Origin of the sequence: Pseudomonas sp. FSL W5-0299 (assembly GCF_005930655.1) — a bacterium.
Taxonomy (GTDB): domain Bacteria; phylum Pseudomonadota; class Gammaproteobacteria; order Pseudomonadales; family Pseudomonadaceae; genus Aquipseudomonas; species Aquipseudomonas mandelii.
The window spans coordinates 1-227,012 of sequence record NZ_RXHX01000003.1; the positions used below are offsets into that span (position 1 = coordinate 1).

197 protein-coding genes, 3 tRNA genes, 12 pseudogenes and 2 riboswitches (1 of these 214 running past the window's edge) are annotated in these 227,012 nt (G+C 59.1%); of the genes and pseudogenes, 91 read left to right on the plus strand and 121 right to left on the minus strand.

Annotated features, from left to right (window positions below):
- Nucleotides 1-118: 118 nt before the first annotated feature.
- On the minus strand, nt 119-3,829 hold the full coding sequence (metH, locus tag FHL16_RS05580) for a methionine synthase (protein WP_077747680.1): 3,711 nt from the start codon (nt 3,827-3,829) through the stop codon (nt 119-121).
- Between the two features lie 155 nt (nt 3,830-3,984).
- Between metH and FHL16_RS05585 the strand changes: the two genes are divergently transcribed.
- The 3 genes from FHL16_RS05585 to nfuA all read left to right on the plus strand — a co-directional run bounded on the left by FHL16_RS05585 (nt 3,985) and on the right by nfuA (nt 8,133).
- Nucleotides 3,985-6,270, plus strand: a complete 2,286-nt coding sequence (locus tag FHL16_RS05585) for a fatty acid cis/trans isomerase (protein ID WP_077747681.1) — start codon at nt 3,985-3,987, stop codon at nt 6,268-6,270.
- Nucleotides 6,271-6,456: 186 nt separating this feature from the next.
- A complete protein-coding gene (locus FHL16_RS05590; RefSeq protein WP_077747682.1) occupies nt 6,457-7,491 on the plus strand; it encodes an acyltransferase family protein in 1,035 nt (344 codons plus the stop codon).
- Nucleotides 7,492-7,548: 57 nt separating this feature from the next.
- Nucleotides 7,549-8,133 (plus strand): Fe-S biogenesis protein NfuA, encoded by a 585-nt coding sequence (gene nfuA / locus FHL16_RS05595; protein WP_007898222.1) that lies wholly within the window; start codon nt 7,549-7,551, stop codon nt 8,131-8,133.
- Between the two features lie 156 nt (nt 8,134-8,289).
- Here nfuA and cobM read toward each other — a convergent pair whose 3' ends face one another.
- The 4 genes from cobM to FHL16_RS05615 form a co-directional block, all read right to left on the minus strand.
- Nucleotides 8,290-9,036 (minus strand): precorrin-4 C(11)-methyltransferase, encoded by a 747-nt coding sequence (gene cobM / locus FHL16_RS05600; RefSeq protein WP_077747683.1) that lies wholly within the window; start codon nt 9,034-9,036, stop codon nt 8,290-8,292.
- Between the two features lie 98 nt (nt 9,037-9,134).
- Nucleotides 9,135-9,548: a cobalamin biosynthesis protein gene (locus FHL16_RS05605; protein ID WP_010460913.1), complete on the minus strand. Its 414-nt coding sequence runs from the start codon at nt 9,546-9,548 to the stop codon at nt 9,135-9,137.
- Complete coding sequence (locus tag FHL16_RS05610; RefSeq protein ID WP_077747684.1) at nt 9,545-10,249, minus strand: CbtA family protein; 705 nt, start codon at nt 10,247-10,249, stop codon at nt 9,545-9,547. The genes FHL16_RS05605 and FHL16_RS05610 overlap by 4 nt, the downstream gene beginning before the upstream one ends.
- 11 nt (nt 10,250-10,260) lie before the next feature.
- Complete coding sequence (locus FHL16_RS05615) at nt 10,261-10,452, minus strand: CbtB domain-containing protein (RefSeq protein ID WP_010460909.1); 192 nt, start codon at nt 10,450-10,452, stop codon at nt 10,261-10,263.
- A gap of 119 nt (nt 10,453-10,571) precedes the next feature.
- A riboswitch (cobalamin riboswitch) is annotated at nt 10,572-10,799 on the minus strand.
- A 176-nt stretch (nt 10,800-10,975) separates the two neighbouring features.
- Nucleotides 10,976-11,189, plus strand: a riboswitch (cobalamin riboswitch).
- Nucleotides 11,190-11,289: 100 nt separating this feature from the next.
- Here FHL16_RS05615 and cobW point away from each other — a divergent pair.
- From cobW to FHL16_RS05640, 5 genes are all read left to right on the plus strand, one after another.
- A complete protein-coding gene (gene cobW, locus FHL16_RS05620; RefSeq protein ID WP_010460907.1) occupies nt 11,290-12,351 on the plus strand; it encodes a cobalamin biosynthesis protein CobW in 1,062 nt (353 codons plus the stop codon).
- 3 nt (nt 12,352-12,354) lie between these two features.
- Entirely contained in the window at nt 12,355-16,236 is a 3,882-nt protein-coding gene (gene cobN, locus FHL16_RS05625) for a cobaltochelatase subunit CobN (RefSeq protein WP_077747685.1), read from the plus strand.
- Nucleotides 16,237-16,385: 149 nt separating this feature from the next.
- The gene (locus tag FHL16_RS05630; protein WP_077747686.1) at nt 16,386-17,384 is read left to right on the plus strand and encodes an ATP-binding protein; all 999 of its coding nucleotides are present in this window, start codon (nt 16,386-16,388) and stop codon (nt 17,382-17,384) included.
- 53 nt (nt 17,385-17,437) lie between these two features.
- On the plus strand, nt 17,438-18,049 hold the full coding sequence (locus tag FHL16_RS05635) for a vWA domain-containing protein (protein WP_077747687.1): 612 nt from the start codon (nt 17,438-17,440) through the stop codon (nt 18,047-18,049).
- Between the two features lie 167 nt (nt 18,050-18,216).
- Nucleotides 18,217-19,863 carry a phospholipase D-like domain-containing protein gene (locus FHL16_RS05640; protein ID WP_077747688.1) on the plus strand — a complete coding sequence of 549 codons (1,647 nt, stop codon included), beginning with the start codon at nt 18,217-18,219 and terminating at the stop codon, nt 19,861-19,863.
- A 117-nt stretch (nt 19,864-19,980) separates the two neighbouring features.
- Here the strand turns inward: FHL16_RS05640 and poxB are convergent, their stop codons facing one another.
- Nucleotides 19,981-21,705 (minus strand): ubiquinone-dependent pyruvate dehydrogenase, encoded by a 1,725-nt coding sequence (gene poxB, locus FHL16_RS05645; protein ID WP_077747689.1) that lies wholly within the window; start codon nt 21,703-21,705, stop codon nt 19,981-19,983.
- Nucleotides 21,706-21,788: 83 nt separating this feature from the next.
- A complete protein-coding gene (locus FHL16_RS05650) occupies nt 21,789-23,012 on the minus strand; it encodes an NADH:flavin oxidoreductase/NADH oxidase family protein (protein ID WP_077747690.1) in 1,224 nt (407 codons plus the stop codon).
- Nucleotides 23,013-23,089: 77 nt separating this feature from the next.
- Here FHL16_RS05650 and FHL16_RS05655 point away from each other — a divergent pair, with 77 nt between their 5' ends.
- Nucleotides 23,090-23,494 carry a MerR family transcriptional regulator gene (locus FHL16_RS05655; RefSeq protein WP_077747691.1) on the plus strand — a complete coding sequence of 135 codons (405 nt, stop codon included), beginning with the start codon at nt 23,090-23,092 and terminating at the stop codon, nt 23,492-23,494.
- Here FHL16_RS05655 and FHL16_RS05660 read toward each other — a convergent pair.
- Nucleotides 23,491-23,748, minus strand: coding sequence for a DUF2790 domain-containing protein (locus FHL16_RS05660; RefSeq protein ID WP_077747692.1), 258 nt, complete (start codon nt 23,746-23,748; stop codon nt 23,491-23,493). The genes FHL16_RS05655 and FHL16_RS05660 overlap by 4 nt on opposite strands.
- A 63-nt stretch (nt 23,749-23,811) precedes the next feature.
- On the minus strand, nt 23,812-25,350 hold the full coding sequence (locus FHL16_RS05665) for an MFS transporter (protein WP_077747693.1): 1,539 nt from the start codon (nt 25,348-25,350) through the stop codon (nt 23,812-23,814).
- A gap of 164 nt (nt 25,351-25,514) precedes the next feature.
- Between FHL16_RS05665 and FHL16_RS05670 the strand changes: the two genes are divergently transcribed.
- Nucleotides 25,515-26,381, plus strand: coding sequence for a LysR family transcriptional regulator (locus tag FHL16_RS05670; RefSeq protein ID WP_077747694.1), 867 nt, complete (start codon nt 25,515-25,517; stop codon nt 26,379-26,381).
- A 106-nt stretch (nt 26,382-26,487) separates the two neighbouring features.
- Here FHL16_RS05670 and FHL16_RS05675 read toward each other — a convergent pair whose 3' ends face one another.
- On the minus strand, nt 26,488-26,928 hold the full coding sequence (locus FHL16_RS05675) for a thioredoxin family protein (RefSeq protein WP_077747695.1): 441 nt from the start codon (nt 26,926-26,928) through the stop codon (nt 26,488-26,490).
- A gap of 344 nt (nt 26,929-27,272) precedes the next feature.
- Here FHL16_RS05675 and FHL16_RS05680 point away from each other — a divergent pair, with 344 nt between their 5' ends.
- The 8 genes from FHL16_RS05680 (at nt 27,273) to FHL16_RS05715 (ending at nt 33,974) form a co-directional block, all read left to right on the plus strand.
- Nucleotides 27,273-28,121, plus strand: a complete 849-nt coding sequence (locus FHL16_RS05680) for a transporter substrate-binding domain-containing protein (RefSeq protein ID WP_010460890.1) — start codon at nt 27,273-27,275, stop codon at nt 28,119-28,121.
- A gap of 52 nt (nt 28,122-28,173) precedes the next feature.
- Nucleotides 28,174-28,836 (plus strand): amino acid ABC transporter permease, encoded by a 663-nt coding sequence (locus FHL16_RS05685; RefSeq protein WP_077747696.1) that lies wholly within the window; start codon nt 28,174-28,176, stop codon nt 28,834-28,836.
- Nucleotides 28,837-28,845: 9 nt separating this feature from the next.
- A complete protein-coding gene (locus FHL16_RS05690) occupies nt 28,846-29,508 on the plus strand; it encodes an amino acid ABC transporter permease (RefSeq protein WP_077747697.1) in 663 nt (220 codons plus the stop codon).
- Complete coding sequence (locus FHL16_RS05695; protein ID WP_077747698.1) at nt 29,505-30,296, plus strand: amino acid ABC transporter ATP-binding protein; 792 nt, start codon at nt 29,505-29,507, stop codon at nt 30,294-30,296. Before FHL16_RS05690 ends, FHL16_RS05695 begins: the two co-directional genes overlap by 4 nt.
- 32 nt (nt 30,297-30,328) lie before the next feature.
- On the plus strand, nt 30,329-30,718 hold the full coding sequence (locus FHL16_RS05700) for a RidA family protein (protein WP_010460883.1): 390 nt from the start codon (nt 30,329-30,331) through the stop codon (nt 30,716-30,718).
- A gap of 157 nt (nt 30,719-30,875) precedes the next feature.
- Nucleotides 30,876-31,640 (plus strand): IclR family transcriptional regulator, encoded by a 765-nt coding sequence (locus FHL16_RS05705; protein WP_010460880.1) that lies wholly within the window; start codon nt 30,876-30,878, stop codon nt 31,638-31,640.
- A gap of 39 nt (nt 31,641-31,679) precedes the next feature.
- A complete protein-coding gene (locus FHL16_RS05710) occupies nt 31,680-32,897 on the plus strand; it encodes an amino acid deaminase (protein WP_077747699.1) in 1,218 nt (405 codons plus the stop codon).
- A gap of 141 nt (nt 32,898-33,038) precedes the next feature.
- On the plus strand, nt 33,039-33,974 hold the full coding sequence (locus FHL16_RS05715) for a sugar kinase (RefSeq protein ID WP_077747700.1): 936 nt from the start codon (nt 33,039-33,041) through the stop codon (nt 33,972-33,974).
- A gap of 121 nt (nt 33,975-34,095) precedes the next feature.
- Here FHL16_RS05715 and FHL16_RS05720 read toward each other — a convergent pair whose 3' ends face one another.
- Nucleotides 34,096-34,371 (minus strand): peptidylprolyl isomerase, encoded by a 276-nt coding sequence (locus FHL16_RS05720; protein ID WP_007898282.1) that lies wholly within the window; start codon nt 34,369-34,371, stop codon nt 34,096-34,098.
- A gap of 65 nt (nt 34,372-34,436) precedes the next feature.
- The gene (locus FHL16_RS05725; protein ID WP_077747701.1) at nt 34,437-36,974 is read right to left on the minus strand and encodes a PAS domain-containing hybrid sensor histidine kinase/response regulator; all 2,538 of its coding nucleotides are present in this window, start codon (nt 36,972-36,974) and stop codon (nt 34,437-34,439) included.
- Between the two features lie 121 nt (nt 36,975-37,095).
- On the opposite strand from FHL16_RS05725, the gene FHL16_RS05730 reads away from it, so the two are divergent.
- Nucleotides 37,096-38,205, plus strand: coding sequence for a PilT/PilU family type 4a pilus ATPase (locus FHL16_RS05730; RefSeq protein ID WP_077747866.1), 1,110 nt, complete (start codon nt 37,096-37,098; stop codon nt 38,203-38,205).
- A 125-nt stretch (nt 38,206-38,330) separates the two neighbouring features.
- The gene (locus tag FHL16_RS05735; protein ID WP_077747702.1) at nt 38,331-42,191 is read left to right on the plus strand and encodes a hypothetical protein; all 3,861 of its coding nucleotides are present in this window, start codon (nt 38,331-38,333) and stop codon (nt 42,189-42,191) included.
- Here FHL16_RS05735 and FHL16_RS05740 read toward each other — a convergent pair.
- From FHL16_RS05740 to FHL16_RS05790, 11 genes are all read right to left on the minus strand, one after another.
- Nucleotides 42,188-44,143 carry an acetoacetate--CoA ligase gene (locus FHL16_RS05740; RefSeq protein ID WP_077747703.1) on the minus strand — a complete coding sequence of 652 codons (1,956 nt, stop codon included), beginning with the start codon at nt 44,141-44,143 and terminating at the stop codon, nt 42,188-42,190. The two genes, FHL16_RS05735 and FHL16_RS05740, sit on opposite strands and share 4 nt — an antisense overlap.
- A 147-nt stretch (nt 44,144-44,290) precedes the next feature.
- Entirely contained in the window at nt 44,291-45,064 is a 774-nt protein-coding gene (gene hbdH / locus FHL16_RS05745; protein ID WP_010460859.1) for a 3-hydroxybutyrate dehydrogenase, read from the minus strand.
- A 7-nt stretch (nt 45,065-45,071) separates the two neighbouring features.
- The gene (locus FHL16_RS05750; RefSeq protein ID WP_010460857.1) at nt 45,072-46,463 is read right to left on the minus strand and encodes a GntP family permease; all 1,392 of its coding nucleotides are present in this window, start codon (nt 46,461-46,463) and stop codon (nt 45,072-45,074) included.
- A 298-nt stretch (nt 46,464-46,761) separates the two neighbouring features.
- The gene (locus tag FHL16_RS05755) at nt 46,762-48,177 is read right to left on the minus strand and encodes a sigma-54 interaction domain-containing protein (protein WP_077747704.1); all 1,416 of its coding nucleotides are present in this window, start codon (nt 48,175-48,177) and stop codon (nt 46,762-46,764) included.
- 170 nt (nt 48,178-48,347) lie between these two features.
- Nucleotides 48,348-49,922 carry an ABC transporter ATP-binding protein gene (locus FHL16_RS05760; RefSeq protein WP_077747705.1) on the minus strand — a complete coding sequence of 525 codons (1,575 nt, stop codon included), beginning with the start codon at nt 49,920-49,922 and terminating at the stop codon, nt 48,348-48,350.
- A 14-nt stretch (nt 49,923-49,936) separates the two neighbouring features.
- Nucleotides 49,937-50,959, minus strand: a complete 1,023-nt coding sequence (locus tag FHL16_RS05765) for an ABC transporter permease (protein ID WP_010460851.1) — start codon at nt 50,957-50,959, stop codon at nt 49,937-49,939.
- Nucleotides 50,959-52,020, minus strand: coding sequence for a microcin C ABC transporter permease YejB (locus FHL16_RS05770; protein ID WP_010460849.1), 1,062 nt, complete (start codon nt 52,018-52,020; stop codon nt 50,959-50,961). The genes FHL16_RS05765 and FHL16_RS05770 overlap by 1 nt, the downstream gene beginning before the upstream one ends.
- A complete protein-coding gene (locus FHL16_RS05775) occupies nt 52,020-53,888 on the minus strand; it encodes an extracellular solute-binding protein (RefSeq protein ID WP_077747706.1) in 1,869 nt (622 codons plus the stop codon). The genes FHL16_RS05770 and FHL16_RS05775 overlap by 1 nt, the downstream gene beginning before the upstream one ends.
- 135 nt (nt 53,889-54,023) lie before the next feature.
- Complete coding sequence (locus FHL16_RS05780) at nt 54,024-54,305, minus strand: peptidylprolyl isomerase (protein WP_007912303.1); 282 nt, start codon at nt 54,303-54,305, stop codon at nt 54,024-54,026.
- Nucleotides 54,306-54,387: 82 nt separating this feature from the next.
- The gene (locus FHL16_RS05785) at nt 54,388-55,269 is read right to left on the minus strand and encodes an esterase/lipase family protein (RefSeq protein WP_077747707.1); all 882 of its coding nucleotides are present in this window, start codon (nt 55,267-55,269) and stop codon (nt 54,388-54,390) included.
- 289 nt (nt 55,270-55,558) lie between these two features.
- A complete protein-coding gene (locus FHL16_RS05790; protein ID WP_077747708.1) occupies nt 55,559-56,647 on the minus strand; it encodes a 3-deoxy-7-phosphoheptulonate synthase in 1,089 nt (362 codons plus the stop codon).
- A 661-nt stretch (nt 56,648-57,308) separates the two neighbouring features.
- Here FHL16_RS05790 and FHL16_RS05795 point away from each other — a divergent pair.
- From FHL16_RS05795 to FHL16_RS34345, 6 genes are all read left to right on the plus strand, one after another.
- On the plus strand, nt 57,309-57,752 hold the full coding sequence (locus FHL16_RS05795) for a GNAT family N-acetyltransferase (protein WP_010460839.1): 444 nt from the start codon (nt 57,309-57,311) through the stop codon (nt 57,750-57,752).
- Between the two features lie 127 nt (nt 57,753-57,879).
- Nucleotides 57,880-58,521: a response regulator transcription factor GacA gene (gene gacA, locus FHL16_RS05800; RefSeq protein ID WP_008015884.1), complete on the plus strand. Its 642-nt coding sequence runs from the start codon at nt 57,880-57,882 to the stop codon at nt 58,519-58,521.
- 2 nt (nt 58,522-58,523) lie between these two features.
- Entirely contained in the window at nt 58,524-60,347 is a 1,824-nt protein-coding gene (gene uvrC / locus FHL16_RS05805; RefSeq protein ID WP_077747709.1) for an excinuclease ABC subunit UvrC, read from the plus strand.
- 32 nt (nt 60,348-60,379) lie between these two features.
- Nucleotides 60,380-60,940 carry a CDP-diacylglycerol--glycerol-3-phosphate 3-phosphatidyltransferase gene (gene pgsA, locus FHL16_RS05810; RefSeq protein WP_010460829.1) on the plus strand — a complete coding sequence of 187 codons (561 nt, stop codon included), beginning with the start codon at nt 60,380-60,382 and terminating at the stop codon, nt 60,938-60,940.
- A 63-nt stretch (nt 60,941-61,003) separates the two neighbouring features.
- Nucleotides 61,004-61,079: transfer RNA gene (locus tag FHL16_RS05815), tRNA-Gly, on the plus strand.
- 229 nt (nt 61,080-61,308) lie between these two features.
- Nucleotides 61,309-61,539: a hypothetical protein gene (locus tag FHL16_RS34345; RefSeq protein WP_077747710.1), complete on the plus strand. Its 231-nt coding sequence runs from the start codon at nt 61,309-61,311 to the stop codon at nt 61,537-61,539.
- A 30-nt stretch (nt 61,540-61,569) separates the two neighbouring features.
- Here FHL16_RS34345 and FHL16_RS05825 read toward each other — a convergent pair whose 3' ends face one another.
- Nucleotides 61,570-63,393, minus strand: coding sequence for an NAD(P)/FAD-dependent oxidoreductase (locus FHL16_RS05825; protein ID WP_077747711.1), 1,824 nt, complete (start codon nt 63,391-63,393; stop codon nt 61,570-61,572).
- 243 nt (nt 63,394-63,636) lie between these two features.
- Here FHL16_RS05825 and FHL16_RS05830 point away from each other — a divergent pair, with 243 nt between their 5' ends.
- Nucleotides 63,637-65,526, plus strand: coding sequence for a sigma-54-dependent Fis family transcriptional regulator (locus tag FHL16_RS05830; RefSeq protein WP_077747712.1), 1,890 nt, complete (start codon nt 63,637-63,639; stop codon nt 65,524-65,526).
- 302 nt (nt 65,527-65,828) lie between these two features.
- Here the strand turns inward: FHL16_RS05830 and FHL16_RS34350 are convergent, their stop codons facing one another.
- The 12 genes and pseudogenes from FHL16_RS34350 to xylA all read right to left on the minus strand — a co-directional run bounded on the left by FHL16_RS34350 (nt 65,829) and on the right by xylA (nt 77,573).
- Nucleotides 65,829-66,149, minus strand: coding sequence for a hypothetical protein (locus tag FHL16_RS34350; RefSeq protein ID WP_077747713.1), 321 nt, complete (start codon nt 66,147-66,149; stop codon nt 65,829-65,831).
- Nucleotides 66,150-66,265: 116 nt separating this feature from the next.
- Nucleotides 66,266-67,234 (minus strand): EamA family transporter, encoded by a 969-nt coding sequence (locus tag FHL16_RS05840; protein ID WP_077747714.1) that lies wholly within the window; start codon nt 67,232-67,234, stop codon nt 66,266-66,268.
- 576 nt (nt 67,235-67,810) lie between these two features.
- Nucleotides 67,811-69,349: a cryptochrome/photolyase family protein gene (locus FHL16_RS05845; protein ID WP_077747715.1), complete on the minus strand. Its 1,539-nt coding sequence runs from the start codon at nt 69,347-69,349 to the stop codon at nt 67,811-67,813.
- Between the two features lie 25 nt (nt 69,350-69,374).
- Complete coding sequence (locus FHL16_RS05850) at nt 69,375-69,680, minus strand: DUF6482 family protein (RefSeq protein ID WP_010460813.1); 306 nt, start codon at nt 69,678-69,680, stop codon at nt 69,375-69,377.
- A gap of 14 nt (nt 69,681-69,694) precedes the next feature.
- Nucleotides 69,695-70,405: an SDR family oxidoreductase gene (locus FHL16_RS05855; protein ID WP_077747716.1), complete on the minus strand. Its 711-nt coding sequence runs from the start codon at nt 70,403-70,405 to the stop codon at nt 69,695-69,697.
- A gap of 35 nt (nt 70,406-70,440) precedes the next feature.
- On the minus strand, nt 70,441-71,001 hold the full coding sequence (gene folE, locus FHL16_RS05860; protein ID WP_010460809.1) for a GTP cyclohydrolase I FolE: 561 nt from the start codon (nt 70,999-71,001) through the stop codon (nt 70,441-70,443).
- Between the two features lie 145 nt (nt 71,002-71,146).
- Complete coding sequence (locus FHL16_RS05865; RefSeq protein WP_077747867.1) at nt 71,147-71,611, minus strand: thiol-disulfide oxidoreductase DCC family protein; 465 nt, start codon at nt 71,609-71,611, stop codon at nt 71,147-71,149.
- A gap of 320 nt (nt 71,612-71,931) precedes the next feature.
- A pseudogene (locus FHL16_RS34355) lies at nt 71,932-72,101 on the minus strand (aldehyde dehydrogenase (NADP(+))); the annotation flags it as partial.
- 210 nt (nt 72,102-72,311) lie between these two features.
- Nucleotides 72,312-73,448 (minus strand): sugar ABC transporter permease, encoded by a 1,137-nt coding sequence (locus FHL16_RS05875; protein ID WP_077747717.1) that lies wholly within the window; start codon nt 73,446-73,448, stop codon nt 72,312-72,314.
- Nucleotides 73,448-75,004: a D-xylose ABC transporter ATP-binding protein gene (xylG, locus tag FHL16_RS05880; protein WP_010460802.1), complete on the minus strand. Its 1,557-nt coding sequence runs from the start codon at nt 75,002-75,004 to the stop codon at nt 73,448-73,450. Before xylG ends, FHL16_RS05875 begins: the two co-directional genes overlap by 1 nt.
- 99 nt (nt 75,005-75,103) lie before the next feature.
- Nucleotides 75,104-76,088 (minus strand): annotated as a pseudogene (xylF, locus tag FHL16_RS05885) (D-xylose ABC transporter substrate-binding protein).
- A gap of 168 nt (nt 76,089-76,256) precedes the next feature.
- A complete protein-coding gene (gene xylA / locus FHL16_RS05890; protein WP_077747718.1) occupies nt 76,257-77,573 on the minus strand; it encodes a xylose isomerase in 1,317 nt (438 codons plus the stop codon).
- Between the two features lie 179 nt (nt 77,574-77,752).
- Between xylA and FHL16_RS05895 the strand changes: the two genes are divergently transcribed.
- On the plus strand, nt 77,753-78,928 hold the full coding sequence (locus FHL16_RS05895) for a XylR family transcriptional regulator (protein ID WP_077747719.1): 1,176 nt from the start codon (nt 77,753-77,755) through the stop codon (nt 78,926-78,928).
- Nucleotides 78,929-79,035: 107 nt separating this feature from the next.
- On the opposite strand, the gene FHL16_RS05900 is transcribed toward FHL16_RS05895, so the two are convergent.
- Together FHL16_RS05900 and FHL16_RS05905 are read right to left on the minus strand one after the other, a co-directional pair.
- Nucleotides 79,036-80,613: a GMC family oxidoreductase gene (locus FHL16_RS05900; RefSeq protein WP_077747720.1), complete on the minus strand. Its 1,578-nt coding sequence runs from the start codon at nt 80,611-80,613 to the stop codon at nt 79,036-79,038.
- 63 nt (nt 80,614-80,676) lie between these two features.
- A complete protein-coding gene (locus FHL16_RS05905) occupies nt 80,677-81,450 on the minus strand; it encodes an alpha/beta hydrolase (protein ID WP_077747721.1) in 774 nt (257 codons plus the stop codon).
- Between the two features lie 88 nt (nt 81,451-81,538).
- On the opposite strand from FHL16_RS05905, the gene FHL16_RS05910 reads away from it, so the two are divergent.
- A complete protein-coding gene (locus tag FHL16_RS05910) occupies nt 81,539-82,978 on the plus strand; it encodes an HD domain-containing phosphohydrolase (RefSeq protein WP_077747722.1) in 1,440 nt (479 codons plus the stop codon).
- Between the two features lie 61 nt (nt 82,979-83,039).
- Here the strand turns inward: FHL16_RS05910 and FHL16_RS05915 are convergent, their stop codons facing one another.
- Nucleotides 83,040-83,957, minus strand: a complete 918-nt coding sequence (locus FHL16_RS05915) for a LysR substrate-binding domain-containing protein (protein WP_077747723.1) — start codon at nt 83,955-83,957, stop codon at nt 83,040-83,042.
- Nucleotides 83,958-84,062: 105 nt separating this feature from the next.
- Between FHL16_RS05915 and FHL16_RS05920 the strand changes: the two genes are divergently transcribed.
- The 4 genes from FHL16_RS05920 (at nt 84,063) to FHL16_RS05935 (ending at nt 88,465) form a co-directional block, all read left to right on the plus strand.
- Entirely contained in the window at nt 84,063-84,395 is a 333-nt protein-coding gene (locus tag FHL16_RS05920) for a nuclear transport factor 2 family protein (RefSeq protein ID WP_077747724.1), read from the plus strand.
- On the plus strand, nt 84,389-85,165 hold the full coding sequence (locus tag FHL16_RS05925) for an SDR family oxidoreductase (RefSeq protein ID WP_077747725.1): 777 nt from the start codon (nt 84,389-84,391) through the stop codon (nt 85,163-85,165). The genes FHL16_RS05920 and FHL16_RS05925 overlap by 7 nt, the downstream gene beginning before the upstream one ends.
- 217 nt (nt 85,166-85,382) lie before the next feature.
- A complete protein-coding gene (locus FHL16_RS05930) occupies nt 85,383-87,167 on the plus strand; it encodes a SulP family inorganic anion transporter (RefSeq protein WP_077747726.1) in 1,785 nt (594 codons plus the stop codon).
- Between the two features lie 305 nt (nt 87,168-87,472).
- Nucleotides 87,473-88,465, plus strand: a complete 993-nt coding sequence (locus tag FHL16_RS05935; RefSeq protein ID WP_077747727.1) for a TerC family protein — start codon at nt 87,473-87,475, stop codon at nt 88,463-88,465.
- Nucleotides 88,466-88,507: 42 nt separating this feature from the next.
- Here FHL16_RS05935 and FHL16_RS05940 read toward each other — a convergent pair whose 3' ends face one another.
- From FHL16_RS05940 to FHL16_RS05955, 4 genes and pseudogenes are all read right to left on the minus strand, one after another.
- The gene (locus FHL16_RS05940; RefSeq protein ID WP_238706156.1) at nt 88,508-89,146 is read right to left on the minus strand and encodes a sensor histidine kinase; all 639 of its coding nucleotides are present in this window, start codon (nt 89,144-89,146) and stop codon (nt 88,508-88,510) included.
- A gap of 167 nt (nt 89,147-89,313) precedes the next feature.
- Nucleotides 89,314-89,499 (minus strand): cbb3-type cytochrome c oxidase subunit I, encoded by a 186-nt coding sequence (locus FHL16_RS05945; RefSeq protein WP_238706157.1) that lies wholly within the window; start codon nt 89,497-89,499, stop codon nt 89,314-89,316.
- Nucleotides 89,500-89,601: 102 nt separating this feature from the next.
- Nucleotides 89,602-91,800: an LTA synthase family protein gene (locus FHL16_RS05950; RefSeq protein ID WP_077747728.1), complete on the minus strand. Its 2,199-nt coding sequence runs from the start codon at nt 91,798-91,800 to the stop codon at nt 89,602-89,604.
- Between the two features lie 410 nt (nt 91,801-92,210).
- A pseudogene (locus FHL16_RS05955) lies at nt 92,211-92,726 on the minus strand (methyl-accepting chemotaxis protein); the annotation flags it as partial.
- A gap of 749 nt (nt 92,727-93,475) precedes the next feature.
- On the opposite strand from FHL16_RS05955, the gene FHL16_RS05960 reads away from it, so the two are divergent.
- Nucleotides 93,476-93,549 (plus strand) — tRNA-Cys (locus FHL16_RS05960).
- Between the two features lie 162 nt (nt 93,550-93,711).
- A tRNA-Leu gene (locus tag FHL16_RS05965) sits at nt 93,712-93,798 on the plus strand.
- Between the two features lie 86 nt (nt 93,799-93,884).
- Here the strand turns inward: FHL16_RS05965 and FHL16_RS05970 are convergent.
- Nucleotides 93,885-94,721 carry an NAD(P)H-binding protein gene (locus tag FHL16_RS05970; protein ID WP_077747729.1) on the minus strand — a complete coding sequence of 279 codons (837 nt, stop codon included), beginning with the start codon at nt 94,719-94,721 and terminating at the stop codon, nt 93,885-93,887.
- Nucleotides 94,722-94,875: 154 nt separating this feature from the next.
- Between FHL16_RS05970 and FHL16_RS05975 the strand changes: the two genes are divergently transcribed.
- The gene (locus FHL16_RS05975; RefSeq protein WP_077747730.1) at nt 94,876-95,595 is read left to right on the plus strand and encodes a TetR/AcrR family transcriptional regulator; all 720 of its coding nucleotides are present in this window, start codon (nt 94,876-94,878) and stop codon (nt 95,593-95,595) included.
- A 107-nt stretch (nt 95,596-95,702) separates the two neighbouring features.
- Here the strand turns inward: FHL16_RS05975 and FHL16_RS05980 are convergent, their stop codons facing one another.
- The 8 genes from FHL16_RS05980 to FHL16_RS06015 form a co-directional block, all read right to left on the minus strand.
- On the minus strand, nt 95,703-95,987 hold the full coding sequence (locus tag FHL16_RS05980) for a hypothetical protein (protein WP_010460748.1): 285 nt from the start codon (nt 95,985-95,987) through the stop codon (nt 95,703-95,705).
- A 304-nt stretch (nt 95,988-96,291) separates the two neighbouring features.
- Nucleotides 96,292-96,522, minus strand: coding sequence for a hypothetical protein (locus tag FHL16_RS05985; protein ID WP_010460746.1), 231 nt, complete (start codon nt 96,520-96,522; stop codon nt 96,292-96,294).
- Between the two features lie 115 nt (nt 96,523-96,637).
- Nucleotides 96,638-96,859, minus strand: coding sequence for a hypothetical protein (locus FHL16_RS05990; protein ID WP_077747731.1), 222 nt, complete (start codon nt 96,857-96,859; stop codon nt 96,638-96,640).
- A 72-nt stretch (nt 96,860-96,931) separates the two neighbouring features.
- Nucleotides 96,932-97,972, minus strand: coding sequence for a DNA topoisomerase IB (locus FHL16_RS05995; protein WP_077747732.1), 1,041 nt, complete (start codon nt 97,970-97,972; stop codon nt 96,932-96,934).
- Nucleotides 97,973-98,050: 78 nt separating this feature from the next.
- Nucleotides 98,051-99,130 (minus strand): molybdenum ABC transporter ATP-binding protein, encoded by a 1,080-nt coding sequence (gene modC, locus FHL16_RS06000; protein WP_077747733.1) that lies wholly within the window; start codon nt 99,128-99,130, stop codon nt 98,051-98,053.
- Nucleotides 99,131-99,133: 3 nt separating this feature from the next.
- Complete coding sequence (gene modB / locus FHL16_RS06005; RefSeq protein WP_077747734.1) at nt 99,134-99,814, minus strand: molybdate ABC transporter permease subunit; 681 nt, start codon at nt 99,812-99,814, stop codon at nt 99,134-99,136.
- A complete protein-coding gene (modA, locus tag FHL16_RS06010) occupies nt 99,815-100,582 on the minus strand; it encodes a molybdate ABC transporter substrate-binding protein (protein WP_077747735.1) in 768 nt (255 codons plus the stop codon).
- A gap of 145 nt (nt 100,583-100,727) precedes the next feature.
- Nucleotides 100,728-101,792 carry an NAD(P)H-dependent flavin oxidoreductase gene (locus FHL16_RS06015; RefSeq protein ID WP_077747736.1) on the minus strand — a complete coding sequence of 355 codons (1,065 nt, stop codon included), beginning with the start codon at nt 101,790-101,792 and terminating at the stop codon, nt 100,728-100,730.
- Between the two features lie 236 nt (nt 101,793-102,028).
- Between FHL16_RS06015 and acuI the strand changes: the two genes are divergently transcribed.
- Complete coding sequence (gene acuI, locus FHL16_RS06020) at nt 102,029-103,012, plus strand: acrylyl-CoA reductase (NADPH) (protein WP_077747868.1); 984 nt, start codon at nt 102,029-102,031, stop codon at nt 103,010-103,012.
- Here the strand turns inward: acuI and ada are convergent, their stop codons facing one another.
- The 6 genes from ada to FHL16_RS06045 all read right to left on the minus strand — a co-directional run bounded on the left by ada (nt 103,013) and on the right by FHL16_RS06045 (nt 106,688).
- Nucleotides 103,013-104,077, minus strand: a complete 1,065-nt coding sequence (gene ada, locus FHL16_RS06025) for a bifunctional DNA-binding transcriptional regulator/O6-methylguanine-DNA methyltransferase Ada (RefSeq protein WP_077747737.1) — start codon at nt 104,075-104,077, stop codon at nt 103,013-103,015.
- An 87-nt stretch (nt 104,078-104,164) separates the two neighbouring features.
- The gene (alkB, locus tag FHL16_RS06030; RefSeq protein ID WP_077747738.1) at nt 104,165-104,845 is read right to left on the minus strand and encodes a DNA oxidative demethylase AlkB; all 681 of its coding nucleotides are present in this window, start codon (nt 104,843-104,845) and stop codon (nt 104,165-104,167) included.
- Complete coding sequence (locus FHL16_RS06035; protein ID WP_077747739.1) at nt 104,835-105,539, minus strand: 2OG-Fe(II) oxygenase; 705 nt, start codon at nt 105,537-105,539, stop codon at nt 104,835-104,837. The genes alkB and FHL16_RS06035 overlap by 11 nt, the downstream gene beginning before the upstream one ends.
- On the minus strand, nt 105,536-106,042 hold the full coding sequence (locus FHL16_RS06040; protein ID WP_077747740.1) for a methylated-DNA--[protein]-cysteine S-methyltransferase: 507 nt from the start codon (nt 106,040-106,042) through the stop codon (nt 105,536-105,538). Before FHL16_RS06040 ends, FHL16_RS06035 begins: the two co-directional genes overlap by 4 nt.
- A gap of 137 nt (nt 106,043-106,179) precedes the next feature.
- The gene (locus FHL16_RS34000; RefSeq protein WP_010460725.1) at nt 106,180-106,356 is read right to left on the minus strand and encodes a hypothetical protein; all 177 of its coding nucleotides are present in this window, start codon (nt 106,354-106,356) and stop codon (nt 106,180-106,182) included.
- Between the two features lie 29 nt (nt 106,357-106,385).
- The gene (locus FHL16_RS06045; protein ID WP_007946189.1) at nt 106,386-106,688 is read right to left on the minus strand and encodes a DUF1883 domain-containing protein; all 303 of its coding nucleotides are present in this window, start codon (nt 106,686-106,688) and stop codon (nt 106,386-106,388) included.
- 212 nt (nt 106,689-106,900) lie between these two features.
- Here FHL16_RS06045 and FHL16_RS06050 point away from each other — a divergent pair, with 212 nt between their 5' ends.
- On the plus strand, nt 106,901-107,257 hold the full coding sequence (locus FHL16_RS06050; RefSeq protein WP_010460722.1) for a hypothetical protein: 357 nt from the start codon (nt 106,901-106,903) through the stop codon (nt 107,255-107,257).
- 72 nt (nt 107,258-107,329) lie between these two features.
- Nucleotides 107,330-107,560, plus strand: coding sequence for a hypothetical protein (locus tag FHL16_RS06055; RefSeq protein ID WP_010460721.1), 231 nt, complete (start codon nt 107,330-107,332; stop codon nt 107,558-107,560).
- Nucleotides 107,561-107,571: 11 nt separating this feature from the next.
- On the opposite strand, the gene FHL16_RS06060 is transcribed toward FHL16_RS06055, so the two are convergent.
- Together FHL16_RS06060 and FHL16_RS06065 are read right to left on the minus strand one after the other, a co-directional pair.
- A complete protein-coding gene (locus FHL16_RS06060) occupies nt 107,572-107,853 on the minus strand; it encodes a hypothetical protein (RefSeq protein ID WP_010460719.1) in 282 nt (93 codons plus the stop codon).
- Nucleotides 107,854-107,992: 139 nt separating this feature from the next.
- The gene (locus FHL16_RS06065) at nt 107,993-108,181 is read right to left on the minus strand and encodes a hypothetical protein (protein WP_077747741.1); all 189 of its coding nucleotides are present in this window, start codon (nt 108,179-108,181) and stop codon (nt 107,993-107,995) included.
- 258 nt (nt 108,182-108,439) lie between these two features.
- Here FHL16_RS06065 and galU point away from each other — a divergent pair, with 258 nt between their 5' ends.
- Nucleotides 108,440-109,279, plus strand: coding sequence for a UTP--glucose-1-phosphate uridylyltransferase GalU (gene galU / locus FHL16_RS06070; protein WP_010460715.1), 840 nt, complete (start codon nt 108,440-108,442; stop codon nt 109,277-109,279).
- Nucleotides 109,280-109,411: 132 nt separating this feature from the next.
- Entirely contained in the window at nt 109,412-110,770 is a 1,359-nt protein-coding gene (gorA, locus tag FHL16_RS06075; protein WP_077747742.1) for a glutathione-disulfide reductase, read from the plus strand.
- On the opposite strand, the gene FHL16_RS06080 is transcribed toward gorA, so the two are convergent.
- Complete coding sequence (locus FHL16_RS06080) at nt 110,767-111,786, minus strand: DNA-binding protein (RefSeq protein ID WP_077747743.1); 1,020 nt, start codon at nt 111,784-111,786, stop codon at nt 110,767-110,769. The genes gorA and FHL16_RS06080 overlap by 4 nt on opposite strands.
- A 178-nt stretch (nt 111,787-111,964) precedes the next feature.
- On the opposite strand from FHL16_RS06080, the gene FHL16_RS06085 reads away from it, so the two are divergent.
- The 3 genes from FHL16_RS06085 to ahpF all read left to right on the plus strand — a co-directional run bounded on the left by FHL16_RS06085 (nt 111,965) and on the right by ahpF (nt 115,303).
- Nucleotides 111,965-112,903, plus strand: a complete 939-nt coding sequence (locus FHL16_RS06085) for a site-specific integrase (RefSeq protein ID WP_077747744.1) — start codon at nt 111,965-111,967, stop codon at nt 112,901-112,903.
- A 150-nt stretch (nt 112,904-113,053) separates the two neighbouring features.
- Nucleotides 113,054-113,617 (plus strand): alkyl hydroperoxide reductase subunit C, encoded by a 564-nt coding sequence (ahpC, locus tag FHL16_RS06090; RefSeq protein ID WP_010460707.1) that lies wholly within the window; start codon nt 113,054-113,056, stop codon nt 113,615-113,617.
- Between the two features lie 123 nt (nt 113,618-113,740).
- A complete protein-coding gene (gene ahpF / locus FHL16_RS06095; RefSeq protein WP_077747745.1) occupies nt 113,741-115,303 on the plus strand; it encodes an alkyl hydroperoxide reductase subunit F in 1,563 nt (520 codons plus the stop codon).
- 144 nt (nt 115,304-115,447) lie between these two features.
- Here ahpF and gloA read toward each other — a convergent pair whose 3' ends face one another.
- Nucleotides 115,448-115,969, minus strand: coding sequence for a lactoylglutathione lyase (gene gloA / locus FHL16_RS06100; RefSeq protein ID WP_010460703.1), 522 nt, complete (start codon nt 115,967-115,969; stop codon nt 115,448-115,450).
- Nucleotides 115,970-116,114: 145 nt separating this feature from the next.
- Between gloA and FHL16_RS06105 the strand changes: the two genes are divergently transcribed.
- Nucleotides 116,115-116,639: a DUF4946 domain-containing protein gene (locus FHL16_RS06105; RefSeq protein WP_077747746.1), complete on the plus strand. Its 525-nt coding sequence runs from the start codon at nt 116,115-116,117 to the stop codon at nt 116,637-116,639.
- A gap of 176 nt (nt 116,640-116,815) precedes the next feature.
- Here FHL16_RS06105 and FHL16_RS06110 read toward each other — a convergent pair whose 3' ends face one another.
- Nucleotides 116,816-117,178, minus strand: coding sequence for a histone-like nucleoid-structuring protein, MvaT/MvaU family (locus tag FHL16_RS06110; protein WP_077747869.1), 363 nt, complete (start codon nt 117,176-117,178; stop codon nt 116,816-116,818).
- A 232-nt stretch (nt 117,179-117,410) separates the two neighbouring features.
- Nucleotides 117,411-118,400, minus strand: a pseudogene (locus FHL16_RS06115) (EAL domain-containing protein); the annotation flags it as partial.
- A gap of 147 nt (nt 118,401-118,547) precedes the next feature.
- On the opposite strand from FHL16_RS06115, the gene FHL16_RS06120 reads away from it, so the two are divergent.
- Nucleotides 118,548-121,565, plus strand: coding sequence for a Tn3 family transposase (locus tag FHL16_RS06120; protein ID WP_026140367.1), 3,018 nt, complete (start codon nt 118,548-118,550; stop codon nt 121,563-121,565).
- Nucleotides 121,565-121,927 carry a Tn3 family transposase post-transcriptional regulator TnpC gene (gene tnpC / locus FHL16_RS06125; protein ID WP_017849612.1) on the plus strand — a complete coding sequence of 121 codons (363 nt, stop codon included), beginning with the start codon at nt 121,565-121,567 and terminating at the stop codon, nt 121,925-121,927. Before FHL16_RS06120 ends, tnpC begins: the two co-directional genes overlap by 1 nt.
- Nucleotides 121,928-122,220: 293 nt before the next feature.
- On the opposite strand, the gene FHL16_RS34945 is transcribed toward tnpC, so the two are convergent.
- Genes FHL16_RS34945 through merT form a run of 8 tightly spaced genes read right to left on the minus strand, consistent with a single transcriptional unit; the run spans nt 122,221 to nt 126,424 of the window.
- Nucleotides 122,221-122,598 (minus strand): DUF3330 domain-containing protein, encoded by a 378-nt coding sequence (locus FHL16_RS34945; protein ID WP_425274543.1) that lies wholly within the window; start codon nt 122,596-122,598, stop codon nt 122,221-122,223.
- The gene (merE, locus tag FHL16_RS06135; RefSeq protein ID WP_017849613.1) at nt 122,595-122,831 is read right to left on the minus strand and encodes a broad-spectrum mercury transporter MerE; all 237 of its coding nucleotides are present in this window, start codon (nt 122,829-122,831) and stop codon (nt 122,595-122,597) included. The genes FHL16_RS34945 and merE overlap by 4 nt, the downstream gene beginning before the upstream one ends.
- Nucleotides 122,824-123,186 (minus strand): mercuric resistance transcriptional repressor MerD, encoded by a 363-nt coding sequence (merD, locus tag FHL16_RS06140; protein WP_017849614.1) that lies wholly within the window; start codon nt 123,184-123,186, stop codon nt 122,824-122,826. Before merD ends, merE begins: the two co-directional genes overlap by 8 nt.
- Nucleotides 123,183-123,602: a hypothetical protein gene (locus tag FHL16_RS06145; RefSeq protein ID WP_017849615.1), complete on the minus strand. Its 420-nt coding sequence runs from the start codon at nt 123,600-123,602 to the stop codon at nt 123,183-123,185. The genes merD and FHL16_RS06145 overlap by 4 nt, the downstream gene beginning before the upstream one ends.
- A 20-nt stretch (nt 123,603-123,622) precedes the next feature.
- On the minus strand, nt 123,623-125,302 hold the full coding sequence (merA, locus tag FHL16_RS06150) for a mercury(II) reductase (protein WP_031633059.1): 1,680 nt from the start codon (nt 125,300-125,302) through the stop codon (nt 123,623-123,625).
- A 32-nt stretch (nt 125,303-125,334) separates the two neighbouring features.
- Nucleotides 125,335-125,769 (minus strand): organomercurial transporter MerC, encoded by a 435-nt coding sequence (gene merC / locus FHL16_RS06155; protein ID WP_003131881.1) that lies wholly within the window; start codon nt 125,767-125,769, stop codon nt 125,335-125,337.
- A gap of 12 nt (nt 125,770-125,781) precedes the next feature.
- A complete protein-coding gene (gene merP, locus FHL16_RS06160) occupies nt 125,782-126,060 on the minus strand; it encodes a mercury resistance system periplasmic binding protein MerP (RefSeq protein WP_003131880.1) in 279 nt (92 codons plus the stop codon).
- A 13-nt stretch (nt 126,061-126,073) separates the two neighbouring features.
- Complete coding sequence (merT, locus tag FHL16_RS06165; RefSeq protein ID WP_017849617.1) at nt 126,074-126,424, minus strand: mercuric ion transporter MerT; 351 nt, start codon at nt 126,422-126,424, stop codon at nt 126,074-126,076.
- Between the two features lie 71 nt (nt 126,425-126,495).
- Between merT and merR the strand changes: the two genes are divergently transcribed.
- Entirely contained in the window at nt 126,496-126,936 is a 441-nt protein-coding gene (gene merR / locus FHL16_RS06170) for an Hg(II)-responsive transcriptional regulator (protein WP_003131870.1), read from the plus strand.
- 162 nt (nt 126,937-127,098) lie between these two features.
- Here the strand turns inward: merR and FHL16_RS34005 are convergent, their stop codons facing one another.
- Nucleotides 127,099-127,314: a co-regulatory protein PtrA N-terminal domain-containing protein gene (locus FHL16_RS34005; protein WP_017849619.1), complete on the minus strand. Its 216-nt coding sequence runs from the start codon at nt 127,312-127,314 to the stop codon at nt 127,099-127,101.
- Between the two features lie 195 nt (nt 127,315-127,509).
- Nucleotides 127,510-127,626, minus strand: a pseudogene (locus FHL16_RS34360) (type II toxin-antitoxin system RelE/ParE family toxin); the annotation flags it as partial.
- Between the two features lie 262 nt (nt 127,627-127,888).
- Between FHL16_RS34360 and FHL16_RS06185 the strand changes: the two are divergent.
- The 5 genes and pseudogenes from FHL16_RS06185 to FHL16_RS06200 all read left to right on the plus strand — a co-directional run.
- Nucleotides 127,889-128,146 (plus strand): annotated as a pseudogene (locus tag FHL16_RS06185) (MerR family DNA-binding protein); the annotation flags it as partial.
- Between the two features lie 43 nt (nt 128,147-128,189).
- Nucleotides 128,190-128,435 (plus strand): annotated as a pseudogene (locus FHL16_RS06190) (IS66 family transposase); the annotation flags it as partial.
- Between the two features lie 13 nt (nt 128,436-128,448).
- Nucleotides 128,449-128,903 (plus strand): annotated as a pseudogene (locus FHL16_RS34365) (DDE-type integrase/transposase/recombinase); the annotation flags it as partial.
- Between the two features lie 314 nt (nt 128,904-129,217).
- Nucleotides 129,218-129,550 carry a DUF2790 domain-containing protein gene (locus FHL16_RS06195; RefSeq protein ID WP_033979951.1) on the plus strand — a complete coding sequence of 111 codons (333 nt, stop codon included), beginning with the start codon at nt 129,218-129,220 and terminating at the stop codon, nt 129,548-129,550.
- 159 nt (nt 129,551-129,709) lie between these two features.
- Nucleotides 129,710-130,470: pseudogene (locus FHL16_RS06200) on the plus strand (OprD family outer membrane porin); the annotation flags it as partial.
- Between the two features lie 36 nt (nt 130,471-130,506).
- Here FHL16_RS06200 and FHL16_RS06205 read toward each other — a convergent pair.
- The gene (locus tag FHL16_RS06205; RefSeq protein ID WP_033979952.1) at nt 130,507-130,776 is read right to left on the minus strand and encodes a hypothetical protein; all 270 of its coding nucleotides are present in this window, start codon (nt 130,774-130,776) and stop codon (nt 130,507-130,509) included.
- A gap of 135 nt (nt 130,777-130,911) precedes the next feature.
- Complete coding sequence (locus tag FHL16_RS06210; protein ID WP_011154388.1) at nt 130,912-131,961, minus strand: DNA-binding protein; 1,050 nt, start codon at nt 131,959-131,961, stop codon at nt 130,912-130,914.
- A 186-nt stretch (nt 131,962-132,147) separates the two neighbouring features.
- Between FHL16_RS06210 and FHL16_RS06215 the strand changes: the two genes are divergently transcribed.
- Complete coding sequence (locus tag FHL16_RS06215; protein WP_077747747.1) at nt 132,148-133,158, plus strand: tyrosine-type recombinase/integrase; 1,011 nt, start codon at nt 132,148-132,150, stop codon at nt 133,156-133,158.
- A gap of 145 nt (nt 133,159-133,303) precedes the next feature.
- On the opposite strand, the pseudogene FHL16_RS06220 reads toward FHL16_RS06215, so the two are convergent.
- Both FHL16_RS06220 and FHL16_RS06225 read right to left on the minus strand, forming a co-directional pair.
- Nucleotides 133,304-133,855, minus strand: a pseudogene (locus tag FHL16_RS06220) (CSS-motif domain-containing protein); the annotation flags it as partial.
- A 116-nt stretch (nt 133,856-133,971) separates the two neighbouring features.
- Nucleotides 133,972-134,844 (minus strand): LysR family transcriptional regulator, encoded by an 873-nt coding sequence (locus tag FHL16_RS06225; protein WP_010460697.1) that lies wholly within the window; start codon nt 134,842-134,844, stop codon nt 133,972-133,974.
- Between the two features lie 78 nt (nt 134,845-134,922).
- Between FHL16_RS06225 and FHL16_RS06230 the strand changes: the two genes are divergently transcribed.
- Both FHL16_RS06230 and hppD read left to right on the plus strand, forming a co-directional pair.
- Nucleotides 134,923-135,861 carry a DMT family transporter gene (locus tag FHL16_RS06230; protein ID WP_077747749.1) on the plus strand — a complete coding sequence of 313 codons (939 nt, stop codon included), beginning with the start codon at nt 134,923-134,925 and terminating at the stop codon, nt 135,859-135,861.
- A gap of 249 nt (nt 135,862-136,110) precedes the next feature.
- Nucleotides 136,111-137,187, plus strand: a complete 1,077-nt coding sequence (gene hppD / locus FHL16_RS06235) for a 4-hydroxyphenylpyruvate dioxygenase (protein WP_010460695.1) — start codon at nt 136,111-136,113, stop codon at nt 137,185-137,187.
- 127 nt (nt 137,188-137,314) lie between these two features.
- Here the strand turns inward: hppD and rarD are convergent, their stop codons facing one another.
- The 6 genes and pseudogenes from rarD to FHL16_RS06265 form a co-directional block, all read right to left on the minus strand.
- Nucleotides 137,315-138,196 (minus strand): EamA family transporter RarD, encoded by an 882-nt coding sequence (rarD, locus tag FHL16_RS06240; RefSeq protein WP_010460694.1) that lies wholly within the window; start codon nt 138,194-138,196, stop codon nt 137,315-137,317.
- Nucleotides 138,197-138,298: 102 nt separating this feature from the next.
- Entirely contained in the window at nt 138,299-139,252 is a 954-nt protein-coding gene (locus tag FHL16_RS06245; protein ID WP_077747750.1) for a D-2-hydroxyacid dehydrogenase family protein, read from the minus strand.
- Between the two features lie 13 nt (nt 139,253-139,265).
- Nucleotides 139,266-140,291, minus strand: a complete 1,026-nt coding sequence (locus tag FHL16_RS06250; RefSeq protein ID WP_010460690.1) for an alpha/beta fold hydrolase — start codon at nt 140,289-140,291, stop codon at nt 139,266-139,268.
- 85 nt (nt 140,292-140,376) lie between these two features.
- Nucleotides 140,377-140,811, minus strand: coding sequence for a YqaA family protein (locus FHL16_RS06255; RefSeq protein WP_077747751.1), 435 nt, complete (start codon nt 140,809-140,811; stop codon nt 140,377-140,379).
- A complete protein-coding gene (locus FHL16_RS06260; protein WP_010460685.1) occupies nt 140,811-141,257 on the minus strand; it encodes a DUF411 domain-containing protein in 447 nt (148 codons plus the stop codon). Before FHL16_RS06260 ends, FHL16_RS06255 begins: the two co-directional genes overlap by 1 nt.
- 191 nt (nt 141,258-141,448) lie before the next feature.
- A pseudogene (locus FHL16_RS06265) lies at nt 141,449-143,440 on the minus strand (methyl-accepting chemotaxis protein).
- A gap of 390 nt (nt 143,441-143,830) precedes the next feature.
- On the opposite strand from FHL16_RS06265, the gene FHL16_RS06270 reads away from it, so the two are divergent.
- Nucleotides 143,831-144,364: a hypothetical protein gene (locus tag FHL16_RS06270; RefSeq protein ID WP_010460681.1), complete on the plus strand. Its 534-nt coding sequence runs from the start codon at nt 143,831-143,833 to the stop codon at nt 144,362-144,364.
- 45 nt (nt 144,365-144,409) lie between these two features.
- Here the strand turns inward: FHL16_RS06270 and FHL16_RS06275 are convergent, their stop codons facing one another.
- Entirely contained in the window at nt 144,410-145,405 is a 996-nt protein-coding gene (locus FHL16_RS06275) for an aldo/keto reductase (protein WP_077747752.1), read from the minus strand.
- Between the two features lie 117 nt (nt 145,406-145,522).
- Between FHL16_RS06275 and FHL16_RS06280 the strand changes: the two genes are divergently transcribed.
- Nucleotides 145,523-146,449 (plus strand): LysR family transcriptional regulator, encoded by a 927-nt coding sequence (locus FHL16_RS06280; RefSeq protein ID WP_077747753.1) that lies wholly within the window; start codon nt 145,523-145,525, stop codon nt 146,447-146,449.
- On the opposite strand, the gene FHL16_RS06285 is transcribed toward FHL16_RS06280, so the two are convergent.
- The 6 genes from FHL16_RS06285 to FHL16_RS34010 all read right to left on the minus strand — a co-directional run bounded on the left by FHL16_RS06285 (nt 146,438) and on the right by FHL16_RS34010 (nt 153,915).
- Nucleotides 146,438-147,373: a GNAT family N-acetyltransferase gene (locus FHL16_RS06285; RefSeq protein ID WP_010460676.1), complete on the minus strand. Its 936-nt coding sequence runs from the start codon at nt 147,371-147,373 to the stop codon at nt 146,438-146,440. The two genes, FHL16_RS06280 and FHL16_RS06285, sit on opposite strands and share 12 nt — an antisense overlap.
- Nucleotides 147,373-148,662: an AMP-binding protein gene (locus FHL16_RS06290; RefSeq protein WP_077747754.1), complete on the minus strand. Its 1,290-nt coding sequence runs from the start codon at nt 148,660-148,662 to the stop codon at nt 147,373-147,375. The genes FHL16_RS06285 and FHL16_RS06290 overlap by 1 nt, the downstream gene beginning before the upstream one ends.
- 53 nt (nt 148,663-148,715) lie before the next feature.
- Complete coding sequence (locus tag FHL16_RS06295; protein ID WP_077747755.1) at nt 148,716-151,118, minus strand: aldehyde dehydrogenase family protein; 2,403 nt, start codon at nt 151,116-151,118, stop codon at nt 148,716-148,718.
- A gap of 1 nt (nt 151,119) precedes the next feature.
- A complete protein-coding gene (locus tag FHL16_RS06300) occupies nt 151,120-152,250 on the minus strand; it encodes a LuxE/PaaK family acyltransferase (protein ID WP_077747756.1) in 1,131 nt (376 codons plus the stop codon).
- Between the two features lie 21 nt (nt 152,251-152,271).
- Nucleotides 152,272-153,510, minus strand: a complete 1,239-nt coding sequence (locus FHL16_RS06305; protein WP_077747757.1) for an MdfA family multidrug efflux MFS transporter — start codon at nt 153,508-153,510, stop codon at nt 152,272-152,274.
- 267 nt (nt 153,511-153,777) lie between these two features.
- Complete coding sequence (locus tag FHL16_RS34010) at nt 153,778-153,915, minus strand: hypothetical protein (protein ID WP_010460667.1); 138 nt, start codon at nt 153,913-153,915, stop codon at nt 153,778-153,780.
- A gap of 157 nt (nt 153,916-154,072) precedes the next feature.
- Between FHL16_RS34010 and FHL16_RS06310 the strand changes: the two genes are divergently transcribed.
- Nucleotides 154,073-154,261 carry a hypothetical protein gene (locus FHL16_RS06310; RefSeq protein WP_010460665.1) on the plus strand — a complete coding sequence of 63 codons (189 nt, stop codon included), beginning with the start codon at nt 154,073-154,075 and terminating at the stop codon, nt 154,259-154,261.
- Between the two features lie 19 nt (nt 154,262-154,280).
- Here the strand turns inward: FHL16_RS06310 and FHL16_RS06315 are convergent, their stop codons facing one another.
- Nucleotides 154,281-154,652, minus strand: coding sequence for a hypothetical protein (locus tag FHL16_RS06315; protein WP_010460662.1), 372 nt, complete (start codon nt 154,650-154,652; stop codon nt 154,281-154,283).
- Nucleotides 154,653-154,896: 244 nt separating this feature from the next.
- Between FHL16_RS06315 and pvdQ the strand changes: the two genes are divergently transcribed.
- A complete protein-coding gene (gene pvdQ, locus FHL16_RS06320; RefSeq protein ID WP_077747758.1) occupies nt 154,897-157,242 on the plus strand; it encodes a bifunctional acylase PvdQ in 2,346 nt (781 codons plus the stop codon).
- A gap of 54 nt (nt 157,243-157,296) precedes the next feature.
- Here pvdQ and FHL16_RS06325 read toward each other — a convergent pair whose 3' ends face one another.
- Both FHL16_RS06325 and FHL16_RS06330 read right to left on the minus strand, forming a co-directional pair.
- Complete coding sequence (locus FHL16_RS06325) at nt 157,297-158,298, minus strand: FecR family protein (protein WP_010460659.1); 1,002 nt, start codon at nt 158,296-158,298, stop codon at nt 157,297-157,299.
- Between the two features lie 96 nt (nt 158,299-158,394).
- On the minus strand, nt 158,395-163,233 hold the full coding sequence (locus tag FHL16_RS06330) for a dermonecrotic toxin domain-containing protein (protein ID WP_077747759.1): 4,839 nt from the start codon (nt 163,231-163,233) through the stop codon (nt 158,395-158,397).
- A gap of 227 nt (nt 163,234-163,460) precedes the next feature.
- Between FHL16_RS06330 and FHL16_RS06335 the strand changes: the two genes are divergently transcribed.
- On the plus strand, nt 163,461-164,501 hold the full coding sequence (locus FHL16_RS06335; RefSeq protein WP_077747760.1) for an Ldh family oxidoreductase: 1,041 nt from the start codon (nt 163,461-163,463) through the stop codon (nt 164,499-164,501).
- Between the two features lie 95 nt (nt 164,502-164,596).
- On the opposite strand, the gene FHL16_RS06340 is transcribed toward FHL16_RS06335, so the two are convergent.
- Nucleotides 164,597-164,914, minus strand: coding sequence for a DUF883 family protein (locus FHL16_RS06340; RefSeq protein ID WP_010460652.1), 318 nt, complete (start codon nt 164,912-164,914; stop codon nt 164,597-164,599).
- Nucleotides 164,915-165,078: 164 nt separating this feature from the next.
- Between FHL16_RS06340 and FHL16_RS06345 the strand changes: the two genes are divergently transcribed.
- Nucleotides 165,079-165,330, plus strand: a complete 252-nt coding sequence (locus FHL16_RS06345) for a hypothetical protein (protein ID WP_010460650.1) — start codon at nt 165,079-165,081, stop codon at nt 165,328-165,330.
- A gap of 9 nt (nt 165,331-165,339) precedes the next feature.
- Here the strand turns inward: FHL16_RS06345 and FHL16_RS06350 are convergent, their stop codons facing one another.
- Nucleotides 165,340-166,248, minus strand: coding sequence for a LysR family transcriptional regulator (locus FHL16_RS06350; protein WP_077747761.1), 909 nt, complete (start codon nt 166,246-166,248; stop codon nt 165,340-165,342).
- An 85-nt stretch (nt 166,249-166,333) separates the two neighbouring features.
- Here FHL16_RS06350 and FHL16_RS06355 point away from each other — a divergent pair, with 85 nt between their 5' ends.
- Entirely contained in the window at nt 166,334-167,257 is a 924-nt protein-coding gene (locus tag FHL16_RS06355) for a carbon-nitrogen hydrolase family protein (protein WP_077747762.1), read from the plus strand.
- 149 nt (nt 167,258-167,406) lie between these two features.
- On the opposite strand, the pseudogene FHL16_RS06360 reads toward FHL16_RS06355, so the two are convergent.
- The 3 genes and pseudogenes from FHL16_RS06360 to FHL16_RS06370 all read right to left on the minus strand — a co-directional run.
- A pseudogene (locus FHL16_RS06360) lies at nt 167,407-167,637 on the minus strand (LEA type 2 family protein); the annotation flags it as partial.
- Between the two features lie 29 nt (nt 167,638-167,666).
- Nucleotides 167,667-167,900, minus strand: a complete 234-nt coding sequence (locus tag FHL16_RS06365) for a hypothetical protein (RefSeq protein WP_077747763.1) — start codon at nt 167,898-167,900, stop codon at nt 167,667-167,669.
- An 87-nt stretch (nt 167,901-167,987) separates the two neighbouring features.
- Nucleotides 167,988-168,485, minus strand: coding sequence for a BCAM0308 family protein (locus tag FHL16_RS06370; RefSeq protein ID WP_010460640.1), 498 nt, complete (start codon nt 168,483-168,485; stop codon nt 167,988-167,990).
- Nucleotides 168,486-168,803: 318 nt separating this feature from the next.
- Between FHL16_RS06370 and groL the strand changes: the two genes are divergently transcribed.
- The gene (gene groL, locus FHL16_RS06375) at nt 168,804-170,420 is read left to right on the plus strand and encodes a chaperonin GroEL (RefSeq protein WP_077747764.1); all 1,617 of its coding nucleotides are present in this window, start codon (nt 168,804-168,806) and stop codon (nt 170,418-170,420) included.
- Between the two features lie 20 nt (nt 170,421-170,440).
- On the opposite strand, the gene FHL16_RS06380 is transcribed toward groL, so the two are convergent.
- The gene (locus tag FHL16_RS06380) at nt 170,441-171,493 is read right to left on the minus strand and encodes a phosphotransferase (protein WP_077747765.1); all 1,053 of its coding nucleotides are present in this window, start codon (nt 171,491-171,493) and stop codon (nt 170,441-170,443) included.
- A gap of 259 nt (nt 171,494-171,752) precedes the next feature.
- On the opposite strand from FHL16_RS06380, the gene FHL16_RS06385 reads away from it, so the two are divergent.
- The 8 genes from FHL16_RS06385 to polX all read left to right on the plus strand — a co-directional run bounded on the left by FHL16_RS06385 (nt 171,753) and on the right by polX (nt 180,597).
- Nucleotides 171,753-172,640 carry a universal stress protein gene (locus FHL16_RS06385; RefSeq protein WP_077747766.1) on the plus strand — a complete coding sequence of 296 codons (888 nt, stop codon included), beginning with the start codon at nt 171,753-171,755 and terminating at the stop codon, nt 172,638-172,640.
- Between the two features lie 32 nt (nt 172,641-172,672).
- The gene (acsA, locus tag FHL16_RS06390) at nt 172,673-174,436 is read left to right on the plus strand and encodes an acetate--CoA ligase (RefSeq protein ID WP_077747767.1); all 1,764 of its coding nucleotides are present in this window, start codon (nt 172,673-172,675) and stop codon (nt 174,434-174,436) included.
- Nucleotides 174,433-175,416 (plus strand): pyruvate dehydrogenase (acetyl-transferring) E1 component subunit alpha, encoded by a 984-nt coding sequence (pdhA, locus tag FHL16_RS06395; protein WP_077747768.1) that lies wholly within the window; start codon nt 174,433-174,435, stop codon nt 175,414-175,416. The genes acsA and pdhA overlap by 4 nt, the downstream gene beginning before the upstream one ends.
- On the plus strand, nt 175,413-176,399 hold the full coding sequence (locus tag FHL16_RS06400) for an alpha-ketoacid dehydrogenase subunit beta (protein WP_077747769.1): 987 nt from the start codon (nt 175,413-175,415) through the stop codon (nt 176,397-176,399). The genes pdhA and FHL16_RS06400 overlap by 4 nt, the downstream gene beginning before the upstream one ends.
- 46 nt (nt 176,400-176,445) lie before the next feature.
- Nucleotides 176,446-177,564 (plus strand): dihydrolipoamide acetyltransferase family protein, encoded by a 1,119-nt coding sequence (locus tag FHL16_RS06405; protein ID WP_077747770.1) that lies wholly within the window; start codon nt 176,446-176,448, stop codon nt 177,562-177,564.
- 11 nt (nt 177,565-177,575) lie between these two features.
- Complete coding sequence (locus tag FHL16_RS06410) at nt 177,576-177,854, plus strand: acyl carrier protein (RefSeq protein WP_010460623.1); 279 nt, start codon at nt 177,576-177,578, stop codon at nt 177,852-177,854.
- A gap of 161 nt (nt 177,855-178,015) precedes the next feature.
- The gene (locus FHL16_RS06415) at nt 178,016-178,576 is read left to right on the plus strand and encodes a nitroreductase family protein (protein ID WP_077747771.1); all 561 of its coding nucleotides are present in this window, start codon (nt 178,016-178,018) and stop codon (nt 178,574-178,576) included.
- 200 nt (nt 178,577-178,776) lie between these two features.
- Nucleotides 178,777-180,597 (plus strand): DNA polymerase/3'-5' exonuclease PolX, encoded by a 1,821-nt coding sequence (gene polX, locus FHL16_RS06420; RefSeq protein ID WP_077747772.1) that lies wholly within the window; start codon nt 178,777-178,779, stop codon nt 180,595-180,597.
- An 84-nt stretch (nt 180,598-180,681) separates the two neighbouring features.
- On the opposite strand, the gene FHL16_RS06425 is transcribed toward polX, so the two are convergent.
- Both FHL16_RS06425 and FHL16_RS06430 read right to left on the minus strand, forming a co-directional pair.
- A complete protein-coding gene (locus FHL16_RS06425; RefSeq protein WP_077747773.1) occupies nt 180,682-181,917 on the minus strand; it encodes an acetate/propionate family kinase in 1,236 nt (411 codons plus the stop codon).
- Nucleotides 181,914-183,341 carry a bifunctional enoyl-CoA hydratase/phosphate acetyltransferase gene (locus FHL16_RS06430; protein ID WP_077747774.1) on the minus strand — a complete coding sequence of 476 codons (1,428 nt, stop codon included), beginning with the start codon at nt 183,339-183,341 and terminating at the stop codon, nt 181,914-181,916. Before FHL16_RS06430 ends, FHL16_RS06425 begins: the two co-directional genes overlap by 4 nt.
- Before the next feature lie 297 nt (nt 183,342-183,638).
- On the opposite strand from FHL16_RS06430, the gene ppsA reads away from it, so the two are divergent.
- Entirely contained in the window at nt 183,639-186,065 is a 2,427-nt protein-coding gene (gene ppsA, locus FHL16_RS06435) for a phosphoenolpyruvate synthase (protein ID WP_077747775.1), read from the plus strand.
- A 65-nt stretch (nt 186,066-186,130) separates the two neighbouring features.
- Nucleotides 186,131-188,632 (plus strand): alpha-glucan family phosphorylase, encoded by a 2,502-nt coding sequence (glgP, locus tag FHL16_RS06440; protein ID WP_077747776.1) that lies wholly within the window; start codon nt 186,131-186,133, stop codon nt 188,630-188,632.
- Between the two features lie 135 nt (nt 188,633-188,767).
- Here the strand turns inward: glgP and FHL16_RS06445 are convergent, their stop codons facing one another.
- From FHL16_RS06445 to FHL16_RS06455, 3 genes are read right to left on the minus strand one after another with little or no spacing between them, the layout of a single operon-like run.
- Entirely contained in the window at nt 188,768-189,316 is a 549-nt protein-coding gene (locus FHL16_RS06445) for a flavin reductase family protein (RefSeq protein WP_238706160.1), read from the minus strand.
- A gap of 52 nt (nt 189,317-189,368) precedes the next feature.
- The gene (locus tag FHL16_RS06450; RefSeq protein WP_077747778.1) at nt 189,369-190,334 is read right to left on the minus strand and encodes a ribose-phosphate diphosphokinase; all 966 of its coding nucleotides are present in this window, start codon (nt 190,332-190,334) and stop codon (nt 189,369-189,371) included.
- 38 nt (nt 190,335-190,372) lie between these two features.
- Nucleotides 190,373-190,939: a phosphoribosyltransferase family protein gene (locus FHL16_RS06455; protein ID WP_077747779.1), complete on the minus strand. Its 567-nt coding sequence runs from the start codon at nt 190,937-190,939 to the stop codon at nt 190,373-190,375.
- A gap of 347 nt (nt 190,940-191,286) precedes the next feature.
- On the opposite strand from FHL16_RS06455, the gene FHL16_RS06460 reads away from it, so the two are divergent.
- Genes FHL16_RS06460 through FHL16_RS06470 form a run of 3 tightly spaced genes read left to right on the plus strand, consistent with a single transcriptional unit; the run spans nt 191,287 to nt 193,585 of the window.
- Nucleotides 191,287-192,171: a universal stress protein gene (locus FHL16_RS06460; RefSeq protein ID WP_077747780.1), complete on the plus strand. Its 885-nt coding sequence runs from the start codon at nt 191,287-191,289 to the stop codon at nt 192,169-192,171.
- 57 nt (nt 192,172-192,228) lie between these two features.
- A complete protein-coding gene (locus FHL16_RS06465) occupies nt 192,229-192,936 on the plus strand; it encodes a phosphoribosyltransferase (protein ID WP_077747781.1) in 708 nt (235 codons plus the stop codon).
- Nucleotides 192,929-193,585, plus strand: coding sequence for a dienelactone hydrolase family protein (locus FHL16_RS06470; RefSeq protein ID WP_077747782.1), 657 nt, complete (start codon nt 192,929-192,931; stop codon nt 193,583-193,585). The genes FHL16_RS06465 and FHL16_RS06470 overlap by 8 nt, the downstream gene beginning before the upstream one ends.
- Before the next feature lie 16 nt (nt 193,586-193,601).
- Here FHL16_RS06470 and FHL16_RS06475 read toward each other — a convergent pair whose 3' ends face one another.
- Both FHL16_RS06475 and FHL16_RS06480 read right to left on the minus strand, forming a co-directional pair.
- Complete coding sequence (locus tag FHL16_RS06475) at nt 193,602-194,969, minus strand: erythromycin esterase family protein (protein WP_077747783.1); 1,368 nt, start codon at nt 194,967-194,969, stop codon at nt 193,602-193,604.
- A 289-nt stretch (nt 194,970-195,258) separates the two neighbouring features.
- Entirely contained in the window at nt 195,259-195,789 is a 531-nt protein-coding gene (locus FHL16_RS06480; RefSeq protein ID WP_010460601.1) for a GNAT family N-acetyltransferase, read from the minus strand.
- 224 nt (nt 195,790-196,013) lie between these two features.
- Here FHL16_RS06480 and FHL16_RS06485 point away from each other — a divergent pair, with 224 nt between their 5' ends.
- Together FHL16_RS06485 and FHL16_RS06490 are read left to right on the plus strand one after the other, a co-directional pair.
- Nucleotides 196,014-196,940, plus strand: coding sequence for a universal stress protein (locus tag FHL16_RS06485; RefSeq protein WP_077747784.1), 927 nt, complete (start codon nt 196,014-196,016; stop codon nt 196,938-196,940).
- 223 nt (nt 196,941-197,163) lie between these two features.
- Entirely contained in the window at nt 197,164-199,446 is a 2,283-nt protein-coding gene (locus FHL16_RS06490) for a heavy metal translocating P-type ATPase (protein WP_077747785.1), read from the plus strand.
- 205 nt (nt 199,447-199,651) lie between these two features.
- On the opposite strand, the gene FHL16_RS06495 is transcribed toward FHL16_RS06490, so the two are convergent.
- The 3 genes from FHL16_RS06495 to FHL16_RS06505 all read right to left on the minus strand — a co-directional run bounded on the left by FHL16_RS06495 (nt 199,652) and on the right by FHL16_RS06505 (nt 202,780).
- Nucleotides 199,652-200,137, minus strand: a complete 486-nt coding sequence (locus tag FHL16_RS06495) for an LEA type 2 family protein (protein WP_010460595.1) — start codon at nt 200,135-200,137, stop codon at nt 199,652-199,654.
- Nucleotides 200,138-200,194: 57 nt separating this feature from the next.
- On the minus strand, nt 200,195-201,667 hold the full coding sequence (locus FHL16_RS06500) for a nucleobase:cation symporter-2 family protein (RefSeq protein WP_010460593.1): 1,473 nt from the start codon (nt 201,665-201,667) through the stop codon (nt 200,195-200,197).
- A gap of 219 nt (nt 201,668-201,886) precedes the next feature.
- Nucleotides 201,887-202,780 carry a LysR family transcriptional regulator gene (locus tag FHL16_RS06505; RefSeq protein ID WP_010460591.1) on the minus strand — a complete coding sequence of 298 codons (894 nt, stop codon included), beginning with the start codon at nt 202,778-202,780 and terminating at the stop codon, nt 201,887-201,889.
- Nucleotides 202,781-202,881: 101 nt separating this feature from the next.
- On the opposite strand from FHL16_RS06505, the gene FHL16_RS06510 reads away from it, so the two are divergent.
- Complete coding sequence (locus FHL16_RS06510) at nt 202,882-203,973, plus strand: polyamine ABC transporter substrate-binding protein (RefSeq protein ID WP_077747786.1); 1,092 nt, start codon at nt 202,882-202,884, stop codon at nt 203,971-203,973.
- 16 nt (nt 203,974-203,989) lie between these two features.
- Nucleotides 203,990-204,949: an agmatinase gene (gene speB / locus FHL16_RS06515; protein ID WP_077747787.1), complete on the plus strand. Its 960-nt coding sequence runs from the start codon at nt 203,990-203,992 to the stop codon at nt 204,947-204,949.
- Nucleotides 204,950-205,024: 75 nt separating this feature from the next.
- Here speB and FHL16_RS06520 read toward each other — a convergent pair whose 3' ends face one another.
- A complete protein-coding gene (locus tag FHL16_RS06520) occupies nt 205,025-206,077 on the minus strand; it encodes an aldo/keto reductase (protein ID WP_077747788.1) in 1,053 nt (350 codons plus the stop codon).
- A 200-nt stretch (nt 206,078-206,277) separates the two neighbouring features.
- Here FHL16_RS06520 and FHL16_RS06525 point away from each other — a divergent pair, with 200 nt between their 5' ends.
- From FHL16_RS06525 to chrA, 6 genes are all read left to right on the plus strand, one after another.
- A complete protein-coding gene (locus tag FHL16_RS06525) occupies nt 206,278-206,994 on the plus strand; it encodes a helix-turn-helix transcriptional regulator (protein ID WP_010460583.1) in 717 nt (238 codons plus the stop codon).
- Between the two features lie 52 nt (nt 206,995-207,046).
- Nucleotides 207,047-207,388 carry a nuclear transport factor 2 family protein gene (locus tag FHL16_RS06530; RefSeq protein WP_077747789.1) on the plus strand — a complete coding sequence of 114 codons (342 nt, stop codon included), beginning with the start codon at nt 207,047-207,049 and terminating at the stop codon, nt 207,386-207,388.
- A gap of 27 nt (nt 207,389-207,415) precedes the next feature.
- The gene (gene zapE, locus FHL16_RS06535; RefSeq protein WP_010460579.1) at nt 207,416-208,534 is read left to right on the plus strand and encodes a cell division protein ZapE; all 1,119 of its coding nucleotides are present in this window, start codon (nt 207,416-207,418) and stop codon (nt 208,532-208,534) included.
- Nucleotides 208,535-208,552: 18 nt separating this feature from the next.
- Entirely contained in the window at nt 208,553-209,134 is a 582-nt protein-coding gene (locus tag FHL16_RS06540; protein ID WP_077747790.1) for a DinB family protein, read from the plus strand.
- A 102-nt stretch (nt 209,135-209,236) separates the two neighbouring features.
- Entirely contained in the window at nt 209,237-209,728 is a 492-nt protein-coding gene (locus tag FHL16_RS06545; protein ID WP_077747791.1) for a GNAT family N-acetyltransferase, read from the plus strand.
- A 6-nt stretch (nt 209,729-209,734) separates the two neighbouring features.
- Nucleotides 209,735-210,943, plus strand: a complete 1,209-nt coding sequence (gene chrA / locus FHL16_RS06550) for a chromate efflux transporter (RefSeq protein ID WP_077747792.1) — start codon at nt 209,735-209,737, stop codon at nt 210,941-210,943.
- Nucleotides 210,944-210,999: 56 nt separating this feature from the next.
- On the opposite strand, the gene FHL16_RS06555 is transcribed toward chrA, so the two are convergent.
- From FHL16_RS06555 to FHL16_RS06570, 4 genes are all read right to left on the minus strand, one after another.
- Nucleotides 211,000-211,209, minus strand: a complete 210-nt coding sequence (locus FHL16_RS06555; protein ID WP_010460570.1) for a hypothetical protein — start codon at nt 211,207-211,209, stop codon at nt 211,000-211,002.
- Nucleotides 211,210-211,305: 96 nt separating this feature from the next.
- Entirely contained in the window at nt 211,306-213,543 is a 2,238-nt protein-coding gene (locus tag FHL16_RS06560; protein WP_077747793.1) for a TonB-dependent siderophore receptor, read from the minus strand.
- A 202-nt stretch (nt 213,544-213,745) separates the two neighbouring features.
- Nucleotides 213,746-215,491 carry a phosphoethanolamine transferase CptA gene (locus FHL16_RS06565; RefSeq protein WP_077747794.1) on the minus strand — a complete coding sequence of 582 codons (1,746 nt, stop codon included), beginning with the start codon at nt 215,489-215,491 and terminating at the stop codon, nt 213,746-213,748.
- Between the two features lie 209 nt (nt 215,492-215,700).
- Nucleotides 215,701-215,883, minus strand: coding sequence for a DUF6026 family protein (locus FHL16_RS06570; protein WP_077747795.1), 183 nt, complete (start codon nt 215,881-215,883; stop codon nt 215,701-215,703).
- 272 nt (nt 215,884-216,155) lie between these two features.
- Between FHL16_RS06570 and gnd the strand changes: the two genes are divergently transcribed.
- Genes gnd through FHL16_RS06585 form a run of 3 tightly spaced genes read left to right on the plus strand, consistent with a single transcriptional unit; the run spans nt 216,156 to nt 219,477 of the window.
- A complete protein-coding gene (gene gnd / locus FHL16_RS06575) occupies nt 216,156-217,136 on the plus strand; it encodes a phosphogluconate dehydrogenase (NAD(+)-dependent, decarboxylating) (protein WP_010460565.1) in 981 nt (326 codons plus the stop codon).
- The gene (gene zwf / locus FHL16_RS06580; protein ID WP_077747796.1) at nt 217,133-218,656 is read left to right on the plus strand and encodes a glucose-6-phosphate dehydrogenase; all 1,524 of its coding nucleotides are present in this window, start codon (nt 217,133-217,135) and stop codon (nt 218,654-218,656) included. Before gnd ends, zwf begins: the two co-directional genes overlap by 4 nt.
- Entirely contained in the window at nt 218,653-219,477 is an 825-nt protein-coding gene (locus FHL16_RS06585; protein WP_077747797.1) for a Cof-type HAD-IIB family hydrolase, read from the plus strand. Before zwf ends, FHL16_RS06585 begins: the two co-directional genes overlap by 4 nt.
- 89 nt (nt 219,478-219,566) lie before the next feature.
- Here FHL16_RS06585 and nhaB read toward each other — a convergent pair whose 3' ends face one another.
- The 3 genes from nhaB to FHL16_RS06600 form a co-directional block, all read right to left on the minus strand.
- Entirely contained in the window at nt 219,567-221,069 is a 1,503-nt protein-coding gene (gene nhaB, locus FHL16_RS06590) for a sodium/proton antiporter NhaB (RefSeq protein ID WP_010460560.1), read from the minus strand.
- 77 nt (nt 221,070-221,146) lie between these two features.
- Complete coding sequence (locus FHL16_RS06595; RefSeq protein ID WP_077747798.1) at nt 221,147-222,436, minus strand: hypothetical protein; 1,290 nt, start codon at nt 222,434-222,436, stop codon at nt 221,147-221,149.
- 270 nt (nt 222,437-222,706) lie between these two features.
- A complete protein-coding gene (locus tag FHL16_RS06600) occupies nt 222,707-222,973 on the minus strand; it encodes a hypothetical protein (RefSeq protein ID WP_010460556.1) in 267 nt (88 codons plus the stop codon).
- 342 nt (nt 222,974-223,315) lie between these two features.
- Between FHL16_RS06600 and FHL16_RS06605 the strand changes: the two genes are divergently transcribed.
- Nucleotides 223,316-224,641 carry a sigma-54 dependent transcriptional regulator gene (locus FHL16_RS06605; RefSeq protein ID WP_010460554.1) on the plus strand — a complete coding sequence of 442 codons (1,326 nt, stop codon included), beginning with the start codon at nt 223,316-223,318 and terminating at the stop codon, nt 224,639-224,641.
- Nucleotides 224,642-224,713: 72 nt separating this feature from the next.
- Here the strand turns inward: FHL16_RS06605 and FHL16_RS06610 are convergent, their stop codons facing one another.
- The 3 genes in view from FHL16_RS06610 to FHL16_RS06620 are tightly spaced (at most 46 nt apart) and all read right to left on the minus strand, a layout consistent with a single transcriptional unit that may run on beyond the window.
- Nucleotides 224,714-225,994 carry a hypothetical protein gene (locus tag FHL16_RS06610; RefSeq protein ID WP_010460551.1) on the minus strand — a complete coding sequence of 427 codons (1,281 nt, stop codon included), beginning with the start codon at nt 225,992-225,994 and terminating at the stop codon, nt 224,714-224,716.
- A gap of 46 nt (nt 225,995-226,040) precedes the next feature.
- Nucleotides 226,041-226,793: a hypothetical protein gene (locus FHL16_RS06615; RefSeq protein ID WP_010460550.1), complete on the minus strand. Its 753-nt coding sequence runs from the start codon at nt 226,791-226,793 to the stop codon at nt 226,041-226,043.
- Between the two features lie 33 nt (nt 226,794-226,826).
- On the minus strand, nt 226,827-227,012 hold the 3' portion of the coding sequence (locus FHL16_RS06620) for a C39 family peptidase (RefSeq protein ID WP_077747799.1). 495 nt of this gene lie beyond the right edge of the window; only the last 186 of its 681 coding nucleotides appear in the window; its start codon lies beyond the right edge, outside the window — the gene reads right to left on this strand; the stop codon is at nt 226,827-226,829.

Here is a 227,012-nt window from a genome sequence, read left to right on the forward strand (position 1 = left end):
CTGCTAGCGAATTGGCCATAACATTCAACATCTTCGTTGAACGTTATAACGCCTTCGCGAGCAGGCTCGCTCCCACAGGGGGCTCATCTGGCCACAATATTGTGGCCAGGCGCCTGGGTTAGTTGTCGTAACCGAGGTTAGGCGCCAGCCAGCGTTCGGTCACGCTCAGTTCCTGCCCTTTGCGCGATGTGTAGCTCTGCACCTGGTCCTTGTCGATTTTGCCCACCGCAAAATATTGCACCTGCGGATGAGCGAAGTACCAGCCGCTGACCGCTGCCGCCGGGAACATCGCATAGTGCTCGGTGAGGAACACGCCGCTGCGGCCGGCCTGCATTTCGCTGGCCTCGGGGTCGAGCAAGGCAAACAGGGTGCTTTTCTCGGTGTGATCCGGGCAGGCCGGGTAGCCCGGGGCAGGGCGGATGCCGGTGTATTGCTCTTTGATCAGCGCCTCGTTGTCGAGCGTCTCGTCCTTGGCGTAACCCCAGTGTTCTTTTCGCACCTGCTGGTGCAGCCACTCGGCACACGCCTCGGCCAGTCGGTCGGCCAGTGCCTTGACCATGATCGAGTTGTAATCATCGCCGGCGTCTTGATAAGCCTTGGCCACTTCTTCGGCGCCGATCCCGGCCGTGGTGATGAATCCACCCACGTAGTCGGTGATTTCGCTGTCCTTCGGCGCGACGAAGTCGGCGAGGGAGAAGTTCGGCTTGCCATCGGTCTTGATGATCTGCTGGCGCAAGTGATGCAGCTTGGCAATCGGCTTGCCGTCATCGCCGTAGACTTCGATGTCATCCTCACGCACCTGGTTGGCCGGCCAGAAGCCGAACACCGCACGGGCGCTGATGAGTTTCTCGTCGATCAGCTTGGCGAGCATTTCCTGGGCATCGGCATACAATGCGGTTGCTGCTTCACCCACTACTTCGTCCTGGAGGATGCGCGGGAACTTGCCGGCCAGGTCCCAGGAGATAAAGAACGGCGTCCAGTCGATGTATTCGGCCAGAACCTTGAGGTCGATGTTGTCCAGCACCCTGGAACCGGTAAAGGTCGGTTTGACCGGCACATAAGTGCTCCAGTCGAACTGCGGCTTCTTGGCGATGGCGGCCGGGTAGCTCAGGCGTTCGGTGCGGGCGCTGCGATTGGCGGTGCGCTCGCGAACGTCGATGTATTCCAGGCGAGTCTTTTCGACGAACGCCGGTTTCAACTCCTTGGACAGCAACTGCGTCGCCACGCCCACGGCGCGGGAGGCGTCGGTGACGTAGATCACCGCATCGTTGCTGTACTTCGGTTCGATCTTGACCGCCGTGTGCGCCTTGGAGGTGGTCGCGCCACCGATCATCAGCGGCAGATGGAAATCCTGACGCTGCATCTCGCGGGCCACGTGGACCATTTCATCCAGCGAAGGCGTGATCAGACCGGACAGGCCGATGATGTCGCACTTCTGCTCCTTGGCCACTTGCAGGATCTTCTCCGCCGGGACCATCACGCCGAGGTCGACGATGTCGTAGCCGTTACAGCCGAGCACCACACCGACGATGTTCTTGCCGATGTCGTGCACGTCGCCTTTCACCGTGGCCATCAGGATCTTGCCCTTGGCTTCCGGCTTGTCGCCTTTTTCCAGTTCGATGAACGGGATCAAGTGGGCCACGGCCTGTTTCATCACACGGGCGGATTTCACCACTTGCGGCAGGAACATTTTGCCGGCGCCGAACAGGTCGCCCACGATGTTCATGCCGGACATCAGCGGGCCTTCGATCACTTCGATCGGGCGGGCGAACGACTGGCGCGATTCTTCGGTGTCTTCCACGATGTGCGTGGTGATGCCCTTGACCAGCGCATGCTCCAGACGCTTGTTGACGTCCCAGTTGCGCCACTCTTCGGTCTCGGCTTCCTTGACGCTGCCGTCGCCCTTGTATTTGTCGGCGATGGCGAGGAGGGCGTCAGTGCCGTTCGGCGTGCGGTTGAGCACCACGTCTTCGACCGCGTCGCGCAGCTCGGCCGGGATCTGGTCGTAGATCTCCAGCTGACCGGCGTTGACGATACCCATGGTCAGGCCGTTGCGGATCGCATACAGCAGGAACACCGAGTGAATCGCTTCGCGCACCGGGTTGTTGCCGCGGAACGAGAACGACACGTTGGACACGCCGCCCGAGGTCAGCGCATAGGGCAGTTCGTCGCGGATGTAGGCGCAGGCGTTGATGAAGTCCACAGCGTAGTTGTTGTGTTCTTCGATGCCGGTGGCCACGGCGAAGATGTTCGGGTCGAAAATGATGTCTTCCGGCGGGAAGCCGACTTCGTTGACCAGAATGTCGTAGGAGCGTTTGCAGATCTCTTTCTTGCGCGCTTCGGTGTCGGCCTGGCCGGCTTCGTCGAACGCCATCACGACCACGGCGGCGCCATAGCGCTTGCACAGTTTGGCGTGGTGAATGAACTGCTCGACGCCTTCTTTCATGCTGATCGAGTTGACGATGCCCTTGCCCTGAATGCATTTGAGGCCGGCTTCGATCACTTCCCACTTCGAGGAGTCGATCATGATCGGCACACGGGAGATGTCCGGTTCACCGGCAATCAGATTGAGGAAGGTCACCATGGCCTTCTTCGAATCGAGCATCCCTTCATCCATGTTGATGTCGATGATCTGGGCACCGGCTTCAACCTGTTGCAGGGCCACTTCCAGCGCTTCGGTGTAGTTGTCTTCACGGATCAGGCGGGCGAATTTCGCCGAGCCGGTGATGTTGGTGCGCTCGCCGACGTTGACGAACAGCGAACTGCGATCGATGGTGAACGGCTCCAGGCCCGAGAGGCGGCAAGCCTTCGGGATTTCCGGAATGACACGTGGTGCATAACCGGCCACGGCTTTGGCGATGGCTTCGATGTGGCCTGGCGTGGTGCCGCAGCAGCCGCCGACGATGTTGAGGAAACCGCTCTGGGCGAATTCTTCGATGACCTTGGCGGTTTCCGCTGGCAGCTCATCGTACTCGCCGAATTCGTTCGGCAGGCCGGCGTTCGGGTGTGCCGAAACGTGGGTGCCAGCCTTGTTTGACAGTTCTTCCAGGTACGGGCGCAATTCTTTGGCACCGAGGGCGCAGTTCAGGCCGACCGAGATCGGCTTGGCGTGGGCGACCGAGTTCCAGAACGCTTCGGTGGTCTGGCCGGACAGGGTTCGGCCGGAGGCGTCGGTAATGGTGCCGGAAATCATGATCGGCAGTTCGATACCCAACTCTTCAAACACACCCTGCACGGCGAAGATCGCGGCTTTGGCGTTCAGCGTGTCGAAAATGGTTTCGATCAGGATCAGGTCGGCGCCGCCTTCGATCAGGCCTTTGGTGGCCTCGGTGTAGTTTTCCACCAATTCATCGAACGTCACGTTGCGGTAGCCGGGGTTGTTCACGTCCGGTGACAGCGAGCAGGTGCGGCTGGTCGGCCCGATCACGCCAGCGACGAAGCGCGGCTTGTCCGGCGTTTCCAGTGTCTTTGCGTCGGCCACCTTGCGTGCCAGGCGCGCGCCTTCTACGTTTAACTCATATGCCAGGCCTTGCATGCCGTAGTCGGCCAGGGAAACCTGGGTGGCGTTGAACGTGTTGGTCTCCAGAATATCGGCGCCGGCATCCAGGTAGGCTTTCTCGATCGACCCGATCACGTCCGGGCGCGTCAACACCAAGAGGTCGTTGTTACCTTTGACGTCGCTTGGCCAGTCAGCAAAGCGTTTGCCCCGGTAATCCTGCTCTTCGAGCTTGTAGCTCTGGATCATCGTGCCCATGCCGCCATCGAGAATCAGGATGCGCTCTTTGAGGGCGTGCTTGAGAGCTTGAAGGCGAACGCTGCGATCGGACATTGGGACTACTCGAAAAGACCATGACGAAGGGCCGGGATAATAGCAAACCTGTGCGCTTTTAGAGCATGCTCCGGTTTTGCATGAATATCGCTCATGTTGGTGAGGGGGCGAGACCGGTAGAATCGCGGCGTTTTTTCAGGATCAGGACCAGGGACATGTCGTATCGCGTCATCACCAGCATCTTTATGCTGCTTATAAGCTGGGATGCCGCTGCGCAGGGTCCGGCGATTTCCTACACACGTGACATTCAACCGATCTTCACCGAAAAGTGCGTGGCCTGCCATGCCTGCTACGACTCCGCCTGTCAGCTCAATCTGGGCAGCGGCGAAGGGGCGGCGCGTGGCGGGACCAAATCCCCGGTTTACGACGGCGAACGCAGTCAGGCCGCGGCGCCGACCCGGTTGTTTTATGACGCTTTCGGCAAGCGTGCCTGGCAGCAGAAAGGCTTCTATTCGGTACTTGACGCCCAAGGCAGCCAGGCGGCGTTGATGACGCTAATGCTGGAACTGGGCCACACAACCCCGTTGCAACCCAACGCCAGGTTGCCGGAAGACATCGTCCTGGGCCTCAACCGGGAAAACATGTGCGCCATGCCGGCGGAGTTCGACGGCTACGCCAGTACCCACCCGAAAGAAGGCATGCCGCTGGCCGTCACCGGCCTGACCGACCAGCAATACCAGACGCTCCAGCGCTGGCTGGCTTCGGGTGCGTCCATCGATGAGCAAGGCCTGGTCCCTAGCGCGAAAGAGGCCATGCAGGTGGTGCAGTGGGAAAGCCTGCTCAACGCCCCGGGTGCCCGGGAAAGTCTGGTCGGTCGCTGGTTATTCGAGCATTGGTATATCGCCCATATTTACTTCAAGGACGGTGAGCCGGGGCATTTCTTCCAATGGGTCCGTTCACGCACCCCGACGGGGCAGCCCATCGACCTGATCGATACGCGCCGGCCGAATGATGATCCGGGCACTCGGATTTATTACCGTTTGTGGCCGGTGCAGGGCGTGATCGTGCACAAGACCCACATCACTTATCCGCTGAGCGCGTCGAAGATGGCGCGGATCAAAACACTCTTTTACAGCGGCAACTGGCAGGTCGATGCCTTGCCCGGATACGGGCCGGAGCGCCGGGCCAATCCGTTCAGTACGTTTGAAGCGATCCCGGCTCAGGCGCGTTATCAGTTCATGCTCGATAACGCCGAGTACTTCGTCCGTACCTTCATTCGCGGTCCGGTCTGCCGTGGCCAGATCGCCACGGACGTGATTCGTGACAACTTCTGGGCATTGTTCCAGGCGCCGGAACATGACCTCTACATCACCGACCCGAACTACCGCGGCCAGGCCACGCCGTTGTTGGCGATGCCGGGACAAAACGACGATGTCGGCAGCGTCCTGAGCCTGTGGCATGACTACCGCGACAAGCGCAACGAGTACGAAGCGCTACGCCGGGACAACTACGCCGATCTGCCGGCGCCGAGCTGGTCGACCCTGTGGGCAGGCAACGACAACGCGTTGCTGAGCATCTTTCGGCATTTCGACAGCGCGTCGGTGAACAAGGGCCTGATCGGCGACGTGCCGCAAACCATCTGGCTGTTTGACTATCCGCTGCTGGAACGCACGTATTATCAGTTGGTGGTCAACTTCGACGTGTTCGGCAACGTGTCTCACCAGGCCCAGACACGCTTGTACTTCGACCTGATCCGCAACGGCGCCGAGCAGAATTTCCTGCGCTTGATGCCGGCCGATTCGCGGGACGATTACCTCGATGATTGGTATCAACGCGGTGGCAAATTCAAAATGTGGCTGGATTACGAGTCCATCGACAGTGACACGCCGACGGCCCTGAAGCTGGATGAAAAGGACCCCAAGCGCGACTTCGCGATGCAGCTGCTGGCCCGTTATGGCGAGCTCGATGCCAAGCCTGATCCGATCAACCGTTGCGACGGCGCTTACTGTTCGCGACCGAACATCGACCCGGCGTTGCAGAGTGCCGAGCAAGCCTTGAGTCGCCTGACGTCACGCCCGGCGGCCGGTTTGAAGGTCATTGATCAGTTGCCGGAAGCGACTGTGCTGCGCATCGAGACGGCGAGCGGCAAGCGCGAGGTCTACAGCCTGCTGCGCAATCGGGCCCACAGCAATGTGGCCTTCCTGCTCGGTGAATCGCTGCGCTATCAGCCTGGGCTCGACACTTTGACCATTTTCCCGGGCGTGCTCAGCAGCTACCCCAACTTCATGTTCAACATACCCGCCGACCAGGTGCCGGCGTTCGTCGATGCGATGGAAAACGCCAAGGATGCGCACCGCTTCGAGAAAATCGTCGAACGCTGGGGCATTCGCCGCAGCCATCCGCAGTTCTGGTTCTACTTCCATGACCTGAGTCGCTACATCCACGAAACCGAGCCGGTGGAAGAGGGCGTGCTGGATATGAACCGGTACGAGAATCTTTGATCGACCTTTGACTGCTGGTCGGTGTCGGACTCAATAGGCACCGCCATTCCCCTGTAGGAGCGAAGCTTGCTCGCGAAGAGGCCGGTACATTCAACATCATTGTTGGCCGGTCGATCGCCTTCGCGAGCAAGCTTCGCTCCTACAGGGATCTGCGGTGATGTGTGAAGTGCGATCGGAGGGGCGCCGATGTTGATTTCAGTACAGGCACTGCGCGCCGTCGCGGCATGGACGGTGGTCTGCCACCATTTCATGCAGATATTCTTCGACTTCAAGGCCCGTGGTCCCGTGGGTCAGATGTTCATCGACAAGGGCGCGGTGGGCGTTGATATCTTTTTCGTCATCAGTGGCCTGGTGATCTTCCTGTCCACCGAAGGGAAATCGCTGCCACCTGCACGGTTTCTCCTGTATCGACTGTTTCGCATCGTTCCGGCGTACTGGCTGTACACGGTGCTGATGGCGCTGGTGGTCGTGTTCGCACAGCCTGTGTTGCCGGATCAGACGGTCGACTGGTCACATGTCCTGCTGTCGCTGTTATTCATTCCCACGCAAAACCCCGGTGGCTACGGCATCTATCCGACCCTCAATGTCGGCTGGACGCTGAATTACGAAATGCTGTTCTACGTGCTGTTTGCCTGGGCATTGCTGTTCCGTTTGCAGGTTCGGCTGCTGATCGTCGCGGCGTTGCTGTTTGCGGTGTGCCAGGCGTGGACCGGTTATGGCTGGATCAGCGAGTTCTACCGCTCGGACATTGTTTATGAGTTTCTGCTGGGGATCGCCATCGGCATGATCTACCGGCGCGGCTGGATCAAGCCCGGTGTCTGGTTGCCCTTGCTGGGGATTGGCGGCGCGTTGCTGGCGATTTATAACCTGGCACCGCAGCCACGCTTCCTGGCCTGGGGCGTGCCCGGTGCGGTGTTGGTGATGGCGTGCATGGCGCTGGAACGCTTTTTCGAAAACACCCGTCTGTTCAAGGTGCTTGGCGATTGTTCCTATTCGGTTTACCTGATGCATGTGCTGGTGCTGTCTGTCGGCGGATTTGTCGCGCAGCGTTATGGGGTAAATCCCTACGTGATGTTCGCCATTTGTGTGGTGACCATCGGCGTGGCTTCCTGGGCAAGTTACGAATATGTAGAAAAATGCAGCTATCGGTGGCTTAAAGAGTGGATCGACGGCGAATCGGCAAGAAACGCTGTTCCGGCTCTTTCCCGACAAAAATACTAGGACTTTGTACGGCGCGATGATTGGCGTAAACTGCGCCCAAGCCTGCGAGGAGTTTCCATGACCGCTATTACCATCACCGACGCCGCACACGATTATCTGGCTGATCTGCTCTCCAAGCAGAACACCCCGGGCATCGGCATCCGCGTCTTTATCACCCAGCCTGGCACCCAGTACGCCGAAACCTGCATTGCGTACTGCAAGCCGGGCGAAGAGAAACCTGAAGACACCGCGCTGGGGCTCAAAAGCTTCACCGCTTACATCGATTCGTTCAGCGAAGCTTTCCTGGACGACGCGGTCGTCGACTACGCCACCGACCGCATGGGCGGCCAACTGACGATCAAGGCGCCCAACGCCAAAGTTCCGATGGTCAACGCTGACAGCCCGGTCAACGAGCGCATCAACTACTACCTGCAAACCGAAATCAATCCGGGGCTGGCCAGCCACGGCGGTCAGGTCAGCTTGATTGATGTGGTCGAAGACGGCATCGCCGTATTGAAATTCGGCGGCGGTTGCCAGGGCTGCGGCCAGGCAGACGTCACCCTTCGCGAAGGCATCGAGCGCACCTTGCTCGAGCGCATTCCCGAGCTCAAGGGTGTACGCGATGTGACTGACCACACGCAGAAAGAAAACGCCTACTACTAAGTAAGGTGTTCGCTGCGAAATGAAAAAACGGCACCCGTGAGTGCCGTTTTTTTATGGGTGAAATTCACTGGCCCCATCGCGAGCAGGCTCGCTCCCACAGGGGACTATCATTGGATACCCAATCTGTTTCCGCCGCAGATCCAATGTGGGAGGACCCTATGGCCTGTAGAGATGTGCATGCCCGGCGCGATACAGCGACGACTCGCTGAACTGATCACTGCCCAACACCCGACCCACCAGAATCAACGCCGTGCGGCGAAATCCCTTGGCTTCAACCTTCGCGGCAATGTCCGCAATCGTCCCCACCACCCAATCCTGATCCGGCCAGGTCGCCCGGTGAATCACCGCAATCGGGCAGTCGGCGCCGTAATGTGGTAGCAACTCCGCCAGGATCTTCTCCAGATGATTGACCCCCAAATGAATCGCCATGGTCGCCCCGTGCTGGGCGAGGCTCCCCAGTTCTTCACCGGCCGGCATCACGGTTTTGTCGGCGTAGCGGGTCAGAATCACACTCTGTGAAATGTCGGGCAGGGTCAGTTCAGCCCCCAAAAGCGCCGCACACGCGGCAGTCGCCGTGACCCCCGGGATGATTTCAAACGCAATCCCGAGTTCGCGCAGACAGCGAATCTGCTCGCCAATCGCGCCGTAAAGACTCGGATCACCGGAATGCACCCGCGCCACGTCCTGGCCGTTGGCATGGGCGGTCTTGATCAGTTCGATGATTTGCTCCAGGTGCAATTCGGCGCTGTTGACCACCTGTTCGGCACCATGGCCTTCGAGCACGGCGGCGGGCACCAAAGAGCCTGCATAGATGATCACCGGGCAACTGCGAATCAGCCGTTGGCCTTTGACGGTGATCAGTTCCGGGTCGCCGGGACCTGCGCCAATGAAGTAGACGGTCATCGTCCGTTCCTTTGAATAAAGAGTCTGTCAGAAAAGGGGCTTGGGCTAGGCTTCAGATGAAGATTACTCATGATCGAAGGCGGGGATTATCGGGGATCTTACGCAACGCAGGCCAATGCCAGGGTGGCCTGGGCATATTTTTGTCGCGAAATCAGCAGTTTTGCCGGGGCTTGGGCCAAGTGTTCGGCGAGGGCCAGGGCGGCACTTTCCGCCACGCCGTAGCAGCCGGTGCGTTCGAACGCGATGTCCGAATGATGGCTGAGTTGCGGTTTGTAACCTTCCAGTTGCTCACTGCTGAAATACATCAGCGGTAACGCCAGTTGTTCGGCGAGTTCGACCAGGCCAGGCTCATCACGCTTCAGGTCGATACTGGCCAGGGCCTTGATCTGGTGAAGTCCGATTTGATGAGCCTGCAATGCCTGATCGATCAACGCCCGCAGCGTGCTGGCGGGGCAGCCGCGCTGGCAGCCCAGGCCGACGACTAAAGTCGGCGCTGTGCGGGGATCAATCATGCGTGGTATTGGCCATCGCTTTTGCGGCGGAACAACCAGGCGCTGATCAGGCCCAGGGCCAGCCAGAACGCGACGTTGGTCAGCTGCGACGCGATTTTGAACTGCGCTTCCAGCGCTTGCGGAGCGAGCATCGAGTGCACTTCCGGTTGCGGCGCGCCGATCATGTGCGGAACGGCGAGAATCGCCACGCCAAGGATCTTCATCAGCCAGTGACGGCTGAACACGATCAAGGCGATGCCGACCGCCGTGGAGGCGGCTGTACTGATCCACCAGAGTTGCCGTTGCGCCAGATCAGCCGCGGCAGTGCCCGGCAGTTCAGGCGGCAGGCCGAGGGTTGGGGCCAGCACGAAGGTCGCGTAACCGGCCAGGCCCCATAGCAAGCCCTGGGAGGTTTTGGTCGGTGCACGCAAGGTGTAGAGGCCCGCGAGCATCAGGGCGAAACCGACGGCGACCACCAGGTTACCGCCCGTGGTCGACAGCACGCGCTGCCAACCGTCTTCCGGTTCCCAGGCTTCGGCGTCGTGAGTGTGAGCGGCGGCACCGGCGGCGTGTTCGTGAACTTCAACAGCGGCCGGCTCGGATTTTTCGTAAGTCTCGGCCTGCAGAATCAGCGGCGAGACCCAGAAACTTTGCAGCAGGGTCAGCAGCAGAGCGGCCAGCAGCCCTGTGAAACCTGCGGTTTGCGCAATACGCTTGATCATGTCGACAGGTCTCAATGGCACGGGAAGGCAGAGCTGTGACGGGTGTCGTGCGCGGCATTGTGCACCGCTTCGATGTGCGAGAACCCAGCGAAATACACAAGGCACGCGCCAAGGATCGACGCACACACGGCGGCGGTCAGGCGTTGGCTCAGGGTTGTGGTGGTACTGGCGGTGCTGTGGTCGGTGCTGCTGATGATCGACATGGCGCATCCCTCTGGTCTGTCAGCGGGTGAATAGAGCGCATGGAAGACCCCTGCGAGTCGGGCGCGCAGAGGTTCAAACAGCGCCCGCCCACCGCGGGTTTGTTATTCAGTGACGTAAAGGTCACTTTGTGTTGCGGGCCGGTCTCCGGGCTCACGAGGGGTCAAGGCTTGCGCCTGAACCTGCAAGCATCACCTTCCCATGCCGAACTGCTGGCACAGTGGATCTGACGCTTCGCTCGCTTACCGTTGCGGGGGCAGCACCGGACTGACATGGCTTGGAGTAAAGCACATGATTCACCGGTTTCCCGTTTCACCCTGTGAAGGGCACCCGTAACAAGGCGTGTAGGAGAGCATGGGCGGGGGTTTGACGTCAATTGGCATGGGTTCTCATTCGATAGCCAGGTGAATTCTTCGCGGGCACGCCTCGCTCCTGTAAACGCACCGCTGTCCCGCAGGAGCGAGGCGTGCCCGCGAAGGCGCCGGTGAGAGCGCCACAAGACATTGACCCGCCCCCACACCATGCGTAGCCTTGCGCTTTCGAGGTTCTTCGGCATTTGCCGAAGCTAAGAAGGGAACGCGGTCGATGCCGCGGCTGCCCCCGCAACTGTGAACGGTGATGTTCGCTGCCACGCCACTGCAAACCCTGTGCAACGGGTTCGCGGGAAGGCGCAGCGAATGCCAGGTCCATCGACCGGCACACCGTCAGCCAGGAGACCTGCCTCGACACAGATTCTCACTACAACCGGGCGGGGTGATCCGGTGGCGAACTCTTCCGCGCGCGCATCCGTCGCAGCGATTGTCGTCCCGTATGCCCGCCACCTTGCCAAAGGGCATCCGATGAAAACACTGGCCAAACTCCCCGTCACCATCGTTACCGGCTTCCTCGGCTCGGGCAAAACCACCTTGCTGCGGCACATGCTCGACAACGCTCAGGGCCGCCGCATTGCGGTGATCGTCAACGAGTTCGGCGAGCTGGGCATCGATGGCGAAATCCTCAAGCAGTGCTCCATCGGCTGCACCGAAGAAGAGGCCAACGGCCGCGTCTACGAATTGGCCAACGGCTGCCTGTGCTGCACCGTTCAAGAAGAATTCTTCCCGGTGATGCGCGAATTGGTCGCCCGTCGCGGCGATCTCGACCACATCCTCATCGAAACCTCGGGCCTGGCCCTGCCAAAACCGCTGGTGCAAGCCTTCCAGTGGCCGGAAATTCGCAGCGCTTGCACCGTTGACGCGGTCATCACCGTGGTCGACAGCCCGGCCGTCGCCGCTGGCACGTTCGCCGCGTTCCCGGATCGGGTCGATGCCCAGCGTAAACTCGACCCGAACCTGGACCACGAATCGCCGCTGCACGAGCTGTTCGCCGACCAACTGGCCAGCGCCGACCTGGTGATCCTCAACAAGGCCGACCTGATCAGCCCTGAAGATCTGGCCCGGGTGCGCCTGGAAGTCGCCGAAGAACTGCCACCGGCCGTCAAAGTCATCGAAGCCAGCAGCGGCCGCGTGCCACTGGACGTGCTGATCGGTCTCGGTGCCGGTTCCGAAGAACACATCGACAGCCGTCACAGCCATCACGATCACCACCACGAAGGTGAAGACGATCACGACCACGACGCCTTCGACTCTATTTCCATCGAATTGCCCCAAGCCGACGAAAGCCTGCTGCTGGACGCGCTGACCCAACTGGTGGTCCAGCACGGCATTCTGCGGGTCAAAGGTTTCGCGGCGATTCCGAACAAACCGATGCGCTTGCTGATTCAGGGCGTGGGCACACGTTTCGACAAGCACTTCGACCGTCAGTGGGGCATCGATGAAGCGCGCAGCACGCGTCTGGTGTTGATCGGTCAGGAGCTGGACGCCACGCTGCTTGAAGCGCAATTGCGCGCCGCGCTCAGCGTTTAAGCCATGCACCTGCTCAGGACCCAGCCCGGCGGTTTCGTGTCGGATGACAACATTGCCGACCTTGGACAAACCCCCGCCGAGCTGGTGATCCTGTGCAGCGGCGATTCCAGCCTGGCGCTGCTCGCCGAAGCGGCGCAGCAGTTGCCGGACGATTACCCGAGCGTGCGCCTGGCCAACCCGATGCAAGTGCAGAATCACGCGTCGGTCGACCTGTATGTCGACGAAGTGTTGCGCCATGCCAAGGTCATTCTGATTTCGTTGCACGGCGGCATCGCCTATTGGCGTTACGGGGTCGAGCGTCTGGTGGAGCTGTCCCAGCGCGGTGTTCAGCTGATTCTGGTGCCTGGCGATGACCGCCCGGACCCGGAACTCAGCGACCTGAGCACCGTAGCCGCCGCCGACCGTGACCGGCTCTGGCAGTTTTTGCGTCAGGGCGGCATGGCCAATGCCCTGGATTTTTTCCGCTGCCTGGCCAATCGCTGGCTGGATCGCGATTACGCCTGGGCCGAGCCGCAAACCCTGCCGCGCACGGCGATATACCACCCGCAAAAGAGCCCCGCCGACCTTCACGATTGGCAAGCCGATTGGCAGGCCGGTCAACCGGTGGCGGCGGTGCTGTTCTATCGCTCGCATTTACAGGCGGCGAACACCGCATTCATCGATGTTTTCTGCCAGCGTTTGCAGGCGGCGGGTTTGAATCCGTTGCCGATTGCTGTGGCCAGTCTGAAAGAACCCGGCTGCCTGACGGTGGTCGAGGACCTGCTGGACGACGTCGAGGCGGGGGTGATCTTGAACACCACCGGTTTCGCTCAATCCAGCCCCGAAGCGCCGCATCTGCGGCCGTTTCGACGCAACATTCCGGTAATCCAGGCGATCTGCGCCCAGGACAACGAGCCGGGTTGGCTCGCCAGTGAACAGGGCCTCGGCCCCCGTGATCTGGCGATGCACATCGCGTTGCCGGAACTGGACGGACGGATCATCAGCCGGCCGATCAGCTTCAAGGACCTGGCGTGGCGTAGCGAGCGCAGTCAGTCGGACGTGGTGTGCTATCGGGCGCAACCGGAGCGCATGGATTTCGTCGCCGAACTGGCGCGGCGCTGGATCGATCTGGCCCGGGTACCGAACAGCGAAAAACGCATCGCGCTGATCCTCGCCAACTACCCGACCCGTGACGGGCGCATCGGCAACGGTGTCGGCCTCGACACCCCGGCCGCCGCGCTCAACATCCTGCGGGCGCTGCACACCGAAGGCTATCCGCTGCCTGCCGGGTTGCCGGACAGCGGCACTGCGTTGATTCAACAGTTGCTTGGCGGCGTCAGCAACGACCTCGACACCCTTGATCAGCGTCCCTGCGCGCAAAGTTTGGCGATGGACGACTATCGGCTGATGTTCAACCAATTGCCCAAAGCCAATCAGCAAGCGGTGCTGGAGCGCTGGGGCACGCCCGAAAGCGATCCGATGTGCCGTGACGGCCGCATGATGGTCGCCGGGCTGCGCTTTGGCCTGACCTTCGTCGGCATTCAACCGGCGCGGGGTTATCAGGTTGATCCGAGTGCGGTGTATCACGATCCGGACCTGGTTCCGCCCCACGGCTACCTGGCGTTCTACTTCTGGCTGCGCCATACCTATGGCGCCCACGGCGTGATCCACGTCGGCAAGCACGGCAACCTCGAATGGCTGCCGGGCAAAGGCGTCGGGCTGTCGGAAAACTGCTGGCCGGATGCGCTGCTCGGGCCACTGCCGAACATTTATCCATTCATCGTCAACGACCCGGGCGAGGGCGCCCAGGCCAAGCGTCGCACCCAAGCGGTGATCATCGACCACCTGATGCCGCCGCTGACCCGCGCCGAAACCTACGGCCCGCTGCGCAATCTCGAACTGCTGGCCGACGAGTATTACGAAGCGCAATTGCTCGATCCGCGCCGCGCCCGAGAGTTGCAGCGCGACATCCTGCAACTGGTGCGCGACACGCACATCGACCGTGAACTGCAACTGGACGAAAAGCTCAACAGTGACGTCGATGCGGCGATCTGGTTGCCACGGCTGGACACGTACTTGTGCGACTTGAAAGAGTCGCAGATCCGCGATGGCCTGCACATCTTTGGCGAGTCGCCGACCGGGCGCTTGCGCATCGATACGTTATTGGCGCTGTTGCGCATCCCCCGTGGCGACGGTCGTGGGGCGCAATCAAGCCTGCTGCGGGCGTTGGCCAAGGCGTTTGAACTGGGGTTTGATCCGCTGGATTGTGCGTTGGCCGAGCCATGGGCGGGGCCGCGTCCTGTGGAACTGCAATCGCTTAACGAGGAGGCCTGGCGCACCGCCGGGGATACCCGCGAACGCCTCGAACTGTTCGCAGCTCAACTCATTGCGCAAACTCTGAATACCAACGCCGAACCTCATGGGAACGAGCCTCTGTGGCGAGGGAGCTTGCTCCCGTTGGTTCGCGAAGCGGACCCGGAAAATGGGACTGCTGCGCAATCCAGCGCGATGATGCAGCATTCCGACAAACTCCCAGCGGGTTGGTCCGACGTCCGCGCCATCCTCGACAGCCTGCTCGAAGTCGTCGCCCCGCGCCTGGACGCCTGCGGCCCGGCAGAAATGCGCGGCCTGCTCGATGCCCTGAGCGGTCGTTTCGTCCCGGCCGGCCCCAGCGGCGCGCCGAGTCGCGGTCGTCTGGACGTGCTGCCGACCGGGCGCAATTTCTACTCGGTGGACGTGCGCAACCTGCCAACCACCACGGCGTGGCGCATTGGTTTCCAGTCGGCCAACCTGATTCTCGAACGGCATCTGCAAGACCACGGCGATCACCTGCGTCAGCTCGGCCTGTCCGTCTGGGGCACCGCGACCATGCGCACCGGCGGCGATGACATCGCCCAGGCCATGGCGCTGATGGGCGTGCGTCCGGTCTGGGCCACCGGAAGTCAGCGGGTCGACGACTTTGAAATCCTGCCACTGAGCTTGCTCGACCGTCCGCGGGTGGACGTGACCTTGCGCGTGTCCGGATTCTTTCGTGATGCCTTCGCCAATCTGATCCGCCTGTTCGACGCTGCCGTGCAAGCGGTCGCCGCGCTGGAGGAGCCGGACGATCTCAATCCGTTGGCCGCCAAAGTGCGCGCCGAACGTGAAGCACTGATGCAATCGGGCCTTGATGAAGACGCGGCCAAGCGTCAGGCCGGTTGGCGCATCTTCGGGGCCAAGCCCGGTGCTTATGGCGCAGGCGTGCAGGGTGCCATCGACGGTCGTCTGTGGCAAAGCCGCGAAGATCTGGCCGAGGTTTACTTGAACTGGGGCGGCTACGCTTACGGCGGGTCCGATGAAGGCACCGCCGCCCGCGAACAATTCGCCCAGCGTCTGAGCCAGGTGCAGGCGGTGCTGCAAAACCAGGACAATCGCGAGCATGACCTGCTTGATTCCAACGACTATTACCAATTCCAGGGCGGCATGCTCGCTGCCGTGGAAAGCCTCAGCGGCGAAGCGGCGGCCAGTTACCACGGTGATCACAGTCAGCCGGACTTGCCGAAGATCCGAACCTTGAAGGAAGAGTTGAACCGGGTGATCCGCTCCCGGGCGGCGAATCCGAAGTGGATCGACGGCGTGAAGCGTCACGGCTATAAAGGCGCATTCGAATTGGCCGCGACGGTCGATAACCTGTTCGCGTTCGACGCCACGACCCAGTTGATCGACGATCATCAATATGCGTTGCTGGCGGATGCGTATTTGCTCGATCCGGCAACCCGGGATTTTGTGCGTGAGCATAATCCACATGCGCTGCGCGACATGACCGAGCGCATGCTCGAAGCGCAGCAGCGGGGAATGTGGCAGGAACCGGGCGCGTATCGCGAGGCGCTGGAAAACCTGTTGCTGGACATAGAAGAAGACGGCTGATACACCGCAAACCCCGTAGGAGCGAGGCTTGCCCGCGATGAGGCCTTCACATTCAATAGTGATATCGACTGAATAGACGCCTTCGCGGGCAAGCCTCGCTCCTACAGGTACAAAGTGTGCCTGCTACAGACCATGACCGAGTATTGAAGATGACCGACACCCCGCATTTCCCGCTCTCCGCCGTGGTCGGCGCCGACGATCTGAAGCTCGCCCTCTACCTGACCGCCATCGACCCGAAAATCGGCGGCGTGCTGATCGAAGGCCCGCGCGGCATGGCCAAGTCGACCCTCGCCCGTGGCCTGGCGGACTTGCTGGCCAGCGGTCAATTCGTCACTTTGCCCCTCGGTGCCACCGAAGAACGGCTGGTCGGCACCCTCGATCTCGACGCCGCCCTGAGCGAAGGCCGGGCGCAATTTTCCCCCGGCGTACTGGCCAAGGCCGACGGCGGTGTGCTGTACGTCGATGAAGTCAATCTGCTGCCCGATCACCTCGTTGACCTGTTGCTCGACGTGGCCGCCAGCGGCACCAACTTGATCGAGCGCGACGGTATATCCCATCGGCATTCGGCGAAGTTCGTCCTGATCGGCACCATGAACCCGGAAGAGGGCGAGCTGCGTCCGCAACTGCTCGACCGTTTTGGCCTGAACGTCGCCCTCAGTGGTCACACCGCACCGATCGAGCGTGGCCAGATTATTCGCCGGCGTCTGGATTTCGACACCGATCCCCAGGGCTTCTGCGTCGAGTGGGAAAGCCAGCAGCAGTCCCTGCGTGAACGTTGCCAGAAGGCGCGCGGCGCATTGGCGAGCATCCCCCTGGATGATGCCGCACTGGCGCAGATTACCGAGCGCTGTTTTGCCGCCGGTGTCGATGGCCTGCGCGCCGATCTGGTCTGGTTGCGCGCGGCCCGTGCCCACGCCGCATGGCGAGGGGCGGGCGCCATCGCCGAGGAAGACATCGACGCCGTCGCCGAGTTTGCCCTGCGTCATCGTCGTCGCGAGCAATCGCCAACAGCGCCGCCCCACAATCAGTCACCCTCGGCGCAATCTTCCAGCCCGAGCGAAGGCCAGGGCCAATGGGGCGAAATGCCCGCTCAGGCCCTGCCGGTTGGCGCCCGACGTGAAGTGCCGAGCTGGCCAAAAAAGCCCTAGGCATTCGCCCTCGATCTGACGCGGGGGCGAATGCCAGACCCCGCGCAGGCCGACTGGATAACGGTAAACAGGGCAAGCGTCACGCTGCGCGCAGTGGCTCGATCAACTGGCCCGGCACTTTGCTCAATGGTCGGCCGCGTCAACGCACAGATGTGCTGTTCCACCTGCGCACACGCTCCTCCCATGAGCTGTGGCTGGTGATCGTCGACGCATCGGCCTCGACACGCCGTCATCAGGCGTTGAGCGATGCCAAGGGTTTACTTGCGCAAGTGTTCGACGATGCGTACCGCCAACGCGCGCGCCTGGCCTTGTTGACCGCCAGCGGTCAGGCGCCGAAGTGGCAGGTGCAAGGCTTGAAAGCGTCGGCGGGGTTGCGTGCCTGGCTCGATGGCCTGGGTGCGGGCGGCGGCACGCCGTTGTTGGCGGCGCTGGGTGAAGCGGGGCGTTGGCTGGCGGCACGGAAAAAACGCTTTCCGGCGGAACAGCAAAGGCTGCTGCTGGTGACCGATGGGCGATTGAAGGACTGGCCGGGGTTGCCGGTGCTGGACTGCCCGGGGTTATTGATTGATATCGAGCGCGGGCCGATTCGGTTAGGTCGGGCCAGACAGATGGCAGCAGAGTTGCAAGCGGATTATCGCCACATTGATGAGCTGGTTTCAGGCTGAGGACTGTGTTGTCTGCAAAGGCCCCATCGCGAGCAGGATTTGTTTACGCCGCAGATCCCTTGTGCGAGCGAGCCTGTACCCGATGGCATCACCCGGGTCCCGGAGAATCATGGTGAATCCGCATCGCTCCCCTATGCTCTGAGTGCATTCGATCAAAGGAGTGAATCATGCGCGCACTTGCCGTTAACCATCAGAACGATTTCCGCGTCAAAGCCTATGCCGGCACCAATGGCGTGCTGTTGGCCATGGATGTGGCCGAACCCCGCCGCAAAGGTCTTCTGGGTTTCGCCATCGAAAAGCAGCAGGGCAGCAAACCCTGGCAATTTCTCTTCAACAGCCTGACGTTCCCGGGCAAGACCCATACCTTCCCTCAATACCACGCCACCCCCAGCAATATCGCGCCTTTGCAGAAATTTCGCTGGGCCGATTACGCGGTCAATCCGGGGCTGACGATCCAATACCGTGTCTATCTGGCCTACGGCAGCGCCGATGCGCCGCAACTGGGCGAATCCCTGGAGGTGACGGTCACTTCCGATGACGGCCATCCCGGCAACCAGAGTGTCAATTTCAACCGCGCCGTGGCCGCCAGCCAGGCGTTCCAGCGCAAGTTTCCAGAGCTCGACGCGCTCCTTGGCGGCAAGGAAAGATTGCCCCTGGAATCCTGGCCCGATGCCCCGCGCCGATGGCTGGAAAACGGTCTGCTCGGGCGTTTGCTGGGGTTTATCGAGCGTGCCGTCGGCAGCGAGTGGGCACTGGATGTCGCCATCTACGAATACCAGTTACCGGTGATTGTCGAGGCGGTGAACGCGGCGCGGGAGCGCGGGGTGCACGTTCGCGTTCTGTATCACGCGCAACCGGGCGAAGACACCACCGCCTTTAACGAGGCCAGCCTGGAAAAGATCCCGGCGGCAAACAAGCGCGGGCGCGTCACCCACAGTATTTTCCATAACAAGTTCATCGTCCTGAGCCGGTTCGATGCCGCGGGGCTGCGTCAGCCTGAAGCCGTGCTCTGCGGCAGCACCAACTTCACGCCCAACGGCATTTACCGTCAGGCCAACGTGGTGCATGTGCTGGACGATGCTCGGGTCGGCGCCCGTTATCTGCAAACGTTCGAGCAGGTCTGGGGCACACCGGCGGATGTCGGTGCCGCGCGGCAGTGGATTACCGAACACAACCCGATGGACCCGAGCCAACCGTTGTTCGCCGGATTCTCCCCGCGCTCGGGTCAGGGCGACTTGCATGAGTTCGTCGACATCATCAATGCGGCGAAGAAAGACCTGCTGTTCGTCACTGCCTTTACCTTGCCCGATGCCATCCTCAACGCATTGCTCGGTAAGCCCCACGACGACATTCTGCGCTACGGCCTGCAGAACTCCGTGAGCAAGATCACCGGGTTTCATGCCGACCGTAGCGCCGAATTCACCACGGTTGCGTTGCTCAATACCGGCATTGAAGGCTGGCTCCTGGAAAGCAAGGAAGGACAGAAGGGCAACCTGCTGGTGCACACCAAAGCGATCGTCACGGATTTCACCAGCGATACGCCAACGATCATCAGCGGCAGTCATAACCTCAGTGCGGCTGCTAGCAACAGCAATGACGAGAACTACCTGATCATCCGCGGCGATACCGACCTGGCGGACCGTTATGGTCTGGAGTTGCTGCGGTTTTATGAGCATTACCGGTTTCGCTATTACGCGAAAAAACTGGCGCTAAAGCAGGTCCAGCCGTTGGCGGCGGATGACAGTTGGACGGATGATTATTATGTCGAGGGGAATTTGCGACAGTTGTCGCGATTGCGTTTTTCCGGGCAGTAATCGTTGGCCTCACGGGGCCCCATCGCGAGCAGGCTCGCTCCCACAGGATTTGTGAACAACCGAGATCCAATGTGGGAGCGAGCCTGCTCGCGAAGGGGGCGATGCAGTCCAGGCGCGTCAGCGGAACAGATTAGTACGCGCCAACTCAATCACCTCATCCCCACGCCCGCTCATCACCGCTTTGAGCATGTACAAACTGAACCCTTTGGCCTGTTCCAGCTTGATCGTCGGGGGCATCGCCAGTTCCTGGGTCGCCGTCACCACGTCCACCAGCACGGGCCCGTCATGCGCCAGCGCGCGGCGCAAGGCCGGTTCCAGCGCTTCGGATTCCTCGACACGAATCCCCAGGATCCCCATGGCATTGGCCATCGCCGCGAAGTCTGGATTGTGCAGGTCCGTACCGGTGTCCAGCAGCCCGCTGGATTTCATTTCCATGGCCACGAACCCGAGCGAGGCATTGTCGTAGACGATGATTTTCACCGGCAGCTTGAGTTGCGCCAGCGAAATGAAGTCCCCCATCAACATGCTGAAGCCGCCATCGCCAGACAGCGAAATCACCTGCCGCCCGGGAAATGACGCTTGCGCGCCAATGGCCTGGGGCATCGCGTTCGCCATGGAACCGTGGTTGAACGAGCCGAGCAATCGGCGCTTGCCGTTCATTTTCAGATAACGTGCGGCCCAGACGGTCGGCGTGCCCACGTCGGCAGTGAAGATCGCATCGTCATCGGCCAGCTCACTGAGCAGGCGAGTGAGGTATTGCGGATGAATCGGCCGACCCGGCGCCGACGGTTGAGCCAGGTCATCCAGCCCCTGACGGGCCTTCTGGTAGTGCTTGAGGGATGACTCAAGAAAGCTCCGGTCGCCACGATAAGGCAGGCGCGGCAGCAACGCGGCGAGGGTTTCACCAACATCGGCGGCGATGCCCAGATCCAGCGTGGTCCGCCGTCCGAGGGCTTGCGGGTCGTGGTCGATCTGAATGATGGTGGCGTCGGAGGGGTAGAACTGGCGATAGGGAAAGTCAGTCCCGAGCATCACCAGCGTGTCGCAGTTGAGCATCGCGTGATAACCGGAGCTGAAGCCGATCAACCCGGTCATGCCGACGTCGAACGGATTGTCCCACTCCACATGCTCCTTGCCGCGCAACGCATGCACCACCGGCGCGCCGAGGGCGTCGGCCAATGCCACCACCTGATCGTGGGCGCCCGCGCACCCGGCGCCGCACATCAGCGTCACGGCGTTGCTTTGACTCAGCAATTCGACCAGCCGATCCAGGTCGTGAGGCGCGGGCAGGGTGCGAGGTTTGGACAGCGCCGGCCAGGGTTTGAGGTTGTCTTCGACCTCCTGCAGCGCGACGTCTCCGGGAATCACCACCACCGCGACACCGCGATTGAGGATGGCACTGCGCATCGCCCGATGCAGCACCTGGGGCATCTGCGCCGGGCTGCTCACCAGCTCGACGAAGTGGCTGCATTCCTTGAACAGTTCCTGCGGGTGGGTTTCCTGAAAGTAATTCAGGCCTACTTCCGAAGAGGGAATCTGCGCCGCGATGGCCAACACCGGCACATGGTTTTTATGGCAATCGAAGAGCCCGTTGATCAAGTGCAGATTGCCCGGCCCGCAACTCCCGGCGCAGACCGCCAGTTCCCCGGTAACCGCCGCATCGGCGCCGGCGGCGAACGCGGCGACTTCCTCGTGGCGCACGTGCATCCACTCGATGCTGTCCATGGTGCGCAGGGCTTCGGTCAGGCCATTGAGGCTGTCGCCCGTCAGGCCCCAGATGCGTTTCACACCTGCTTGTTCAAGGGTGGTCGCCAGTTGCTGGGCAAGGGTGATTTTCGCCATGGGGTGCTCCAGTGGTTAATGAATGGTCCTCAGGGTTAAAAGAGGACAACGCTGCGGCAACCATGACTCACCCCGATTTGAGATTACTTGCCCATCGCCTGCCGGTACTGACGCGTGCGCCGGGCGAGATACAGCTGATCAACGATCAACGCCCATAGCGCTGAAACCTGTGGCCGGGTCTTGTGTCCGCGGCTCAGGCGATTGAGCTGGAACTTCACTACGGCCATGTTCGCCAGGGCGGCCAGCGGTTTACGTTTCCAGAGGATCGGCGGCAATTGCGGGTGGCTGTCCTGGCCTTCGCGCCAGCGTTTCACCAGCTGCGGTTCAATGGCGAGCGCCGTGCCGATACCGGCCATGGCGATGCCGCTGTCGAGCACCTGTTCGACGATGGCCAGACGTCGAATCCCACCCGTTACCATCACTGGCATGCTCGCAACACTGGCCAGTTCGCCGGCCATTTCCAGAAAGTACGCTTCCCGGGCCAGGGTCCTGCCGTCGCGGGCATCGCCTTGCATGGCTGGTGCTTCGTAGCTGCCCCCAGAGAGTTCGAGCAAATCCAGTGGTTGGTCGTTGAGCCACTGGATCACTTGGCGGGCGTCGTCAGCGTCGAAACCGCCGCGCTGGAAGTCTGCCGAGTTGAGCTTTACCGAGACGCAAAACTGAGGCGACACCGCTTGGCGAACGGCGCTGACCACGGCCAGCAACAGCCGGGCGCGATTCTCCAGGGAGCCGCCCCACTGGTCAGCCCGACGGTTGGTCAAGGGCGACAGAAACTGGCTGATCAGGTAGCCGTGTGCCGCGTGAATCTGCACGCCGGTGAAACCGGCTTTTTCTGCAAGGGCGGCACTGGTGGCGAAGCGTTGGATAACCTCGGCGATATCGCTTTCCGACATCGGTTTGGGCTCGGCAAACATCTTGGAAAAAGAACCCAGGTCCAGCGCCACGGCGGAGGGTGCCCAGGCTTGCTGACCGAGGTTGGCCATGATCTGGCGCCCGGGATGGTTGAGCTGCATCCACACATGCGCGCCACCGGAGCGGCCAATGGTGGCCCACTGACGGAACAGCTCAAGATGGCGCTCGTCTTCCAGCACGACACCTGCAGGGCTGGTCATGGCGCGGCGATCGATCATCACGTTGCCGGTCAGCAACAGGCCCGTTTCACCTTCGGCCCAAGCCTGATACAACTTGAGCAGCGCAGTAGAAGGCGCTTGTCCGGTATCGGCAAGGTTCTCATCCATCGCAGCTTTGGCGATGCGATTGTCGAGGGTCTGGCCGTTGGGTAACTTCAGCGTTTGAAAGGGTGACATGCTTGACTCCTCATCAGTAATGCGAAGAGGCTAAGCTTAAAGTTAACTTAAATGTCAAGCAGGCAAATGAGGCCGAGATGAAGATTGGTGAATTGGCGCAATTGAGCGGGTTGAACGCGTCGCGCATTCGGTTCTACGAGGCTCAAGGCCTGATCCGGCAAGTGGAGCGCATGGCCAACGGCTATCGGCGTTACCCGCCGCAAGTTCTGCAAACCCTGAAGATTATTCAGTGCGCACAGCAGGCCGGGTTCAGCCTCGACGAGCTCAAGTTATTGTTGCCAGACACCGTAACAGGCGAGTTCGACGACGATGCGCTGATGGCGAGCCTGGGGCGCAAAGTCGAACAGATCGAAGCGATGCAACTGCACCTGGCGCAAAACAAGGCGCAGTTGCTGGGGTTGATCGAGAACATCCAGACGCGGCCCGAAGGAATGGCGTGCGGTGAGAATGCCGAGCGAGTGCTGGCGTTGATCCAGCATTAATTTTGACCGAGGCAGTTATCGCCAAAGGCCTGGTAACGCAGGACATGGGTGGTGCCCGCGGTATCAATGTAAGTCATCTCCCGCGGCAGGGGGCCGCAACCATCGTCGCGGGTCATGTTAAGCACTTTGGCGATATGGAGCGGCGTCGAGTACTTGTAGTCCTCGACTTTCGGCGTGCTGGAGTTGTCGACGGCGGCGGCCGCTGCAACACCGCTCAGGCTGATGAGAAACAGGGCGGACAGAATGCGTTTCATGATGGGGCTCTCGTAGTGACTACTGAACGATTTCAGTGGCAGTACGACGAGCCCCGTTGGGGTTTATTCCAGGCTCAGGGAAAAACTTTTCGGCGCAGGGATCGGATTGCGCATCAGCGTGCCGACCACCAGCGCCCCCAGCAAGGCCAGCAAACCCGCGACCAGAAGCAGCAGGCTGAAGCCGCCGACGAAGGCCTGACGCGCCAGTGGCTCGACCAACGCACGCGCGGTTTCCGGCAGCAGGTTCATCGCCGCCGTCATGTCTCCGGCGACCACCCGTGAGGCAATGCCCTGGGTCTGGCCGAGCCATTGCGGACCCTGCGTCGACAGGCTGGTGCGCAACAGCAATTCGGTGTGGCTGGACAGCAGCGCGCCAAAGACACCGATGGCCAGCACGATCGCGCTGAAACGCATGGTGGTGCTCATGCCTGAGGCCATGCCTGTGCGCTCGCGAGGGACGCAGGCCATGATGTTTTTTTGCGTGTCGCCATTGAGTAGGCCGGCACCGGCGCCCGTCACGGCAATGGCCAGTGCGAAGGGCAGGTAGCCGCCGCTGCTGACGGCCCAGGCGCTGAGCAGGTTGCCGCTGCCGACCAGGGTCAAACCCGCCGCCATCAGCGTGGCTGGTGCAAGTCGATTGGCCAGCCGAGCGCCGATGCGCGGGCAAATCAACATGGTCACGGCAAACGGCAACATCCCCAGCCCCGACGCGATGGCCGAGAAGCCCAGGCCGTTTTGCAGGTAGAACGGCAGCAACGTCATCATCACCTGAGCGCAACCGGCGTAGGCAAACATGCCAAGGAGGGCGCCGATGAAACGCGGATGCCTGAACAATTTCAGGTCGACCATCGGCCGCTGTTGCATCCGCTCAATCAGTACAAACAGCCCCAATAGCAGCGCGCCCCCGATGATCCGGGCGTAGGTGAGCGGGTTGCTCCAGCCGATTCGATTGGCTTCGATCAAGCCCCAGATCAGGCACAGCAAACTCGCACTGAACGCCAGGCTGCCCCAGGGATCGAGTCGCGCCGATTGGGGGTCCCTGGATTCCGGCACGGCGCGCCAGACCATGAACATCAAGAACGCGCCCACCGGCAGGTTGAGGTAGAAGATCCAGCGCCAGCCCACATATTCGGTGATCAGCCCGCCGACCGTCGGCGCAGCGGTCATCGCCACGCCCATGCACGCACCCCAGAACGCCCAGGCCTTGGCCCGTTCGACTTCATCGTGAAAGGTGTGGCCGATGGAGGCCAGGGCCGAGGTCAGCAACAGTGCCGCGCCGACACCCTTGACCGCCCGCGCAATGTCAAGGAACAACGCCGTGGGCGCCGCGCCGCAACCGATGGAGGCAAGGATGAAAATCCCCAGGCCCCAGAGCAGGGTTTTCTGCCGGCCAAAGCGGTCGGCGATGCTCCCGGCGGGCAGCAACAACGCTGCGAACGCCAGCATGTAGGCGCTGACCACCCATTCAATGTCGGCAAAGTTCGCGCCCAGGTCCCGTGCGATGGTCGGCAGAGTGACGGCGACGATGTTGGTGTCTAGCACGATCAGCGAGCACACGCCGGAGGCCGTCAGCAGCGTCAGGCGCGGACTGACCCGGCTCATGGCCTGATTGCCTTTTGGGCAAGGTCGTTGATCGTGGCGGCGCAAAGGTGTTTGACGTACATGGCGTTGGCTCTCTACTGTGATTGCCATTGAGCTTATCGCGGTCGATTGTCGGCTCTGTTAGCCCGGCACCGGGACTTCATTACCTTTGAGCTAATGCACCCATGGACATACGGCATTTCCGCTACTTTCTGGCCGTTGCCCGGCAAGGCAACTTTACCCGCGCCGCCGAACAACTCGGTATCGCGCCGCCGACCTTGACCCGGCAGATCCAGGACATGGAGAACGAACTCGGCACGCGACTGTTCGTGCGCCAGACACGTGAAGTCAGCCTGACCGAGGCCGGCGCGGCGTTAATGATCGAAGCCGAGGCGACGGTGCGGCAATTCGAGTACGCCCAGCACAATGCCCAGCGGGCCGGGCGCGGGGATATTGGCCATATCGAACTCGGTTACGTGGCGTCGGCGGTGTACTCGGGGGTGCTGCAAAAACAGGTGCAGGCTTTTGGTCGTGAATGCCCGGACGTCAGCTTGAATGTTCGGGAAAGCCCTATGGCGTCATTGCCAGCCATGGTGGTCGAGGGGCGATTTGATGTGGGCTATATCCGCTCACCGATGACCCTGCCCGACGGGCTGGAGGCTATTCGTCTGGACTCAGAAGGCTTTGTGCTGGCGCTGTCCTCCGAGTCCTGGTTGTGCCGACTGCCAGAGATTGCTCCGGAGCATCTGCAAAACGAGACGTTCATCCTGCCAGAACAAATCAGCGGCACTTTGCAAGTCGCCGCCGAGGGCGGGTTTGCACCGAAACTGGGCGCGCAGCCGGGCGGTCTGGTGGCGGTCATTGCGCTGGTTTCGCTGGGGCAGGGCGTGGCGGTCGTGCCGGCGTCGGTGGTCGGGCATGTCGGGTTGCCCGGTGTGTTGTACCGCACGATCAAGGGCTGCGAGGCGACGTCGTGGTTGTCGTTGATTCATCGACGGTTCGAGAAATCGGCGGCGGTGTCCAGGTACATCGAGCAAGTCAAAAATCGCTAAGGCCAAAAGCTTTCGCGAGCAGGGATCTTGTGAACACTGAAGATCCAATGTAGGAGCGAGCCTGCTCGCGAAAGCAATCTACCCAACACCCCCCCAATGCCCCAACCTAACAGCAAACCCGACGATTCAACCGCTCAGTGGCACGAGGCACCGTGCACAGCCGGCGCAAGGTCCGTCGCAACCATGTCAGATCGTGCGTCGGTTTACGCTTCTCCTTCGCCGGTTTCACCCTGCCAATGTGCCTGGCGAAATCCTCTTTCAACGTTTGTTCGGTTCCAATCCCTTTGAGCTTCTTCAGCAGTTTACCGTTCTGATAAAACAGCACGGTTGGAGTTCCGGTGACGTGCGGATGCCGAGGCGACTCAATGGTGTTCAGCATGTAGACGTGCGCGTGATGCCGATAGGCCTCGGCAACCTGACGGAAGACCGGCCCGGCCATTTCGCAAGCCGGACAGTGCTGGCTGCCGAAGTACAAGATCACCGGACGCCAGGTTTTCAGGGCTTTGCGGTAGGTCGGGGCCAGCGTGTTGTGGGCAGCCGAGCGCATGGTGAACTCCTTTTTTCACTGTGCATTGAGTGTCTGTCGACGGTAAAGGATCGGAGACGGGTGGGTCTACTGTCAGAAATTACAGGTAACACGCTGCCCCAATTTGAACCGCCTCAAGACGAATGTGGTGCAAGTACCCGAACCGTGTAGCCAACGGTAGCGTTCGTTCCCCTGTGCGTTTCGTAACCTGCATTTTTAACGTTCACCCATCCATTTGATTCAAAACACTTTCCAATCTCCCCGACATTCCCCTCGCAACCTGTGGCACACTTTCTGCTGTCTATTCCGTTGTTACACACCTATGTCCGGTATAGCGGAATAAACATCACCCTGGAGTGCTTGCCATGCAACGCCGACCTTCCTTGTTTAAAGCGTGTATTTTTCTTGTCGCTGCTTCGGCTGCTGCCATGGGCGTGGCCCAGGCGGCGGACAGCAAGCTCGATAGCGTGCTGGCCCGCGGGAAACTGATCGTGGGCACGGGCAGTACCAATGCGCCGTGGCACTTCCAGGGAGCGGATGGCAAGTTGCAGGGGTTTGATATTGATATCGGGAAAATGATTGCCAAGGGTTTGTTCAATGACCCGACCAAGGTTGAATTCGTGGTGCAGTCGTCCGATGCGCGGATTCCCAACCTGCTGACGGACAAGGTCGACATCAGTTGCCAGTTCATCACCGTGACCGCCAGCCGTGCCCAGCAAGTGGCGTTCACCCTACCGTACTACCGCGAAGGTGTCGGACTGCTGCTGCCGGCCAACAGTAAGTACAAGGAAATCGAAGACCTCAAGGCCGCCAACGACAGCGTGACCGTGGCGGTGCTGCAGAACGTGTACGCCGAGGAGCTGGTGCATCAAGCCTTGCCCAAGGCCAAGGTCGATCAGTACGACAGTGTTGATCTGATGTATCAGGCCGTGAATTCCGGCCGGGCCGACGCCGCCGCCACCGATCAATCGTCGGTGAAATACCTGATGGTGCAGAACCCGGGCCGCTATCGCAGCCCGGCCTACGCCTGGAGCCCGCAGACCTACGCCTGCGCGGTCAAGCGCGGCGATCAGGACTGGCTGAACTTCGTCAACACCACCTTGCATGAAGCCATGACCGGCGTTGAGTTCCCGACTTACGCGGCGTCCTTCAAACAGTGGTTCGGTGTAGATCTGCCGACCCCGGCCATCGGTTTCCCTGTCGAATTCAAATGATCCCGTGAGAGCGGGGCGCCGATGACGCGCCCCGTTCAAGGTACTGCTGACCATGAACTATCAGTTGAACTTTGCCGCCGTGTGGCGCGATTTCGACACCTTGCTGGCGGGGCTCGGTCTGGGCCTTGAGCTGGCGCTGGTGTCGATCGCCATCGGTTGCGTGATCGGCCTGATGATGGCGTTTGCTTTGCTGTCAAAGCACCGTGCATTGCGGGTGCTGGCGTCGGTGTATGTGACGGTGGTCCGTAATACGCCGATTCTGGTGTTGATTCTGTTGATCTACTTCGCCTTGCCGAGCCTGGGGATCCGGCTGGACAAGATCCCGTCGTTCATCATCACCCTGTCGCTGTACGCCGGGGCGTACCTGACTGAAGTGTTCCGTGGTGGGTTGTTGAGCATTCCCAAGGGGCAGCGTGAAGCGGGCCTGGCGATCGGGTTGGGCGAGTGGCAGGTCAAGGCCTACGTCACCGTGCCGGTGATGCTGCGCAATGTGTTGCCGGCCTTGTCGAACAACTTCATTTCGCTGTTCAAGGACACCTCGCTGGCCGCCGCGATTGCGGTGCCGGAGCTGACTTACTACGCACGCAAGATCAATGTCGAGAGCTACCGGGTGATCGAAACCTGGCTGATGACCACAGCGCTCTATGTTGCGGCCTGTTACCTCATTGCCATGATGCTGCGTTACCTCGAGCAGCGTCTGGCGATCCGCCGATAGGAGGCCACCATGTACGAATCCCCCAGTTGGTTGCATGAGTTATGGGTGGCGCGGGAAGTTCTGTGGCAGGGCTTTTTGACCAGTGTGCAGGTCTCGGCCCTGGCGATTTTGCTGGGTACGATGGTCGGTATTGTTACCGGTCTGGTGCTGACCTACGGCAAGTTCTGGATGCGCGCACCGTTCCGGTTTTACGTGGACATTATTCGCGGCACACCAGTGTTTGTACTGGTGCTGGCCTGCTTCTACATGGCGCCCGCATTGGGCTGGCAAATCAGCGCGTTTCAGGCCGGTGCCTTGGGGCTGACGCTGTTCTGCGGCTCCCACGTCGCGGAGATTGTGCGCGGCGCGTTGCAAGCGTTGCCCAGTGGCCAGATGGAGGCAAGCAAGGCCATCGGCCTGACGTTTTATCAGGCGCTCGGCTACGTGTTGTTGCCTCAGGCGTTGCGGCAGATCCTGCCGACCTGGGTCAACTCGTCGACCGAAATCGTCAAGGCGTCGACCTTGCTGTCGGTCATCGGTGTGGCGGAATTGTTGCTCAGCACGCAGCAGATCATCGCGCGCACCTTCATGACGCTGGAGTTTTACCTGTTCGCCGGATTTCTGTTTTTCGTCATCAACTACGCCATCGAATTACTCGGCCGGCACATTGAAAAGCGGGTGGCCTTGCCATGACTCAACCTCAAGTTTCGACACAGAACCAGGCCCTGCTGGACATTCGCGGCCTGCACAAACAGTACGGCAAGCTTGAAGTGCTCAAGGGCGTCGACCTGACCATGCAGCGCGGCAACGTGGTCACGCTGATCGGCTCCAGCGGCTCGGGCAAGACCACGCTGCTGCGTTGCGTGAACATGCTCGAAGAATTCCAGGGCGGGCAGATTGTGCTCGATGGCGAGTCCATCGGCTATGACGAGGTCAACGGCAAGCGCGTGCGTCACCCGGAAAAAGTCATCGCCCGGCACCGGGCAATGACCGGCATGGCGTTCCAGCAGTTCAACCTGTTCCCGCACCTGACCGCGCTGCAGAACGTCACCCTTGGCTTGCTCAAGGTCAAGAAACTGCACAAGGACGAAGCGGTGGCGCTGGCGGAGAAATGGCTGGAGCGAGTTGGCCTGCTGGAGCGTCGTGACCACTATCCCGGCCAGCTGTCCGGCGGTCAGCAACAGCGCGTGGCGATTGCCCGGGCGATTGCGATGAACCCGAGCCTGATGCTGTTCGACGAAGTGACCTCGGCCCTGGACCCGGAACTGGTCGGCGAAGTGCTGAACGTGATCAAGGGCCTGGCCGACGAAGGCATGACCATGTTGCTGGTCACCCACGAGATGCGTTTTGCCTTCGAGGTCTCGGACAAGATCGTCTTCATGAACCAGGGGCGGATCGAAGAGCAGGGGCCTCCCAAGGAGCTGTTCGAACGCCCGCAATCGCCGCGTCTTGCCGAATTTCTCAAGAACACGCGGTTTTAATTTTTAATTTTTTTCGATCAGGAGAAACACTCATGAGCATTACTCGTTACGGCACCGGCAGCACCGCCGCTGGCGGTCAGCCTCGCCCTTTCGCCCGAGCCGTTGAAGCCGATGGCTGGCTGCACGTTTCCGGGCAGGTGCCGGCGGTGGACGGCGAGATCATTACCGGTGGCATCGTCGAGCAGACCCACCAGGCCATGAAGAACCTGATCGCGATTCTCGAAGAGGCCGGTTATGGCCTGGAAGACGTGGTGCGTGCTGGCGTGTGGCTGGAGGATCCGCGGGATTTCACCAGTTTCAACAAGGTCTTCTCCGAGTACTTCAAAAGCGAGCACGCACCAGCCCGGGCCTGTGTGCAGGCGAACATGATGGTCGATTGCAAGGTCGAGATCGACTGCATCGCGTACAAGAAAAAGGCCTGAGCCTAATGATCGATCCCACGCTCTGCGGGGGAATGCAGCCCGGGGCGCTCCGCGTCGCAAAGCGGACGCAGAGCGTCCATTGAGGCATTCCCACGCCAAGCGTGGGAACGATCATTAGCGGTAAACTCCCCGGCGAATTTGTATGGGAACCACTGACATGACCGAAGACACCATCAAGCGCCGGGCTCGCGGTCTGGACCGGGCGTTCGATATCCTCGATTTCCTCAAGGAAGTCGGCAAACCGCTGCGCCCGAATGAAATCGCCAGCGGCATCGATAGCCCGAAATCCACGATCTACGAACTGGTCGCTTCCCTGCTGGAACGACGCATTCTCGAACCCGTGGGCAAGGACGGTCACGTCTACCTCGGCCGTCAGTTGTACTTTCTCGGGCAAGCGCATTTGCGCCATTTCGACCTGACCCGCGAAGCCGATCACGCTTTGCAGGACATCGTCAGCCAGACCCATGAAACCGCGCAGATGTGCCTGCTTAACGGGCGCAAATACACCGTCGCGCTGATGAAAGAGGGCGAGCGGCATTTCCGTATTTCCTCGGACATCGGCGAGAACGCGCCAATCCCCTGGACTGCTTCCGGGCGCCTGCTGCTGGCGCACCTGAGTGATCAGGAGATCATTGACCTGATCGACCACGACGACTTCATCCTGCCCGACGGCGAACGCCTGCCGCTGGAGCAGTTTCTCAAGGAAATCCGTCAGGCCGGTATCGATGGCTTCTTCTCTTTCGATAGCGTCGCCGACACCTTCACCCATTGCTTCGCCGCCCCGGTCAAAGACCCGAGCGGTGTGGCCATTGCGACCCTGTGCATCGTCGCCCCACGGGACGACGCCAAGAACAATTACAACGACTATCGCCGGGTGCTGATCGACAGCGCCAATAGCCTGGCCCGGCGTATCAACGAATAAAAGCGGCTGTCTGCAGCCGCGAATGTGAGGAGTTCGACCATGTCTTCTGCCCAAAACACTGCCGCTGTGGAAAAGGGCTTTGCCCAGACTGGCGCCAATCTCGTGCGCGACGTCAGCCTGCCTGCGCTGGTGCTGCACCGCGAAGCGCTGGAACACAACATTCGCTGGATGCAGGCGTTTGTCAGCAACAGCGGCGCCGAACTCGCGCCCCACGGCAAAACCAGCATGACGCCCGCGCTGTTCCGGCGCCAACTGGACGCCGGCGCCTGGGGCATCACCCTGGCCAGCGCCACGCAAACCCGCGCGGCCTATGCCCACGGTGTGCGTCGGGTGCTGATGGCCAACCAATTGGTCGGTACGCCGAACATGGCGCTGATCGCCGATTTGCTGGCGGACCCGACGTTCGACTTCCATTGCATGGTCGATCACCCGGACAACGTCGCTGACTTGGGCGCGTACTTCGCCTCGCGAGGTGTGCGCCTGAACGTGATGATCGAGTACGGCGTGGTCGGCGGGCGTTGCGGTTGCCGCAGTGAAACGGAAGTGGTCGCGCTGGCCAAAGCCATCGGCGCTCAACCGGCGCTGGCGCTGACCGGCATCGAAGGCTACGAGGGCGTGATCCACGGTGATCATGCGGTCACAGGCATTCGTGAATTCGCCGCCTCCCTGGTGCGTCTGGCCGTGCAGTTGCAGGACAGCGGCGCCTTTGCGATTCCCAAGCCGATCATCACCGCGTCGGGTTCGGCCTGGTACGACTTGATCGCCGAATCCTTCGAAGCGCAGAACGCGGGTGGACGTTTCCTCAGTGTGTTGCGCCCCGGCAGCTACGTGGCTCACGACCATGGCATCTACAAGGAAGCGCAATGCTGCGTGCTCGACCGCCGCAGCGATCTGCACGAGGGCCTGCGCCCGGCGCTGGAAGTCTGGGCGCATGTGCAGTCGTTGCCGGAACCGGGTTTTGCGGTGATCGCCCTGGGCAAACGCGACGTCGCCTACGACGCGGGTTTGCCGGTGCCGCTGCTGCGTTACAAGGCCGGCGTGGTGCCTGCCACCGGCGACGATGTCAGCGCCTGCAAAGTGACGGCGGTGATGGACCAGCATGCGTTCATGACCGTGGCGCCGGGGGTTGAGCTGCGGGTGGGCGACATCATTTCGTTCGGCACTTCGCACCCGTGCCTGACGTTCGACAAGTGGCGCACGGGGTGTCTGGTGGATGAGCAGCTGAACGTCATCGAAACCATGGAAACCTGTTTCTAAGGCTTCGGACCGAGGCGCGGCCTTCGCCAGCAAGCCCGCTCCTACAGGGATCTTGTGAACACTGAAGATCCAATGTGGGAGTGAGCCTGCTCGCGATGGCATCCTCCCAGACAACACCGCAATACCAGAGACCCCACAACAATGAACACCATCAACACCCTCGGCCCCAACACCCCGCGCATCGCCTTGATCGGCGAGTGCATGATCGAGCTGCAACAACGCGCCGATGGCACGCTGCAACAGAGCTTCGGCGGCGATACCTTGAACACTGCGGTCTACCTGTCCCGGGAACTCGGCACCCGCGGCATCGTCGATTACGTCACAGCACTGGGCGACGACAGTTTCAGCGATGCCATGTGCCAGACCTGGGCCGACGAACACATCGGGTTGGGCATGGTTCAGCGCCTGCCTGGACGACTGCCCGGTTTGTACTGCATCCAGACTGATGCGGCGGGCGAGCGCCGCTTCCTCTATTGGCGTAACGAAGCGGCCGTGCGCGACTGCTTCACCACCCCGGCCGCCGCGCCGATCCTGGCCGCGCTGCCGAATTACGACGTGCTGTATTTCAGCGGCATCACCCTGGCAGTGCTCGGCGTGCAAGGTCGGGTGAAACTGCTGGAAACCCTGATCGAGGCCCGCCAGCGGGATGCGCGGATCGTGTTCGACAACAACTACCGGCCACGCTTGTGGGCGTCAGTCGAAGAGGCGCGGGCGGCTTATCGCAGCGTCTTGCCCTATGTCGATCTGGCGTTGCTGACCGTCGATGACGAGCAGGCGCTGTTTCATTTTTCCGATGGCGAGGCGGTGTTTGCCGCTTACGAGCAGATTGGCACCCCCGAAGTGGTGCTCAAGCGTGGCGCCGAGGCGTGTCTGATTCGCTGTGATGGTGAGTCGTTCGAGGTGCCCGCGCAGAAGGTCGAGCGCGTGGTGGACACCACGGCGGCGGGGGATTCGTTCAGCGCGGCGTATCTGGCCAGTCGGCTCAAGGGTGGAAGTGCGGTTGAGGCGGCGGAGGCGGGGCATCGGTTGGCGAGTCGGGTGATTCAAGTGCCTGGAGCACTGATTCCCAAAGATTGAAATAAGCTTTTGTGGCAAGGGAGCTTGCTCCCGTTCGGGTGCGCAGCAGCCGTAAATTGGGGCCGCTACGCAGCCCAGCGGGAGCAAGCTCCCTCGCCACAGGGCCTTTAAGCCAAACCCATCAATCCCGGTAAAACACCTGCACCAAGTGATACCCGAACTTGCTCTTGATCGGTCCATGCACCACCCGCAGCGGTTTTTTGAAGATCACCGCGTCGATCACCCCGACCATTTGCCCGGGCCGCACTTCACCCAGGTCGCCCCCGCGTTTGCCGGACGGGCAGGTGGAATACTTCTTGGCCAGCACATCAAAGGCTTCGCCCTTGGCGATGCGTTGTTTGAGCTGCTCGGCTTCTTCCGAGGTTTTCACCAGAATATGGCGGGCTTGAGCTTTCATGGGGGCATACCTTGCAACGGTGGTGGCTATGTTGATGCCAGCGGGGCGCGCGATTATGCCTCAACTCACTCCGGTTGGCCGATCATCGTGCGAATCTTGTTGGCCAACAGGTCAATGGAAAACGGTTTGGCGACCATGTCCATGCCTTCTTCCAGGAAGCCTTGGCGTTCGGCGGCTTTCTCCGCGTAACCGGTCATGAACAGGACCTTGAGTTCGGGACGGTGCTGGCGAGCGATCTCTGCCAGTTGCCGACCGTTCATGCCCGGCAGGCCTACGTCGGTCACCAGCAGATCGACCCTCAGGTCGGATTCCAGCAAGGGCAGGGCGGTCTTCGCATCCTCGGCTTCGTGGGCGTGATAACCCAGCTCGTTGAGCAGGTCGAGCACCAGCATGCGCACCGCCGGATCGTCTTCCACCAACACCACGGTTTCGCCGGCAATCGCCGCCGGAGCCTCGCCCGTGAACGGCAGCAGTACTTTTTCCGGTTCCGTGGCGTGCAATCGGGGCAAGTAAAGGCGAACGCTGGTGCCCTTGCCCGGCAAACTGAACAGGCTGACATGCCCGCCCGACTGCTGGGCGAACCCATAAATCATCGACAACCCAAGGCCGGTACCCTGGCCGATGGGTTTGGTGGTGAAGAACGGGTCGAACGCCTTGGCCAGCACCGACGGTGTCATCCCGGTGCCGTTATCGCTGACGGCAATCATCACGTAATCCCCGGCCTTGACCGGTTCCAACGTGGTGATGTCGCTGCCGTCGAGGTAAACGTTGGCGGTTTCGATCAGCAACTCGCCGCCATCGGGCATGGCGTCCCGGGCGTTGATGACGAGGTTGAGCAGAGCGTTTTCCAGTTGGCTGACGTCAGTGCTCACCGGCCAGACCTCGCCGGCCAGCAGCAGTTTGAGTTCGATGTGATCGCCCTTGGTCCGGCTGAACAAGTCTTCCAGGGAGTGCACCAGGTCATTGGCGTTCAGCGGCCGGCGATCCAGCGACTGACGCCGGGAAAACGCCAATAGCCGATGGGTCAGGGCGGCGGCACGATTGGCCGAGGACACCGCGGCTTCGGTGAAACGGCCAATCTCGGCGGCGCGCCCTTCAGCGATATAGCGCTGCATCAGATCGAGGCTGCCGATGATCCCGGTCAGCATGTTGTTGAAGTCGTGGGCGATGCCGCCGGTGAGCTGCCCGACCGCCTCCATTTTCTGCGCATGGCGCAAGGCGTCTTCCGCGCGTTCACGCTCGAACATCTCGTTTTGCAGCCGTTGGTTGGCTTCGGCCAACTGCTGGGTGCGGGCCGCGACCCGTTCCTCAAGGGTATCGTTGAGATTGCGCAGGGCTTCTTCCGTCTGTTTGCGCTCGGTTTCGTCAATGACAAAGATGTAGAAACCATTCACCGTGCCGTCGGCACCGTGGCGCGGCAAGTAATTCATCAAGGCATGGCGGTTACTGCCGTCCCGGTGCGGGGTATTGATGCTGAAACAGCAAGACTTGCCCGTCAGCGCCAGGGCAATGTGTTCGGCGCGCAAGGCATAGGCTTCCTCGCCCAGCACTTCACGAATGGTGCGGCCATAGAGTTCCTGCGGTGTCAGGCCATACCAGTCCAGATAAGCGGCGTTGTTCAAGCGAAAGCGTTCCTCGCTGTCCACGTAGCTGATCAGGATGGGCATGGCGTTGATGATCAGCTGCAACTCGGTCTGGCTCTGGCGCAGGGCTTGCTCGGTGAGCTTGCGTTCGGTCAGATCCAGCGCGGCGCCAAGGAAGCGGATCGGCCGGCCATGGTGGTCCTTGTAGCAGCGACCGCGGGCAAACACCCAGCGCAGGTGACCGCTGGGTTGCAGCAAGCGATATTCCTCGGCGTATTCGGTGCCGTGGGTGATGGAATATTTGATGCTGCGGGCGACCATGGCGCGATCTTCCGGGTGCACGGCCTGGAGGTAGGCGCTGATGGGCAACTGACTGGCGAGCAGTGGGTCGATGTTGTGCAGTTCGGCGAAATGCGCATCGGCGATGAAGCGATCTTCGCCGATGTCCCAATCCCAGGTGCCGACGGCGTCGGTGGCCGCCAGCGCCAGTTGCAGGCGCTGTTCGGTTTCGTGCTGGGCCTTGAGACTGGCGGCCGACCGCTGTTCCAGTTCCAGCGCGATGCGTCGGCGTTCATTGGTTTCGATGGCGGTGACCAGAATGCCAGCAACCTCAGCGTTTTCATCGCGGATCGGGCTGTAGGTCAGGTCCAGCCAGAAGTCGGAATCACCTTCGTCGCGTTGCAAGGTAAAACGTTGTTCGCTGTAGGTACGCACCTGGCCTTGTAGGACAGCGCTGTAAATGGGGCTGGTAAAGTCCTGAAGTTCTGGCCAGATCTGGTGCGTCGGTTGTCCGAAAGCGTGTGGATGCTTGCTGCCGGCGAGGAGGGCGAAGCCGTCGTTGTAGATCTGCGTGAGGTGCGGACCCCACAGCAACAGCATCGGCATCGGTGAATGAATCACGATGTCCACGGCAGTGCGCAGGCTCTGTGGCCAGGTGCTGGCAGCGCCCAGCGGGGTGCGTGTCCAGTCCAGTCTGGCGATCAAGGCCTGTGCATCGCTGCCCGTCAGTGTTGCGTTCATCAAATTGTCCTGCACTTAAGTCGGTGGCGCGGCGTCTACTATCCTTGCAGGGCGGTAGACGCTGGATGACCTGCCATGGGTCATTACTTTTTCATTGAATGCTTCGCGGGTGTTTTTTGCCATGGAAATCGATGCACTGTTGCAGATACTGTCTGACCGGAATGGATCCGATCTCTATCTTTCCACCGGCGCACCACCCAGTGCGCGGTTCGACGGTGTGCTCAAGCCGCTGACCGACCAGCCATTCAAGCCGGGAGCAGTCGCGGCCATTGCCGAGTCCATCATGGACGCCGAACAGCGCCTGGAGTTCGATCGGGAACTGGAGATGAACCTGGCAATCTCCCTGGCGGGTGTCGGGCGCTTTCGGGTCAACATCTTCAAGCAACGCAACGATGTGTCAATCGTGGCACGCAACATCAAGCTCGACATCCCGCGTTTCGAAGACCTCAAACTACCGGCGGTGCTGCTCGAAACCGTGATGCTCAAACAAGGATTGATACTGTTCGTCGGCGCCACCGATTGCGGCAAGTCAACCTCCCTCGCGGCGCTGATCGATTACCGCAACCGCCAAAGCACTGGCCATATCGTCACCATCGAGGACCCGATCGAGTACATCCATCGGCACAAGCAGTCGATCATCAACCAGCGCGAGGTCGGCGTCGATACCCGCAGTTTTCATGCTGCCCTGAAAAACACCCTGCGCCAGGCCCCGGACGTGGTACTGATCGGCGAAATCCGCGACCGCGAAACCATGGAGCACGCGCTGGCGTTTGCCGATACGGGCCATCTGGTGATCTCGACGTTGCACGCGCACAACGCCCATCAGGCGCTGGACCGCATCATCAATTTCTTTCCCGAAGAGCGGCGGACGCAGTTGCTGCATGACTTGAGCAACAATCTGAAAGCGTTTGTTTCCCAACGATTGGTGCGGACCCTTGACGGTCAGCGCAGGGCGGCAGTGGAAGTGATGTTGGGAACACCCACGATCGGTGACTTGATAAAGCGCAATCAACTGGACGAACTTAAAGACATCATGGAAAAGTCCGCAGAGTTCGGTATGCAGACGTTCGATGGCGCACTGTATGCACTGGTGATGGAAGGCGCAATCAGTGAGGAAGAGGCGCTAAAACATGCGGACTCGCTGAGCAATCTGAAGTTGCGCCTCAAGCTGTATGGCGGTGGGCCTTCGACCGTCAATGCGCCCAATGGGGACTGGGGGTTAGTGGATTGATGAGGTGGGTAAGGCGGCGACGATGAAATGTTGTCTTATGAAGTTTTACTGTTTAGTTAATTTTTGGTGGGTCAGGATTCACCTTCGATTAATGAATCAGTGAACTAAATACATAAGGTTGTTTTATGGTTGTTAAGTTGAAATATAAAGACTATCCGTTGTCCGGAGCCGTTTCCGAAGTCCAGCACCAGTGGTTAAGGGCCGATGCCGCTGAACGACAAGTGGTCGCGCGCTTGTTGCAAAGTGTCTTCGAGGATCAAGAGGATGAAGGGCCGTACTGTTGGCAAGGTTATGAGTTTGAGCTGGCAAAAGGTTCTTCGCTGTATGAAGTCCATATGCCGGGGCGAGTGGCATGGAATAACCTCGCCAACTACACGGTCGTAATGGACGAACTCCGTCGCCACCGTCCGGAGAATATGACGGCAACCCGTATTAACGAAAACGGCGGACTTGAGATATTCCGAAAAGAGCGGCAAGTGTGGGAAGTCGTCGACGTGAATATCGTCCAGGCGTCGCACTATTATCAAAAGCTGCTGGTTGTAGGTGATATTGCCAGGCAAGCCGGTGGATACATTTACACCGAAGATTTCGTCGATGTGGACCAATGGCTGAGGTTTCATGGCCTGACGGTTCCAACGAACGCGAGCGAAACCAGAAACCTGATCGCGCTTTTCGAGTTTGATCCTGATGTCGATGAGTTGGGGCACTATTGGGGGCAGTTGGTTACGGATGATTCATCGTTAGCCGTCTTGTCGGCTGAGCAACGGACCGCCATTCGGCAGGTTACTCAGCGTGTTACCCAGAACACCAGACTGCTGGACATGTTGTACCGCGAAACGGGACGCGCCGTTGCGACACACGATAATGCCGCCGAGCGGATCGTCGCGTTGGTCAAGCATCCGGTGGCCCAGGCCTGTGCCAGGGAGATTCTGGAAGCGTCGGACTGGTTCGGCGCACATCCCGGGCAGAACGTCTCTGCGCAAGATCTCGAGCAACTGCTGGTCACCAGCCTGTTGCTGGATCTTTATCCGTCTCTTGGTAGCACCGGGGATCGCAAGAGTCTCGGTGGTTTCGCTTTATATGCGCCGAGTAACGTAGAGCGGTCGCCGGCCGTGGTCCGCGAAGAGCTGCAAGCCTTTCTCTATACCAAGGGCTGGGTTGATCCTGCGGCGGTGCCACTGGCGTGTCATCTGCTGCTGGCGGACATTGCGCCGGAATTTCTGGTCAGGGGCGTGCCATCGTCGATGACGATGGGGTCGGTTGCCTGGGTAACCTTTTGCCATGGCGTTGCCTTGGCGGAAGCGGTCAGGAAGGGCGCGTCGCGTGTGCTGACGTATGCGCAAATCATGGCGTATGTCGAACTGGAGCCTGTCAGCGAGCCGCTGTCCCGACTGCGGGATTTGGCAATGATCGATCCGATCGTCGACTGGGCCCTGATCAACAGCGTTATCAGCGCAAGCGAGCTGACTCAAGCGGCAAAGGACACCACCGAGCGGGCCATCACCGCGTTCCAGGCATATGCGGAAAACTTCACCCATCTGGCGCGCGTCTATTCCATCCCGATGCCCAACCGCGAAACCATCGCGCGCGAAGCCTTGCAAGGAGCGGTGCCGGAGTGTGATTTTCTCGACGATAAAGTGCTCTATCAACACCCCGGCCTTTATGCGTCCTCCAACCCCATGTCCATGGTCGAGTTGCACATGTCGGCGGATCTGGAAGGTGGCCAGTGGGATTTTCCTGCGGTCTTTCCCGATAAAGTTATTTCCGGGACCCCTGATTTGTTGGCCGGTATCACCCATTACAAAAGACCAACTCAGTACGACCCCTCCGTCACTAGCCTTTATAGTCGCTTTCCAAGGTTGCGAAGCCTGCCCCCCAACAATGTCGAGTACCATCGCCAATTGCGCGATTATCACGGCCAGTTGAATAACGCGCTGGCGAGCAACATCAAGTTGGCCCTTTCACACATGCTTCCTCATGATCTGGACGTCTTTCTGAACGGAAAAATCAGCTTTTTTACCGTTCGTCTTCCGGCCACCAGAACCGAGTCTTTCTTTTCAATATCGCCGGTCCCTGTTTCAACGACTTACGAAACCCGGCAAGGTAGCGATGCTGTCAAGGGACGCTTCGGCATTGTCATGTTTGCAACTCACGCAAACACGGCGGTGTGTTATGAGTTGTTCACCTTGCGGGGTGAATTACGGAGAAACAACACGCTCGCCTCGCTGATCATCTCAACAGGCAAATTGCGAACGGCCGCGAGAATGGATTTCACCGGGGACCTGAATGCGCCGGAACGACCTGTGCCCCCCGAATGGTTGCCTCTTTCTGTTATTGAATATACCGACGGCGTTTTCGCCGGGAATGACGCCAGCAGCGACATGGCAATTATTGAAAAACTGGGCGAACTCCCCGCGCCACTGCAAGTAACGGCTCGCCAGCAGAGTACTTATATAAATGTTGGCAATCCGCAACTGGCGCGAATTGCGGCGTTCGTTGTGAACAATCATCCGTTGCGCACGTTGGACGAAATCGAGTTGATGGCCACCGTGCCGACAGCGCTTGAAACCGAACGCAAAAAAGGCGAAGAGACTGCCGATTACATCGTGAATCTGGTGGTTCCGTTCAAAAAGTGCATCGAGGATTTGTCTTCCGGAGAGCACAACAAGGTCGTAGACGGGATCTACGGTTGCGTCATGGACGCCATGGCGTTGGGCGGGGCATTCGTGGGGGCGGGCGCCAAAGCGCTGAGCATCTCGTCGAAGGCGATCTCCCTGTCGTCCAAAGGCGCCCGTCTGACCAAACTGGCCTTTGTCACCTCCATTTCCCTCTTCAACCCCGTGGATGATGTGCCAACGGTGTTTTATGGTGCCGGCAAACTCATCCATAAGGGCGCGTTACGTTTCAGCAGTCAGGCTGAAGCGCTTCTTGGACTGGCGAAGTCCCAGTTGGGCAGACTCCATGGCAGCCACAAATCCTATGACCTGCTCCGCGCCGCCAGTCACGTCCACACCGGACAGGGTAGCTGGCGGCCACGTGGTGCAGTGGGTGAGACCCTGTCAGTGGTGGCCGCGCGCAACCAACTCCAATGGTATGCCCTCGACCGCCTGGGCAAAGCCTGGGGGCCCAAACTGGAGCACTTTGCCTACATGGCGCCTGTCGCCTTGCCGCGCCCAACCAAGACATTGCCTGTCAGTTACACCCGACAGTTCATTGAACAAAGTCTGCCGCGAGCCCGGACTAAAATTGAAAACGCAATCAATGCCTTGATCCACCGTGACTTTGAGGCGCAGCGCACTCTGGTCGCGAGGCTGCTGATGGGAAGCGATTCGAATGAAGCAATCAATCAGTTATTGAATTATTTGAGAGCGGTAAGGGCGGACTTCGCGGGCGTTTCCATCAGTAACTTCGTCCTTGATCCACTCAAGGACACCCACCACATTGCCGCTTTCGACACGAACGCTTACCAGCAGTGGAAAGGTGCAACCGGGCAATCCGACGCGAAGTTCGTTGAAATCTACACCGTCAATCTCAACCGTCACTTCATCGGCCAGGGTTTCAACCTTGACGTCGTCGCAGACGACTTGATCCATGAGCTGTTTCACGGACCTGCGCAGATCGGTGATGTCGCCTATGCCCGCGACGCCGGCAACGTTGGCGGTGGGCAGTCGCTGGACGTGGCGTCGCTGTTGAACCTGGCCTCCGGACAGCTTGCGGTGACAGATGGAGGCAATGCCCGTCACGCCCGTGCCAAAGCCTTTGAAAACGCCGACTCACTGGCGGTGGTCACTTCGCTGCTGAGCCAGTTGTACACCGACGAAGGCGGGTTTGACCGCAACATGTCCCTCCTGCGGAGCACGCTGGAAGCAAACCCCGAACGTGCGATTGTCGATCCGGTGCTGATCACGCTGAACAAACCCGTGACTGCGCAGAGGTTTGCACAGGGCACGGCAGCCCCGGCCCGAGCGTTCGATCGAACCGTTTAAAAAGCCAGTTCCGGCCGATCCCGAAATTGCTCCAGCGCCTCGGGATTGGCCAACGCATCGGTGTTCTTCACCTTCTGCCCATGCACCACGTTCCGCACCGCCAGCTCGACGACCTTGCCGCTGATGGTCCGTGGGATATCGGTCACCGCGACAATCTTCGCCGGTACATGCCGGGGTGTGGTGTTGGCGCGGATGACCTGGCGGATCTGCTGCTGCAAGGCTTCATCCAGTTCGACGCCGTCGCGCAACTTCACGAACAGCACCACCCGCACGTCATCCTGCCATTGCTGACCAATGGCCACGCTGTCCAGCACCTGTGGGACCTTCTCCACCTGACGATAGATTTCCGCGGTACCGATGCGCACGCCGCCAGGGTTGAGCACCGCGTCCGAGCGGCCGTGGATCATCATCGCGCCGTGGGGCAGCTGTTCGGCGTAATCGCCCTGTGCCCAGACGCCGGGGAACTGGCTGAAATATGAAGCGTGCAGCTTCTCTTGCTGCGGGTCGTTCCAGAAGCCAATGGGCATCGCCGGGAAGTGCCGGGTGCAGACCAGTTCACCTTTCTCGCCGATCACCGGCTTGCCGTCGTCATTCCAGACTTCGACCGCCATACCCAGGCTTTTGCCCTGGATTTCGCCGCGACGCACGGGCTCAAAAGGATTGCTGTTCACAAAGCACGAAACGATGTCGGTACCACCGGACATCGAGGCCAGGCACAGGTCGCTCTTGAGGTCGCGATACACGTAGTCGTAACTCTGCGGCGACAGCGCAGAACCGGTGCAAAGCAGGGTTTTCAGGCTGCTCAGGTCATGGCTTTCGCGCGGTTTGATCCCATGGGTTTCCAGGGTGGCGAGAAATTTTGGACTGGTGCCGAAGACGCTGATGCGTTCATCGTCGATCAGGTCGATCAAACGCCGGGGGTCCGGATGGAACGGCGAGCCGTCGTACAGCACCACTGCACTGCCCACGGCCAGGGCCGAGACCAGCCAGTTCCACATCATCCATCCGCATGTCGTGTAGTAAAACAAACGGTCGCCGGGGCCGAGATCGCAATGCAGGCCGTGTTCCTTGACGTGTTGCAGCATCACGCCGCCGGTGCTGTGGACGATGCATTTCGGCACGCCGGTGGTGCCGCTGGAGTAGAGGATGTACAGCGGATGGGCGAACGGCACGGGGACGAAATCCGGCTCGCCACCGATGTCGTAAAAATCATCCCACAGCGTCACGTTGGCTCGGGTGTGGAACTGTTCGATGCGTGCCTGTGGTCGGGCATAGGGCACCAGGATCAACTGTTGCAAGGATGGCAGGCGTTCGAGGATTTCATTGACCTTGGCGGTCTGATCGATGTCCTTGCCGGCGTAGCGATAACCGGCGCAGGTGATGAGCACTTTTGGTTCGATCTGGCCGAAGCGGTCGATGACGCCCTGGGTGCCGAAGTCCGGTGATGAGCAGGACCAGATCGCCCCCAGGCTGGTGGTGCCGAGCATGGCCACCAGAGTTTGCCAGGTATTGGGCATGCACGCGGCGACACGGTCGCCGAGGCCGACGCCAGCGGCTTTCAGACTGTTTTGAAAACCGGCGACATGCTCGGCGAGTTCCGCCCAGGTCAGGTGTTCACGCTGGCCGTTCTCGCCAATCGCAATGATCGCCACGGCATCGTCGCGACGGCGCAGCAGGTGCTCGGCGAAATTCAGGGTGGCGCCTGGGAACCACTCGGCGCTGGGCATTTGCGCGCCTTCCACCAGCACTGCGTCCGGCTGATCGTGGAAACGGATGTCGAAGAAGTCGACGATCGCCTGCCAGAAAGCTACGCGCTGATCGATGGACCATTGGTGCAGGGCGGGGTAGTCGTCGAGGTGAATGTGGTGCCGTTTAATGATGAAGCGCCGAAAGGCCTCCATGCGGGTTTTGCTGATGCGCTCGGCGCTGGGTTGCCAGAGGATGTCGGACATGGCTTGCCTCTTCTTCTATTTTCAGATTCATTCGCGGGCAGCCTCGCTCCTACAGGTTTTGCGTCGAGCCACAAATCCGGCTGCAACCACAAAACCTGTGGGAGCGAGGCTTGCCCGCGAAGAACGATAACGCGGTTTACTGCCGAATTACTGCGCCAACCACCCACCATCAATATTCCACGCCGCGCCGCGCACCTGGCTTCCGGCCTCACTGCACAAGAACAACACCAGTTCGCCCAATTGCGGCGGGGTGACGAATTCCAGCGACGGCTGCTTCTCCGCGAGCAAATCATGCTGCGCCTGTTGCGGCTCGATCCCGGTCGCTATGCGAGCATCAATCTGCTTCTGCACCAGCGGCGTCAATACCCAGCCCGGGCAAATGGCGTTGCAGGTCACATTGGTCGTTGCCGTTTCCAGCCCGACGACCTTGGTCAAGCCGATCACGCCATGTTTGGCCGCGACATAGGCGGCTTTACCCACCGAGCCCACCTGGCCATGCACCGAGGCAATGTTGATGATCCGCCCCCAACCTTTGGTGCGCATGCCCGGCAGGCTCAAGCGGGTGCTGTGAAACACCGACGACAGGTTGATCGCAATGATCGAGTCCCAACGTTCCACGGGAAAGTCTTCTACCGCCGCTACGTGCTGGATACCGGCGTTGTTCACCAGGATGTCGACGCCGCCGAACTCACGCTCGGCATAAGCAATCATGTCGGCAATCTGCACCGGGTCGCTGACGTCGGCCGGGTGATGGCCGACCTTGCCACCGAACTGCTCGACCTCGGCAATCACCTTGGACGCATCGCCGAAACCGTTGAGAATCAGATTGGCGCCAGCCTTGGCCAGGCTCAGGGCAATGCCCAGGCCGATGCCGCTGGTGGAACCGGTGACCAGTGCAGTCTTGCCCGAAAGAGTCGTCATGAATACCTCACACAATGCCAGTGGCGTAGAAAGTACCGATCACCACAAAAACCGCCAGGGTCTTGATCAGCGTAATACAGAAAATATCTTTGTAGGCTTCACGGTGGGTCAGGCCGGTGACCGCCAGCAGGGTAATCACTGCGCCGTTGTGCGGCAGGGTGTCCATGCCACCACTGGCCATCGCAGCCACTCGGTGCAGCACTTCCAACGGAATGTTGGCAGCGTGGGCCGCAGCGATGAAGTCATTGGCCATGGCCGCCAGCGCAATGCTCATGCCGCCCGACGCCGAACCGGTGATACCGGCGAGCAGGGTTACGGTAATCGCTTCGTTGACCAACGGGTTGGGAATGCTCTTGAGCCAGTCGGCCAATACCAGGAAGCCCGGCAAGGAAGCGATCACCGCACCAAAACCGTACTCCGACGCGGTGTTCATCGCCGCCAGCAATGAACCGCTGACTGCACTTCGACTGCCCTCGGCCAACTTGCCGCGAATCGCCTGGAAGCCGAACACCAGCACCATGATGATGCCGACCAGCAAGGCCGCTTGCACCGCCCAGATCGCCGTGAGCTTGGCGATTTCGGTGGTGACCGGCGCGGCCATGCCCGGCAGCGCGAGGCTGTGGGTCTTGCCATACCACTGCGGAATCCACTGGGTAAACAGCAGGTTCATGATGCCGACGGCCAGCAACGGCGACAGGGCAATCCATGGATTCGGCAGTTTGATGTCGGCCGCGGTTTCCGGCTCGTTGCGCAGTTCGGTGCCATAACCTTCACCGGCGGCCTGCGCCTTGTTGCGCTGGCGTTGGAGAAACAGCATGCCGGCGCAGACTACGAAGATCGCGCCGATCACGCCCAGCCACGGCGCCGCCCACGCGGTGGTGTTGAAGAAGGTGCTGGGGATGATGTTCTGGATCTGTGGGGTGCCGGGCAAGGCGTCCATGGTGAACGAAAACGCGCCGAGGGCGATGGTCGCCGGGATCAAGCGCTTGGGGATGTTGCTCTGGCGGAACATTTCAGCGGCAAACGGGTAGACCGCGAACACCACCACAAACAGCGACACGCCGCCGTAAGTCAGCAGGGCGCAGACCAACACGATCACCAACATCGCCTGACGTGTACCGAGCAACCGAATCGCTGCCGCGACGATGGAGCGTGAGAATCCCGACAGCTCAATCAGCTTGCCGAACACCGCGCCGAGCAGGAACACCGGGAAATACAGTTTGATGAAGCCGACCATTTTTTCCATGAACACCCCGGTGAAGGCAGGGGCGACGGCGGAAGGGTCGGTGAGCAAGACGGCGCCGAGGGCGGCAATCGGGGCGAAGAGAATAACGCTGTAGCCACGGTAAGCAGCCAGCATCAGCAGCGCGAGGGCTGCCAAGGCAATGATCACACTCATGGTGTGTCTCCTGGTTTGTTATTTTTGTAGGGTGGAACTATTGTGGGAGAGGGCTTTAGCGAGATTCGTGCCATTTATTTAAGGCATTGAAATATAAGGATATTTATTTATTTGTAAGGTGATTCTGAATGATTTGTCTCTTATTCGAGATTTTTTTGCGGCTGTGAGAGTGCCTTCGCGGGCAAGCCTCGCTCCTGCATGATTTGCGGTCGTGCGCACAAACAAGAGCGCTTTGGTCCCGTAGAACCGAGGATTGCCCGCGAAGAGGCCCTATCTACCAATAGAGATCAATGTCTCTTTATGGAGACTCGGCAATCCCTAGCGCCACCATCTTCTTATACAAAGTAGACCGCCCCAGCCCCAGGCGCGCCGCCGCTTCAATCACCTTGCCCCCGCATTGCGCCAGGGCAGATTCAATCAATTGCCGGTCAAACCGCTCCCGCGCCTCACTGAACGTCTCATGCGCAACGGCCTCAACGACCCTCGGCGCCACACGCGTCACCGGTGTGAACGTCCCGATTGCCGCGCGGATGTCCCCTGCATTCAGCACCAGGTCATCACTGAGCAGCGCCGCGCGTTCCAGCACGTTGCGCAGCTCACGGATATTGCCCGGCCAGGCGTGATGCGCCAGCAGGTCCAAGGCTTCGGTGTTCAGCTCATGCTGGCTGCGAAGTTCCTCAAGGATCGCTTCACTGAGCGCTGGCAAGTCATCAAGACGATCGCGCAGAGGCGGCACGTTGATCGGCAGCACGTTGAGCCGGTAATACAAATCGGCGCGAAATTCGCCGCGCTTGATCGCCGCTTCCAGGTCCATGGAGGTCGCTGCGATCACTCGCACATCACTCTGGATGACCTCATTGGAACCGACCGGCTCGAATTCCTTTTCCTGCAAAACGCGCAGCAACTTGCTTTGCAGCGGCAGCGGCATGTCGCCGATTTCATCGAGAAACAGCGTGCCGCCCTGGGCGATCTGCAACTTGCCGGCCCGGCCTTTGCGATCGGCGCCAGTGAAGGCGCCCGGCGCGGTGCCAAAGAATTCGGCTTCGAGCAACGACTCGGGAATCGCTGCGCTGTTGATGCTGACGAAGGCTTTGTGCGCGCGGGGTGAAGCGCCGTGGATCGCCTGGGCCAGCAGCTCCTTGCCGGTGCCGGTTTCGCCGAGCAACAGCACCGGTGACTCGGCACTGGCACTGCGCCGGGCGCGGCGTTTGACTTCCAGGCTGGCGGCGCTGGTCCCGATGAAGTGGGCGAAGTTGTATTTGGTCTGCCGCGACCGCAGCAACGAGCGGGTAGAGGCCAGTTCTTCCTGCATGCTCAGGTAGCGTTTGAGCATCGGAGACAGGCTGTGCAATTCGTCGAACAGCGCAAAACCAATGGCGCCGATGACGGCGCCCGCGTCGTCGTGGATCGGCAAGCGCATGACCACCAGGGGTTCTTTCGGCGTGTCCTGCATATCCAGCAAAATCGGGCGACCGGTGCGAACCACCTCACGTAACAAGCTGCCCGGTATCACGCTTTCGCACGCTTTGCCGATGGCCACTTCGGCTGATTCCAGGCCGAAGCGGCGGGCATAGCGCTCGTTCATCCAGACGATATTCGCGTCGCGGTCGACAATCACCGTGCCCTCGCTGGATTGCTCGATGATCTCGAACAGCGAACGGATCGCCAGCAGGCGAACGCGCTGGTAGTCCTTGAGGCTTTCGGTGGTGTTCATGGGTTTCATGTCCAGAATGTGTGTTGTCTTGGCGGGCCTCTTCGCGGGCAAGCCTCGCTCCTGCAGGGTTTGTGTCGAGCCACAAATTCAGCGATAACCACAAAACCTGTGGGAGCGAGGCTTGCCCGCGAAGGCCGCGACGCGGTTCATCGATGTGGACGCGATTATGCCTACCGCGTATGCGCCGCCGCCAACAGCTCTTTGGTGTACGGATGCTGCGGCGAATCGAATACGTCGTGGCTGGCACCGCTTTCCACCACTTTGCCGTCCTTGATCACGATCATGTCGTGGGCCAGGGCACGCACCACCGCCAGATCATGACTGATGAACAGGTAGGTCAGGCCGTGTTTTTCCTGAAGTTGGCGGAGCAGGGCGACCACTTGTTTCTGCACGGTGCGATCCAGTGCCGAGGTCGGTTCATCGAGCAGAATCAGCGCCGGTTTCAGCACCAGCGCCCGGGCAATGGCGATGCGCTGACGCTGGCCACCGGAGAACTCGTGGGGATAGCGATCACGGCTTTGCGGGTCGAGGCCGACTTCTTCCAGTGCACGAATCACTTCGGCTTTGCATTCATCAGCGGTCAATTGGCTATGCACTTCAAGCCCTTCGCTGATGATCTGCGCCACGGACATGCGTGGATTGAGACTGCCGAAGGGGTCCTGGAACACCACCTGCATCTTCTTGCGCCATGGCCGCAACTGCTTTTGCGTCAGACCGTCCAGTGCCTCGCCCTGAAAGCGAATGCTGCCTTCGGAATCGAGCAAACGCAGAATCGCCTGGCCCAGGGTCGATTTGCCCGAACCGGACTCGCCCACGATGCCCAGGGTCTTGCCGCGCTGAATGTTGAGGCTGATGCCGTCCACCGCGTTCAGATACGTCTTGCGCTGGAACAAGCCGCCACCAAGGGCAAACTGCACGCGCAGGTTGTCCACTTCCAAAACGTTCTCGCGCTCGTCCCGGGGCAGGGCTTCGCCTTCCGGTTCGGCGTTCAGCAGCACGCAACTGTAGGGATGTTTCGGTTCGGTGAAGATCGTTTCGCAGGTGGCCTCTTCGACGATTTCCCCGGCCTTCATCACGCACACACGCTGAGCGATGCTGCGCACCAGATTGAGGTCGTGGCTGATCAACAGCAGCGACATGCCGAGACGCTGTTGCAGGGACTTGAGCAGAATCAGAATCTTGCGCTGCACTGTCACGTCCAGCGCCGTGGTGGGTTCGTCGGCGATCAGCAACTGCGGCTCGCACGCCAGGGCCATGGCGATCATCACCCGTTGCCGCTGGCCACCGGAGAGCTGATGGGGATAGGCCTTGAGCCGCTCTTTGGGTTTCTGGATGCCGACCAGTTGCAGCAACTCCAGAATCCGCGCTTGCGCCGCGTTGCCCGTCAGGCCTTTGTGCACCAGCAGGGTTTCGCCGATCTGCTTTTCGATGCTGTGCAACGGGTTGAGCGAGGTCATCGGTTCCTGGAAGATCATCGCGATCCGGTTGCCGCGTAGCTCACGCAACACCTGGGGCGTGGCACCGAGCAACTCCTTGCCGCGATAGCGAATGCTGCCCGTGGTCCGGGTGCCGGTCTCGGGCAGCAGTTGCAGGATCGAGTGGGCGGTCACCGATTTGCCGGAGCCCGATTCGCCGACCAATGCCAGGCATTCGCCGGGATGGATGTCCAGGCACAGATTGCGCACCACCGTCTGGCCATTGAAGGCCACGCTGAGGTCACGGATTTCGATCAGGTTGGTACTCATATCTACAGTCCGCGTCAGGATCGGGGATCAAAGGCATCGCGCAACGCCTCGCCGATAAACACCAATAAGGAAAGAATCAGCGCCAGGGTGAAAAACGCCGTCAGCCCCAGCCACGGCGCTTGCAGGTTCTGCTTGCCTTGCCCGATCAGCTCGCCCAGCGATGCGCTGCCGGCCGGCATGCCGAAGCCGAGAAAATCCAGGGCCGTGAGGGTGGAGATGGCGCCGGTGAGAATGAACGGCAGGTAGCTCAAGGTCGCGTTCATGGCGTTGGGCAGGATATGCCGGACAATCACTTTTCGATCCGTGAGGCCCAGCGCCCGGGCGGCTTTGACGTATTCCAGATTGCGCCCGCGCAGGAACTCGGCGCGCACCACGTCGACCAGCGCCAGCCAGGAAAACAGCGCCATGATCCCCAGCAGCCACCAGAAATTCGGTTCGACGAACCCCGACAGAATGATCAGCAAGTACAGCACTGGCAGACCGGACCAGACCTCCAGCAAGCGTTGACCCAGCAGGTCGACCCAGCCGCCGTAATAGCCTTGCAAAGCGCCGGCGGCGATGCCGATCAAGGCGCTGACGAAGGTCAGCATCAACGCAAACAGGATCGACACCCGTGCGCCGAAAATCACCCGGGCCATGACGTCCCGGGACTGGTCGTCGGTGCCCAGCCAGTTGACGCTGGAGGGCGGGCTCGGCGCCGGTGTATTGAGTTCATAGTTGGGCGTGTCATCGCTGAACGGGATCGGCGGGAACAGCATCCAGCCGCCGTCCTTGTGAATCAGCTTTTGCACGTAGTCGCTGCGATAGTCAGCCTGGAATGGCAGTTGCCCGCCGAACTCCTGCTCGGTGTGGCGCTTGAATACCGGGAAGTACCACTGGCCCTGATAACTGACCACCAGCGGTTTGTCGTTGGCGATCAACTCACCGCCCAAGGTCAGCAGAAACAGGCCAATGAACAGCCACAGCGACCACCAGCCCCGACGGTTTTTCTTGAAGCGTTCAAAGCGGCGACGGCCTAACGGCGAGAGCTTGAACATCAGGCGTTCCTCGCGGCGAAGTCGATACGCGGGTCGACCAGGGTGTAGCAGAGGTCGCCGATCAGTTTTATCAAAAGCCCGAACAGCGTGAAGATAAACAGCGAGCCAAACACCACCGGATAGTCCCGCGACACAGCAGCCTCATAGCTCATGCGCCCCAGGCCATCGAGGGAGAAAATCACTTCGATCAGCAGCGACCCGGCGAAGAACACGCTGATGAACGCCTGGGGAATCCCCGACACCACCAGCAACATCGCATTGCGGAACACATGGCCGTACAGCACGCGTCGTTCGCTCAAGCCTTTGGCCCGTGCGGTGACCACATACTGGCGCGTGATTTCATTGAGGAACGAGTTCTTGGTTAGGATCGTCAGCGTGGCGAAACCGCCGATCACCAACGCCGTCACCGGCAGCACCAAGTGCCAGAAATAGTCGGCGATCTTGCCCACGGTCGACAGCGATTCGAAGTTGTCCGACACCAGTCCGCGCACCGGGAACCAGTTCAGCGAGGTGCCACCGGCGAAGACCACGATCAGGAACATCGCGAACAGGAACGCCGGCATCGCGTAACCGATGATGATTGCCGTGCTGCTCCAGATGTCGAAATGGCTGCCATGATGCACAGCCTTGCGGATGCCCAGCGGAATCGACACCAGGTACGTGATCAGCGTCGCCCATAGCCCGAGGGAAATGGTTACCGGCATTTTTTCCAGGATCAGGTCGGTGACGGTGGCGCCGCGGAAGAAGCTCTTGCCAAAGTCCAGGCGCGCGTAGCTGGTGAGCATCAGCCACAGGCGTTCGTGTGCGGGCTTGTCGAAGCCGTACTGCTTTTCGATGTCCTTGATCAATTGCGGGTCGAGACCGCGACTAGCCCGGGAGGTGCCGGACATGGTCTCCCCGGAGCCGCCGCCGACACTGGCGCCACCGATGCCTTGCAAATGCGCGATGGCCTGCTCCACCGGACCGCCCGGCGCAGCCTGGACGATGACGAAGTTGACCAGAAGAATGATCACCAGCGTCGGGATGATCAGCAGCAGACGCCGCAGTATGTAAGCCCACATCAATGCGGGCCTCCGGGTGTGCCACGGCGGATTTTTTCCGCCGTCATCTGCTGGTTGGTCAGCGGCGTGGTGCTCACTTCCCACCAGCTTTCGATGGCTTCGTCATTACTGGCCTGCTCGTTGGGCATGCCGAACCGGTTCCACCACACCGTTGAAGTGCCCGGCGGGTAATAGTTGGGAATCCAGTAGTAGTTCCATTGCAGCACCCGGTCCAGTGCGTGGGCGTAACGCAGCATTTCGGGCTGGGTGTTGGCGCGGACCAGGCCGTTGATCAGGGTGTCGACCGCCGGGTTCTTCAGCACCATGTAGTTGTTGGCGCCGGGGTCGTTGGCCGAGACCGAGCCGAAGTAGTTGAACAGCTCGCCACCCGGTGAAGTGGTGACCGGGTAGCCGGTGACGATCATGTCGTAATCGCGGCTCATCAGGCGATTCACATACTGGGACGCGTCGATGCGGCGGATGTTCAGGTCGATGCCGATCTGTTTCAAGGTGCGCTTGTATGGCAGGAGCAATCGGTCCATGCCGTTTTGGCTGACCAGAAAAGTGAAACTCAGCGGCGTGCCCTCGGCGTTGACCAGTTGGTCGCCGTCGGGTTTCCAGCCGGCCTGCTCGAGCAAGTCCAGCGCTTGCAATTGTTTGTCGCGAATCAGACCGCTGCCATCGGTTTTCGGCGCTTCGAAGACCTGGGTGAAGACTTCGTCGGGAATCTGCCCACGCAGCGGTTCGAGAATGGCCAGCTCGCCGGCGTCCGGCAGTTTGCGGGCGGCGAGGTCGGTGTTGGAAAAGAAGCTTTGCTGGCGGATGTACAGGTCGCGCATCATCTGCCGATTGCTCCACTCGAAATCCCAGAGCATGGCCAGGGCCTGGCGCACTCGGCGGTCCTGGAATATCGGTTTTTGCAGGTTGAAGACAAAACCCTGGGCCGATTGCGGGGCTTCTGTGGCCAGATGTGCTTTTTGCAGGCGACCGTCGCTCAGGGCCGGGCTTTCGTAGCCGATGGAGTAACCGGTCGCGGAGAATTCGCGGTTGTAGTCATAGGCGCCGCCACGCAGGACCTGGCGTGCGACGTCGGTATCGCCGAAGTACTCGATGCTGAAATGATCGAAGTTGTAGAGGCCGCGGCTGACCGGCAAATCCTTGCCCCACCAGGTGGCGTTGCGCTCGAAGGTGATGCTGCGGCCGGAGTCGACCTTGCCCACCTTATAAGGGCCGCTGCCCAATGGCGCCTCATAACCACCGCCATTGGCGAAGTCACGGGTCTTCCACCAGTGTTCGGGAAATACCGGCAACGTGGCGATGTCGAGGGGCAAGGTACGGTTTTCGTTGCTTTTGAAGTCGAACCGGACCGTTAGCGGCGCTTCGACTTCGACGCCTTTGACGTCGGCGAACTGGGTGCGATAGCGCAGGCTGCCTTGGGTCATCAGCAGGTCGAAGGTGTAGCGCACGTCCTGGGCGGTGATCGGTGTGCCGTCGGCGAAACGCGCCTTCGGATTCAAATAGAAGCGCAGCGACATACCGTCGTCGGAGCGCTCCATTTTCTGTGCCACCAGACCGTACACGGTATAGGGTTCGTCCAGCGAACGCTGGGCCAGGGGCGAGTAGAGCAAGCCGTCGATCTGCGTGACGCCAATGCCTTTGTCGATGTACGGCAATATATGGTCGAAATGCCCGATCTCGATGGCCGAGCGACGCATCGTGCCGCCCTTGGGGGCTTGCGGGTTGGCGTAGGCGAAATGACTGAAGCCGGCGGGGTACTTCGCCGGTTCGCCGTACACGGTCAACGCATGTTGCGGTGCAGCATTCACACCGACGGCACTCAACAGCAGGGCCATGGCAGTGAACAACAAAGTGGGGAAAGCCAGTCGCATTGTCAGCCTTAGAGCCGGGTGGTCGATAACCGCAATTTGTACGCTAGCGGCGCGTCCCTCGCCAGCCGTATTACGTATCCGAAACACAACGGCCCGCCAAAAGGCGGGCCGCTGTGCAGAATATCAGAGTGCTGATCAGTCCTGACGGCTGGTCACTTCCAGCAGGTGGTAACCGAACTGGGTCTTGACCGGGCCTTGCACCACGTTGATAGGTGCGCTGAAGACGACGGTGTCGAACTCCTTGACCATCTGTCCTGGACCGAACGAGCCGAGGTCGCCGCCCTGGCGGCTGGATGGGCAAGTGGAGTTGGCTTTGGCAACTTCGGCGAAATCAGCGCCGCCTTCGATCTGGGCCTTGAGTTCGTTGCACTTGTCTTCCGAGCTAACCAGGATGTGACGGGCAGTGGCTTTAGCCATGGAAAATTCTCCTTTCAATGTTCAGTAAAGTGCGGAGCCTACCGGATTCAGTGGCCTATTTCTCGACAAAGTTCCGGACAGATTATAGGCCGGCATTTCTCAGGCGCTCGGCATGCTGCACGTACAAGGCAATCGGATCGATGCCCTTGCGCAGCGGGCCGGCGGTTTGACAGAGGCTGTCCAGATGATCCAGCGGATAGTCGGAACGGATGACTTTGCCTAAATGGGAGCTGTAGCGGCCCACCATGCCGTCATTTTGCTCTGCCTCGGTGGTGAAGTAGCGAGAGAAGGCCTGGAGGAAACCGTGCAGCGGACTGACCGCCCCCAACCCTTTATCGAGAAGGTCACCCTGCATTGTGCCGCTCCAGGAGTAATAACGCACGCCGTTCACCAGTTCGCGCCCCTTGCCGCCCCAGGTTTTCGGCAGTCCTTGCGGGTATTTGTCGTTGAACGCGCCCACACCTTCGGTGGTCAAGGCGTTGAGCGCGGCGATGGCGTTCTGCGGCAAATGCTGATGACCGCTGAGCAACGACAGAAAATCAGCAAACAGCGTGGCAACCGTGGCCGCCACGTGTTCCGGCAGGCGTCCCGGTGTGAGGGCCTTGCGCAGGAAATCGGCCAGTTCCGAGCCGTGGTTCGGGCCGCTGACCGAAGTCACCGACGCGACGATCTCTGGCGCGATGGCGGCGGCGTAACGTGCCGCGAGGGCACCCTGACTGTGACCGATCAGGTTGACCTGGTGGGCGCCGGTTCCTTCCAGCACCCGTTCGATCTGTGCCAACAGTTGGTCACCGCGCACTTCGTTGCTTTGGGTAGCCGAGAGGTGGGGGATGAACACTCTTGCACCGGCACTTCTGAGGGCCTGCTTGACGTCATGGAAGAGTTCGACTTTGCCAATGCGATCAAAGCCGAAGAGGCCGTGGATCAACAGGATTGGATACTGAGTAGTTGCATTCCGTAGCATGTTCATTCCTTTTTCGCGATGGTTCAGAGAGGTGAATATGGGCTCACTCTAAAGCACACCAGCGGCTCGGCGATGTATGAGGAATCCGCTGTAAGTTGATGAAAAAGGTATAGAAAACGTAGGAAAGTTCGAAAGAGCCTGAGGTCCCGTTCGGAATATTTGGACATCTTTTTGTCGCTCGCCGAGCGCATCAATGCAACGGCCTACTGTGTCAACGCCGTTTACCTGTCAACCGATTCGCTTTTCAGACGCCCAGCCCTCGAATCGAGGGCTGGAAGGTCGGCGGTGGTTATGCCGGTCGCTGAACGCCGTTCTGTGCCCGCAGCCGGTCGACGGCCTGTCGCAACAGGTGTTCCGTTCCGGTCCAGCCGAGGCAGCCATCAGTCACCGATACGCCGTAGCGGAGCGATGGGCTCAAGGGCTGGCAGCCTTCGAACAAATGGCTCTCGATCATCATGCCGATCAGCGATTGATCGCCTTGCAGGCGTTGCTCAAGCACATCGTTGAATACGGCGGGCTGACGAGCCGGGTCTTTGCCGCTGTTGGCGTGGCTGCAGTCGACCATGATCCGTGCGGGGATCTTGAGTCGGGTCAAGTCGCTGTTCACTTGGGCGACGCTGTCGCGATCGTAGTTCGGCCCGCGATGACCGCCGCGCAACACCAGATGGGTGTCGGGATTGCCAGGGGTTTGAATGATCGCAGGATGCCCCTGGCTGTCGACACCGAAATGACGATGCGGGTGGGCGGCCGAACGCATGGCATCGCTGGCAACGGCCACGCCGCCATCGGTGCCGTTCTTGAATCCGACGGGCATGCTCAGGCCGCTGGCCATTTCCCGGTGGATTTGCGACTCGGTGGTGCGGGCACCGATGGCGACCCAGCTCAGCAGATCGTCGAAGTAACCGGCCGCCATCGGTTGCAACAGTTCGGTGGCAATTGGCAAGCCGAGGTGCAGCATCTCGCGCATCAGTTCACGGGACAGGGTCAAGCCGCCGGCCATGTCATCGCTGCCGTCAAGCTGCGGGTCGTAGGCCAGGCCTTTCCAGCCGACCGTGGTGCGGGGCTTTTCGACGTAGGCGCGCATTACCAGCAACAGCTGGTCGCTGACTTCGGCGGCGAGGCGAGCGAGGTTGGTGGCGTATTCGAGGGCGGACTGGGGATCGTGAATCGAGCAAGGGCCGACGATGACCAGCAGACGGGAATCTTCACCGTTGAGGATCGCGCGGACCGCGTCGCGGTGGGCGGCGACTTGCCGGGTCAGGGCGTTGTTGAGGGGCAGTTGCTGCTTGAGTTGCAACGAGCTGGGCAGACGCAGGGTCAGCGCTTCATTGGCGGGACTCAAGGTGGACAGCGGCAGAGCAGAAACGGACGAGTTCATATTCAGGCTTCCTGGGCTGGCGGCGGGTTCGTTCCCGCGCGCTCGGCCCTACTGGGGTGTTCGACAATTGGCCGGATTGGCTGCGTGTGTGTGCTTGCCACCTGTGGGTGACCGATCGGAGGCGGCAGGCTGTCCCGAGCGGAGGCTGCTAAATCGCCAGGCGGAAAAACTGTCGTAACGGTAATAAGTGGCGTAGTTCATTTCGTAAATCCTCTGGTTGTCTGGTGTGTCGCAAAAAAATCAGGGGCTGAAAAAACAAAACCCCCGGTCGGGAAGCCGACCGGGGGTTGAGAATTCTCTGGTGGCGACCCGTTTAAAGTGGGCGCCGTGTGGGTATCAGGCGCGCCAGTGGCTAAACCAATACCCAAAATAAAAGCTGACCGGAGCACAAACGTCAGTCGCCCGGGCAGCCGTAACCGAGCGCGAGGCGCTGGCGGTACGAAGCTGTGAGAGGGCGTTGAACATGGTCTGTCTCCGATGAATGCCCCGAGCTTACTAGAGGCTGGTGCGCGGTTTCAATCAGAAAATGCTATCGATGACCGATCACCTTTTCTATCGCTTGAGTGGTCGAGGTTTGTGACACACTTTGGGCGTCGCTCACGAGTGATGTCACAAGGGCGAACCATGACGACACTGATCGTTGGCACCTGCGGAGGTTTTAATGGCTTTTGACTGGCGCCCGGCAACATCCGGAGACCTTGATTTCGCTCGCGAACTGACCTGTCGCAACATGCTCCGCTATTACATTCAAAATGACCTGCTCTGGCAGGACGAGGCGTTCGATGTCGCCTGGGCCGGGCGCGAGAACTGGTTGATTGTCCGGGACGATGTCTTGCTGGGTTATGTGAGCCTCAGTCGCGACTCCAGGGCTTTGTATATCCGCGAATTGCACGTGCTGGAAGCGTTTCAGGGGCAGGGTGCCGGTTCCTGGGCGATCGATCAGGTATTGGCCATGGCGTGCAAGGAACGGCGTCCAGCATTACGCCTGACAGTTTTTGAAACGAATCCGGCCAAAGCGCTGTACGAGAGAAAAGGACTGAAGGTAGCCGGCCAAGACGAGTGTTTCCTGAGAATGCAGCGTGATCTCGATGAGCTGTATCGCTGAAACACGCTAGCGACAAGCCTTTCAAGATGTATTGAAACTTTTTATATAGCGCTTGCCGCTAGGTCTGCCAGTCGCTTTTTGCTAAGGTGTCCGGCAACCCAATAAGACCATATCGCGAGGTGTCTGCTTGATTAGGGTGCTAGTAGTCGATGACCATGATCTCGTTCGTACAGGCATTACACGAATGCTGGCTGACATCGATGGCCTGCAAGTAGTCGGCCAGGCTGAGTCGGGGGAGGAATCCCTGCTTAAAGCGCGTGAGTTGAAACCCGATGTGGTGCTGATGGACGTCAAGATGCCCGGGATCGGCGGTCTTGAAGCCACGCGCAAGTTATTGCGCAGTCATCCGGACATCAAAGTCGTCGCGGTCACCGTGTGCGAGGAAGATCCATTTCCTACGCGGCTGCTGCAGGCCGGTGCCGCCGGTTATCTGACCAAGGGCGCCGGGTTGCCGGAAATGGTCCAGGCCATTCGCCTGGTGTTTGCCGGGCAACGCTACATCAGCCCGCAGATTGCGCAGCAACTGGCGATCAAATCCTTTCAGCCCACCAACGATTCGCCCTTCGACGCGCTGTCGGAACGCGAGATCCAGATCGCATTGATGATTGTCGGCTGTCAGAAAGTCCAGATCATTTCCGACAAGCTCTGCCTGTCGCCCAAAACGGTCAACACTTACCGTTACCGCATTTTCGAGAAGCTCTCGATCAGCAGTGATGTCGAGCTGACGCTGTTGGCGGTGCGTCACGGCATGGTCGATGCCAGCCTCTGAAAATGACCGAAGTCTTTGATCCAGGCGCTTTTCTGTCGACCGTCAGTGGGCGCCCCGGCGTCTACCGCATGTTCGACAGCGATGCTCGCCTTCTGTATGTCGGCAAAGCCAAGAACCTGAAAAATCGCCTGTCGAGCTACTTCCGCAAATCCGGTCTCGCGCCCAAGACGGCGGCGCTGGTCGCCCGTATCGCCCAGGTCGAAACCACCATCACGGCCAACGAAACGGAAGCCTTGCTGCTTGAGCAGACGCTGATCAAGGAGTGGCGTCCGCCGTATAACATCCTGCTGCGCGATGACAAATCCTACCCTTACGTCTTTCTTTCGGATGGCCAGTTTCCTCGTCTGAGCATTCATCGCGGTGCGAAAAAGGCCAAGGGCAAGTATTTCGGTCCATATCCCAGCGCGGGCGCGATTCGCGAAAGCTTGAGCTTGCTGCAAAAAACGTTTTTTGTTCGCCAGTGCGAAGACAGCTATTACAAGAACCGCACGCGCCCTTGTCTGCAATACCAGATCAAGCGCTGCAAGGCCCCGTGTGTCGGGCTGGTAGAGCCCGAAGTGTATGCCGAGGACGTTCGCCACTCAGTGATGTTCCTTGAAGGCCGCAGCAATGCGCTGACCGACGAGTTGTCCGCGGGCATGGAAGAGGCGGCGATCAACCTCGAGTTCGAGCGCGCCGCCGAGTTGCGTGACCAGATTTCTCTGCTGCGTCGAGTCCAGGATCAGCAAAGCATGGAAGGCGGAACCGGCGATATCGATGTGATCGCTGCGTTCGTCAATCCGGGTGGTGCCTGTGTTCACCTGATCAGCGTGCGCGGTGGGCGGGTGTTGGGCAGCAAGAACTTCTTCCCTCAGGTCGGCATCGACGAGGACGTTTCCGAGGTCATGGCTGCTTTTCTCGGCCAGTACTTCATTACCAGTCCTGAGCGCGACCTGCCGAGCGAACTGATCGTCAACGTGGTTCACGAAGACTTTCCGACCCTCATTGTGGCCATCGAAGAGCTGCGCGGTCGCGAGTTGACCATCAGCCATCGGGTACGGGGTACGCGAGCACGCTGGCAACAATTGGCGGTCACCAATGCCGAGCAGGCGTTGGGCGCGAGGCTGGCCAACCGTCAACACGTCGCCGCGCGTTTCGATGCCCTGGCAGAAGTCTTGAACCTGGACGAGCCGCCACAGCGCCTGGAGTGCTACGACATCAGCCACTCCAGCGGCGAAGCCACCGTGGCGTCGTGCGTGGTGTTCGGTCCGGAAGGCCCGATCAAGTCCGACTATCGTCGTTACAACATCGAAGGCGTCACCCCGGGCGACGACTATGCAGCCATGCACCAGGCCCTGACGCGGCGCTTCAGTAAACTGAAGGACGGGGAGGGCAAGTTGCCGGACATTCTGCTGGTGGACGGCGGCAAGGGTCAGCTGTCGATGGCCCGCGACGTGCTCAATGAGCTGGCGGTGCCTGACCTGATTCTGCTGGGCGTGGCCAAGGGGGCGACGCGCAAGGCCGGTTTTGAAACCCTGTACCTCAACGACGCAGCTCACGAATTTACCTTGCGCGGTGATTCCCCCGCGCTGCATCTGATTCAACAGATACGCGATGAAGCCCACCGTTTCGCCATTACCGGGCACCGGGCCCGCCGTGGTAAAACCCGGCGCACCTCGACACTTGAGGGCGTTGCAGGCGTCGGACCGACACGCCGCCGAGATTTGTTAAAACATTTTGGTGGATTGCAGGAGCTGTCTCGTGCCAGCATCGAAGAGATCGCCAAAGCACCCGGGATCAGTAAAAAGCTCGCAGAGTTGATTTATGCAAATCTACACAGCGAGTAGAATGCCACCTCACCTCGTAGCCAGTTGTGCCGATGAATATCCCTAATCTGATTACCGTTCTACGCGTCCTGCTCATCCCGATCTTCATTTTACTGTTCTACCTGCCGTACCAATGGAGCTACATGGCCTCCGCTTCGGTCTTCGCATTTGCCGCCGCCACAGACTGGCTGGACGGTTATCTGGCCCGTCGTCTGGAGCAAAGCACACCATTCGGGGCGTTCCTTGACCCCGTGGCTGACAAGCTGATGGTGGCCGTTGCGCTGGTGTTGCTGGTGCAAGAACACGGCAACCTGTGGCTCACGCTGCCGGCGGCCGTCATCATCGGTCGCGAAATTGTCGTCTCGGCACTTCGCGAGTGGATGGCCGAACTCGGTGCACGGGCTCACGTTGCCGTGTCGAACCTGGGCAAATGGAAAACCGCCGCGCAAATGCTGGCGCTGGTGATCCTGCTGGCCAATCCATCGGACTTTACCTTCTGGGTCTTGATCGGTTATGCCTTGCTGCTGGTATCTGCCGGCCTGACATTGTGGTCCATGGTCCAATACCTGCGGGCTGCCTGGCCGCATCTGAAGACCGACGTGGAAAAGAAATAAAACTTTTTTGAATCAAAGGGTTGACGGGGCTTCTGGATTCTATAGAATGCGCCACACCAAGACGCGGGAATAGCTCAGTTGGTAGAGCACGACCTTGCCAAGGTCGGGGTCGCGAGTTCGAGTCTCGTTTCCCGCTCCAGATGTTGTTTTGCAGAGCTCCATTGAGCTCTGCAAATCTAGAAAATAGAGGCTTCGGCCTCTTTTTTCGTTCCGGCGAATTCTACCGAAATCTACCTGCAGCCACGAATTTTAAGTACATCAATGAGTACATTGAAATCCGGGCTTTGCTGATAGCCGTTTCCAGATAGATGACGCATCGCCGGACCCGTACATCTCTCCTCAATCGAACGAGACGAGGAGATGTATTCATGCCTTTGACTGATACCGCCGTTCGTAACGCCAAACTCTACGGAAAAAACTATACCCTCAAGGATATGGATGGGTTGTACTGTTTGTTACCGGATTGGTATGTGGATCTAGGTGTCGTTTCGGTGTACTTCTCGTCCCGAAAAGCTTTGCCGGCCAAAACACGAGTGTTCGTGGATTTTCTGCTGGAGCATTTTCAAGGATCGCTCAGCCAGCGTTTCCGTGCCGATTGAGCGCCCAACCTCGGTTGGGCGCCTTCTGACTCAGCCAGTGTGATGACTCTTTGCAAGGCCGTAGATGGATGTGTCGATGCCTTCGAAGCGCGCCTTTAACTGCAACGCCAGATACAGCGAATAATGCCGTGACTGGTGCAGGTTGCCACCGTGGAACCAGAGGTTTTCCTGCTGTGTGGGCTTCCACATGTTGCGCAGTTCGCCCTCATACGGACCAGGATCATTCGTGGTTCCAGACCCCAGTCCCCAGCAACGGCCGACCTTGTCAGCGACTTCCTGGGAAATCAGCTTCGCCGCCCACCCATTCATTGAGCCATAGCCCGTGGCGTAGACGATCAGATCTGCAGGTAGGCGGCTGCCATCGTTGAGGACGACGGCATCTGCTTCGATGCGTTCGACACCCAGGCCTGGCGCGCTTTTGAGCTTGATCGTGCCGTTAGCGATGAGTTCGCAGGCGCCGACGTCGATGTAGTAACCAGAACCACGGCGGACGTACTTCATGAAAAGGCCAGATTCGTCATCACCGAAATCGAGCATGAAGCCGGCCTTGGTCAAACCCTCGTAGAAGTCCTTGTCACGCTCCTTGATCGCCTCAAAGATGGGTTGATGAAAGTTTGGCATCACTTTGTAGGGGATAGAGGCGAACAGCATGTCGGCCTTGTCGGTGGTCAAACCCGACTCCAAGGCATCTTCGGAGTAGAGCCCGCCGAAGACCAGCTCCATCAAGCTGTCGGAGCGTACGATGTGGGTGCTGGAGCGCTGCACCATGGTCACCTCGACACCGTTCTCCACAAGGTCGGCGCAGATATCGTGAGCAGAGTTGTTGGCACCGATGACAACCGCGCGCTTGCCGCGCCAGGCGTCCCCGCCTGGGTGGCGGCTGGAATGGTGCTGCTGGCCATTGAAAATCTCAGCACCCGGGTAAACAGGAACGTTGGGGACGCCAGACATGCCAGTGGCGAGGATCAACTGGGTGGGCTGTAAAGTCACACGCTCGCCATCGCGCTGCACTTCAACCTTCCAGGTGCCACTTTGCTCGTCAAAGTTGGCACTCACGCATTCGGTACGCGGCCAATAATTGAGCTCCATGACTTTGGTGTACATTTCCAGCCAGTCTCCAATCTGGTCTTTTGGGGTGAAGACTGGCCAGTGATCGGGGAAGGGCAGGTAAGGCATATGGTCGTACCAGACAGGGTCGTGCAGGCACAGCGACTTGTAGCGACCGCGCCACTGATCTCCAGGACGCTCGGCTTTGTCGACGATCAGAGTTGGCACGCCCATTCGCTTGAGCCGCGCAGCGAGCCCCAGCCCACCTTGGCCGCCACCAACGATCAGGCAGTAAGGTTGGGTGGTAATGCCTAGCGAAGCTTCTTCATCTTGGCGACGCTCTAACCAGTTGCGTTTGTCGGCGTGGGTGTGACCATGACTTGCACCCATTGGACGACGGCGGCCACTGGGTTCTTCAAAGCCTTTGAGCTCGCGCATGGCTGTCAACAGCGTCCAGCACACACCGTCTTTTAGGCGAACGTAGCCTTTACCTCGCGCCGCTTCGGTTTCCAGGCTGATCCAACCTTCGAGCACACCGTCATTCAGCGTCGCTTCACCTTCCAGTTTCCATCGCTCAGGACGAGTCTGGTCGAGGCGTGCTTCGAGCATGTCTCGGATGGCAGGCTTGCCTTCGAGGGTCACCAGGTTCCAGCTGAAAAGTAGCAGGTCACGCCAGTGACACTCTTCGGCAAACAGTTCCAGTACGCCGTCCACATCACGTTGGGCGAGACGCTCGCCGAGGTTTTCGACCCAAGCCGCGAGTTGAGCAGTTGGCGTGTGCAGAGGTGTTTCAAAAGCGATGTTCATGGGGCTTCTCCGATCTTGTTGTTTTTGTACAACTTGCCCCTGAGCAAGGCTCGGGCCACCTTCGCGAAAGCCCCATTGCAGAGCGGCTGCTGCGGTGTTGCTCAGGCTTGGATTCGCAGATCTGTCACGATTCTGAAAATGGTGGATGACAGAGTGTCACTCGGTGCAAAAAGCGCTGGTTGCGATCTTTTCATATAAGCTGCGAACAGACCCGTGTCCTAACCGTAACGGAGAACAAGAATAATGAAGCCGGCCTTGATCAACGCCCATGCACAACAAGTGCTGCAAGCCGTGCAGGGTACTCACGCCACCCATGGCCCTATTGCTGACTTGGCTATCACACGATCCTGGCGCCGGTGCCTGGATCAATATCAGCTCGATCCTGCCAGTCGCCGCGCACCTAACGTGGTTGAGCATCCACGCTTGCAGGATCACCGCGCGCCACTGGAACACATCATCGCTGTGGCTCACTGGCAGATGAGCAACTTGCACCAACAGCTCGGACGTGATGGCCACGTGGTGCTACTCACCGACGCTCGCGGTGTGGCGATCGACAGCGTGTTCAATGACTCCGAACGAGCCGAATTGCAGCGTTCCGGACTTTGGCTCGGTTCGGTATGGAGCGAGGATTGTGAGGGAACCAACGGTGTCGGCACCTGCCTGGTCGAGCGACAGCATGTCACTATCCGTCGTGATCAACATTTCCGTGGCAAGCATGCCGGCTTAACCTGTTCGGCCAGCCCGATATTTGATGCGAGCGGAGAGTTGCTCGCCGTTCTTAACCTCTCTTCTGTGCGAGAAGAACAAGGTCTTCAGCAGCACTTCAAAGCAATGGCATTGACCAACCTGACGGCCCATTTGATCGAGAGCTGTTATTTCCTGGGGCATGATCCGCAGCGATACTTGCTGCGCTTCCACCCGGAGTCCGGCTACGTCGGACTGTTGGGGGAGGGGTTGCTCAGTTTCGACGAGAGCGCTTGTATCTGTTCAGTCAATCATGCGGCGCTCGAGCTGCTGGGCCTCAGCCGTGAGCAGGTGGTTGGGCAATCTCTGACGATGCTGTTGGAGACACCTCTCGATCAGGTGATGAGTCAGGCCAGCTCGCAGCCAAGTGTCTGCTGGCCAATGCGGCTGCTGGACGGACGCCAGCTCTACGGACAGTTGCGAGAACCCTTACGCCGAGTGCCTTCCGGCACTCCTGCAATCCCCAAAATTGACGACGGGCAAGTGTGTCTCGAAGATCCGCGCTTGCAACGCGGCTTTGCTCGCGCATTGCGTGTTTTGGAGCGTGACGTACCCGTGTTTTTACAAGGTGAAACCGGTACAGGCAAAGAAGCTTTTTCTGCTGCGCTGCATCGCGCCAGCTCCAGGGTTAGCCAGCCGTTTGTAGCGATCAATTGCGCGGCCATTCCAGAAACGCTGATCGAGAGCGAGCTGTTCGGTTATCACGGCGGCAGCTTTACTGGCGCACGCAAGGACGGAATGATCGGTAAGCTGGAGCAAGCCCATGGCGGCATTCTATTTCTCGATGAGATCGCCGATATGCCCCTGGCGTTGCAGACTCGCCTGCTGCGGGTGCTGGAGGAACGTCAGGTGGTGCCCCTAGGCGGCGCGACGGCACGTCCGCTCGATATTCGCCTTATCAGTGCCAGCCACCAGGATCTGCACACCTGTGTGGTCGAAGGGCGTTTTCGCGAAGACTTGTTTTATCGCATTGCCGGTTTCTCCGTGCAGCTCCCACCGTTACGTGAGCGTTCAGACAAGGGTCGTTTGCTCGACCTTCTACTGCGCGAAGAGACAAAAGATGCAAGGATTCGGCTCGAGGCCGGAGTTAGAGAGCGTTTGCTGACGCATCCTTGGCCGGGTAATGTCCGGCAGCTGCGTACGTGTCTGCGCACACTGATAGCGTTGTCGATGGAGGGACGTGTCACTCTGGAGGACTTGGCGGAGTTGCTACCGGCCGTTCCAGCCGTGTTAGCCGAAAACCCACTTGGAGTGTCCGAACGGCAAACACTGCTAACGTTGATTGAGGCGGAACATTGGCACATCGCTCATGTCGCCGCCCGCCTGGGGATCAGCCGTAATACGCTCTACCGCAAACTGCGCCAGCATGGTATTTCGCGCCCCGGTTGAATGCCGAACCGCTGTGTCTGACTGACGTCTTGAAGGGTACCGGCCAAGTGATGTCGGTTTGAGTACATAAGCCCCAGACGTCTATTTTCCTGACTACCCGGGCAGTGCGGACGGCCGTAGGTTCTGGCAGCACTTGGCAGGGCAAGTAAATACGTGAACGTTTTGTGAGGCGCAACAAGCAATCACAGGAGGTCTGGCTGGAGGCGGGCTACAACCCGGACCGGGGCGCAGATAATCGTGTCGAAGGCGTGCTCAAATTGGCCACTGGCATCACCACTCAGATATTGACCTTGAACCGGCAGTTATTCGGCTTCATGAAGCGAGCTGAACCACTCCGCATACGGAGTATTCGTCACCCGGTACCTGTTGAGGTCAGGACTATCATCTTCCCACCAGACAGGGCCCCGTTCACCGAGCGCTACCTTGGCCTTTTGCACCTTTTCCCGAGCCAGCTTCGTTTGCGATGCGTCTCCCGAAGCCTTAGCTTTCTTCACCTCACGTCGAGCTGCCATGAGCTCATCTACGAGACTCTGCCGCACATCCTCCTTAAGCGATGGATTAGAACATCGCCACAGCTGCCCTTTGACAACAAAGTAACGACCGTCAGGTGTTACTGGGTTCATTCCACACCTCCGATCTTCCAAAGGGCGCTCGTTCAATGAAGTCACAATGGATGACTACCTAAGTTCTCGGGTAGGACGGCGGTTACGTTGTTTAACCCCAAGCAGTATCCCTGCTATTAGCACTGTGCCCGTCGCGCTTTTTCGTCAGCCTTGATAGCTGATGTGCGATACGTCAGCAAAACGATACAGGTGACCACAATCGCCCCACCCAGAACCTGCCCCGCACTGAGCATCTGATCCAGCACAATCCAGCCCATCAGCAACGTCGCCAGCGGCTCGATGTTCATTACCGGCGCATTGCGTGGCATGTCCAGCCGAGGCACCAAAATAAACAGTACGATAAAACCCGTGCCGTACAGCACCACCAAGGTGGCAAGGGCCAACCATCCGGTTGACGTCGCGGGCAGATTTAGTCCGCCTGGAAGGGCGCCAGCCAACCCCGCAAGATTGACGCTGCCGAATACGATAAAAATGGTCAACAGACTGCGCACCGAACCACGTACCTGAGACAACTTGTGGTCAGTAATCCACAGCGCGCATGCGAACACGCTGGCGGCGCAGAACGCGAACGCGACGCCCAGCAGCCATTCTTGGCTGACGTTGTTCGTGGTCGACACACGCCCGGGGACATCCAACACAAACACCAGCCCAACCAGAATCAAACCCATCAACGTAGCGGTGCGTGCAGTCGGTCTTGGGCCACCCACTACCCAGGTGAGCAACGCCAGCAAGATAGGAAATACGTTGGCCACCAGCAGCGCCAGCGCCACTGGGATCCGTGCTACAGCGGAGTACAGACACAGGCTCTGCACGGTAATCAGAAGGCCCAACAGCAACTGCCAGTGCCAGGTACCCGGCGGCGGACGCAGACTTTGTTTTTGCCACAACACCAGAATGGCGAGCACCAGCAAGGTCCCGCCAGAACGCATCAAAATCGCCAACAACACACCCGCGCCATCATCAAAAGCAACCCGTGCCGCCACATGGTTACCGGCGAACGCGCAGCCCATGCACAAAAGTATGATCACGGCGAGATGGCGGGGGAAGGGCGGCGGTATGGTTTGGGCATACGTAGGGCGGGGCATGGCAGGTCTCGAAGAGTGATAGGCCGACTCAGGTGGCGGGGGCATTTTTATAATGTTGTCGTACAACTGGATTGGTTTGTATCGTATTCGAGTAGGCCGGGCAAGAGGGTTTCGAGCGTTGCAGGCTCTGGTATCGCGTTGGAGGGGTGATTTTTTGCTTCTTTGGTTAATGATTGGAGATCGTATGACTAGGGTGCGCAGGCCTATTCCGACCATATTTTTGCTGGTTATGGCGATAAAAATGTTCGGCCAGACGAGAGCCTTTCAGGCCCTCTCCAATTGCCATACATCTTTAAACTAGCTATTCGCTTGAGGACTTGCTTGTCCGTTGCTTACCTTGAACCGATCCACGCTGCTCGACGCAAAGCGTGAGTTCCATGATGGCGGCCTCAAAGGCAAACTGGTTTTGATAGATCTTGAGTAGCAGGGAAGGGAGCAGATCTGAATTTGGCATCGCGAATCCTCCGTCGAAGAGATCGGCGTAGCAGCACGAAAGTTTTTAGGACTGGAAGATCTTTCTAGTAGGGCAGAGCAATCCGCAGACCGCACAGGTTTTGATCGGTAGTTCACTCTTCTTCAAAACGACTCCCCGGCATCCAGTTTGGCGAGCAGCTTCTGGCCACGATCCCAGAGTGCTTGCTGCTTGGATTCAGTCATACGATCGAGGTTTTTATAGACCATGCCCATGCGCTGGTTGCTGCGCAAAAGGTCGCCGTGACGCATTAGAAAATGCCAGTAAAGCGAATTGAAAGGGCAGGCGTCGTCCGTCGTGCTTTCACTGACTTTGTACGCGCAGTTACGGCAGTAGTCGGACATACGCTTTATATATTGGCCACTGGCGCAGTAAGGCTTGGAGCCCAGGTAACCACCATCGGCATGCATGACCATGCCCAATGTATTGGGTAGCTCGACCCAGTCGAATGCGTCCATGTAGATCGCCAGGTACCAGTCGCAAATCTGGGGCGGCGCGATGCCGGCCAGCAGTGCAAAGTTGCCGGTCACCATCAGCCGCTGAATGTGGTGGGCATAGGCATGTTTCAAACTTTGGCCAATCGCCTGGCCCATGCAGTTCATCTTGGTGTCGCCTGTCCAATAGAACTCTGGAAGCGGCCTGCTGTTGCCAAAAAGATTGCCGCCGGCGTAGTCGGGCATTTTCAGCCAGTAGACGCCCCGTACATATTCACGCCAGCCAATGAGTTGACGGATAAAGCCTTCGGCAGCGTTTAATGGAATGCTGTTCGCCCAGTAAGCAGCCTCGACGTCGCTGCACAATTGACGCAGATCCAACAGGCCAATATTCAGCGCGGCGCTGATCCGCGCGTGGAACAGGAAGGGTTCATCACTGGCCATCGCATCCTGGTAGTCGCCGAAGGCTGCCAAACCCCAGTCAAGGAAGTAGTCCCACAGCGCTTGGGCATCGGCGTGAGTCACCGGGTAGTCAAAGGTGTCGAGGGCGCCGTAGTGGCTGGAAAAGTTTTTTGCAACCAGCGCCAGCACGTCCTGGGTGATGGCATCGGCCGAAAAACGGAGGGGTGAGGGGGCTCTAACGCCTTTAGGCAGTGCCTTGCGATTTTCGGCATCAAAGTTCCAGGCGCCGCCGACCGGGCTGCCATCGCCGTTGAGCAACAAGCCACTCTTGCGTCGCATCTCGCGGTAGAAGAACTCCATGCGCAGCTGCTTTTTGCCTTCGGCCCAGGATGCAAATTCGAATCGGGTGCAGTAAAAACGGGTATCGGTATGCCACTGAATCGCCAAGCCGCAATCTTTGAGCGACTGCTCCAGGCGCCAGTCACCGCATTCTGTCAGGTGCAACTCATCCGGCTGCAGCAGCGACTGCCAGCGCCGTAACTCGCCCGGCACCGAGCCGCTATTTTGCGGATCATCGAGCGTGACGTATTGCACGCGAATGCCACGCTGCTGCAATGCCTCAGCAAAATGGCGCATGGCACTGAAGATCAGTGCGATTTTTTGCGGGTGATGGGGCACATGACTGGCTTCCTCCATCACTTCGACCAGTAAAACCGTATCACGCTCGCTGTCCAGCCCCTTCAATGAGGCCAGGTCAAAGGACAACTGGTCGCCCAAAACCAGGCATAGTCGGTGAGTCTTATTCATTCGACAGAGTCCAACGGAAGGTGACTCACCAAGGCGCAGTCAGCGAGAAAGGAATGCGTAACGGCTCAATGCGCCCTTCACGTGAGCCGCACATCTCGTCATGGACGCACTGCTGCACAAGCACGCAGGGGAATGGCGGGACAAACTGCAACAACTCACGCAGGTGATTGATGGAGCGAAGGTGCATAGGCTTCGCTGTATCGTCCAGCAGCGTGAATTGGCCGTGATCCAGCCCGACTCGCGCCAGATAAAAACCGCCTTCCAGAGACAGCAGCTCCAACTCTCGTACTTCGCCATTGGCGGCCCGTTCGGTCAACGCTTGCAGATTCAAGGTTCACTCCCTGCCTACCACGGTAGGCGTTCTCCGTTATAAGCAAAGAAATTGCCGCTGTCGGCAGGCGCCAAGCGGTCAATCAGTGATAACAATTCGCGGGCAGCGAGGCTTGCAGGCCTGGCGGCAGAAGCGCCTTTAAAGGGCTGGGACAGGCCCGAAATGACCGTGCCTGGATGAAGACTCAGCAAACGGGTCTGAGGGCGTGTTCGGGCTAGTTCAATCGCAGCCGTTTTAATCAACATGTTCAACGCTGCCTTGGAGGCGCGATAGGCATACCAGCCGCCCAGACGGTTATCACCGATGCTGCCCACCTTGGCGGAGAGCACTGCCATCGCACCACGAGGGTCAAGCAAGGGCAGGAAGTGACGCAAAATCAGTGCAGGCCCGAGTGTGTTGACTTGGAATATCGCCTGAAGCGCATCCGCTTCAATAGAGGTGTAACTTTTTTCAGGTTTGATGTCTTCGCGATGAAGCAGACCGGCAGCATGCAAAATCAACTGATACGGGGCTTCTTCGGCTAATTCGGCGGCTGCGCTGGCGATGCTGTCGGGCTTTTCCAGATCCAATCCTGGAGCACTATTGCGCCCCAGCTCACGAACAAACGAGCATCGTGGATCTTCGTTGAGCAACTCACAAAACGCCGCGCCGAGCGCTCCACTGGCGCCTATCACCAAGGCGCGGTAGCCGTAGCCGAGTGAGTTCATCTCAAAGGAACTGTTCATTTTGCCTCTCCCACACCTTGTGCAGATTTTGGGCCTTAACTGCGTCGCCCAATCAGTTGCAGGAACTCGAGACGCGTAGCGGATGACTCGCGAAAGGCCCCCAGCATCACTGAGGTCGTCATCACCGAGTTTTGCTTTTCCACGCCCCGCATCATCATGCACATGTGCTTTGCCTCAATGACCACGGCCACGCCGGCCGCATCGGTGATGTGATGGATGGCATCAGCAATTTGTTTTGTGAGGTTTTCCTGGATCTGTAAGCGGCGGGCGAACATATCGACGACTCGGGCGACCTTTGATAGACCCAGTACCCTTCCTGTGGGGATGTACGCGACATGAGCCTTGCCGATGAAGGGCAGCAGGTGATGCTCACACAACGAATACAGCTCGATATCGCGCACGATGACCATTTCATCGTTTTGCGATTCGAACAGGGCACCGTTGGTCACGTCTTCCAGACTCATCGTGTAACCGTTGCAAAGGTATTGCATCGCTTTGGCTGCGCGCTTGGGCGTGTCCAGCAGTCCTTCACGCTCAGGGTTCTCGCCTACGGCGACGAGAATTTCACGGTAATGCTTGGCTATTGATGGGTTCATTTAGACTCCTCGCAGCCATGCTGCGCTTCATGTGGCGGCAATCCTTGGCAGTAGGGGAGTGCCTGCTGCGCACCAGAAAACACGTTGTGCACCCGATCAGCTATGACCCAGGTTCTTCGTCGGGCCAATGTCAAAGCGAAGCGTTCTAGGGCTGCTTTGTTTTCAACGTGGGCCGCTCGTCTGGTGCGGGTTTTGACTCCGGCACCCCACAACGGTCATCCACACAGCGACGGCGGCCATCAGGGTGAGGAAGCCATGCCAAATGGGGGCGTAAGCGGCAGAAGCAGCGATAACCTAAAGCAAGCAGCGGTCGGATGGCACGCCATGTCAATGGCGCAGCCCAAAACCCCAGGCCTGCGGCTCGCCAGCTCCACAAGGTGGCGTCCAGACCGGTTACCCAGCGGCCATCGGCGAAACGGGCGTGCAGCGAGGACTGCATTTGCTCGAAAGTGAACCCGAGTGCCTTGGCGTCGAACGCACCGCTGCTGATGTCAATAAAAAGCAGTCGACTCTCTGTGGCGTGTCGATTCAGGATTTTGATTTCACGCGCACACAGTGGACATTGACCGTCGAAGTACAGCGTCAGTGGCCAATCCTTTTTATTGTACATTTCTAGCGACCTTGTATAGGTTTTGTACAAGATATGCTGAAAGAAAAGGACTGACAATGGGCACGATTCATTTGGCTGTTACGCTCAAACTGGAAGAGCGGCTGGTGTTCATTCGAAGGCTGCACTTTTCCCCGAGCATTTTGAGCAGGTTCGTCAATGGGAGTCCGGAATTTGCGCATCAGGTCAAGGCGCAATTGCCAGGCTAGATGGACAGCATTGAAACCGCGCTCAGGAGCCTGGCGCTCATGTGCTACGTGTAATGTGCGATACCGTAAATCCGCCGGGCTTCATGAATCGCCTTGGTGAATCCCCCCGAAAATCAGGGCTTGCTGCAGTTGGTGCCGGTCATTAACCGCAACGACGACGACCACCGGGCCAAACACCTCGTGCTGAAGTAACTCGTCATTGTTGATCAGTAGCTCAGCGTCGGCTTCGAAAGCTGTGGATGAGCCTGGCTACCTTCTTGATGATGGCCTGCTCGATGGTGAATTTGACCAATTCCAGACGGATCCACCGCAAATGGCGTCTGCCTCTGTCCTAATCTTGAATACTCAGTGCTTGCCAGCTGAACCTCCCTCGACAAGATCAACGACCCTAAATTGCTTGGGCGGTTATGTTCGGCATTGAAAGAGGGAGGCTTCGGCTTGAGAAAAAGGGCTTATGTCCAATGCGGTCGTGAATGATTTCATCCCGCAGCGGATCAGCGTCGTCCGGTCCGGGTGCTCACGTCTATCCATACGGCCAACACCAAAATGCTGCCTTTGACGATCATCTGCCAGTAACTGTCGACGTCAAGCATGGACATGCCGTTGTCCAGGCTAGTAATGACCAGCGCGCCGAGGAGGGCACCGTAGACCGTACCGGAGCCCCCGCGCATGGAGGTGCCACCGATAAAGCATGCAGCGATGGCGTCGAGTTCGCCCATGCTGCCGGCCGAGGGCGAGCCGGCGGCCAGGCGCGCCGTGTTCACCACGCCGGCGAGCGCGCACATTACGCCCATGATGCCGAAAATCCAGAGCTTCACGGCTTGCACATTGATACCGGACAGGCGCGTTGCTTCCATGTTGCTGCCCACGGAATAGACGCGTCGACCGAAGACGGTCTGACTGGTCACGTAGCTGAACACACCCAGCAGAATCAGCAGAAGCAGAACCGGCACGGGGATGCCGTCATAGCTGTTGAGCGTTTGGACGAATCCGGCCAGCACTGCACCGATCAACAGCACTCGAAAAACGTCACGCGCCAGTGAATGTGGCGCCAGACCATGGAGCGCGCGATTGCGCCGTTGTTTCCAGGTCAGGAACAGCGTCAATGCGAACAGCAGAACGCCCAGGGCCATGCCCATCGTGTGTGGCAAATAACCCTGGCCAATGTAGACAAACTCCGGCGACACCGGGGCGATGGTCGTGCCACCGGTAAGCCCCAGTAAAATGCCGCGAAAAGCCAGCATGCCCCCCAGCCCCACGATGAAAGACGGGATGCGCAGGTACGCGGCCATGTAGCCGTTGGCAAGACCGATCAGCAGTCCGCACAGGGCGACAAGGCTGAGATTCGCCAGCAGCGGTATGTGGTAGATCACGTCGAGGATGGCCGCCACCCCACCGAGCAAGCCCAGCAATGAGCCGACCGACAAATCGATCTCGCCACTGATGATGACCAGCACCATGCCGCAGGCAAGAATCCCGGTGATGGACATCTGCCGCAGCAGATTGGACAGGTTGCGCGGTGTTAGAAATCCGCCCTCGGTCTGCCAGCTGAAGAACATCCATATCATTGCCACGGCAACCAGCAGCGCGAGCATTTTGTAGCGGGTAAAAAGTTGTTTGACCTGATTCATTACGCGGGTATCCGATCATTATTGTTATAGCCACCAGATTGACTGAGTGCGGCGGCGAGCACCTGTTCCTGGGTGAGTTCGCGGTTGATGAAGTCGCCACGCAACTGCCCCTCGCCGATGACCAATACTCGGTCGGACACACCTAGCACCTCGGCCAGCTCCGAGGAAACCATGATGATCGACACGCCTTCGGCCGCCAGCGCTCCCATCAACTTGTAGATTTCGTACTTGGCGCCGACATCCACACCCCGGGTGGGCTCATCGAGGATCAGGACCCGGGGTTTGGTCAGCAGCATCTTCGCCAGCACGGCTTTTTGCTGATTGCCGCCGGAGAGACTGGTAATCGGCAGGAACGGGCTCGCGGTATTGAGGTGCAAGCGCGATATTTCCCGATCGATGCAACCTAGCTCGGCTTCGGCATCAATGCGGGTCAGTTTCGAGTAACCGTCCAGCACGGCCAGGGTGATGTTCTGGCCGACGCCCAGGTCTGGAATGATGCCTTGGCGCTTGCGGTCCTCGGGTACCAGGCACAGGCCGGCACGGATTGACTTGAGCGGCGTGCGGGTATCGATGGGTTGGCCGTCCAGCCAGACCTCGCCTTCATGACGGCCGGGGTAGGCGCCAAACAGCGCGGTCACCAGTTCTGTACGGCCGGCGCCGACCAGGCCGGCAATTCCGAGGATTTCCCCACGTTTGAGAACGAACGAAATATCGTCGACCCGTTTGCGTTTGGGGCTATCGACGTCGTAGCAGGTGATGTGACGGGCCTCGAAAATCACGTCGCCGATGTCGTGCGGCTCGGTAGGGTAGAGGTTGCTCATTTCCCGTCCGACCATCTGGGTGATGATCTGCGCAATGTCCATGTCCGCCATGGCGGTCGTGGCGATGTGCTTGCCGTCACGGATCACTGAAATGGTGTCGCACACGGCGGCCACTTCGTCGAGCTTGTGGGAGATGTAGACGCAGGCAACACCCTTGGCCTTGAGGTCGCGGATGATGTCCAGCAACACTTCGATTTCTGAGCGGGTCAGGGCCGATGAAGGCTCGTCGAGGATCAGCAGGCGCGCTTGCTTGTTCAGTGCCTTGGCAATTTCCACCAGTTGCTGATAGCCGCCGCCGTACTGCGAAACCGGTAGCGACACGTTCATGTCCGGCACTTTCAGTTCACGCATCAAGGCTTCGGCACGGTGGATCATCGCCGGGTAATTCATGCGTCCACCGGGCAGCGTCAGTTCATGGCCCATGAAAATGTTCTCGGCCACCGACAGGTCGGGAACCAGCGTCAGTTCCTGGTGAATGATGACGATACCGGCGGCTTCGGTTTCGCTGATGGATTGGGCCTTGAGCGGTTGACCATCCCAGAGAATTTCGCCGTCCCAGGTGCCATGGGGGTAGACCGCCGAAAGGATTTTCATCAGTGTGGACTTGCCGGCGCCGTTCTCGCCGCACAGTCCAACGCACTCACCCGGCCTGACTTTGATGTCGATTCCATTGAGCGCTTTGACACCGCCGAAGGTTTTGACGATACCGTTCATTTGCAGCAGATAATCGGGCATGGCAGAGACTCATGAGCGTGAGGTATGTGGCTGACACTGCAGGAACCAGGGGCTGGCCGGGCTCCCGCAGCGGGCCGTTGAGACGTTACGCTCTGCTGTTCATTTCCCGGCAATCTGTGCCTTGGTGTAGAACCCGTCCTGCTCCAGCAGGTCAATGTTGTTCTTGGTCAACGGGGTTGGCGTGAGCAGGATGGTGTCCACTTTTTTGCTGCCATTGTCGTACTGCGAGCTATAGGCGGGTTTCTCGTTACGCGCCAGTTGTACCGAGAGTTTGGCGGCTTCGGAGGCGATGAGTTTCAGCGGCTTATACACGGTCATGGTTTGAGTGCCATCGATCACTCGCTTGACCGCTGCAAGGTCCGCGTCTTGCCCAGAAATCGGCACCTTGCCAGCCAGTTGCTGAGACGCCAATGCCTGTATGGCGCCGCCTGCCGTGGCGTCGTTGGAGGCAACGATGCCATCGATTTTGTTGTCGTTGCGGGTCAAGGCGTTTTCAACAATGCTCAGCGCTTCGGTCGGGCTCCATTCCTTCACCCATTGTTGGCCAACAATCTTGATGTCCCCCTTGTCGATGGCCGGTTGCAGGACTTTCATCTGCCCTTCGCGCAGAACTTTTGCGTTGTTGTCGGTGGGCGCGCCACCCAGCAGAAAGTAATTGCCCTTGGGCGCTGCTTGCAGCACGCCGCTGGCCTGCATTTCGCCGACCTTTTCGTTGTCGAATGAAATGTACGCGTCGATATCGGCGTTGAGAATCAGACGGTCATAGGACACAACCTTGATTCCGGCCTTCTTCGCTTCGGCGACGGCGTTGGTCAGGACGGTGGCATTGAACGGCACGATGACGATCACATCGACGCCGCGGGAAATGAGGTTTTCGATTTGCGAGATCTGCTTTTGCTCGTTGCCATCGGCCGATTGTACGAAGACCTTGGCGTCCATTTTATCTGCTGCCGCGACAAAATAATCGCGGTCCCGTGACCAGCGCTCCAGCCGCAGATCATCAATGGAGAAACCGATTTTCGGGTGGGCGGCATCGGCCCAGAGCCAAGGCGCCGGCCAATAGCGTGCGTTTTACGTTCTTCATGGTGGTGCGTCCTTTTATTGTTGTTGGAAAGACACTGCCTGATGATGAGTATCGGGCTGGTAGGACTGTAGAGAGTCGGCAGGCGTTGCGGACACAGATTTGTCGCGTAAATGTCACAGCCCCGCTGCCCGCTGCCCGCTGCCCGCTGCCGGCTGACTTCGCTGGCGATCAGCGATAGATGAACCGGTTGACGACGTTCTCGAGCATCTCCTGCCTGCCGCTGACGGCTTGCGGGTTCAGCTCGTTAGCGAATGCATGTTCGGCCAGTGACTGGAGGTTGAAGTCACCCGTCAGCACCGCCTGCCCGAACGGCTGCTGCCAGCCGGAGTAGCGTTGATCCTTGAGTTGCTGCAGTCGGTCGTCCTGAACCATGGCGGCTGCCCGTTCCAGGGACAGGGCAAGAACGTCCATTGCACCGATATGGCCATGGAACAGATCAATCTCATCGAGGCTCTGGCGGCGGACCTTGGAGTCGAAGTTGTATCCGCCATTCATGAACCCGCCTGCCTTGAGAATTTCATAGGTCACCAGGGTCATTTCTTCGACGCTGTTGGGGAACTGGTCGGTGTCCCAACCGTTTTGCGGATCACCGCGGTTGGCGTCGATGCTGCCGAAAATGCCCAGCGTGACGGCCGTCGCAATCTCGTGATGAAAGCTATGGCCTGCCAGGGTTGCGTGGTTGGCCTCGATGTTGACTTTGATTTCCTTTTCCAGACCGAACTGCTGGAGAAAGCCGAAAACGGTCGCGCTGTCGTAATCGTATTGGTGCTTGGTCGGTTCCTGCGGCTTGGGCTCGATCAGCAGGTCGCCTTTGAAGCCGATCTTGTGCTTGTGCTCGACCACCATGCGCATGAAGCGGCCCAGTTGTTCGCGTTCACGTTTCAGATCGGTATTGAGCAAGGTTTCGTAACCTTCGCGACCGCCCCACAACACGTAATTGGAGCCTTTCAGGCGTTGGGTGGCGTTCATGGCGCTGAACACCTGAGCGGCGGCGCAGGCAAACACTTCGGGGTCCGGATTGCTGGCGGCACCGGCGGCAAAGCGTGGGTTGCTGAAACAGTTGGCGGTTCCCCACAGCAGCTTGATTGCGCTGTCTTCCTGATGTCGCTCCAGGTGATCAACCATTTGCGCGAAGTGGTGGCGGTACTCCTTCAGCGAATTGCCCTCCGGGGCGACATCCGTGTCGTGGAAGCAGTAATAGTCGATACCCAGTTTGGAGAAAAACTCGAACGCGGCGGCCGCCTTGTCAATGGCCACCTCCATCGGGTCGCCGGTGTGTTGCCACGGGCGCTTGAAGGTTGCTGCACCGAACACATCGGACCCTGGCCAGACGAAGGTGTGCCAATAACAGGCAGCCATGCGCAGGTGTTCACGCATGGGTTTGCCGAGGATGACTTTGTCGGCGTCGTAGTGTCGGAAGGCGAGAGGCGAGTTGCTGTCAGGGCCTTCGTAGCGAATCTGGTCGACGTTGGGGAAGTACGGCATCAGGCAAATGTCCTTGTTGTTCTTGGCGGTGTCCCGATACTAACAACGGCCCCGTTACCGCTGATTACGAAAATCATCAACACAGGGTGCGATTTTGAGTATTGAGATTCGTCGACCGGGCGCCTAGTCTGTGCCAATCGCCGTCCAGGACGGCTTGCCTCCAGACCATAATAAAAACAATGAAAACCGTACCTCCCGTGCACCGCATCGCGCTGCTGTTCAACGGCAGCAAGATCTATGACCGCGGCATCATCAGCGGCATCGGCAATTACCTGAGCAGCACCCGTGCCTCTTGGGACCTTTTTCTGGAGGAGGATTTTCTCTGTCGCCTGAAAGGCATCGAACGATGGCAGGGGGATGGGATCATTGCCGACTTCGACGATCCGCTGATCGGTGAGGCGTTGGCCGGCATCGAGTTACCGGTGGTGGCGGTGGGTGGTTCCTACGAGGATGAGCGCGCCTATCCGAAAGGTATCCCGTATGTGGCCACCGATAACGACGCCTTGATTACCCTTGCTTACAAGCACTTGATCGAGGCAGGGCTGACACGTTTTGCCTGCTTCAGCCTGCCGGAAGCGCAGGCCAACCGTTGGGCGCAGGAACGGGAAAAATCCTTTCGACGATTGATGCAACGCGATGGTCTGCACGCTGAGGTCTATCGGGGCATGGGCACCAGCGCGCCACTCTGGGACAGCGCCGTCGAGCAGCAGATCGACTGGCTACAAAGCCTGCCCAAACCCATTGGTATCATCGCCGTCAGTGACGCCCGCGCCCGGCAGCTGCTGCAAGCCTGCCTGACCGCCGGAATCGCCGTCCCGGAGGAGGTGGCACTGATTGGCATCGACAACGACCCGTTGACCCGCTGCTTGACCCGGGTCCCCCTGAGTTCGGTCATCCAGGGCACCGAAACCATGGGGCGCACAGCTGCGCGATTGCTGCACCAGATGCTGCACGGCATGCCCTCCACCGGCATGCACATCCTGATACCCCCGGATGCGATCAACGTGCAGGTCTCGAGTTTGCACCAACCCTTGGGCAACCCATATGTCATGCAAGCCCTGCTGTTCATTCGCCAATATGCCTGCCAGGGCATCAAGTCCGCGCAAGTGGCGGCCTACGTGGGGGTGTCTCGCTCATCGCTGGAATCGCACTTTCGCGATGTGCGAGGCTGCAGCGTCCACGACGAGATCCTGGGTTTCAAACTGGCAGCCGCCACTAACGGGCTGGAGAACACTGATTCAGCCATCGCCGACATCGCGCGCAGTTGCGGCTTCAAATCGGCGCAGTACCTGCACACCGTTTTTCGCCGCGAGTTGGGGTGCACGCCCCGTGAATACCAGCAGGGCGCCAGATAGCGACGCGAGGCGTGTTTGGTCAATTGCTGTGGGGGGCGACCGTCAATTGCCTCCCTTTCTTTGCAAGGTCGGCGATACCGCCGCCCGCTGTCAGTGTTCTCATTGCCTTATCCGAGTGGCGCTGTGACCGGAGCGATCACTCCATGCGCCGCGAGGATGAGATCGGCGGCTCGCTCGCCAATGACGACGCAAGGAGCCATGGTGTTGCCGACGGTGATGCGCGGCATGATCGAGGCATCGGCGATCCGCAATTTTTCGATGCCGTACACGCGGAGTTGATGGTCGACCACCGACATCGCATCTCGGCCCATTTTCGCGGTGCAGGACTGGTGCCAGTAGGACACTGCAGAATTGCGGATGAACTGCTCCATGGCGCGGTGATCTTTTGGCCCGGGGACCACCTCGCGCTTTACCAACCCATTGAAGGCTTCGCTGTTGCCGATTGCCCGGCAGAGGTCGATCGACGCAAACGCCGACGCAATGTCCTCGGGTGCGCTCAGCGAGTTCGGCTCAATCAGCGGTGCATCCAATGGCCCGGCGCCCGATAGGCGCAAGCGTCCTCGACTGAGAGGCCTGGCCAGCCCTGCGAACGTCGTCCAACCCTGTTGCGGCGGCGGGATACCCACTTCAGCCGGGGAGGGCACCGCAAATTCAAGCTGACAGTGCAGCAGGTCTGGGGAGTCCAGGCGACTGTCGCTTTTCCAGTACACAGTGGTTTCACAACCACCGCCGCCCACAGCTTGGGGTCGCAAGTATTCCCAGGTACAGGCAAAGGCAATATGGTCCTGAAGATTCTGACCCACGCCGGGAAGGTGACTGATCGGAACGATGCCATGGGTGCGCAGTTCGCGCTCCGGGCCGATTCCTGACTGCATGAGCACCTTGGGCGTATTCACTGCGCCCAGGGACAAGACGACTTCGGCTTCGGCATAGAAGCAGTGGCGTTGACCTTCGATGATCACTTCGACACCGACCGCCCGTGAGCCGTCAAGAAGAACACGGGCCACCAATGCGCCGGTGAGAACCGTCAGATTCGGTTGGTTCAGCAGTGGCCGGATATAGGAATCGAAAACGGACTCGCGCCTGCCCTGATTGATGCGCAGATCGGTGATCGCGGCCCCGCCCGGGCCTTCCATCATCGCGCCGTTGGGACTGTCATATCGGGGAATACCGAGACGGCTGGCCGCTTCCAGTATTGCCTTGGCGAGGGGCTGAGGCGTAGCCGGCTGCTCGACATGCACGGGACCACCAGAACCCCGCCGTGCGGCATCCGGGCTGCCGTGCCAGTTCTCGATCCTCCGGTAATAATCCAGTACCGAATCGTATCCCCAGGCAGCGTCGCCGGACTCGGCAGCGAAGTGATCCCAGTCCGATCGATGCCCGCGTGCCCAGACCATCACGTTGATGCTGGATCCACCCCCGAGCCCCTTGCCCATGTTCAAGGAAAGACGACGACCGTTGAGGTGGGGATTGGCTTGTCCTTCGAATGCCCAGTCGCGCTCCGAACCGAGGTTCAGCGGCCACTGCGCGGGTTCTACAACCTCTGGGCCGTTGTATTCGTTGCCTGCTTCAATCAATAACACGCGTGCGTTGGACTGTTGGGCAAGGCGGGCAGCAACCACGCAGCCCGCCGTGCCTGCGCCACACACGATGAAGTCGTAGTTGCGCTCACTCAGATGATTCATGCGTCCGTTCCGTATCGATGCAGCGGTTGAGTTCAGGGTTATCAGTGGCGCCGCACGCAGCAATCACTGCTCGCCGACTTTTTTCACTGCCTCGAGAATCACCTTGGCCACTTCGGCTGGCTGCGACTGCTGGGGAACATGGCTGGTGCGCAGCTCCGCCAGGGTGGCGCCGATGCGCTTGGCGGCAGAGCGCTGGACATCGGGATGGATCATCCGGTCCTCGGTGGCGAGCAGATACCACGACGGTTTGGTCTTCCAGGCCGAAACGGTCGTTTTATCCTCGAACGCGGAGGCTTTGATGGGGCCTTGCGTCGCGGTCATCACGGCGGTCTGCGTCGCAGGGAGGTCCTGGGCGAAGTCCTTGGCCATGCCTTCTGGCGTCAAGTAGAGGAAACCGTTGCCGTCAGCCTTGATCTGGCTGATGCCCGGAGGCGTGGGCGCGCCTTTTCCTTGCTCGCCGCTTGTTTGACCGGCATCAGGCGCAAAGGCGGCGACGTACACCAGGGCGCGGACTTTTTCGTCGCTGCCGGCCTGAGTAATCACGGTGCCGCCCCAGGAGTGACCGACCAGAACGACCGGGCCCGGCTGATTGTTCAAGGTTCTTTGCGTCGCGGCGACGTCATCGGCAAGCGAGGTGAGCGGGTTTTGCACGACCGAAACTGCAACCCCTTTGGCCTGAAGAAGCGGCACGACCTTGGCCCAATCGGAGCCGTCGGCGAATGCGCCGTGTACGATGACCACCGAAGGCGTTGTATCTTTGGCCTGACTGACACCCGCGACCAATGTGCTTGCAAGGGCAAAGGCGACGGTGGCGGCTTTCGATCTGAATGTTTTCATTGCATCAGCTCCTGTGTGGGAGCTCAAATTCTGCTGACTGGCCTGCTTCGTGGGCATCGGTCATTTATCCGACCCAAGGCATTTTTTCATGGATAGCGCGTTGCACCTGGACATCTCATTGAGCGGAGCGTTGCGGGCGATCGGCCAGGTCGGGGACCTCAGCATGGGACAGCCTCTCGGGCATTCCCGACGCGTTGCCGCACTGGCGCGGAGGTTGGCGCAGGCCGCACACGGCGAGGGCGAGCATCAGAGGGTAGCGGAGCAGGTCGCCTTGCTGCGCTGGTCAGGTTGCACCGCCAACGCCGAAGGGTTTGCAAATTTGCTGGGTGATGACGTCGATGGCCGCCGTGCGATGCTCGATCTGACCCTGAGCAAAGAGAAAATGAACGCGGTGCATCAGGCGGTCCCGCTTGCCGTGGTGCACTGCGAGGTCTCTGGCGAAGTCGCGAGAACCCTCGAACTGGGTGCCGCTGTCGAGGCCGGCTTGTGCGGCGTATTCGAAACCTACGATGGGACTGGCCGACCGCTGGGCCTGACCCATGAACACATTCCGGAGGTCGCCTATCAGGTGGTGCTTGCAGGTGATCTGGATATTCTCAGTCGAGCACATGGCCTCGACGCGGCGCTGCGCTGGATTCGCGACCAGTCGGATCGGCGTTATCCCGCCTCCCTCGCGTCGTTGCTCATGGATAACGCCAGGGAGTGGCTGGCAGACCTGGAAGGCCTCTCGCAACACCCGGCCGACGCGCAGGCCGAACGTTCGGTCTCGCTGACATTAGTGGGGGACGTGATTGACTTGAAGCTACCCTGGCTGGCGGGGCACTCGCGACGGGTGGCGCATGTCGCGATGGAGGCTGCACGTTCGTGGGGGCTAGGTGAACCCTCCCTGACTGCGATCGGCAAGGCAGCGCTCGTTTACGGTCTCGGCCGGGCAGCCGTTTCCAACCAGCTCTGGAATACCGCCGGGGCGCTTTCTTATAGCGCCGTGGAGCGGGTGCACCTCGTCCCCTACTGGACGCAGCAGGCGCTGAGGCCTATCAGTGAGCTGGCCGTGTCTGCGGAGATTGCAGCCCATGCTTACGAACGGCTGAATGGCAGTGGTTATTTTCGAGGCGTGATGGGTGATGCACTGTGTGCCGAGCATCGACTGTTCGCCACCTCCGTGGCGTGGGTCGCACTAAGGGAAGCCCGGCCATGGAGGACGGCCTATGGCGAATCGGAGGCGGCCAGTCTGCTCGCACAGGATGCCGCCGGTGGCTTGTTCGACAAGGATGTTTGTGACGCGGTTATCGCCGCTGCCCGTGGCGAGCGTCGGACTCATCAGCCGAAGGGCTCGTTACTCACCGCACGCGAGTGTGACGTGCTCCTGGAAATCAGCCGCGGCGCTAGTAACAAGCAGGTGGCGCGACTGCTGGACATCAGTCCGAGCACTGTTCGCACCCACATGGAAAGCATATTTCGCAAATTGGAATGCTCGACCCGAGCCGCCGCGACCCTGAAAGGATTGACGCTGGGTTTGATCGCCTGATGCCGAGTAGCGCCAGGTTAATCAGTGCGTGAGGCTCGTTTGTACAATCGATGGGCGACGTTTACGCGGGTCCATCTTTGGCGGGCGGATTGGCGCGAGCCAGGGCGATGAATGCCTTGATCGCGGCGGAGGGGTTGCGGCGGTTAGGGTAGTACAGGCAGAGCTTGTCTCTGGGGGGCGTCCAATCGTCCAATACCCGCTCGAACTGTCCGGCCGCGATTTCATCCCGGACGTCCTGCTCCATGAAAAAGCCGAGCCCCATGCTTTCCTGCACCGCTGCTTTGACGACGCTCGGTTCATCAAGCGTGAGCGGCCCGCTCACATCGAGCCTGGTCACTTCTCCATCTCGCTCGAAATGCCACGGGAAAATCGCCCCATTGGGCAGACGGACACGCACGCACCGATGGTTGAGCAGATCAGGCGGTGTCCGTGGCCTGCCGTATTGGTCGAAGTACGCCGGTGTACCGACCACGGCGTACCGTTGCGGCAGGCCGAGGGGGATCACGATCATATCGCTCGGCACGAGGCTCGCGGAACGTACGCCGAAATCGAAGCCATCAGCGACGATATCCACCAGGCGGCCTTCGGTGACAAGGTCGATGTGTACTTTCGGATGATGCCGCAAGAATTCCACCACCAATGGCAGGAGTGCTGCTCGAGCAGCGCTGGCGAACGCATTGATGCGCAGCGTACCCGAAGGGCCGGCATTGTGAGATCGCACCGCGTCGAGCGCCGCGCGCAAATCCTGCAGGGCCGGCCCCACCTGCTCCAGAAAAATCCTGCCGGCCTCGGTGACGGCCACGCTGCGGGTCGTGCGATTGAACAACCGCGTTTCGAGGCCTGCTTCCAGTTTAGCGATGGTGCTGCTTAACGCGGTGGTTGAGACATTCAGATCGATGGCGGCTTGTCGAAACGAAGCCCTGCGGGCAACCGCTATAACAGCGTCCAGCTCGCTCAGGCCTAAACGAGGGTCTGACATGAATTGTCCTGGATTATGGGATAGGTCATAAAGTTTATCCCAGTTGAGCAAACTATCAGTCAGGTCGCAAGATCACTCCAGGTAATCCATCCAGGAGATCAACAAATGAGCCTTAAGCTTCCCGTCGCCGTTGAGACGTACTTCGATGTCAGCAATGGTGGCGACCTATCACAACTTGCGAGCTGCTTCTGCTCGCATGCCAGGGTGTTCGATGAAAACAAAACGCATGAAGGCATTCAGGCCATCGACGTCTGGCAGAAGGAGGTCCGGCGGGCTTTCTCTTTTGAAGTCCAACCTTTGCAGGCAATGCAGGGGGAGGGCAGGCTGACCGTCATTGCACGGCTTACCGGCCGTTTTCCCGGTAGCCCGGTCCAGCTGAGTCACGTCTTCACGCTGGAGAGCGATCGCATAGCCTCCTTGGAGATCACGCCATGCTGAACCTTGGCTTGAGTGGTAAGCGAGTCCTCGTCACCGGAGGCACCAAGGGCATCGGGAAAGCTGTAGTCGACCTGTTTCTGGCCGAGGGCGCGAAGGTGATTACCTCTGCTCGGGAGCCAAACAGTGCCCTGCCGGATGGCCTGTTGGTTCTGGCCGATCTTTCGACCCGGGAAGGCTGTGATGCAGTCATCGCCGCGACCCGACAGCGACTGGGCAGTGTGGACATCATCATCCATGTCCTGGGTGGTTCGTCGGCACCTGGCGGCGGCTTCGCTGCACTGGACGAAGAGCAGTGGCAACGTGAGCTCAATCTGAATCTGTTTCCGGCCGTGCGCCTGGATCGTGCCTTGCTCCCGGATATGCTGGAGCGAAAGGAAGGGGTCATCGTCCACGTGACCTCCATCCAGAGTCGGCTGCCTCTGCCGGACGCTACGACAGCCTACGCAGCGGCCAAGGCTGCGCTTTCGACTTACAGCAAGAGTTTATCGAAAGAGGTTTCGCCCAAAGGCGTCCGTGTTGTCCGGGTTTCGCCGGGCTGGGTTGAAACCGAAGCCTCGGTCGCATTGGCCGAGCGACTCGCGCAGGAGGCAGGGACTGACTATCAAGGCGGCAAGCAGATCATCATGGAAGCACTAGGGGGCATCCCGCTCGGGCGCCCATCGACGCCGTCAGAGGTTGCCGACCTGATTGGCTTTCTGGCTTCGCCTCGAGCCTCATCTATCACGGGCAGTGAGTTTGTCATCGACGGCGGAACGGTGCCGACTGTCTAGCCGTCTTTTTCGCGCGAATTTGCCGAATGCCGAAACCAGCGACCAGCGCGTGTTCACTGCCGGTGGACATTTGGCGGATGTCCGCTTGGCCGTTAGCTGCATTTCATCATTGGCAGCTACCGACCCCGGCATTCGCCCCCTCGGAATCGGGCATCAGGACGGGACAATTTGCCTGATTGAGCTACTGTCTAATCACATTACCGCAGGCCACAGCGCTATGAGCAATTCGGATTCTTTGCCTCCCGTCCCTGAACCGGGCCGGATTGCACGTCGCGGTGTCGGTAACGAAACCGGGTGGGGTCGCTGGCTTCCTGGACTTCGCACGCTACGCGGGTACCGGGTTGCCTGGTTGCGTCACGACATCATGGCCGGGTTGGTGCTCACCACGATGTTGGTGCCCGTTGGCATCGCCTACGCCGTGGCATCGGGCGTGCCCGGCATCTATGGCCTCTATGCGACCATCGTTCCTCTGATCGCTTACGCGTTGTTTGGGCCCAGCCGAATTCTGGTGCTTGGCCCGGATTCTTCACTGGCCGCCGTTATTCTCGCGGTCGTCCTGCCCCTTTCGGGCGGCGATCCACAACGCGCCATCGCACTGGCGGGCATGATGGCGATCGTTTCAGGAACGGTGTGCATCCTGGCGGGTATCATGCGCTTAGGGTTCATTACGGAGTTGCTGTCCAAACCGATCCGTTACGGGTACATGAACGGCATCGCGTTGACTGTACTCATCAGCCAATTACCCAAGCTCTTCGGTTTTTCGATTGAGTCAGACGGCCCGCTGAGAAACATATGGGCCGTCGTCACCGCGGTGATGGAAGGAAAGACCAACTGGACCGCGTTCATGATCGGCGCAGCCACCTTGATCGTGATCCTGCTACTCAAGGATTACAAACGCGTGCCGAGCATCTTGATTGCAGTGGCAGGCGCCACTGTCGCTGTCGGTATGCTGGACCTTGGTACACGCGCGGGAGTGTCGGTACTCGGTTCGCTTCCACAAGGTTTACCGGAGTTGACCATCCCCTGGATCACCCGAGCCGATATTATCCCCGTGCTCATCGGCGGCTGCGCCGTCGCACTTGTGTCGTTCGCCGACACCAGTGTGCTCTCTCGTGTCTATGCAGCACGGACCAGAACCCACGTCGATCCGAACCAGGAGATGGCAGGGCTCGGTTTTGCCAATCTGGCGGCCGGATTTTTTCAAGGCTTTCCGATCAGTAGCAGTTCCTCTCGTACCCCTGTCGCCGAAGCTACGGGCGCCAAAACCCAGTTGACCGGCGTTGTCGGCGCATTGGCCGTGGCCCTGCTGCTGATGGTGGGGCCGGACCTGTTGCAGAGTTTGCCCAGCAGTGCATTGGCAGCGGTGGTGATCGCGTCGGCCATCGGTCTGATTGAAGTCGCTGACCTGCGACGCATTTATCGCATCCAGCGCTGGGAGTTCTGGTTGTCGATCGTCTGCACTGTCGGCGTGGCTGTGTTCGGCGCAATCGAGGGCATCGGACTGGCCATCGTGGTCGCCGTCATCGAATTTCTGTGGGATGGTTGGCGGCCGTATTCCGCAGTGCTGGGACAAGCCAAGGGGGTCAAGGGCTACCACGATATCCAGCGCTATCCCGACGCAAGCCTCATCCCCGGCCTGGTGCTGTTTCGCTGGGATGCGCCGTTGTTTTTCGCCAACGCCGAGCTGTTCAATGACCGCGTGCTGGACGCAGTGGCGGCATCGCCAACGCCCGTGCGCTGGTTAGTCGTTGCAGCGGAACCCGTCACCAGTGTCGACGTCACTTCTTCCGACATGCTATTGGAGCTGGACGAAACCCTGCGCGCCGCAGGCATCAAGTTGTGCATGGCCGAGATGAAGGACCCGGTCAAAGACAAGCTGAAGCGATTCGGTCTTTTCGCGCGACTTGGCGAAACAGCATTCTTTCCCACCATTGACGATGCCGTCGACAGCTACCTGGTGATCCATTCGAGGGATGGGGCAGGGCAGGACGAGACACGCTGAGTGGCGATCGTGCTCGAGCGACTGCTATTGGGCCTGCAGCAGTCGCTTGCGAGTTGCAGAATCGGCGATAAGCGGTCCGCCTGCGTCCAGGGTGATGCCTCTGCATGCAGATAGGATCTCTGCCTATCGGCACTCCGACTTCCGCTACGACCTACCGATTTGAAATAACTTGCAAACCTTGCGTGATTGAGAAACCCCACACGCCTCTCTAGATTTGAACTCGCAATGCCGGGCCCCTCTGACAGCTAACCGCTGCCATGTCGGAGTTGCAGTTTGTATAACTTCGACACCTAGAGGAGGGGCTCATGACTGCCCTGGAACCGTTCTTCCTGGCCGAGTTTCTCGGCACCGCCACTTGGTTGTGGCTCGCCTTTATCAGCATCGTAATAGGCCTGTTGGTGTTCGACCTCGGGGTGTTGCACCGTGAGCAGCGAGAAATCGGTGTTCGTGAAAGTCTGCTGCTGTCAGCCGGCTATATCACGGCTGGTTTGCTGTTCGGCCTCTGGGTCTGGCAGATCAAAGGCGGTGACGCCGGGATGGATTTCTACACCGGCTTTCTGATCGAGAAATCGTTGTCGATGGACAACGTATTCCTGATGGCGATGATCTTCAGCTTTCTCGCAATCCCCCGTAAGTATCAACACGAGGTGCTGTTCTGGGGCATTCTCGGTGTCATCGTGCTGCGCGCGATCATGATTGCCCTGGGGGCGGCGCTGATCGCCGAGTTCAGCTGGATTCTCTATGTGTTCGGCATTTTCCTGCTGCTGACCGGCGTGAAGATGCTGTTCAGCAAGGTCGATGCCCAGCCGAACCTCAGCGAAAACCTGCTGGTGAAGTTTCTGCGCAGACACATGCGGGTGACCGAGCGACTGCATGAAGGGCGCTTCTTCGTCCGCCAGGCGGACGCCAGCGGCAAGTCCGTGGTCTGGGTGACGCCGTTGTTCCTGGCCCTGGTGCTGATCGAGTGTGCCGATCTGGTGTTCGCCGTGGACAGTGTGCCGGCGATCTTCGCCATCACCCAAGACCCCTTCATTGTCTACACCTCCAACATCTTTGCCATCCTTGGTCTGCGTGCGTTGTATTTCGCTTTGGCGGCGATGATTCACCGTTTCGCCTACCTCAAGTACGCGCTGGCACTGGTGCTGGTGTTTATCGGTGCCAAGATCTTCCTGGTCGGCATCATCGGCAAGATTCCCGCGGTCATTTCCTTGAGCGTGACCCTGGGGTTGCTGCTGAGCGGTGTGCTGCTGTCGCTGTGGAAAACCCGCGATCAGGCCTCTGCTGGCCCGCAGGTGTAAATCCCCAAAGGTGGCGGCCAGCACCGCTTGTTCGCCTCAGTTTCAACCGAGACTGACGCCCAAATCCGTCGACCACTCGGTGTCAGTGTCGGTGTCCTGAGCCGTGTTCAAGGTGGGTGGTTCTGGCAAGAGCAATGGCAAGGCGCACATAAACGTAGCGCCTTGTCCCTTGATGCTCGTGGCCCAGATCCTGCCGTGATGAAATTCGATGATCGAGCGGCAAATAGACAGCCCCATGCCCAGCCCTTCAGCCTTGGTGGTATAGAACGGGTTGAACAGTAACGGCAAATCGGCGACATCAATGCCTTCGCCGCTGTCATTGACTTCAATGATCACTTCGTTGCGCTCAACCCTCGTGCAAATGTTCAGCGAGCGCGCTCCTTCACTCAGATTGCACATGGCCTGGCAGGCGTTCATGACGAGATTGATGATGACTTGTTGCAACTGCACGCGATCGCCATTGATGCGAGCGTCGGCGGCATCCAGCGACAAATGCTGTTTGATGTGTTTATGACTCATCTCGTGCTGAACCAGCAGCAGAGTGTCAGTCACGATTTTGTCGAAGGCATGATGTTGACGTTGTGGAACGCACTTCTTCGACAACGCACGGATGCCTGTGATGACGTCACTGGCGCGCATCGAACGTTGCGACCCGGTCAGAAAAGCCTGATTGCGGCGCAATTCATTGGTCGATGGTCACTATTCGGATCGAAAAAACATGCGCCGACATGAACAGCAGGGTGATGTAGAGCACGGCATGCGCGAGATCCGAGTCAATCAAAAGATTGATGACGGAGATAGTGGCGATTGTTGAACCGCAGGTCGAGGCGAATGTAGCGCAGGATCAACTAGCCAAACCCCAGCGCCAGGAAGCCATAGACACCGAACAGGGCAGCGTGGGCATGTAGCGGGGTGGTGTTCAAACCTTGTATGTAGAACAGCGCGATTGGCGGGTTGATCAGGAAACCGAAGACTCCGGCACCGAGCATGTTCCAGAAGGCGCAGGCCACGAAAAACTGTAATGGCCAACGCACGCGTTCCATCCAAGGGGCGCGGTCGCGCAGACGCCAATCAGCGCCGGGGAGCGGTGATTCAATTCTCTCTGCCGCCTCATACGCCTGCCTGATCGGTCGCGACTAGCCCTCTGCCTTGTCGATATTCGTGGGTAGGTCGTCCTGCCCCGGTAACTCAGTAATTACACTGAAGTCACTCACCTCAACGGCCCCCAACCCGTAGCCCAACAAGTGAAAAGAGAACGCCTTGCGCGGCTGCGGATTGTCGAAACTGAAGTGCATCTCCAATGGCTGATCCGCAGTGACAATCATTTCTGCGGGGAGGCCCAGTGGGACATCCTGTTCCCGCTCCTTGGCCTTGAGCAGAATGTAGGCATCCTGTTGTGGATCTACCGAGCGCACGGTCAGACGCACGCGAGTGAGTGAGCCCTTTGGCATTTCCAGGTACTGCGCACCAATGAGGTTATCGGCCCAGTCATCCTTGATCGCTGTCTGAAGAGGGATGATGGCGGAACTGCCGAACTGGTAGTGCTGGTTCAAGGGTGTGCGCAGCAGCGAATGATCCAGCGCCGTCGCTCTGGCTGCGATTTGGCGGGCGCGCTTGCCTCCGTACTGACCAGTCAAGGTCGCATGTTCCGCGATGAAGCCTGGGCTGGCGTGATTCCGGCAGCGCTGTTGAAAGTCACACTCGGTCAAGGTGCCCTGACCATTGTGATAGCGCAGCTTGTCGTTGGTGTACGACATGATTTCGCGGCCCGTTTCATAGTCGCGAAACAGGGAGCGACCGCTCAAGGCTGGGGGGAAGGGCAAGGCGAAATAGTCGAGTATCGAGGCACTCAGATCGACATGCCCGTAAACCCCGGGCTTCACCTTGGGCAGCTGATCCTGCTCGGGCGCGAGCATTAGATTGAAGCCCCAAGAGGACGCCAGGCGCACTCCATCGATACCGTGGGATTCATCCGAGGTGATCACCACCAGGGTGTCTTTCAAGACTCCCTGACGTTCCAGGCCGTTGAGGAATTGCCCAAGCGCATCATCCAGATACCCGACGGCGGCCTGCTTGGGTGTGTCGTAGCGCTCCAGGTAGTCTTCAGGGGCCGAATAGGGCTGGTGGGTGCCAACGGTCAGTAGCGTCAGCATCCACGGTCTTTTCTGTTTTTTCAGCTGGCCAACGTACTCAAGGGCCCCTTCGAAGAAGGCCTTGTCGTCCTTGCCCCAAGGGAATTCCAGGTAGTTGCTGTTGGTGAACCATTCCAGTCCATGAGTGGCATCGAAACCGATGTGCGGCATGATTTTGTCTTTTGCCATGAAACGCAGGCCCGCACCCTGGAGATAGTGCGTGGCGAATCCGTTCTGGTGTAACTGGGCTGGCAGGCACGCTTGATTGCGTTCGCTCTGGGTCAACATTTCCACCCCCTTCGGCGTGCCGTTGTCCAGTTTGTCGTAATCGCCACACAGCATTGCATACAGACCGCGAATGGTTTGGTGACTGTGAAGGACGTAGTCCGGCGTATTCATGCCGCGCTCTGCCCATCGACTGAGATTGGGCATGAGATTTTCCTGATAGCTGCTGTGCAAGGCTTCGCGATTAACACCCACGTAGGCGCCGGGAATACCTTCCAGTGCGATGATCAACACATTCCGCGCCCGCCCGGGAGCGGCGAGCAGTTTCTGTCCGTCCAGATCGAGTTGGGTGAGTCCCGCCATTTGTGGAGGGACATCGACAACATCACCTGCCAACCATTCTTCAGCACTTGACTGAACGTCTCCAACGCTCGCGGACAGTAACTGATGCGGGAGGTTGAACAAGCGCCAAGGGTCTTCGTCGGTGGGGTAGAGGTGCTGGGCGCCCCAGTGGCCGATCAACAGCAGCAACGGTGCTGCCCACATGCTACGTGGTAAGGCCGGAATAGGTTTGGAGCGGCCCATCCACTGCGTGATCAACCAGATCGCCAGTCCAAAGCACAGAGTGGCTGCCAGCCATGGCTGGGCGAAACCACCGCCGGCAGAGTTTTCCAGAAATTGAGGGTCAATCAAGTACTGCAGGTCTGTGGCGTTTGGAAACCTCCCGACCGCGCTGACGAGTTCAGCAGTCGCCAACGTCATAATTCCCCAAACCAGCAACACCGGCAGCGCTAACCACCAGGGACGACGATGCAGGGTGACGATGAGAAGACTGGCAATTCCCAGATCTGAAAGGTAGCCGAGTGGACTCGACCAACCCAGTGCCGCACGCAGGCATAGAGGCAAGATCAGGACCAATCCGATCAGCGCGACGAGGCGCGCATAGGGTTGTCGTAACCAGTGACGGATAACGTTCACAAAAAGACCTTCCAGACATTAAAGCTTCATACAAGTGTGCTGAATGGTATCAAGCGATGGCAGGACTGGTCGGGACATTCGAATAGGAGGAGGGGTACTGAAACGGTGGGTAGCCTGGATAATGGCCTACCGGCTAAAAAGCTTCAGCTCTTACCCCCGTTCCAGAGCCCTGAATGAAGGATATTAATGCCGGGTGATGGCCGTGAACATTAACTGTTTCAAGCTGTTTAACGATGGGTGTTCCGTCCGATTGCGGGCGGACGTGCGCACGGCATCACAATGCCGGGTGACGAGAACGTTGTAATTCGCCACACTTTTGGCTTTTGGCTTTTGGCTTTTGGCTTTTGGCTTTTGGCTTTTGGCTTTTGGCTTTTGGCTTTTGGCTTTTGGCTTTTGGCTTTTGGCTGTGGTTAAACTATAAATCGATTCACCATTCCACTTAGATCAACAGCCAGCCGTGACAACTCATTACTGGCCGCACTGGTTTGATTGGCACCTGCTGCAGACTGAGTCGACAGGTCGCGGATATTAACCAGATTACGATCAACCTCTCTAGATACTTGTGCCTGCTCCTCCGAAGCGCTTGCAATGACCAGATTTCGCTCGTTGCTCTGAGAAATAGACTCGGTTATCTGTGTTAAAGAATCACCCGCGGCATTTGCCAGCTCGAGCGTTGATTGTGTGCGATCGCTATTCCGTGACATGGACAGAACGGCTTCAGTCGTACCACTCTGTATCCCTGCAACCATGATTTCGATTTCTTCTGTCGACTGGGCGGTACTATGTGCCAATGCTCGCACTTCGTCGGCGACAACGGCAAACCCTCTGCCGGCTTCACCTGCGCGTGCCGCTTCGATCGCGGCATTAAGCGCTAAAAGATTGGTTTGCTCGGCGATTGATCGGATCACATCCAATACGCGAGCAATATTGCGACCCTTTGCTGGTTTTGCCACTCGCTGTATTCAGCGTGAGGCTGATGGAGTTATCTGCGATGCCACTATGGAGTTTGGCTTGGGCAGCCGCCAGCTCGCCAGCTTCGAGAGGCCTTCCAGTCGATGAGCGAAGGACTGACTGGGAAATGTTCTTGTTGGTCTCAGCCAGTTGCAAAAGCAGCGATGCGCCCAGATTTTGGAACCGGCCGGCCGTCGACGAACTTCCGAAATTGCCCCTCATGTGCAAGGACACTTTGTCATGCTGCGTGTATTCCCAGGAAAGCGGTGCGTCAAGCTGCGCTATCCCGCCCCGGGAGGTATACGTCAGTGCATCGACGGCTTTGTTATCTTGCAGCAAGGTGACTATCGACGAGGGCGAATCACAGCTTGAGGTCCGATCCCGGAGGTACAACCGGAAAACGACAACCTTGCAGGGATCAGATACCAAGCCAGCCACCTTATGATCAGTCTCTTGTTGCCTGGCTGTAGAATCGTGCATCAATGCCCGGGCGATCAGAGGGGAGGGCACAAACACCCGGGGCCAAGAAAACGTGCTGCCAGAATTTTTTTGAAATCAAGGGGTTGCCAGCCTCAGGAAATGAGTACATAATTCACGCCATCGAAAGCACAGACGGCTGAAAAAGCTCAATGTTTTCAAGGAGATAGAGCGTGAATCATAAGCTCGTTTCCTGTTCCAGGTTTGTACACATTTGATGTTGCGCTACATGACATCAGATGTTTGAGGCCGAGTAGCAAAATGGTTATGCAGTGGATTGCAAATCCACCTACGCCGGTTCGATTCCGACCTCGGCCTCCACTATAAACAAGCTCCGTAGATCTATGATTTACGGAGCTTTTTTATTTGCGCTACCTTGCAAGATTTTGTCTTGAAAAGGGGATCTGCGAACTTGCTTCACCGGGGCGGGATGTATATATTTCGTCCTCTGTTGCACAAGCCAGACAGCTTCACCGCGCTACCGCCCGAATGGCGAAACTGGTAGACGCATGGGACTTAAAATCCCCCGCTCGTAAGGGCGTGCCGGTTCGATTCCGGCTTCGGGCACCATACATATCAAAGGCCTGCATGAGGAAACTCATGCAGGCCTTTGTCGTTTCTGCTCCGCAATTCTTGATAAATGACCCTCGTCAACCTCAAACCTGGTTCTGCCAGATTTTTGTAGCAGCGGTGCGCCGAACATAATCGCTGAAGTCGCGCGCGGGCCGGCCAAGTGCGCGCTGAACGCCATTGGCTAACGGCGTGTTGCGACCGTCGAGCACCGTGGTGAAGAGATAAAGCACCAGGTCAATCAACGGCGCAGGAAGTTGTGCCTGCTCCAGTGCCTGACGATATGCATCCGGCGGTACGGCGACGAAACTGATCTCGCGCCCGGTCCCTTGAGCAATCTCATCGACCGCTTGGGCAAAAGTCAGTGCCCGTGGCCCGGTCAATTCATAGAGTTGGCGTGAATGCCCCGGTTGGGTCAGTGCCTGGACTGCAATTTCGGCAATGTCCTCCACATCGACGAAGGGCTCCGCGATATTGCCGACGGGAAGGGCCAGTTCTCCTTCAAGAATGGGCTCCAGAAAATGCGCCTCGCTGAAGTTCTGGAAGAACCAGCTGGCCCGCAGGATCGTCCAGTCGACACCGCTGTTTTGAATGACGCGTTCGGCTTGTTCCGCTTCAACCTCGCCACGTCCGGACAGCAGAACCAATTTGCCGACGCCACGTTTGACGGCCAGGTTGGTAAACGCCTGGATAGTATCGAGGGCGCCCGGAACGGCGAGGTCCGGTTTATAGGAAATGTAAACAGCGTGAACGCCATCAAGCGCCGCATCCCAGGTCCGTCGATTTTCCCAGTCAAAGGGAGGATTCGCGCCGCGAGAACCCAAGCGCACGGGCAATCCTGCGGCCTGGAGATGCTGGGTGATCCTGCGCCCTGTTTTACCGGTCGCACCGAGAACGAGGAGGGTGTCCTGAGTGGTTTTCATCGCGTTCATCTCCATCGGTTAATGTGAGGAATACTCACGTTAAGAAGATGATAAACGCTCATGTTCTACCGTCAACCAATGTTAAGGAGGAAACCGACATACGGATGCAACCACTTGGGAGCGTTCGCGGGTGGTGCTAAGGTGAGTGCTTGTCATGTTATTGATCGGAATCACGCCAGTGCCAAAGAAAGCTGCCACCGGGCTCGAGCAACCTGTTACGGAGCCGACCCGCCGCAATCCCACGCAACAACGCAGTCGCGAGCGGCAGGAGCGAATCCTGGCGGTGGCGACGCAACTGATCGCAACCAAGGGCAGCGACCAGGTAAAAATGAGCGAAATTGCCGAATGCTCGGAGATCTCGATCGGATCGCTTTATCAGTACTTCCCTGACAAGAGCTCGGTCATTCGCACACTGGCCGAGCGCTATAACGCGGCAAGCCGTCGTTGTATCGAAGAGGCGCTGGTGACGGTGCAAGATGCGCAAGGGTTGGCGGATGCCTATTCGGACCTGCTGGATCAGTATTACGAGATCGTTCAGGCCGAACCTGCGATGCGTGATATTTGGTCAGGCATGCAGGCAGACAAGCAGTTGCTGGCGTTGGAGCTGGAGGAGAGTCGTGTGGCGGGCGGCTTGCTGGCCGATGCGATGCTGCGGGTGTTTCCAGGCAGCGATGCGCAGCGGGTTGCTGATTCTGCCTTTCTGATCTGGCAGCTAGGTGAAGCGACTATGCGACTGGCCATTTCTTGTGCGCCCGAAGAGGGCCGGCGGTTGTTTGAAGCCTTCAAGCGCATGTCGCTCGCTGAAATCATGGAGCCGGCGAACCTGAACACGTGCGACTCATCAACAGACCTGTCAGGGCCAATCCCCCGGTGAGAGCGAGCCGGCTCGCGATGGTTGAAGGTCAGTCACATCAATGTTGAATGTGCTGCCCTCATCGCGAGCAGGTTCTCTCCCGCATGAGATCTTTCCTGGCGCAGTTTTTAAACGAAAGGCTGGCCGGTAAAACCACGGGGTAACCTTTGCAATCCGGCCATGGCGGTCAACCGTTGTACCCAGGCGGCGCGCCAGTCATTGGCGGTGTGAGTGACTTTGGCCTTGCGCGCAGCACGGCGTGCTGCGTTACGTTCGGCTTTGCGCGCGTCCTTGAACGCGTCGGTGTTGCGGCAGCTTCTGCACTTTACGCGGGTCAATTCGCTGGTTGATGTGAGATTGCTGCCTTTGTGACCGCAGGCCAGATGCCCGCTGACTTTGAAGTGAGTGACCATGGGACGTCTCCTTCGTGACGTGTGACTGTTTGACCTCCAGCTAATGAAGACGTTCGTTGGCTGACCAGCGGGCAAAAAAATGGCCTGCATGCGGGCAGGCCAAGGGGTTCATCAAAGGAGTGAACCCACTGTAGGGTGTGTGTTGTGAACGTTACGTGAAAAGAAGTCACAAAAAATCCCGGCGTCAGGTCAGGTGGGGTTTGGAGAAAAAGATAATCAGACAGGCAAGGACGCGCTGACGATCAAGTCGCCGTTCACACGTCCTGGATCAGACCCTGTTCTTGAATCGCGCGCCCAGATCGAATCATCTGAACCGTGGAAGAGGCGGGTCGACAGGTTTTAACGAAGACAGGGTGTTTCGAATCAGTGGCGCGTCTTTTTCAATGTCGTTCAGGCGGTCACGAATTCTGAGGGCTGTCGGATGCCCTCCTTGATGATCTACCCAATCGGCAATCTCCTTGCACGCAGCGGCAAGTCGAGCCTGGCGGGAGTCGAGCAGGGTAAGCAGGGTGGTGATGGACTCTTTTTCGGACATGGCAAACACCTCCGTTCAAGAAACCTGACAAATAGCAGCAAAAAGCCCGCTGGGTGCGAGCTTTCTGCCGATGGGGTCGCTGGTCCTTCAGCTGATTTCAGTATAGACCCGGACTTCAGGCTTGTCGGGCCGTCACTTGTGACCTGGTATTGAGCTGCCGGCATTCACGTCGGGCATCTTCTTCAAGATCGAAGCCGTCACCGATAAAGCCACGGGTGCGGGTATCTTCAATGCGATACCAGACGGCGGCGTCGGGTGGCGGGTGGCCGGCTTCTCCGGCCCGGCGGCCATGAATGATGATCTTGTTGCAACGCTTCACAACGAAAATGTCTTCCATGGCGTCACCGCAGCTGATTCATGTCCACATCAACTATAGAAGCTCTTTGCAATCGTGCAAAAAATGGACGGGTCATTTTGTCGATTCTGCCTCAGCGATCATTTTCTCCAGATACATGGCGAGCCCGACTTCTTCTGCCCTGAGACCTTTACGCAGTCTCGGCCGCGGCAGTTGGGCCAAGGCACCGAGCATAAAACCTTCGAGCACCGCCGGGTGGATGTAGCACTTGCGGCACACGGCCGGGGTGTTACCGAGTTGCCTGGCAACGTTCTTGACCATCTCGACCACATGCCGTTTCGCGTCCGACTCAGGCTCCCACTGCAACTCACGCAGCACCGACAACGCCAGGACGCTCCCGGCCCATGTCCGATAATCCTTGGCCGTGAAGTCGGCGCCGGTGAGGGTTTGCAGGTAGGCATTGACATCTGAGGAGCTGACGGTGTGTCGCTCGCCATTTTCGTCCAGGTATTGGAAAAGGTCTTGCCCGGGAATCTCCAGGCAGCGCTTGATAATTCGCGCCAGGCGTCGGTCTTTCACGGTGATCTGGTGTTCGACACCACTCTTGCCGCGAAACTGGAACAGGATCGCGCTGCCGTTGACCTCGACGTGACGGCTGCGCAGGGTGGTCAGGCCATAGGATCGATTTTCCCGGGCGTATTGCGTGTTGCCGACCCGGATCAGCGTCGCATCGAGCAAGGTAATCACGGTGGCCATGACTTTATCTCGGCTGAAACCCGGAGCGTCCAGCAGCGTTTCAAGCTGTTTGCGCAGCTTCGGCAGTGCCAGGCCAAAGTCCCGCAGGCGTGAGTATTTATCGGCATCGCGCACTTCGCGCCAACGCGCGTGATAACGGTATTGCTTGCGACCGCGAGCGTCACGGCCGGTGGCTTGCAAATGACCACGTGGGTCGGCGCAGATCCACACATTGGTATAGGCCGGTGGCACGGCAAGGGCGTTGAGGCGCCTGATTTCGTCGGGATCGGTAATGCGCTGGCCCGCAGGATCGAAGTAGCAGAATTTGCCACGCAAGCGTTTGCGGGTGATTCCAGGCTGCGTGTCGTCGACGTAGTGCAGGTCGGGTGGCAGCACATCGGGCAGCGCGGTATCGGGCATGGCAAAAAATCCTTGGCGACGAAGTCAGGGGGCCTGTACAGCCATTGACCGCGTCCATTCGCCGTGGTGCCGACGAATTTACGCCAGCACGGCCACCGCTTTGATCTGCGCCCAGAGTTGCTGGCCGGGGTGCACGCCCAGTTGGTCCCGGGAGTAGCGGGTGATGCGTGCCAGCAGCGGTGTGCCGGCCGCATTCAGGCGGATCAGCACGTGGGCGGCGTTATCGGCGCCGATTTCGCTGATCACCGTCACCGGCAAGCGATTGAGGATGCTGCTGTGCTCGACGCCTTGCAGGCTCAGGCTGACATCCCGCGCCTGGACTTTGCAACGTAGCGCCTGGCCTTGGGTCATCGGAGCGTGCGCCACGCGAATGCTCAGGTCGGTATCGGGCAGCTGCAGCGTCAGCAACTGATAGTGCGGGTCATAGGCGCTGACATGGCCTTCAATCACCACGCCCGCATCGTCGCCCAGCGCCAGGGGCAAATCGAGACGCGCCAGGGTTTCACCGATTGGTCCGCTGGCCAGCGCCTTGCCGTCGCTGAGCAGGACGATGTGGTCGGCCAGTCGGGCGACCTCATCCTGTGAGTGGCTGACGTACAGCACCGGGATATCGAGTTCATCGTGCAGGCGTTGCAGATAAGGCAGGATTTCGTTTTTGCGCTGGCTATCCAGCGCCGCCAGCGGTTCGTCCATCAGCAACAGTTTGGGGCTGGTGAGCAGCGCGCGGGCGATGCCGATTCGTTGCCGTTCGCCTCCGGACAGGTGCTGCGGATGGCGGTCCAGCAGATGACCAATGCCCAACAGTTCAGTGGCATGCGCCATGTCAACCCGGCGTTGCTGCCTGGGGATGCGCTTCAGCCCGAACTCCAGATTGGCCAGCACCGAAAGGTGAGGAAACAGGCTGGCCTCCTGAAAAACATACCCCAGCGCACGTTTATGCGGCGGTACGAAAATCTTCTTGTCACTGTCCTGCCAGACTTCATCGTTGACCTGAATAAAGCCCTGTTCGGCCTGCTCCAGACCGGCGATACAGCGCAGGCACGTGGTCTTGCCTGACCCGGAATGGCCGTAAAGTGCCGTTACTCCGCGGCCGGGCAATTGCAGAGCCACCTCCAGGGCGAATCCTGAATAAGTCAGTTTAAGGCGCATATGAATCATCGATCAGCTCCAGCCCGCTTTGGTTTTACGGCTGGAATAGAGCGCCAGCAATACGGCAAAGGAGAACACCAGCATTGCCCCGGCGAGCCAATGGGCCTGGGCATATTCCATGGCTTCAACGTGATCGTAGATCTGCACCGAGACCACGCGGGTCTTGTCGGGAATGTTGCCGCCGATCATCAGCACCACGCCGAACTCGCCGACAGTGTGGGCGAAACCGAGAATGGCCGCGGTGATGAAACCGGGGCGAGCCAGCGGCAGAATCACGCTGAAAAAGGTGTCCCATGGATTGGCGCGCAAGGTGGCGGCCACTTCCAGCGGGCGGGTGCCAATGGCGGAAAAGGCGTTTTGCAGCGGCTGGACCACGAACGGCATCGAGTACAGCACCGAACCGATCACCAGTCCCGCAAAACTGAATGTGAGCGTGCCGAGCCCCAGTGACTGGGTGAATTGGCCGACAAAGCCGTTAGGGCCGAGCGCCAACAACAAGTAAAAGCCAATCACCGTGGGCGGCAGGACCAGGGGCAGGGCGACAATTGCCCCGACCGGGCCGCGCAACCACGAGCGGGTGCGCGACAGCCATAACGCAATCGGAGTGCCGATGATCAACAGGATAACCGTCGTCAGGGACGCCAGTTTCAGGGTCAGCCAGATGGCGGAAAAGTCGGCACTCGTCAGCGTCATTTAGAGTTGGTAACCGTAGGACTTGATAATGGCGGCGGCTTTGGGCCCCTTGAGGTAGTCAGCCAGTGCCTTGGCGGCCGGGTTGTCCTTGCCCTTGTTGAGGATCACCGCGTCTTGTTTGATCGGGTCGTGCATGTCGGCCGCGACGATCCAGGCCGAACCGCCGGTGACTTTGCCGTCTTTGTAGATCTGCGACAAGGCCACGAAGCCGAGTTCAGCGTTGCCGGTGGAAACGAACTGATAGGCCTGGGTGATGTTCTGGCCTTCAACGAGCTTGTCTTTGACCTTGTCGGTCAGGCCCAGTTTGGCCAGCACCTGAGTGCCGGCAAGGCCATAAGGCGCGGCTTTCGGGTTGGCGATGGAAAGGTGCTTGTATTCGTTCCTTTTCAGCACATCGCCCTTGGCATCGACGTAATCCTCCTTGGCTGACCACAGTGCCAGCGTGCCAACGGCGTAGGTGAAGCGCGAACCCTTGACGGCGTCGCCTTCAGCTTCGAGTTTTTGCGGGGTGGTGTCGTCGGCAGAGAGGAACACTTCGAACGGCGCGCCATTCTTGATCTGGGCGTAGAACTGACCGGTTGCACCAACGGAGGTGACCAGTTTATGCCCGGTGTCTTTTTCGAAATCGGCGGCGATGGCCTGGATCGGCGCGGTGAAGTTGGCGGCGACGGCCACCTGGACTTCGCCTGCGTGGGCGGAGCCGAACGCGAAGACGGCGAGCAGGCTTGCGAGGCAGGCCGGGGCAAAACGTGAGGCACGCATGGGCATGAAACGGCTCCGTGATAGGCGAATGCAACGAGGGGGCGAAACGCTATATATCGAAATATATAGCGTAATGCCCGCAAACGGAATGTGTTGGAGCCGAGTCTGTGAAATTGCGTGAACCTGGAGCAGCAGGCTACAGCAGCGTGCTTCAGCGACGGAGCAACTTGGCCAAACCTTCCTCCGCCAAACGCCGAGTCAGCTCTGCCGTACTCACTTCAACGCCCAACGTGAATGCCTGCCCAGCCCAGAGATTGCTGAAATCCGCTTCGCCCTTGGCCCGCAACGGCATCAACGCACCGCCGGCCAACGGGAAGGCCGGGGCTTTATCGCTCATGGGGCCGAGTTCGCGCATCACCCGATTGAGGATTCCTCGTGCTGGGCGGCCGGTGAAAAGATTGGTCACCGCAGTCTCGCTTTCCTTGGCCGTGCGCAGCGCCTTGTGGTGAGACGCGCTGACCTTGGCCTCCGGCGTGAACAGGTAAGCCGTCCCCACCTGCACCGCCGAAGCGCCCAGCAGAAAAGCTGCCGCCACCCCCCGCGCATCACCGATCCCACCCGCTGCAATCACCGGCACTTTCACCGCATCGACGACCTGAGGCACGAGGGCGAATGTGCCGACCTGACTGCTCAAGTCATCGCTGAGGAACATTCCCCGATGTCCGCCTGCCTCGTAGCCCATGGCGATGATCGCGTCGCAGCCATGTTGTTCCAGCCAGACGGCTTCTTCGACGGTGGTCGCCGAGGAAAGAATTTTCGCCCCGGTGGCTTTTACCCGATCCAGCAGTGATTGTTCCGGCAGGCCGAAGTGAAAACTTACGACTTCGGGACGGAATTCTTCGAGCACTTCGCAGGCGGCGTTATCGAACGGCGCGCGATTGGATACCGGTGTGGGGGCCTCGAAATCGACGCCCAGTTCCCGATAATACGGTTCCAGCAGGTTTTTCCATTCCCGAGCCCGTTGCTCATCGGCGGCCGGGGTCTGATGGCAAAAATAGTTGATATTGAACGGACGCTGGCTCTGTTGGCGGATCGTCTTCAGCTCTTCGCGCAACTGCTCGATGCTCAGCATCGCCGCGGGCATCGAACCCAGTCCGCCAGCGTTACTCGCGGCGATAACCATGGCCGAGCCGGTAGCGCCGGCCATAGGTGCCTGGATGATCGGCAGTTCGATGCCGAGCAGGTCAAGAATACGGGTGTCTGGCCATTGGCTCATTTCAATGATTCTCCGGCGGATAGAACCGGTTTTTTACCAGCAATGGTTGATGCAGAGCCAGTCGACTTTTGTATCCGGGACGTTTTCCGTTATTCAAGGGCCTTAAAAAAGGCGTAACCGCACGTCATGGTAGCGCTCGGTGCATCGTAGGTTTGGCTAAAGTCTTGTACGGCGAGATGTTTCTTTGTGGTATTTCAATGCCCCCACAACCGGATCGATTGCATTGAGAGGCAATGATGTTCAAAGGTATTTTGATCGACAAAGACGACAGCGGTTACCGGGCCACACTGCAAGAGATCAATGACGATCAACTGCCCGAGGGCGATGTGACAGTGCGGGTCGCGTACAGCACGTTGAACTTCAAGGATGGCCTGGCGATCACCGGCAGCAGCCCGGTGGTCAGGAAATTCCCCATGGTGCCGGGGATCGACCTGGCCGGTACGGTCGAAGTCAGCGAGCATCCGGACTACAAGGTCGGTGACCAGGTCTTGCTCAATGGCTGGGGCGTAGGCGAAGGGCACTGGGGCGGGCTCGCGCAAAAAGCACGTCTGAAGGGCGACTGGCTGATCCCGCTGCCCAAGGAATTCACCGCGGCTCAAGCCATGGCAATCGGCACGGCCGGTTACACGGCGATGCTGTGCATCCTGGCGCTGGAACATAATGGTGTCACGCCTGAGCAGGGCGAAGTCCTGGTCACCGGGGCCAACGGCGGCGTAGGCAGTTTCGCCATCGCGCTGCTGAGCAAGCTTGGCTATAAAGTCGTAGCGTCCACGGGGCGCACCGCCGAGCACGATTACCTCAAGCAACTGGGCGCCAGCGAGATCATTGATCGCGCCACTCTGTCCTTGCCGGGCAAGCCGCTGGCCAAGGAACGCTGGGCGGCGGTGATCGACTCGGTCGGCAGCCACACGCTGGCCAACGCCTGCGCCAGCACCAAGGCCAATGGCACGGTCGCCGCCTGTGGTCTTGCACAAGGCATGGATTTCCCTGCCTCCGTCGCGCCGTTCATTTTGCGTGGCGTGACGTTGGCCGGGATCAACAGCGTGACCCAGCCCAAAGCCAAGCGGATGGAAGCCTGGAATCGGCTGGCCAGGGATCTGGACTTCGCGTTGCTGCCACTGATCAGCCATGAAATCGGCTTGAGCGAAGCTATCGACGCCGCACCGCGCTTGCTCGCCGGGCAATTGCGCGGGCGAGTGGTGGTCGATGTGAATCGCTGATTACACGGTTTCGCGTTCCAGCAACTGACGCTTGCGCTCGACACCCCAGCGATAGCCCGAGAGGTTGCCGTCGCTGCGTACCACGCGGTGGCACGGGATCGCCACTGCAATACTGTTCGCGCCGCAGGCCTGAGCCACGGCGCGCACGGCTTTGGGCGCGCCGATACGCTGTGCGATATCGGCGTAGCTGGCGGTGCTGCCTGCAGGAATCTCCCGCAGCGCCTGCCAGACCCGCTCTTGAAAAGCGGTGCCGCGCACGTCCAGCGGCAAATCCAGGCCAATTGCCGGGGCTTCGATAAAACCGACAACCTTGGCAATCAACTGCTCGAACGCGTGATCGGCGCCAATCAGATTCGCACGCCGAAACTTGTCCTGCAGATCGCAAACCAGTTGATGCGGATCATCCCCCAGCAGGATCGCGCAAACACCGCGTTCACTTTGCGCCACCAGAATGGCCCCCAGGGAACACTGGCCAACGGCAAAACGAATGTCGTTGTTCTGGCCCGCCGCGCGGTAATCCCCCGGCTTCATGCCCAGCAGTTTATCGGCCGATTCATAGAAGCGGCTGTTGGAGTTGAAACCGGCGTCATACAGGGCTTCGGTGACTGAGCCGCCGTCGGCCAGGCGTTCGCGCACTTTGCGGGAACGATGGGCGGTGGCGTACCCCTTGGGTGTAAGCCCGGTCACGGCTTTGAACACGCGGTGGAAATGGAAGCTGCTCAGGCCCGCTGCCTGCGCCAGCTCACTTAACGCAGGCGGATTTTCGGCGGATTCGATGTGGCGGCAGGCGACAGCGACGGTTGCTGCGTGTTGTGCGGCGACATCGCTTTGATCCTTCGTGGCACGTTTGCTGGGACGATAGCCCGCCGCCAGGGCTTGTTCTGCCGTGTCGAAAAATTCGACATTCTGCGGTTTGGGCAAGCGCGCCAGGCTGCTGGGGCGGCAATAGATTCCGGTGGTTTTCACGGCGTAGACAAACTGCCCGTCGGCACCGGGATCCCGTGCAACGACGGCGGCCCAACGAGGATCGTCCTCGGTGGCAATCCTGGTCGAATGAGTTGTCATGGTTTCATGTCCGTTGACCCGTTTTTTCCAGATTAACAAGCCCCCAGCACCACAGCACTCCGAGTCTTGCGGTTGAATTCTTGGGCTTCATCCGGCGGTTCGAAAGGTGAAGTTGATCCGTTGTTCACCCAGGCGCGGGTGATGGCCGTCCTTGATCGGCAGCACGCCGTGATAACGCAAACGATCGACGCCACCCCAGACCACGATATCGCCATGCAGCAACGGTACACGCTGGCTTTTATCGCTTCGTTCAAACCCGCCGAACAGGAACATTGCCGGCAATCCCAATGACACCGACACGATCGGTGCGGCGTAGGAACCTTCGTTCTTGTCTTGGTGCAATGACATCCTGGCCCCGGGGACATAGCGGTTGATCAGGCAGGAGTCAGGGACAAACCCGGCAAATCCCGCTTCCCGTGCCGCCGCTTGTGCCAGTTCGAAAAACACGTCAGGCATCTCGGGCCAGGGGCGTCCGGTCTGTGGGTCATTGCGCGTATACCGGTAGCCGCTGCGGTCGGTGGTCCAGCCCCAGGTGCCGCAACTGCTCAAGGCCACCGACATGGTAAAGCCGCCGGGGGTGACCATCTGCCGAAACGGAGCGGCCGCCAGAACCGCTTCAAGTGCTGGCAACAATCGATCGAGCCGGGGCAGGGCAAAGCCGCGCAAGACGAAGGACTGTTCACCGATCTGCTCACGTCTGGGCTCCTGCTCGGGTTCGGCATCGGCAAAAAGATCGAAAGTGGTCGGGCTCATGGGGTCATAACGCATCGTGAAAGATGATTCCAAGGGTATGCCGTTTTCCGCTGTGCAGGCGACTCACGCCGTGACGCATGGTCACTCGGTAATAGCCGCGAACGCCTTTGACCGGTCGCTGGCTCACGGCAAAGATCAGACCATCGCCTTTCTTCAGGCGGATCACCTGCGGGCGTGACTGCATCCGCGGGCGTTGTTCGGTTAGCACAAACTCGCCGCCGGTAAAGTCTTCGTCCGGTTCCGACAGAAGAATCGCCACCTGCAGCGGGAACACGTGTTCGCCGTACAGATCCTGGTGCAAACAGTTGTAGTCCTGCGGGCCATATTGCAGCAATAACGGAGTCGGGCGTTCCTGACCGGCGGCATGGCAGCGTTGCAGGAACGCTTCGTGGGTTGCGGGGAAACGGGACGGCAAGTCCATGCATTCATACCAGCGGTTGGCGATCGGCACCAGTCGAGGGTAGAGCGCACTGCGCAAGCGGGCGACTGTGTCCGGCAAGGGGTAGTTGAAATACTTGTACTCGCCACGGCCAAAACCGTGTCGCGCCATGATCACTTGAGAGCGGAAGGGCGCTGACTGGGTATAGAGCGCACTGACGTCATCGCACGCCTGCGCACTCAACAGCGACTTGATGACAGCGCAGCCATCCTGATCGATTTGTTGCCCCAGGGCCGCCCAGTCCAGCGCATCGAAGGTTTGCTCGCTCATCGCTGAGCCTCGCGATCCAGCAACTGCCGTTTGCGCTCCAGTCCCCAGCGATAACCGCCGAGGCTGCCGTCCTGGCGCAGCACCCGATGGCAAGGCACGATAACGGCCACCGGGTTGGCCCCACAGGCATTCGCTACCGCCCGGGAAGCGCTGGGCTGACCCAGGCGCTGGGCGATATCACGGTAGCTGGCGGTTTCACCGACGGGGATTTTCCGCAGGACTTCCCAGACTCGCCGTTGAAATACGCTGCCGCTCAGGTGCAGTGGGAGATCGAGTGCGGTGTGTGGGTTTTCGAGGTGGCGCAGGGTTTGCTCCAAGGCCGGCATCAAACCTTCATCGCGCTGCGGCGGTGGCGGGCCAGGGAAACGCCGCGCCAGATCGCGTTCGAGCGTGATCAAGTCTTCACCGAGCAGCAACGCGCACAGGCCCTCGGCGCTGAACGCCAGCAACAAGACGCCTAGGCTGGAAGTGCCGCTGATGTAGCGAATCGGGGAGGTAGACATGTTCTGACTCCTTAACCAAAGGTCGAGGTGGCCAGTCTAGGGGGCGCCAAGGGAGTGAACACTCCGGCGCTTGCGGTCGAATTCAAGACGGGCGCGGAGCACGACGTCCATGTTGTCGCTCCGGGTGCCGGGTCGCGTTACAGTGCTTTGCTGACGGCAATGTCGCTGATGACGTCGTCGCTCGAACCATGAATGGCGTCCAGCGCAGCTTTGGCTTCTTCTTCAGTGCCTTTTTCGAGCTGGGCAAATTCGAAGCGGCGTTCGCCGTTGAGTTTGTATTTGATGACGTACTTGGTCGTTTGGGCCACGGTCATACCTGCTTTTATTCGTGTGGGAGCGTCACTCAGCTCAGTTTTGTACTGGAGCGACGGATGATCTTGATCGAGTGCGTCAGGGTCGGTTTGCGGGTCACGCTGATCGGACGGCGGTTGACCGTGTCGATGGTGATGTTCCAGAAACCGGTGCTCGGTGCAGTAATCCGGGCCGGGAAAGTATCGAACGCACCGCCGTGGTAAGTGTGACGGCCGCCGTTCTTGAAGCTGCGGAAGTTGGCGTCGTTCATCAAGCGGATGTTGCATGTTTGGGAGCACTGGATGACGACGATGTCGTCTTCGTTGAGGTGCTCGCGCTGGTGGATAAATTTCATGAGGCGCCTCCAGAAGGGCTTTTTCTACAAAATCAAAACGATAGCATGGGCGATTGGCGCAGTTTATCAGCCCGAACAGGTTATTATCCGGTCGTCGAGGTTCGCTTTGACAATTAAAAACAGTTATTCGGAATTCTATGAGCGATAAACGCAGCGAGCCTCGGAGAAAATCAGCATTTGTGCTGTCGGAGGGTCTTTATCGGAGGTTTTGTATGAAGTGGGGTGTGTTGGCCTTGCCGTTGGCATTGGTGATGAGTGGCTGTGCGAATGTCTCGGAGATTAATGAGACGTTGCCTACCATGAACGTGATCTCAGGCAAAAGGCCCAATGAATACGCGCAATGCCTGGTCGAAAAACTGGCCGACAGTCGTGGCGCCCTGCAACTGGAGTCAACCAAGGACGGGATGCGCGTCATCGTGCCGGCGAAATTTTCATCGGCCCCGGCAGCCGTGTTCGACATCGAAGACCGTTCGGGTGGCAGTGGTATAAAGCTGCATGAGCGTATGTCCAATGTGCCGGTGCGTCCTAAAGACGTGCAGAAAGCCGCCAACGCCTGCATTTCCGGCTGATAGACTAGCCACCGTTCACACCGATGCCGTCAAAGTCATGCTTTGGCGGCATTGTCTTTTCTGGAGTCGAGCATGAAGCGAGAGCAGGTACAGGAACGCCATGCAGAGGGACTGATCTCTGCCACCCACGTCATTCAAAATCCCGCGAACCCGGGGGAATGGATCGTGTTTTTCAAGAAGAGCGCCGGGCGCAGCTATTTTCTGGTGGATGATAACGATGAGGTCGAGTCGTTTGCTCGTCTCGACGATTTGATCGAGACCGTGCGTGGTCTCGGAATCAAATTTGCGGAAATTCACATGTAGGGCAGGGCGCCCTACTTGCAGACCACCACGACACTGCGGTTCTTGAAGTTGCCGACATCGACCCCCAGGGTTTTGTCGCTTTCCTTGGTGGAAGGCGATCCGTCGGTGCCGACGATCCGGTAGCCGGTCCCCGCGCAAGAGGCATCGGCTTTTTCATAGCACGTGGCCCAGGAGTTGGCTTCGCCGGAGCAGTCGATTGCCAGGCCTTGCTCTCCGTTGTTCAGGTACATTTTCTCGGAAGTGGCGCAGCCGCTCAGGGCCAGGATTGCAATCAGGGGCAAAAATTTAGTCATGTCGTTGTCGTCGTCAGGATGATGGGGCTAAGCCTGTGACAGCGCAGGCAGCAAAAGGTTATAGCGAATGGCCACTTGTTTGTACCTGGCCACAAAAAAGCCCTGCTCAATGGCAGGGCTCTGCGAGTGCCGCAGGATATCAGTCCTGACTCTTGCCGCGTCGCTTCGGCGCGGGGTGGGTGTAGTCGAACACCGACGCCACTTCAATCGCCATCGCTTCGCTGGGTAACGGCCCGGAAACATCTTCGCCATTGGCGGCGGTAATGCGCCACTGGCCATCTTTTCCTTTGTCGACCGTGTACCCGTTGATGATTTTCGTTACGGTCATCTATCTGTCTCGTTCACTGGTTCAAAGTCGCCATGATACCGGCAAATGCTCGCATTGGGGGACGATAAGCGTATGGTGGTCGAGTTTGTCGGCCTCTTTGAGCTACGCTGATTTGACCGCGTGAAAATGCGGATTGAACTATCCGCGGGAATATTTCTCTATGATGGCATTGGTTAGCCAGCGCGGGGCATTGTAAGGTGCACGCCGCCTGATTAGACTGCGCCGAAACTCGTACACACAGCCCTTTCAAGGACTTATATGATCAAGAAATGCTTGTTCCCAGCAGCCGGTTACGGTACTCGCTTCCTGCCAGCGACTAAAGCCATGCCCAAAGAAATGCTGCCGGTGGTAAACAAGCCACTGATCCAGTACGGCGTCGAAGAAGCACTGGACGCTGGTTTGACTGAAATCTCCATCGTCACCGGTCGTGGCAAACGCGCCCTGGAAGACCACTTCGACATCAGCTACGAGCTGGAAAACCAGATCAAGGGCACCGACAAAGAGAAGTACCTGGTCGGCATCCGCAAGCTGCTCGACAACTGCTCGTTCTCCTACACCCGCCAGACCGAAATGAAAGGCCTGGGCCACGCGATTCTGACCGGTCGCCCACTGATCGGCGACGAACCGTTCGCCGTGGTGCTGGCGGATGACTTGTGCGTCAACCTCGAAGGCGACGGCGTACTGACCCAGATGGTCAAGCTGTACAAGCAGTTCCGCTGCTCGATCGTTGCCATCCAGGAAGTCGACCCGCAAGAAACTCACAAGTACGGCGTGATTGCCGGTGAGATGATCCGCGATGACATCTACCGTGTTCACAGCATGGTCGAGAAGCCAAAGCCTGAAGATGCACCGTCGAACCTGGCGATCATCGGTCGTTACATCCTGACGCCGGACATCTTCGACCTGATCGAACAAACCGAGCCAGGCAAGGGTGGTGAAATCCAGATCACCGACGCCCTGATGAAGCAAGCCCAGAACGGCTGCGTCATGGCTTACAAGTTCAAAGGCAAGCGTTTCGACTGCGGTGGCGCTGAAGGCTACATCGACGCGACCAACTTCTGCTTCGAGAACTTCTACAAGACTGGCAAGGCTTACTGATAGCGCTTGACCTGCTTGTATTGAAAAGCCACCTTCGGGTGGCTTTTTCATTTGCCGCCCCCCGATATCGCTTGCAGCGCTTGCCCAACGGACGTCTGCGGGTATGCTGGTTGCCTGCCGAGGAGATTGAAAATGGCCTACGATTTTGACCTTTATGTGATTGGCGCCGGTTCCGGCGGTGTACGGGCTGCGCGTTTCGCTGCCGGTTTTGGTGCGAAAGTGGCTGTGGCTGAAAGTCGTTACCTGGGTGGTACGTGCGTGAACGTCGGCTGCGTGCCGAAGAAACTGCTGGTCTACGGCGCGCACTTCGCCGAAGACTTCGAGCAGTCTTCGGGCTTTGGCTGGACGTTGGGTGAAGCGAAGTTTGACTGGGCGACGCTGATCGCCAACAAGGATCGCGAGATCAATCGCCTGAATGGCATTTACCGCAACTTGCTGGTCAACAGCGGTGTGACCTTGCATGAAGGCCACGCCAAAATCGTCGACCCGAACACCGTCGAAATCAATGGCGAGCGTCACACCGCTAAAAACATCCTGATTGCGACCGGTGGCTGGCCGCAGATCCCGGAGATTCCGGGGCATGAGCACGCGATCAGTTCCAACCAGGCGTTTTTCCTCAAAGAGTTGCCCAAGCGCGTTCTGGTGGTGGGCGGCGGTTACATCGCTGTCGAATTCGCCGGGATCTTCCACGGGCTGGGCGCCGACACTACGTTGTTGTATCGCGGCGAGCTGTTCCTGCGCGGCTTCGACGGTGCGGTACGCAAGCATTTGCAGGAGGAGCTGACCAAGCGCGGCCTGAACCTGCAATTCAACGCCGACATCGAGCGCATCGATAAACAGTCCGATGGCAGCCTGAAGGTGACGCTCAAGGATGGTCGCGAACTGGAAGCGGATTGTGTGTTCTACGCCACCGGTCGCCGGCCGATGCTCGACAACCTCGGGCTGGAAAATACCGGTGTCAAACTCGACAAGAAAGGTTTCATCGCGGTCGATGATCAGTATCAGACTGCGGAGCCGTCGATTCTGGCGCTTGGCGATGTGATCGGCCGTGTCCAGCTGACCCCCGTCGCTTTGGCTGAGGGCATGGCCGTGGCGCGTCGCTTGTTCAAGCCTGAGCAATATCGTCCGGTGGATTACAAGATGATCCCGACCGCCGTGTTCAGCCTGCCAAACATTGGCACTGTCGGCTTGAGCGAGGAAGATGCGCGCGAAGCTGGCCACGAGGTGCAGATTTTCGAAAGCCGTTTCCGGCCGATGAAGCTGACCCTGACCGAGTGCCAGGAGCGCACGCTGATGAAGCTGGTGGTCGATGCCAAGACCGACAAGGTTTTGGGTTGCCACATGGTCGGGCCGGATGCCGGTGAGATCGTTCAGGGCTTGGCGATTGCCTTGAAGGCTGGTGCGACCAAGCGCGATTTCGACGAAACCATCGGCGTGCATCCTACTGCCGCCGAAGAGTTCGTCACCATGCGCACGCCGGTTGCCGGTTAATCGCTCTTTTCACTCTCTGATGCGTCTGGCGCTGTTGCAATGACAGCGGCCAGGCGCGGGCTTTCGTCGAGGCTCGCCTGAGTCTTGAGCAAATCGATTTCCAGCGCTTTGTTTATCTGCGACTGCTCGTCGACGCTTTGCTTGAGCGACTGACTTTCCAACAGCGCGGCACGCAAGCGTTCTTGGAGGAGGGTGCGCTCACTGTCAATGCGGTTGACCTGCTCCAGCAGTTGATCCTGGCGGCTGTGGGTGTGTTTGAGTTGCTCCTGTAGCAGCCCAAGTTCGCGTAGCGTTCCACGGTTCTCAGTGAGCAGGCGCTCGTTGTCGCGGTGCAATTGAGTGATTTCGTCCTGACGCACCAATGCGCTTTGCTGGGCCTGGCGCAATTCCATCTGAATCTGTTGCAACTGGCCTTCGTGGCGGCTCTGTTCCTGCTCGCGCTGTTCCTTGATGGCGTTGCGGTAGTGTTCCAGTGCATCGCGTGCGTGCAGGTGCTTTTCTTCCAGTGAGCGGATCTGCACATCTTTGTCTTGCAAGCGTAAATCGAAATCGGCCAGTGCCTGGTTCAATCCGGCGTTGCGGGTTTGCTCGGTCTGCAGCATGGCGCGGGTTTCGTGCAGCGCTTCGGACTCTTGAGTCAGGGCCAGGCTTTGAATTTCGTATTGCTGGTGCAGTTCAGTGTTGGCTTGCCGGGCTTCAGTCAGCTGGATTTCCAGTTCCTTCCGTTGCTGATCGAATTGCGCGCGTGCCTGGTCGATGGGCTCTTGCGCCTGCTCCTTGAGGCGCTGCGCCAGACGCGCGACCAAGCCTGCGAGCTCATCATCGATGGGTTCAGAGGGCGTTTCAGCGCGCTCGCTGCCGTCGTCCAGCTCCTTCAGATAGCGGTGAATGGTGGTTTTTGAGCCGGTATTGCCCATCTCGATCCGTACTGCATCGATGCTGGGGTTTTCGCCACGGGCAAGGATTGCCAAACGTGCCGCCTGCACCACCGCTTTGTTTACGCCGCCACGAGCCATTTCTTCTCCTACGATTTCGTACTGTGGTACATGCCACTAAAGTACGCAGTGTACCATCATCAACAAAAAGATAAAAAATGTAAGTTGTTAAGGCGGGATATACTGGTATTACCCCGCGTGATACGCCGTGTTACACGTTTTACTTCACCAAAGCGGTACATTTTCGAGAGATAAGCCCATGACCGATCTGGATCGCTACCTGCAAGCCGCCACCCGCGACAACACGCGTCGCAGCTACCGGGCGGCCATCGAGCATTTCGAAGTCAGTTGGGGTGGTTTCCTGCCTGCGACGAGCGACAGCGTCGCGCGTTATCTGGTGGCCCATGCGGGCGTGCTGTCGATCAATACGTTGAAGTTGCGTTTGTCAGCGCTGGCGCAGTGGCATAACAGCCAGGGATTCGCCGACCCCACCAAGTCGCCGGTGGTGCGCAAGGTCTTCAAGGGCATACGGGCGCTGCACCCGGCCCAGGAGAAACAGGCCGAGCCATTGCAGCTTCAGCATTTGGAGCAAGTGGTGGCATGGCTGGAACAGGAGGCCAAAACCGCCAAGGCGCAAAACGATCAGCCAGGATTGCTTCGCGCCAAACGTGACACCGCGCTGATCTTGCTGGGCTTCTGGCGTGGCTTTCGCAGTGATGAATTGTGCCGCGTACAAATCGAACACGTGCAGGCGATCGCCAGTTCAGGCATCACCCTCTACCTGCCGCGCAGCAAAAACGATCGCGAGAACCTCGGCAAGACTTACCAGACCCCGGCCCTGCAGCGCCTCTGCCCAGTGAACGCCTACATTCAATGGATCACGGAAGCTGCGCTGGTCCGCGGGCCGGTGTTTCGCGGAATCGACCGCTGGGGTCACTTGAGCGAGGAGGGCTTGCACGCCAACAGCGTGATCCCTTTGTTGCGCCAGGCCTTGGAACGTGCCGGCATTTCGGCGGACCACTACACCAGCCATTCCCTGCGCCGCGGCTTTGCCAGTTGGGCCCATCAGAGTGGTTGGGATCTGAAATCGTTGATGAGTTATGTGGGTTGGAAGGATGTGAAGTCAGCCATGCGCTATGTTGAAGTCAGCCCGTTTCTCGGGATGGCCCGAGTCGCTGAAAAGCCATTGGTGAGCTAGATACCGTTTTCTTCTATTAATACTGTCCGCTAATAGCGAAAACCAATCAGCAGCATGAGCTTTGCCAATGAGCCAGGCGGCGATCGAGTGGGTAGGATTCACCCCATCAACTTCTCAACCAAACTTTTCAACCCTGACGGAGAGTCATCGATGCCTATCATCAACAGCCAAGTTAAACCGTTCAAAGCTGACGCCTTCAAAAATGGCGACTTCGTAAAAGTGTCGGACGCTGACCTGAAAGGCAAGTGGTCTGTCGTGTTCTTCTACCCAGCCGACTTCACCTTCGTTTGCCCGACCGAACTGGAAGACCTGGCTGACAACTACGACGCGTTCCAGAAACTGGGCGTCGAGATCTACAGCGTTTCCACCGACACCCATTTTGCCCACGCTGCCTGGCACAACACTTCGCCAGCCATCGGCAAAATCCAGTACACCATGATCGGCGACCCGACTCACGCTATCTCCCGCAACTTCGACGTGCTGATCGAAGACGCTGGCCTGGCTGACCGTGGCACCTTCGTGATCAACCCTGAAGGCCAGATCAAAATCGTTGAACTGAACGATGGCGGCGTTGGCCGTGACGCTTCCGAGCTGCTGCGCAAAATCAAGGCTGCCCAGTACGTCGCTGCTCACCCAGGCCAGGTTTGCCCAGCCAAGTGGAAAGAAGGCGAGGCCACTCTGGCTCCGTCCCTGGACCTGGTCGGCAAGATCTAAGTCTGTGAAAGCACTATCAGGGCGGGTTTCCGCACCTCAGTAAGCTGCAACCGCCCTCAAAAACGCCCGGGCGAGATTCGCTCGGGCGTTTTTTTTCGTCTCAAGTAAAAGGAAATCGCCCGTATGTTGGACGCCAATCTTAAAGCCCAGTTGAAATCGTACCTGGAACGGGTCACCCAGCCGATCGAGATCATTGCTTCCCTCGACGACGGTGCGAAATCCCAGGAAATGCTCGAACTCCTGAAAGACGTTGCCAGTCTTTCCAGCCAGATTACGTTGTTAGATAACGGTGACGATGCACGCAAGCCATCGTTCTCGATCAATCGCCCGGGTGCCGATATCAGCCTGCGTTTTGCCGGCATCCCGATGGGCCATGAATTCACTTCGTTGGTGCTGGCCTTGCTGCAAGTGGGCGGCCACCCTTCGAAGGCCAGTGTCGAAGTGATCGAACAGATCCGTTCGCTCAAAGGCGAGTTCAGCTTCGAGACCTACTTCTCGCTGTCCTGCCAGAACTGCCCGGACGTGGTCCAGGCGCTGAACCTGATGGCGGTACTGAACCCGAACATCCGCCACGTCGCCATCGACGGCGCGTTGTTCCAGGCCGAAGTCGATGATCGTCAGATCATGGCCGTGCCAAGCATTTACCTCAACGGCGTGAACTTCGGCCAGGGCCGCATGGGCCTGGAAGAAATCCTCGCCAAGATCGACACCAGCGGCATCGAGCGCCAGGCCGAGAAAATCAGCGCCAAGGAAGCCTTTGACGTATTGGTCGTCGGCGGTGGCCCGGCCGGTGCTTCGGCAGCGATCTACGCTGCTCGTAAAGGCATTCGCACCGGTGTGGCGGCTGAGCGTTTTGGTGGGCAGGTGCTCGACACCATGGCCATCGAGAACTTCATCTCCGTGCAGGAAACCGAAGGCCCGAAACTGGCAGTAGCGCTGGAAGAACACGTCAAGCAATACGACGTCGACATCATGAACCTGCAACGCGCCGACAAACTGGTGCCGGGCAAGAACGGTGAGTTGCACGAGGTCCATTTCGCCAGTGGCGCGACCCTGAAAGCCAGGACCGTGATCCTCGCGACCGGTGCGCGGTGGCGTGAAATGAACGTCCCGGGCGAGCAGCAATACCGCAACAAAGGCGTGGCGTACTGCCCGCACTGCGACGGTCCGCTGTTCAAAGGCAAGCGCGTGGCGGTGATTGGCGGCGGTAACTCCGGCGTCGAAGCGGCCATCGACCTGGCGGGCATCGTGTCTCATGTCACGTTGCTGGAGTTCGATGTACAACTGCGCGCTGACGCGGTCTTGCAACGCAAGTTGCACAGCCTGCCGAACGTCACTGTGATCACCAGTGCGCAAACCACTGAAGTGTTGGGCGACGGTCAGAAGGTCAATGGCCTGCGTTACAAGGATCGTCAGTCTGACGAGCTGCGTAACGTAGAGCTGGAAGGGATCTTCGTGCAGATCGGTTTGCTGCCCAACACCGATTGGCTCAAAGGCACCATCGAGCTGTCGCCTCGCGGCGAGATCATCGTCGATGCCCGTGGTGAAACGTCGATGCCGGGCGTGTTCGCTGCCGGTGACGTCACCACCGTGCCGTACAAGCAGATCGTGATTGCAGTGGGCGAGGGCGCCAAGGCTTCGCTGAGCGCATTCGATCACCTGATCCGCACCTCCGCGCCGGCTTAGACACCAACGCTGAAACACAAAACCCCATGAGCGATCATGGGGTTTTTGTGTGCGTGATACTGATCGTTCCCAAGCTCTGCGTGGTAACGCCTACCGAGCTGAATTCCACGCAGAGCGTGGGAACAATCAGTGGCAGCGAATTTTTTACATCGGTGCCGGTTGGATGATCTCGACCCAGTACGCATCCGGGTCTTTGATAAAGGCCAGGCTCTTCATGCGCCCGTCGTTCAGGCGTTTCTGGAAATCGCAGCCCAGCGCTTCGAAACGTTCGCACGCCGCACGGATGTCCGGCACGGAGATGCAGATATGGCCGAAGCCGCGCGGGTCGGTGTTGCCGTTGTGGTAGGCGAAATCCGCGTCGTTCTCGGTGCCGTGGTTATGGGTCAGTTCGAGAATGCCAGGGATCGATTTCATCCATTCGGTACGGGCGGCGGCGTCAGCCGGAATCTGGTTTTTATCAACCAGCGCCAGGAAATACAGACTGAACTCGGCTTCCGGGAAGTCGCGTTTTTCCACCAGCGAAAAACCCAGGATGCGCGTGTAGAAATCCAGGGACTTGGTGATGTCCTTGACCCGTAGCATGGTGTGGTTGAAGACGAACTTCTGGGTGGCGGTGTCAGGTTGAGCAGTCACGCCGGGGAAAGTGTTCAATTCGTGCAGGCTCATGGGCCCTCCGGAAAATAAGTGGGGCTAACGAATGGTGACAATGATACGCAAGGGCTGGGACATCACCAAACGCTAAGAGTCTGCTATTGCCTGACGGACGGGTGAGGCTCAGACTTTACGGTTCAATCCGTGAGTGCTCATTGCAATGATCCGATTCTGTAAATCGACGTGGGTCCTGATTTTCCTGTTGTCAGGTGTCGCCAGCGCTCAAGCGGATGCACCGGTGGTGACCTGGCCGAAGGGCTGGGAGGTGGAAGCCGTTCCGCAAGATGATGCCAAACCAGGGGTTTCCCGACAGCGCGCGGTGAAAGTCGACCAAGGCGGCACGCCGGTAATGGTGATGGAATTGACCATGACTCAAGTAGAAAGCGGTCATCAGGTCAATCTTGAGGGTGTGCTGCTGGAAATGCGCAAGTCGGTGCAGAAGGACTTCTTTCAAGGCGGCTATCAAAGTGTCTGCAACAAAATTCATCCGGCGACCTTGAGCCGCTTATCGGGATTGGAAACTACCTGCACGATTACGCAGAATGGTCGACATGTGCTGTCGCAAACATTGGTCGCGGCGGTGGATGCCGATAAGGCTTATGTTCTTTCCTACGCGGGGCAGGCTGAGGCTTATAAGGCAAGTGAGGATGAAATTGCGGCGGCTCGTAACAGCTTGAAACTTTAGTTGCGGGTTTGCGTGACTGCAGATTTCAGCGCGATCTGAAATCTTTAGATACCCAAACGGATTAAGCATAAAGTTTAGTCGGCAAGTAGCGAGTTGAACGACTCCCTTCGTTGCATTGAGAGGCCGGCCATAAAAAAAGCCCTGCATTGGCAGGGCTTGTTTATCACCGCGAGTGCTTAGCCCCGCAGCCAGGAATCTACGGTGGCGGCACCGTATTGTTCCTTCCAGGCTTTCAGGCCACGGTGGTTGCCGCCCTTGGTTTCAATCAGCTCACCGGTATGCGGGTTGTGATAAACCTTGACCACACGGGCGCGACGGGTTTTAGGGGCTGCTGCCTGCAGACCGGATTTTGCCGGGTTCGGATCGAGGATGGCGATGATGTCGCGCAGGCTTTTGCCGTAGGTTTTCATCAGCCCCTGGAGCTTTTCTTCGAATTCGATTTCTTTCTTGAGCCCGGCATCATTCTTCAGCGATTCCAGCTGCTTGAGCTGTTCTTGAAGGGCCTTCTCAGCGGCACGAAATTCAGCGAGTCTGGACAAATTCATTACTCCAATAGTGTGTTTGGCTGATACCAACCGCAAACAAAGCTATAAGCCAAGAGCCTTGAAGCGACTCGGTGATAGTGGCTCACCTGCCAATCTTGCGCAGGCATGAAAAATTGTAGTAGTTAATTGGCCAAGAGTAAATCCTGTCTTTTTCTTCATGTAACTACAGTAGTCTTTTGATTCAATTTGGTGCGCTGCTTCGTTGCCTCGTCGCTTAAACCGCAGGTTAATGGTGCCTTAATGCATTAATGAATTCGGCTCCTGGCATCGGTCGACCGAACAAATAACCTTGCAGAAAGTTCACGCCGTGTGCGGCCAGATAGTCACTTTGCTCCTCGGTTTCCACGCCTTCGGCGACGATGCCCAGATCAAGCTTGGCCGACAATTCGATAATGCTGTCCAGAATGTGCCGGGAAAGCGCGTCAACGCCGATCATCGCGACAAAACTCTGATCGATTTTCAGAAAGTCCACATTGAACTGACGCAGATAACCGAGGCTTGAGTGACCTGTGCCAAAGTCATCGATAGCGATCATTACGCCCAAGGTGTGAAGCTGCTCGAACAGCTGGTGCGTAATGGCCGTTGGTTCGATCAGTTCGCGCTCGGTCAATTCCAGCACCAGGTGGATGGCCCCTGGTGCGAAGGCACTGAGAAACTCCCGGCAGTCTTCAACCAGGTCCAAGTCCTTGCAATGACTGGCGGTGATGTTGATGCCAATGTGAAACGGCCCATCGAACGAAGCAGCCGCAGGCGCCAACAGCGCCGCGGTGTGTCGCATCAACGAGCGGGTCATTGGCACGATCAACCCGGAATGCTCGGCAAAAGGAATGAACAGGTCCGGGCGTACCAGGCCTTCCTTCGGGTGATTCCAGCGCATCAACACTTCGGCGCCGGACCAGGTTTTGGTATCGCCATGCACCACGGGCTGAAAGTAGGGAACAAACTCACCGGCCTCCAGCGCACGCTGCATTTCATGGCTGGGGGACGACGAGCGCTTTTGCAGGACATGTCCGATTGCGCCCGAGACCACGCCGAAGAAGATCAGCAAACTGAACAGCGGTGGGTACTCGCTGTTCATGTAGCGCCAGGTTTCACCCTCGGGGAAACCGGCTGCGACCGTAAAGCCATAACGCGTGGACGTCAGTTTGCTTTCGGCTACGGGCGGGACGGGAAGGGCGACATCGTGAACCTTGCCGTCGGCGGATAACCAGTTGGGGTTATGCCGAGATAAGGCAAAAATTAGGACATTCGTTCTGCAAGATATTGAACTAAAAGGAAATTTATTGAGTTCTTGATTGCTGGTCATCCCCCGCCTGACTAGCCGTCTATGCTGATGTTTTGCCTTACTTGGGGGATGAACTCAATGGCTTCGGTGGAAAGGACAGCCTACCCGCTCTTGCCCAGTCAGTTGCCAGCTAAGGAGCTGCATCGATGCTATTCCCTGTCTGATTCAGAGATCGAATGGGTCAATAACACCGCTAAGAGTCCAGCGCTATCGATTGGGCTGGCAATCCAACTAAAGGTGTTTCAGCAGCTACACTATTTTGTTCCGTTCGAGGAGCTTCCTCAGGAGCTCATCAGTCATGTCCGACAATGCCTTCGCTACGGCGCACGAATAGCTCCGCGCTACAGCAACCCCCGCACCCTTTACCGACACCAAGCGGCGGTTCGGCAGTACCTGCAGGTTACACCCTTCTATAGCAGCGACGGGCTAGCGATCACTGAGGAAATCGCACGTGACTGCGCTGTAGTGCTTGAGCAGCGAGTCGATCTCATTAATGCCATGCTTGATGAGCTGATTCAGCGTGGCTATGAGCTTCCGGCTTATTCGACGCTCAACAACATCGCAGAAACCGCTTTGGCGAGTGCTCAGGAAGTTACCTTCAACCTGATCGTGCTCCGAGCGCCAATCGAGGTGATCTACAAGCTAAAGGAGCTGCTCGACACGGATTTCGGGCGTCGGCAGAGTGACTTCAACGCACTCAAGCAGGCACCCAAGAAGCCTTCCCGCAAGCACCTGGAGGTGTTGATCGACCACCTGGCGTGGTTAGAGAGCTTCGGAGATCTGGATGCCATTCTTGAGGGGGTCGTCGATGCTAAGATCCGCCACTTCGCCACCCAAGCCGCCGCGTCGGACGTCGCCGAGCTGAAGGACTGCTCGCTGCCGAAACGCTACACACTGATGCTGGCCTTGATCTATCGGATGCGGGTGCGAACTCGGGATCACCTGGCCGAGATGTTCATCCGACGGATTTCGACGATCCACAAACGCGCCAAGGAGGAGTTGGAGCAAATCCAGGCGCGGCAACGCCAGAAGCTGGAGCAACTGGCGGCCACCCTGGATGGCGTGGTGCAGATTCTTGTTCAGGAACCGGATGACCAGGAGGCTGGCAGTCTGATCCGGGAATTCCTCTCTCCCGATGGCAACCTGGATCGGTTGCGCGAGACTTGCGCCGAAGTCCAGGCTACGGGCGGTAACAACTACCTGCCGCTGATCTGGAAGCACTTCAAGTCCCATCGCTCGCTGTTGTTCCGTCTGAGCCACCTTCTTCAACTGGAACCCACGACTCAGGATCGCTCACTTATCCAGGCGCTTCAGCTCATCCAGGACAGCGAAAATCTACACCGCGAGTGGATCGACGAGCATGTCGACTTGTCGTTTGCGTCGGAGCGCTGGGTTAAGGTCGTGCGTCGTCCTGCCAGTGAAGGGCCACCTACCAACCGGCGCTATCTGGAAGTCTGCGTGTTCTCTTACCTGGCCAGTGAGCTGCGCTCGGGTGATATGTGCGTGCTGGGGTCGGAATCTTTCGCCGACTACCGTAAGCAGTTGCTGCCCTGGGAAGAATGTTTCCATCGTCTACCGGCCTACTGCGAAAAGGTGGGGCTGCCTGGCACGGCGAAGGAGTTTGTCGCCTCCCTCAAGATTCAGCTGGAGGAAACCGCGCAGCATCTGGATGAAAAATTCCCTTCTTGCCGAGGTGACGTATCGATCAATGAAGCCGGCGAACCGGTGCTACGCCGAGTGATAGCGCGGGACATCCCGCCTTCGGCCATCTCGCTACAGACGGCGCTTATGCAGCGCATGCCGGCCAGGCACGTGCTCGACATCATGGCCAACATTGAGCATTGGATTCAGTTCACTCGGCATTTCGGGCCGATGTCCGGCAACGAGCCAAAGCTCAAAGAACCGGCCGAGCGCTACCTGATGACGATCTTCGCCATGGGCTGCAACCTTGGCCCCAACCAGGCCGCACGGCATCTGGCCGGTAATGTCACGCCGCACATGCTGTCCTATACGAATCGCCGCCATCTCTCGCTTGAGAAGTTAGACAAGGCTAACCGCGAGCTGGTGGAACTCTATCTGCAACTTGACCTGCCCAAGCTCTGGGGCGATGGCAAGGCGGTGGCCGCGGACGGTACGCAGTTCGACTTCTATGACGACAATCTGCTGGCCGGCTACCACTTCCGCTATCGCAAGATGGGGGCCGTGGCGTACCGACACGTGGCCAATAACTACATCGCGGTGTTCCAGCACTTCATCCCGCCTGGTATCTGGGAGGCAATCTATGTGATTGAGGGGTTGCTCAAGGTCGACCTCAGCGTCGAACCCGATACGGTGTACTCTGACACCCAGGGCCAGTCGGCCACGGTGTTCGCCTTCACTCATCTGCTGGGCATCAATCTGATGCCGCGTATCCGCAACTGGCGCGACCTGGTGATGTGCCGGCCAGATCGCGGCGTTTCGTATAAACACATCAACCGTCTGTTCACCGACACCGCCGACTGGCACCTGATCGAAACCCACTGGCAGGATCTGATGCAGGTCGCGTTGTCAATCCAGGCCGGCAAGATTTCCTCACCTATGCTGCTGCGCAAACTTGGCTCCTACAGTCGGCGCAACAAGCTCTATCATGCCGCGCAAGCGCTGGGCAGCGTGATCCGGACGATCTTCCTACTCAACTGGATCGGCAGCCGCGAGTTGCGCCAGGAAGTCACCGCCAACACCAATAAGATCGAGTCCTACAACGGCTTCTCTAAGTGGCTGTCCTTTGGCGGTGACGTGATCGCCGAAAACGATCCGGACGAGCAACAGAAACGCCTGCGCTACAACGACATGGTGGCCTCGTCGGTGATCCTGCAGAACACCGTGGACATGATGCGCATCCTGCAGAAGCTCGCCCGTGATGGCTGGCAGTTCACTGACGACGACGTATCGTTTCTCAGCCCCTACCTAACCAGCAATGTCAAACGTTTTGGGGAGTTCAACCTGAAACTCAAACGCCCACCGGAACCCTGGATCAAGGATTCCATTTTCCAGCAGGCTGCGGGATCAATGCGTGCGAAACAGATGTCTGACAGCAACGTTGAGGTGACGAACTGATGCATATCCCGCCAGCTTCGTTCCGCGTGACACCTTATGGGGACGTCGATACCAAGGTACTCGACTCTCTGCGTGCAAGCTACGACACCGCTCAGTTGCTCAACTTGGTCGACCGGCTGGATGCCTGCCTTGCTGAAATCGGAGGGGTCGGCAGCATTCGAGAAGACTTCCTACGCCTGCATGGCATGGCCATGACGGTACTGGAAGGTTTCCCCCTCACTGTGGCTACCAGTGATGTCGACAGTATTTGGGCGCAGGCGATGGCCCTTCAAGAGGATATTTCTGCTTTATGTTCATGCTTGCAGGCGGGTTCTAAACACGTTGCTCCTTTGGCAGCGCTTGCTCCTGACTATCAGGACTAGACTATTCGTGCAAATGGGCTGCCGGCAGACTGAATACAATGGAGGTGCAGAGTAAAACTGATGCTGCAGGACTGACGAGTAACTCTATAGCATCGCTGTACTGTGGGGTGAATTTGACTCTGGGTAGCCGGTTTTGACGCCCTGTAGGCACGCTGCCATCCTCCCGGGCATCGGCCTAGATAAAACTACTGACGAAGCCTTCGGGCTTACATTAGCCACGAGCGGACTTGCATTAAATCTCAATGGACTCACGCTTTCTAAAAAAAACCAGAGCCACTTTCCAGAGGCAAAGATTAGTCGTCGTGACGGGTACTGACCTCTGGTGTGCAGGGGTGATCAGGCTCGGATGCCGCTCTCTTATCCGCGCGCGATATGAAGCGCTGATAGCATTCAAGGCCACAGAAGTGCACGACGTACTCGGTACCTTCCGGCGTCAGTGCGGCGTCAAGGGAAATTTCCTTGCAACATTCGCAGCAACTGATAGTGGGGGTGTCGTTTGCGTTCATGATGGGGTTTCTCCATCGTCCAAGAAAACCTAGTAACTCTTCCACACCTGCGATCGAACCTGCGCGCAGATCGACCTGCGGCTGGCAGTGCAGCAACAATTCCCAACGCTCCCAAGCCTGCCGCAACTCGGCAGCGGAGACCGCGCCGTGCTCCGAGCGGGTCACGCCCGCTTCCGAAAGGCCCGTAGAGCCGCTCTCAGGAAGAGGACGAAGAGAACCGTCAGCACGAGCGTCGCGAGGCTCCAATGCTCGCTGACGAAGGCCCCGGCCGCAGTCCCCGAGAGCAGTAATGCCAGCACCGGCAGATGGCAGGGGCAAGTGAGCGCGGCGAGCACACCCCACGTGTAGGCGTGCCAGCGGGGCATCTTGATTGATTCGGATTGGTTGGTATTACGCATGGGTGTGACCTTCGATGGCACGATGAGTCAGCCCGGCCAACTCCGTTTTCACTGCGTCTAAAGCTGCCAGCCGGGTCGCGATTTGCCCAAGCAAGCGGTCGATACACCCGATCACATCGGTACTATCGTCTGCATCGAGCGCTCGACAGAGCCGCGCCAATTCGTCGAGCCCGATACCGGACTCAAAGGCGGCACGTACGAAGCACAGCCGCGCCAGGGACCGCTCATCGAAAATGCCGTAACCGCTTTCCGTGCGCCGCGCGGGGTGCAGCAAGCCGCGCAGCATATAATCTCGGACTATATGGACACTGACGCCCGCGTCCTCGGCCAATCTGGATATGGAGTAGGCATTCATCGCCGACACTCCCGACCTTCACCGCAAACTGGGGCGCTCAGATATTTCCTTCCGGCTAGGCGCTCAGGTAGCCAGATGAGCAACGGTGCAGCTCCCAGAGCCAGTAGCAGCCACAACCTGGAGAGATGCTCGCCGTTTTGGTCAAACACATAAGCCAATAGCGCACCAACTGCGAGCAACAGGAAGTGAGGCCCCGTTATGTAGCAGTGAAGGCGGCGACAACGCGTGGCGTTGACCAGGCAGGCGCCGCCCATCACGGCCAGCGCGGCGCCTGCTGCCAGGAACAACGCGGGGCGTCGATTAGACAGAACAATCGCTATCGTCGCCACGACGGCAGGCAGGCCCCAGAAGCTGACCAACTGCCATGTCTTGCGTAGGCTGTCGCACCTACCGAGATCGTCTGCCGTGTTGCTCATGTTTCAACCTCCCTCTCTCATTACCCTGCGCAGCAGGACAATTGTTTGACGTCTTTGTTAAAGGTCTGTGCGGCGAGTTTCAGTCCCTCGACCATCGTCAGGTAGGGGAACAACTGGTCAGCCAATTCCTGCACGGTCATACGGTTGCGGATGGCGAGTACCGCCGTCTGGATCAGTTCTCCTGCTTCCGGGGCCACAGCCTGCACTCCCAGCAGTCGGCCGGAGCCCGCTTCGGCAACCAACTTGATGAAACCCCGCGTGTCGAAGTTGGCCAACGCGCGCGGCACGTTGTCCAGGGTCAAGGTGCGGCTGTCGGTTTCGATCCCGGCGTGCTGCGCTTCGGCTTCGCTGTAGCCGACGGTGGCCACTTGCGGATCGGTGAACACCACGGCCGGCATGACGTCGAGATTGAGCTTGGCCTCGCCGCCGGTCATGTTGATTGCCGCGCGGGTGCCAGCCGCTGCCGCGACGTAGACGAACTGCGGTTGGTCGGTGCAGTCGCCGGCCGCATAGATATCCGCTGCGCTGGTGCGCATGCGCTCGTCGATCTGGATGCCGCCGCGCTCGTCCAGCTGCACGTCGGCCGCTTCCAGGTTCAGGCCTTGGGTATTGGGCGTGCGGCCGGTGGCGACGAGCAGTTGGTCGGCACGTAACTCACCATGGTTGGTGGCCAGTACGAACTCGCCGTTGGCGTGGGACACCTGGCTGGCTTGCGTTTGCTCCAGCACTTCGATGCCCTCCATACGGAAGGCCTCCGTCACCGCCGCGCCGATGGCCGGGTCTTCGTGGAAGAACATCGCACTGCGTGCCAGGATCGTGACCTCGCTACCCAGCCGGGCGAAGGCCTGCGCCAGTTCCACTGCCACTACGGAGGCGCCGATCACGGCGAGCCGCTTAGGGATTGTATCGCTCGCCAGTGCCTGGTCTGAGGTCCAGTACGGCGTGTCTTTCAGTCCTGGAATCGGTGGAACGGCCGCGCTTGCGCCGGTGGCGACCAGGCAGCGGTCGAAGGCTACGATGTGCTCGCCACCCTCGGCCAGTTTCACGCTGAGCGTGTGGCCGTCCTGGAAACGGGCGGTGCCGCGCAGCACGCTGATCGCCGGCGTGCTCTCCAGGATGCTTTCGTACTTGGCGTGGCGCAGTTCGGCGACACGGTCTTGTTGCTGCGCGAGCAGACGTTCGCGTAGGACGGTCGGCGTCATGGCGGAAAGCCCGGCGTCGAACGGGCTCTCGCGGCGCAGATGGGCCACATGCGCGGCACGAATCATGATCTTGGAGGGCACGCAGCCCACGTTGACGCAGGTGCCGCCGATGATGCCGCGCTCGATCAGGGTGACGCGGGCACCGCCTTCCACCGCCTTGAGCGCGGCCGCCATGGCGGCGCCACCACTGCCGATGACCGCGACGTGGAGCTTGTCGCCCTCTTTCCCGGCGTCAGTGCTGCTCAACCAACCCCGTGCCTTATCGAGCAGGCCAGGACGGGCTTGTACCATGGCGTCTTCGAACGCCGCTCGATACCCCAGGGCCTCGACAGCGGCCTGCATCTGCTCACGGCTTGCGCCCTCGTCGACCTTCAGTTCGGCCTTCCCGCTGGCGTAGGAAACATCCGCCCGATGCACGCCCGGAATCTTCTCCAAGGCCTCTTTCACATGCACGACACAGGAGGCGCAGGTCATACCAATGATTTTCAGTTCGGTCATTTCGTTACTCATTAGATCGTCTCTTGTCAGGTTCACTGGTTTGGCGGCGTCGGACAGGCATCCGGCCCACAACGGCGATGAGCGGGCGACACGAGATCCCATATCGACACCCCAAACATGAGGGCCAGGCCGATATAGAGCAGCCAACCGCTCCGCCAGCCATAAGCCCGCATAAAAAATACCGCTGCCAGTACCAGGGTAGGACCGATCAGGCCGAGCGCAGTCCGTCGCCACTGCCGATGATTGAGCCAGCCGAGGGCATTGACGAGCAGAGCCAGTCCAGCAAACAGAGGCAGCAGCGTGGTGATGAACAGGCCTTCCCACTGGCTCAAAAAGCCCAGACCGAACGCGGCCCCCAGACTAGCAAGGGCGGGAAAGCACATGGCGCAGCCTATGGCAGAAATCAGCACGCCGACGGAGCCGGCTTTGTCACCGATCCGCGTGAACAGATTGAGAGGATTTGCCATCGGAAGTCCCTCCTATTGCTTGACGCTGGACGGATAGCCAGCGTCCTCGGTCGCCTTAGTCAGCGCCAGGGCATTGGTCTTGGTATCGTCGAAGGTGACGATGGCCTCGCGGTTCTCGAAACTCACCTCAGCCTTGGTCACGCCATCGACCTTGGTCAACGCCGTCTTCACCGTAATCGGGCAGGCGGCGCAGGTCATGCCCGGCACCGCCAGGGTGACGGTCTGCGTGGCCGCCCAGACGGGTGTGGCGACCAGGCTGGCGAGGGCTAAGGATGCGAGCAGTTTTCTCATGGTGAACTCCTGATCAGTAGAACAAGGGAAGGATGTAGGGGAAGCCGAGCGCGACCAGCACCAAGGCCGCCACCAGCCAGTACAGCAGCTTGTAGGAGGTACGTACCTGAGGGATGGCGCAGACCTCGCCCGGTGCGCAGGCTTGAGCGGGGCGGAAAATGCGCCGGTAGGCGAAGAACAGCGCCACCAGTGCCGCGCCGATGAAGAGCGGGCGGTACGGTTCCAGCACGGTCAGGTTACCGATCCAGGCCCCGCTGAATCCCAGTGCGATCAGAATCAGCGGCCCGAGACAGCAAGCCGAGGCGAGAATCGCCGCAAGCCCCCCGGCGACAAGAGGGGCGCGCCCGTTTGATGGTTCAGACATGCATTTCTCCTTTCGAGCATTTGATCGATGGTTTAAGGTTAGTCCCGTAGTCATGTACGGAATCAAGCGGTATGAAAAACAATTTGGAAAGCCTGACCATTGGCGCTTTCGCCAAGGCGGCCGGGGTCAACGTGGAAACCATCCGGTTCTATCAACGCAAGGCGCTGTTACCCGAACCGGACAAGCCCTACGGCAGCATTCGCCGTTACGGTGAGGCGGATGTCGCCCGGGTGAAATTCGTTAAATCCGCGCAACGGCTGGGCTTTAGCCTCGATGAAGTGGCCGGGCTGTTGAGGCTGGATGACGGTGCTCACTGCGATGAAGCGCGTGTGCTCGCCGAGCAGAAGCTTGGGGATGTGCGTGGCAAGCTCGCGGATCTGCGACGGATCGAGTCAGTTTTGGAGCAACTGGTTCACGACTGTTGTGCGAGCCACGGGACTGTTTCCTGTCCGCTGATCGTTTCGCTGCATGGGGACAACTCGGGCGTTAACCGAGGATTTCCCGTTGCGTAAGGCGCCCCTGTTGGTCGGCTTGCGCTTAGAAAAAAGCGGCGCTCAATGAGCGCCGCTGAATGGCCAAAGGAGCACTTGCAAAGGGCACAGTTTGGTATTGCTATTTGCCCTCGCGCCTCAGCAGAGTGGGCTCACGTTGCATCTGGTCGAGTAGCACAGGCTCTACTTTGCAGGCGGACAGGCGGGCTGCGCTTCGCTACGGCCTGCCGCCGTGGGGCCCAGTTGCTTAATCTCCTTGACGGTTTCCGCCACCAGGGTCGCTTCAGCCCTCTCGCGTGCAGCAATTCGCTCAATCGCTCGGTCGCTCCCGCCCTCGGCCCATACGGTGGATGACAGCAGAGTCGCACCCACTACCAGCAGCAGTCTTAGGTGTTTCATAACGGCGATCTCCTCTCGGGTTTTCGATCCACGATTCAACTCTACCTCCGTAGTTAAGTACGGAATCAAGGAGAGAGGAGATGAAGGTCCTGGATTATGGCGCTGAGAGGAAATGGCAGGGCTCCGCCATGAAGACGGCGATTGCTTCAGGGCCGTCTAGGGCTGCTGCTGGGTCGTAGTCGTAAATTTTTTCGCTCATTCTGACCTCCACTCGCTGGCGAGTTTTTTAGCCGCTTCAATATCACGGCTTTGGCTGCTTTTGTCGCCGCCGCACAACAGCAAAACGAATTCATCACCTCGCTGCTGGAAATAGGGGTTGGGGGAGCAACGGAACAGAAAGTGCACTTAAGCTCAGTCGCTGCCCCGCAAACCCTTGCAACGTCTGGATAGTTTCGAAAAACGACCGTTTTATGAAACCGTTTCCGCTATCGCGAGGAAAGGTCACCAACACCCGAAAATCAGTGCAATAAACCTTTCTCACGAATCAAAGTTCGTTAATTCGCAGTCGCTGACGAGTAAAACGAACTCTAATTCGGCTTACGTTGGTTTTCAGTTCCATTGCTCCCCAACCCCCGATGTCGCCCGGGTGAAATTCGTAAAGTCCGCGCAACGGCTGGGCTTTAGCCTCGAAGAAGTGGCCGGGCTGTTGAGGCTCGATGACGGCGCTCACTGTGATGAAGCGCGCGTGCTCGCCGAGCAGAAGCTTGGGGATGTGCGTGGCAAGCTCGCGGATCTGCGACGGATCGAGTCTGTTTTGGTGCAACTGGTTCACGACTGTTGTGCGAGCCACGGGACCGTTTCCTGTCCGCTAATCGTTTCGCTGCATGGGTAAAACGCTCTGCGTTGGCCAGTGGTTGTGAAGGGAACCAGCGGACAAGGTCTACGGCTGCCGCGGCTGTGAAGCCGCACCGGTCACCGCCGACAAACCGGCTCAACTGATCGAAAAGAGCATGGCCAGTCCTAGCGTCCTGGCGATGCTGTTGATCACCAAATACGTCGATGGTCTGCCGCTGCACCGCTTCAAAAAAATCCTCGGTCGTCACGGCGTCGATATCCCCCGCCAAACCCTGGCGCGCTGGGTGATCCAGTGCGGCGAGCACCTGCAACCGCTGCTGAATCTGTCTACGAAAACAGCCCGGCGTGCCGCGTCGGCACGAAGGCCGTATTGCGGTGCAAACCAGCGATACGCGTTGGTGCTCGGACGGCTTTGAGTTCCGCTGCGAGGACGGAGCCAAATTGAGCGTAACCTTCGCCCTGGACTGCTGTGATCGCGAGGCCATCGGCTAGGTCGCGAGCCCGACCGGGTACAGCGGCGATGATATCCGCGACTTGATGCTGGAAAGCGTGGAGAGGCGCTTCGGTGATCAACTGCCCGCCACGCCGGTGCAATGGCTAAGCGATAACGGCTCGGCGTACACCGCCGACCAGACGTGCCTGTTTGCTCGACAGATCGGCTTGCAGCCGGTGACCCCCCAGTTCGCAGCCCGCAGAGCAACGGCATGGCCGAGAGCTTCGTGAAGACGATCAAGCGTGATTACGTGGCGCACATACCTAAGCCGGATCGAGAAACGGCACTACGTAACTTGGCCAATCCCTGTGATCCTGCGTGGTCGTCTTACTTTGCCCAACGTCGAGCTGCGATAGACGTGGATTGATTGCCCGGTACTAGACCATGGTGCTGACGAAAGACTTGAGCCGGATGAGGCGCGACTCTCATGCCCGGTTCTTTGGGGGCGGTGGCGCAGTAATGCGCTGCTGTTACCCGACGAAAGTGTACTTAAGCCCTACCATCTTATCTCGGCGCCATAAACCAGGACCTTCATCTCCTCCCTCCTTGATTCCGTACTTAACTACGGAGGTAGAGTTGAATCGTGGATCGAAAACCCGAGAGGAGATCGCCGTTATGAAACACCTAAGACTGCTGCTGATAGTGAGTGCGACTCTGCTGTCATCCACCGTATGGGCCGATGGCAGTTCCGATCGCCTGTACGGTAAGATGATCCAGGCCAACGAGCAATCCATGCGCGAATACGCTAGCGCCCAAGGCAAGAACCCGCCAGAAGTCACTCACTACCGCTATGGCATGAAGCTCGACATCGCCAAGGTCATTCACGTCACGTCGACCAATGGCAACTGCGATGTGATGCCTGCGCAAATGACCTACGAGGATTCGAGCGGAAACCTGCATATTCTGGAGTACCGCGTATCAGGAACGGATTGCAGGAGCCAGCACTGAGCATTGTTGACGTGTTGCTGACGGAAAAGTAATTTTCACGTCACCCTGACGTTATTTTGCATGTGGAAGTATGTAAGAAGCGCACCCGGCTATGCCCGGCGCGCTTCGGCATATACACAACCGCACAATGAAAAATCTGCCAAAACATCAAGAGCGTTTATGAACAACAAGGCCCTGTTGGGACTTTCTCAGATCGTCTTGAGCATCAGCGCTGCGCAGGCTGCAATGGCCGCCGAGGAAAAAGGCGAGGGATTCATCGAAGGCAGCAGCCTGAGCATCCTCAATCGAAATTTCTACTTCAACCGTGATTTTCGCAAAGGCCAGTCCAGCAGTACAGGAAATGGCTACTCGGAAGAATGGGCCCACGGAGTCATAGGCCGATTCGAGTCGGGCTCGGCCAGGCCGAGGACAATTACTCCAAGCTCGGCGGCGCCGTAAAGACCCGTTTCCTGGACACTGAAATCAAAGTAGGCGATGTCTTCCCTGTCACGCCTGTCGTGCAGTACGGCGATTCGCGACTGCTTCCGGAAAGCTTCCGCGGCGTCACCGCATACAACACCAGTGTCGAGGGCTTGGTGCTACAGGGCGGACGCCTGCACGCGATGAGCCAACCCAGCTCCAGCAGCATGCGGGATGATTTTGCAACCTTCTACGCAGGCGAAGTCGGCTCTCCGTGGATAGTCGGCGGTGATTACACACCCAACGACAACCTTGGCTTCAGCCTTTACACCAGTTGTCTCAAGGATGCCTGAAACCAATACTATACCGGCACTACCTGGAGCTACCCGCTTGCAGATGATGTCGCCTTGGTCGGTGGTTTGAATTACTACAAGGCCGTCGATGAGGGGAAGCAGCTCCTCGGCAGTTTTGAGAACGATACCTGGAGCGGCAAGGTCGGCCTCCGTGTCGGGGCGCACACCGGCGAGGGACGGAGACGGCCGACGTGAACCAGATCGCTATTGTGCCTTGCTATCGCCCTTCGGGGACTCCATTCCAATGTGTTGGTTCATGTTCTCCATCATTGTATTGCAGTTTTTCATCATCTTGGACATTTCCTGCATGTCCATCATCGGCATATGGTTGCCGTCCATCATGTGCATGTCCTCACCCTTATTTGTCTCGGCACTGCTTTGGGCGGGGGCTTTGGCCTGTTCGGCAAATCCCGTGGCAACAGTTCCAAGGGCTATGAAGGTAGCAAGGACGGTGTAGGTAATGGCGTTACGCATGGCGACTCTCCTCATCTACGACCTTGGTTTCCAGCCAGGCTGTGTATTGAAGAGTTGATTGCTCCACTGTCCTCCTGTTTGGCTCCTTTGGTTTGGAGGATGGTTTCAGGCGCCTGAGGTAGGCGCCTTTTTCGGTCAACAAGTCTTCGGCTTCATCGCTCTGGACTCTGCGAGCTGGCTTGACAGCACCGCGTTGTCTTGCACGAGAAGCTGCTTTTCTGTGGCCAACTGGCTCAATTGGCTTTCAGTTTGGCTTAAGCGTTCCGCCAGCAGGCTTCGCTCCCGTTCATTGACGGCCAGGTAAGTCCGCGTCTCAGCCAAACGCTGCTCACCTTGGCCATGGCGCTGCTCCAGTGCCTGATGCGACTGTTGCAAGTCGGTGAATTGAAGTAAGACGTGTTCATGCGCAATCTGACTCTGCGCGAGCGTCGCTTGCGTCGTGAGCAGGGTGCTCTCTAGACGATCATGGTCCTGCACCAGGCGTTGTTCCTGCGCCTGCAGTTCGCCCAGGCGGGTTTGCTGCGCGAGCAGACGCTGCCGGAGCGCTGCCAATTCGTGTTCCAGGCGCTGCTGGCGTTGCTCAGTGGCCTGGCGCTCGTCGCTGCGTTGTTGCGCGACCGATGCCTGGTAGTGCTCAAACTGCTCCCGCGCTTGTTGCAGTTGCCGGGTCAGTGCGGCCGCCTCGGCGGCGCGGTCAGCCAGACGTTGTTCGAGCCCGGTCTTTTCACTGCCCAGGCTGGCCAGGGCGATCTCCTGACGCTGCAGGGTGTCAGCCAGCCCCTGGCTGCGCGTAGTGGCTACGGCAAGTGCCTGGGCCTGCTGCTCCTGAACGCTGAGTTGCGCGTCGCGCTCGACGAATGCCTGCTGCAACTGTTCCTGCAACGCGTCGGCCTCTGCCTGGTGAGCCGCTACGGCCTGCTGGAGTTGGACGGCCGCCTCCGCCTGAACTTTTTCGTACAGTCCTTTCAGCGCCAGGACCAGCTCCGCGGGCAATCCCAGTTCGGCCTGGGCCAGCGTGCCGGGATGCGCGGCTTTCCAACGCTTTAACAACGGAGCAATCGTGCTTTTGCTGCCCGTCCCACCCAGGGCGACGCGGATGCTGTCAATGGTGGGGTTGTGGCCCGCAGCCACCAGTTGGGTGGCCGCCTGGGCAACATGCAGGTAGAGGACGCCGGAACGGGCCATGAACACCTCGGATTTTTTCGTACCGTATTATGGAAAACGTAATACAGCAATTTAAGTACAGAATAGCTCAACCTTGAGTAACTGCTGCTTGGCCCACGATAAGCGCGGTTATCGTGAGTTAAGTCATCGCGATCGAGGGTTGTGTCTATAATCTGCGGTACACATGGCCTAAACAGGCGCTTCGTGATGACAGCCGGCAATAATGACGAAAACCTCCCCACCAGGCGGCACGAAGAGCCGACAGTACTTGCGCGTACCCCCGGTACGCTCACCACCCCCGAACAATTGGCTGAGCAACATCAGCGTTTTCTCGCCGCCGCGACAACCGACAACACCCGGCGCACCTACCGCTCGGCCATTCGCCACTTTCTCGCCTGGGGCGGCGTGCTGCCGTGCGATGAAGCCGCGCTGATTCGTTATCTATTGTCTTTTGCGGAAGTATTGAACCCGCGCACCCTGGCCCTGCGCCTCACGGCGCTGTCGCAATGGCACCGTTATCAGGGTTTTCCTGACCCTACCGCCAGCGCCACCGTGGGCAAAACCTTGCGCGGTATTGAGCGGGTGAACGGGCGGCCTCGACAAAAAGCCAAGGCCCTGGTCCTAGAGGATCTCGAACGCATCGTGGTGCACCTGAACACGCTCGACGGACTGGCGACACTGCGGGACAGTGCACTGCTCCAGGTCGGGTATTTTGGTGCGTTCCGGCGCAGCGAATTGGTCACGCTGGAGATGCAATACCTCGAGTGGGAGCAGGAAGGTCTACGGATCACGCTGCCCCGTTCCAAGACCGATCAGGAGGGCGAGGGACTCGACAAGGCGATCCCATACGGCGACAGCATCTGCTGCCCCGCGACAGCGCTACGCCGGTGGTTGGACGCGGCTCAGATCGTTCAGGGGCCACTGTTCCGGCGCATCAGCCGCTGGGGCGTACTCGGCGAGGTGGCACTGCACGAGGGCAGCGTGAATACCATCCTGACGGCACGTGCCGAAGCCGCAGGGCTGTTGTATGTGCCCGAACTGAGCAGCCACAGTCTGCGTCGGGGACTGGCTACCAGTGCGCATCGGGCTGGGGCGGATTTCCTTGAGATCAAACGACAGGGTGGCTGGCGGCACGATGGCACCGTACACGGCTATATCGAGGAAGCTGGAGCTTTCGAGGAGAATGCGGCTGGCTCGTTATTACGACGCAAACCGTAGCCAAGGTTTGTAAGCAGGGCTGGTTAGAATCCCAAGTGGCCACCCTCTATTCTCGACCGTCCTTCCGCAGCACATGAGCAGTTCCCTTAAAAACAGTTACTTACAGAACGAATGTCCTAATTTTTGGCTTATCTCGGCACGCCCCCCAGTTGGGACCGACTTGCAGCAACAGGATCGTCTTGCGACCAATCATGCGCAGCACGTTGCTCAGGTGATAACCGTCCAGCGTACTTAAAGCTCCCTGTTTTCCTTCGCCCAGTCGATACACCAGTATCGCAGTGTCAGGCGTGACCAGGTTGCCTTTCATCAGTAGCAACCGGCCTTTGGAGTAGTCGCCGGCACTGAGCTTTTCGTGGTAGTCACCGAACAAAGAACTGCAATAAATGCTGTCGTCCCACACCAGATTCGTCGCGCGCACGAATGGACCGCGGGTGACCTGTTCACGCAGGGCCAATTTGACGTCTTTGCAGTTTTGGCCGGCCAGCGGCAGCAGTTCTCGTGCCGCCTGGGCGTTACGGTCGAGCATCAGTTCGAATTGGCGGATGGCTTCTTCGGCCGTCAGCTCGGTGCTCTGCTTGAGCGCACGCTCGGCCTGCATATAGAGAATGACAACCCCCAACAGCACCGGGAGTACCCCGCTCAAAACGGTCACAGCCATTCGTTTGCCGCGTTTGTGGGTCTTGGCGTTTAGTGGCATTCACAAAGCCTGTGACGAAGGGATACGGCTCTCAAATGCAGGGAGGACAACGGCACGCCTCCCAAAAAAGAGTTCAGGTAGTGGGCATGATAGATGGCTGTCGGTACTTATGCCGGTCAACGATAGTCAAGGTTTGTAGCCATTTGGATAAACGCCAGCGTTGCGGGCGACGATTGACGTTGGTCGAGCACTGCCAGGCCCACCTGCCGATTGACGGATGGAGACAGCGGTTTTTTCACGTAGCGGCTGTCGTTGTCGTCGGGCAACGAACCTTCGGCGACCACGGTCACGGCATCGCCTCGGCCTACCGTGTCGAGGGTGCTGAGCAGCTGCGAGCAGCGATAACGGATGTTCGGTGTCAGCCGGGCAGCCGTGAACAGCCGTGAAACCAGCTCCGAAGACCCGGCTTCGGTCAGCACGAACGGGTCGTGACACAAGTCGCTCAAACTCAGGCTGTCGCGACCGGTCAGCGGGTGATCGGAGGGCAGCAGCGCGACCATCCGGTCTTCGATCAGCCTGAAGGTATCGAAGCGATCTTCGGGCAGCACCACGAAACCGATATCGATTCGTCGTTCTTCCAGCCACTGGATAATCTGCCGGTCCGGACCCTCGTCGATGTGCACTTCGATACCGGGGTGAGCGGCGCGGTAGTGCGCCAGGATCTGTGGCAGCAGTTTGATCGATGAGGTGGGGCCGAACGAGCCGATGCGCAGGGTGCCGCGCTTCATCCCGCGAGCGTCGGCGGCTTCCTGGCGCAAGGTGTCGGCCAACCCGAGCATGGCCCGGGCGCGCGACAAGAGCTGTAGACCGATGTCGCTCGGCTCGACTTGGGACTGGTGGCGCCGGAACAACTCCACACCCAATTCCTGTTCCAGCGACTTCAAGGCATGCGACACCGCCGATTGGGAGATCCCCAGCCGATTGGCCGCCGCCGTGAACCCGCGCAGTTCGGCGACCAGCGAAAAAATCTCGAGTTGTGTCAAGGTCATGAGTCTTTACTCATTTTACGATGATCATGCATTAGTCAAATGATACGTCATCTTCCCTGACTGAAGTCCTTGCACCTCATGAATGCTTACGCGCAAACAACCTCATCGGATGTGCCGGTTTATTTGAAACTCGCCGCCGTCACCATGATCTGGGGCGGGACGTTCGTGGCTGGCCGGTTTCTCGCGGACAGCCTCAGCCCATTGTTCGCCGCCAGCCTCAGATTCCTCCTGGCCAGCGTGGCATTGCTGCTGTTTTTGCTGCTAGCCCGCGTACCACTGGCGAAGCCGAGCCCCGGGCAGTGGCTGCAACTGGCGCTGCTGGGGTTCTTCGGCATCTTCTTCTACAACCTGTGCTTCTTTTATGGACTGCATTACATCAATGCATCGCGAGCGTCATTGATTGTGGCGCTGAACCCCGCCGTGATCGGACTGGCGTCGTGGCTGCTGTTCAAGGAGCGCTTGAGTCGGGCGAAGGTTATCGGGATCGCGATCTGTATCGCCGGGGCAAGTCTGGTGATCGTCAGTCGCAACCCGCATTTACTGGTCGACAACGCCGACGCGTGGATCGGTGACCTGCTGATTTTCGGCTGCGTGCTCGGCTGGGGGATTTACTCGCTGTTCTCCAAAGAACTGAACCACTCGCTGGGGCCGGTGCAGACGGTGGCGTATTCGATTCTGCTCGGCACCCTGATGCTGTGGGTGGCAAGTGCGATACGGGGTGAACTGAGTGTTAGCGCGCTCATGAGCCTCGGTCCGCAGCAATGGATGAGCCTGATGTACCTGGGTGTATTGGGCTCGGCGCTGGCCTACATCGGCTATTACGATGGCATTCGCCAAATCGGCGCGACACGTTCGGGGGTGTTCATTGCCCTGAATCCGCTGACGGCGGTGATCCTCGGCGCGTTACTGTTGGGCGAGCAGTTGACGCTGACGATGTGCCTGGGAGGCGGGCTGATTCTCGCGGGGATTTTCCTGTGCAACAAACCCCTTGCGCGAGCAGGGAAAAAGGGGATTTGATACAGAAGGCGGACAAACCTATTTACGCTGTGTAGAATCGGGTTACGCATACAATAATAATCGTCTTCTGCCAGCAGAAGCCTCGCCCGCATCAGCCTTGGGTCGACAATGAAAAGTTTTGGGTTTCAATTGATCTACGGTGACTTCCTCGCCCGCAGCGTGCGGGGCATCTCCTGCGCGCCACCCGCCGGCTTCAGCATTCTTAGCAACTAACGTTCCGTTAATTCTAAAAAATGATGAGGCGCCAAAATGGCAGATTTATACGAAAACCCAATGGGCCTGATGGGCTTTGAGTTCATCGAGTTCGCATCGCCGACCCCGAACACCCTGGAGCCGATCTTCGAGATCATGGGCTTCACCAAGGTCGCGACCCACCGCTCCAAAGACGTGCACCTGTATCGCCAGGGCCAGATCAACCTGATCCTCAACAACGAACCGCACAGCGTTGCTTCGTACTTCGCGGCCGAGCACGGCCCATCGGTGTGCGGCATGGCGTTCCGCGTCAAGGATTCGCAACTGGCCTACAAGCGCGCGCTGGAAATCGGCGCCCAGCCGATCCACATCGAAACCGGGCCGATGGAACTGAACCTGCCGGCGATCAAAGGCATTGGCGGCGCGCCGCTGTACCTGATCGACCGTTTTGGTGAAGGCAGCTCGATCTACGACATCGACTTCGTGTTCATCGAAGGTGTTGACCGCAACCCGGTCGGCGCCGGTCTGAAAATCATCGATCACCTGACCCACAACGTGTATCGCGGTCGCATGGCGTATTGGGCCAACTTTTACGAGAAGCTGTTCAACTTCCGTGAGATCCGTTACTTCGACATCAAGGGCGAATACACCGGCCTGACCTCCAAGGCCATGACCGCGCCGGACGGGATGATCCGCATCCCGCTGAACGAAGAATCGTCCAAGGGCGCCGGGCAGATCGAAGAGTTCCTGATGCAGTTCAACGGTGAGGGCATTCAGCACGTGGCCTTCCTCAGCGATGACCTGATCAAGACCTGGGATCACCTGAAAAGCATCGGCATGCGCTTCATGACCGCGCCACCGGAAACCTACTACGAAATGCTCGAAGGCCGCCTGCCGAACCACGGCGAGCCGGTCGATCAGCTGCAATCGCGTGGGATCCTGCTGGACGGTTCGTCCGAGTCGGGCGACAAGCGTCTGTTGCTGCAGATTTTCTCGGAAACCCTGATGGGGCCGGTGTTCTTCGAATTCATCCAGCGTAAAGGCGACGACGGTTTCGGCGAAGGCAACTTCAAGGCACTGTTCGAATCGATCGAGCGTGATCAGGTTCGCCGCGGTGTACTCGCCACCGATTAAGCCGCTTCACCGTTAAAACTGCAGGAGTGAGCCTGCTCGCGATAGCGTCGTCAAATTCAACATCATTGTTGACTGGCAGATAGCTATCGCGGGCAGGCTCACTCCTGCATTTGGTTTTGTGTAGGGCTTAAGGTTTGCGATGCCGAACCAGGTGCTTGAACCCTTCAAACACCAGCACTACCACCGCCAGCCAGATCGGAATATAAGTCAACCATTCCCCGGGCTTGATGCTTTCCCCAAGCAGCAATGCAACGCCCAGCAGCAACACCGGCTCTACATAACTCAACAGCCCGAACAGACTGAACGGCAACAACCGGCTGGCGATGATGTAGACCACCAGCGCCGACGCGCTGATCACTCCGAGTATCGGGATTAGCAGCGACAACCACGGGTGTTGATCAAACACGCCGAAACCCTGTTCGCCACTCTGCACGAACCAGAATGCCACCGGCAGCGTCAACGCCATGTCCAGCCATAAACCGCCAAGGTTGTCGGCGGCCAGGCGCTTGCGCAGGATGAAATACAAGGGATAGCCGATGCAGACCAGCAAGGTTGCCCAGGAAAAACCACCGACCTGATACACCTCGTTGATCACCCCAAGGCAGGCCAGCACCACGGCGATTTTTTGCAGATACGAGAGGCGCTCGCCATAGGCGATCCGCCCGGTCAGGACCATGGTCAGCGGCAACAGGAAATAGCCGAGCGACACATCCAGGCTGTAGCCGTTGAGCGGCGCCCACATGAACAGCCAAAGCTGCACGCCGAGCAGGGCAGAGGAGGCGATCAGGCCGGCGATCAGTTTGCGATTCCCTGCGATGCGCCGGAAAATCTCGACCACCCGTTTCCATTCGCCGGACACCATCATGAACACGGTCATGCACGGCACGGTCAGCAGCATGCGCCAGCCGAAAATCTCCACGCCGCTCAAGGGGGTGAGCAGCGAGGTGTAGTAATACATGACGGCAAACAGCACCGAGGCCGAGACCGATAAAGCGATACCTTTAGACAAACTGCCCTCGCGAGGTTGAACGTGAAACGGGCGCAGAGGATACGTGGTTTTCGCGTTCAGTATTGACCAACATCGATCGAGTGCGAGAGCGGCGCTTCGGTCTTAGCTCAGAAGGCGAATCGGCTCACCCGCCGACCACGCTTGAATGTCCTCGATCATTTGCGAAAAGAACTGATGGTAGTTCTGTTGGCTGACGTACCCGACATGCGGCGTTGCCAACACGTTGTCCAGCGTCCTGAACGGATGATTCACCGGCAATGGCTCGATGTCGAACACATCCAGTGCCGCCCCCGCGAGTCGATTCTTTTGCAAGGCCTTGATCAGCGCAGCCTCATCGACAATCGGTCCGCGGGCGGTGTTGACCAGCAGCGCCGAGGGTTTCATCCAGTCCAGCGCCTGGGCGTCGACCAATCCGCGGCTGCGATCACTGAGCACCAGATGAACCGACAGCACATCGGCCTGCTCGAACAGTTCCTGCTTGCTGACATAGGTCACGCCCACTTCAGCGGCACGTTCGGCCGTGAGGTTTTCGCTCCACGCGATCACCCGCATCCCGAACACCTGACCGAACTGCGCGACCCGTTGGCCGATGCTGCCAAGGCCAAGGATCGCCAGTGTGTTGCCGTGCAAGTCGCCGCCCAGGCCTTGCTGCCATTTCCCGGCGCGCAAGGCATTGGCTTCGGCCACGAGATTGCGGGTCGCGGCCATTATCAACGCCCAGGTCAGTTCTGGAGCGGCGTGTTTGTAGCTGTCGGTGCCACTGACCTGGATACCCAGTGCCGCAGCGGCCTTGAGATCCAGCGCAGCATTACGCATACCACCGGTGACCAGCAGCTTGAGTGTCGGCAATTGGCGCAGGAGGTCTTCATCGAAGCGGGTGCGTTCGCGCATTACGCAGATCACTTCGAATTTACCCAGGCGCTCCGCCAGGGTTGCGTTGTCGGAGGGGTAATCATGGATAAAACTCACCTCGCCGAGGCTGTGCAGCACTGACCAGTCGACCACGTCACGGGCCACGTCCTGCCAATCATCGATCACCGCAATCTGCACCGCCATCAGCCTTACCTCATTAACGCACGGGATTGGTTTTGTTCAGCCAGTCGAGCAATGCCTGGTGGAATTGCGCCGGTTCTTCCATCTGTGGCGCGTGGCCCATGCCGGGGAATTCAACCAGTGTGGACTGCGGAATCAACTTTGCCACTTGCTTGCCGAGCACGTCGTAATGACCGAGCCTGGCCTTGACCTCCGGGGAGGCAATGTCACTGCCGATGGCCGTGGTGTCGGACGTGCCGATCAGCAACAGCGTCGGCATCTTCAGGTCCTTGAACTCGTAGTACACCGGCTGGGTGAAGATCATGTCGTAGATCAACGCCGAGTTCCAGGCCACCTGTGTGTGCCCCGGGCCTTTGTTCAAGCCGGCAAGCATATCGACCCAGCGATCGAATTCAGGCTTCCAGCGGCCACCGTAATAGGTGTTGCGTTCATAGGTGCGGATGCCGTCGGCGCTGAGCTTGAGTTCGCGCTCGTACCATTGATCGACGGTGCGATAGGGCACGCCAAGGGCTTTCCAGTCTTCCAGGCCAATGGGATTGACCAGCGCCAGTTGCTCGACCTGATCGGGGTATTGCAACGCATAGCGTGTGGCGAGCATGCCGCCGGTGGAGTGCCCGAGCACGCTGGACTTCTGGATGCCAAGGGCTTTGAGCAGTTGCTGGGTATTGGTCGCCAGTTGCTGGAATGTGTACTGATAGTTGTCGGGTTTACTGGAGGTGCAGAAACCAATCTGGTCCGGCGCAATCACCCGGTAACCGGCTTCGCTCAGGGCTTTGATCGAACTGTCCCAAGTGGCGCCGCAGAAGTTTTTGCCATGCATCAACACCACGCTGCGCCCGTTGGCCTTGCCGTGGGCGGCGACGTCCATGTAACCCATCTGCAAGGATTTGCCTTGGGACTCGAACGAGAAGTGCTTGACCGTATACGGGTACTCGAACCCTTGCAGTTCCGGCCCGTATTCCGGGCCTTCGGCGTGAGCCAGAACAGGCAGTGCAGCGGTCAGAAACAGGCCGGGCAGCCAACGGGAGAGGGGAAGGGACATGGGTGAACTCCATAGAAAACCCGCCGATGCTGGATCGGCATGATTAGGGCGACATTAAAGACAGGCAATCGCCGCCGCCGATCGTTCAACCGATCCAGCCGAGCGTGGCCAGGGCCAGCACGCCATAACGAGCACCTTTGGCGAGCGTCACGATCAGCAGGAACCGCCCAAGCGGCTCGCGCATGACGCCGGCCACCAACGTCAGCGGGTCACCGATGATTGGCACCCAACTCAGCAGCAATGACCAATGACCATAGCGTTGATAGTGTTTTCGGGCCTGCTCCAGATGGCGCGGGCTGACCGGAAACCAGCGCCGGTCGCGAAACCGCTCGATGCGACAGCCGAGCCACCAATTCACCACCGAACCGAGGACATTACCCAGCGTCGCGACGGCCAGCAGCAACCATAGCCAATACTGTTCGCTGAGCAACAGCCCCACGAGCAGCGCTTCGGACTGCAACGGCAGCAAGGTCGCGGCACCGAACGCCGCGAAGAACAGCCCGATGTAGGCGCCACCCATCAATGGGCCGGGTAGTCCGCCACCACCACATCAGTGCCGTCCTTTTTCAGGCCGATCACTTGATAGGCATCGCTCATGCCGTCCATTTCCATGCCCGGCGAACCCATAGGCATGCCCGGTGCCGCAACACCCAGCAGGTCATTGCGTTTGCTCAAGGCCAGGACTTGATCCGCAGGCACATGGCCTTCGACGAATTTGCCGTTGATCAGGCCGGTGTGGCAGGACGCCAGGCGTGGAGGCACGCCGTGCTGCTGCTTGAATTCGCTCATGTTGGATTCGACGTGGTCTTCAACCTTGAAGCCGTTGGCCTCGAGGTGGCTGATCCATTTTTTGCAGCAGCCGCAGTTGGCGTCACGGTGGACTTCGATCGGGACCAGGTCGGCGGCCTGGGCCATGGAGGAGATAAAAAGGGCGCTCAGGGCGACCAGACGCAGGTGGATTCGCATGGGGGATCTCGTCTCGGGTTGCGGCCAAAAAGATGCATTTTGACCATTTTTTGCCGGGAAGAGATACGAGGTTGTTTCGAAGTAATACAGGTACGCCAAGCTGTCGTGGCGAGGGGGCACGCCCCCTCGCCACAAAGATCCTCACCAGACCCAACTCCCCGGCCCAGGGAGCATGTGTAATTCAGCAGCGATCAACGAACCTTGAATCGCCCCATGATCGAGCTGACACGCGCGTTGGCTTGCAGCAGTTGTTGGGTATTAAGTTCGCTGGCCTGGCCGCTTTTCACCAGCTCATCCACCATGTGACGGATCTGCACCATGCTGCGGTTGATCTCTTCGGTCACCGCGCTTTGCTGCTCGGCGGCGGTGGCGATCTGCGTACTCAGGCTGTTGATGTGGCTGACCGAGCCGGCCATTTCATCCAGGCCCGTGTTGACCCGCGCCGTGGCGTCGGCGGCAGACTGGCAACTGGCCTGGGTATTTTCCATCGCAGTTACAGACGAACTCACGCCTTGGGTCAGGCGCTTGAGCATTTCATTGATTTGCGAAGTGCTGGCTTGCGTGCGGGCGGCGAGGGCGCGGACTTCATCGGCGACGACCGCGAAACCGCGACCTTGCTCACCGGCCCGGGCCGCTTCGATCGCGGCGTTGAGCGCCAGTAAGTTGGTCTGCCCGGCAATCGCGCCAATCACCCCGAGGATTTCGGTGATGCGTTGCGCGTCTTCCTGCATGCTTTCGACTTTATGGGTGGCGCTCGCCACTTCGTCGATCAAGGCGATCACGCTGCTGGACGCTTCACCGACCACGACCCGTGAACGATCGGCGTTCTCGTTGGCGCGCTGGGTGAAGGCCGCCGTTTCAGCGGCATTCTGCGCGACGCTTTCGGCGGTCGAACTCATCTCGGTAATCGCCGTGACCGTCTGATCCGTTTCAGACGCATGGCGCACCAGAATCTGACTGGTGTGGGCGGAAGTCCGCTGCAGGTTGTCCAGACTGGAGGCCATGGCACCGGTGGCCTGGGTGACTTCGCCGATCATGTTCTGCAAATAAATGATGAAGGCGTTGACCGAGTGCCCGATGGCGCCCAGTTCGTCTTCGGCGCGGATAGTGATGCGCTTGGTCAGGTCGGCATCGCCCGCGGACAGGGCATCAATGTTGGCTTTGAGGATTTTCATCCGCTGGATCAGTTGGCGAATCGCATAGATCTGCAGCAACACCAGCAGAATCACCATCGGGATTTGCAGCAGGCTCAAGGTACTGAGCACATCGTCACGCTGGGCGGTGATCAGCGAGGTCGGCAGGGCCGTGGCGAGGAACCACGGGGTGCCTTCGATCGGGCGCATGAAGAAGGTGTTGGCTTCACCGTTGTTGTCGAACTCGACCCGCTGCGACTGATCACGGTTTTGCAGGCCGGCCTTCACTTGACTGGCGAACGGCGAGTTGCCGGCCAGCTAACTGATGTTCTTCAGCACGATTGGCCCACTGATCCGCGAGCTGTTGCTGATGATCTTGCCGTCGGCTTCGACGATCAGCATTTCGGCGCCGAGGTCTTTTTCCTTGCGGGCGATCAAGTCATTGAAGAAGCCCAGCGTCACGTCGATAGTCGAGACGCCATACGCCGCGCCATTTTTCTGAATGGCCATGGCGCAGTTGGTCCGTGGCTCGGCGCTGGCGTCATCTTTATAGGCCGCGGCCCAGGCGCATTGGCCGCGCGGGGTTTGCATGCCGCCCTTGTACCAGGTCTGGTCGTAATAGTTGGGAGCGGCGTCACTGTTCCAGAACGTATTGACCGCCAGCTTGCCCGAGGCGTCGCGGTGCCAGAAGGTGCTGAACTTGTTACGCCCGGCCTCACGCTGGCCGGGTAACGGCCAGATACCGCCTCCGAACACTTTCAACTCGCCGTATTGATCGACCAGGCCTGGCAGCACCGTGTCGATGGCGGCGCTGTCGAGCAACGGAATGGTCTGGGTGATGCTGCGCTGTTGCGCCTGAACCTTGTTCAGTTCGCCCTGGATTTGCTCGGCCACTTCGGCGATGCGGTTGAGGGCCACCTGTTCTTCGGTGTGACGAAGCTTGGGGGCGACCAACTGGCTGATGCCGACCACCGTGAGGACGAACAACAGCAGGATGAACAGGACCAGAAACAGCGTGTAACGAGCCTGGATGGTGCGGAATGCGGGCATGGGACCGGTCCTTGTGCAGCGTTCTTATTGTGGTTTTCGGAATGAAAATCGGCGCTTCGAAGAGCTATCGGCTTGCAAGGGACGAGCTTTAGGTACGAGCGTGCTAGAAAGGGGCAGGGTGACGAGCGGTCAGGGGCCGGACAGTGTCGATGTTGATACAAATAAACTAACCAAGACGTACAAGAGGCTGATTAGTTGGCTAGACCTCTTTTGAAAAGAATGTGTAGACCAATGAAACAAGGCGCTTGGTGCTTTGTATCTAACATGTACAGAAATTGTAAAAACTGGAAAAAAGTTGTTGGTATGGCTAGTTGCCAGGCCGATACTCGGCGGCTCTAAAACTGGACTTAACAAGGAATTTTTTATGGTCACGCAGTCGGGAGTTCATTCATGACTATCGGCTACACAGGGGCCTGGACTCCCAAGGCAGGGTTGCTGGTTCAGGATACGGGCGGGGGCAAACCTGTCACCCACAGCGCCAGGGTCAAGCAGATGCTGGCACTGGTGGGGACCAATCCAAACGCGCTGAACACGGCGAAAATGGATGAGCAGAAAATCCATCGGAACGTGAAAGGCTTTGACCCGGAAAATGTCTCCGCCAAACAGCTGGGCAATCTCAGCGCCTTTTTGCGAGGCAAGGGATTGATCTCCGATATCACGTCGATGACGTTGATGAACGCCGGTGACAAATTCGACCGGTTTGGTATTCAGAAAGACCCGGATGCAAAATTCAATGCGCTGGAGTATTTCGCTACGCAACTGGACACCATCCAGAACAACAGCATCAAGGGCGACAGATACGCCGCCGGCCTGATTCCGGAATACAAGACGGCGATTTATGTGCTGCAGAACCTGCAGGCTTACGGCAAGGGCAACGGTACAACGGTGCCTGCTACCGACGGTGGCGTCAGATCCAAGGCTTGATGTTCGCAGTGCCGGCCCACTCAGACCGAATGGGCCTGCCGTTGGTTACCGATCAAGTAATTTCATGACTTCCTCTGGATAGCGCAAGCCTGCGGTGGCATTGGCCGGGAAAATCGCTTCCAGGGCATGCAAGTCGTGGTCGCTGAGTTTCACCTCCAGTGCGCCAACGTTTTCTTCAAGGTATTTACGCTGTTTGGTCCCGGGAATCGGTATCAGGTAGTCACCTTGCGCCAGCACCCAGGCTAGCGCCAATTGGCCCGCCGTCACCCCTTTGTCGGCTGCCAAGGCTTGTACCTGCTGCACCAGCAACAGGTTTTTCGCGAAATTTTCCCCTTCAAAGCGCGGGCTGAAGCGCCGGTAATCGTCGGCGGCAAAGTCATCCGGGCTTTTCAGTGCCCCCGTCAGAAAGCCACGACCCAATGGGCTGTAAGGGACGAACGCAATGCCCAGACGCTGGCACGCAGCCAGGCAACCGTTCTCTTCCTGGTCACGGCTCCACAGCGAATACTCACTTTGCAGGGCGCTGATCGGATGAACCTTGTGTGCCCGTTCCAGCGTGGCCACTGACGCCTCACTCAAGCCCAGATAACGCACCTTGCCGACTTTGACCAACTCGGCCATGGCGCCGACGGTTTCCTCAATGGCCACCTGCGGATCGATCCGGTGCTGGTAGTACAAATCCAGGGTTTCAACGCCCAGTCGTTTGAGCGTGCCGTCGATAGACGTGCGAATGTAGTCCGGTCGGCCGTTGACGCCCCGGGCGCCGGGATTGGACGGATCGCGGACAATGCCGAACTTGCTGGCCAGGAACACCTGCTCGCGTTTGCCGACGATGGCCTTGCCGATCAACTCTTCGTTGGTGTGCGGGCCGTACATGTCTGCGGTGTCGAGCAGGTTGATCCCCAACTCCAGCGCCCGATGCAGGGTGGCGGTGGCTTCACGGGTATCGACACCGGTCGTATAGAAATCGGTCATGCCCATGCAGCCCAAACCGATGGCAGAAACCTGTGGGCCGTTTTTGCCCAATTGACGTGTTTGCATGAAATGAACTCCCTGTGGTGTAAGCCTCCAGTGTTGACCTCGACAGAAACAAGATAAACCGGCTACAACTGCTATCACTGTTCGCAATTTCTAAATAATCAACCGGATCGCCTGACAATGGACCGTTTTAACGCCATGCGCGTGTTCACCCGAATCGTCGAGCTGGGCGGCTTTGCCAAAGCCGCGGACAGCCTGCAATTGCCCCGCGCGTCGGTGACCATCCTGATCAAGCAACTTGAGGCTCACCTTGGCGTGCAACTGCTGCAACGGACCACGCGGCAGATCAGCCTGACCCTCGACGGCGCAGCCTATTACCCCCGTTGCGTGCGGTTGCTGGCCGATCTGGAGGAAACCGAAGCGGTGTTTTCCGCCGCCCGCCACAACCCCAAAGGCTTGCTGCGAGTGGACATGCCGTCCGGGATCGGGCGCCTGATCGTGATTCCGGCATTGCCGCAGTTCACCCGCCGCTATCCGTTGATCGAACTGGAAATCGGTTTGAATGACCGACCTGTCGACCTGATTCGTGAAGGCGTCGATTGTGTGCTGCGCGGCGGGGCGGCGCTGGATGAGTCACTGGTGGCGCGGCCGCTGGTCATGCTCGACCAGATCACCTGCGCCAGCGCCGAGTACCTGGCGCGCCATGGAACCCCGCACAATCTGGCTGACCTTGAGGGCCATCAGATGGTGGAGTATTTCTCCGGCACCACCGGCAAGCGGTTCGGGCTGGAATTCATGGTCGATGATCAACTCCGGTTGATTGACCTGCCCAAGCACGTGTCGGTCAACAGTGCCGACGGGTACCTGGCTGCTTGTGAGGCGGGTTACGGACTGATCCAGACGCCGTACTACCATGTCGCCCGCCAATTGAAGGAAGGGCGTTTGTGTGAAGTATTGAAAGCGACGCCGCCCCCCGGGATGCCGTTGACGGCGCTCTATCCTCCACACCGCCAGTTGTCCCGGCGGGTGAGGGTGTTTGTCGACTGGCTGGTGGAGCTTTGCGCGCAGCCGGGCAATGAGTTTTACCGAAAAGACTCAAGCGGCTGAGCGAGCGCTGCCCAGTGCTTCGGTGTTTTGCTGCAAATCGTCGTGCAACTGTTGCATGTAGGGGCAATGCAGATTGAGGGACCGAGGCCGCGCCCCTCGATGAAAGAGGGCAAACCATCCATGACTGCCGGGAGCGGGCATCAACCCGGTAAACGAGAAGCCAAGCGTCGTCAAACTGCGCAAGTCTTCGGCGAAGTGTCGCGACAACGCAAGTCGGGTCGAGATCATCCAGTGACCGGGCAATTGCCGGATCTGGTCGAGCAGACGTTTGGTCAGACGGTGAATGACCATGTCGAAGCGGTGATGGTGCTGCTTGATCTGCAAGGGTATCGAAGGTTGTGGGGGCATTTCTGGATGGGTTCCGAACAGCGAACTCAGGTGCTGCATAAACCCCCGGTAGCGTTCGGGCCAGGGAATGTCGGGAAGAGGACGCGCCTGCCCTTCGACCACGTGGCAGCCCATCACAATGGTTTCCGGGTGTGGTTCGGCGAAGGGCGAAGGAACGTAGTCGGGCAGCACTCCCGTGCTGTGGAAACCGATGTTTGCGGCCATGCGTTGCGTGTACGGATGGTGGGTCACTTGCTTGATCAGGACGCTCTTAAAGCCCAGTGCCCCGGCCTGCAACAGTAACTCCCGGCCCAGGCGTGTCGCGATACTTTGCCCCTGCGCCGCGGGATGCACCACGCTGAGAGCCAGTTCCGCGCTCTGCGGGGACGATTCGTGGCATAACGCGGCATGCCCCAGAACGCGTACATCATCCACCGCCAGCATCGATTTCCAGCGACCCTCGGCGGTGTGCTGGCTGATCATGTGCGGCAGGTAAACATCCGGTTGAACGTAATGATCGCCATAAACCTCGCGAAACAACTGGCTCACGGCACGGGCATCGGAAGGGCGGTAGCGTCGAAAAATCAGATGAGACATCACGCAGTCTCCAGCGATGGCGCGTCATAGGGGCGCAAATCCAGGACCCGCATCTGTTTGCCGGAACGAGGGTGAAGCTTCAGGTCGGTGACGTTGCAGGACAGCACTCGCAACTCCAGCAGCCCTTCGCGATTCAGATGATCGAGCGCGGGGTAATGGGCCATAAGCGCTTCATACAATGCCAGGCATCGTGGGGCGGTGGCCACGGCGTTTGCGTCAGGCACCCATGTCACACTGACGATGTCCTTGTAGCCGTCATGTTCGATGCGCAATTGCCATTGGTCGGTGCCAGCAACGCGCTGGACGATCTGTCGCATTTCGTCGATCAACAACGACGCCGACCCCACACGAACCCGCTGACTATGGGCGCTACGCCCCTTGAGGGCGAATTTGCGCATCGGGGTGTTGGCGGGCTCACGCCAGCAGGCGCGGTCGCCTACCGGATAACGCAGCAGCGGCATGAGTTGGCGGGTCAGGTTGGTCACCAGCAATAATCCGGTGTGGTCGCATTGTTCAATGACTTCACCGGTCAGTTCGTCGACGATTTCCAGCAGGGTCTGGGGTTCAAATACCCGATGCTCGCCCAAGGCGCAGTCGCGGCTTGTCGCGCCGATCAGGCCCGCATCGACACTGGCGTAGCCGATTGAGGCGATGCGCACGTTGGGAAATACCTGGGTGAGGATGGCCAACTGCGGGCCGAACAGGCTTTCGCCGCCGTACAGCAACGTATCAACCCCACACAGCACCCGCTGATGCTGATTCAGGTACGCGGCGAATTTCAACAACTGCGCCGGCACACCCACCAGCACGTTGATCCGGTGCTGATCCAGCGCATCCGCCAGGACATCCATGCTGACTTCGCCGGTGAACGGAAACTCACAGATGGACCTTTTGACGTGCGCCAGCGAGTCGTGGATGAACAGAAAACTGGCGTAGAGATCGCCGGAAAAGAACAGGTTGGCGACCCTGTCACCGTCCTTCAGTTGAGAGGAAACACTGTTTCCAAACGTACTGACCAAGGCTTGCCACTCGCGGGTCGAGTAAACCGTCAGTTTGCCCTGACTGGTGGATCCGCCGGTTTTAAACACCAGCGCGTCTTCGATGTTGCCGGTCAGCACAGGCCAATGATTCAGGTCGTTACTGTCAGCCCAATAGTCGGCCACATTGGTCAGCGGCAGGTCTTTTAAAGTAATACCTTCTGCCGGTAAGTGTTGCAGGTGTTTGCGATAGAAGTTTGAGTGTTGCCTTATATAAGGCAAGAGTTGTTCAAGCGAATAAGTTATTTTCACTGGGTTCTCTTTTTTTTATCAGGCGTTGTGAGATTAAAAGACAAACGAGATGTTTAATGTCTGTTGTCGATAACCAACGGCGTTTTTCCGCTGTGTTTGTTTTTGGTGAATTCGGATTCAGCACACTCGTGAACTTCTACCGTGATCAGCGCGGCACTCACGGCATTGGTCAGTGCGGCGTGGGTCAATAACTTTTCATACGCCTTTTCGGCCTCCAGGTTCACTAAAACCTTCAACCGCTCGCTGCCATCGCAGGCGTGGTCCAGCACAAGTTGAACGGGCAGGCCGAGGCTGTCCTGCAGCGCCGACGGTGAAATGAATTCCGTGCCCATCCGTATCAGCTTGCCGTGGCGCTGCAGCAATTCGAATCGCGGTGAGTCGAGCCCGCAAGGGCAGGCTCCGGATATCCAGCGACCGGTGTCCCCCACGTCATACCGGCGCACGGCCTGGCCTTGCCGGGCCCGAGAGGTGAACAGCAGCCGGCCGATCTCATCGGCTTGCACCGGAGAATCGTGTTCGAGATGCACGATTTCCAGATGCTGGGTATCGCACATCAAATGAAAGACGCCGTCTGCCGTTGCCGAGCAGGCATGCCCCAGCGGACCGGCATCGACCGAGCCATAAATCGCGGAGCGAATCGTCGAGACTCCGCAGCTTTCCATCAGGCGCAGGCTGGCCTGGCCAGGGTGCTCGCCGCCGAGGAACACTTTGCTGATGCCCGAGTACGCGCGAAGCTGGCTTTGTTCGTTGAAAAACAAGCGATGTAACGTACTCGGCATGCCGATCAGCACGGTGATGCGATGATCCACGATCATTCGGGCCATTTCGCTGAAGTCATCATCGTGCGGCGCCCCCATGGGGAAATGTGTAACGCCCATCAATTCCAGAACCTTGGTGAAGCTGGAGAATCCCCCATACAGGCTCCCGCCGTAAAACAGGTTCATCACCCGATCCGTTGACGGGTCGAGACCGGCGGCGAACAGGCCGTCTGCCGCCGCGCGCATCTGCCGTTGAAAGTCCTGATAGCTGAACCCGGCCAGGGCTGGTGTGCCGCTGCTGCCCCCAGAGCGGAAAAACAGCTGGGCCATGGCGTTGATCGGCTGGGTCATGAATGTGTTTTTGTCCATGATCGGCTCATGGCGTGTATCCGCAGCGGTTGGCAGCGCGTCGAGTGTTGCCCGGCCAGGCACGGCCTCAGGCGACAGACTCACCGAGAGGCGGCGACTGAAGCGCGACAGCGCGTAGACGCCGTCATGGGGTTCCCCAGGGTAGCCGTCATGAATCAGCCCGCACGGGGCAATACGCGTAACGCCGGCATTGACCAGCGAGCACACCAACCCGGGTGTATGCACCGCAGAACACATCAACACGCAGCTTTGCAGGACGGTGCGCCAAGGCAATAGCGTCTCGGCGATCAAGTGTTGCGGCACCGGTTTGAGCAGCAGTGTACGAAACAGCGGCGAGGGCGCGAGCGTCTGATGGTGATCCCAGATGACCCTCCATCCCGGGCCGGTCCAGACCTGACCAGTCTGCTGCGCAAAGCAGTGCTCCAGCCTCGCCATCGCGGTACGGGTGGTGATTTCCGAAGCCTCCTGGTCGGTAGGAACCAGCGCCGGCCAATGTGAGGAACGACGTGTAAAGGCTTTGGCCAGACGTTCACCCAGGTCCAGCAAAATCGCCGGATCGTTGCTGTCTACCAGCAGCCATTGCGGGCTGGAGCAAGCTTGCTGATCCAGACTGCACACTTCATCCACCAGCGCGTCCAGCGCCGAATCGCTCGCCGCCTCGGGCGACAGATAAGCGAAGCTGATCCTGTGGCCCCAATCGATCCAGCGACACCCGGCCGGGATCTGCTGACGAATCGCTTTTAGCGCGTTTTCACCACCCCAGGCGGCGACGCCATCGGCGCGGGTGCAGAGTTGCGCTATCTGAGCCGTGCTGACCGGCAGCACCGCGATGAAATCAGCCAACTGGCCACTGGTGTCGCAATGCACCAGCGCGGCGAGTAACCGGGCGGTCAATCCTTGATCGCTGGAGCTGGGGCGCAGCCAGTTGATGTTGCCGGCCAACAGGCTTTCCAGGACCGCGCAGAACGCCAGCATCGGCGCATTGCCCGGCGTGATGTGCACCACCAGCCCCAGCGGATGCCAGCTTTCAAAACAGGCTTGCCGGTAATCAATACGCCGTAACGAACGCGGTTGCACACCCAACTCACGTTCAAGCTTGGTGGTGAGGTGGCTGCGTTGGCAGAAGTCGACAAGCCCCAATCGTTGATCGTTGTCGAGGGGCACATCCAGTCGGCCAGCTTGCAATTGCAGGGCAAATCGGGCCGCTGCGTCGATGACGGTGTCGCTGTCGATCGGTGCATTCAACCGCTGTGGCAATTGTGGATACAGTTGATCGAGGGCTGTCTCGAGGGTGATATCGTCCCGCAGTTCACCATTGATCAAGTACATGTCAGGCTCCTTCAATCAGTTCAGACGCGGCCATTGCGCAGCTTCGGCTGGCGGTCGTGCCGGCGCGTCCATGCAGTTCAAACCAGTCGGTCTGCAAGCCGCATCCGCAGCTGGCAGCGGGGTGCAGCGTCGCCAGGTCGCCCATGACAACGGCGTGCGCGGGGCTGGACGAAATGTACGGCGACACGAACTCCAACAAGCCGCGCTGACCGTAGGGTTGAACAGTGAAACTGGATGGGTTGCGCACGAAGACCTTCGAATACACCGGCACATGGAAATGCTGCCGAGCACACTGGATGTAGGGCACGGCATGCTCGACAGCGCCGTAACCGTCCCGGCAGCGGGACAGGTCGATGCCCAATTGGCGGTGGATGCGTTGATACAACTGCGATAAAGGAATTTCCTGTGCGGCCTGGGTTTTCCAACCACCCCCGAGAAACACCAGGGACTCGGCCGCTAGCTTCAGATCCGCGACGCCGGTGTCTTCCATGTGCTGCAACGCGTGGGAGAGGAACGCCGGGAAGCCGAGAATGCGCACCGGCAATCCTTCTTCGGCGAATTCCTGCAAGGCGCGGATCACCCCAAAAACATCGAACGCGTGACCGTTGCCCGTCAGGCGCAATCCATAAGCGATGCGGTTGACCGGCGCATAGCTGCACAGAAAGTGGTCGGTGTAGGCAGTGCCCAAGGTGATCGCAGCCTTGGGTTCATAGCTCAGTAGCAAGTAGTTGCAGGGACTGTCCGGAGTGTCCCAGCCGTAATGGCGAAAAATGTGGCTCACCATGCCCTGGGCGGCCGCCATGCTGCGCTGGTCATAGCGCAGGCGACTTTTCTGGCCGCTGGTGCCGGACGATGTCAGCTCCAGCGCGCCTTCGCCCGTAGGGCCGAACAACAGGTGACGTTTGAAATAGTGAGCGAAAATCGGAGGTAGTCTTGACCAGTCATCCAATGTCGCCAGGTCTTGAGCGACCAGCCCGTTGCTGTTGAGCCAGCGCTCATAGCCTGGCGTGTGGTGACAATGAAACAGGCTGATTTCCCCCATGGCCCGGTCGAACAGGCCTTCAGGCACGGAATCCAGGCAATAGGGTTGCGTTAACGCGCAAAGCGCATCGGTGTGGGGTAAATGGATCATCAAAGGACCTTTCGGGTGGAGTCAGGCAGCAAGCGGGAGGTGAGAACGCCGCAGAAAAAGGCGCAAGGGCAGCAGGCACATGAGCCCTGCAATAGCCGCCATCAGGGCGAAGGATTCGTGGTTGTCACCGGCACCGGCCGCCGCAATCAGCGAGCCGCCGCCCATGACGGCGATCGAGATCATGCCGATCATGGCCGAGACCAGGCCTTTGCTGTCGTCGCTTGAAAACAGCGCGAGCCGGTACAGGGCGGCGTTGCTCATGCCAAGGCCGATGGCATAAACGGCCAGGGCGCTGATGAGCAAAGGCGTAGACGCCCCGTAGAAACTGCTGGCGAGCAAGGTGAGGAGTCCGCCGCAAAACGGCCACAACGCGTATCGAATCAGTTGCGGCAATTCAGTGTCGGCGATCAATCGATTGAGTATCAGGTTGCCGAGAATGACGGCCGCAAACACCGGGATCTGCCACAGGCCGTACTGCAAGGGTGAAAGTCCCTGATTGTGAATCAGCAGGAGCGGGGCCAGCCCGATCCACGCAATCAAGGGCAGGCTCATGACCCCCAGCGCGACCGAGGCGCTGAGGAATCGCGGGTTGCCGAGCAACGCGGCATAACGGCGCACGGTGCCGCGCCATTCGAACGGCACCGCCGCCAGTCGCTGACCGTCATGACGCGAGGTACCCACGGTTTCCGGCATGAACAGGTAAAGCCCGAGCCAGACCAACAGGCCGCCGATACCCAGCAGTAAAAACAGCTGCCGCCAGGACAACCACTCCAGCAGCAGGCTGCCGAGCAAAGGCCCCAGCAGCGGAGAGAGCAATGCAACGTTGCCCAGCAACGCCATGATTTTTACTGCGTCGGCTTCGCAGAACACTTCTTGCAAGGCTGGATAGCTGACCGCGATGACAAATCCCAGCCCCATGCCCTGAATCACCCGCAAGCCGTTGAACGCATAAATGCTGTGCACGCTGAACGCGGCGGCACAGGACAGGGCGAATAAACCGCAACCGATGAGCAACATCGGTCGGCGACCGAACTGATCCGACAGCGGACCAATAAGCCATTGCAGAAGAATGCCGCCCGCCAGATAAAGATTGAAGGCGTAGGGGACATGTCTCCCGCTGGCATTCAGATCATGAGTGACGGTCAACATGGCGGGCATGATCATGTCGCTGGCCATATACGTCAGAAGTTCAAAAAAAGTAATGGCAAGGCAAAAGCCGAACACCTGATAGGGGCTAATATTTATGAGCGGTTTGTGCATGGCATCCCTGTTCTTCTTCGTGAAGTTAAATAGTGGGTCTTATTGCGATGCGCCAAGATTAATCAAGCGGGTATGAATACCTCAAACGGACTATTAAGACTGAAAGCTTCAATAGTTTTCGCCAGGTTTCGATGGGGGGAGGGCAGTAAAAAAAGAAGGGAAAGTGTATGTACGAAAAATGCCCGCAACGGGGCGGGCATTGGTTCAGCAATCACGGAATATCCACTTTTCTTACAAGCGGGTGTTCAATTACTTACGCGTCATACGTTATCGATGCTGGTAATAACCCGGTCCACCGCGATCGTAATGGTGGTCGCCGTGCCGGCCACCGTGGGGGAAAACGATGCAGCCGCTCAGCATCAGCAGCGCGAGCAGGGGAATCAGCCGTGTGATTCGACGGAACATTTGAAAATCCTCATGGTTATCGCCGTAATAAAGCCAAATCTCTTCATCGGCTGTAACATGAGACCCCGTTTGCAGCGTCCCATTCCTGCACAAAGGTAGGGGCTTGGCATGCTTTCGGATACAAACCGGACACATTTTTCAGGTTCAGGAATTCGCAATGACTCAGTCGCAACGTTTGAAATACTCGATTCTGATCTCCCTGGTGGTGTTGGGGATCATGTTCGGCCTTTCGTATCTGCAAAACGCAGGCGTCATCAGCGAGAAGCTGTTTCAGTACATCGCCATCGGCGTCGCGGTGATCGTGGTGGTGGTCAATGGTGTGATGCGTCGCAAGGTCAAGCCTTGAGCGACGCACCTTGACCTGATCAGTCGCGATGGAGCATGGCTACAGCGTGCGGATGCAGGCTGTAGCTTTTGTCGGCATTGAGGGTGATCACGCCTTCGCTGCACAAGCGTTTCAACACTTCTCGCACACTCAGAAAGGACAGGGGAATATCCAGGTCCAGCAAATGGCCGTGCACGCCTCGCACGCCCAGGCTGCGCTCGCTTTCGGCGGCGGTCAGCAAGGCGTCGATGACCTTGAGGCGAATCAGGCTGGTTCGCAGGCCGAAGCTTTTGAGCAGCAATCTGATCCGCTCGTTACCATTACGCTCGCCTCGTTGACTGAAGACCCCGGAGTCCATGGCTGAACGCTTGGGCGCGTGACTACCGTCCGTTGGCAGTTGCGAGTTGTACATGCAAAAACTCCTTTTCCGAGCCGGCCAGGAAATGTGATGGGTGCTCTCATTCAATAAGACGTATGAGCACGGCAAATAATGAAGGATCGAATGTAGAAAATTCGTCACCGTCACGTCAGCGTCCTGTGAGCAGGCTGGTTAAAGCGCCTTTCAGGGCCTAAATTTTTGTCGTGGGTTTCGTTCCTAGGGGAAGGCGCGATGCGTGTTTGACGCAGGGTGTTTGTCTTTTCGATCAGGAGCGAGCGTGATTATTTCCAGGCAATTTACCAGGTTGAGCCTTGCGGGCATGTTGGTAGGGCTGAGTCTTGCGGCAAATGCACGCAATGCGCCGGAGCAGGCCAGCGCCGACATTCGCCGCACCAGTTTTGGTGTGCCGCATATTCGTGCCGAAGACGAGCGTGGACTCGGTTATGGCATCGGTTACGCCTATGCGCAGGACAATCTGTGCTTGCTGGCCAATGAGATTGTCACCGTCAATGGCGAGCGCTCACGCTATTTCGGCCCGGATCAGCTGACGGTCGAGGAGCGCGAGAACCAGGTCAGCGACCTGTTCTTCACCTGGCTCAATACCCCAGAAGCCGTCGCCGGGTTCTGGAAGGCGCAAACTCAGCCAGTGCGTGATCTGGTCGACGGTTATGTGGCCGGATACAACCGCTCGCTGACCGAGCGTCGTGAACAGGGTTTGCCGCAGCAGTGCCAGGGCGAATGGGTGCGCGACATCACCTCGCAGGACCTGGTCAAGTTGACCCGCCGCCTGTTGGTCGAAGGTGGAGCAGGGCAGTTCGCCGAAGCGTTGGCGGGGGCGACGCCACCCAAGGCCGTTGCTCAGGCCGCGGGCGAAGGGGCGTCATTTCAGCTGGCGGCCACGCGCATGCAGCGGTTCGCGCTGGATCGCGGCAGCAACGCGGTGGCGGTCGGCAGCGAACGTTCGTTCAACGGCCGTGGGATGTTGCTGGCCAACCCGCATTTCCCGTGGATTGGCGGGATGCGCTTCTACCAGATGCACCTGACCATTCCCGGCAAGCTGGACGTGATGGGCGCGGCGTTGCCGGGGTTGCCGATGATCAATATCGGTTTCAACCAACACCTGGCGTGGACCCATACGGTGGACACGTCCAAGCACTTCACCCTGTATCGCCTGCAACTTGATCCCAAGGATTCGACCCGTTATCTGCTCGACGGCCAGTCACTGCCGATGAACAAGCAGACCGTGACGGTGAACGTGAAACAGCCCGACGGCCAGACCAAAGCGGTGTCCCATGTGGTCTACAGCTCGCAGTTCGGTCCGATCGTGCAGTGGCCCGGAAAACTCGACTGGGACAATCAGTACGCCTACAGCCTGCGCGATGCCAACCTGGAAAACGACCGGGTGTTGCAGCAGTGGTACGCCATGAACCAGGCCTCCAGCCTCAAGGATCTACAGACCTCGGTCCACAAGATTCAGGGTATCCCGTGGGTCAATACCCTGGCGGTGGATGATCAGGGGCAGACGCTGTACATGAACCTGTCGGTGGTGCCGAACGTCAGTGCCGACAAACTCGCCAAGTGCAGCGACCCGCGCGTCGGGTTGCAGTTGATCGTGCTCGATGGTTCAAACAGCGCCTGTGCCTGGGACATCGACCCGAACGCCGCGCAAAAAGGCATTTATGCGGCGGACAAGTTGCCGCAACTGCAACGCAGGGACTACGTCCAACACTCCAACGATTCGGCGTGGATGGCCAACCCGGCGCAACCGCTCACCGGTTTCTCGCCCCTGATCAGTCAGGAAGGCCAGCCGCTGGGGCTGCGCTCGCGGTTCGCTCTGGACCGGTTGAGCACGCTGAGCAAGGCCGGTCCGGTCTCGGCGGCGGATCTGCAACGGATGGTGATGGACGATCAGGTGTACCAGGCCGGGCAAGTGATGCCGGACCTGCTGCAATTTTGCGCCAACGATCTGGGTGCCGATGCAGCAACGCTCGCTCCGATGTGCGCGAGCCTGAAGACCTGGGACCGCAGTGCGAATCTGGACAGCGGACTCGGCTTTGTACACTTCCAGAATGTCATGGAACCGTTGCAGCAAGTCCCGGATATCTGGCGAGTGGCGTTCGACCCGAAAGATCCGCAGCACACGCCCCGTGGCCTGGCGCTCGATAATTCGCAGGTCACCCAGGCGATTCGCGAGGCGATGCTGGCGTCGGTGGAACAGGTGGAAAAACTGGGGCTCAAGGATGACAGCCGTTGGGGTGATATTCAGGTGGTCAGCAGCGGTGGGCAACAGACGCCGATCCACGGCGGCCCAGGCACGCTTGGCGTGTACAACGCCATCCAGAGTGTTCCGAGAACCGACGGCAAACTTGAAGTCATCAGCGGCACCAGCTATTTGCAAGTGGTGACCTTTGATGACAAGGGGCCGCACGCCCAAGGCCTGCTGGCTTTCTCGTTGTCCAGCGACCCGACGTCGAAGTACTCACGGGATCAGACCGTTGCCTTTTCGAAGAAGCAGTTGAGCCCGCTGCCGTTTACCGAGCAGCAGATAACCTCAGATCCGCAGTATCAGGCGCAGACGATCCGCGAGCAGGATGAAAAAGCCGGGAAGGTCGCCGCTCAGTAAGAGGGCGATTCAAGCAGTAAAAAAGGCCACACCCCCTTGAGGGTTGCGGCCTTTTCAGCTTTTAGGGGTTTGTTGCGGGATCGAATTGAGTACCGGATTACCTTCCTTGTTACGGGTCAGGTAGACCGGCAGCACCTTGGGCAGGGACGCCACCAGGTTGTTCAATTCCTTGATGTTGTAGATGCCACCCAGGCGAATCGTGCCGGTGCTGTGGTCAGCGACCATGACCGGTTTGCTCAGGTAACGGTTGATCAACGGCAGGGCATCGTTCAGCGCCAGATCATCGATCACCAGTTTGCCACTGCGCCACGCCAGGGAATTGTCGTTGGGGTAGGTCTGATTGATCTGCGGCGTGAAGTCGCCGTGTTTATAACGCGCCTGCATCGCCGGCCCCAGGCGCAAGCCATCCCCCGGAAGGTCATCGTTGCTGCTCACCAGCACCGAGCCTTCAATCAGGTTCACGCGTACCTGATCCTCGTACATCCAGACGTTGAACTTGGTCCCGGTGACGCGAATCCTGCCGTCCGCTGCCCTGACAACAAAAGGGTGAGCCAGATCGTGGCTGACGCTGAAGAAGGCCTCGCCTTTTTCCAGCGTGACCCGGCGCTGATCCTTGTAGTTGCTGAAGATCAGTTCGCTGCCGAGGTTCAGCTCCACTTGGCTGCCATCGCTCAGGGTGACCTGACGGACCGTGTCACTCGCTTCGAAATGCTGATACGAATTCGGTAGCCAGCCCATGTTCCAGCCGCTGTACGCCGCCAGCGGCAACGCCAAGGCGCACACGGCGGCGGCGATGCCGACCGTGCGCCAAGGAGCGGCCTGTTTGAAGCGAGCTACCGATGTAACGGCTTCGGGACGCGGCAAATCCCCCGCGACTTCCCAGATCTCGAGCATGGCTTCGTACTCGAACGCATGCAGCGGATGAACATCACGCCAATGTTCGAAGGCGATCCGCTCTTCGGCGGTGCAGTCGACGGCGTGCAGACGCATGCACCAGTGCGCAGCGGCATCGGTGATGGCGTCATATTCGGCTTGCGAGAGAGAATTGTCGGTCATTGACTCATCCTGATTTCGTGCATTCTAACCTTGAGGGGAAGTCTGCGAGAACAGCCGTCATGGCAATTAACCATCAAATGAGAATTATTTTTGACATCAGGGCGTACTGACGTGCAGTTCACGGCCCAGATGACTGACCAGCCAGGCCACACTGTCGGCGTTGCCCAACTGTACGGTCAGCCTGACCAGCGGGTTTTTCTTGAACGTTTCGCGGGCTCCGCTGAGGTTTTCTGCGCCAGTCAACGCCAGGATATGGTCCTTCACCCGATCGGATTCCTTGTCGGAGTTACTGCCCAGATCTTCCCACACACCGGTATCAGGATCTTGGGTCATGAACAGCCGGGTATAAGGGGTCTGGATCGAAAGCGCCGTTTTCTGCACGTGGGTCAACGCACGTTTGAGCTCTGTGGCCAGCGGGGTGGCTGTTCCAATCAAGTCAGTGAACGGCCTGCCGGGATCGAGATAGGAAATGTCCTCGGTTTGACAGGCCATGTGCGACAACTCATGTATCAACGTCACCGCCCGTGCATGGGTGTCGATCGGGAAGGCCGCGTCGGTCAGGTGTTGACGGTAGTGATCGAATCTAAGGTCGAAGAATCTTTCTGCAAGGTGGATTCTGCGGTTTTTGTCTTTGGCGACAATGAAGGCAAACGTGTTTTGGGCGTCTTCGGTCAGCCTGCCGACGGCAAAACGACTGGACTTCGGTTTTCTCAGTGACGGCTCCAGCAACGCTGCGAAAACGTCGCCAATGACTTTTTCAAGCTGCTCGACATGTGCGGGCAGCACATGCTGCACACCGAGGAAATCCATGATGAGCTGATGCACGGGCGTGACGGTCTCGTCGGAGGATTTGAGTTGTTGCAGGTTTCGGTAGCTGTTCCAGGCGTAGGTCGTTGCCAGGTCCAGCGCTTCGTCAATCTGACGGGCCTTCTGTGGAAACAATCGTCGGATACGGGACATGCCCGAGGCATCGACGTTCATGCCATCAAACACCGATCTCGCGGTCTCCAGGCGTCCGAACAGACTGAAGCGAGGCACCGACTCTCGTCCATCAAGCAACCATTGCTTCGATTCGTTCTGGCGCAGATGAGGGCCCAGCTCGCGTGTGTCGCCGATGCGCCAGCGGCTGCCGCGCTTGATGACCGGATACACCTTTCCTTCAACCGGCCCGTAGTGCTGTTTTGTCGTTGGGTGGGTGTAGAGCCCAAGCGTGGCGTCTGAAGTCAGCGAACCCAGATCGACGTTGATGCTTTCGTGGCGCGCGAGTTTCGTGCGTTCGGGTCCCGTGACATCGATATCCTGCCATTTGAGCCGGGTATCGGGTTTTTCCGGTGCCGGTAGGGCCGGTGCCGACGACAGCAGCGTTGAATCCCCCAGTGTCTGGCGCAGCGTGGAAAGTTCGGCCACGCCGCTGATGAACGCTTTTACGGCGGCTCCCCACCGATGGGTTTGCAGGTCTTCGGCAGATTGCTTGATGTCGCGGTAACTGCGCCACACCGTCTCCGGGTAGGCGAGCTTGCCCATGAAAAATGTATAGGCCTCGTGCAGGTCTTCGCCCAGCACATGCTTGATGGTTGCCCATTCGCCTTGTTTTCGCTCATCGGACTGGCAACCGAGCAATCGGCCCAGCAAGGCGACGTTGTCATTGAGCAGGTGTTTGAACAGGTTCCCCTTGATCGGATGGGAAGCCAGCGTGGTGATGTTCGACGACGTGGCTCTGGCAACGCGGTGATGGGGGGTCGCCATCCGGGTTTCCAGCAGCGTCCGGTCAGGGTTCTGCAGATTCAGGAGTAGCCAGTCGAGCAGCGGTCCGCGGGTCTTCAGTTCTGTCAGCAGCTGGGCTTCGTTTTCATATTCTTTCACCCCGTGCCCAGGGCTGTGAGGCGCAATCAGCACCTGCGCTCCAGTGCGATCCGCCGTCGAGCCGATCAGATAGACACCGGGCACTTTGATCGATTGGGCCTGCCTGATACCCAGGAACTCAAGCGGACGGATGATTGCGTGGGCACCGTCGACCGCCGCGCGGGCGAGGGCGTCGGGCATGTCCATGACTTGCCGGATCAGATCAAACCCGGTCTCGCTCAGGCGCTCCTGAAGTTTTTCCGCGTGGGCGTAATGCATTAATTGCCAGGGCAATTGTGTGTAGAAGCGCTTGCGGCGCTCTGCGTTTGCCGGGGTGTCGGCCAGGGCGTCGTTCACTATTTTCTGTTGATGGTCGCCAGGTTTCAGGTTGCGGATCAGCTCTTTGATGTAGCGCTCGTTCATCCCCTCGGGAATCACGGTGCTATCAAGCGATACCAGTTTGAAATGGAGTGGGTCCAGCGACTTGAGATGAGTCAAGGCAAAGTCGGTCAGGGTTTGGGTGTGGGCCGTGGATGTCGGGCGGGCGTTGATTTGCACCCGGACAGTGTCAGGGTCGATGTTGAAGCCGTCCGCCTTGAGTTGTTTCTCAAGGCCATGGTGCGCCGTGCGTTGCAGTGACCGCAGGCCGGTCAGGTAATCCTGGTCGTCTTTCACATTATCGACGTATTGCTGAAGCAGCTCGGCATGCACAATCAGCTCTCTGACGGATGCCTGGGCCAGCCATGCCGGCAGTTTTTGCCGGGTGGTCAGGGATTGTGCAATGTCCATCGGACGGTCAAGCCCTGTCATCGGTTTACGCAGCGAGACAAGATCCAGGAGATGGGTCAGTGGCGTTGCGGAGAGTTTTGTTGCCAGCGCATCGGTCAGGCACGGCTCATCGAGGTGCACATAAGGTTTTTGCAGGTAATCAAGAAAATGCCCATAGACCCGCTGCAGAGGCGCCAACGTGTAAGTCCGGCCAGGCAAACGCTCGCTGCGACCAAGGTTCTCCAGCAGCATTGAGCGATGGTTGACGTCGGCGAGGCGTCGACCGAGTTCGGTCAGCAACGGCGTCAGCCCTTTGAACGCTTCAAACCCCAACGCAGGCGTCCACACAATCGCCTTGCCCGAATGCACCGGATCCTGGCCGCCTCGTTCAGTCAGGACAAAACAGCTGGCCAGCTTCAACGGATCCGTTGCATCGCCGGCCTTCAGCGCCAGGGAAAACACGTCCGGGAGAAAGCCGTTCAATGCCGCTCGCTGCAGGTGTATCGGGCTGTCGAGCACGGTTTTGATGATTGCCTGCTCCGTTGTACTCAAGGTGCGGGTGACGGCACGCAGCTTCAGTTCACTGCGCAATGCCGTTGACAACGTATGAGAAAACGTCGATTGCAAGCTGGCCACGGAGCCACTCAGGACGCGCTCAGCGTCAGTGATCGAGCGGGTTGCCGTGGAGATGGCCGGGTGTTTATCCAGAAGTTGATCGAGCGCCTGTTCGACGGAATCGAGCCGCGACAACTCCTCCTTGGCCGACTCGGCGCGGACGGTGGCCGGTTGCGCGCCAAGGCGCCGGTCCACGCGTGTACTCCAGCGTCCTGAAGGGTCGGAGGCCAGCAGACGGTCATCGATCAATCCCCGGACATCCAGTGCACTGTCGAGCAAGGCATGGGGGTCGAGCGTACCTTCACTTTCGCGCAAGCGGCTCAGCGCATGAGACAGGTTGTCCCGTTGCTTGCCGAGGATGTCGGCCATCAAGTGATTGAACACCGGACCAACGATCGGTTTGCCCTCAATCAGACGCTCAACCGGCTCCAAAGCAAGAAAGGTGGCGCGTTCGTCCAGCGACATGAAGTTGAGCAAGGTGTCTTCATGCCCTTCGGTTTTCATCATCTCCAGCACGATGTTTTTGACTGCCGGCAGATTGTTCGTCGCTTCGATGCCTCGGGAAGGGGAGTACAGAAAACCCAGGGTGTTGGTGCCTCCGATCATCAAGGTCGAGGCCAGCTCCGCAAAATGCCTGAAGGGTGCGGTCACCCGTATTTTCTCGATGCGAAGAGGGTCGTGCGCGTCAGGCGGGAGGCTGACGTTCATCAGTCGCAGGTATTCCTGCGTGGTCAAACCACCGTTCTGGCGCTGGTGCAGCAGTTTCAGGTGAAAGGTGTCACGCAGGCCCTCGGTGAAAAACGCCAAGCGTGAAAGGCCTGTGCTCATGGATGTGTTCCAGAACAAGGCGAGCAGGCTGTGCAAGTGCGGCGTGAAGCTCTGCGCGATTTCTTTCACCGCGCTTTCCCACGTCAGGTTATCCGCGTCGTTGCTGACGCTGTGCTCGGGATTGGCGAAGACTCTTGAATCGCCGGTGGGCCACTGGTTGGTCAGATAGAAGTGCAGAAGTGCATCGCTCAAAGGGATCGAGGAAATGGTGTGCAGGTCTTCGTTGCCGTCGAAGGCTGAAACGGTCTTCACGAAACTCTTGAGCCGGGTCAGACGCTGGTCCAGCGCGGGAAATGCCTTGTGCAACGCGTGCTTGAGGGTGTCATCGAGCATCGATTGCAGGGTTGGCGTCTTCAGCAGCTCAGCCTTCATCGCTTTGATGTTCTGTTCCTGATTGTGATCGAGGGTCAGTTGCTGATCCTGGAACACCGCGCCTTCGATGTCTTTCGTGGCAATGTCGGGAACGGTGGCGGCGGGTAAAGCGCTGCGTTGTTCGATGGAGAGAAAGCGCAACAGCTCGCGTTTGCCTGTGGCCTGCGTCAGCCATTCCTTGAGTTTGCTTTTGAGGTCGGCCAAATCGGCAAACTTGATCAAGCCTTTCCACGGTGTGTAAAGGATGACCTCTCCATTTTCGGGCCGGCTCAGGGCAAAGGCTCCGGCCAATGGAATGTCTGTTTTGCCGGTTACTTTCAACAACAGTCGGCAGGCCTGCATGGGCTCTTTTTGCGCGACGCGGGCAGCGTGGGTGGCCAAATACACGTGCTTCAGCCATTTCAGGTCGTCGAGGGTGAAATTCAGCGTGTTTTCGCGCTCACCGGGTTGTCTGGCATTGGATGCGCGTTCAGCCTCGTCGAAAAAATAGGGCTCAGCGGGGGTGGTCATGGATGTTCCTCATTGGCTGCGATCAGTGGCCATCGCAGGCTATTGGTTGAGGAAAAACATTAAGGTCAGCGGAGTGCTTCGGTGCGGTACATATTGCTTGAGCCGATCAGGTGCTCGAGACTTGACAGGACGCCGGTACAACAGCGCTTAATCGACGTCTGCTGTTGGTTGCCGAGCAACCTCGATTCCCCTGGTGCCCGTATTCAATAATAAAACTGGAGCTTCAGATGACCGCAACGCCCGAAGTGGCCGTCAGTTCGACCACCCCATCGCTCGATTTCGACGCGCTTGTTGTATTGCTTGAGCAAATTTTCCTGCGCCATGGCACCTCCGCCGATGTCGCCAAGACCCTGGCGTTGAACTGCGCCGGCGCTGAACGCGATGGCGCCCACAGCCATGGCGTGTTTCGTATTCCAGGTTATGTCTCGACACTCAAGAGCGGCTGGGTCAACGGCCAGGCCGTGCCCGTGGTCGAGGACGTCGCCTCGGGGTTTGTCCGGGTCGACGCGGCTAACGGTTTTGCCCAACCCGCGCTGGCGGCCGCCAGGGCTCTGCTGGTGGAAAAGGCCCGCAGCGCCGGGATTGCGGTATTGGCGATCCGCAACTCCCATCATTTCGCGGCACTGTGGCCGGATGTCGAGCCGTTTGCCTATGAAGGGCTGGTGGCGCTGAGCGTAGTGAACAGCATGACGTGCGTGGTGCCCCACGGCGCCGACCGGCCGCTGTTCGGCACCAACCCGATCGCCTTCGCCGCACCCCGGGCTGACGGTGAGCCGATTGTCTTTGACCTGGCCACCAGCGCCATCGCCCATGGCGATGTGCAGATTGCCGCGCAAAAAGGTGAACGCTTGCCGGCAGGCATGGGCGTGGACAGCCTTGGCCAGCCGACTGAGGATCCGAAGGCGATTCTGGAGGGGGGCGCGCTGCTGCCGTTTGGTGGGCACAAGGGTTCAGCGCTGTCGATGATGGTCGAATTGTTGGCGGCGGCCCTGACCGGCGGCAATTTCTCCTTCGAGTTCGACTGGAAGAACCATCCGGGAGCCAAAACGCCATGGACCGGCCAACTGCTGATCGTGATCAATCCGAGCAAGGCCGCCGGGCAGAATTTCGCCGAACGCAGCCAGGAACTGGTGCGTCAGATGCACAGCGTAGGGCTCAAGCGCCTGCCGGGTGATCGACGTCACCACCAGCGAGCTCAGTCCAACGCTCAAGGCATTCAGCTGAACGCTCAGACGTTGGCAAACCTGCGAGAACTGGCAGGGCTCTGAAACGTTTTTTGTAGAAGCCAGGCTTGCCGGCGAAGGCGCATTTGAAATCGCCTTCGCCAGCAAGCCTGGCCCCTACAGGTTCGATGTATTTCTGTTTAACGGCGGCCCAGCAGCAACCCGACCACCAGGCCGAACCCGGCGGAGATGGCCACGGTTTGCCATGGATGGCCACCGATGTAGGTCTCCGTCGCGTCGACCACCGGTTTGGTGCGGTCACGAACACTGGTGACCGAGTCCCGGGCCTGCTGGAGTTTCTGAGAGATTTGCCCGCGAAGGGTCTCGGCTTCCTCACCCACCAGAGAAGCGCTGCTTTTGAGCAGTTTTTCCGATTCTTCGATCAGTGCCTGAAGTTCGCTGAATGCCTGATCCTTGATCTGGTCTTCGGCGGTTTGTGCGGCGGTTTTCCGGGCCATTGGGTACTCCTTGCAGGTAAATGGGCAGTGAACAATGGAGTCTGCGGCAACTGAAAAAGTTGCAGCGACTTTGCGTATTGACTGTACGCCAAGGAAAAATCCCGAGTCGGATATTTCGTCCTACAGTGTAAGATGTCGCCTATTTTACGCAGCAGGTAACTCCCATGAGCTTCAATCTGGCCGACAAACCCCTGGCTGAGCGCGCAGCGCTTGAAGATGAGAAATCCCGTCTGTTCGACCTCTGGCAAAGCAACCTTGGCAAATCCAAGGGCGAGGCCGCGCGGTTGTTTGGCGAACGCGCCAAGCGCAAAGGCAAATGGGCTGAATGGGTTCGTGCCGAACTTGATGCCATGTCGCCCCCGGAATTCGCCAATATGGTGCGCAGTGAAGTGAATCGCTTGATGGCCGCCAAGTAAGGCCTGCCTTCACGCAAAACTCGCGACAATGGCCTCGCGCACTTTCAACACCACCGGATCGAGCTGCGTGCTGGTGCGCCAGCCCAGTTCGATCGGGTAGCGCGGTAACGCCAAAGGGCAGGGCAGCAGCGCCAGACCGCAGAGCGTCGCGATGCTTTGAGCGGCGTGGGCCGGAATGGTCGCCACCGCCTGACTGCCCTTGAGCAAGTGTGGCAACGCCGCAAAGTGGGTGGTCGAGGCGCATACCCGCCGACTCAGCCCCAGCGCCGCCAACCCCTCATCGGTGATCCCGATAAAGCCGCCGGACGACACCAGAATGTGCTCGCGGGCGACGAACTCCTCAAGCGTGAGAGTCTGTTGCCCCGGGGCCAGGCTGAGCGGATCCACCAGGCACGAATAACTGCCTTCACCCAGCACCTGACGACTGAGCAACCGCTCGCTGAACCCGCCCGCGGTGATCGCCAGATCAATGCTGCGTTCCATCAATGCCTGGGCGACGATCTGGCTGTGGGTTTGCCGAAAGATCAGGCGCAACTTCGGCGCGCTGCGCGCAATGGCCTCGATCAATCGCCGGCCGTAGGCCACCTCGAAATCATCCGATAACCCCACCGTGACCGAGCGCCCGTCGTAATGATTGGCCGCCGGATCGACCATTGCCAGGCTCTGACGGCATTTGTTCAGCGCATCGCTCACCACCGGTTTTAACTGATTGGCCTTGAGCGTCGGTGCCAGGCCACGGCCGGTGCGCACGAACAATTGATCGCCATACAGCTCGCGCAGTCGCCGCAACGCCGCGCTGACGGCCGATTGCGTCACGCCCAGGCGCAACGCCGCACGGCTGGCGCTGGACTCTTCATGCAGCGCTTCGAAAACTTTGAGCAGATTGAGGTCAACAGTGGCGATATTCATTTGGCTCATATCATTCAGCAGTGAGTCGGGCTTTATTCATGATCCCGTGGCGCATGAGAATGGGCAACACCTCAACGCTTTCGGAGAGATCGCCATGCCAAAATCCATTGTCGCAGCGTTACAAATCGGCGCCTTGCCCGGCGGCAAGACCGAGACCCTGGAACAGATTCTTGCCTGGGAAAACGCGATTATCGAATCCGGCGCCGCGCTGGTGGTGATGCCCGAAGCGTTGCTCGGGGGTTATCCCAAAGGCGAGACGTTCGGCACTCAGCTGGGCTACCGACTGCCGGAAGGTCGCGAAGCGTTTGCCCGCTATTTTGCCAACGCCATCGACGTGCCCGGGGTCGAAACCGACGCCCTGGCCGGGTTGTCGGCGCGCACCGGGGCCAACCTGGTCATCGGCGTGATAGAGCGCGCGGGGAGCACGTTGCATTGCACGGCGCTGTATTTCGATCCGCAGGCCGGCCTGGTCGCCAAGCACCGCAAACTGATGCCCACGGGCACTGAGCGATTGATCTGGGGCAAGGGCGATGGCTCGACGTTGCCGGTGATCGACAGCCAGGTCGGGCGAATCGGCGCGGTGGTGTGCTGGGAAAACATGATGCCGCTGCTGCGCACCGCGATGTACGCCAAAGGCATCGAGGTCTGGTGCGCGCCCACCGTGGATGAGCGCGAGATGTGGCAGGTCAGCATGCGCCACATCGCCCATGAAGGCCGTTGTTTTGTGGTCAGCGCTTGCCAGGTTCAGGATTCACCGCAAGCCCTGGGCGTGGAGATTGCCAACTGGCCGGCGGATCGACCGCTGATTGCGGGCGGCAGTGTGATCGTCGGGCCCATGGGCGACATTCTGGCGGGGCCGTTGCGTGACGGGGCCGGGTTGCTCACCGCCGAAATCGACACCGACGACCTGGTCCGCGCGCGTTATGACTACGACGTGGTCGGTCACTACGCGCGCCCGGATGTGTTCGAGTTGAGCGTCGACGAGCGCGCCAGGCCCGGCGTCCGTTTCACCGCATAACCGTCACTGGTTGAACAGCATCACCCCTGTAGGAGCGAGCCTGCTCGCGAATGCGGTGTGTCGGAAAACCGTGTATTGACTGACACTCCATCTTCGCGAGCAGGCTCGCTCCCACAGGGGATATTCATTGTCGGTATGACCGTGGCTATCGACCTCGGCAAGCGCAGTTTTCCGGTGTCGACGAAGCGCACCGTTCCAAACAAGCCGCCCGCCAGTTTGCCGCGTAACACGTAGGGAAGATTATTCAGTGTCTGCGTCTGGCTCAGCCCCAACGTCCGGCGTAACAACGAGAACGCCGAAACGCTCAGCACGGTTTCGGAAAAGCGTGCAATCGAGCCCGATTGATCGCTGACGCCTGACGCCATGCCGCGGCTGGCCACGCTGCTGACCCAACAGCATTCACGTGCTGTCATCGGTTGTTCTTGTCCCTGGTATGCAACCATTCCTGCCAGGCTTGTCGGTATTTTTCATCCGCCCGTTTTTTCGCGTCAGAAAATTTATGGATGGTCTGCGCCGAAACGGGCTCGTTCAACAATGTGTAGGCTTGATCGTTCAAACGGTCGGCTTCAAAAAACAACGCCCTGCTATGGCTGATCGATTTAAGGTTGGTTGCATTCGGCGAGGCTGATTCATTGATGGCCATGGTCGTACTCCTTCTGGAAGCACAAGAAGGTGAGCTGGGTGTCCTGATCCCCCTCAACTTTCCATATTGAGACAACCGCGCCCGGTTCTATTCGTCACGTGTCCAGTTGACGCTCAAGCCATACTTATCATCGCCGTACCGGTAATCAGAGTTCCCTTTGAACGCGGCTTCCAGTGCATGGCCCAGGCGATTCGCGAGATGGATGCCGGTCGTGGTCACGATTAGAGCAGCCGCTGAGTCGGTAAGGCCGATGATGCGCTCCAGGGCATGCTCGGCCTTTTCCTTTTTTTCGGTGTTTTTGATCAGGTTGATGATTTCATTTCGATGCTTGAGCAAGAAGCTGCCCGATAACGTGAGCGTCCCCGCTGGCATGTTGTCATCGATGCGTCGGCAGGCTGGGCACGTCACTGTTTGCGCATCATGAATGACCGTGTTTTCAGGGTGTTTCCAAGTCCAGTTCCCGGCTTGATAGACCGCATCACACTGCGGGCAGATGGCTGAACCTTCAACCCGCTGCGAGCAATAGGGGTCATGAGTGGATGTTTTGAACAGCTTGCTTTTTTGACTCTGCTGAAACTTGTCCATGGCTTTTCTCCTCGCGCATCAAATGGGAAAAGATCTCACCTGTAGCCGTGAAACCGTGACTGAAAAACAGATCCCTTCTGCTTTCAGCCTGCTGAACACACACCCTCATTTGGACTCTGTTTCTTGCTGCGCGAATTGATCTTTGTCAATTCCGGGACGTGAACTGACAGTCGGTCATCCCGACGGTGCGCGCATTGTTTGGGCGGTCTGGGGCGCGGTGGCGTTGTGAGTTTGTTGATAAAAGTCAACGTCGCCCGGGCCAGTTCATAGAAGCTGCCAAAACGCACTTGTTGTAAAACTGGCCAGGAGAACACCCTGATGGCTCACACTAAAATCGTGTTTCGTGCTGCAGCCCGCGAGAAAATCCTGAGTGGCGCCACACAGTTGGCAGACGCCGTGCGAGTGACGTTGGGGCCAAAATCAAAATCGGTACTGATCCAGAGTAAATGGGGCAATCCGACGGTCTGCAATGATGGCGTCACGATCGCCAAACGCATTGACTTGCTCGACCCCGAGGAAAACCTGGGCGCGCAAATGCTGCGTCAGGCGGCCGAACGCACAGGCGATGCGGTAGGGGACGGGACCAGTACGTCAACGGTGCTGGCCCATGCAATCCTGGCCGATGGCATCCGTAACGTCGTCGCGGGCGCCAGTGCAATCGACCTCAAGCGCGGCCTGGATCGCGGGCTGTTGTTGGTCGTCGAATCCCTGGCCGCCCAGTCACGTCCGGTCAGCACCCCCAAGGAAAAGGCCCAGGTCGCCACGCTGTCGGCGCATAACGATGCCGTCATCGGTCAACTGGTGGCAGACGCTCTGGAAAAGGTCGGCGTTGAAGGCGTCGTCAGTGTCGAGGAATCCAAGACCACCGAAACAGTGGTCGAAGTCATGGAAGGCATGCGGTTTGACCGGGGTTATGTCTCACCCTATTTCGTCACCGATGCCGAGAAGATGCAGGTCGAACTCGATGACGCCTACTTGCTGCTCTGTGACCATAAGATCGGTGCACTCAAAGACTTGCTGCCCTTGCTTGAACTCGTGGCTAAAAGCGGGCAACCACTGGTTTTGATCGCGGACGATATCGAGGGTGAGGCGTTGACCACGCTAGTCGTCAACCAGATACGCGGTGTTCTGCGAGCGGTGGCGATCAAGGCTCCGGGCTTTGGTGATCGGCGCAAGGAAATGCTGCAGGACATGGCCGTTCTGACGGGGGCAACGGTGGTTTCCAGCGAACTGGGCGTCACTCTGGAACAGGTGGAACTGAACCAGTTGGGACGTGCACATCGAGTCGTGGTGCAAAAAGACAGCACGGCGCTGATAGGGGGCGCCGGTACGCGCGAGGCCATCGAGGCGCGTTTGCAGCAGATCCGTGCGCAACTAGACAGTACCACCAGCGATTACGACCGTGAAAAGCTTCAGGAACGACTGGCAAGGCTGTCTGGCGGTGTTGCGGTGATCCGGGTCGGGGCGCCTTCCGAAGCTGAAATGAAGGCGCGCAAGGATGCGCTGGATGATGCCATCTCAGCGACCCGGGCGGCGATCGCCGAAGGCATTGTGCCGGGGGGTGGTCTTGCGTTGCTCAAGGCCGTCCCGATTATCGCGGCCGAAGAGGCCCGATATGAGGGCGATGCCAGGATCGGCCTGCAGATTCTTCGCCGGGCGCTGGAAGCTCCGGCCAGACTCATCGCTGAAAATTCGGCAGTGGATGCCGGCGTCGTGGTTGCGCGCATGCTCGCCGAACCTGGGAACATTGGCTTCGATGCGTCTGCCAATTGCTATGTCGACATGTACGAAGCCGGCATCATTGACCCGACCAAGGTGGTGCGTATTGCCCTCGAAAATGCTGTTTCAGTCGCCAGTATCTTGCTGCTGACCGAGGCGACCATGACGGATATTCCGGAAAAGGAATCACCGGCCCAGGCTCCTTTCCCTGAGTGAAACGCCCATCGTGGATAACGTCATGTATAGGAGGCCGCCTCAGACATCGCCAGGTGATTGAGAATCGGGTTTTCGCCGTGCAAGTAACTCAGTGCCTGGTGCATCAACTGGACAGCTTTTTCTTTTTTCTCGTATCGCTTGGCCGGATCGGCATGACGTAGCGCTGCACCCGCAAGGGAGAAGCTGCGCGTGGCGGCCCGCAAAGAAAGGAAAAACGCCAAGGGTTTGCAGTCCTCCTGCACATCACTGTGGTTGAGGTAACTGGACAACAGCCGAGCACCTAACCTGTTCAGGCCATGGTGTTGCAGGTCCATCAGCACAAAAGCCAGGTCGTAGAGCACATCGATGCAGGAAAGCCGGTCACTGAACTCGATGCCATCGAAGAGGGTGGGCTGACCGTCGAGCAGGCAGATATTGGCCAAGCGCATATCACCATGGCAACGGCGAACGCGGCCCTCACGGCGGCGATCTTCGAGGCAGCCGGTCAACGACTCCAACAGGGTCCGGGAGGTATGAGCAATCGCGGTGACTGTCGCGAAATCGAGGATGGGTGGGTAGCGAGACATTTCCCGATGGTTTTTCTCGATTTCTTCATACAGGTCCGGGATGTGACCGTAAGAAGGAGTGATGGGTGCATTGGCATGAAAGCGGGCGATCTCAGCCCCCAACTGTTCCATCATCGGTTCAGTCAGACGTCCTTCAACGGCCATACGGTCAAACAGCCGATCCTGAGCGAAGCGGCGCATCACCACGAGCCAGTCAACCGCTGGTCCGCAACCGTTGAGCGCCAACTGGCCATTCGCCTGGCGATTGATCGGACACAGGCTCAAATACAGCGTCGGCGCAGTCCGTCGATTGAGCAGTAACTCTGCCTCGCAGGCGTTTTTGCGGCTTTCCAGGCTGAGGAAATCCAGCTCGGCAAACGCCACGGCGCGTTTGAGTTTGTAGGCGCGGTTGGCATGCAGAAAAATCACCGAACCATGGGTCTCGATACGCTCCACGGGTTGGTTTGACGCGCCATAGCTCGACGGCCTGGAGAGAAAGGCTATGACCTCGTCTTGCAGGGTGTGCATTCTCACCTCCACGTCGTCTGCGGACTTTTCGGCAGTGTGGAGAAGGGAAGGCCCGCTCCGATTGATATTGATCAAGTACGGTGGAATGAAAGGCTGCTCCTCTTATAGGGGCTCACGCCGGTAGTTGATATTTATCAACGTCAGGCACTTTCCAGCGGAGCAACCTGAATCAGCGCTGGTGCTTGGTCCGGCGTGGACGCAACGGCTGAGCCCTACGAGGCCAACGGCAGGCGTTGAACCCTCTGCCTGGAGTCAGACCATGAGCCAGTATCAACAACTGTTACTCATCCTCCACCTGGCCCTGCGCCATTCTCCGGCAATCGACCATGCAGCAGCGCTCGCCAGGGCCAGCGGTGCACGTTTGCATATTGCGACGTTGATTCCTGCGTTGAAACTGTTGTCGCTGCTCGAAGAAGGCGACCGGGAAAAGGCTCGGGAGCGTTACCTGCAGGACCATCACGATTGGCTGGAGGACCAGTCCAAACTTCTGCGTGGCAGAGGGATCGAGGTGACCACCGAGGTGGCGTGGGCTGATGACATGGAGCAAGACATCCTGGATCACGTCAAGGAGTTGCAGCCCGACCTGTTGATTAAGGAAATCCAGCAAGAATCAGCGCTCAAGCGCACGTTTTTCACCCCGCTGGACTGGCACTTGCTGCGCCACTGTCCGGTACCGGTTTATCTGGTGGGCGAGGCTCACCATGTCCTGCCGCGCAGGATTGTGGCGGCGGTTGATGCTTCGGCGGGTGGGCCTGAGAACAGTGAGTTGAATGACCGCATTATCCACCAGGCTTCCAGCCTCGCCATACAGTGTGATGCCGAGTTGCACCTGCTGTATGCCTATGACATTACGGAAGACTACCTGGAGGAATTGGGCGGTGGCTTGAAACTGTCGGAGCTGACCAAGGGGCTGCGCAAAGAGCTGGAACAATCGTTTCTGAAACTCGCCGGTCGGTACGGTGTGCCTGCTAACCGTCGACATTTCATTCTGGGACATCCCGTTTCGGCGCTGAGCGAGTTCGCCAACAAGCACAACATAGATGTGATCGTGATGGGCAGAGTCCAGTACCACGGGGTGGAGAAACTGCTGGGCAGCACGACCGAACATATTCTGTATCAGGTGCCCTGCAGTGTCCTGGCGGTCTAGGGACGGACCAAAGACGACTCAAGGTGGCGATCATGCATCCAGCGATCATTAAGAAAACCCTGGCCAACTTGCCGTTAGCGCCGAATTGGCTCGATAGCGTGCAAGCTCGGGAGGCCTTTTCCTGGCAGGTGGAAGCCAATGCGCTGGCCGGTTTGCCGGGCGGCGGTTTGAACCTGGCGTATGAAGCCGTGGATCGGCATGCGCAAGGGGCGCGTCGACGGCATACGGCATTGCGCATTCTTGATCGCAACGGGGGTAGTGGCGACATCAGTTACGCCCAACTGAGCATCCTGACCAACCGGTTTGCCAATGTATTGAAAAAGCTGGGCGTGATGCCCGGCGAGCGACTATTTGTACTCTGTGGCCGAGGGCTGGAACTGTATCTGGGGGTGCTCGGTGGCCTGAAACTCGGTTGCGTGGTGTCGCCCTTGTTCTGTGCGTTCGGCCCGGAGCCCATCGAAACCCGTATGCGTCTTGGCGAAGGCAGTGTGTTGCTGACCAGCGAAACCCTCTACCGGCGCAAGGTCGCGGCCATACGCGAGCGTTTGCCGGCCCTCAAACATGTGCTGCTGTACGACGAAAACGGTGGCGATACGGCGCAGATCGAGGGGACGCTCAATCTGCATCAGCTGCTGGCGCAGGCAGAGGAAGCCTTCACCGTTGCCAATACGACCGCCGACAGCCCCGCACTTTTACACTTCACCAGCGGCACGACAGGCACTCCGAAAGGCGTGTTGCATGCCCATGGCGCGGCGCTGACCCACCGCGTCACCGGGAAATACGCCCTGGACTTGCACCCCGAAGATGTCTATTGGTGCAGCGCCGATCCGGGTTGGGTGACCGGCACTTCCTACGGGATCTTTGCCCCGTTGTTGCTGGGCGTCACCAGTGTGGTCGAGGGCAATGAATTCGATGCCGAGCGTTGGTACCGGATACTTGAGAAGCAACAGGTGACGGTCTGGTATACCGCCCCGACAGCCATTCGCCTGCTGATGAAAGCGGGGGCGGAGTTGGCGCGCGGCCATCGTTTTCCGAGTCTGCGGTTTATTGCCAGTGTCGGCGAGCCGCTTAATCCCGAGGCTGTCTGGTGGGGCAAAGAGGTACTTGGGCTGCCGATCCACGACAATTGGTGGCAGACCGAAACCGGCGGCATCATGATTGCCAACACAGTTGCCATGCCCATCAAACCAGGCTCCATGGGTAAGCCGCTGCCGGGTGTCGAGGCGGCCATTGTCGTTCGAGCAGAAGAGGGCGGACTGGTGTTTCTGGGTGACAACGAGGTCGGTGACCTTGCCTTGAAACAGCCATGGCCTGCCATGTTCCGTACCTACCTGGGGCAGGAGGAGCGTTATCGTCACTGCTTTGTCGGTGAGTGGTACCTGAGCGGCGATCTCGTGCGTCGCGATGCCGATGGTTACTACTGGTTCATTGGTCGCAGCGACGATGTCATCAAGTCGGCGGGTCACCTGATCGGTCCGTTCGAAGTTGAAAGCTCCCTCATGGAACACCCGGCCGTAGCCGAGGCCGCGGTGATCGGCAAGCCCGACCCGCTGTTGGGTGAAACCGTGAAAGCCTTTGTTTCACTCAAGCGTGGTTTCACTGCCAGCCAGGCCCTGCACGACGAGTTGCTCGGTCATGGACGCAAGCGCCTCGGGGCGGTCGTTGCGCCCAAGGAACTGGAATTTGTGGAAGTGCTTCCGCACACCCGTAGCGGAAAACTCATGCGGCGTCTGCTCAAGGCCCGGGAACTGGGTTTGCCTGAAGGCGACACTTCCAGCATGGAGAGCCCGCCATGAGCCTCCCACCGCGGTCCCAGGACATTGCTCTCGAGCTGCTGCGGGACATGGTGCGTATCCGTCGTCTTGAGGAGCGCGCTGGCGAGTTGTACGGGGAGGGCAAGATTCGTGGCTTTCTGCACCTGTACATCGGTGAAGAAGCGGTCGCAGTCGGCGTTCTGCATGCACTGGCAGCCGACGATGCGGTGGTCGCGACGTATCGCGAACATGGCCACGCCCTGATCAAGGGCGTCCCCATGAAAGCAATCATGGCCGAAATGTATGGGCACCAGGAAGGCTGTTCGCGAGGGCGCGGCGGCTCAATGCACCTGTTTGATGCCACGACACGATTCTTCGGGGGCAATGCCATTGTCGCGGGTGGCTTGCCACTGACGGTGGGTCTGGCACTCGCTGAACGTATGCAAGGTGGAGCGCGTCTTTCAGCCTGTTTTTTTGGTGAAGGCGCGATGGCGGAAGGGGCTTTCCACGAGTCCATCAACCTGGCCGCATTGTGGCAACTGCCGATGCTGTTTTGCTGTGAAAACAACCTCTATGCGATGGGGACTGCCCTGGACCGTTCGCAGTCGCAAACGGACCTGTGTGTGAAAGCCTCGGCCTACAAAGTCGATACCCGGTCCGTCGATGGCATGGACGTGATCGCGGTGTATGACGCCGCTCGTGATGCGGTTGAACACATCCGTGCGGGGCGTGGGCCTTTTTTTCTGGAGTTTCGCACCTATCGGTTTCGCGCCCATTCGATGTTCGACCCACAGCTGTATCGTGACAAGGACGAGGTGGAGCAATGGAAGACCCATGGGCCGATCCATACGTACAGTGCACAGCTTAAGGCCGAGGGCCTTTTGGACGAACCCGGATTTCTGGCGATCCTCGCCCAGGTGGACGCTGAAGTGGAAGCCGCCGTTACTTATGCCGAAAGCGGTAGCCTGGAGCCACTCGAGGATTTGTCTCGCGATGTCTACACCCCAAGGGCGGCGCCATGAGCATTCGTATGAGCTATCGCGAGGCGCTGCGCGAGGCAATACGTGAGGCGCTGCAGCGGGACCCACGGGTATTCCTGATGGGCGAAGACGTCGGTCGCTACGGCGGCAGTTATGCCGTGTCCCTGGGATTGCTTGAGGCGTTCGGCCCCGAGCGCATTCGAGACGCGCCATTGTCCGAGCTGGGTTTCGTGGGAGCCGGTATAGGGGCGGCTTTGGGGGGCATGCGGCCGATTGTCGAAATCATGACCGTGAACTTCAGTCTGCTCGCCCTCGATCCGTTGATGAATACGGCTGCTGCCTTGAGGCACATGTCCGGTGGACAGTTCTCCGTGCCCCTGGTTGTGCGCATGGCGACAGGCGCCGGACGCCAGCTTGCGGCGCAACACTCGCACAGCCTGGAGGGCTGGTACGCCCATATTCCCGGGCTGAAAATCCTGGCGCCGGCGACCATCGAAGATGCACGCGGCATGCTCTGGCCAGCGCTACTGGATCCGGACCCGGTGCTGATATTCGAACACGCCCAGCTCTACAACCTGGAGGGTGATGCGGGCGAGTGGGAGACGGTGGACATCAGCTCCGCCAAGGTCCGCCGAACCGGCAAGGACCTGACCCTGATCACTTACGGCGGCACACTCGGCAAGACCTTGGAGGCTGCGCAGTTACTGGCCGGGGAGGGCATTGATTGCGAAGTCATCGACCTGCGTGTCCTGCGCCCTCTGGATGACAAGACTTTGATGGCTTCTGTCTGCAAGACCCGTCGGGCCCTGGTGGTCGATGAGGGATGGCGCAGCGGCAGTCTATCCGCCGAGATCATTACACGGATCATAGAACAAGGCTTTTTCGAGCTGGATGCACCGCCGGCACGGGTGTGCAGCGCCGAAGTGCCGATACCTTATCCCCGGCATCTGGAAGAGGCGGCCCTGCCACAAGTGTCGACGATCGTCGCGGCCGCTCATGAACTGTGCCGGGGGACATCAGGGTGAGCGCAATGACGTGGCGTATTCAAGTATCAGGCCAGGAAGGTAAACGATGATCGAATTCAAATTGCCCTCTCTGGGGGCTGATATGGATGAAGGCACGTTGCTGGAGTGGAAAGTCCACCCGGGCGATGCGGTCAAGCCGGGCCAGGTGATTGCCGTCGTCGATACTGCCAAGGCCGCCATCGATGTCGAGTGCTGGCATGAGGGCACAGTGTCGCAACTGCTGATCGATATCGGCGCCAAAGTCCCGGTCGGTACCACCATCGCCCGGTTGTTGGAACCGGGCGAAGATCCGCACAGTGCGCGACGAACAACGACGGCGGCGCCGCTGCTGATCGAAGAGCAGGCATCGTCCGGCAGACGCCCGCGGATATCTCCCGCGGCGCGCAAGCGTGCTGCCGAGCTAGGCGTCAGCACCGCTGATGTGAAAGGCCATGGGCCACAGGGAGTCGTTACCCTGGAGGACATCGAGGCAGCCGCTCATGTGGCGCACCCGCCGGACCCCGACCAGGCCATGCGGCACGCCATTGCGGCGGCCATGACTCGTTCAAAACGCGAGATTCCCCATTACTACCTCAGCGAAACCATCGCCCTGGATAAAGCCATGGCCTGGCTGCAGGCACACAATGCGCAAAGCACACTTCAAGAGCGCCTGCTGCCCAGCGTCTTGCTGCTCAAAGCAGTGGCGCTGGCCTTGCGCGACTATCCGCAGCTCAATGGTTTCTGGCTGGATAACGCCTTCAAGCTCGCACTCGATACCGACCTTGGGGTGGCAATCACCTTGCGCCAGGGTGGCCTGGTCGCCCCGGTGCTGCATCATGTGGCGGACACATCCTTGACTCATTTGATGAGTGAGCTGGCCAGCCTGGTCGAGCGCGCCCGCAGCGGATCCCTGCGCAGCTCCGAGCTGGGAGGCGCCGGCATGACGGTCACTCAACTCGGCGATCAGGGCGTGGACAGCGTATTGGGGGTGATCTATCCGCCCCAGGTTGCCTTGGTCGGTTTCGGTCGTATCAGTGAGCGGCCCTGGGTGAAAGAGGGCCAGCTGTGTGTCATGCCCACTGTCATTAGCAGTTTGTCCGCCGATCATCGAGTCAGCGACGGTCATTACGGCGCACGTTTTCTGGGCGAAGTTCGTCGTTTGCTGCAGACGCCAGAGGCGCTTTGAGGAGAGGGCATATGAACCCGCAAATGATCCGCGATGAAGTATTGAAAGCCTTGAAAGGCATTGCCCCGGAACTTGAAATCGAGCAGTTGCGATCTGATCGGTCACTGCGCGAAGAGGTTGATCTGGATTCCATGGATTGGCTTCGTGTCATCGAGGCTCTGAATCGGAGCCTGGGAATAGCAATTCCTGAAAGCGATTACCAACACGTGGACACCCTGGACAAGCTCATCGCCTATCTGGGGCAAAAGGCGAAATCCGGCGAAGCCGAGCCTTCGATCCGCAAGGGGTGAAGATTCCGGGCAGTAGCGCCGTCGCGCATTGTTTGCCACTCAAACGGTGAGCCGATCGAATCGTCGGATGCCACCGGTTCCGCCCTGATCTGATTTAAATCAGCAGCAGGTCTGCGTGAGTGGACGACTTTATGAAATGACCTACCTTGAGGTATGCACTCATGAACATCGACAAGGCAATCTCCGGCCGGCGCTCCACGCGTGAATACACGACAGAAGCCGTTGATGAAAATGTCATTCGTCGTTTGATCAATGCCGCTGCCCAGGCGCCCAGCGCGGTCAACCAACAACCGTGGACGTTCACGGTGATCCGAGACCAAGCAGTGCTGGATCGGATCTCGCGAGAAGCAAAGGCCTACATGCTCAAGACGATGCCCGCTGGCCCCCATTCCGCGCACTTCCATTCGTTACTCAATGACGAAAACTTTCACATCTTCTACCACGCGCCAGTACTCATCCTTATTTCGGGGAGCGCGCCAGGTCAGTGGATCGTCGAAGACTGCGCATTGGCTGCCGAAAACCTGATGCTCGCCGCGTACGCTGACGGGCTGGGTACCTGCTGGATCGGTTTCGCCCAACGTTTTCTTGATACGCCGCAGGGGAAGCATGCACTGGGCCTTCCTGCCGAGTGGACGCCAGTGGCGCCCATTATCGTTGGCCATCCGAAATCGGCGCCTGCACCGGTCTCGCACAAGGCGCCGGAGATTCACTGGGTCGGCTGATCGCAAAACACGCACAGCATGTGCCTCACCGGCATTTAGCGCTGAACTCGGCTACCGTGGCGAGCTTGCATATTGCCGCTTTCGTAAAATCGTCACTGCTTGAGGAATCGCGCGGGAAAAAGCCCGACCTGTTAGTCAAGACGTGCAATACGAATCAACGCTCAAACGCGCGTTCTTCATTTCACTGGACGGGCACTGCCATGAAGCTCACCGCCGTAGCGCCTCAGGAACCGTTACCAGACTGGCTATCGGCCTCGCTCAAGGACAGGCGGCTGATTGGCAATGATCAAATTGCCGAGGTTTTTGACGAAATCGCTGATCTGCTGGAAATCGATGACGCCAACCCCTTTCGGATCCGGGCCTACCGTAATGCGGCGCGCACCTTGAGGGCGTTGACCTTTGAGCTGGCAGAGATCATCGCGCGTGGCGAACCACTGCCCAAACTGACCGGTATTGGAGTTGATCTGGCAGGCAAGATCAACGAAATCGTTACCACTGGAAATTGCGCTTTGCGCCAGCGGTTGCGTTCGACATTGCCGCCCGGATTGGTTGAACTGTTGTCCATCGCCGGATTGGGCCCCAAACGCGTCAGGCACCTGTATCACGATCTGGGGATCGAAACCGCGCAGCAGTTATGCGAGGCTGCTCGACAGGGGCGCATTCGCCATCTGCCCGGTTTCGGCGAAAAGATGGAAACGCGGCTGTTGAGCGCCGCGCAGAAGGGGATTGGAAGCGATCGCCGTTTGCCGCTGGCGTTTGTCGAGCCCGTAGCGCACCGTCTGATCGAATACTTGCAGCAGCTTGCGGGTATCGAGGAAGCGACGGTGGCCGGAAGCCTGCGTCGCATGCGCGACACTGTCGGTGATATCGACCTCCTCGTGGCCGCAGCGCCTTCTGTGAATGTCACGGCACACTTGCTCAAGCACCCGGAGATTTCCACCGTGTTGGTTAAAGGGCGCACGCGTGCCAGCGTCGTGCTGGGCTCAGGCCTGCAAGTGGATATGCGCATTGTAAAGCCGGCGCAATTTGGCGCCGCTCTGGTGTATTTCACTGGCAGCAAGGCGCATAACATCGCGATTCGCCAGAGGGCCCGGAAGCTGGGGCTCAAACTCAACGAATATGGGGTGTTCAAGGCCGAAGAATGCGTGGCCCGTGCCACCGAGGTGGCGGTTTATCAGGCCTTGGGGTTGGTATGGATCACGCCGGAACTGCGCGAAGATCGCGGTGAAGTCGAGGCGGCACTGACAGGTCGTTTACCGAGGCTGATTGAGTTGAGCGACCTCAAAGGTGACTTGCATGCTCATACCCGTGACTCGGATGGAGGCAATAGCCTGGAAGAGATGGCATTTGCGGCGCAGCACGCCGGACTGGAATACCTGGCGATTACCGACCACTCCCGGTCCCTCAGGGTGGCCCATGGCCTGGACACTGATCGATTGTTGAAGCAAATCGACCAGATCGATGCGCTCAACGCCCGCTTGCAAGGCATGACCTTGCTCAAGGGCGTTGAGGTCGACATTCTCGAAGACGGTCGCCTGGATCTGCCAGATGACATTCTGGGGCGCCTGGACCTGGTGGTGGGCGCCGTCCACAGTCATTTCGGCTTGACGCTGCATCAACAAACCCAACGCCTGCTCAGGGCCATGGATCATCGCTACTTCAGCGTACTGGCACATCCCCTATGTCGGTTGATCAATGAACGCGCGCCCCTGAGCATGGACCTGCCTGCAATCATCAAGGCAGCCTCTGAGCGTGGTTGCTGCCTGGAACTCAACTCGCAGCCCCAGCGCATGGATCTGTTTGACCTTCAGTGCCAATACGCCAAGGATCAAGGCGTGCTCATCAGCATCAATTCGGACGCCCATCGCGCCGCGGATTTTTCCTATTTGCGCTACGGCGTCGCTCAGGCCCGTCGAGCCTGGCTGGAAAAACACGATGTGCTCAATACCCGTTCGCTGACCTCACTCAAGAAGTTTTTACGCGATGGCGGTGGCGGTCGCCCTCAAAGCGCACAAAACTGATGTCAGGCCGTAGAGCGCCTTGTTGCCCGGGGCAGCCCCACGATCGGCACCTCATTTGAGCTTGTCGGCGAGCCATCGAATCCTTCAGGGGATGAGGCGCGGGGCGGATCGAGCTTGCTGATTGGCTGGCTCTGTCAGGCGCAGGGCATCGAGCGCCGTGACCCATTCTTCGTTGGTGGCCTCGACCACCACCTTGACTCGGCTGGCCGGGGTCGAGATCACTGAAGCATTGGCCTGGTTCGCCGTTTCGTTCAGTTCGACGCCCAGATACTGCAGGCCAGCGCACATACGAGAGCGAATCGCCGCGTTGTGTTCGCCAATACCTGCCGTGAACACCAGCATGTCCAGACCACCCAGTGCCGCGACAAGGGCACCGGCTTCGTGGATGAACCGGCGCAGGTACAACGCAAGGGCCATGGCCGCGCGAGGCTCAGTGGCTTCGACTTTGAGCAACTCGCGCGGGTCGCTGGAAATGCCGGAAACTCCCAGCAGGCCAGACTCGTGATACAGAATATGGCTGACCCGCTCCAGGCTCAGCTTCCAGATTTCCATCAGGAAAATCACCGCGCCAGGGTCCAGCGCCCCGCAGCGGGAGCCCATCATCAAACCGTCCAGCGCTGAGAAACCCATGGTGGTGGCGACGCTTTTCAAGTCCCGCATACCGCACAGGCTGGCACCGCTGCCCAGGTGCGCGACCAGCGTTCGGCCGCGCGCCTGATCGCCATAACGTTCGGCCAGCGCAACGGATTGATAGCAATAGGACAGTCCGTGAAACCCGTAACGGCGCAAGCCGCTTTCCCAGGCCGACCAAGGCAGCGGCAGGATTTTCTCCACGTCTGGCAGGGTCTGGTGGAAGGCGGTATCGAAACACACCACTTGTGGCAGGTCGGGGTGGGTTTGCAGCAGCGTTTCGATGGCCTCCAGTGCGAAGGGCTGATGCAACGGGGCTAGCGGGATGTAGCTTTTAAGGTCGGCCAGCACCTGCGTGTCGATCAATACCGGTTTGGAGTATTTAATCCCTCCATGCACGACGCGGTGGGCGATGGCCCTGATCGAACGGCCTACCAGTTGAGTTCGCAACCGCTCACGAATATACCCAAGGGCATCGTGATAAGGATGTTTTGCATCGAGGGTCAGTGGCTGATCGTCGCCGCCGTTTTCGCTGACCACCGAGTTTGGCCCCGTGATGCCGTCGACCTTTGCGCGCCACAGTGGTGTGCGAGCCAAAGGGCTGCAGGTGGCGTCGAACAGGGCGAACTTGATGCTCGACGACCCCGCATTGAGGACCAGGATCACTTCACCGTTATCCGTGTCGTTCATGGCGGGGTGACCCGATAGTGATGGGCGACCAGCGCGGCGATGGCGCAGGACGCGATGCGCGATTCAACGGAGTCGGCGCGGCTGGTCAGGACAATCGGCACTTTGGCGCCAAGCACGATACCCGCGCTAGAGGCACCGCCCAGGTATTCCAGTTGCTTGACGAGCATATTGCCGCTTTCCAGATCAGGCACGACGAGAATGTCGGCTTTACCGGAAACAGCTGAGTGAATGCCCTTGATACGCGCCGCTGCCAGGGAGATGGCGTTGTCGAACGCCAGCGGCCCGTCAAGGACCGCGCCAGTGATCTGGCCGCGATCAGCCATTTTGCACAGCGCTGCGGCATCAAGGGTGGCGGGCATGTTGGCATTCACCGTTTCCACGGCAGCGAGAATCGCCACGTGGGGATTACTGACGCCGAGGATATGTGCCAGATCGATGGCGTTACGCACGATGTCCACTTTGTCGACCAACGCCGGCGCGATATTGATCGCTGCATCGGTGATGATGAAGGGGCGCGGATAAAAAGGCGTCTGCATCACGAAGCAGTGGGTGATGCGCCGCTTGGTACGCAGTAGCGCCGACGACGGCACCACGGCGGACATCAATTCGTCGGTGTGAAGGCTACCTTTCATCAACGCTTCGACTAGACCATCACGGGCCATTTGCGCACCGCGCAGGGCGGCAGCATGGCTGTGGGGCACGTATTCAATGGTGAGACCGCAAAGGTCGTGGCCGCCCTTGGCCGCCAACGCTTCGAGTCTGGCTCTTGGGCCAATCCGGATCGGGTCGATCAACCCTGCATCGCGGGCATCAAGGGCCGCCTCGAAACTCACCTCGTCGCAAGGATGTACCACCGCAACGCGGATCGGTTCCAGCGTCTGGCAGGCTTGCAACAAACGATTCAGACCGTCGGCGCTGTGGCGCAGTTCTATGCCCGGCAGGCTGGCTCGATGCACATCGATATGCTCGCCGGCCGCGTGGACCAGGGATTCACCTTCCAGCACGACCACGCCTTCCTGATTGATGCCGGTACAGGCCAGCGTGAGCAGATACCGCGCTACGTCGCGAGCAGTAACCGTCACCGAGACCGTCAGTGTGTCACCGATGCGTACCGGGGCAAGGAACTTGAGGGTTTGCCCCAAGGGCACCGAACCGGGCCCTGGCAACTGCGTACCAATCAACGCCGAAATCAACGCTCCCCCCCACATGCCATGGGCGAAAACAGTGTTGAAGTGGGTGGTGGCGGCAAATTCCGGATCGACGTACAGCGGGTTCACATCGCCCGAGACCAGTGCGAACAGCTGAATGTCTTGAGCTGTCAGGGTGCGCTCCAGAGAGGCGGACTCGCCGATGACGATTTCCTCGAACGATCGATTATGCAGTCGCTCCAGATCGTCGGCGTTTACAGGAACAGAACGGGTCATGGGTTTGATCCTGAATAGGATGGCGGACAGCTCGGCTACATCATTCAACGCTCAATCGGCGCAGGTGACCAGAGCCGGCTGCCATTGCAGACGGTGAGGTCTTGGTAGCGGCGGTACTTCTCGTCCAGCTACGCCCTCTGCATACATCAAAAAGCGGGCTGATACTCCCGGCTATTGCTGCTCAAAGGGCGCTCATTGATCTAAATCAACACACGCAGGCGGCATCAAGCCATAAAGCTCTATATCAAGTAGAAGCGGCCGACAAAGTCTCCCCCCATCAAAAGGAGAAATATCGTGATGCATTCACATATCCGCTGGTTCAAAGAGCTGGGTATCAACGATGTATCGCTGGTCGGTGGCAAGAACGCCTCGCTGGGTGAGATGTACCAGAACCTCACGACTGAGGGTGTATGCATCCCCAACGGTTTTGCCATCACCGTTGAGGCGTATCGTTATGTGCTTGATCACAATAGCGCCTGGCAGCCTCTGCATGCGGCACTTGACGGACTCGACCCCGACAACATCAAGGATTTGCAGGCGCGGGGGGCAAAGGCGAGGGCGATCGTATATGGCTGTTCATTGCCGGAAGATCTAAAGACGGCGATTTTGCAAAGTTATGCCCAACTCAAAAAGGAATACGGCGAAAACATTTCATTGGCGGTGCGGTCCTCGGCGACCGCCGAGGATTCGCCGCAGGCCTCATTTGCCGGGCAGAACGATACCTATCTCAACATCGCCACTGACGGTGATCTGCTCGATGCCTACAAACGTTGCCTGGCGTCCAACTTTACCGACCGCTCCATCCACTACAAATACGACAATGGCTTTGATTACTACAAGGTCTATCTCGCCGTCGTGGTCATGAAGATGGTGCGTAGCGATATAGGGGCCAGTGGCGTGATGTTTTCGCTGGACACGGAAACAGGCTTCAGGGATGTCGTCTTCATCAATGCCGCGCTGGGGCTCGGCGAGAATGTCGTGCAGGGCACGATAGACCCCGACAGTTTCTATGTGCACAAACCCAGCTTTCTGCAGGGTTATCGTGCTGTCTTGAAGCGCAGCCTGGGTAGCAAAGCAAAGAAGATGATTTTTGCCGGCGAGCTCAATACCGGCAATATCGCGGTGGAATACACCAAGAATATTGACACGCCCGGCGAAGAACGAACCCGCTTCTGCATCACTGATGCGGATGTGATGGTGCTGGCCGACTATGCCATCAAGGTTGAAAACCACTATTCGGGCAAAGCCGGTTTTTACAAGCCCATGGATATGGAATGGGCCAAAGACGGCATTGATGGCCGGTTATATATAGTGCAGGCGCGACCGGAAACGGTGGAGTCGCAAAAGAAAGGCAGCGTGCTTGAGATTTACCATCTCAAGCAAAGATCGACAGTGCTGCTTAAGGGCAGGGCGGTCGGCACCAGAATTGGCGCCGGCAAGGCGCGTGTCATTAACGATGCCAAGCATCTCAGTGATTTTCAACCGGGCGAGGTGCTGGTCTCAGATACCACGGCACCCGACTGGGAACCTGTCATGAAGACCGCCGCGGCTATCGTGACGAGCAGGGGCGGACGTACTTGCCACGCCGCCATCGTCTCGCGTGAACTGGGCATTCCCGCCATCGTGGGAACCGCAAACGCGGCAGACAAAATAGAAACCGGCACACCGATCACCATTAGCTGCGCCGAAGGCGAAACCGGAAATGTCTATGAAGGCATTCTGGGTTTTGACATTCAGCACACCGATCTCAGCCAGCTGGGACATCCAAAAACAAAGATTATGATGAACCTGGGCAATCCTGATCAGGCCTTTAGTCTTGCCTCGCTACCGGTGGATGGCATTGGTCTGGCGCGTATGGAATTCATTATTAATGAATACATCAAGGTGCATCCGATGGCGCTCGTACACCCGGAAAAGGTGGATGACGCAACACGTGAAAAGATCGCTGCCCTGAGCATTGCTTACAATGATCCTGCGGATTTTTTCGTCAAGACCTTGGCCGAAGGCGTCGCCACAATTGCGGCGGCGGTGTATCCAAAACCCTGCGTAGTGCGCATGAGCGACTTCAAAAGCAACGAATACGCGACCCTGCTGGGCGGTCAGTATTTCGAGCCGGAAGAAGACAACCCAATGATCGGTTTTCGTGGGGCGTCCCGTTATACCCATAGTGCCTATGCCGAAGGTTTTGCGCTGGAATGCGCGGCAATGAAGCGGGTGCGCGACGAGATAGGCCTGACTAACGTCAAGTTGATGATCCCTTTTTGCCGCAGAGTGGAGGAGGGCGAAAAGGTATTGGCAGCGATGGCCAGCCATGGCCTCAAGCGCGGAGAAAACGGACTGGAGGTCTACGTCATGTGCGAGATCCCCAACAACGTCATCCTGATCGACGCCTTCGCCAAACTGTTCGACGGATTCTCCATCGGCTCCAATGACCTGACCCAGCTGACGCTCGGCGTGGATCGCGATTCGGAAATCGTCGCCTTCGATTTCGATGAACGCGATCCGGGAGTGAAACAGATGATTCGCCTGGCGGTGGAGGGAGCAAAACGTAACGGCCGCCACTCCGGTATTTGCGGACAGGCGCCGTCTGACTATCCCGAGATGGCTGAATTTCTGGTGGAAATTGGCATCGACTCGATAAGCCTCAATCCGGATGCAGTGCTCGCCACGACCCGGCATGTTCTGGCGGTGGAAAAGCGCCTGTCACTCAATCGCACACCGTAAAACCGTTGCCTCATGGCACGCCTGATCAAGATCCGCAAAACTGCCGATTACATTGAGGTGTCGACGTGTATGCCTTCTTGCCACGTGAGTTGCCGGAGCAACTCTGCGCACTGACCGACCTCGCACTTAACCTGCGCTGGACCTGGAATCATGCACTCGACGACCTGTGGAAATCGATTGACCCAGAACTTTGGGTGCGTACCCATAATCCGTGGATGATTTTGCAGAATGCTTCGCAGCAGCGTCTTGACGAACTCTGCCGAGATCCTGACTTCTCGCAGAAACTGGCGCACGCCATCGCAGAGCATCGGCGTTATCTCGACGACTCAGGCTGGTATGCACAGCAGCAAGGGGCCAGGGATTCGGCGCGGATCGCCTATTTCAGCATGGAGTACGGTTTGAGTGAGGCCTTTCCGCTCTACGCCGGCGGACTCGGTGTGCTTGCGGGAGATTACCTGAAGACGGCGAGCGACATGGGCGTTCCGATACTTGGGGTGGGTTTGCTCTATCAGGAAGGCTATTTTCGGCAATACATCGACGCGCAAGGCAGGCAGCATGAGGCCTATCCTTACAACGATGCCACCAGCCTGCCGATTCAGCCAACGATCGGAAATGACGGCGCCTGGCTGAAAATCGTGCTGCAACTTCCCGGTCGCACTTTGTATTTGCGTATATGGCAGGCCATTGTCGGACGTACGCGCCTGTATCTGCTGGACAGTAACGATCTGCGCAATGGGCCCGCCGACCGCGGTATCACCTCTAAGTTGTATGGCGGCGGCTCGGAAATGCGTTTGCTCCAGGAAGTGGTGCTCGGCATTGGTGGCTGGGCGGTACTCGACGCACTGGGTATCGACGTTGACGTGTGCCACCTTAACGAAGGTCACGCCGCACTGCTTGTGCTGGAACGTGCCCGTCGTTTTATGCACAAGATGGGAACATCGTTCTGGGAGGCATGGTGGGCAACGCGTGCAGGTAACGTATTCACAACGCATACGCCAGTGGCTGTGGGTTTCGACTTATTTCCACCCTCGCTCATTTACAAGTACGCGCGTGAGTATCTCGAAGACTGTCGCATTTCATTGCGCGAACTTCTGGCGTTGGGCCGGCGTGATCCGGCGGACGACGATGAGCCGTTCAACATGGCTTTTCTGGCATTGCGTGGGTGCGCCCAGTGCAATGCAGTGAGTCGTTTGCATGGCGAGGTCAGCCGTCAATTGTTCAGTGATCTTTATCCACGCTGGCCGCTTCAAGAGATACCTGTAGGGCACATTACCAACGGCGTCCATGTGCCATCCTGGGATTCGGTGTGGTCTGATCACCTTTGGACTAGCACCTGTGGCAAGGAACGTTGGCTCGGCACGGTGGAGTCTCTCTCAGGGACGGTCTCCCACAGTGATGACAGGGCCTTGTGGACGATGGCCGCCGAGCAACGCCGCGATCTGGTGCATTACACGCGTCACCGTTTGGCATGGCATCTTGGACAGCGTGGCGAGTCACCTCAGCGGGTCGAAGAAGCCGCGCAGGTGCTCGATCCCAATTGCCTTACGCTCGGCTTCGCGCGGCGATTCACCGACTATAAGCGACCGAATCTGTTGCTGCATGACCCGGAGCGCCTGAGCCGCCTGCTAACCGATGAGCATCGACCGGTCCAACTGATCATCGCCGGTAAAGCCCATCCCAGTGACGAGCAGGGCAAGCAGCTGATCCAGGCATGGATGGAGTTTGTTCATCGTCCAAATCTGCGAAGGCATGTCGTGTTCCTGGAGGATTACGACATTGAACAGGCCCAACATCTGGTGCAAGGCGTCGATGTCTGGATCAATACACCGCGACGACCATGGGAAGCCTGTGGCACCAGTGGGATGAAGGTTCTGGTCAATGGCGGACTTAACCTGTCCCAACTGGACGGTTGGTGGGCGGAGGCGTACCAGCCCACCTGCGGTTGGGCAATCGGCGACGACGCCCCCAGCGACGATGTAGCCGACGCCGAGTGCTTGTACCGCCTGCTCGAAGAAGAAGTAGTGCCCACCTTTTACACACGCGACACGCAGGGAATTCCACGAGACTGGGTGCAACGCATGCGCGCCAGCATGTCGCAACTGGGGCCGCAATTCAGTAGCAATCGCATGCTGCTCGAATACCTGGATTGTTGTTACCAACCGGCGATCCAGGCGTTCCGACGCCGTAGCAAGGATAAGGCCGAACTCGCACGTGGGCTTCATGCCTGGCACAAGGCGGTTGCCTTGGGATGGGACAACATACATTTCGGCACGGTCGATGCGAAACACGACGGCGAGTGGCTGTACATCAGCGTACCGGTCTATCTGGGGGAGATCGCACCGGAGTGGGTAAGGGTGGAACTCTATGCCGCCCCGTGCGATGGACACCCGGCAGAATGCCTGCCGATGAACGCTGTCGGCCCCATACCCGGCGCCATCCAAGGCTATATCTTTTCCATCTCGGTCGCTGCCACGCGGCCCGTGGATGGCTACACTCCACGGGTACGCGCCTGGCACTCAGACGCCTTTCTGCCAGCGGAAAATGCACTTATTGCGTGGCAACGTTGACGCTGGCTCGCCTTCACCTGACAGGTCTCAACGTATTACCCGGAAGGCTTTTATTAACGCTCGGGAACGCACCAGGTCAGTGACTCGTCGATGACTGTTCATTGCCTGCCAAGTGGACGCCGGTGGCGCTCATTATCATTGACTAACCACCTGGACACCCTCTGGTAGCTTCGACTGCATCATTTCTCTTCTATCCAGTTTGCGTCCGTCCACGACAAAGGAACCATCACCCACTGAATGAAGTGTTCGTGTCTCTTTGCGTGCCTCATCTATGTAGGCGGCGAGGCCTTCGAGGACAACAATATTGTGTTTCTCGATGATATCGACAACCTTGCATTCGATATTGGCCAGGCACTCCTTGATCAAGGGTGACCTGACATGTTTGCCTTTCACGGGCGTCAATCCGAAGGTTGCAAACTTGTCTGTGTCGGCACCAGAACAGGTTCCCACACCAATAACGCGATCGATCAAATCGACGGTGGGGATTGAAATGACGCACTCCTTGGTTTTCAGAAGCGCGGCGTACGAATAGTTCCAGGGCCCGGTGGTCACGGCAAAAATCGGCGTGAAGCCCATCACCATGGTCCACGAGATGGTCATGATGTTGTTCTTGCGGCCATCATTTGTGGTGACGAAGACCACCGGGCCTGGCTCCATCAGTGTGAATGCTGTGTTGATTTTCATCTTTTTCAACGTCAGGCACTCCCCATTGTCTTTGATCGGCCTCTTCATCTGCTCAAACGGTATCGAATGCTCCACTTTCAGCAAGCAAGGTGGCTATCAGGGCGGTGCTGTCGATTACGTGCACGTGCTGCGTCACGCACTCGGGGGATAGGCGAAATGGAGGCACGCTGTCAGAGATCGCAATGTGCTCGAAAAGCGGCTTGTCGAACAGATGGCTGCCCGCCGTGAACAAACCATGGGTCGCCGCGGCAAACAATCGGGTCGCTCCACCCTTTTGACAGGCAAGGCCCGCATGCTTCAGCGTTTCACCGGTACTGATCAGATCGTCGAAAACAATGGCTGTCTTACCCGATACGTCGCCCACCAACAGGGCGCCTGTCAGCGTCGCGTGAGCACGGTGCTTTTCCATCAGCGCACTGCCCACTGAGCGTCCCAGATGTCGTTCGAGGGCCTGACGAAACTGTTCGGCGCGCTTGGCACCACCGGAATCCGGGGACACCGCCACCACGTCGGTGTCGCCGACGAACCTGGCGAAATGCTCGGCGAATAATTCTGTGCACTGCACGTTCCACGTTGGAATGCGAAAGGCATTGTCGAACGCGGCCGGATTATGCACCTCCAGGGCAACCAGACGATCAACGTGGCAGGCTTCAATCATGGCCGCCAGGTAGCGGGTGATCGTGGGGTCTTGAGGTTGGCTGCGACGATCTTTTCGTCCATAGCAGAGGTAGGGTGTTACGACCTGCACATGGCGAGCGCCGGCATCCTTGAGTGCTCCGCAAAAGAACAACAGGCGACACAACTTATCGTTAGCGCTCTGCCGGTCATCCCCATACAAAGCATGGAACACCACGACCTCGCGACCGTTAACCGACGCCAGCGGTCGGCATTTATGTTCGCCATCTTCATAGTCGCGCTCTTCATGCAGGGCCAGTTGGCAGCCAAGCCGCTGCGCGACGCGTGTTGCATAGTGCTCACTGCCTTGCAGGGCAAAAAGAAGCGGGCGGTCGGTGAGCATGCATTGGCTCCTTTGAGGCTTATCGAACAGTTGCGCCATCATCGGGCAGCACCATGACGCAACACTTCAATGCAGAACTCCATTTCGTAGGGCGGGACGTTGCATTCGACGATGTCATGGGCGGCAACTTGCAGGTGCACGCCGACAATGTCGGCACGGATCGGTTGCTGGCAAACATGCCGGTCAACCAATACCGCAGTGTAGACCCGACGAGCCCCCAGCTGCGCCAAATAGGCACAGGTGCGCAGAAGGGAGTGGCCTTCAAAAAGCACATCGTCGACAACAAGCAGGGTGGTATTGGCAAGGTCCAGCTCGCCCAGAAGTGGGTTCTCAGTCAATTCCGTGTGTGTATGCAGGACCTTGAGGTCATCGGCATAACGCTTGACCTTCAGGGGGTAAAGCGGCAGTTCTGGCTGGCCGGTCTGACGCGAAAGATGCTGCTGTAAGCGCTGTGCCAGCGGCTCGCCGCGACGCTGGATGCCAATCAGTGCCGATTGAGCGGGCGGCAACAATATCGCCGCTTGGCGCGCCATCGCCTTCAGCACGCCATCGAGTTCATCGCTGTCGTACAAGCGCAACCGCTGACTCGCAAGTTGGGTCGACATTGCCGTCTCCTGTCGAAAGCCGGTGCGGTGGGGGCATCACACCATCAAGGAACCGGCAAGCATCAAAGTCCTGAGCACAGCAAACATGCCGTCCCATTTTGCCAACGTAATCCTGCTCGGCCCGGCCCTGTTGATATTGATCAAGTACGGTGAAATGAAAGCCCGATCCATGACCCGCATTGGTCCAATGAACGGCGTTACGCGGGGATTTGATATAAATCAACGCCAGGGCGACATCAACAGAGGACGCTGAATCAACGCGGGTGCCTGATCCGGCGCAGGCGTTACGACTAGTCTCAGCAATGGGGCAGCGATGGACGTCGAGTCCCCCTGTATGGAGTCAGATCATGAGCCAATATCAACGCTTGTTACTCATCATCAACCCGGCCCTGCGCCATTCCCCAGCGATAAACCATGCGGCCGCTCTGGCCAAGGCCAGCGGCGCGAGCTTGCATATTGCTGCGCTTGTAAAACCGTTGGAGATACTGTCACTGCTTGACGAAGGCGTGCAGGAAAAAGCCCGGGAAAGCTACCTTCAGGACCATCGCGACTGGCTGAAAAACCAGGCAACCAATCTCAATGCGCTGGGGCTCAAAGTGACGACAGAGGTGATGTGGGCCGACGACATGAAGCAAGACATTCTTGATCACGTCTCGGAAATGCAGCCCGACCTGCTGATCAAAGAAGTGCAGCACGAATCAGCGCTCAAACGCGCGTTCTTCACCCCGCTGGATTGGCATTTGTTGCGGCACTGCCCGATACCGGTCTATCTGGTGGGCGGCGGTGGTCATGCCTTGCCGCGCAAGGTCGTGGCGGCGGTTGACGCGTCGGATACGGCGCCTGCGGACAGCGAGCTGAACGAGCGGATCATTCAGCAAGCCACCAACCTGGCGTTGCAGTGCGATGCCGAGCTGCACCTGCTGTATGCCTGCGATCTTTCAGGGGTCTATCTGGCAGACATGGGGGGGCTGGCGCTTCCAGACATCACCAAAGAGTTGCGCACCACCGAGGAACAATCGTTCAGCAAATTGGCCGGTCGGTACGGCGTCCCCTCTGACCGTCGGCATTTTGTTCTCGGACATCCGGTCGCGGCGTTGAGCGATTTTGCCAACGAGCAGCAGGTGGATGTGATCGTGATGGGCCGAGTCCAGTACCACGGCCTGGAGAAGCTGCTGGGCAGCACGACCGAACATATTCTGTACCAGGTGCCTTGCAGTGTTCTGGCGGTCTAGCCGGACAAGGCCATGGTGTAACGAAACGACAGGCGTCATCGCCTGAGGAGGTTTTTCATGAGTCAAAGCCCCTCATTACAAACCACATTGGAGGACCGGGCAGAAGCCGGTCGACGTCTGGTGGAACCGTTGCTCAAATACGCCCATCGACCCGATGTCATCGTCCTCGCCTTGCCCCGTGGCGGCGTTCCGGTTGCCTATGAAGTGGTCAAGGCCCTGGACGTGCGCCTGGACCTGATGCTGGTGCGCAAACTGGGCGTGCCGTCCAACCCCGAGTTCGCCATGGGCGCCATCGCCAGTGGCGGTATCCAGATCCGAAATGAAGAAGCGCTGCGGGCTCACCCGATTTCCCCGGCCGCATTCGACGCCGTGGTCGCGCGTGAAACACGGGAATTGCAGCGGCGGGAGCACCTGTACCGGGGCGCCCGGCCACCCTTGCAGCTCAAGGGGCAGGTGGTGATTCTGGTGGATGACGGCCTGGCGACGGGCGCCTCGATGATGGCGGCGATCCGCGCGGTGCGTATGCAGGCACCTGCTCGTACAGTCGTTGCCGTACCGGTTGCGCCGCGGGAAACGGTGGACACGCTGAGCTTCGAAGTCGATGAGGTGATCTGCCCACTCATACCTGAATGGATGATGTCGATCGGGTATTGGTACTTGAGTTTCCCCCAGACCTCGGACGAAGAAGTCATTGATTTGTTGCAACGGGCCTGGCAGCGAGAAGCCGCCACGGATTCCGCCTCGCGGGAGCCTTTCGATGATTAAGCCTCAATCTCGACAGCTGGAATTGCGAGAGGTTGAGTTATCGGCCGATCTGCGTCTGCCGCTGCAGACTGACGGTCTGGTGATCTTCGTGCACGGTAGCGGCAGTGGCCGTCTGAGCCCACGCAATCAGTTTGTCGCAGAGTCCTTGGCCAAGCGGGGGCTGGCGTCGCTGCTGTTCGACCTGCTCACGGAGCCAGAGCAACGCCTGGACAACCTCACCGGGGAGCTGCGTTTCGATATTGCCTTGCTCGCCAGGCGACTGGTGGACGTCATCGACTGGGTCGGTCGGGACGTGGAGTTGCACTCGCTGCGAATCGGTCTGTTCGGCGCAAGCACCGGTGCTGCGGCGGCGTTGTTGGCGGCGGCCGTGCGCCCGGAGGTGGTGCATGCGGTGGTCAGCCGCGGAGGGCGCACCGACCTGGCGGGGGCTGCATTGTCGCAGGTGAGGGCACCCACCTTGCAGATCGTAGGCGCCCAGGACCCAGTGGTGCTCGAACTGAATGATCAAAGCAGTCAGGCCTTGCAGTGTGAGCAGCAGCTGGAAATTGTGGCGGGCGCGACCCATCTTTTCGAAGAACCTGGAGCCCTTGAAGAAGTCGCCAGACTCGCTGGCGACTGGTTCGAGAAGTATTTGCACGACCCCGCCTGACAACGCCTCATCGGCCTCACACGCCAAACGGATAGGTTTCGTCTTCCGGTTCGAGTCTCTGGCTTTTCGGTAGCGCCAGTGCTGTCACGGGTTGGGTCTGTTCAATCCAGATCATGGCGTCGAACTGTTCGGCCAGCGTCGCTTCGAAGTAGTGACTGCCACGCTCGGTTTCAGGGCGGTAAATCACCCCGATGGCCCGTTCCAGCAACGGTTTGGACAGCACACGGCGCAGCGCTTTGCGCGTTGGATCTCGCCAGTCGGTCAATGACGCCGGCACACCCGCCTTGAGGAACTGGTGCTCCCAACTGTCCGGGCGAGAGGGCCGGATGTCCTTGATGAGCATGTCGCCGTCCCAGTCATCGGCTGCGGCCACCTGGCCACGGTCGGTGCTCATGCCGATCAGTACGGCATCGCGCCCATAAGCACTGCGGCACAGCTGACCGATGTTGAACTGACCCTTCCAGCCCATTTCCGTCGCAGCCGCGTTGCCGATATGAGAATTGTGCGCCCAAACCACGGCTTTGGCTTGTGGACCGCGGTGCTCAAGCAGTGCCCGAAGTGTGTCGAACATGTGCCGGTCACGCAGGTTCCATGAGGCGGTCGACCCTCGATAAATCGCACGGTAATACTGTTCCGCCGCCTGCACCACCCGAGCGTTTTGCGCCGCATTGAAGAAGGCCTCGTCGTTCTGGATGAGCCCGGCCAGTTGTTCGGCCAGCATGGCGTCGAGCTGTTCAATCACCGGTTGCTCACAAGGCATCAAGCCGGCACGTTCGACGAAGTGACCATACAACGCGGGATCATCCTGCCAAGGGGTCAGACAGCCATAGCGCCGCCGGGCCTCGTGGGCCAGCTGTGGGTCGACCCGGTCCAGATAACTCAGCACCTCATGGATGGAGTTGCGCAAGCTGTAGACGTCCAGCCCGCGGAACTCGACGCGACGTTCAGTGGCGAGGGTGTGGTTGTAGAGATGCAGCCAGTGGGCGAATGCTCTCACGTCGGTGTTGCGCCACATCCAGGTCGGGAATCGGCTGAAGATGTGACGTTTCCACGCCGAGTGTGCCAACCCCCGGACATACTGGTCGACATGGCCGGCGTCCGGCCAGTCGGCTTCAACGGCCACAATGTTGAACCCGTGTTGCTCAATCAGCCTTTGGGTGATCGCTGCCCGGGTTCGATAAAAATCACTGGTGCCATGACTGGCCTCACCAATCATCACCACCCGCGCATCCGCATAGCGATCGAACATTTCACCAAAGGCGGATGAGTCCAGCGCCGGCAGAGGCTCAGCGTATTGGCGCAGAAGCGGTGCGATGGCAGCCTGGTCAATGTGCCGAGGTGAGCCATACAGGTTATCCAGCATGTCTTGGGAGGGTGTGTTCATGACCGTCGTCCCCGTAAGGGTGGGTTACCGCCAGCGGTATTGCGCTTGCGCACAACCGCGGGAGATCTTGCGCAGGTCCTCGACACATTGTGTTTAAACGCGAACTTTTGTGTCGATTCATCACCTGTTTGATTATTCCTACGCCTTGCTCCAGATGAACAATTGAGTTTCGTCAATAAAGGGTGCAAAGGCTTGAGAGAAGGTGTCGGGGGCCAGATTCCTCGCCTGGCGGGCCAATAGGCCGCTTATATGAGTCGCCGGATCAAGGTGCTTCAACAGCCCCGTTGTTTTACAGGTACAGGCAGTGAATCACCTGACGGGTATCGTAGGGATCGTCGCGCGTCTCGAAGCCCAGTGATCTGGCCAGGTCGCGCATCGGGGCATTGCTGGAGGCGTCGAGCGCATACATCTGGTGAAAACCGTTCTTGCGCGCGGCCGTGATCAAATGTTCCAGCAATAACGTACCCAAACCCAGACGCTTCCATTGATCGGCGACTGTCACCGTACCTTCACACTTGTATTCGCCCGTGGCGGCATAACGGCTGACGCCGATCTCGATCAATTGGCCATTTTCGTGGACCAGTGCGATGTAAGCCAGGCACTGCTTGTTGCCGGGTTCGCTGCTCTGCATGAGAAAGCGCATGTGCCGGGACTCAGGGCACAGATGTTTGATGAAACGGTACTCTCGCTCGCGGTCTTTTTCCGTCAGTTGCCGGATCAACACGTGACGACCATCCTTGAGCGCTTCGATCCAGTATTTCCCAGTGACTTTGGAATAGGCTTCAGAGGCCCGATCATTATGGTCTTTGACAGTGAGCATGATGCGTTCCTCCAGCCGTCTTCATAGGTTGGCGCGCAGTGGCAAATCTCGCGATTCACTTCTTTCTACTCCGCTGACTGCGCCTGAATATGATCTGGATCAGATCTCTTGTGACAGTGCACTCAATTGCCTGGATTTGATGTAAATCAAACAGGCATAGGGCGCAACGAGCGCAGTCTTTGAACATGGCCACGCTATGGGCCGGTGTATAGAGGAAGTGTGTCATGGCCCACTATCAACGCTTGCTGCTGATCGCCAACCCAAACCTGAAAGAGGCCCCAGCCTTGCTGCGTGCCATCGCCCTGGCCAGGGCCAGTGGAGCCATGCTGGATGTACGAGCCTTTATCGAACCCGCGCCCATGGCGCATGTGTGGGAAGAGAACAAAGACGAGGAGGGGGATCAGCGATATCAGCACCATTATCTCCACTGGAGGGACCTGACACTTCAGCGTCTCAATGCACAGGGATTGGAGGTGAACGTGCAAGTTGTCTTCACCTGCGATCCACTGCTCGACATCGTGAAGTGTGTAGAAGAGCTCAAGCCCGACCTGGTCATCAAGGATGTCACGGTGGACCCGGTACTTGGACGGGTGTTCGTCACACCTCTGGATTACCATTTGCTGCGCGGGTGTCCCGTTGCGTTGCACCTGGTCAACCAGGTCCATCATGAGTTGCCTCATCAGATCGTCGCCGCTGTGGACCTGTTTGATACGGTCACACAAATCCGTGATGTGAACGATGCCATTATTCAGGCAGCTCATACGCTGGCCGTGCAATGCGACGCATCGCTGCACCTGCTTTATGCCTATGACTTATCGCCTGCATTCAATGGCGATACGCCGCTGATCACCGGCTGCTGGAATGTGGCCTTCATGGATGAGTTGCGAGCGTCCCTTCATCAGGCCTTCAACACCCTGGCTGAGCGCTATGGCATTGCTCCAGAGCGCCGGCATTTTTTCATGGGGCTGCCGATGCCGGTGATCAGTGCATTTGTCGATGATTACCAGGCTGACGTCGTGGTGATGGGCACCTTGCATCGGGTGGGCACTAATCGATTCATCGGCAGCACTATGGAGCGCGCGCTGTATTCGTTGCAGGGCAGCATTCTGGCGGTCAGACAATCAGACTCGTTCGTCGAAGAGAACATGTGATCGCAGCGTTAACGCGCACCTTGCTTCAGCCTTTTGCACTGTCTAGTCCTGAAATAGGTTTACACCTGGTTCGTCCGGGCACAACCGTGACTTCTATTGTGTCCAGCGCCGAAATTGCGGCGTGCCGGGGACACGAAAGACATTCGAGTCCTAAGCTATACCTCGATGAGCGACAGCTGTTTTACAGCGAGGCCTGCAAATCGCTTTTGAGGAACTCACTTCGATGCTCAGTAAGTGGCTGGACCCTGTTCTGTTGCTGCTCACCGCACTGACGCTGCTGGCCGGCGGCATTGCGTATGTTGCGCAAGCACCTGATTGGGCATCGAGGTGCTGGGCCGCCGGAAGTCTGGTGATGGCTGCGGTACTGCTCCTTGAAATCGTCAGGCGCCTGGCCCGGCGCGAGGCCGGTGTCGACCTGATCGCGCTGCTGTCGATCACTGCTGCCCTGGTCTTTGATCAGACACTGGTGGCAGCGGTGATTGCCTTAATGCTGGCGACCGGACGGACCCTGGAGTTTTTCACCAAGCAACGCGCCGACCGTGAGCTTCGTGCGCTCATCGACCGGGCGCCACGTTTTGCCTGGCTGCAGGAGGAGGGCGGCTTGCGCGAGATCCCCGTTGAGCAGGTCCAGCTGAATCAGACATTGCTGGTGCGGCTGGGGGAGGTGATACCGGTCGACGGTCGGTTGCTAAGTCCTGCGGCCATTCTGGACGAATCGGCGCTCAGCGGTGAGTCGTTGCCCGTCACCCGTCGAGAAGGAGAGCAACTGCCCAGCGGCGTTTCCAATGTCGGTGCGCCCATCCTGATAATCGCCACGCGAACGGCCGCGCAGAGTACCTATTCCGGCATAGTGCGGCTGGCTGAGGAGGCACGTCGTTCGCGCGCACCTTTCGTGCGCCTGGCCGACCGCTATGCATTGTTCTTCATCCCGCTGACGTTGCTGATTGCCGGATTGGCCTGGCAATTGAGTGGTGATCCTTTGCGAGCGCTGGCGGTACTGGTGGTGGCCACACCTTGCCCTTTGATTCTGGCCGTACCGATTGCCATCATGTCGGGGATTTCCAGGGCAGCGCGGCGCGGGATACTGATCAAGGACGGCGTGACCCTGGAAGCGTTGGCCGGAGTCAAGCAGGTGTTCCTCGACAAGACCGGCACGCTGACCAGCGGCCATGCCCGTCTGCAGTCGATAGAGGTCAACGGACTGGTCGATCCGCAGCGCCTGCTTGGCCTGGCCGCTTCGCTGGCGCAGGCCTCGACGCACCCTGTCTCCCAGGCCATCGTTGAGGCGGCGCATCAGCGTCAATTGCCTCTGAGCGTCCCACAGGAAGTAGAAGAAAGCCCAGGCTCTGGACTTTGTGGGCAGGTCGATGGCGTGCAGGTGCGTTTCGGCTCGTTGTCTTTCGCTCACAAAGACGCCCCTGAAACTGACTGGGTCGCCGCCATGCTGCGCCACATGGATTACCTGGCGTGCAGTGGAAGCTTCATCGACGTGGATGGGCAACTCGCGGGCCTGCTGGTTTTCTCGGACAAGGTTCGGCGCGAAACGCCACAGACTCTGCATCGACTGCGTAATCGGGGCATCGAAAAGATAGTCATGCTCACCGGGGATCGCCTGGAAACCGCCGAGATGATTGCGCTATCTGCCGGGATTGACGAGCTGCGTGCCGGGTTGACCCCTGAGGATAAAGTGCGTGCTGTACAGGAAGGTTGCCTGCGCACCAGCACACTGATGGTCGGTGATGGCATCAACGATGCCCCGGCCCTGGCGGCGGCCACCGTCGGCGTAGCCATGGGGGCCAGCGGTGCCACTGCTTCTGCACAAGCCGCAGGTGTTGTGCTGCTGGTGGATCGGCTGGATCGTCTGGTCGAGGCGCTGGACATTGCCCGACGCACCCGCTACATCGCCCGCCAGGGTGTGCTGGTCGGCATGGGGATGTCGTTGCTGGCCATGGCGGTGGCGGCCCTCGGTTACCTGCCGCCGCTGATTGGCGCCGTGGTGCAGGAGGGTATCGACGTGGTGATTATCCTTAACGCCTTGCGGGCACTGGGGCCGATGTGGGTGCTGAGGAAACGAAAGCTTGCCGCAGAGCATATCGATCGCCTGCAAGATGAACACCAGCAACTCTCCACCGTACTGAGCGATCTGCACCAACTGGCCAATGACTTCGCCCGGCGCCCACTGGCGCAAGCACAGACCGACCTGGTGCAACTGGTCAACAAGCTGCAAACATCACTGGCGCAGCATGAACACGAAGATGAAAACATACTGTACCCGCTGCTGACGCGAAGCATGCCGGGCGAGGACCCGATGTCGGCTATGAGCCACGCTCACCGGGAGATTTTTCGTCTTATCCATTTACTGGCGCGCATGAGTAGCGACTTCAGTTCCGACCCCGCAACGGCATCTGCTGATGAGATCCAGCATCAGTTGATTCGTCTGGATACCCTCGTGCGACTGCACTTTGATCAGGAGGAGGAACTGTTTCGTTATCTGGATTGGCGCTAGAAGATCAAGTCGCGCGCGTTATGACTACGACGGGATCAGTCACTACGCGCGCCCGGCCCGGCGTCCGTTGCACCGCATAACCGTCACTGGTTGAACAACATCACCCCTGTGGGAGCGAGCCTGCTCGCGAAGGCGGAGTGTCAGTCAATGCATGTGTTTTCTGACACACCGCCTTCGCGAGCAGGCTCGCTCCCACAGGGGATATTCATTGTCGGTATGACCGAGTTCCGGCTGTCGACCCCGGCAAGCTCAGTTTTCCGGTGTCGACGAAGCGCACCGTTCCAAACAAGCCTCCCGCCAGTTTGCCGCGTAACACGTAGGGAAGATTATTCAGTGTCTGCGTCTGGCTCAGCCCCAACGTCTGGCGTAACACCGAGAACGCCGAAACGCTCACCGGCACGCTCAGCACGGTTTCGGAAAAGCGTGCAATCGAGCCCGACTGATCGCTGACGCCGGACGCCAGTGGCTGGCCATTGACTTCCAGATCCAGCGCCACGCCGTTGTAGTCGATCGGCGTTTCGTTGGGGTTCTGTACCCGGATCTTTACGGCAAAGCGCACTTCCATATCCTGGCTTTGCAGCGGCTCGATGCCGACCACGTTGATGTTCAACGGATCGCGATGAGGGAAGAGGGCGCAGGCGCTCAGGGAGAGCAACAGCAGAGAAAGGATGACGGCGTGGACGCTGCGCATGTAGACACTCTCATAAAGAAAAGGGCTGAGCCGCCACGGGCTCAGCCCTCGAGCTTTCTAGCGGTTCAACTGTGCGACTGCCGCAGGCCGTGGGGGTTCACCCTTGGCCGGGACATCGGGGTTTTCCATGACCTGCAAGATCGACGCTTCCGGATCGAAATCGTCCTCTTCCAGCTCGATGAATTCCTCGGGCAGGAAGATGTTCAGCACGATAGCGCACAACGCCCCGACGGTGATCGGTGATTCGAAGATGTTGTGCAGCGCCTTGGGCAGCTCGCGCAGCACTTCGGGCACCGCTGCGACCCCCAGGCCCATGCCGATGGAAATCGCCACGATCAGCATGTTGCGCCGATGCAGACCGGCCTCGGCGAGGATCTTGATGCCGGCCACCGCCACGGTGCCGAACATCACCAGTTCCGCGCCGCCGAGCACCGGTTTGGGCATCAATTGCAGCACCGCGCCAATCATCGGGAACAGCCCCAGCAACACCAGCAGGCCGGCGATGAAGAACGCCACGTAACGGCTGGCCACGCCGGTGAGCTGGATCACTCCGTTGTTTTGCGCGAAGGTCACCATCGGCATGCTGTTGAACACCGCCGCCATGGCCGAGTTCAGGCCGTCAGCCAGCAGGCCGGACTTGATCCGGCGGATGTAAATCGGACCCTTGACCGGTTGCCGGGAAATCATCGAGTTGGCGGTCAGGTCACCGGCGGCTTCCAGCGGCGACACCAGGAAAATCACCGCCACCGGCACAAACGCCACCCAGTCAAAATTGAAGCCGTACTTGAACGGCACCGGCACGCTCATCAGCGGCACGTCGGGCAGGCTGGCGAAATTGACGTCGCCCATCAGCCAGGCCACGACGTAACCGAGGGTCAGGCCAATGACAATCGCCCCCAGGCGCAGGAACGGCACATCGACCCGGTTCAGCACCACGATCGTGCCGAGCACCAACGCCGCCAACCCCAGATGACTGGCCGCGCCAAGGTCCGCCGCGCCAAAGCCGCCGGCGATGTCGGTCATCGCGACCTTGATCAGCGAAAGCCCCATCAGGGTAATGATGGTGCCGGTCACCACGGGTGTGATCAGCATCCGCAGCTTGCCGATGAACTGGCTCAACACCACTTCGATAAATGCCGCGAAAAAGCACACGCCGAAAATCGTCGAGAGGATTTCATCGGTGCCGCCACCCCGGGCCTTGACCATGAACCCGGCGCTGAGAATCACGCTGATGAACGAGAAACTGGTGCCTTGCAGGCACAACAGGCCGGAACCGATCGGGCCGAACCGACGCGCCTGAACAAAGGTGCCCAGGCCCGAGACAAACAGCGCCATGCTGATCAGGTACGGCACTTCGCTTTGCAGGCCCAGAGCACCGCCCATGATCAGGGTGGGCGTGATGATGCCGACAAAACTCGCCAGCACATGCTGCAAGGCGGCGAAGACCGTCGCGGTGAGGTGTGGGCGATCGTTGAGGCCGTAGATCAGGTCGGAACGGGACTGGGGTTTTGCGTGTTCGGAAGAGGTCACGAGGAAAGCGCCAGGGGCCAGGTCAAAAAATGGAGGCGCAGGATGCCAGCAGCGGGCACCGAGGGCAAACGATACACACGGAGCTGTGGCGAGGGAGCTTGCTCCCGTTGGACTGCGTAGCGGCCCCCGGCATTCCTTCAACCACACCTTGTGTGCAGATCTTGCGACGTCTGCGCCGCCGAACGGGAGCAAGCTCCCTCGCCCCAGGTCCGTGCGTGTTCATTCAAACGCGGCGAGCAAGTCTTCTTCAAAGGCTTTCTGCGCATCCCCCGGCACCTGGGCACGATGGCGCGCCAGATGAAACGCCACATCAAAACTCAGGTCATCCCGGCGCACGGCGCGCAGCAAACCTTTGTCTTCCCAGCTGCGGGCAAAATGTTCAGGCAAATAGCCGACATGCTTGCCGGACAGGATGAAGGCGAGGGTGCCTTCGACCTGCTCGGACCGTGCCGAACATAATTTGCCTTGAAACGGCTCGTCACTGCGCAGAAAACGATAGGGATGATCGACCCGGTCGCACGCCTGCAACGCCAGATCGTCCGGCGCGTCGTCGGTGAACAACGGATGACCCGGGGCGCAGTACAGGTGCTGGGTTTCGCTGAACAGTTCGCGGTAGTCAAACGCGCTTTGCACTTGGGAGAAATAGCCGATCGCCAGGTCCAGCCGTTGTTGCAGCAACAGGCGTTCCATTTCGCCGGGCATGGCGCTCATCAACTCGATGCGCACCGATTCGTCCCGTTCACGAAAGCGACGGATGGCATCGGCGACTTTTTGCAGCACCGATTGATCAAGCGCTTCGGACAAACCCAGGCGCACTTCGCCGATCAGCCGACCCGCCACACCGTTGGATTGATGACGGAACGCTTCGATGGACTCAAACAGCCCGCGCGTCGCGCTCAGCAACTGTTCGCCCTTGGGCGTGACCCGGAATCCACCCTTGCCGCGACTGCACAAACGATAGCCGAGCCGGGTTTCGAGTCTGGCCATTTGCTGGCTGATGCTCGACTGGCTCAACCCCAGTTCACCTTGCGCTGCGCTGAACCCGCCGCATTCCACCACGCGGACAAACAGGCGCAGCAGTTGCAGGTCGAGGTCGTGGAGTTGACCGAGCATCAAACATTACTCCGCAATAAAGTCAGGTTAACAAACTTGATATTTCGCCAATGTATCCGAGGGCGCACGCTGCAACCACTTCCTCTGGTCAGGTGTTCGTCATGGCTCCCGTATTCAAACTGGGTTTACCCGCGCTCTTTCTCGCCATGGCCGCGTCGGCCCAGGCAGAGGAAAAAACCCTCAACCTCTACAGTTGGGCCGATTACGTGCCGCCTGAAACCCTGCAGCATTTCGAAAAGGAAACCGGCATTCATGTGCGTTACGACACGTTCGATTCTTCGGAAGTGCTGGAAACCAAACTGCTCACCGGCGGCAGCGGTTATGACGTGGTGGTGCCGTCCTCCAGCGTGCTGGCCCGTGGTCTGGCGGCCGGTGCGCTGAAGGAGATTCCCCACGAAGGGCTCAAGGGCTACGCCAACCTCGACCCGGACCTGCTGGAAAAACTGGCGGCTGTCGACCCCGGCAATCGTTATGGCGTGCCGTATACCTGGGGCACGCTGGGGCTGGGGATGAACGTCGAGGCGGTGCAAAAACGCTTGCCCGATGTGCCGCTCAACAGCCTCGATCTGCTGTTCAAACCGCAATACGCCGGCAAGCTGAAGGATTGCGGCATTGCGATTCTCGATTCGCCCCAGGAAGTGATTGGCCTGGCGTTGCACTATCTCGGTAAAGATCCCTACAGCACCGACAAGGCAGATCTGACCGCCGCCGAGGCATTGTTGCATCAGTTGCAGCCCAATGTGCTGTACGTTGCCACCGGGCGGCAGATCAGCGATCTGGCCAATGGCAGCGTGTGCCTGGCCTTGACCTATAACGGCGACGCCAGCATGGCCGCCGACCAGGCGCGCAAGGCCAACAAACCGTTCGAGGTGGCCTACCGGATTCCGAAGGAAGGCACGCTGGTCTGGCAGGACAACCTGGCGATACTCAAGGACGCGCCGCACCCCGAAGCGGCTCGGGCATTCATTGAATTCATGTTGCGCCCCGAGTCCGTCGCGGCGCTGACCAACACGCTGTTCTTTGCCACGGCCAACCGTGCAGCGACGCCGCTAGTGGACGAAGCCGTGCGGACCGACCCGGACATCTACCCCCTGGCCGACACCCGCGAACGGCTGTACGCCGACCGCAGCATGAGCCTCAAGGACATGCGCTCGCGCACTCGCCTGTGGACCACTTTCCGTAGCCGCCAATAAATAATAAGGAGATCCCATGGACGTCCCGATTCAAAACGATCAGGCCCTGACCCGCGACAGCCTCTTCGGTACTGCCGCCGAAAGTACTTACGCCGGTATCACCAGTTTCATGCGTCGTCGCTACAGCCGTGATTTGCGCGGCGTCGACGTGGTGGTCAGCGGTGTGCCGTTCGACACCGCCACCAGCAACCGTCCCGGTGCGCGCTTCGGCCCGCGCGGCATTCGCGCCGCATCGACCGGGATTGCCTGGGAACGTCACTGGCCATGGACGTTTGACCCGTTCGATCATCTGGCGGTCATCGACTACGGTGATTGCGCCTTCGATTACGGCTCGCCGCACGCGGTGCCGGAAAGCATCGAGGCCCACGCCGAGCACATCCTGAACGGCGGTTGCGCAATGCTGACCTTCGGCGGTGACCACTTCGTCAGTTATCCGCTGCTCAAGGCCCATGCGCGCAAACATGGCCCCCTGTCGTTGATTCACTTTGACGCCCACAGCGATACCTGGCCGGACGAAGAGGGCAAGCGCGTCGATCACGGGACAATGTTCTGGCACGCGGCCAAGGAAGGTTTGGTGGATCCGTCGCGCTCGGTGCAGATCGGCTTGCGCACCACCAATGATGATCACCAGGGCTTCCAGGTACTGGATGCGCGGCAGGTGCATCGGCAAGGATGTGAGGCGATTGTCGAGGCGATTCGTGCGCGGGTGGGGGATAACCCGGTGTACCTGACGTTCGATATCGATTGCCTCGACCCGGCGTTCGCACCGGGCACCGGAACGCCGGTGTGTGGAGGCTTGAGCACGGTGCAGGCGCTCGAAATTCTCGGCGGGTTGCGCGGGATCAATCTGGTGGGGATGGACGTGGTGGAAGTCGCGCCGGCCTACGACCATGCGGACATTACGTCACTGGCGGCGGCGACATTGGCGATGGAGATGCTGTGCCTGTATGCGGCCAGGCACAAAATAGACCGCTAAGACGCCTTCTTGTGGCGAACACAAAGTCTGTGAACGCCACAATCTGTAGGAGCGAGGCTTGCCCGCGAAGCTTTTTCAGGCCACTGGAATGATTGGCAGGTCAAGGGTTTCAGCCCCGGTATACCGCGCCGCCGAACCGGCAATCGTTTCATGTGGCACGCCCTTCGGCACGTTGCTGACCCCATCAAGCCGCGACGACTGCTCCGGGCTCAATTGCACCGTCAACGCGCCCAATGTCGCATCCAGTTGCTCACGAGTGCGCGAACCCAGAATCGGAATCAGCGCCGTCGTCGAACGCTTGGCCTTTTCCCGCAGCCAGGCAATGGCCACATGGGTCGGCGTGGCTTCAAGCTCCGCTGCCACTGCGAGCAAGGTGTCGAGCAGGGCGGTTTCGTGGGCGCTTTTCTCGGTGTGGACCAGCATGCCGAGTTTGGCGGCGCGGTTGTTGTCATCATTGCTGCGGTACTTGCCCGTGAGAAACCCGCCACCCAGCGGCGACCAGATCGTAGCCGCCAGCCCGAGCGCTTCGGCCATCGGCAGCAACTCACGTTCGGCGGTGCGTTCGGCCAGGCTGTATTCGGCCTGAATCGCTGCAATCGGCGCGAAACCGCGCACTTCGGCCAGGACATCGGCGCGAGCAATGCGCCAGGCCGGGAAATTCGACAGCCCGGCGTAGTGAATCTTGCCGGCGCGCACCAGGTCGTCGAAGCCGCGCAGGATCTCTTCCATCGGCGTCACGCCGTCACTGATGTGCGCCCAGAACAGGTCGATGTGATCGGTGTTGAGCCGTTTCAGGCTTTCTTCCACGGCACGAACCATGTTCTTGCGGCTGTTGCCGGTGTGGGAAATGCCCGCGGCTGGCGTGGTACCCATGGTGTATTTGGTGGCGATAACCAGGCGATCGCGTTCCGGTGCGATGAACTCGCTGAGCATGGCTTCCGACTGGCCGGCCTGATAACCGTTGGCGGTGTCGATGAAGTTGCCGCCGGCTTCCAGATAACCGTCGAAAATGCGCTTGGCTTCGTCACGCTCGGCGCCATGCCCCCAGCCGGTGCCGAAGTTACCGGCGCCCAGCGCCAGTTCCGAAACCCGCAAGCCGGTTTTGCGGCCGAAGACTTTGTAATGCATGAGGTAACTCCTGAGGAACGACGCCGGGGGTGATTTAAATTACTAGCAACATGTATTTAATATTATGCGAGTAATATGGCTCGTCAAGGCGCTTTTCCAGGCAGGGCAAAACAGCTGACCACCAGGGCGGCGCTCCTGCCAACTTCTGACAGCGGCCTCTGCTAAGCTCCGACGACTTTTCAGGAAAGAGCCTGCCGATCGTGTCGCGTACCACTCGTTTACTCACGTTGTTGCAAGTACTGCGGGGTAAAAGTCGTCCGGCCACGGCCGCGACGCTCGCCGGGGAATTGCAGATTTCCGAACGCACGTTGTACCGCGACATCGCCGAGTTGACCGCGCTGGGCGCACCCATCTTCGGCGAAGCAGGGGTCGGCTACGTGTTGCGCAGCGGGTTGTTCCTGCCGCCTCTGATGCTCAATGCCGACGAAACCGAAGCCATCGTGCTCGGATTGCGTTACGTCGATCAGCGTGGCGACGAGGTGTTGAGCAAAGCCGCGGCCGATGCCCTGGCGAAGATTGCCGCCGTGTTGGCGCCTGAAGCTCAGGATGCTTTGCGCAACCCGACGGTGTTGCCGGGCCCGCGCGGCTATGGGTATCCGCAAAACGCCGTGCCGTTGAACGTGTTTCGTCAGGCGATTCGCGATCAATCCAAGCTGAACATCGATTATGCAGACGCTCAACAGGTGCCCAGTCAGCGGCTGATCTGGCCATTGGCGCTGGGTTTTCTCAATGAGGTGCGGATCATTGTCGCCTGGTGCGAATTGCGCAGTGCCTACCGCACGTTTCGTACCGACCGGATCTCGGCCGCTCACGAGCAGGGCGAGCGCTATCCGGGGCGACGCAGCGACCTGTTGCGCACCTGGCACAAGCAGATGCAACTGGATGACGCCGGGCGTTTCACTCCTGACAAGAATTGACACAGACCTGTTCTAGCATGGCTCCAGAATCAAACAACAAGGAGCCGCACCCATGTCCAATCCAGCCTCTTCACTGGCACCCGCCATCGCCGCCTACATTGCCGCCGCCAATGCCCGCGACACCTCGCGGGTCGGCAGTTTTTTTGCTGAGGACGCCAACGTGTTCGATGAGGGCCAACACCGGATCGGCACGCAAGCCATCGCCCAATGGATGCAAGACACCGCGCAACGTTATGAACCACGGGTCGAAGTGCTCGACGTTCAGCAACGTACCGGCAAAGTCCTGGTGCACAACCTGATTTCCGGGACCTTTCCCGGCAGTCCGCTGGAACTGCGCTACATGTTCCGCCTCAACGAGCAGGGCAAGATCGCCCGGCTGGACATCTCTCTGTAAACCCGAGCGCATGGCATACTGCCGCGCATGAATGTCGACTCTCCCCTAAGCGCCTGGCAACACGCCATTGAACAGAAGGGCTTCGTCCAGGACGAAGCCCAGGAACATGCCGTGTGGGCGCTGCAAAAATGCCACGAAGCCCTGCATGAAGGCCGCACGCCGATCACCGGCGTTTACCTCTGGGGGCCGGTCGGACGGGGCAAGACCTGGTTGATGGATCAGTTCTACCAAAACCTCAAGGTCCCGGCCCGACGCCAACACTTTCACCATTTCATGGGCTGGGTGCATCAGCGCTCGTTCCAACTGACCGGCACCGCCGACCCGTTGAAGGCGCTGGCCCGTGAGTTGAGCCAGGAAGTGCGGGTGCTGTGTTTCGATGAACTGTTCGTCAACGACATCGGCGACGCGATCATTCTCGGGCGTTTGTTTCAGGTGATGTTCGAGCAGGGCGTGGTGGTGGTCTGCACCTCCAATCAACCGCCGGACCAGCTATACGCCGATGGCTTCAACCGTGACCGCTTCGTGCCCGCCATCGAAGCGATCAAAAAACACATGCAGGTGATCGCGGTGGATGGCGGCGAAGACCATCGCCTGCATCCCGGCGCGGGTCTGCAACGGTATTGGGTGGCGGCGCCCGGGCAGCCGAGCGCGCTCGGTGAGGTGTTCAACGGGTTGACCGCAGGCCAGCCCACGTCCAGCGATCCGATCACGGTTGGTTACCGCTCGGTCACTGTGGTGCAGGCCAGTTCGACAGTACTCTGGTGCCGCTACGCCGACCTGTGCGAACAACCGTTCGCCGCCATGGACTTCATGGCGCTGTGCGACACCTTCAGCGCTATTCTGTTGAGTGAAGTGCCAAATCTGAGCGCACAGAAACGTGAAGGACGCATCGCCCGAGGCACGGAAGACGGTGCCGAACGGGTCGTGGCCGGTGATCGCGAGCTGCCGCAATTGTCGGTGCATGACGACGGTGTCCGGCGTTTCATTGCCCTGGTGGACGAGTGCTACGACCGCAAGGTGCCGCTGTACCTCGAAGCGCAGGTGCCGATGGCGGCGTTGTACACCGAGGGTTATCTGGAATTCCCGTTCCGCCGCACGTTAAGCCGTTTACAGGAAATGCAGTTGCAACGTTTCGCCGAAGCCTGATGGCCGGGAGCCGCGAATATGAATCAGCCTCTGTCTCACCATTTGCTGACCATGGCCTATCAGAATGCTTGGGCCAATTACCGACTCGCCAAGGCCTGGACTCAGCTGAGCCCGGCCGAACTGGCGGCACCGCGAGTGAGCTTCTTCCCCAGCCTGATCGCCACCCTCAACCACATCCTGACGTGCGACTGGTTTTACGTGGATGCGCTGGAGCGGGAACTGCGCGGGGACGATCCGCATCCTGATTGCTATGTGTTCTTTGCCAAAGACGAGCCGTTCGCTGCGGCTGCCGACTTGCAGCGTGAACAAGCGCATGTGGACCGTCGCCTGATTGCCTATTGCGAACAATTGCGCGACGCCGACCTGGGACGCATCGTGACCATCGCCCGGGACACGCCGCAACATGACAGCCGTCTGCGCCTGCTGTCGCATTTGTTCGAACACCAGCTGCATCATCGCGGCCAGGTCCACGCGATGCTCAGCGGCACCTCGGTCACGCCGCCGCAGCTGGACGAGTTTTTCTGTGCCGGGGAGTCGCACCTGAGGGCTGAGGATTTTGCCGAGTTGGGCTGGACCGAAACGCTGATCTGGGGCGTTTGAAACAGGTTCGGGTTGCCGCCGAATGCACCTCGCGATAATGTCCGTCGACCTCCCGGCGCGAGCGACGCGCTGGGCCAATTTGACGGGACGTTGACGATGGAAATGGAATCCGCAGACATTCTGGTGCTTCAGGCCAGCTACACCAATGGGCTGCATGCCGAGGCGATCGGTGTGGTGCTCAATGCCTACGCCGAAGACCCGATGGGCGGCGGGCACCCACTGCCCGAAGACATCCTGCGGCAACTGCCGGGGGAACTGGCCAAGCGTCCTCATGCATTCAGCGTGCTGGCGTTTGTCGGTGGCGAACCGGCCGGGCTGGTCAATTGCTTCGAAGGTTTCTCGACGTTTGCCTGCCGGCCGCTGGTCAACGTGCACGATGTGGCGGTGATGCCCAGGTTTCGCGGCCTGGGGTTGAGCCAGAAGATGCTGCAAAAAGTTGAAGACATCGCCCGCCAGCGCGGCTGCTGCAAGATCACCCTGGAAGTCCTCGAGGGTAATGCCGTCGCGCAGGCGTCTTATGGCAAGTTCGGATTTGCCCCCGGCATGTTCGACCCGGCCCATGGCCGAATGCTGTTTTGGACCAAGGACCTTTAACGCCACATGAGCCGCCTCGATGACGCGCAAGGCAGGGCACCCGTGAAAACGGACAAGCCGTGGGCGATTTTCCTGATCTTTCTGCGCCTGGGGCTGACCTCGTTTGGCGGTCCTGTCGCCCATCTGGGCTATTTTCGTGACGAGTTCGTGGCGCGTCGGCGCTGGCTCGGCGAAGCCGCCTACGCCGAACTGATTGCCCTGTGCCAGTTTCTGCCGGGCCCGGCGAGTAGCCAGGTGGGCATGGCGCTGGGTTTGTCCCGCGCCGGCTATTGGGGGGCATTGGCGGCGTGGGCAGGGTTTACCTTGCCCTCGGCGCTGATCCTGACGCTGCTGGCATTGGGCATCACCCACGGTGGCTGGGCGTTGCCGGCCGGTTTGATCCACGGGCTGAAAATTGTCGCCGTCGCCGTGGTTGCCCAGGCCGTGTGGGGAATGGCCCGCACGTTATGCCGAGGTCCGGTGCAAGTGGGCATCACGCTGCTGGCGACTGCCGGGGTGTTGCTCTGGCCAACGATGGGCGGGCAACTGACGGTGATGGCCGTGGCGGCGCTGATCGGCCTGGTCTTGCTGCACAACGCCAATGCAGCGCCACGGGAGGGTTTGTCGATTCGGGTCAGTCGCGTGGCCGGCTGGCTGGCGATGGCTGTGTTCGTGACGTTGCTGTTGGGGTTGCCGTTGATTGCGCATTACTGGCCGGACTCGCTGACCAGCCTGTTCGACCGTTTCTACCGCACGGGGGCGCTGGTGTTCGGCGGCGGCCATGTGGTGTTGCCGCTGTTGCAAAGCCAGGTCGTGAGCACGGGATTGCTCGACAATGACGTGTTTCTCGCCGGTTACGCCGCCGCGCAAGCGATGCCAGGACCATTGTTCACGTTTGCGGCATTCCTTGGCGCGTCCATCAGCGGCTGGAGCGGCGCGCTGGTGTGCGTCCTGGCGATTTTCCTGCCGTCGCTGCTGCTGGTGATCGGCGTCCTGCCGTTCTGGCAGCGCTTGCGTGGCATTGGCCGAGTGCAAGCGGCGCTGGCCGGGGTGAACGCCGGGGTGGTCGGGTTGTTGCTGGCTGCGTTGTATCAGCCATTGTGGACCACCTCGATCCTCGGGCCGCTGGATGTTCTGATGGCGGTCCTGGCATTGATGGCGCTGCTGTTCTGGCGGTGCCCGCCGTGGTTACTGGTGCTGCTGGGCGGGAGTTGCGGCGTGCTCTTGGGCGCGTGAAAACTGTCGAGCGGGCATAAAAAAGGGCGTCCCTCAGAACGCCCGTTTGCCATCGTTTATGTCGGCCGATAGGTTTCGGTCACTTGCGCGGTCTGATCGTTCGGAACCCTCAGCTCGATCGTCCTGGTCTCGATGCCGTTGGCCTGCTGTTGTTTGAAGTGCAGGGTTTCGAAGTAATACCTCATGCGCTCGGCACCGCCTTCGGCAAAGGCTGCGGTCGAACCGAACATCATCAGACTGGCAAGGATCAACGCGGTACGTTTCATGGTGTGCCTCCTACTGCGGATAGGGTGCTCTTTCGTCCATGAACCAATGTTGCCAAGCCATTATCCGCCGATTCCGTCAGCTGGATATGATCTGCGTCAGAGCTTCCAGTCCAGGCTCAGGGTGACCGTGCGCGGGTCACCCCAGTAGACGCCGTTGTAGAAGCCGACGTTGTCGTAATACTTCTTGTCGAACAGGTTATCGACGTTCAGCGAAGCTGACAGGTGCTGATCAAATGCGTAGCGCGACATCAGTTTGACCACCGTGTAGGCCTCCTGACGGATGTGGGTGCTGGCGGTAATGATCTCGCCATCGGCGCCACGGCCGACCGGGCGTCTGGCGGCGCGGTAGACGTCGCTTTGCCAGTTCACCGCGCCGCCCACGGTCAGTGCCTGCCAGTCGCCGGGCAAGCGATAAGCCGTGGAGAAGCGGAACATGTTCAACGGCTGGTTGGTGTTGTTGCGCTGCTTCTCGCCATTGGCCGAGTGGGTATAGGTGTAGCCGGCCGTCATGTTCCAGCCTGCCATCACTTCACCTGAGACCTCGGCTTCGAAACCCTGGACTTTGTTGCCTTTGCCGCCCGATTTGAAGAATTCCTCTCCGGTGACCGGGTCCGGTGGCACCGAGTCGTCGAGTTCGGCCACGTTATCCTGCTTGCTCCAGAACACCGCGGTAGCGAGGTTCAGTCGCTCTTCGAGCAGGCTGCCCTTGAGCCCCAGTTCATAGTTGCTGCCGACCACTGGCTCGAGGTAGTTGTGATTGCTGTCACGCTCGTCCTGCGGCTTGAAAATATCGGTGTAGCTGACATAAGCGGTGTATTCAGGCGTGATGTCGTAGAGCAGCCCGGCGTACGGTGTCCACATGTCGTTGTGCTTCTGGCTGGTGGATTCGACACCGGTCAGTTGCAGATTGCCGTCGTATTGGTTGGCCTTTCTTGAAATTTCCCACGTGCCATAGCGACTGCCGAGTACCGCGTGCAGGTCGTCGGTCAGGGTCAGGCGCGTGGCCAGGTAACCGGCCTTTTGCCGGGTGCTTTCATCGGAGCCTTTCAGGCCGGTGACGGTGTCCGGGAATTTGGGAATGCCACCCATGTACCTCCAGTCGGGGACTTTCTCGTAATCCGGCGACCGCGGGCCGTCTACCGTGTAAGGGTTGTCTTCGCTGCGTTCGGCTTCGCCATAGCCGATCATCATTTCGTGCTCACGCCCGAGCAGCGAATAAGGGCCGGACACGTTGAAGTCATAGGCTTTCATTTTTTGCGTGCCGACCATGTGGCTGACGTTGGCGATCATGCCGCTGCGATCGGCCTCGGGGAAGCCGCCACCGCCGTAGTAGATCTTGCCGGCGGTGTCACTCTCACGGTGGGTGTAAGCGGCCTTGAGGTGCCAGCCGGCGCCCAGTTGCTGGTCCAGCGTGGCAAACGCGGTCTTGTCTTTCAGTGGCCAGGAACTCCAAGGCGTGGCCATGTTGGTGGAGCGTCCGAGGTTGGCTTTGCTGCCGTCAGCATTCCAGTAGGGCACAGTGCCCCAAGAGGTGCCTTGCACCTGTTTGTTTTGGTAGTCGTATCCCACGGCCAGCACGGTGTCATCAGTCAGGTCGGCTTCGAGAATCCCGTAGCCGACCTCCCGTTGCAACGCGTACTTGTCTCGGTAGGAACCGCTGTCGCGATAAGCCAGCACACCGCGACCGCGCAGACGGCCGTCGAAGGCCAGCGGTCCGCCGACATCGACGTAACTGTAGTAATCGTCATAGCTGCCGCCGCTGACACCGGTCTGGGCCTCCCATTGTGCGGTCGGCCGTTTGCGCACCATGTTGATCGTCGCGGAAGGATCGCCGGCGCCCGTGGTCAGGCCGGTCGCGCCGCGAACCACTTCGATGCGGTCGTAAATAATGGTGTCGGAATCGGACTTCATGTAGCTGAAGGTGTTGAGCATTCCATCGATCTGGAAATTGTTGATCGAGTAACCACGGGACGAATAGCTGACGCGGTCCGAATCGTTGTGCTGAACCACCACGCCGGTGGTCTGGCTCATGGCTTCGGAAAGCGTGCCGAGTTTGAAGTCGTCCATTTGCTGGCGGGTGACCACGGACACCGATTGCGGCGTTTCCTTGATCGAGAGGTTGAGCCGCGTAGCGGTGCTCATGGCACCGGTGGTGTATGACTCGGTGTTTTCGGTGGTGCTGCCCAATCCCTGGGCTGTCACATTGGTTGCACCCAGTTCAAGGGTGTGGCTCGGCTCTTGATCCGGGGCGGTTTCAGCCAGCAGGTCGGGGCTCAGGGCAGCACTGCACAGGCCCAGGGTAAAGGTCATGGAACGGGTGATAGGCGCGAACATCGCAGCCGACTCCTTGTCTTCGAGGGAAAAATTCCGTTTGTTCAAAGACGAAGGGGGGAGAGGGGATTTAGGTCTAAACGAGAATTATTGTTATTTTAAGATGTTTCGGAGAGGTTATGGCGGGGGCTGGTGTAACCCTGTGGGAGCAAGCTCCCGCAGGGTTCTCGACTGAGTGAAAGATCGGCGCCGATCCCTCAGCGCATCATTTCTGCGCGACTGCCGGATCGGTCGGCGTGCTTTTCGGTTTCATCAGGCTGAAGTCGATCAGCGGGCGCGACTGACGCTCATACGGATTGCCGATCATCAACGGACGCGGCGTGAAGCTGTCGCTGACCAGGCTCTTGCTGCGGTCCAGCTCATCAAAACTCAGACCCGCCAAGTCCGCCCAGGTGTGGATCAGCTGCGAGCTGCTGTAAGGCCGCGCCAGGTCACCGGCAAAACTCCAGTCGTGGGTTTCACGCCATTTCGGCGAAGCCCAGGCCATGAACGGAATGGTGTACATCGGCGCCGTCGGCTTGGCCTCGTTGCGTCCCAGCGTGCTGTGGCCCACGGAGTCGAAGACATCTTCGCCGTGGTCCGAGAGGTACATCAGGAAGCCGTTCGGATCGGATTTGGCGTAGTCCTTGATCAGGCTGGACACCACGAAGTCGTTGTACAACACGGCGTTGTCATAGCTGTTGTACGTCGGCACCTGGTCGTCACGCACGCCGTCCGGCACGCCTTTGCGATCGGTGAACTTGTTGAAGGTCGGTGGGTACCGGTACTGATAGCTCATGTGCGTGCCGAGCAAATGCACCACGATCAGCTTGCGCGGTGCGGCGTCTGCCAGGGCCTTGTTGAATGGTGCGATGACGTCGCCATCGTACTGCGCGGCGTTCTGGTTGCGGTTGTTGTTCAGGTACACCTGCTCGTCGGCCTGTTCGGAGAACGTGGTGAGCATGGTGTTGCGCTTGGTCATGGTTTGCTGGTTGGTGATCCAGAAGGTCTTGTAACCGGCCTGTTTCATCATGCTGACCAGTGACGGCGTGGACAGGTAAAGGTCCGGGTTTTCTTCGTCGGCGAACGTCAGCACCTGCTGCAACGCCTCGATGGTGTAAGGGCGCGGGGTGATGACGTTGTCGAAGACCGCCATCTGATCCTTGAGCTTGTCCAGTTCCGGCGTGGTTTCACGCGGGTAGCCATAGAGGCTCATGCGCTGACGGTTGGTGGACTCGCCGATCACCAGCACCAGGGTCGCTGGCTGGTTGGCCATCGTGTCCTTGAGGTTCTTGAGCGGTGGGATCTTGCTCGCGCTGTCGAGCATGTCTTGCATGCCGGCCAGGGTGTCGAGGTAACGGTGATACGCCACTGCCATCTGCCAAGGCACCGCCGGCTCGATACGGGTTTCGAATTTTTCGAAGCCACCAGCCAGGCTGCCGGTACGCGCGGTTTGCTTGATCAGCGGGTAACCGACCACGGCCACCAGAATGGCGGTTGCAGCCACCAGCGCACGTCCACGGGGCATGTACACCGGGCGCAAGCGGGTCCACAGGAAATAAGCAAACAGCGTGTGGGCGAGGAACGCCGCCACCATCCACCAGGCGAAATACTGGGTCATGTACTCGCCCGCTTCACTGATGTTCGATTCGAACATGATGAAGATGACGCTCTGGGAGAATTCCTGCTGATAGATGAAGAAGTAACCCAGGCTGGCCATCGAGCAGGCCCACAGCACCACGCCGATCACCGCGGCCATGACGCGTGTCTGTCTAGGGAACAGCAGCATCGGCGCGAGCCAGATGGCGCTCATCACAAAGGCTTGGCGGAACCCGGTGAAGCCCGAGGTGCCCGTCAATTGAATGAGTAATTGGGTGATGCCGGAAAAATACCAGAAGAACAGGAACAACCAGAGAAATCCTGCCCAATCAAAACCTTTCGCAGTCGTATTGCTGCGTTTAAACACAGTCATTCAGCGCTCCAGCCAAAAATATCAAATCGCGTCGACCCGTCGGGAGCCTTCCATGTTGCCGACGAACGGAAACCGCGCGGATACCGAGCGGCCATAATGAGCCGGAGTATCAACACGTCGATGTGAAAACTTTGTGAGTTGCCGCAAACGGCAAGGCTGGGAAGCGGTGTCGGAAACAGCAGAAGGCTGTTTCCGAGTCAGGCGGGGGATCAGGCGTGTGGTGCGCGCGCGGTGACGGGCAAGGGCTGAGCCGAAGAGCTTTGTGTGAGTAAGCGCAGCTGCGCGAGCTCCTGCTTCAACAGGTCGCGCTCTTCTTTCAACTGGCGCAATTCATCACGACGGATCGTGACGTAAAGGGTTTGTGCTGGCCGTGCTGCTTGTACTGTGCCCATTGCTCACCTCGCAAATGGCGTGCATCAACTGTAAAACCGCCCCGACATCGGGTGCTGTATTACTATCGGCACCGATTTTGATTTCTTTTGCCCCTGAAGGGAACTTTTTTATTTTTCATGGTCGTTGTGTCTTGAGTTCGATTTCCGACGTTATCAGTCAGGATCGGGCACAATGCCCGGAAACTTCACGCCAACGCTCTGGACTAACCCTCATTGGTCGCGTTGGGCTATAACCTTTGACACACTTTATTTGTAGTAGGGAGCATCAGCACATGCAACTCGGGATTATTGGACTGGGCCGCATGGGCGGAAATATTGCGCGTCGCCTGATGCTCAACGGGCATACCACCGTTGTTTACGACCGCAATACCGCCTTCGTCGACACCCTGGCAGCAGAAGGCGCCAAGGGCGTCATCGACTTGCCGGCGCTGGTCGCAGGCCTGGCCAAGCCACGTGCGGTGTGGGTCATGCTGCCGGCCGGCGCGCCGACCGAAGACACCATCGACTCCCTGAGCACCTTGCTCGAAGCCGGCGACACCATCATCGACGGCGGCAACACCTTCTATAAGGACGACATCCGCCGGGCGAAAACCCTGTCGGAAAAAGGCCTGCACTACGTCGATGTCGGCACATCCGGCGGCGTCTGGGGCCTGGAGCGCGGTTACTGCATGATGATCGGCGGCGAAGCCGAGGTGGTGAAACGCCTAGATCCGCTGTTCGACAGCCTGGCCCCCGGCATGGGCGACATCCCGCGTACCAAGGACCGCAAGTCGGAAGACGATCGCGCCGAGCGCGGTTACATCCACGCCGGCCCTGCAGGTTCTGGCCATTTCGTGAAGATGATCCACAACGGCATCGAGTACGGAATGATGCAGGCCTTCGCCGAAGGCTTCGACATCCTCAAGACCAAGGCCAGCGAAAACCTGCCGGAAGACCAACGTTTCGACCTGAACGTGGCCGACATCGCCGAAGTCTGGCGCCGTGGCAGCGTGGTGTCGTCGTGGTTGCTCGACCTGACCGCCGACGCACTGGCCAGCGATCCGAAACTCGACGGGTACTCCGGCTCCGTGGCTGACAGCGGTGAAGGCCGCTGGACCATCGAAGCCGCCATGGAGCAATCGGTGCCTGTACCGGTGCTGTCGAACTCGCTGTTCTCACGCTACCGTTCGCGCGGCCAAGGCACCTTTGGCGACAAGATCCTCTCGGCCCAGCGCTTCGGCTTCGGCGGCCACGTGGAGACTTCGAAAAAATGACCCGTCTGATCCGCAATAAATCGAAAGCAGAACCCGCACCACCGACCACGCTGTTTCTGTTCGGTGCCCATGGTGACCTGGTCAAGCGCTTGCTGATGCCGGCGCTGTACAACCTGAGTCGCGACGGTCTGCTAGGCGATGGACTGCGGATCATCGGCGTTGACCACAACGCCATCAGTGACGAAGCCTTTGCGCAGAAGCTTGAAGATTTCATCCGCACCGAAGCGGCCACCAAAGTCGGCAAGGGCGATGAAGCCCTTGACCCGGCGCTGTGGGCCAAACTGGCCAAAGGCATCAGCTACGTCCAGGGCGATTTCCTGAACGACAGCACATATCAAGCGCTGGCGGCGAAAATCGCCGCCAGCGGCACGGGCAATGCGGTGTTCTACCTGGCGACCGCGCCACGTTTCTTCAGTGAAGTGGTGCGCCGCCTCGGCGCCGCCGGCTTGCTGCAAGAGACACCCGAAGCGTTCAGAAGGGTGGTGATCGAAAAACCGTTCGGCTCCGATCTGCACACCGCCGAAGCGTTGAATGCATGTCTGCTCAAGGTGATGTCGGAAAACCAGATCTACCGGATCGATCACTACCTGGGCAAGGAAACCGTGCAGAACATTTTGATCAGCCGGTTCTCCAACAGCCTGTTCGAAGCGTTCTGGAACAACCATTACATCGACCACGTGCAGATCACCGCCGCCGAAACCGTCGGCGTGGAAACCCGTGGCAGTTTTTATGAACACACGGGCGCCTTGCGGGACATGGTGCCCAATCACCTGTTTCAGTTGCTGGCGATGGTCGCGATGGAACCGCCGGCAGCCTTTGGCGCCGATGCGGTCCGTGGCGAGAAGGCCAAAGTGGTCGGCGCGATACGTCCGTGGTCCACGGAAGAGGCACGGGCCAACTCGGTGCGTGGCCAATACACGGCCGGCGAACTCGATGGCAAATCCTTGGCGGGTTATCGTGAGGAAGCCAACGTAGCGTCCGACAGCAACACTGAAACCTACGTCGCGCTCAAGGTCATGATCGACAACTGGCGTTGGGTCGGCGTGCCGTTTTACCTGCGCACCGGCAAACGCATGAGTGTGCGTGACACCGAGATCGTCATCTGCTTCAAGCCTGCGCCCTACGCGCAGTTCCGCGATACCGAGGTCGATGAGCTGCAACCGACCTACCTGCGGATTCAGATTCAACCCAACGAAGGCATGTGGTTCGACCTGTTGGCCAAGCGGCCCGGGCCGGCCTTGAAAATGGCCAACATCGAGTTGGGTTTTGCCTACAAGGATTTCTTTGAAATGCAGCCGTCCACCGGCTACGAAACGCTGATCTACGATTGCCTGACGGGTGATCAGACGCTGTTCCAGCGCGCCGACAACATCGAGAACGGCTGGCGCGCCGTGCAGCCATTCCTCGATGCCTGGCAGCAGGACGCGAGCGTGCAGCGCTATCCGGCGGGCGAGAACGGCCCGGAAGCGGCTGATGAACTGCTGGCCCGCGACGGTCGCGTCTGGCACAGCCTCGGATGAGTGACGTCACGCCACAATCCATCCGTTTTCTGCTGAGTGACATGGACGGCACTTTACTGCTGCCCGATCACAGCCTCAGTCAGCGCACCATCGAGGCCGTCCGTTCGTTACGTGAGGCCGGCGTGCTGTTCAGTCTGGCCACCGGGCGTCCACCGAAAGCCATGCTGCAGCAGATCGAAGCCCTCGGTGTCGACCTGCCGACGGCGGCATTCAATGGCGGCACGATCGTCCATCCGGACGGCAGCGTGCTGGTCGCGCATTATTTGCCGGCCACGGCTGCGCTGACGGCATTGGCGCTGTTTGCCGATCAGGCGGACGTGGAAATCTGGGTGTTCAGTGGCGGTGACTGGTTGCTGAAAGACCCGCACGGGCCGATGGTCCCCCGCGAGCAGCACGGCCTCGGCTATCCGCCGGTGGTGGTCGAGAGTTTCGAGCCCTATCTGACGCGCATCGACAAGATTGTTGCCACCAGCCACAACACGCAGTTGTTGATTGAGCTGGAAGCCCAGCTGCTGCCGAAAGTGGAAGGCCAGGCACAAGTCTCGCGGTCGCAACCGGTGTACCTGGACGTGACAGCGATGCTCGCCAACAAGGGGGCCGCACTGGCGACACTGGCGGAGTTTCTCGGTGTGCCGCTGGAGCAGACTGCCGCGATGGGCGATGGCGGCAATGACCCGGCGATGTTTCATCGTGCCGGGTTGTCGATTGCCATGGGGCAGGCGGAAGAAGCGGTGAAGCGCCAGGCCGACGTGGTGACAGGTGCCAATACCGAAGACGGCGCGGCCCAGGCGATCGAGCAATACATCCTCAACGTGGATTAAACCGCGTTATCGTTCTTCGCGGGCAAGCCTCGCTCCTACACTGACCTGTGGGAACGAGGCTTGCCCGCGAAGGCGTCAAACCTGCTAACTCAAAGCCAGAAACTCACGGCGTACCAACCCAGCACACCCATCACCACCGTGTACGGCACCGCCATCCACACCATCCGCCCATACGACAGGCGAATCAGCGGCGCAATCGCCGACGTCAGCAAAAACAGAAACGCCGCCTGGCCATTGGGTGTCGCCACGCTCGGCAAGTTGGTGCCGGTATTGATCGCAATGGCCAGCGTTTCAAAATGCTCGCGGCTCATGTGGCCGGAGATGAACGCCTGTTTCACTTCGGTGATGTAAATGGTCGCCACAAACACGTTGTCGCTGATGGCCGACAGCAAGCCGTTGGCAATGAACAACATGCCCGGCTGTTGATCGGCCGGCAGCGCCAGCACCCACTGGATCAGCGGCGTGAACAGCTGCTGATCGTGGATAACCGCAACCACCGCGAAGAACACCACCAACAGGGCCGTGAACGGCATCGCGTCCTTGAACGCGTTGCCGATGCGGTGCTCGTCGGTGATGCCGGTGAAGGCGGTGATCAACACGATCACCATCAAGCCGATCAGGCCGACCTCGGCGATATGAAACGCCAGCCCGGCAATCAGGATCAGCGCCGCCGCGCCTTGCACCAGCAAGGCTGCGCGCTGGCGTGAAGTGCGTTCGGCATTGTCTTCGGCGGCATAGTTGGCCAACACCGCGCGCACGTTGTCCGGCAGCAGCGTGCCATAACCGAACCAGCGCAATTTCTCTAACAGCACGCACGTCACCAGGCCCGCTGCCAGCACGGGCAGCGACACCGGGGCGACCTTCAGGAAAAACTCGGCGAAGTGCCAGCCCATTTCATGGCCGATCAACAGGTTCTGCGGCTCGCCGACCAGCGTACAGACGCCACCCAATGCCGTGCCCACAGCGCCGTGCATCAGCAGGCTACGCAGGAAAGCACGGAACTGATCGAGGTCGTCATGGTGCAATTTGGGCAGGTGCTGGTCATCGCTGAACTCACTGTCCTGACGCGGATCATTGCCCGAGGCGACGCGGTGATACACCGAGTAAAACCCCACGGCGGCACTGATGATCACCGCCGTCACCGTCAGGGCGTCGAGGAACGCCGACAGAAACGCCGAGAGAAAGCAGAACATCAAGGCCAGCAGGGCCTTGGAACGAACCCCCAGCAGCAGGCGCGAGAACAGAAACAGCAGCAGGTCTTTCATGAAGTAGATGCCCGCCACCATGAACATCAGCAGCAGGATCACCGGAAAGTTGTGTATCAGTTCGTCATAGAGCGCCTGTGGCGTGGTCATTTTCAGCAGCAGCGCTTCAATCAGCAGCAACCCGCCGGGCATCAGCGGATAACATTTGAGCGCCATGGCCAGGGTGAAGATGAACTCCAGCACCAGGAGCCAACCGGCTGCTACCGGACCGACGGTCCACAACACCAGGGCGTTGAGAATCAGGAAACCGACAATGCTCGCCTTGTACCAGCGAGGCGAGTGGCCTAGAAAGTTGTGCGCGAAGGCCTGGGCCATTGAACCGGACATCGGCTACTCCTTGTATTAAGAAGCGCGCAACTTGCCGTAAGCCGACGGGAAGATCAAGTGGGGGGAAAGTCGTTGGCTTAGCCGAGATAGCGCACCACAACCGCCCGGTAGTTGCCGTCCAGCGAATAACCGCCTACGACGATGCCTCCATTCGGCTGAACGGCCACTGATGTGGCGGTGTCCAGGCTGCGCCCCAGACGGGTGCGAACCCAACAAGTGCCCTCGGCAAAACCAGGGTCGAGTTGCCCGCCCGGCAAGTACCGAGCCAGAAGAAAGTCGGCTTCGACTCCGCCAATCGTGGCGCCAACCGCCAGTACACGGCCGTCCGGCTGGAGTTGGGCGGCGTTCCACTGGCAGCCACTGGGTCCGATTTTCAGCAGGTGTGGCTGGCCACCGTTGCAATGAACGTCCGGGCGACCGTTGCTGTGCAGTGTCAGCGCCAGGCAATGCATCGGGTCGCGGCTGCTGCCAAAACAATGCAAATCACCATTTTCCTGCTGGACGATCTGGCTGACCTGAGCGCTGTGCCCCTCAACACTGAAAGTCATGAAACCATCCACGGCGAAGTGATCATCCAGACTGCCGTCGGGCAGGTAGCGCGCCAGCAAGCCTTCTTCAGGGAAGTTGATCGATCCACCGACCATGATCCGGCCGTCCCGCTGCAACAGCAGGCTGCTGAGCCAGGTGTTCATCAGCAAATGCCTGACCATGACAAAGCCGCGGCCGTTGAAGGAGGTATCGAGCTCGCCAGCGTCGGTCAGGCGAATCAGCAGGCCGACGTGATCGGCCAGTTCGAAAGGGTGATTGGCCAGCAGCAGGATTCGGCCGTCAGCCTGTACCTGGACGTCGCAGGCTTCGGCCCCCGGTACGCCGGGAGGGAGCCAGGCGTCGCGCACGCCCTGGGACAGATTCCCCGGCAGGCGTATGACACAGCATCCATTGTCGCCAAAGTCCCTGACCGGGTGACCTTGCGCGTCGAACATCGCCAAGGCCGGCAGCGTCCGATGAGCGTCTTCATAGTGCAGGCCGGCGACCAGGATGTTCCCGTCGCCCAATACAAGGACTTTTCCCGCCATGGCCTCATGACCGCGCTGAAATTGCCCGATGACGCTGCCATGAGTGCCGAATGCCAGGTCTGCCGAACCGTCTTCAAGCAAGCGAGCCAGGCCAAAGCAATGGCCGCTTCGAGTGCCGACTTTCGCCGCTACCAGTACGCGACCGCTCGAGTCGATCGCCACGCCGTTGGCGATGCTCGACGTACTGCCGGCGAAATACACTTGGGTTTTGCCATTGGAGGCGAAGCTTTTATCGAGGAGGCCGGCCGTGCGCTGCGCGGCAGGTCGGGCAAAAGCAGTCAGGGTGGGCATGCGCGCATCTCCTTGCGAGCTGACCGAAACCCGGGAACCGGGAGGGCAACTGCGTGTGCAGAACATTCAATCCCTGAACGCTCGATTGCACAACTGTCACAACTCACAGGTGGAGGGTCGCTTTGTGCCAGAACAGTGACTTTTCGAACCACTGACAAGCCTGCCAAGTAATTCGTGGCGGGCAAGTTGGAATGGGGGGGCGTGACGAGCGACGTAGTTCGCTAAAAGAAAGGAGAAGAGGCGGACAACTTAAGTCATCCGCCAACGTCCTTAGTGTGGCATCGACCACGATTGCAGGGTGTAACCTTCCTCGCTCAGTTCGGCGCGAGCTTCTTCAAGAATGTGTTCAAGTTGCGCGGGGTCGGAATAAGTACTGCTCGGAATTTGTGTGCGGCCAATGTGGGTATTGGTGCGGTCGATAATGGTCAGGCTGAGTTCGCCATTGCCGTCTTGTGGGGCCCAGGCCACGCATTGAAAAGGTTGGAATGCGCGGTTGGCAATCAAAAGAGCTTCGTTGATACGGAGCGGGGCAGTCATGGGGTCTTCTCTCTATATGCCCAATCAAGTGACAGGCCGTCGGTTGGGCTTACCGTTCGGCTGGTTACTTGTACTGATGCCCTCAACCGGGGGTCAGGTCACACTCAATCAAAAGAAATTTCAACTTTCTTTCATATACTCAATGGCAGAGCGGTTTTTGAAAGCTGAATGAAAGGTTGAACTCGTTAGGTAACTAACAAACTCATTCTTATAACTAATAATGCGGTGTTCCTATAGTCAAACGGTACAAGGGTGCGTCAAATTCTTGCTAATGTTACAGCCAGATCCGCCAAACGACTGTTTTTAATAATATTTCCTAAAGTTTGGCGTCAAGGAACAGTCATGATCGAAACGCCTGCGTTACGACGTCTGTTAGTAGTGGATCCCTGCGACGACTGCTATCGTCTGCTGCCGGGTCTGCGCTCTGTGGGCTGGGATGTTGACAGCTGTTCCCTGGAGAACGCCGCCGACCGAACGTGCGACGTCGGCCTCCTGCGATTACAACCTTTTCATCTGGAACGCCCGGAAGCGGTCAAAGAACTGATCAGCCGCAGCGGTACCGAGTGGATCGCCGTGCTCAACCAGGAAGTCCTGCGCCTGCAAAATGTCGGAGATTTCGTTTGCGAATGGTTTTTTGACTTCCATACCCTGCCGTTTGACGTGTCCCGGGTGCAAGTCACGCTGGGCCGCGCGTTCGGCATGGCGCGCCTGCGCGGACAGGGCACGATTCATATTGATCAGCCTGAGCACGAGCTGCTTGGCGACAGCAAGCCGATTCGCGAGCTACGCAAGTTACTGAGCAAGCTGGCGCCTACCGAGTCGCCGGTATTGATTCGTGGTGAAAGCGGAACCGGTAAAGAATTGGTCGCCCGCACGCTCCATCGACAATCCCAGCGTCACAACAAGCCGTTTGTGGCGATCAATTGCGGGGCCATTCCCGAACACTTGATTCAGTCGGAGCTGTTTGGTCATGAGAAGGGCGCCTTTACCGGCGCCCATCAACGCAAGGTCGGTCGGATCGAAGCGGCGAATGGCGGCACATTGTTTCTCGATGAGATCGGTGACCTGCCACTGGAGTTGCAAGCCAATCTGCTGCGCTTTCTGCAGGAGAAACATATCGAGCATGTCGGCGGCAGCCAGCCGATTCCGGTGGATGTGCGGGTGTTGGCGGCGACTCATGTCGACCTTGAGGCAGCCGTCGAGAAAAAAACCTTCCGTGAGGATTTGTACTACCGCCTTAACGTATTGCAGGTCGTCACCGCGCCGCTGCGTGAGCGTCATGGCGACTTATCCATGCTGGCCAACCACTTTTCCCACTTCTACAGCCATGAAACCGGCCGCCGCCCCCGCAGCTTCAGCGACGACGCCTTGATTGCCATGGGCAAGCACGACTGGCCGGGTAATGTTCGCGAGCTGGCCAACCGGGTACGTCGCGGGTTGGTACTGGCCGAAGGCCGGCAGATCGAAGCGCGAGACCTTGGGCTGATCAGCCAGCACGTCATTCCTGCGCCGATGGGCACGCTGGAAGACTACAAGACCCGCGCTGAACGCCAGGCCTTGTGCGATGTACTCAATCGCCACAGCGATAACTTGAGCATCGCCGCCAAAGTGTTGGGGATATCCAGGCCGACCTTTTACCGTTTGTTGCACAAACATCAGATCCGTTAGACGCAGATTTAATGTTCCACATACAAAAGCCCCGCTGGGATTGAAGTCGCAGCGGGGCTTTGTTGTGGTGGATCAGAAGTAGTACGGGAATTTCAGGCTGAAGGAAAAGTCTGGCGAGTCGTCGGTCAGGCCGATGGCCAGGTTGGGTACGATCGTCAGGTTATCGGAGGCGGCCAGGGTCATGCCGATGTTGAAGTTGGCCGAGTTGTAGTCGCTGTTGGAAATCGACTGCCAATCACCACCGTCCGGCCTGATCTTGCTCTTGCGGGCGAACTGATCGGTGAACGAGAACGACATACTCATCTTCTCGTTCAAGGCGAAGGCAATGCCGGCGCCGATCTGCCAGGAATCGCCCAGCTTCACGTCCCCTTTCACCTTGGAGCCGACCTGAGGGCTGATGTCGCTGAAAGAGTCCTGAACGTTGTAGGTGTAGGACAGGCTGCCGAACAGCACGGCAGGGTCGAAGGTCTTGACCAGCGAGATACCCGGGGTGATCGCCCAGACACCATTGCCGGTCGGCAAATCCTCGGGGACCGAGAGGTTATCGTTGGTAGGGTCGCTGACCAGCTTGATGCCGTAGGGGTCCTTGCCGGTCGGCGCCTTGACGCGCAGTGTAGCGACCGCATCGGGCAGGCTGACCGACTCATCCAGAAACTTGTAGGCTACGCCAACGTTCACATCGCCGATGGTCGGGTCGCGAGTCACGGTGGCGTCAGACGTCACCGGACCAGCGCCACCAGCGCCGCCGGAGGAGTACGTTGATTCGCGGTAAACCACGGGGACGTTAATGTCGAACTGCCAACGTTGTGCCACGTTGTAGCGGGCAGTCAGGTCCAGGGTCCAGTTGTCGGCCTTGATGCGGTCGAGGTTGATGTTGCCGAGGAAAATCGAGTCCAGTGCCAGGAAGCCGTTAAGCGTCAAGGCGCGGGTATCGTAGTGCGTGTAGGTCAGGCCGGTTTCGACGCTGAACTTGCCGCCACCGAAGAAGCCGCTGGCTTCGTCATACAGGTTGGAAACGCTTTGCGCAGGTTCCGAATCGTCCTTGAGCGATTGGCCATAGGAGCTGCCGGTGGTGCCCGGCGCACCAGCGGCGACCGCCTGGTTACCCCGGGAGGGTTCGGCGGGGGATTTGGTCAGGCGCTTGGGAACTGGTGGCTGCGGTGTTTCTTCGACTTGGCGAACGCGTTGCTCAAGTACCATCAACGCGTTCTGTTGTGCTTCGTAACGCTGTTTCAACTCCATGAGTTCTTGTTTTAGGATTTCGACCTGGGGGTCCGGTGCTGCGTATAGCATTGTGGCCGGGGCCAGGCTACTCAAACATACCAAAGCTCTGAACGTTGAAGATCGTTGCATGGGTTAGCCGTCCCTTCTGACTACATCTGATGAGACTGAGCGTAGATCAGAATCCGAGAGTGCGAAGACCTTTGAGCTGGTCCAGATTGCCGCTCACCGATCCGGCTGACGGCACGTTGTCACGCAGCACGACATTGAAGGATGTGAGGTTGCGGACCTGGTTGCTACTGCCGAGCAATGTCGTGTTCTGCATCAGGCCACCCTGGGCCAGGCGTTGTACGGTATTGCCCTGGTTGTTGTTGGCCACGATGTTGAATTGCACACCCGTACCGTTCGAGGAAACGCTCATTGAGCCCGCGCCATTGGCGCCGACCAATGTCGTGCCTGCGGCCAGTGCCTGGCCCTGCTGTTGCGTTGCTGGCGCTTGGTTTGCCTTGGTGACGTTGATATCAACGTTGTTGTAGGCCGTATTGTTGTCGCCGGCAGCCCGTACGACTTGAGTCACGCCTTCGGTGGTATTGAGGCCGTTGCCGCCAGTGACGGTGCCGGTGCCCGTGCTGGCGCCTTGCGAACGGGTCGATCCATTCCCTTTTTCGTCGATCATCGACACATAAAACTGTGGCTTGATGGTCGATTGTTGAATTTGCATCGTGGACGTTGCCCCGATCACTTCACCATTGGCATTTTGCCAAGTGCTGGTCATCGAAATGCCGAAACTGATAATCCGTCCTGGCATGACATAACGGCCACGCAGGGTTGCCAACTCCTGATCCTTCAGTTCAATGGGTTTGAACGTCTGTGCCTGGGTCGGCAGGCTGGCGGCCAGGCAGACCACGGCCAGCCAGATTGGAGTCTTCATGGGATGCTCCCGGAGCGTCGTGCTCCCTTGTTATTAGAAGAAGTCGCTTTGGATAAATCCAAAATCCATCAACTCTGCGTCCTGCACCGGGCTAAAGGCGTTGACGCGGTTCCTGGCGGTCAGCGGCATGGGCGGGTCGAGCAACGCATTGGTTTTGTCGTAACCCTGGCCGATGACGGCAAAGATGATGCCGTTCCAGCCTTTGATGAAGTCGTCGAC

What these genes read in the sequence shown, in the direction of transcription:
- metH (WP_077747680.1), bottom strand. Translation starts at nt 3,829, where the DNA reads ATGTCCGATCGCAGCGTTCGCCTTCAAGCTCTCAAGCACGCCCTCAAA.
- FHL16_RS05585 (WP_077747681.1), top strand. Translation starts at nt 3,985, where the DNA reads ATGTCGTATCGCGTCATCACCAGCATCTTTATGCTGCTTATAAGCTGG.
- FHL16_RS05590 (WP_077747682.1), top strand. Translation starts at nt 6,457, where the DNA reads ATGTTGATTTCAGTACAGGCACTGCGCGCCGTCGCGGCATGGACGGTG.
- nfuA (WP_007898222.1), top strand. Translation starts at nt 7,549, where the DNA reads ATGACCGCTATTACCATCACCGACGCCGCACACGATTATCTGGCTGAT.
- cobM (WP_077747683.1), bottom strand. Translation starts at nt 9,036, where the DNA reads ATGACCGTCTACTTCATTGGCGCAGGTCCCGGCGACCCGGAACTGATC.
- FHL16_RS05605 (WP_010460913.1), bottom strand. Translation starts at nt 9,548, where the DNA reads ATGATTGATCCCCGCACAGCGCCGACTTTAGTCGTCGGCCTGGGCTGC.
- FHL16_RS05610 (WP_077747684.1), bottom strand. Translation starts at nt 10,249, where the DNA reads ATGATCAAGCGTATTGCGCAAACCGCAGGTTTCACAGGGCTGCTGGCC.
- FHL16_RS05615 (WP_010460909.1), bottom strand. Translation starts at nt 10,452, where the DNA reads ATGTCGATCATCAGCAGCACCGACCACAGCACCGCCAGTACCACCACA.
- cobW (WP_010460907.1), top strand. Translation starts at nt 11,290, where the DNA reads ATGAAAACACTGGCCAAACTCCCCGTCACCATCGTTACCGGCTTCCTC.
- cobN (WP_077747685.1), top strand. Translation starts at nt 12,355, where the DNA reads ATGCACCTGCTCAGGACCCAGCCCGGCGGTTTCGTGTCGGATGACAAC.
- FHL16_RS05630 (WP_077747686.1), top strand. Translation starts at nt 16,386, where the DNA reads ATGACCGACACCCCGCATTTCCCGCTCTCCGCCGTGGTCGGCGCCGAC.
- FHL16_RS05640 (WP_077747688.1), top strand. Translation starts at nt 18,217, where the DNA reads ATGCGCGCACTTGCCGTTAACCATCAGAACGATTTCCGCGTCAAAGCC.
- poxB (WP_077747689.1), bottom strand. Translation starts at nt 21,705, where the DNA reads ATGGCGAAAATCACCCTTGCCCAGCAACTGGCGACCACCCTTGAACAA.
- FHL16_RS05650 (WP_077747690.1), bottom strand. Translation starts at nt 23,012, where the DNA reads ATGTCACCCTTTCAAACGCTGAAGTTACCCAACGGCCAGACCCTCGAC.
- FHL16_RS05655 (WP_077747691.1), top strand. Translation starts at nt 23,090, where the DNA reads ATGAAGATTGGTGAATTGGCGCAATTGAGCGGGTTGAACGCGTCGCGC.
- FHL16_RS05660 (WP_077747692.1), bottom strand. Translation starts at nt 23,748, where the DNA reads ATGAAACGCATTCTGTCCGCCCTGTTTCTCATCAGCCTGAGCGGTGTT.
- FHL16_RS05665 (WP_077747693.1), bottom strand. Translation starts at nt 25,350, where the DNA reads ATGAGCCGGGTCAGTCCGCGCCTGACGCTGCTGACGGCCTCCGGCGTG.
- FHL16_RS05670 (WP_077747694.1), top strand. Translation starts at nt 25,515, where the DNA reads ATGGACATACGGCATTTCCGCTACTTTCTGGCCGTTGCCCGGCAAGGC.
- FHL16_RS05675 (WP_077747695.1), bottom strand. Translation starts at nt 26,928, where the DNA reads ATGCGCTCGGCTGCCCACAACACGCTGGCCCCGACCTACCGCAAAGCC.
- FHL16_RS05680 (WP_010460890.1), top strand. Translation starts at nt 27,273, where the DNA reads ATGCAACGCCGACCTTCCTTGTTTAAAGCGTGTATTTTTCTTGTCGCT.
- FHL16_RS05685 (WP_077747696.1), top strand. Translation starts at nt 28,174, where the DNA reads ATGAACTATCAGTTGAACTTTGCCGCCGTGTGGCGCGATTTCGACACC.
- FHL16_RS05690 (WP_077747697.1), top strand. Translation starts at nt 28,846, where the DNA reads ATGTACGAATCCCCCAGTTGGTTGCATGAGTTATGGGTGGCGCGGGAA.
- FHL16_RS05695 (WP_077747698.1), top strand. Translation starts at nt 29,505, where the DNA reads ATGACTCAACCTCAAGTTTCGACACAGAACCAGGCCCTGCTGGACATT.
- FHL16_RS05700 (WP_010460883.1), top strand. Translation starts at nt 30,329, where the DNA reads ATGAGCATTACTCGTTACGGCACCGGCAGCACCGCCGCTGGCGGTCAG.
- FHL16_RS05705 (WP_010460880.1), top strand. Translation starts at nt 30,876, where the DNA reads ATGACCGAAGACACCATCAAGCGCCGGGCTCGCGGTCTGGACCGGGCG.
- FHL16_RS05710 (WP_077747699.1), top strand. Translation starts at nt 31,680, where the DNA reads ATGTCTTCTGCCCAAAACACTGCCGCTGTGGAAAAGGGCTTTGCCCAG.
- FHL16_RS05715 (WP_077747700.1), top strand. Translation starts at nt 33,039, where the DNA reads ATGAACACCATCAACACCCTCGGCCCCAACACCCCGCGCATCGCCTTG.
- FHL16_RS05720 (WP_007898282.1), bottom strand. Translation starts at nt 34,371, where the DNA reads ATGAAAGCTCAAGCCCGCCATATTCTGGTGAAAACCTCGGAAGAAGCC.
- FHL16_RS05725 (WP_077747701.1), bottom strand. Translation starts at nt 36,974, where the DNA reads ATGAACGCAACACTGACGGGCAGCGATGCACAGGCCTTGATCGCCAGA.
- FHL16_RS05730 (WP_077747866.1), top strand. Translation starts at nt 37,096, where the DNA reads ATGGAAATCGATGCACTGTTGCAGATACTGTCTGACCGGAATGGATCC.
- FHL16_RS05735 (WP_077747702.1), top strand. Translation starts at nt 38,331, where the DNA reads ATGGTTGTTAAGTTGAAATATAAAGACTATCCGTTGTCCGGAGCCGTT.
- FHL16_RS05740 (WP_077747703.1), bottom strand. Translation starts at nt 44,143, where the DNA reads ATGTCCGACATCCTCTGGCAACCCAGCGCCGAGCGCATCAGCAAAACC.
- hbdH (WP_010460859.1), bottom strand. Translation starts at nt 45,064, where the DNA reads ATGACGACTCTTTCGGGCAAGACTGCACTGGTCACCGGTTCCACCAGC.
- FHL16_RS05750 (WP_010460857.1), bottom strand. Translation starts at nt 46,463, where the DNA reads ATGAGTGTGATCATTGCCTTGGCAGCCCTCGCGCTGCTGATGCTGGCT.
- FHL16_RS05755 (WP_077747704.1), bottom strand. Translation starts at nt 48,177, where the DNA reads ATGAACACCACCGAAAGCCTCAAGGACTACCAGCGCGTTCGCCTGCTG.
- FHL16_RS05760 (WP_077747705.1), bottom strand. Translation starts at nt 49,922, where the DNA reads ATGAGTACCAACCTGATCGAAATCCGTGACCTCAGCGTGGCCTTCAAT.
- FHL16_RS05765 (WP_010460851.1), bottom strand. Translation starts at nt 50,959, where the DNA reads ATGTTCAAGCTCTCGCCGTTAGGCCGTCGCCGCTTTGAACGCTTCAAG.
- FHL16_RS05770 (WP_010460849.1), bottom strand. Translation starts at nt 52,020, where the DNA reads ATGTGGGCTTACATACTGCGGCGTCTGCTGCTGATCATCCCGACGCTG.
- FHL16_RS05775 (WP_077747706.1), bottom strand. Translation starts at nt 53,888, where the DNA reads ATGCGACTGGCTTTCCCCACTTTGTTGTTCACTGCCATGGCCCTGCTG.
- FHL16_RS05780 (WP_007912303.1), bottom strand. Translation starts at nt 54,305, where the DNA reads ATGGCTAAAGCCACTGCCCGTCACATCCTGGTTAGCTCGGAAGACAAG.
- FHL16_RS05785 (WP_077747707.1), bottom strand. Translation starts at nt 55,269, where the DNA reads ATGCTACGGAATGCAACTACTCAGTATCCAATCCTGTTGATCCACGGC.
- FHL16_RS05790 (WP_077747708.1), bottom strand. Translation starts at nt 56,647, where the DNA reads ATGAACTCGTCCGTTTCTGCTCTGCCGCTGTCCACCTTGAGTCCCGCC.
- FHL16_RS05795 (WP_010460839.1), top strand. Translation starts at nt 57,309, where the DNA reads ATGGCTTTTGACTGGCGCCCGGCAACATCCGGAGACCTTGATTTCGCT.
- uvrC (WP_077747709.1), top strand. Translation starts at nt 58,524, where the DNA reads ATGACCGAAGTCTTTGATCCAGGCGCTTTTCTGTCGACCGTCAGTGGG.
- pgsA (WP_010460829.1), top strand. Translation starts at nt 60,380, where the DNA reads ATGAATATCCCTAATCTGATTACCGTTCTACGCGTCCTGCTCATCCCG.
- FHL16_RS34345 (WP_077747710.1), top strand. Translation starts at nt 61,309, where the DNA reads ATGCCTTTGACTGATACCGCCGTTCGTAACGCCAAACTCTACGGAAAA.
- FHL16_RS05825 (WP_077747711.1), bottom strand. Translation starts at nt 63,393, where the DNA reads ATGAACATCGCTTTTGAAACACCTCTGCACACGCCAACTGCTCAACTC.
- FHL16_RS05830 (WP_077747712.1), top strand. Translation starts at nt 63,637, where the DNA reads ATGAAGCCGGCCTTGATCAACGCCCATGCACAACAAGTGCTGCAAGCC.
- FHL16_RS34350 (WP_077747713.1), bottom strand. Translation starts at nt 66,149, where the DNA reads ATGAACCCAGTAACACCTGACGGTCGTTACTTTGTTGTCAAAGGGCAG.
- FHL16_RS05840 (WP_077747714.1), bottom strand. Translation starts at nt 67,234, where the DNA reads ATGCCCCGCCCTACGTATGCCCAAACCATACCGCCGCCCTTCCCCCGC.
- FHL16_RS05845 (WP_077747715.1), bottom strand. Translation starts at nt 69,349, where the DNA reads ATGAATAAGACTCACCGACTATGCCTGGTTTTGGGCGACCAGTTGTCC.
- FHL16_RS05855 (WP_077747716.1), bottom strand. Translation starts at nt 70,405, where the DNA reads ATGAACAGTTCCTTTGAGATGAACTCACTCGGCTACGGCTACCGCGCC.
- folE (WP_010460809.1), bottom strand. Translation starts at nt 71,001, where the DNA reads ATGAACCCATCAATAGCCAAGCATTACCGTGAAATTCTCGTCGCCGTA.
- FHL16_RS05865 (WP_077747867.1), bottom strand. Translation starts at nt 71,611, where the DNA reads ATGTACAATAAAAAGGATTGGCCACTGACGCTGTACTTCGACGGTCAA.
- FHL16_RS05875 (WP_077747717.1), bottom strand. Translation starts at nt 73,448, where the DNA reads ATGAATCAGGTCAAACAACTTTTTACCCGCTACAAAATGCTCGCGCTG.
- xylG (WP_010460802.1), bottom strand. Translation starts at nt 75,004, where the DNA reads ATGCCCGATTATCTGCTGCAAATGAACGGTATCGTCAAAACCTTCGGC.
- xylA (WP_077747718.1), bottom strand. Translation starts at nt 77,573, where the DNA reads ATGCCGTACTTCCCCAACGTCGACCAGATTCGCTACGAAGGCCCTGAC.
- FHL16_RS05895 (WP_077747719.1), top strand. Translation starts at nt 77,753, where the DNA reads ATGAAAACCGTACCTCCCGTGCACCGCATCGCGCTGCTGTTCAACGGC.
- FHL16_RS05900 (WP_077747720.1), bottom strand. Translation starts at nt 80,613, where the DNA reads ATGAATCATCTGAGTGAGCGCAACTACGACTTCATCGTGTGTGGCGCA.
- FHL16_RS05905 (WP_077747721.1), bottom strand. Translation starts at nt 81,450, where the DNA reads ATGAAAACATTCAGATCGAAAGCCGCCACCGTCGCCTTTGCCCTTGCA.
- FHL16_RS05910 (WP_077747722.1), top strand. Translation starts at nt 81,539, where the DNA reads ATGGATAGCGCGTTGCACCTGGACATCTCATTGAGCGGAGCGTTGCGG.
- FHL16_RS05915 (WP_077747723.1), bottom strand. Translation starts at nt 83,957, where the DNA reads ATGTCAGACCCTCGTTTAGGCCTGAGCGAGCTGGACGCTGTTATAGCG.
- FHL16_RS05920 (WP_077747724.1), top strand. Translation starts at nt 84,063, where the DNA reads ATGAGCCTTAAGCTTCCCGTCGCCGTTGAGACGTACTTCGATGTCAGC.
- FHL16_RS05925 (WP_077747725.1), top strand. Translation starts at nt 84,389, where the DNA reads ATGCTGAACCTTGGCTTGAGTGGTAAGCGAGTCCTCGTCACCGGAGGC.
- FHL16_RS05930 (WP_077747726.1), top strand. Translation starts at nt 85,383, where the DNA reads ATGAGCAATTCGGATTCTTTGCCTCCCGTCCCTGAACCGGGCCGGATT.
- FHL16_RS05935 (WP_077747727.1), top strand. Translation starts at nt 87,473, where the DNA reads ATGACTGCCCTGGAACCGTTCTTCCTGGCCGAGTTTCTCGGCACCGCC.
- FHL16_RS05970 (WP_077747729.1), bottom strand. Translation starts at nt 94,721, where the DNA reads ATGAAAACCACTCAGGACACCCTCCTCGTTCTCGGTGCGACCGGTAAA.
- FHL16_RS05975 (WP_077747730.1), top strand. Translation starts at nt 94,876, where the DNA reads ATGTTATTGATCGGAATCACGCCAGTGCCAAAGAAAGCTGCCACCGGG.
- FHL16_RS05980 (WP_010460748.1), bottom strand. Translation starts at nt 95,987, where the DNA reads ATGGTCACTCACTTCAAAGTCAGCGGGCATCTGGCCTGCGGTCACAAA.
- FHL16_RS05985 (WP_010460746.1), bottom strand. Translation starts at nt 96,522, where the DNA reads ATGTCCGAAAAAGAGTCCATCACCACCCTGCTTACCCTGCTCGACTCC.
- FHL16_RS05990 (WP_077747731.1), bottom strand. Translation starts at nt 96,859, where the DNA reads ATGGAAGACATTTTCGTTGTGAAGCGTTGCAACAAGATCATCATTCAT.
- FHL16_RS05995 (WP_077747732.1), bottom strand. Translation starts at nt 97,972, where the DNA reads ATGCCCGATACCGCGCTGCCCGATGTGCTGCCACCCGACCTGCACTAC.
- modC (WP_077747733.1), bottom strand. Translation starts at nt 99,130, where the DNA reads ATGATTCATATGCGCCTTAAACTGACTTATTCAGGATTCGCCCTGGAG.
- modB (WP_077747734.1), bottom strand. Translation starts at nt 99,814, where the DNA reads ATGACGCTGACGAGTGCCGACTTTTCCGCCATCTGGCTGACCCTGAAA.
- modA (WP_077747735.1), bottom strand. Translation starts at nt 100,582, where the DNA reads ATGCCCATGCGTGCCTCACGTTTTGCCCCGGCCTGCCTCGCAAGCCTG.
- FHL16_RS06015 (WP_077747736.1), bottom strand. Translation starts at nt 101,792, where the DNA reads ATGAGCCAATGGCCAGACACCCGTATTCTTGACCTGCTCGGCATCGAA.
- acuI (WP_077747868.1), top strand. Translation starts at nt 102,029, where the DNA reads ATGTTCAAAGGTATTTTGATCGACAAAGACGACAGCGGTTACCGGGCC.
- ada (WP_077747737.1), bottom strand. Translation starts at nt 104,077, where the DNA reads ATGACAACTCATTCGACCAGGATTGCCACCGAGGACGATCCTCGTTGG.
- alkB (WP_077747738.1), bottom strand. Translation starts at nt 104,845, where the DNA reads ATGCGTTATGACCCCATGAGCCCGACCACTTTCGATCTTTTTGCCGAT.
- FHL16_RS06035 (WP_077747739.1), bottom strand. Translation starts at nt 105,539, where the DNA reads ATGAGCGAGCAAACCTTCGATGCGCTGGACTGGGCGGCCCTGGGGCAA.
- FHL16_RS06040 (WP_077747740.1), bottom strand. Translation starts at nt 106,042, where the DNA reads ATGTCTACCTCCCCGATTCGCTACATCAGCGGCACTTCCAGCCTAGGC.
- FHL16_RS34000 (WP_010460725.1), bottom strand. Translation starts at nt 106,356, where the DNA reads ATGACCGTGGCCCAAACGACCAAGTACGTCATCAAATACAAACTCAAC.
- FHL16_RS06045 (WP_007946189.1), bottom strand. Translation starts at nt 106,688, where the DNA reads ATGAAATTTATCCACCAGCGCGAGCACCTCAACGAAGACGACATCGTC.
- FHL16_RS06050 (WP_010460722.1), top strand. Translation starts at nt 106,901, where the DNA reads ATGAAGTGGGGTGTGTTGGCCTTGCCGTTGGCATTGGTGATGAGTGGC.
- FHL16_RS06055 (WP_010460721.1), top strand. Translation starts at nt 107,330, where the DNA reads ATGAAGCGAGAGCAGGTACAGGAACGCCATGCAGAGGGACTGATCTCT.
- FHL16_RS06060 (WP_010460719.1), bottom strand. Translation starts at nt 107,853, where the DNA reads ATGACTAAATTTTTGCCCCTGATTGCAATCCTGGCCCTGAGCGGCTGC.
- FHL16_RS06065 (WP_077747741.1), bottom strand. Translation starts at nt 108,181, where the DNA reads ATGACCGTAACGAAAATCATCAACGGGTACACGGTCGACAAAGGAAAA.
- galU (WP_010460715.1), top strand. Translation starts at nt 108,440, where the DNA reads ATGATCAAGAAATGCTTGTTCCCAGCAGCCGGTTACGGTACTCGCTTC.
- gorA (WP_077747742.1), top strand. Translation starts at nt 109,412, where the DNA reads ATGGCCTACGATTTTGACCTTTATGTGATTGGCGCCGGTTCCGGCGGT.
- FHL16_RS06080 (WP_077747743.1), bottom strand. Translation starts at nt 111,786, where the DNA reads ATGGCTCGTGGCGGCGTAAACAAAGCGGTGGTGCAGGCGGCACGTTTG.
- FHL16_RS06085 (WP_077747744.1), top strand. Translation starts at nt 111,965, where the DNA reads ATGACCGATCTGGATCGCTACCTGCAAGCCGCCACCCGCGACAACACG.
- ahpC (WP_010460707.1), top strand. Translation starts at nt 113,054, where the DNA reads ATGCCTATCATCAACAGCCAAGTTAAACCGTTCAAAGCTGACGCCTTC.
- ahpF (WP_077747745.1), top strand. Translation starts at nt 113,741, where the DNA reads ATGTTGGACGCCAATCTTAAAGCCCAGTTGAAATCGTACCTGGAACGG.
- gloA (WP_010460703.1), bottom strand. Translation starts at nt 115,969, where the DNA reads ATGAGCCTGCACGAATTGAACACTTTCCCCGGCGTGACTGCTCAACCT.
- FHL16_RS06105 (WP_077747746.1), top strand. Translation starts at nt 116,115, where the DNA reads ATGATCCGATTCTGTAAATCGACGTGGGTCCTGATTTTCCTGTTGTCA.
- FHL16_RS06120 (WP_026140367.1), top strand. Translation starts at nt 118,548, where the DNA reads ATGGCTTCGGTGGAAAGGACAGCCTACCCGCTCTTGCCCAGTCAGTTG.
- tnpC (WP_017849612.1), top strand. Translation starts at nt 121,565, where the DNA reads ATGCATATCCCGCCAGCTTCGTTCCGCGTGACACCTTATGGGGACGTC.
- merE (WP_017849613.1), bottom strand. Translation starts at nt 122,831, where the DNA reads ATGCGTAATACCAACCAATCCGAATCAATCAAGATGCCCCGCTGGCAC.
- merD (WP_017849614.1), bottom strand. Translation starts at nt 123,186, where the DNA reads ATGAATGCCTACTCCATATCCAGATTGGCCGAGGACGCGGGCGTCAGT.
- FHL16_RS06145 (WP_017849615.1), bottom strand. Translation starts at nt 123,602, where the DNA reads ATGAGCAACACGGCAGACGATCTCGGTAGGTGCGACAGCCTACGCAAG.
- merA (WP_031633059.1), bottom strand. Translation starts at nt 125,302, where the DNA reads ATGACCGAACTGAAAATCATTGGTATGACCTGCGCCTCCTGTGTCGTG.
- merC (WP_003131881.1), bottom strand. Translation starts at nt 125,769, where the DNA reads ATGGCAAATCCTCTCAATCTGTTCACGCGGATCGGTGACAAAGCCGGC.
- merP (WP_003131880.1), bottom strand. Translation starts at nt 126,060, where the DNA reads ATGAGAAAACTGCTCGCATCCTTAGCCCTCGCCAGCCTGGTCGCCACA.
- merT (WP_017849617.1), bottom strand. Translation starts at nt 126,424, where the DNA reads ATGTCTGAACCATCAAACGGGCGCGCCCCTCTTGTCGCCGGGGGGCTT.
- merR (WP_003131870.1), top strand. Translation starts at nt 126,496, where the DNA reads ATGAAAAACAATTTGGAAAGCCTGACCATTGGCGCTTTCGCCAAGGCG.
- FHL16_RS34005 (WP_017849619.1), bottom strand. Translation starts at nt 127,314, where the DNA reads ATGAAACACCTAAGACTGCTGCTGGTAGTGGGTGCGACTCTGCTGTCA.
- FHL16_RS06195 (WP_033979951.1), top strand. Translation starts at nt 129,218, where the DNA reads ATGAAACACCTAAGACTGCTGCTGATAGTGAGTGCGACTCTGCTGTCA.
- FHL16_RS06205 (WP_033979952.1), bottom strand. Translation starts at nt 130,776, where the DNA reads ATGCGTAACGCCATTACCTACACCGTCCTTGCTACCTTCATAGCCCTT.
- FHL16_RS06210 (WP_011154388.1), bottom strand. Translation starts at nt 131,961, where the DNA reads ATGGCCCGTTCCGGCGTCCTCTACCTGCATGTTGCCCAGGCGGCCACC.
- FHL16_RS06215 (WP_077747747.1), top strand. Translation starts at nt 132,148, where the DNA reads ATGACAGCCGGCAATAATGACGAAAACCTCCCCACCAGGCGGCACGAA.
- FHL16_RS06225 (WP_010460697.1), bottom strand. Translation starts at nt 134,844, where the DNA reads ATGACCTTGACACAACTCGAGATTTTTTCGCTGGTCGCCGAACTGCGC.
- FHL16_RS06230 (WP_077747749.1), top strand. Translation starts at nt 134,923, where the DNA reads ATGAATGCTTACGCGCAAACAACCTCATCGGATGTGCCGGTTTATTTG.
- hppD (WP_010460695.1), top strand. Translation starts at nt 136,111, where the DNA reads ATGGCAGATTTATACGAAAACCCAATGGGCCTGATGGGCTTTGAGTTC.
- FHL16_RS06245 (WP_077747750.1), bottom strand. Translation starts at nt 139,252, where the DNA reads ATGGCGGTGCAGATTGCGGTGATCGATGATTGGCAGGACGTGGCCCGT.
- FHL16_RS06250 (WP_010460690.1), bottom strand. Translation starts at nt 140,291, where the DNA reads ATGTCCCTTCCCCTCTCCCGTTGGCTGCCCGGCCTGTTTCTGACCGCT.
- FHL16_RS06255 (WP_077747751.1), bottom strand. Translation starts at nt 140,811, where the DNA reads ATGGGTGGCGCCTACATCGGGCTGTTCTTCGCGGCGTTCGGTGCCGCG.
- FHL16_RS06260 (WP_010460685.1), bottom strand. Translation starts at nt 141,257, where the DNA reads ATGCGAATCCACCTGCGTCTGGTCGCCCTGAGCGCCCTTTTTATCTCC.
- FHL16_RS06270 (WP_010460681.1), top strand. Translation starts at nt 143,831, where the DNA reads ATGACTATCGGCTACACAGGGGCCTGGACTCCCAAGGCAGGGTTGCTG.
- FHL16_RS06275 (WP_077747752.1), bottom strand. Translation starts at nt 145,405, where the DNA reads ATGCAAACACGTCAATTGGGCAAAAACGGCCCACAGGTTTCTGCCATC.
- FHL16_RS06280 (WP_077747753.1), top strand. Translation starts at nt 145,523, where the DNA reads ATGGACCGTTTTAACGCCATGCGCGTGTTCACCCGAATCGTCGAGCTG.
- FHL16_RS06285 (WP_010460676.1), bottom strand. Translation starts at nt 147,373, where the DNA reads ATGTCTCATCTGATTTTTCGACGCTACCGCCCTTCCGATGCCCGTGCC.
- FHL16_RS06295 (WP_077747755.1), bottom strand. Translation starts at nt 151,118, where the DNA reads ATGTACTTGATCAATGGTGAACTGCGGGACGATATCACCCTCGAGACA.
- FHL16_RS06300 (WP_077747756.1), bottom strand. Translation starts at nt 152,250, where the DNA reads ATGATCCATTTACCCCACACCGATGCGCTTTGCGCGTTAACGCAACCC.
- FHL16_RS06305 (WP_077747757.1), bottom strand. Translation starts at nt 153,510, where the DNA reads ATGCACAAACCGCTCATAAATATTAGCCCCTATCAGGTGTTCGGCTTT.
- FHL16_RS34010 (WP_010460667.1), bottom strand. Translation starts at nt 153,915, where the DNA reads ATGTTCCGTCGAATCACACGGCTGATTCCCCTGCTCGCGCTGCTGATG.
- FHL16_RS06310 (WP_010460665.1), top strand. Translation starts at nt 154,073, where the DNA reads ATGACTCAGTCGCAACGTTTGAAATACTCGATTCTGATCTCCCTGGTG.
- FHL16_RS06315 (WP_010460662.1), bottom strand. Translation starts at nt 154,652, where the DNA reads ATGTACAACTCGCAACTGCCAACGGACGGTAGTCACGCGCCCAAGCGT.
- FHL16_RS06325 (WP_010460659.1), bottom strand. Translation starts at nt 158,298, where the DNA reads ATGACCGACAATTCTCTCTCGCAAGCCGAATATGACGCCATCACCGAT.
- FHL16_RS06330 (WP_077747759.1), bottom strand. Translation starts at nt 163,233, where the DNA reads ATGACCACCCCCGCTGAGCCCTATTTTTTCGACGAGGCTGAACGCGCA.
- FHL16_RS06335 (WP_077747760.1), top strand. Translation starts at nt 163,461, where the DNA reads ATGACCGCAACGCCCGAAGTGGCCGTCAGTTCGACCACCCCATCGCTC.
- FHL16_RS06340 (WP_010460652.1), bottom strand. Translation starts at nt 164,914, where the DNA reads ATGGCCCGGAAAACCGCCGCACAAACCGCCGAAGACCAGATCAAGGAT.
- FHL16_RS06345 (WP_010460650.1), top strand. Translation starts at nt 165,079, where the DNA reads ATGAGCTTCAATCTGGCCGACAAACCCCTGGCTGAGCGCGCAGCGCTT.
- FHL16_RS06350 (WP_077747761.1), bottom strand. Translation starts at nt 166,248, where the DNA reads ATGAGCCAAATGAATATCGCCACTGTTGACCTCAATCTGCTCAAAGTT.
- FHL16_RS06355 (WP_077747762.1), top strand. Translation starts at nt 166,334, where the DNA reads ATGCCAAAATCCATTGTCGCAGCGTTACAAATCGGCGCCTTGCCCGGC.
- FHL16_RS06365 (WP_077747763.1), bottom strand. Translation starts at nt 167,900, where the DNA reads ATGGCCATCAATGAATCAGCCTCGCCGAATGCAACCAACCTTAAATCG.
- FHL16_RS06370 (WP_010460640.1), bottom strand. Translation starts at nt 168,485, where the DNA reads ATGGACAAGTTTCAGCAGAGTCAAAAAAGCAAGCTGTTCAAAACATCC.
- groL (WP_077747764.1), top strand. Translation starts at nt 168,804, where the DNA reads ATGGCTCACACTAAAATCGTGTTTCGTGCTGCAGCCCGCGAGAAAATC.
- FHL16_RS06380 (WP_077747765.1), bottom strand. Translation starts at nt 171,493, where the DNA reads ATGCACACCCTGCAAGACGAGGTCATAGCCTTTCTCTCCAGGCCGTCG.
- FHL16_RS06385 (WP_077747766.1), top strand. Translation starts at nt 171,753, where the DNA reads ATGAGCCAGTATCAACAACTGTTACTCATCCTCCACCTGGCCCTGCGC.
- acsA (WP_077747767.1), top strand. Translation starts at nt 172,673, where the DNA reads ATGCATCCAGCGATCATTAAGAAAACCCTGGCCAACTTGCCGTTAGCG.
- pdhA (WP_077747768.1), top strand. Translation starts at nt 174,433, where the DNA reads ATGAGCCTCCCACCGCGGTCCCAGGACATTGCTCTCGAGCTGCTGCGG.
- FHL16_RS06400 (WP_077747769.1), top strand. Translation starts at nt 175,413, where the DNA reads ATGAGCATTCGTATGAGCTATCGCGAGGCGCTGCGCGAGGCAATACGT.
- FHL16_RS06405 (WP_077747770.1), top strand. Translation starts at nt 176,446, where the DNA reads ATGATCGAATTCAAATTGCCCTCTCTGGGGGCTGATATGGATGAAGGC.
- FHL16_RS06410 (WP_010460623.1), top strand. Translation starts at nt 177,576, where the DNA reads ATGAACCCGCAAATGATCCGCGATGAAGTATTGAAAGCCTTGAAAGGC.
- FHL16_RS06415 (WP_077747771.1), top strand. Translation starts at nt 178,016, where the DNA reads ATGAACATCGACAAGGCAATCTCCGGCCGGCGCTCCACGCGTGAATAC.
- polX (WP_077747772.1), top strand. Translation starts at nt 178,777, where the DNA reads ATGAAGCTCACCGCCGTAGCGCCTCAGGAACCGTTACCAGACTGGCTA.
- FHL16_RS06425 (WP_077747773.1), bottom strand. Translation starts at nt 181,917, where the DNA reads ATGAACGACACGGATAACGGTGAAGTGATCCTGGTCCTCAATGCGGGG.
- FHL16_RS06430 (WP_077747774.1), bottom strand. Translation starts at nt 183,341, where the DNA reads ATGACCCGTTCTGTTCCTGTAAACGCCGACGATCTGGAGCGACTGCAT.
- ppsA (WP_077747775.1), top strand. Translation starts at nt 183,639, where the DNA reads ATGCATTCACATATCCGCTGGTTCAAAGAGCTGGGTATCAACGATGTA.
- FHL16_RS06445 (WP_238706160.1), bottom strand. Translation starts at nt 189,316, where the DNA reads ATGAAAATCAACACAGCATTCACACTGATGGAGCCAGGCCCGGTGGTC.
- FHL16_RS06450 (WP_077747778.1), bottom strand. Translation starts at nt 190,334, where the DNA reads ATGCTCACCGACCGCCCGCTTCTTTTTGCCCTGCAAGGCAGTGAGCAC.
- FHL16_RS06455 (WP_077747779.1), bottom strand. Translation starts at nt 190,939, where the DNA reads ATGTCGACCCAACTTGCGAGTCAGCGGTTGCGCTTGTACGACAGCGAT.
- FHL16_RS06460 (WP_077747780.1), top strand. Translation starts at nt 191,287, where the DNA reads ATGAGCCAATATCAACGCTTGTTACTCATCATCAACCCGGCCCTGCGC.
- FHL16_RS06465 (WP_077747781.1), top strand. Translation starts at nt 192,229, where the DNA reads ATGAGTCAAAGCCCCTCATTACAAACCACATTGGAGGACCGGGCAGAA.
- FHL16_RS06470 (WP_077747782.1), top strand. Translation starts at nt 192,929, where the DNA reads ATGATTAAGCCTCAATCTCGACAGCTGGAATTGCGAGAGGTTGAGTTA.
- FHL16_RS06475 (WP_077747783.1), bottom strand. Translation starts at nt 194,969, where the DNA reads ATGAACACACCCTCCCAAGACATGCTGGATAACCTGTATGGCTCACCT.
- FHL16_RS06480 (WP_010460601.1), bottom strand. Translation starts at nt 195,789, where the DNA reads ATGCTCACTGTCAAAGACCATAATGATCGGGCCTCTGAAGCCTATTCC.
- FHL16_RS06485 (WP_077747784.1), top strand. Translation starts at nt 196,014, where the DNA reads ATGGCCCACTATCAACGCTTGCTGCTGATCGCCAACCCAAACCTGAAA.
- FHL16_RS06490 (WP_077747785.1), top strand. Translation starts at nt 197,164, where the DNA reads ATGCTCAGTAAGTGGCTGGACCCTGTTCTGTTGCTGCTCACCGCACTG.
- FHL16_RS06495 (WP_010460595.1), bottom strand. Translation starts at nt 200,137, where the DNA reads ATGCGCAGCGTCCACGCCGTCATCCTTTCTCTGCTGTTGCTCTCCCTG.
- FHL16_RS06505 (WP_010460591.1), bottom strand. Translation starts at nt 202,780, where the DNA reads ATGCTCGGTCAACTCCACGACCTCGACCTGCAACTGCTGCGCCTGTTT.
- FHL16_RS06510 (WP_077747786.1), top strand. Translation starts at nt 202,882, where the DNA reads ATGGCTCCCGTATTCAAACTGGGTTTACCCGCGCTCTTTCTCGCCATG.
- speB (WP_077747787.1), top strand. Translation starts at nt 203,990, where the DNA reads ATGGACGTCCCGATTCAAAACGATCAGGCCCTGACCCGCGACAGCCTC.
- FHL16_RS06520 (WP_077747788.1), bottom strand. Translation starts at nt 206,077, where the DNA reads ATGCATTACAAAGTCTTCGGCCGCAAAACCGGCTTGCGGGTTTCGGAA.
- FHL16_RS06530 (WP_077747789.1), top strand. Translation starts at nt 207,047, where the DNA reads ATGTCCAATCCAGCCTCTTCACTGGCACCCGCCATCGCCGCCTACATT.
- zapE (WP_010460579.1), top strand. Translation starts at nt 207,416, where the DNA reads ATGAATGTCGACTCTCCCCTAAGCGCCTGGCAACACGCCATTGAACAG.
- FHL16_RS06540 (WP_077747790.1), top strand. Translation starts at nt 208,553, where the DNA reads ATGAATCAGCCTCTGTCTCACCATTTGCTGACCATGGCCTATCAGAAT.
- FHL16_RS06545 (WP_077747791.1), top strand. Translation starts at nt 209,237, where the DNA reads ATGGAATCCGCAGACATTCTGGTGCTTCAGGCCAGCTACACCAATGGG.
- chrA (WP_077747792.1), top strand. Translation starts at nt 209,735, where the DNA reads ATGAGCCGCCTCGATGACGCGCAAGGCAGGGCACCCGTGAAAACGGAC.
- FHL16_RS06555 (WP_010460570.1), bottom strand. Translation starts at nt 211,209, where the DNA reads ATGAAACGTACCGCGTTGATCCTTGCCAGTCTGATGATGTTCGGTTCG.
- FHL16_RS06560 (WP_077747793.1), bottom strand. Translation starts at nt 213,543, where the DNA reads ATGTTCGCGCCTATCACCCGTTCCATGACCTTTACCCTGGGCCTGTGC.
- FHL16_RS06565 (WP_077747794.1), bottom strand. Translation starts at nt 215,491, where the DNA reads ATGACTGTGTTTAAACGCAGCAATACGACTGCGAAAGGTTTTGATTGG.
- FHL16_RS06570 (WP_077747795.1), bottom strand. Translation starts at nt 215,883, where the DNA reads ATGGGCACAGTACAAGCAGCACGGCCAGCACAAACCCTTTACGTCACG.
- gnd (WP_010460565.1), top strand. Translation starts at nt 216,156, where the DNA reads ATGCAACTCGGGATTATTGGACTGGGCCGCATGGGCGGAAATATTGCG.
- zwf (WP_077747796.1), top strand. Translation starts at nt 217,133, where the DNA reads ATGACCCGTCTGATCCGCAATAAATCGAAAGCAGAACCCGCACCACCG.
- FHL16_RS06585 (WP_077747797.1), top strand. Translation starts at nt 218,653, where the DNA reads ATGAGTGACGTCACGCCACAATCCATCCGTTTTCTGCTGAGTGACATG.
- nhaB (WP_010460560.1), bottom strand. Translation starts at nt 221,069, where the DNA reads ATGTCCGGTTCAATGGCCCAGGCCTTCGCGCACAACTTTCTAGGCCAC.
- FHL16_RS06595 (WP_077747798.1), bottom strand. Translation starts at nt 222,436, where the DNA reads ATGCCCACCCTGACTGCTTTTGCCCGACCTGCCGCGCAGCGCACGGCC.
- FHL16_RS06600 (WP_010460556.1), bottom strand. Translation starts at nt 222,973, where the DNA reads ATGACTGCCCCGCTCCGTATCAACGAAGCTCTTTTGATTGCCAACCGC.
- FHL16_RS06605 (WP_010460554.1), top strand. Translation starts at nt 223,316, where the DNA reads ATGATCGAAACGCCTGCGTTACGACGTCTGTTAGTAGTGGATCCCTGC.
- FHL16_RS06610 (WP_010460551.1), bottom strand. Translation starts at nt 225,994, where the DNA reads ATGCAACGATCTTCAACGTTCAGAGCTTTGGTATGTTTGAGTAGCCTG.
- FHL16_RS06615 (WP_010460550.1), bottom strand. Translation starts at nt 226,793, where the DNA reads ATGAAGACTCCAATCTGGCTGGCCGTGGTCTGCCTGGCCGCCAGCCTG.